Origin of the sequence: Streptomyces sp. NBC_00316 (assembly GCF_036158715.1) — a bacterium.
In the GTDB taxonomy this organism is placed as follows: Bacteria; Actinomycetota; Actinomycetes; order Streptomycetales; family Streptomycetaceae; genus Streptomyces.
The window spans coordinates 461,371-682,058 of record NZ_CP108024.1 but is presented as its reverse complement, the minus strand read 5'-3'; the positions used below and the strand labels follow the sequence as shown (position 1 = coordinate 682,058).

Here is a 220,688-nt window from a genome sequence, read left to right as displayed (position 1 = left end):
GTACCACATCGCTGCGCGATGTGCAAGCGAACTGGGCTGCTTCGCAGCCCAGTTGTTCCCGCTTCGCGGGAACGGAGCGGTTCGCTTTGCTCACCGCGTTGCCCCCTTCGCTTCGCTTCGGGGGCAACTGCAGTGCGGGTGCACCGTGTTGCGGGTGCGGGGCCGGCCTTCGGCCGGCTGGTGGCCTGCGCTGCGCTCCAGCCACCTGGTGACGCTCCGCGTCACTGGGTGTGCCACGCTTCGCGCGGCACACTTGCGGGCCTTGCGGCCCGAGCAGCAGCAGGGGTGGTCGCTCTCGGGAGCCTGCATGAATCTCCGGGGCGGCCCTCTTGGCGGAGGAGGGGTCGATCGGCACATCTCACCGGTGAGCAGCTGCCGTCAGTGCTTCCAATACTTCGTCAAAAGGGCGGGGCCAGTGGGACGTGCAGACCTCCTCTCACACCATGCGAGTCCTCATCGTCTGCTCCACCACGTGCAGGGCGTCTGTCTTGTCGTCGGATGGCGTGACTCCCCTGCGGTTCCCCTGTCTGTGCGATTACGGGCTTCGCTCATCATGTGGTGACGGGTGGTCGGAAACCATCCGCCCGAGGGGCGGTGGTCGCTGTCCGGGTGTGGGGGCTGAGTGGGTGTCAGTGGGGGCGTGGGGGGTGAGAACTGCAGGGGTCTCGGTGTGCTGCGATTGAGCGGTGTGTTCTTCACGGCAGCAGCACCTGTCGGGTGTTTGTGATGGTGAGAGTGCACAAGGTTTGCTTCAAAATTAATTGCAGATATAGTCTGGAACTTGTGGCCCTCCCTGATCCGAGGAGTGATGGAGTGCACCTCGCAGGTCTGAGGAAATGGTATGAGGACATGGAGCTGCTCGGGGTCGAGTTCGTGTCCGACTTCGAGGCGGTCCATGGGTACCTGCCCGGGGAGCACACTGTGTGCCGCGTCCCCGCCGGAGAGGGTCCCGTGTTGGTGGAAGTCTTGGCCCGGCAGGGCGTGGCGGGCCCGCTCCTGGAGTACTACGGGCATCTCGGTGGGGCAGAGCTGCCTCACCTCGGCAACGGGATCTGGATCGATGACGCCTCGTCCCTCATTGCCCAGGTCGCTGCAGGCAACTATCCCAACCGGCTCACTGGTGTTGTTGATGACACCGTGTCGGTGTTCGCCACAGACGGCGGTGGAGCCATGTACGCCCTCGGCCACACCAGCGGATACGTCTACCACCTCACCGCCGGCGCCCTCACGGGCAGCACCTTCGAGCTCGAGGAGAGCGGCTGCAGCATCGCTGCAGAAGACCTCGGGAGCTTCCTTGGGCAGCTACACGCTTCCCTCACCGCGGCCGTCGACGCGCAGCACGCCGCGCTGAAGGCGGCACACGGGCGGTAGAGACGGGCAGCAGGATTTCTGGGAAAGAGACGCCTCGATGGAAAAGAAAACACTCCGGCCGCATCAGAGAGAGGCCGTCGACGCGGTTATCCGTGCTCTCGAATTCCCTGCAAGATCACTTGTGCCCGAGCGAGGGCTCCGGACCCAGGTCATCATGGCAACCGGATCCGGGAAAACTCTCGTCGCCGTGCGCAGCGCGCAGGAGCTCCACGCGGGGCGTGTGCTCGTCCTCGTCCCCTCGCTGGACCTGCTGGCGCAGACCGAGGCCGCGTGGCGTGAAGGCGGCCGCACGGGCCCGATGATCGGGGTGTCATCGCTGCGGGGTGAGGAGGTGTCCTTCCCGAACACCACGGACGTGGACGAGCTGGTGGAGTGGACCCGGCCCTTCGACAAGGTCACCGTGTTCGCCACCTACGCCTCCCTCGGTCTGGGCACGCTGGAGCGCGCGCACACCGCGGGCCTTTCGGGCTGGGACCTGATCGTCGTCGACGAGGCGCACCGCACCTCCGGGCGGATCGGCAAGCCGTGGGCGGTCGTCCACGACAACCAGAAAATCCCGGCCCTGCGGCGCCTCTACATGACGGCCACACCCCGGCTGTGGCAACTCGGAGACGAGAACCAGGAACAGGGCGCGCCGGGTGAGCTGGTGGCCTCGATGGACGACGATCCAAACGGCCCGTTCGGCAGCCGCTGCTACACGCTGACGCTCTCGGCAGCGATCGACCGGGGCATCTGCTCCCCCTACCAAGTCGTATGCGTCGACGTCACCGACACACAGCTCCAGGCCGCGCAGCTCCTCGGTGGTGAGGCCCGGTCCGAGGCCGTACGCGGGGCGCGGCTCGCCGCTCTGCAGACCGCCCTGGTGAAGGCGTCGGCCGAGGAGGGCTTCCGCAGGACGCTGGTGTTCCACCACGTGGTGAAGGAGGCCGAGGCTTTCGCGGCCGGCCTGCCGGACGTCGCTCAGCGGCTGCACGTGGCGGATCCGGAGCTGTACCCGAAGACGGTCTGGGCCAACTGGCTGTGCGGGGAGCACAAGCCGCTTCATCGCAGGCGGGTGCTGGACGAGTTCGCTACCGGGATCACGGGCGACGGCACCGTGGTCGAGAAGAGCTATCTGGGGTCCGTGAAAGTCCTCGGAGAAGGCGTCGACACAGCCCGATGCGATTCCGTGTACTTCGCCGACGTACGCGGCTCCATGCCCGACCTCGTCCAAGCTGTCGGGCGTGCCCTGCGGATGCAGCCCGGCGAAGGCAAAACCGCCTCCCTCGTGGTGCCCGTACTGCTGGGGCCCGGGGAGACGGCGGACAACATGCTCACGTCCCGGGCGTACGGCGGACTGGCCAAGCTGTTGGAAGCCCTCCGCGCACACGACACCCGGATCGTGGAAGCCCTCGCCGAACAGCAGGCCCCCAGCCGCTCCCCCAAGGGCCGCGAGCTGGGCGAAGAAGGCGAAGACCAGGAGCAGCAGGCGGCGTGGGAGGGCGTCAGCAGCCCGGCCAAGGCCCTGCTGAAATTCTCCACACCCCGCAACCCCGCCCAGCTGGCCGCGTTCATCAACCTCCGCGTCCTCAACCCCGAACACGAGCACTGGCGCCGCGGTGTGGAAGCCGCTGTCATCTACCACCGACTGCATGGCGACCTACGCGTCCCATTCACCTACCGCATCCCCCACGGAAAGGAAACCGGCGGTGCCGAGAGCGGGGCCCCGGGCAGCGCGGCAGAGGAAGGGGCAGGGGCAGGGGCAGGGCAGATCGTATGGCCGACCCCGCTGCACAGCTTTCCACTTGGCCAGTGGATCGCCGACGCACGCCGCTTCCACGCCCAAGGTCGCATGAACCAAGACCGCGCCGCACAGCTCGAAAAGCTCGGCATGATCTGGTCCCACTACGACCTCGCCTGGGAACAAGGCCTGGCCGCCGCCCGCGCATGGGCCACCGAACACGGACACCTGCTCGCGCCCCTGGACGCCACGTTCCAGGACGCGACGGTGGGCATCTGGCTGAAGAACCAGCGGGCCGCCGCCCGGCGGGCCGCCGAGAACGAGCAACGGAGTGCCGAAGGCCTCTCGGCCCAATCGTCGCCCGGGGCAATGTCGCAGGAGCGGCGCGAGCAACTGGAAGACATCGACCCCGCCTGGTGCCCGGCATGGCCCGTCACATGGCAGCGGTGCTTCCACCTCACCCGCCAGCACCTTGACGCCGGCGGGACGCCACCCACCACGCCGGGCGACGTCGTACGCCAAGGCGAAGACCTCGGACGGTGGGTACGGGCACAACAGCTGGGCTGGGAGAAGCTGACCGGGGTGCAGCAATGGATGTGCGAACACATCCTCGGCATCACACCCGCCAGCGAGAACGAGAAACCAAAGCCACGGGTCAGCCAGGCCGACAAGTGGGCCATGCACCTGGCCGCCGCGACCCAGTACTTCAAGCGTGAGGGACACCTGCAGGTCCCCCGCAAACACGTAGAAACCATCACCGTGGACCGACACGACGGCGAAGGCGAAAGCCGGGAACAGCGGCAGGAGCAGCGGGACATCAAGCTCGGCGCCTGGGTCAGCAACCAGCGAAGCAGGGCGGCGTCGCTGACGCCCGAGCGGGTCGAGCAGCTCTCCACCATCGGCATGCGCTGGGCGTGAGGGGCGTCGTCATCGCGGCCGTCGCGCTCGCGGTCGGCTGTCTGCTCGGGCGTCTGCGTCCCTGGCAGCATCTGGGCAACTGGACTGCCTGCTCAGGGCCTGATGGCATGATCGAAGCGTGACCAGTGAACCCGGCCAGTCCGGTGCGATGAGATATGTCCTGTTTGATGTCGATGGCACGTTGATCGACGCCGTGGACAATCAGCGCCTGGTTTGGCGAACGTGGGCAGAGCGATACGGACTGGACCCCGATGAGGTCTATCGAGTGGCGCTGCGGACGAGGCCGATGGAGACCTTCACGCAGGTTGCTCCGGACCAGGACCCCGGGGAGTGCCTTGCCGCATTGCACGAGCTGGAGGACGAGGACGTCCGCTCCGGCGCGTATACGGCCTTCGGCGGCGCCTCGGAGCTGCTGAGTACTCTGCATCCCGGGTCCTGGGCACTGGTGACTTCGAACTATGAGCACCGGGTACGTGGACGTTTCGCACGGACGGGCTTGCCGGTCCCGGAGGTCCTCGTGGATGCGGCCGCCGTGGACGAAGGCAAGCCGTCGCCTGTGCCGTATCTGCAGGCAGCCGCGCGACTTGGTGCCAAACCGGAGGACTGTCTGGTCATCGAGGACGCCCCATCCGGGGTTGAGTCCGGGCTGCGTGCCGGGATGACGGTGTGGGGAGTCAACGCCCCAGCGGCGGTGGACGGCGTGCATCGTCACTTCGGCAGCCTGCGCGAAGCGGTCCGCGACGTCCTTGCTTTCGTGTCCGGACCCCGCTTTCACGGGCTGGAGGAATCAGCCGCAGTGGAAAGATCTTGATGTGGCTGGTGTGATCACGGCGTCGGAGCCGTCTTGGACAGTCCCGTTCCCGGGCTGAGCCCGCGCCAGTTCATGAAACCGGTGACGGCGCTGCATCGCAAGGGGTCGACGCCACCCGCCAGGGCAGGCCGCGGAGCCTGCTGGTGGAACGCCATGTCGTACGGATCCCGGCCGGTGCTGCGCGTTGCACGCAGCTGCGCCGGCGATGACGGCACGGTCGTAGCGCAGCGGCACCCGGGGGATGTCCCACTGCCCCGCTTCGTCAGAGGAAGTCGGGGTGCGGCCCGATCGCCGGGGCCGCCCTCGGGATTACGGTCCGGCTCGCGAACGTCGGGCGCCGGGCACCGGGCGCCCGGCGCCGGGCGAAAGCGGGCCCGGGCAGGGCCCAGCGCGCGGTGCAGAGGCGGTACCCCGGGCTCTGACCGCACGACATCCTCGCCCCGGTGATACCGGTGCAGTGCGCGGCAAGCGCGGCGAGCGCGGCATCCACGATTTACTCGTCCAGGCCCCGCTCACAGCGGCCGCCACGCAGAACGAGGCCAAGACGGCAGCGGGCTTCGGCACACAGATACCGACCATAGAACCAGCCACCACCGCTCATCACGACACACGCACGCCGTCACATCCACGACCACCAGCACGACATCGACCACCACGGCAACACGGGCCCGGATCACAGCGGCCGCGGCGCGGACACACACAAGCAGGGACTCGATAACGTCGAACTCCACCCCAAAGTTGAGGATGGCGCTCGCGACGGTCGCCGAACCCGCGAGCACCGAGATCGCGACGACCGCGGTGACGACAGCGCGCTGCGACCGCGGCCAAGCCCGCGACGAAGCCCGCCGGAAGCTGAGAGCCGAAGAGCGACGGGCCCGGCCCCGTGGCGCAGCCGCCACGGGGCCGGGCCCGTTCGGCGTCTCCTTCGGCAAGGAAGCAAGGACGACGGTCGACCGGTGTCACATGATGCTGAGCAGTACAAGGAGCGCAACACGGTGGAACGCTGCATCAACAAGCTCCGGGCATGGCGGGGCTCCAGCTACGCGGATCCATCATCTGGATGCGCAGGCTCACCCCGGGGCCGCGGTCGCGGCGCCCGGCTGGCAAGCTGGACGCCGCAACCGCGCACGTCAGGCCGGCGAGCTGATCGGCCGGCCGAGGTGCCGGGCGAAGAACCGGACCGCGCTGTCGGCCTCGAACCTGGGCAGCTCCTTGTGCTTGCCCGAGTTCACGTGCAACGACTTCTCCATTGAGGCGAAGGCGTCGAACAGCGCGAGACCCTCCTCGCGCGAGATGTGCTCGTCGTCCCACTGCAGGTCGAACTCGATCGGGATGGTGATCTGCTTCGCCTTCTCGGCCAGGACATCGGGCCAGTGCTGGCCGAAGACCGCGGCGGTGATCCTGGGTTCGTTCGCCACGAACGGTATGCCGATCGCGGTGCCCATGTTGATGCCCCAGAAGCCGACCGGCCCATCGGTGCCGATCTCCGGGAGTTTCTGGAGGGCGTCCAGGGTCGCCTGGTACTCGGGCACGGCAAGCTCCGCCAGGTGGTCGTTGTAGCGCACGACGATCGGGCCTTCCGGCTCGCCCGCCGCCCGCGCCCGGAACAGCTCGGCGATCTCCGCCTCGTCGTGCTTCGTGCGCGGCCGGTCGCCGTGACCGGGCGCGTCGATGACGGCGACGTGCAAACCACAGCCGGTCACGAGGAGACGGGCGCGGCCGGACATCGCCGGATGCTTCTTGTGGTTGCCGCCGCCGTGGGCCATCAGGACCAGGGGGGCGCGATCGGCTGCACCGGAAACCGGCGACCAGAGAACGCCGGGGACACCGCCCACGATGAAGTCGCGTTCGACCATGCTGTTCGACGACGACTCGGCGGTGAACTGCAGAAAGTGCATAAGTGTTGCCTTTCGGGAGTGCCTTGTTGTCGAGGCGCTCCCGGCGACACCTACGTCAATCGCCGGCCGTGATGGGAAGGGGGAGCACCCACGTTGATACAGCGTTCATGGGTCTCACCTCCTCGGGCGGTGTCACGGTCGACTGCAAGCTACCAGCCCGATCATCATCCCTCCAACCCCTTTCCCCGCCACGTCGTTACGACTCCAGACAGGCCCTGGTGCTGTGACCGCATAGGTTCGCCGGGTTGTGTTCAGGCCACCTGTGACTCGCAGCGATACCTGGCCACTCGCAACCATGGAGGGCCACTCCCGAGGCGGCATCGAGCGATGAGTTCCGATACGAAGAGAGGTCTTCTTGGGCGGATGTGCTTGTGAGGTGCCGGTAGGGGCGTCGGCCAGTCCTCGGATCGTGGGCACGTACGAACTCGACCAAGCTTGATGACCGTAAGGAGAATCCAGCGTGAGCGACATTGTGGTCCAGAAGATCGTCCGGCCTGGGCGCGCAGTATCGGGCCCGTGGCTGGAGGTGATCGCCTCGAATCTCGATTACCACCGAGCGACCTTCTTGTGGAAGTGCGAGGGCCTCTCGGATGAACAACTGCGGCTACGTCCTGTGCGGTCGTCGGCGTTGACCCTGCTGGGGCTCATGCGCCATCTGCAGGGGGTTGAGCGTGCCTGGTTCCAGCGGACGTTGGCCGGCACGACGCCTCGCTTCTTTCCCTATCGGACCTACGTCACCGCTGACGGTGGCGAGTGGTACGACGAGTCGGACGCTACGCCGGCCGGGGAGGTCTACGAGGACTATCTGAAAGCGTGCGAGGAGTCGCGGCAGGTATTCGCAAAGGTGACCGCCGACCTCGCGCGCATCGTGCCGAACCCGGAATTCGGTGACACCGATGTGCGATTCGTCCTTGAGCACGTGATCGAGGAGTACGCCCGCCACGTCGGCCATGCGGATCTCCTCCGCGAGGCCATCGATGGCGTCACTGGCGAGTAGCCGACCGCTACGCCCCACGAAGCATGGGTCTGATGCACGATCGGGTGACATCTGAACTGGCTTGCCCTGCGGGGCGGGTGGGAAGGATGTCGCTGTGCCCAAGCCTTATCCGGAAGCGGCTTCAGGCCACGACTCCACCCTGGACTGTGAAGAGCCGGCTTGCCCCTTCGCCCAGCCGCATCCCGGTGTAGACGAGCGAATCGGCGAACAGCGCGTTACGCTCGCCGTTCCGTCCGCGCCACGTCGGGTCCGGCCCACAGGCGCACAGCGGTACGGCCGGAGTGCAGCTCCTCGGCGGCCACGACGGAGTACTCGAGCCCGCTCAGGCGCTGCCCACCGCGGCCGCCCTGAAGCCGTCGTGGGCCGCCACCAGCTCTGCGAAGCGGCACCGTGTCCGAACAGCGAAGCGCGTGGAGGGCGGGCAGCCAGGCTGCCCTCCACGCGCCGGTGGCGCGGCCCCGTGTCAGTTCTGACGTACCTGTGCCATTTCGGCGCGGGTGTAGATGCGGCCCTGGCGCTTGGCGGTTATGAGGAACAGCACGGTGGGCACGGCGCACACCAGGACGGCGAAGATGCTGGCCTCGGGGCCGAAGTCGCCACCGGTCAGGGCCTGGGGACCGCTGACGGAGGCGTGCAGCAGGCCGCCGGTGCCGGTCCCGGAGCCGGAGACGGCGGTGCCGTAGATGCCCTGCTCGGCCATGTTCCAGCCCAGGTGCAGGCCGATCGGCAGCCACAGCGAGCGGGTGGCGGCGTAGAGCGCGCCGAACATCAGCCCGGCCTCGACGGCGATGGCCAGCGCGCCCCAGAGCGTCGCGTCGGGGTTGACCAAGTGCAGGCCGCCGAAAGCGAGCCCGGAGACGGCCAGCGCCCCCCACGTCCCGGTCTTCTCCTCCAGCACCCGAAACAGCGCACCGCGGAAGGCCAGTTCCTCAGTGGCCGCCACGCAGCTCATCAACCCCAACGTGGTCAGTGCGCCACCGATCGATCCCCAGCCGTGGATGTGGTATCCGCCGGTCATCGCGACCAGCGCGATCGTGACGGTGAACAGACCCAGCCCGAGCAGGGCCCCCCGGCACAGTTCCGGCCGGGCCTGCGCCGGAGCCAGCTCCTGCGGCCTGCCGCGGCCCTCCAGGTACCGCACGAGCCTGGCATAGGCGGCCAGGGCGAGGCCGCCGGTGGCCACCCCGCTGATCAGAGCACTCAGCGGAGTGGCGGCGGCGGCACTGTTGATCGCGCTGGTGATCCCGCCCACGGCCAGCATCAGCACGAACAGCACCGGCAGACGCACCCACGTCGACGTCGCCCACCGCGCGAGGTGCCCGGTGTTCTTCCCGGCCGATCCGGTCCTTTCGGCTCCGCGACCGGCGAGTCGTTTCGGTGACTGGTGGTGGTTGGACGACATGGCTTCCTCCTCGGGGGCCCGCTCCCAGCAGGCGGTCTCCGCTTTCGATGCCGGAAAACTACGGGCCGCGGCTCCTGCGAATCGTCACCACCGGGTGGGCACTTGCCGCATCCTCCGGTCCCCCGAGCGAGCTACCCGGCTGTTCTCTTGCGGGGGACACAACTCCCGCCACAGGACGCTAGATTCACCGAGCAGGACCGTCCGGTCCGCGCTGCCGTGTGGTGCGGATGCCGGGCGGGTCGTACCGAATGGACCAGGCCGCGGACCACGGCCCGGTCCTCATGCCGCTCAGTGCCGGACTTACGAGATCATGGATGATGACGGAAGACCAAGCAGCTTGTGAACCATCAGGCTCGGCATGCCCCGCGCCGACGCACCCCGCTCCCCGCCCGGGCCGGCCAAGGACCGGCCGGCCCGCGGCGCCCCCTTCCGGGGGCCGGGGCCGAACCGCGGGCACGGGACAGGGGCCCCTCCGCACGCGGGAACCCGGTGGCCGCCGCGACCAGTCGGCTCCGCCGGCTGTCGCGGTGGTGGGGAGCACGCCCCACCGCTACCAGGGACCGCGAGTTCGCGCTCGTCTTCACCGTGCTGTCGTTCGCGGAGCCGCTGTCACGGGTCGGGGCGCGGTTCGGCGACCTTCCCACTCACGACGCCTCCATGGCGAGCGTGCTGCTGACGTTGGGTCAGACTCTGCCGCTCGCGGTGCGCACCCGATGGCCGGCCGTCTGCCTCGCGGTAGCGGGGACCTCGTTCGCGGTCCACGAGTGCCTCGGCTACCCGGCGGCCTTCGGCAGCCTGGGGCTGTACATCGCGCTGTACTCCGTGGGTGCCCACCAGGAACGCCTCCGGCGGGCCGTACCGCTGGCGGCGACGGGCGGGTACCTGGTGTTCAATGTCGCCCTGTACGCGCTGGGCTCGCCCGACGGCCTGACCGACTTCCTGGTCTACTACCTTGTCCTGGCGGCGATGTGGGGCCTGGGCGTCCTGGTTCGCGGGCGGCGGGCGCACGAGGCCGAGCGTCGGCGCCTGTCCGCACAGGCGGCCATCGATGCGGAACGCGGGCGACTGGCCCGGGAGCTGCACGACGTGGTGACCCACCATGTGACCGCGATGGTCGTGCAGGCCGGCGCGGCACAGTACCTCACCGGGTCACCGGACCGGATCGGCGAGGCCCTCGACGCCATCAACGGCACCGGCCGCCGCGCGCTGGCCGAACTACGGTTCCTGCTCGGCGTGCTGGAGGCGACCGGCGAGTCGGCGCCCAAGGAACGGACGCCGTTGCCGGGCCGGGTGCCTGACCTGGTGGAGCAGACACGAGCGGGCGGCCAGCCGATCGAACTGGTCGAGGACGGAGAGCAGCCGGACATGGACATAGGCGCCCGACTCACGGCGTATCGCGTCGTGCAGGAATCCCTGACGAACGCCGTGAAATACGCCGCGGGCAGGCCGACACTGGTACGGCTCACGCACGCCCCCGACTGGACGGACATCGAGGTCACCACCGCCCAAGCAGCCGACGGGGCGCCCGTGTCCGCCGCCCTCCGCCACGGCGGGCCGCACGTCTCGGGCGGCCGGGGCCTGACCGGGCTACGGGAACGGGTGGAGATGCTGGGCGGCGAGTTCGCCGCCGGGCCCCGCCCGGAGGGCGGGTTCCGCGTGCACGCACGCATCCCCACAGAAGGTGCCGCATGAGTGAACCGCCCGCTGCGATCAGGGTGCTGGTCTGCGAGGACCAAGCCCTCGTGCGCGCCGGCTTCGTCACGATCCTCTCCGCCCAGCCCGACATGGAGGTCGTGGGCGAGGCCGCGGACGGCCGAGCGGCGATCCGGAGCGCGCAGGAGCTGAATCCGGACGTCGTCGTCATGGACATCCGCATGCCCCTGCTCGACGGAATCGAGGCCACCCGCCACCTGGCAGGACCCGACTCCCCCAACCCCGCGAAAATCCTCATCGTCACGACCTTCAACGTCGACGAATACGTGTACGAGGCCCTCCGCGCCGGCGCCAGCGGCTTCCTACTCAAGGACGCCCCACCGCCCGAACTGATCAACGCGGTACGCACCGTCGCCCGCGGCGAGTCCCTCCTCGCCCCCGCCGTCACCCGCACCCTGATCGGCCGCTTCGCCAAACGCCTGCGCCCCACCACCGTCCCCACGTCCCCCGAGCGCGACCGCCTCAAGGTGCTCACCCCCCGCGAGCACGAGGTCCTCCTTCTCATCAGCAAGGGCCTGTCGAACGCCGAAATAGCCACCCAGTTGGTCATCAGCGCAGAGACCGTGAAGACCTACGTCTCCCGCATCCTCACCAAACTGGACCTCCGCGACCGCGTCCAGGCGGTGGTCCTGGCGTACCGGGCGGGCGTGGTGGGAGGCGGCGACCGAGCCTGACGACCGTGTGACACCGGCCGGGGCCGTCGGCCCACCCAGGCGTCGCGGCTGCGAGGCCGGCCGCCCAACCAGGGGCGGCGGTAGCGTCCGCTGATCCGGCGAGCGGGTCCGGCAGCTGGAGGCCCGGGTGGCCGAGCTCGAGGCGAGTGAGCGCAAGCTCGCCACCGAGCGGGACATCCTCCGCACGGCGGCGGGCCGAGGCCGTTCTGGCTGTCGAGCGCGATCAACGAGCCCTCGAGCCCACCGACCGCGTCTTCTTCGTGCACCAGGGCTATCAGTTCGAGTTCATGCGAGGCACCGGACCTGATCCCGAGGTCTGGTCATACTCCGAAGGCGAGCACGCAGACGTTCCCGTCCGCAGTTGGGCCTCCTTCCCCGACTGGCTCCGCGCGACTACCGAAGCAGAGATACCGGCCTGGAAGCACCACGTCGAGACGGTGCGCGAGGAGATCAACGCCGACGGCAGCATCACGTTGCGCTGGTAGCCAATCCCTGGGTTCATGGAGCCCGCTTCCCGTACACCGTTTTCGTTCTGACCGAGGCAAAGGAACGGAGACGGGACACGGGATCGAACATGCCTGGTGCATGTACACCGAAAGATGATCTACTCTCGCCGGCGGTGACGTGTGTCCCGTCTCATCGCTGACGGGGAAGGCCAAGGTGCGGGCCGCGATATCAAGACATGTTCAAGACGACACGAATCCCAGACCGGAATTCGCCGTTCTGGGATCTCTGGAAGTGCGCAGCGGCAGCGATTTCGTATCGGTCAACGGGGCTCTGCAACGGCGCGTTCTCGTGATGCTGCTCCTGGAGGCCGGGCGTGTCGTGCCCATCTCCCGTCTGGTGGCGGCCGCATGGAACGAAGAACCGCCGGACAGCGCCGAGCACCAGGTGCGCAAGATGGTTGCCAAACTGCGTAGCCGCATTCCGCACGGCCCCGACATCATCGTCACCGACGGGCCCGGATACCGCGCGGTCGTCGACACCGAGCACCTCGATCTGCTGCGTTACCAGAAGCTATTGCGACAGGCCAGGGAATCACTGGACGCGAGAGAGACGGAGCAGGCCGCCGCACAGTTGCGTGAGGCGCTGGCGCTGTGGCGAGGGCCGGTGCTGTCCGGTTCCGGCGGCCGTGTGGTCGACGCCGCCTCGACGGCTCTGGAGGAGCAGCGGCTCACCGCCGCCGAGCAGCTCTACGATCTGTGCATCGACGCGGGCGAGGCCGCCGGGATCACGGGCGAGCTGCGTGTCCTCGTCGACGAGCATCCGCTGCGCGAGACGCTGCGCAGTCGGCTGATGCTCGCCCTCTACCACTCCGGCCAACAGGCCGCCGCGCTGGCCGAGTTCGCCCACGTCCGAGGGCACCTCGCGGACGAACTGGGCATCGACCCCGGCACGGAGCTAACCGGACTGCACGAACGCATCCTGCGCCAGGACCCATCGCTCACCCGCCCGGAACGTGCCGCGTCCCGTGTCTCGCACCAGGTGACCGAGGCTCCGCACTCGCTGCCGTTCGACGTGCCCGACTTCTCCGGTCGCACCTCCGAGTTGCAGTGGATCTGCGATGCGGGCCGACGTGCCCCGGAGGGCTCGCCGACGGTCCTGGCCCTCGACGGCATGGGCGGCGGCGGCAAAACAGCCCTCACCGTCCGGGCTGCCCATCAACTGGCCGAGCAGTATCCGCAAGGCAGTCTCTTCATCGACCTGCACGGCTTCACACCGGGCCAGACGCCGCTCAGCGCGTTCCACGCACAAGGAGACCTGCTCGCCGCCGCCGGCATCCCCAGCGAGGAAATACCCACGGTGCCGGCGGGACGTGCCGCGCGGTGGCAGTCCTACATGCGGGGCCGTCGTATGTTGCTGGTGCTGGACAACGCCGCCGCATCCGAGCAGGTGCGGGCACTGATCCCCGCCTCCTCCGACAGCCTGGTCCTGATTACCAGCCGCCCGCGACTGACCGGACTGGACGGAGTCGAGTGGCTCTCCGTGGGCGCCCTTCCGGAGCTGGACAGCCACCAACTCCTGCGCACCACCCTCGGTGACGCACGCGTGGAGGGAGAGCCGGACGCGGCCCGTGAGCTGCTGCGGCTGTGCGGAGGGCTCCCGCTGGCGGTCCGGATCGCCGCCGCGCGGCTGGCGAACCGTCCGCACTGGACCGTCGAGCGACTCGTCGAACGGCTGCGCGACCATGGCCGGCGCCTGGACGAACTCACCAGCGAGGGCAGGGGTGTCGCGGGCGCGCTGCTGCTGTCGTACCAGTCCATGCCCCCGGGCCAGCGCACGGCCTTCCGGCTCCTGGGACACCACCCCGGACGCTATCTGGACGCCGAAGAAGCCGCCGCACTGCTGGACACGGACATCCGGACGGCCGAGGGCGTACTGGAAGAGCTGGTCGACGTACGGCTGCTGGAGGCCAGGGAGGCGGGGGTGTACGCGCTACACGACCTGGTGCGCAGCTTCGTGCAACGCGTCGCGCAGGATCAGAGAGCGCCCGAAGACGGGCAGGCGGTGCGGCGACTGCTCGATCACTACCTGGACACGGCGGAACGCGCGTGCGACACGCTGTTTCCCGGACGGCGCCACTTCGGAGACCGCGACGAGGAAGTCCGGGCAGGCGACGAGTTCGACCACAAGGACAAGGCCCTCCAGTGGCTCGACCAGCACCGTGACAGTCTGCTGGCGGCGGTGAACGCCGCACGCCAGGAGGGACTGCTGTGGCACGCCGCGCGGCTGCCGCGTGAGCTGGGCTTCCACTCCAGCATCCGCGGCTACGACGCCAGGGCGAACGAGGCACTGGAGACGGGGGTCAGCGCGTCGCGGCGCCTCGGGGACCAGTCGTTGATCCGGCTGAACCTGATGAACCTGGCCATGGGCAAGTGGCGGCTGGGGCAGCTGCGCGAAGCGGTCACCCAGCTGGAAGAAGCCTTGGAGCTGTCCCGGCAGATGGCGGACGAGCACAGCGAGGCGGAGTGCCGGGCCCGGCTGGGGCAGGCGCACAACAGCATGGGCGAGCTGGAACGCGCGCTGCGGCTGAACCAGGAGGCCAACAGACGTGCGCAGGAGCTCGGTTTCACCCGGCTAGCCGGCTCGACGCTCAGCACGCTGAGCCTGACCCAGGTGCGGCTCGGTCGGTTCGAGGAGGCAGCGGAGTCGGCGCAGCGGGCGGTGACGATCTTCGACTCGATCAAGGAGATCCAGCTCTCCGTGGACGCGCTGAGCAATCTCTCCCAGGCGATCGAGGGCCTGGGCCGCTTCGAGGAGGCGCTCGCCCGGGCCGACGCCGCGCTGGAACGGTGCCAGCGCATGAGCATGCCCTCCGTGCTGCCGCTCGTACTCGCCCGAAGAGCCGACGTGCTGGTGCGCCTGGGCGAACTGGAGGAGGCGGCGGACAGCGCCGACCATGCACTCGCCAAAGCCACCAGCAGTACCGCCGATATCCACCGTGCCACCGTGCACCTCGCGGTCGGCCGCGTGCGATACGCGCAGGGCGACCTGGACACGGCGCGGGCTCAACAGCTGCTGGCCCACGAAATTGCCTGCCGTATGGAGTTGCGCTACGACGAGGCGTGCGCACTGTGGGGCCTGGCCCGTACCGCCGAGGCCCAGGGACACCCGCAGATGGCCCGGCAGCACCGCTCAGCGGCAGACGACCTCTTCTCCCTCATGAAGGTGCCGGAGACAGCCCGGTGACATCCTGCGCCTCGGGCAGCACACGGCGCGGGGATCGGGCGGGTGTCCGGAGGGGAACGGGCCGGGAAGACGGATCGGGAGCATCGACGGAGTCGAAAAGGCTCACTGAAACCGGTGTACTTCTGTGCTCAGCAACTGGGTGGTCGCACCCACCTACCTGCCGACCGTTCTCCGCCATTGCCACGCGTGCGCGTCCGAGCGCTTCCGGCCGAACGGTAAATTTCGCGTCAACGCCAACCACAAGCTCCTCGACGCCTGGCTCCTCGTGCTCTGTACCGCATGCGGGGACACGGCAAAGCTCACGGTCCTGGAGCGGATGAACGTGCGCTCCGTACGACCTGAGCTGCTGGACCGGATGCATGACAACGACCCTGGCCTGGCAGCTGAGCTGCTCCAGGATCCGGTTATGCGGCGCCGTAATCGCATCGCCCTCGACTGGGACAACGCCTGGCGCCTCGACACCGGCGGATCGGACCACCTGGACCGCGAGGTGATCGACGTCTCGGTCCGCTTCGCGGCGCGGATCCCTGTCCGGCCGGTGCGACTGATCGCTGACGGTTGCGGTCTTTCGCGGGCCGAGGTCGAGCGACTGATCGCGGAGGGGAGGCTCGTTTCGGCAGTCCGGCTGACCGGCAAGCTCTCCGGCGACTTCACCTTCACGCTCAAACGCTGAGCCCTCCTCGGGACCAGGGGCCAGTCCGGCAAGATAGCTCAGTAGCTGGTCGGGTGACGGCGAGACCGGCCCTTGGGCGGGTGCACAGGCGTACGCCAGACGGCGGGCGACTCAGCGGTCGACCCAGTGTTGCTTCGTGATCTGTTCTCTTCGTCGGGATCCGCGCACAGTCTTGCCGTCAACTGCCAGGCGTCGGTGGTGATGGTGGTGCCCGCGATCATGCCCAACTGCGGCGGTGCCTTGACGGTGAGGGTCACCTTCACCGGGTCGACGTGGTCCCCGCAACGAGACGGCCCCGCCCACCGGCGGGGCCGCTTCGTTCTTCCGGGCCCGGCGCAATCGCCCGACCGAGGCGAACAAGAGAAAAGCCTCACCGACAGGGGGCGGCGCGGCTGCAACCAATGTGGCAGGAGCGAGCCACCCTTGCGCCCGATACACCGCGCAGAGCGCAGCGGCAGCAAAGCGCGCCAGTCGACGGCCGAACGCCGCCAGGGACGCGCCCGGACGCGCAGCTGGCGGAAGCAGCGGCCGACCGACACCACGCCGGGGTCGAGGCTCGAGGGAGCGGACCAAGCCGCGAGGAAGGCCGGCAGCGCGAGCAGGCCGCGCCGGGCCGTCAGACAACAAAGCCTCTTCCTCCGACTAACGCGGAGAGAGAGGTGTCGACGTACGAAAAGGGCTTGTCCACGGGGGCTGACCAGGCAAACACTCGAGATCACAAAAAAAGGGGGGTTCACACCTCCGGTGCAACCTTGGATCCCCCCGTGCAGACAACCGTGGGTGCAACCCTGATCCCGGGTGCGCCGTAACAGGCTTGCCCAGAGGTCAGGAGCCATCCGAGCCGCGAAACGGCCGAGGAACTCGGCCAGGGCGCCGACGCCGGCGCCGCTCCACGGCGAGCTGCTCGCGGTCGATTTAGAGCTCCACAGCTTCGAGCACCAGGGGCTTGATCGCAGTTTGAGTGTTCGCCAGAAGTGGCCCCAGGGAGGGCAGCTGACCGATGGCCAGCAGAGGGATCATCGGAGCGTGAACGACGCTCGCTGCTGCCACCTTGTTCCGTCGTGGACCATCAGATCGACCGACGACACTCGGGCGGTTACGGGAAGCCGGCTGCGCAGGTCGGCCTCGGCCTCCTCCAGCACGGCATCGTCTTGCTCCTGAGCGATGGTCAGATGCGGGACGATCTCGTCGAACTGCCCGCCGAACGGTGGGGTCTCCGGCCACCGATCCGCGATCGCCTCGGTGAGCCGTCGGAACGGGACGTCCGGTTCGGGGACGAGATACAAGATCCCTGGGAATCGCCCGCAGTGCTCGAACCGAGTCTCGAAGGGCCGGTGACGCCCGATCACTTCTCCGATGGCAGCACAAGCACCGTTGTCGATGCGACTCTCGTGGAGGAACGGGAAGAGGACGGTGACATGGGCCGGAACACCCGCACGGGCTGAGGGGTCCAGCCGGTCACGCCATGCTCGAACAGCAGGTTCTGCCTCGGGGACCCTCACGATGAGTCCCGACTGCCCTGCTTGAAACTCACCGGAGTCATCGCCTGTCATCGCACATATGTATCAGCGAGCCCAGAACGGCAGCGACCTGATTACGATCGCGGGCAGTTGAACCCGCGGTCGACACCCAACGCGCCCCTCGGTCAGGTGGGGCCAATCCACTCGTTCGAAGCCAGCTGCGCCCCGTGGGTCAGTCCTGGCCATACCGCGCGAGACAACGGCAACGCCCTCATCCCCGTCTGGCACGGCGAGAAGCGGGAAAGAATGGTTCAGTCCTGGGCCGTGACTGCTCAAGGGAGGCGTAGTGAACTTCAGGGCTCTACTTCTCTACGGGTTGCTGCCCGCCTTCGGATTGCTCCTTGTCTGGAACGTCGCCCGCTCCGACCGCTGCCGAGCCGCGGCAGACGACGAAGCAGCCCGCCCTGCGCCGCCGTTCTGGCGGGAGTACCTGAGGGCGTGGGGCATCGCGCTGCTGGCAGTGCTACTGCTCGTCCTCCACATGGCCTTCAGCGGCCACATTCCCTGAGCACCGCCCGGCGCAATCACGTGCGCACCGTGCCGGGACTCCCCTGCGCCCGCCGCGGCCGCCGATACGCTTCGTCACTGCGAAAGAGTGGGGTGGCGTGAAGCCGCGGAGCAAGATAGATGATGTCCTTGAGGGAACCCGGGTCGTCCTAACCCGCCTGATCCTGCCCGTGGGCGTCGGACTTTGGGTGCTCTCCGCAATGTTCGAGTTCAGCCTTCCAGGCTTCGGAGACGACGAGCCGCCACCCCGCCCCGTCCCATCTCCAGCAACGACGACGCCGATCTCGAGGACGTTCCTGGGTAACAGCTGCGCCGACGGATCATCCTCCTCGGCGATCGGCCGCCAAGGCGCGTGCAGCCACCACGGCGGAGTTGTGAGCGTCTGGTCCAAGGCCGACGGCTTCACGGTGCGCTGTCTCGGCGGGGGCGGCAATCTGCCTCGGACGGAGGACCAGTTCGCGCTGACACTGAAGCAATTCGGCTCTATCGGCTGCTGAGAGCCAGCTTCGAGTTTCGCCCCGAGAAGCCGCCGCCAAGGTCTGGTGGTCGGTGTGCGGCCGCCTACCAGCCGATACCCCTCCGAACGTCGCCGCGGCGTTCGCGCCGCTCACGGTCGAGAACCTCACACAGCACAGACGCGCCCACCTCTTCTAACCAGCTAGTGGAAGGGAGACGCCGCTCGGCTGGAGCGCCCCGTGGTCCGGAAATCAGGCCCTCACCCTGGGCTTGGCTCAGTAGCCCTGGGTGATCGCCTTTTCCCGCATCAGTCTTTCCAGCTCAGTGTTCGACAGCGGGTGCAGCGTGTTCAGGAGGCGGCGCAGGCCGGGCTCGTCGAGGGACTGGCTGGTGACCTCAACCTCCGCGTCGTGGTGGCGGCGGGTGAGGGTGATGTCGCGGGTGCCGCCGGGGAGACGGCGGATCATCCGCATTTCGCCGTGCAGGTCCACCGTGCAGGTCACGCTCTTCTCAACGAGCTTTGGGCATCGTGGTGTCTGCGTGAGCGGTGGACGCATCACGAGGCCCACGTACCCCAACTCGTATCCCTCCCGGACAGGGTGGTATTCGACGCTGAAGTAGGCGGGCGCGACCACGGCACGGGATATCCGCATTCCAGGCGGCACAGCGCCCAGATACAGCAGTTCCGGATGCTCCCGGTAGCGCGCGATCTCTGCCGCGTGTCGGCGCTGCTGTGCCTGCACCGGGCCGATGGAGCCCCCGTAGACCACGCCGGCCGCGAGCACTGCCACCGCCCCGAGCCGTACCCACCGGCTTGGCACGCAGAACGCCGCGGCGAGGGCGTACGGCATCCCGGTCAGCGCGACCCGGGTGCCGGCACTGCCCAGGTCTACGTCCCCGCCGTAGGCGGCCAGACCTGCCAGGACGCCGAGCGTGCCGAGGGCGAAGACCACGGCAGCCCAGCCGAGCCGCCGGCGCACCGAGCCGCACAGCGGCACCACGGTCCTCGCCGGTATGCCCGCCATGGCCAGCAGGCCCACCATCAGCGGCACACCCAACGCGAGAACCGGCACCACCGCCCCGACACCGCCGCCCCAGGCCGTCACCACCAACTCGAAGCCGAGCACCGGCACCGCGGCCGCCATCGTCGCCCAGACCAGGAAGAGATGAAGGGCCGTCAGCGCGCCTCTGCCACTTGTCATGCCGCGGAGCCTGCCAGCCCGCCTCCTGACGCACATGAGTTCTCCTACTCAGTACGTCCTCTCCCATCCTCCACCGGAAAGCGCACGTCCGCCCTCGCCGAACCGAAGCTGGAAATGATCACTGCTGAAGGGGAACTGACAGTCCGTGAATCAATTCGGGTGCCCGTCGCGGCCAGGAGCTTATGCTTCTCAGCCATGCCTACCAACGCAGAGATAGTCGGCCTGGCCCTGGACCGGATCACGGCCGGATACGTCTTCCCCCAGCGAGCCGTGGAGATCAACGGCGCGATCCGGAGCCGGCTCGCCGCTGGGGCGTACAACACGCTGAGCGGCCCCGCACTCTGCGCGGCCGTGACCGCCCACCTGCAGGAGGTCTGCCCGGACAAGCATCTGAGGCTGCTCTGGCAGGATGAGCCCCAGTCCACGGATCCGGCGGACGAGGATGAAGGCCGGGCGGCCTTCCTCGCACTGCTAAGGGCCGAGAACCAGGGCGTCCGCCGCTTCGAGCACCTCGAGGGCAACATCGGCCATCTCGACATCCGGCGGATCGCCGACGCCGGCGAGGGTGCCCGCGCGATCGGTGCGGCCATGGAACTGGTCGCCCACACCAGTGCGCTCATCCTCGATCTGCGTGAGTGCCGCGGTGGCTCACCCGAGGGCGCCGCCATGTGGTGCAGCTACTTCTTTCCTGACGACCAGGTGCACCTCAACGACATCTACGAGCGCTCCACCGGCTCCACCCGCCAGTACTGGACCGCCTCGCATCTGCCCGCGCCGCGCTACCTCGAGCGCCCGGTGTACGTACTCACCAGTGCCATGACCTTCTCGGGCGGGGAGGACGTGGCCTACACCCTGCAGGCGCACGGGCGAGCTGTTCTCGTCGGCGAAACGACCCACGGTGGTGCTCACCCGACCGCCCGGTACCCGGTGACGGAACACATCACCGTCACCGTGCCGACTGCCCGGACGATCAGCACCGTCACCGGGACCAACTGGGAGGGCGTGGGCGTTGTACCCGACCTAGCCGCCACCTCAGAGCAGGCGCTCGAGACGGCACACAAGGACGCACTGCGACGCGCAGCGTAGCCGACCGGAGAATGCGGCCACCGCAGCGGCCCTGCGACCCGGCCAACCCGATGGGCAAGAACCGGGCTGGTCGGGCGTCGGCGTACTTGCCGATGCCGCTGACGTCGGCTCTCCTCACGGCCGCGAGCTCTCCGTGACCGTGAGGAGGACGCTCGTCGTGGGTCGGATGCTGCCCGCCATATCGGCGGGGTTCAGCTGGCGGGCGATGTCGACGATCTCTTCCTGCCTGTCCGGCGCCTCGCGCTGCTTGTCGATGAGGACGGCGGGCGCCTGGATTTGAGCAACATTCCCACACAGCCCGAGACTCGACGGGGCGGCACCGACGTCACCAAGCTCGAACCGTCCGTCGTTGAGGTTGCGCTGCCCCTCCGTCACGTCCGCGATCCGCTGGCGGCGGGTCGACCGCCGGCCGATCAGCCGCTGGTCGATGCCGGCGATCTCCATGACCGGGCGCTTGCCGAGCGTCACCTCGCGCGGCTCCCACGCCCATCCGAGCCGGGCGAAGACCTCCTCCACGAAGGTCGGGGTGTACAGGGTGCCGGCCGCCAAGGGCTGGTTGAATCCCTACCTGATCTTTGTAAATCAGTGACGCTGAATCCTCTTTCAGTGCATCTCATTTATGATCCTGCTCCCCGGTGCCCTTCCAGCAGCCTCTGCCCATACCGCACAAGGAGGACCGTGCCCCCACTCCAATCCCTACGTGCCGGCACCCCGGCCGTCGGCCAGCGGTCCGGGCTCAGGTCCAGGCCCGCAACCGGGCTGTCTGCCGTTTGTGGATCACGGGCGCCGATGCGTGTTGTTGCCGGTGCGTGCCTCTGTCCGTGGCTACGGGTGAAGGGTGCACGGGTGTGGTGTCGCGGTCGGCCGGCAGGTATTGCCCGGCCTTGGTTCCGGGCGGAGAGGCCGGGTAGCACAAGGCCTCAGACTGCGACGGAGAGCAGGTCCACCACGAAGACGAGTGTCGAGCCCGCCGGGATCAACGGCGAGGGTGACTGGTTGCCGTAGCCGAGGCGCGGGGGAACGATGATCTCGCGCCGGCCGCCGACCTTCATCCCTCTGACCCCGCGGTCCCAGCCCTTGATGACCTTGCCACCGCCCACGGCGAACTTGAACGTCTGGCCCCGGTCCCAGGAGGTGTCGAATTCCTTTCCGGACTCGAAGGTGACCCCGACGTAGTGAACCTGCACAACCCTGCCCGGCTTCGCCTCAAGCCCGTCCCCGACGACGAGGTCACGGATTGTCAGCTCGGTGGGAGCGTCACCCTCCGGAAGGTCGATCTCGGGCTTCGTCAGTTCACTCATTGCAGCCTCATTCGCTCGCCGCCGGAAGCCCTCATACAGACCAGCCAGGCGCATGGTCACTCTATGCAGTAGATCATCATGCTGCCGTGAACGCTGATCTCCGGGAGTGCATCAAGCCCAACGGAGCACGATGCTCAGCGTGACTGGGCGTGCTACGTCATCGGTACGCTGCGCGGCACGGTGTGGCAGCCCTCGCCGCCGACGAAGATGATCGCGAGCTGGGTAGCGGGCTCGTCCCACAAGTAGCGGAATTCGAACGCCTCCCCGTTGAGCCACTGGGCCTCGTCCACGAGGAAGGTGCGGGGGCGTTCGGCCAGGGCGGTTTTCAGCAGGCGGTCGACTCGCCGACCCCGACGCCCCACCGCTCACGTATGAGGCGTTTGTGGGGCTGCTGCTGGACTGGGTCTCCTGGTGGAACACCCGCCATCACCCGTCCGCGTTGAACGGGAAAACCCCGTCGAGGCGTGGCAAGCCGACGCAACGCCGCTCACGTATGTGTCCGCCAGGCAACTGGCGACATTCGCGCTGGAGGACGACGGCCGTACGTACACGATCAGCACCAGCGGGGTGCGGTGGCGCCGCCGCGATTACCTTGCCCCCTGGATGAACGGCCGTACCGGCACCAAAGTCTCGGTACGGCACCTTCCCCACCACGACGACACCATCGAACTCTTCGACGCCACAACCGGCCACCACCTCGGCTCAGCGTTCCTGGTCACCGCGGCAAGCCGGGAGCGGCGACCAGGAGCAGGACAAGACGCAAGCCGCGGTGACATCTGCCCTCCTGCACTTCTCCAATCCCCGCCACCATCGCCGCCTTCGTCCGCACCCGCATCTACCGACCCGAGTCGCTGGTGACCCCTCCCAGGTCCAGTACGCAAATTCGTTGCATCGAGACACCACTCCCTGACCCGCCGCATTCCCCGATAAGCAGGCCGGGACTGTCGGTGCCGAAAGTCCTCTTCCGGATGCACGTCCCGTGGGCTGGAGGGACGCCGATGCAAGACGCACCTCGAACCGATGCCAGGACTATTCCGGCACCGATGCTCCGTGGGTATCTGGTGGAACGTTCCCCGTTCAGCGGTGCAACAGCTCGAACAAGACCGTGAGCCGCCCCAAGTACATCTCCGGGTACGTCGACCTGCCCCGCAGGTGGGTCGTTGAGACGTCGCTGGCCTGCATGCATGCCCATCGGCAGGCGCGAGACCACGAACGGCTCGTCCAGCACTCCGAGAGCCTGATCATCTGGGCCGCGATCACCCTCATGCCCAGGCGGCTCACCCGGCAAAAGCGGGCATCACCCCGCCCCTGACCGGCGGGGTGGAGCGACGCAGCCGTTCATCAGACAGGCCCTCAGGTACTGGGGGCTGTTATCGCTGCGGCGGGGCCGCGTTGGGAGCGCGGGGTTTTGTCGCCTACACGTCTGGGTTCGATCGTGCGGGGGTCGACAGCTTCGCCTGGGGCGCCTTCGTGGTAGGGGCCGTCGGGGTTGGCGTCACGGTCGTGCGGGAGGAGGAAGAAGACGCGGCGCAGCTGGAGGCCGCTATCGGGGTCTGCTTCGGCGTAGGCGTTGAGTTCGGTGTAGCCGACCATGCGTCCGTCGCGTTCGTAGCGGGGCTTGCCGCGGCGTCGGGCGGTTTTGTCGAGGGCCTGACGTACGTAGTCGAGGTCGTCGGGGTTCTCCAGCCACACCACGGCGTCCTCGTGGCGGAGGTCGCTCTCGTTCAGCAGCGAGCTCATGGCTGCAGCCCCTTTTCGTTGTCGGCGGCCGATTGCGGGCCGGGGTGGGTGTGGTGAGCACGACCCCGGGTGGGGGCACCGTGTCCATGGTAGGCCGGGTTGGCCGATGTGTGTCGGGCTCTCTGGTCAGGCAGTCCGCGATCAGGAGCCTGGCGTGCGCGGTCGCGGCGGCGCCGTAGGCGGCCGCGACCGGGGTGGCGACGCCGAGCTGGGGCTCGCGGAGTGCGGCCTGGATCGCGCCGGCCTTCTGGTCGCGGTGGTGGCGTCGGTGCCGGGCCAGGACCGCGGTGATCTGCGGCTTCGTGAGCTTCGCCGCCTGCTCCGGGGTGGGCGCCTTGACCAGCAGTTCCAGGGCATCGGTGCTGGTCAGCTCCAGGGACGCGTAGGCAGTCAGCGCGCCCGGGAAGTACTCGCGCAGTGTGTTGCGCAGCCGCTGGAAGGTGCGGGTGCGTTCCCAGATCAGGGTCTGGTGGGCGCGGGCGACCACGCGGACGGCCTGGGCTTGGTCGCTGTCGCCTGCGACGGGTCGCAGCTGGGGGCCGTCGATGCGGACCATATCGGCGAGCGCGTGTGCGTCGCCCTTGTCGCTCTTGGCCCCGGAGGTGCCGTACCGTTCCTTGAACCGCGCGGCCTGGCGCGGGTTGATCGCGTGCACGGTCGGCCTGGGGTTCGTCATCGGCGAGAAGTCCGAGGCCGGGGTAGTACTTCTTCCCGCTGGACTTCATCATGTCGGCGGGTGAGGCGAGAGAGAGTTCCTGGCGGACGCGGGTGGCGAAGGCACGGGCGGTGGCCGGGCGGATGCCCTCGCCGGCGCTGCACCAGCTGCTGTAGGTGGCGTACAACAGGCCCTGTTCGACGCGGAGGTCGCCCGAGGTTCGTTCGGCGCCGCGGTCAGCGCTGTCGGTGGTGCAGCATTCGGCGAGGAAGCGGCCGATGTGGTCCTCGGTGGTGGCGTAGGCCTCGGTGGCGGTGCGCACAGTGGCAGGTCCGGCGAGGGGATCGCGTGTCGCTAGGTAGAGCTGGGCGCCTTCGATGAGCCACTGAAGGATGCCGGGGCCCTCGCTCTGGACGAGTTCCTTGGCCAGGTTATCGATCTTGCGGGCGGCGGGGACAACCCGCTCGAATGGGATGAGACGGATCCGGCGCCAGAAGGCGTGGCCACCGGTACCGACTTCAGGGCGGTGGTTACCGAGCAGCCAGAGTTTGTGGGTGGGATTGAAGCTGAAGAAGTCCTGGCGCATGCGGCGGGCCATAATGCGGTCGCCGCCGGTCAGGAGCTTGACCCTGGATTCGTCGAACTTGTCGTTGGGTTTCAGTTCGGAGCACACCACGATACGTCGGCCGTGGAGTTCGGTGAGTTCGGTGGAGTGCTCGGAGAACTTGCCCTTCTCCATGAGGAAACCTGGCGGGGCGGCTTGGGCGTAGTCGCCGAGGATCTGTGTCATGACGTCGAGCAGCACGGACTTGCCGTTGGCGCCGGTGCCGTAGAGGAAAGGCAGAACCTGGGCGCCGACGTCGCCGGTGACGGAGTAGCCGAGCAGCAGGTGAAGGAAGTGGATGGTTTCCTCGCCCTTGGCATCGTCGCCGAAGGTGTCGTGGAGAAAGCGGTGCCAGCGAGGGGTGGGCATCGGCTCGGGAGCGACTCTGGTGGCCCGTGAGTGCATGTCGGCTTCGGGGTCGGGCTTGTGGAGGTTGCCGGTGTGGAGGTCGACGACGCCAGCCGGGGTGCACAGGGCATAGGGGTCGCCATCCAGGACGTCGGGGTCCAGAGCAAGTGCCGGGGATGCTTTGGCTTGGGTGAGCAGGGCCTTGATCCCAGGCGTCGACATGGAGCGTCGGCGGTGCGCAGCGAGGTCGCGGTCGGTGAACTGGCCGGTGGGGTCGGTAGCGGGCATCTGCTCGGCCAGGTCGCCGGCGGCCCACACGGCGGCCTTCTCGCCGCCGGTGCGCTTCCAGCGGTACTGGTCCCAGTGGTACCAGCCCAGCCCTTCGACGTGTCGGAACTGGTCACCGAACATCACCGCGAACAGCTTGGCGTTGCCGCGGTCGGTGAGCAGTCTGGGAAGCTGGCCCAAAGGCGCGGCCGGCTCATGGACAGCAGCGGTGGCAGAGGTCTGCTGAGCAGGCAGGGTGGGCGGGGCGGCCTGGGCTTCGAGATCGAGCATTTGCTGCGCTGCGGCAGTGGCGTCGAAGCGTGGGCTGTCGGCGCTGCTCATGGGCGTCCTTTGAGATGGAGCGGCCGACTGGCGCCGGCGGACAGGGCAGAGGTGATGACGGCAAGGCTGTGGCGGCTACGGTGCGGGCGGGCTGTGGCGGCGGCCGCGGTGAGCAAGGCGCGGGCCTGGCTGTCAGTGAGGTGGCCGGAGGCGATTAGGCCGCCAGCAGTGTAGGCAGCTCGGTTCAGTTTCTCTGTGAAGGCGGTTCCCTCAGCGGCTGCCGCGCAGGCTTCCACCTGGGCGAGTAGCGGTTCCAGGAGCCGGTGGGCGCGCTGGCGGGCCGGGCGCGCTGGAGTGTGGCGCGGTGCCGGAACCTGGGCTGGTTGGTCATTGACCGGGTGGCCGGTGCGCTGGAGTTCGACGGCGAGCCAGTCAGGCAGGGGCGCAGGGAGGCGTGCTGAGCCGACGGGGCTGTATGTGCCAGCGGCTGTGCGCGTGGCGGGGGTCACGATGTAGCCGCCGGTGGCCCGGACATCGACCTGCCAGGCGAGGGCAACCTTCGGGCTCGATCCCACCGAAGAGCGGTAGTTCGGCCCTTTTTCGGGTGCGCGGTACCAGATGTGCAATCCGCCGGACGGGGTCCGTACGCGCAGTGTGGAGACGTCGTCTGCCGGGTTCTGCTGGCCGCGGAGCGCGGCCAGCAGGGCAAGGGTGTCAAATCCTGAGGCCAGGCCTGCGAGATTGATGCTTTCGTGGATCGGGATGCCGGGCAGGAGCCGGTTGCGGTCGGGGACTTCGGCGCAATGGGCGTCGATGTCGAGCACGACGAGACCAGCCGGGCCGCAGGAGACTCCGACTCCGAGCGTAGGGTGCCTCCCCCACCAGGCGTCCAGGAGCGCCAGGTTCGTGGTCGCGGCGTGGAAACCGTGGCACCACCTGTCGGCGGAGCGACAGGAACAGTCCTGCGGGCGGTGGGGCTCGTCCCGGCAGGTCTGGCAGTTGGCAGCAGGGGTCTTTCGGCCTGGGGCCAGCGGGTGGACGGGCCAACCGTTCGCGGCACACCAGCGGGCGACATCGTAGGGACTCGCGGTTCCCGTCGACCCGGGAACGCTGGTCTCACCGTAACGCGGCACGCGGATCGTCCTTGCCGTGGGGCCAACAACCTGTTCAGTCTCTGCGGCATTAGCCCAGTTCACAGCCTTGCAACTGCCAGATGAGGGACCGAAGGGACTGAGTTTTCCAATGAGATCAGAGCCTACATCAGCCACCCGATGGCTGGCGTAGCCGTTTCTCGTCTTGGGTCCCTTCAGTCCCTTTGCCACCTGGGGGGGTTGGGGCACCCGCCCCCTGGGAGCTCGGTTCATCAAATCCGACAGCTCGGCGTGTCGCGCGCCCACAGGAGCCGTCCTGGCGGGGCAGGCGGAGCCCAAGACACAGATCGTCCTTGCCGTGGGGCCAACAACCTGTTCAGTCTCTGCGGCATTAGCCCAGTTCACAGCCTTGCAACTGCCAGATGAGGGACCGAAGGGACTGAGTTTTCCAATGAGATCAGAGCCTACATCAGCGCGCCAGGCGCGGGGGGCCCTTTCCTGTCTTTGGGTCCCTTCAGTCCCTCTGTCGCCTGGAGGTGGGGGCACTCGCCCCCTTTGAGCTCGGTTCATCAAATCGGACGGCCGGGCGTGTCGCGCCCTGTCAGGGACTGGGGCAGAGGGACTCAAAGTTCGCAGCTCCCTGGCCAGTCTTCAGTCCCTCCCGCAAACACACAGGTCAGAAGGCATTTGGCAGTTGAGCAAGGGACCGAAGGGACTCAAAATCTCAGTTATGAACTGCTCGGACTACATGGTCTATGTCTCGCGCGTCCGCATGTACGCGCACCCGTGATGAAGGGAACTGGGTTTTTCGGTCTCTTCGGTCCCTTGAGACCCTGTCAAGACTGCACAGATGCCTGTGAGCTGCCGTTTTGTCGAGGGACTGAACCTAGGGACTCAAAGAGGCCAAGTGCTGGCCTGCACAGACCTCGCAGCACGAACAATCGGAAGCCCCTGTTTGTACTGCAACGGTGTTTGGGCTGATGGGTGGCCAGCTGCTATGGGCTGTGTTCGCGTCGTTTGTGGTGATTGATGCGGGGTGATCAGGTGTCTGATTCCGGCGATGCTGAGGTGGGTGAGCTGGGAGGATCCGTTTCTGCTGTGTCTGTGTCGAGTGCGCGTTTCCGCAGGACGGTCGGGCAGGCGTGGGCTGCCCTGGCCAGGGTGATGTGGCGGTGCCAGCCGGGGTAGCGGCGGACTTGGTAGCCGTCCAGGCCGTACTTCTGCTCCGCGCTCTGGAAGCATTCCTCGACAGCCCAGCAGCTGCCGGCGATGTGGATCAGCTGATCGAGCGTGGTGTCCGAGTGGCAGTAGGCGATGTAGTAGGAGTCTCGTCGGGGCGGCTGACGCCGCGGCGGGCGATCACCCAGTGGTGGCGGTCCTCATCGGTGTCGAGCCCCTGCCGGGCTCATCCGCTCCCCGGCCGGGCAGCGGACGCCCGCGCACGCGGCCCGATAACCTTTGGGGGCAGCGAGGCCTATTCGTCGCGCCGCAGCGGTATGGCCTGTGCTGGCTGTATGGGTGTACCAAGTGCGGGCGCCTTCGGTGTCGTCCAGCAGGGTGGCGACGTTTTGCGGCAGCGGCTGCGAGGACGCCTGGGCAAGGTAATAGCGTCGCATAACGCTTATCTGCGCAACACGAAAAGAGGGAGGCGGGGACCCCGAAAGGTGATCCGCCTCCCGGACCACCGGAGCAAGCAGGGTTGCCTACGCCCCTACTTTCCAGCCGACTTCCCGCTCGTGGCAATCGACTTGAGCTGCTGCCTGGTCAGCACAGGTGTCTACCGCGTGGCCGCGGCGTTCCGGGACCTGGAGTTGAACGCGGACACCACGACCCGGGAGGCCGCCCGTGCGGATGGTGTCGGCGTTCCCCATCACCATGCCCGTACCGCCCTTCCCGCCCGGGCCCTGACGCGTGACGACCCTCGTGCCGTTCGGCAGCTCCTCCGCCCGGCCCCGAACAGGTCCCCCTCCACGTCGGATATGTTCGGCTGCACGCTGATTTGCGCCAAGCTCGCGTCCTTGCCGTCATCCACGACGACGTACGCACATCCGTCGTCACCGCGCTCGGAGGCTACTTCGCGGACACGGGTAGCAGCGGCTTGAGCTTTCTCAGGATCGCCTGGTCGTCCTGCCCCTGCGCCGGCGGCTGCTGTACCGGCTCCGAGGCCGCCTTTCCCAGAGCGTTCATCACGGGCTGCACAGTTGGCGGGGGTTCGGCCCGCGAAACGGCGGCTTCTTTCTCTGAATCCTCGGCGAGGTAGTTGTCGCCGCTGGTCAACAGGCACGCCGAACGAAAGAGATGCCCCATGCGGGCCGCCGCGAACTCCCGGAAAGCGCTCTGCTGCGATCCGTCTCATCCGCCGTCCCCCTTGCCTCGTCGCCTACACCATCCCTGATCTTGGGTGGGGAATGGATATCGCTCGACTGGCCCGGCTGAGCGCTCGAGGTGGCCTGGAGGGTATCGGTGGCTCGCCGAACTACTGGCTCCGCGCTGCCAGAGCCGACCCCTAAGGGCTGTCCCGTAACCCCTGGCGGGCGCACGACGACAGCTGTGGCACCTCGCCGCGTTGTCGGAACGCCCGCATACATCCAGCATGCGGACGTCCCTCCGCCTTGCGATGCACCGCATCTGACGCCGCGCGCTGATCCACCAGGGATTACGAGAGAAGAGTCCGGCCGCCTGGTCACGGCAGCTGGTGATCCACTCTCGGTACTCAAGGCAGTCGAGGACAGCACCGGTGCCGTCCGTCCCGCTGGATCACCGTGACGATGGCGCAGGACGTGTACAACGACTTCGCCCAAAGCGGGCGCCCGCCACGCAGCTCTCCCCGGCCGGCGCCCCTGGCCGATGCCCATAGAGCAGCCCAGCAGTGACAGCTGATGACGCATCTGCCCCAGAAGTCCTCTCCGCGCGCGGTGGTCGCTGAACGGTCTCCACTCCCCCGCCCCATATCCGATGCCGCGCGCGAAGCGCTCGGGTGGGCTCGTACGGCGGCCGCCCCCGGCTGGAAGCCTGTTGCAACACCGAGCGAGATCTGCAGCCCGGCCGGTCTAGTGAGCAGTTGGTAAAGGTCCACCGAGACCGGTCCAACTTCGTTGCGTCAGAGAACAGCCGCTGCGCGGAACCGGGAAAAACTCACTTCCCATCTGAAAAGCGACTCGCGGAATGACGCCGTACGCGGCCTATCTCAGTGCGGCCGGTATGACGCGATGTCGAAGCCGCTCCCAGGCCGCCAGGGTGGCGCACAGCCGGTTTGGCCCCCTCTGAGCAAGGTGCTGAACGCGGCATATGGGTGAAGCGACTCCCCCGGTGGTCGGGCTGCCGCGGCCCAGTAACTCGACCACAAGTGCCGTCTCTTCAATTGAGAGTCGATACGTGCCCCTATACGGCGTGCTAGCCGTATCGCTATGTATTACCTCATATGCGGCGCTCAGCATCGTGTACGCGATGGCGCCGGATGTGATGTCAGCCTCTGCGTCCAACCGGGTGGACACCGACTCCGCAGCGCTCCACGACGAGCGTGTCCTGTGCGAGTGCACGCGCGGCACCCATACCGTCGTTGGTCACATGATGTCCATTTTATGACTGGAGGTGATCCCTGTGTCCTTCGTTCTCCACTCGCTCCCGGCCATTGATCTGATCGAGGTGAAACGTGCCGTGGGGCGGCGCCTTCAGCTCATGTCGGAGGGTGTGCACCAGGCCAAGGTATTCGTGGTCGTCAATGGCAAGGGCGGTGTCGGCAAGAGTTCCCTGTCCGCAGCCCTGGGTGCGGCCTGGTCCGGCATCGGGCTACGAGTCCTGCTCATGGAGATGGACGAGCAGGGCAACAACGGCGAGGACCTCGGGACTACCGGAACCGTGCTCGCTGACGACGGCGAGGCTCAAGCTGCCGCAATCCTCGACGGCAAGCCACTCACTCCGACCGGCGAGGCACGCCCAGGCCTGTTCGTCGTGCCGGGCGGAGCTGTTCTCGAGGACGTCGTCGAAGAGCTGTACTGCCAGCGCCGTCTCGCCTCGCGCTACGACAATGCCGAGGACCAGAACGCCTGGATGGGCATGTACGCCGCAACGATCGACGCCGTCCGCGACGACTACGACGTGATCATCCTGGACGTAGCGCCCGGGTCGGAACCCCTGCAGCTCCAGGCACTCGCAGCTGGGGACTTGGTTCTCGTCCCCTCCAAGTCCGACCCCTCCTCGCGCAAGGGGCTACGCACCGTTGCCAGACGCTTCGGTCAGGCTCGCGTCCTCAACCCGATGCTACGCCTGCTCGGCGTCGTCATTTTCGCCACCAACGCGAGCGCTACCAATGTCCAGGCCAAGATCAAGGAGCAACTGGAAGAGGATCTCAATGGCGCCGCCCCTGTCTTCAGCCAGACGATCCGCCACGTCGAGGCGGCGGCAGTGGCCTGCCGGATGGCCGGCCGTGTCGCGCACGAGATGAGGGTCAGCAAGACGATCGAACCCAGTCTCCGGCGTTCGGTGAAGGCGCTCGCGGGGGACTACCAGTCGCTGGCCATCGAGATCATGCAGGCGAAGATCGCGCTTGACCGCGATGCCGGAACGGAGAATGAGGCGGCATGACCGAGTCCACCAGAACGCCCAGGAAGCGGGGTGGGCTTCCCGACGACGACGGTCTAAAGGCCTTCGCCTCAGCGGCCAGCAACGCCTTCCAAGCCCCTCCCGTCCGCCGACGGGCCCCCACCCCGGATCCACCCGCTCCTGAGGCAGCCCCCGCTCCGGCACCGGCAAGTGCAAACGCTGTTGAGCCCGAGCCAGTCCAGCCCGCCGTCGCCAAGCCGGCTTCACGCTCCGCGGAACCGACGGTCGTCGTCGAAGTGCAGGTGCCGCAGCTGGGGGAGAGGGGGCAAGAGGCCGGTCAGTGCACGATCATGGTGAGTTCCGACGTGCGGAAGCGGTTCGCGCACTACCAGCTCACCCAGAAAATGACGACCGGTCATGAACCGACGAACGCTGTCGTGGTGCGCCGGGCTGTGCTCCACGTCAAGAAGCACGACCTGTTCGATTCCCTGCGGGAGAACCTGCGCCACCGGAGACAGCCTGTGCAGGAGGAGGACAGCGACCCGGATGGCCTGTTCGGTGAGGTGCCGGCCCGCCGTACGGCCCGGGGATCGGTCAAGGACAGCCGTCAACAGAGCTTCCGACCCTCCAGCCGCGAGTTGGCGGTCATCGACGCACTTGCCTCGGCGTACGCGTTCCCGAACCGGTCCGATTTCCTCAACGGTGCTCTGGATGCCTTCCTTCCACCGTTGCCCGATGACGGCCCACGCAGGAGAGCGTCCGGTCAGGCGTAGGGAGAATGGGGCGGCTCCATGAGATCCGAGCCGCCCCGTTCTTGGGCAGGAGCCGTCAGCTGGCCGACTTCCGTACGGCGATCGTCCGTCCAATCTTGCCGAGCTGTGTCTCGATTTCTTTGACAACCAGCATCGCGGCCTCAGGATGCTCATCGACGGCACGTCGAACGGCCGGGCGGCTGACCGCTTTTGCAGCATCCGTCACAGAGGCGAGGGCTTGCATGAGCCGGCGTACGTCCTCGGAATCGGTCGGGTCAGGCCTCTGGCTGCCTCCCACACCCGCGGACTCATTCGCCAGAGAGAGGGCCGCAGCTGTCTCCCGGGCCGGGACCTCCGCAAGGCTGCCGGTGCCGCTTGCTTTGGCAGGTCCCGAAGCCTTGAGGATCCCGCGGACCGCCTGTACGACATCTGCGGGTACCGCGCCTGAGGGAATGGCTGGCAGTTGCCGCACCACATCCTTCAGCGCGCTGCTTGTCACGCGCCCGCCGTCACGTGCCAGGGTGTCGTAGACGGCCACCGCTGCGTCCTCGCCGTGGCTCTTGGCGACGGGCGTCAGCTCACGCACCTGGGATTCCCTGGGTCGCCAGCCGAGACCGGCGAGCGCTTCTCCTATACGCCACTCAGCCATCAGACGTTGGGAGTGCGACTCGGAGATTTCCCAGTTGATCCAGATGAAGTCCGCGAAGTTCGGCACACCGGAGTTCCGGTGCAGGTTGCCGGTTTTCATCGTTTCCAGAGCCTTGCCGGCGATCCAGAAGGCCTTGTGGAGGTTGTCAACCCCTGCCTTGCACGCCTCGAAGGTCTCCTCCTCATCGGAGCTGAGCTCCCCTTCGCCTGCTGGGGGGCGGGGGAGTGGAATCGACTCGAGTGTCGTGCCGACCGGTGCCTTGATGACCACGCTTGCGTCTTGGACAACGCCCGGGTAGCCACGTCCCATCAGGCCGGTGCCCGTGCTCTGAGGCGTTTGCGGCTCGTCGTCGCTGAACAGGTCGCCGCCCATCAGCCTGTTGCCTTTCTGCAGTGCTCGAAGATTTCGGTGGTCAGGGCCCGCATGTCGTCTGCCAGACCCACGATGGCGTCGGGTACGACGTCCGCGACCTTCGCGCGGCCAGCGGCCACGTCGTACCCCTTGGCGCTCATTGGAAGGAGCTCGGCGTACTCGGAGAACAGGAGGCCCTTTTTGCGTGAGTTGCGGGCCGGCTTTTCCCGGTAGCCGACCACGGTTGAGAGGATCGGGGTCGTGCTTCCGAGGACTGCGCGGATGTCCTCCTTCACTTCTGCGTGCATCGACGTTGCGGTCGGGTTGGACGCATAGAGGAAGGCGCCTCCGACGCGCAGGTGCGGGTTCACCTGGCGGCGCACCATCTTGAAGTTCCGGGAGATGCGCTCCATGCCCTGGATGGAGGAGTCATCTGACCGGGTGGGTACCACCAGCACGCGGGCCGCGGCGACGGCCAGTTGCTCGAGCGAGTCGTTCTCCGGAGCGCTGTCGATGACGATCTGGTCATACCAGCCGGCGATGGGTGCCAGTGAGCGGGCCAGAGAGAGTGCGACACCGGCACTTTCGGTCATCATCCGGTGCATCAGCAGCTGGATCAGCTCGCCCACGGTCTCGCCGCCCGGCACTACATCCAGGTTGGGGCGCACTTCACGGACGGGCAGAAGGGGTGTGCGGTCGTAGACCGCGCGATACAGGCCCTGCCCGTTTATGACGGGCGGACCAGCAGGGTGGATACCTCGGCCGTATCGCTTGATGCCAAGGTCGTCATCGTCCTGGCTTGTCAGGCAGATCAGCAGCGTGCGCCGGCCCTCTGCTGCTGAGGCGCCGGCTAGATGTGCGGCGATCGTGCTCTTGCCGACGCCGCCCTTGCCCGTGCCGATGACGACGCTGTTCGCTGGTGGGTCGATCAGTTCCAAGGGATCGTTGAGCACCGGAGTCGGCCTCCTTGCGTACCCCAGATCCGCGTCCGGACAGGCGCGGTACGCGCATCCTGGCACACTGGAATCCGTGCAGGGTGCGGTATCGAGGTTGGACTCCCCAATTGGGGAGTCCAGGCCAAAGGCCGGTTCTCCCAAGGGTTCGGCGGGTGGCAGGCGCAGGGCGAGAGCGTGAACGAAGGTCCATCCCGCCGTACGGGAGACCATGGCCAGGATTTTTTTGGCCGTTGCCGTCAGTCGGATCGCGCCGCGTCCCTGCAGTGGGCCGTGCACATGCTGCGCCACGATGCCGCTCAGACCATCACGCACCCGTCAGCACGTCGAGGACCTGAGCCGTCGGCCGGACGGCGTCGAAGGACTGGTAGACCGTGTGCAGGGGCCGGCACCACAAAGTATGGAAGAGCACTGGCAGCACGGCGATCGGGTCACCGATCGTCCGTGTCCCTTCCAGCAGGCCCCGCGCCTGGTGAACACGGCCCCAGCGCAGCAAGACTTCTCGGCCGGCTCCGTCCGTAGACGGCAGCGTGCCCCGCTCCCTCCCACCATCGGCAGGGGAACGGGGCACGCTGGATGTTGAGACTGTCCTCAGACCTGCTTGTTGGGCAGCGCCGCCTTGTCCAGTTCATCGAGCCTTTGCAGCATCAGCTGGCGCTGCTCAGGTGTCATCTTCCGGAACACCAGCTCGGCAACAGCGTGGCCGTCGTACCACGGCATCTTGATCGCTGGTCGCAGCGGGCCCGAAGAGTCTGTCGCCCTGGGAACGAAAGGAGCCGGTGTTTCGCCGGCGACGTCAGGTTGGACTCGCGGTTCGGGTAGGGGGCTGTCCGCCACATTGAGCTCTTGAGGCATCTCAGGCTTAGGGACTGCCGGTGCCGGGGGAGAGGCAGACTGGATTCCCTCCGATGTGGATGTACTCACCTCCGGTGCTGCGTCCTCGACAGTGGGCGATCCCGCAGACTCCTGCGAAGGGCTCGGCACAGTCTTTACCGCGGTAAAGCCATCGTGGGCGGCAGTAGGAGGCGTCGGCGCCTGTTCCGTGGAGCGGCGAATTCTGGGGCGTTCTCTCTCCTCCTCACGCTCCAACGCACGGTCGTGCCAGGCCCTGAGCTGGTCATCGTGAGGAAGCTTCACCAGGGTGCGTGTCTCGCGGACCGGAAGATCCCCGCTGCTCACCAGCGCTTGGAGTTCCGGGGCCAGGTTGAGCAGGTACATCTGCTGAGTTACCCAGCCCCCGGACTTGCCGTAGTGCTCGGCCACTTTGGCCTTGCCGCCGAGCTCGTCGACCATGGTCTGGATGCCGAGTGCACGCTCTATCGGATCGAGGTCCTCCCGGTCGTTGTTCTCGGAGAGGACAGCGTCCAGGAAGTCCGCTCGAGACTTGGCCACATCGTCATCGATGACAACCTCAAGGGTGCCGATACCGGCGGCCTGGGAGCCTCGATAGCGTCGCTCGCCGTTGGCAATGACGTAGCGGGCGGTGCCGACACTGTCTGCTTCGCCCTCCCACAGTTTGAGGTAGGCCTCGCGTGTGACAGCGACCGCCGGCTGTAGCTGCTTCTTCTTCAGCTTCAGCCCGAAGTCGAGCAGGTCTTCGTCGCTGCCGAAGTTCCGACGCGGGTTGAAGCGGGTGGGAACCAGCTGGTCGAGAGGAATCGTGCGCAGGCGACTGTCGGGAGCTCCGACGGTGACGGCTCCGGTTGCAGCGGCCACGGCTTGCCGCCGTGCGCTGACGCCCTGGGTGCTGCCGAATCGTCCGGTGCCGAGCTGGCCGGCCTTACTCATGAGACCTCCCGTGCGAGCGCCCGCATGGCAACTGCTTGCTGACTTCGTGGTGCGTACGCGAGCAGCGGGCGTTTCACGCGGACGGCTTCCTTCTGTTCCTTCAGGTCTCCGATGAGGCCGACGACTCGCGGATCCTTTATGTCGACCCAGCCTTGGAGGGAGGAGGTGGCGATGTAGCCGCGGCGTGAGTCGTAGAGGTTGACGACGATGCCGAGGTAGTCGATCTCGATGGCGAGGTCGTTGCGGAGGTCTTCGAACTGGGCGGTGAGGAGTTCGTAGGCGTCGGCGCTGCTGTCTTCGGCCTGGACCACGATCAGGGCACCGGACTGGCCGGGTGCTTCGCCGTCGCGGCGCCGGCCGTAGTAGGCGGCGGCGTCCATGCTGAGGCCGAGGCTGGGCGGGCAGTCGACGAGGATGACGTCGTAGTCGGCTTCGAGCGGTGTGAGGGCGCGCTCGAGGGCTGCTTCGCGGGCGCGGACCGCGGAGAGGCGAACGTCCAGGAGGAAGGCGTCGTTGCATGCCGGCAGCAGGTGCAGGCGTCCTTCGAAGGTCTCCTCGTCGATGGAGACGACGAGGTCGCGCAGGTCGCCCTTCGGGTCGCCGGCCATGTGGTTGGTGAGGCTGTCGCCGCTCATGGGCAGGGGAGTGGCGCCGAGCTGGTTGGTGAGGTGGCACTGCGGGTCGAAGTCGACGAGCAGGACCCGCAGTCCGAGGCCGGGCAGGTTCTCGACGTCGAGGGGGCTCTCTTCGCCGGACGCGGCCGCGAGCTGTTTGGCGATGCGTACGGGGTGGAGGGCGTTGGGGTCCTCTGCCAGAGCTTCTCCGGTTCCAGCTGTGATCGCGGTCTTGCCGACGCCGCCCTTCTGGTTGCAGACGATGACGCGCCGCGTGATGGCAGGGCGCTCGATGTGGGGGGCAGGGTTGGTGTCGAGCCACAGCTGTACCGATTGGGCGAGTCCCTGAATGAGGGAGACTCCGCGGTCGGTTGCAGCCTGCCGAAAGGTGTCCCACTGGCCGTCGGGCAGGAAGGTCGCGAAGGAGTCCGCGCCTCTGGTGTCGATGGTCTCGAGGCTGGCTGCGAGGTCGCACCATGCGGCGATGCCCTGCTCGACCGCGGTCTGAATCTCGATGCTGTGCTGGGCGGCTCTGACCTTGAGGTTCTGCCGGAGCCATCCCGGCAGCTTCGAGACGACCTTTTCGCGGTCGTTGGCTGGAGAACTCATGGGGGACACCTTACTAACGTTCAAGGTCGGTGGTGGCATTGATGCGTTAGTAGCGTCCTCTGCGTGTCGGGGGAGTCGGCTTTACCGCGGTAAAGCCGCCCCGTGTTCAGTCTCATGGTTGTCCTCAAGGTGTGGGGCGATCGGGGACGGGAAGACCGGCTCACCGAAGTGACTGTGTCCATCAGGGGCGGCGACGGCCACTCGTAGTCAGCGGCGTATGTGCTGTGCCGTCATGTGCTCGTACCGGTGGGCGGATTCTTTACCGCGGTAAAGCCCACGGCAGTCGTCAAGCGACATCGAAGGTACGGCGGACAGGTGTCCCGCCTCAGATGATCTGGACTGTGGGCAGAGCCGCGACCTGCGGCGACCAGATCGCTTGAGACGCCTGGACGCCGAGAATCTCAGTGGGTCTGTCCCGGGCGCTTGGGTGCCAGTTGCTGTCTCACTTGCTGTGGTCCGACCCCGCCGTGGCGAACTGGCCCGTCTCGGTAGGATCTCTTGATCATGGATGTGGTCGCGGGAAACGAGATGGTCGCCATCCCGCCGGGGCAGGTCACGCTGTCGGACCGGCGGACGCAGCGCAGTTGGTCGGTCGAGCTTGCGTCCTACCAGCTCGCGGCGTTCCCGGTCACCCAGGCGTTATATGCACAAATCACCGGCCAGCGGCCGAGCACCGCCCACGGGGACCAGTTGCCCGTCGAGTGCGTTTCCTGGTGGGACGCGGCACGGTTCTGCAACGCTCTGTCCCTGCGCGACGGGTTCACGCCCGCCTACCACCTCCCCGCCGACAGCGAAGGCATCGAGTGGGACGCATCTGCCGACGGGTACCGGCTGCCGACCGAAGCCGAGTGGGAGCACGCCTGCCGTGCCGGTACGACCGGTCCGCAGTACGCGCCGCTCGACGAGATCGCCTGGTACCGCGGCAACTCGCACGAGCGCATCCACGCCGTGGGCGGCAAACACCCCAACCCGTGGGGTCTTTACGACATGCTTGGCAACGTCTGGGACTGGTGCTGGGATGTCTACGACGCCGAGGTCTACGGCACCTACCGAGTGCTCCGCGGCGGTGGCTGGTTCGATGAGCACTGGAGTTGCCGGGCCTCTGCGCGGCGCCGCAGCCACCCGACATTCCAGGTCGACGACGTAGGGTTCCGCATCGCGCGCTCCGACGTGTGACGACCGCTTCCGCGCGTCGTCGAACGTGACGTCCGTCGCCTCCACCAACGGACGGCGCACCTTTCCCGCACACGGAGAGACCGGACAACAGGCTGGTTGTCCTGTCGCTCGCTGCTGCCACCTTGTTCCGTCGTGGACCATCAGATCGACTGACGACACGCGGGATCGGCCCTGGACCGGTCTCACCGAAGCTTGTCGACCGTCCTGTTCTCTCATCGAAGTGTGGTCATCGCTAGCAGGTGCCCTGTGGAGCAGGCCGCGTACCCTCGGCTCCGTGCCTCGCCATCCGAAGAAGCCCCGCCGGCTGGTCGCCGACGGGCGCGCGTACCTGTGGACGCTCCGTCACAGCCACTGCGTGCTGGACAGCGGCCGGCCCGCGGACTGCCGCGAGACCCTCACGCTGTACCCACAGCCGGCCGGCACCGCTGGCCCGCTGCGCATCGTCTTCGCCGAGGGCCCGGGCCGGTACGTCCCGGGCGGGGCTCCCATGGGCTCCGGGGACGTGGGGTACGTCCGGGGCAGCACCCTGAACCTGCACGAACCGGGGGCCGTCCGTGCCCTGCTTGACGCAGCGTCGGCCCGCGGGTGGCAGCCGGGGGAGCGGCGGGCGGTGGAGGTCGACGGCTGGCCCCTGCTGGAGGCGGCGGCCGCCGCGCGAGCCGGGTACGCCGGCCCTGCGGGCCCGTAGGGGGCTCCGGCCTCCACTGGGAACCAGCCCAGTTCGGTTCACTGATCCCGGTCAGGCGACTGAGGAACTACTTCGGCGCCCGCCCCGGCGTGGATACATCTGGGAGAACTTCAACGCCGGCGTTGCGGCGGCGCTGGACGGCCGGCCAGAACAGACTCAACGACGGCTCGCGGTGCGGGAGGAAGAGCCCCATTGCGCCATGGATCCGGGAAGCGCAAGAGACGGCCCGACACGTGCACGACCTTGCCGCGGTCCCGCTGGCGATCCGCACCTGGGTCCAAGCCGCGATCGCCTTGTGCAGGATGAACCTCTCGCTCGGAGAACCCGCAACGCCGCTGAGCACGCTCTACGCCTGACTTGATTGATCCTCGGACCGGCCCACCGCGCCGTGATCGAGTTCGGTGAGACTGGTCAAACTCCGTTGAGACGGGACACCGATCGGGGACGTGTGGACCGGCTCGCGGAAGAGTCCGTGTGCATCAGGGGGCGGCTACGGCCACTCGGGCTCAGCGACGTTCCACGTGTGCTGTGCCGTCATGTGCACGTACTGGTGGGTGGATTCTTTACCGCGGTAAAGCCTGCGGCGACTCGTCAGGCGACGTCGAAGACGTGGCGAACAGGTTGGTTCTGCCGCCGTGCTGGTACGTGAGGGCGGCCAGGGGGTCGGGGCTCTGTTTGGCACCGGGTTGGGGCTGCTTGACCAGGCACCGACGAAACTGGTCGAAGGAGCCCTGGTGGAAGACGGCCCACAGCGATCTCCTGAAATGCGGTGGCGGAAGCCGACAGGGGCATGTGGCGGTTCGGCCCATGGGCAACTCCAGGGCGTATCCCATTTTCCAGACCACCGACGCGTCGGCTGCATACGCGCAGGCCAAGCGCCTGTGCGCACTGCTGGCGGAATGCGACGACGAGGTCGGGCTCTTCGCCGAGCTGCGGACGGTCACGGACGTACGGCAGATGGCCGCGGTCGTGCCTGAGGCGATCTTCAACTATGCGGATATGCGTACTGGTCCAGCGGGTGAGGACATCTGGTTCGATCTCGACGTGACGACGACGGACGACGCCTCACTGCAGCCGCACCTGCCGCTGGACATCATGGAGGACGTCCCGACGGCGAGCGTGGAAGAACGCTTCGTAGCGGCTCTTGGCCAGGGCATGACCGCCATCGACTGGCATGGCTTGTGGCCGGACGAACCGGAGGCGGACCGATACGGCGTGGCCAAGTACGACGGGGTCCAGATCGTGTTCCACGGCGATCATGCCCAGTGGGACAGATGGACTGAGCACCACACTGTCTTCGTCCACGTGGACAAGTGGGGCGACCTGCCTCGAGCCCAGAAGCTCGCCGCGCACATCGGCAGCGAGGTCCTTGGCGAGCCACAGCTCGGATGGTGATGGCTCACTGAAGAGGAGCCCTGACCGGTAGTCATCGGCAACAGTTGTTTACCTCTCTTCCAGCAGCGGGAGCCGCGCACGCCACACGTCCTGCGGCGGGTGCCCCGTCTCTGCAGAACACGGGCCGGCAATCCAGTGAGGAGAGCCATGTATGCAGTGGTTCGGCGGTACGAAGGGGTGACCGATCCGGCCGAGGCGGGGCGCCAGGTGAACGAGGGGTGCGTGGCGCTCCTTCGCCAGGTCCGAGGTTTCGTGGCCTATTACTGGGTCGATGTCGGGGCGGGGTGATGGTCTCGACGAGCGTCTTTCAGGATCCGGCCGGCGTCGAGGAGTCGACCGACAGGGCGGCGGATTTCGTACGGGACCGCCTCGCCGCCCTGCTCCCCAGCCCTCCCCAGGTCACAGCCGGCGAGGTCGTGGCCCATTCGTAGCGGCCTGCCGGAAAGTGGCACGGCAAGCCGCCATCGAGGCGGGCGGCCCCGACAACATCACGCTCACGGTGGTACGCATCGGCGAGTAGTGGCCTGCAGAAGCGGGTGTTTTTCATCCTCAACGCCGCACGTCAGTCCCTGTTCGGTGCCGCAGAGCCGGAGGCTGCTGTTGCGGAAGTGCTTCGTGAGCGAACCCGAACGGCAGCGACCGCAAGCGTCGTTCGGCTTGCGAAGCCCGGGACACGGCGGTTGAGCTTGATCCAACTCTTCATTCGGTGCTAATTCGGTCCTGCCGAATCAAGGGAGAGCGCCGTGCGCCAGCATTACCCCTTCTCATTCCGTCATTCCTGTTCCTCCCGTTCTTCTCGTTCAGGCCTACGGGCCGCCGTCGGAGCCGTCGCGCTACTCGCGCTCGTTGCCCTCGTGGCCCCGGCCGGCCCTACAGCCGCCGCAGACCACCGCCAGCTGCCCTCGGCGGACCCCGCGGCGATCCGCAACTGGAACGCCATCGCCACCGAGACGATCAGCGCCAACCTCGGCCCGACCCGCCCCTCCGGGCAGGTGGCCGTCTGGCACGGGTTCGTCTCCGCCGCTGTCTACAACGCCGTGGTGGGTATTCAGGGCAACTACGCCCCGTACAAGTGGCGGGAGAGCGGCCCCGCCACGGCGTCTCCCGAGGCGTCGGCCGTGACTGCGGCACACCACGTCCTGCTCGCCTATTTCCCTGCCTCGCAGGCCCAGCTCGACACCGCGTACGCCGCCTCCCTCGCCGAGATCCCCAGCGGCCCGGCGAAGGACCAGGGCGTGGCCTTCGGGGCACGTGCTGCCGCCCACATCATCGACCTCCGCGAGGGCGATGGCCGGTTCGTGGACGTGCCCTTCACCAAGCCACCCGCGCCCGGCGTCTGGCGCCCCACCCCGCCCGCCCGGCTGCCCTTCATCGACACCTGGCTCAGCAGGCTCCGGCCGCTCCTGCTCACCTCTCCTGCCCAGTTCCGGCCCGGCGAGCCGCCCGCCCTGTCCTCAGCCCGCTACGCCCGGGACGCGAACGAAGTGAAGACCATGGGCGCGAGGACCGGCTCAGGCAGAACCGCGCACCAGACCGAGACCGCCCTCTTCTACGGGGGCAATCTGATGGCGCAGATCCAGACCGCCCTCCGCGACCATGCTGCGCGGCATCATCTCGGCATCGCCGAGACAGCGCGGCTGTTCGCCGCGGCGGACACAGCGGCGACCGATGCCGTCATCACCGCGTGGGATTCCAAGCTCCGGTACGGCTTCTGGCGGCCGATCACGGCAATCCAGCTGGCCGACACGGACGGCAACCCCGCGACCGAAGCGGACCCTCTGTGGGAACCGCTGCTCATCACGCCCCCGCACCCCGAGTACGTCAGTGGCCACACGGCGCTCACGGGCGCCGTGATGCGAGTCGTGACCGGGGTCCTCGGCACCTCGCGCGTCGACCTCGACGTTCCCTCCGAGGTCACCGGCACCACACGGCACTACGAGTACGCCGACCAGCTCAACGAGGACATGATCAACGCCCGTGTGTACGGCGGAATCCACTTCCGCACCTCGGACGTCACCGGATGCCAGGCCGGCAACCGCATCGGCACCTGGGCGCTCGCCCACTACTTCCAGCCGCTGCGCACGGGGAACGCGCAAGCATCGCAAACCGCTCAGCCCGCTCAGCCGAAGTGTCCGCGCGGTGGCGTCGGAGACGCCTCGTAAGCCCCTGGTCGGGCGGGCGCCCGGGCCCGACCAGGGGGAGCGTCACATCGGCATCAGCCCGTTCCGTAACTGGGGAGCGCGCGGGAAGTTCTTACGCTCAAGACCTTGCGCCGCTGACCCACCGTTGCCCGGCCTTGAATGCAGCCCCCCGGCTGATGGTCTGCCTCCAGACACGCCCCGCCTATCGGCGGGGCGTTCGTCATTACCGCCCTTCCTGCCCTTGGTTCCGCATGCCCTGAATCGGAGATCCTCGACGACCTGGACGGTCCCGCTTTCCGGAGGCTGCACTCGTGCTGGCACACCGTCATGGATGGCGGACTCCGGCCGGAATCCGTGGGCGGCGTCGTGACCCGCGCCGGCGAAACCGCTGGGATCGAGATCCGGTTCACCAGCCGCAGCCCGCCCGAGGGCTGGCCAGCCTCCGGCTGAATGAGGCAGCAGGAACAACGACTTCACGCAGGCCCCTGGTGACCGCGTACCTCGCCACGCTCCAGTTCGAGGCGGACGGGACAACCGTCATCGGCGCGTGGACCGACCGGGCGTTGTGCTGTGCGGAGCTCAGGCCGCCCGCGGAACCTCCCTAAAGAGCTCCAGGCACGCGTCGATCCACTCGTAGCGGGCGTCGAGCAGGTAGACGAGGAACAGGCTTCGGCGCGGATGACGCCGTACAGGCAGCGGGCGCCCTCCTCGTCGACCTTGGCGCCGGTGCACCAGCCGTCAGTGAGTAGGCGGTGGTGGGCGCGACGCAGAAGGGCTGCGGCCGGCGCCGGGTACGGGGTGGGCGACGGCTGGAGTGTCGGGGTCAGCGGAACGGTGACGACGTCGCCCAGGTCGACGGGCCAGCCGAAGGAGTTCGCTGACCTGCTGAAACGCGGCCTCTGCGGAGTGGGAGTCCCGCGAAGGAGTGTGGAGTTTCCCGATGAACCGAGGTATGCCGATGTCGTCGGTCTGGGTGTTCAAGGCTGGTTCCCAGATTGGGAACCGACTGGAATACTTCGAGTGTGGTGAGGAAGATCGAGAAGGCCGCTGAGAAGCCCCGTCCGAAGCGCCCGCCGATTCGTCTTGGGGAGATCAAGACTGGACGGATCGTGAACCGTCTGCGGGAGCTGCACGAACTGGGTGATGATCCGGAGTTGGAGCGGTTCCCGGCCTCGGAGGAGTTGTTCCTCGTGCTGGAACACGCGCAGACATGGGTCAGCAAGCTGAAACAGCCGAAAGACTGCCCGGTCAATGTGGTTGGCGAGACTGCGGTGCTGCGCGCGACGTTGTGGCAGTACCTGCGCGAGCAGGCCGATGCCGGACAGTTGAAGGCGATCGAGGACGGCCGAGCCGCCGGCGTGCCGTGGGACCACTTCGCCGAAGCGCTGTGCGTGACCTCCAAGCAGGGCGCGTACCAGAAGGCTCGGCGGCTGAAGGCCGAGCAGGTCCGCGAGCCTGGCGAGCGCCGCACGCCCGAGGTCGCCCGCCAGCACGAGGACCGCGCGGCCGCCGAGCAGCGGGCCGAACAAGCTCTCATGCTCGTGCAGGAGCGACGCTTCCCCGTCGCCCGGCAGATCGGCCAACTGCTCCTGGAGCACCGCGACGGCATGGTCCTGGACACCTGGGCGACGTACTGGCTCGGCGAGATCGCCGAGACCCTCGACGACCGCGACGACCCGGCCAAGCGCGCACGTTTCACCGGGTGGGTGGAGAGCCTCGTCCGGGCCATCCACGGTCATGCCAGCGAGCGCAAGCAACCCCCCACCACTACAGAGGAGGCACGTCGGGCCCTCGCGCTAGCCACCGAGTTCACCTACCAGGAGCGCCCCAAGATCCCCGAGCAGGTCTCGCATTCCCGGACTGGGAACCCGCCACGGCACGAGCGCCGACGAACACGCGGTGGACACCCGGCTGGTTGATGGGCTGCCTCGCCTGCGCGGGAGCGCAGCGGCGAGGTTCCTGCAGAGCATGCATGCGGTGTCCCGGCGGTAATGCGGGTCTTCGCACCAGTCGAGGAGCAAGGGCCGGGTGGGGCTGGTCATGTTGCGGTGCCAGGCGGTCCTTCGCGGTGGCCGTTGACGCTGTGCGCCCGCGCATGGTGAGGGCGGGCCTGGACGATGACGCCCTGGTGCTGCCCTTGTACATGGCCGCGTCGGCGGCGCGCATCAGTGTGTGCAGGTCAGTGCTCCCGATGCCGGCGGGAGTGGCGGCACCGAGGGAGACAGCGAGCGGCAGCAAGCCGTCGCTGTGGGGGACCGGGCGGGTCACGAGTCGGGCCAGGTGCTCCAGGCGTAGTCCCCGGTGTCGGGGTTCGATGCGGGCAGGGGCAGCGAACTCGTCTCCTCCGAGGCGGCCCCTGCGATCCCGTGGCGTCCCACCCCCCTGCTGAGGGGGCCGGAACGGCGGTATCAGCGGCGCCGCTATCTCCCACAGCCCGTCAGGAACCAGGTGAAGTTCGAGATCCATAGCCACGACGGACGATCATGTCTCAAGGCGGCTGCGCGCCGATGCCTGCCCGTCCTCAGTTGACCTCTCGCACTCTCGCAGCGGTCCGCTCGGCGAGCTCGCGGATGCCGTTCGCGGCGTTCTCCGAGAGTTCGCCGAGTATGGCGTCGGCGGCCGTGAGGAGGGCACGGGTCTCCTCGGGGCGGCCCGCGTCGGCCAGAGCGAGGGTGAGCCGGTAGTGCTCCTCGGTGATGAAGCGGCCGAGGTTGACCTGCTGCCAGTAGCGCAGTGAGTCGTCGCCCGGGGCGGCCAGGGCGTCCCGCACGGCGGCCAGGCTGTCCGCGGCTTGCGACAGCTGGCCCGCCTCCCGCTCCAGGCGGGCCAGGGTACGCCGGGCCGAGGCCCGGTCCCATGCCGTCTCCTGAAGGGCGGCGCATAGGCGCTGGGCGCGCAGCGCCTGGGTAAGGTCGCCGAGTTCCTCGAAGTCCCGGGCGAGCCCGCTCAGCGGAGCTGTGGCCAGGGTGCGGGGCGCCTCGGGGCGGCGGAGTCTGCTCTGGTCCATGAAGATGTTGTCGAGTTCGCGGATCAGCGTCACCTGAACGAGGCCCGTCATCCCTTGGTCCCGCGCCAGGTCGGTCCATGTGGAGACCGGTTCGTCCGACGGGTCCGTGCCGAACATCGACTCGTCGAGCGCCCGCGCCCACTGTTGCAACTCGTCCGCGCTTGCCCCCGGTTCCGGCATCCCGCCCAGGCCGCACGCCGTGTCGAAGTCCGTCTCCCGGACCTCAAGCAGCAGCGGCAGGTCTCCAGTGTCCCCGCGCAGCCCCACCAGCACGGCCGCGAGCTGTAGTTCGTCCGTCATCGATGACTGTGTCTCGTGCCGCAGCAGATGCCGCAGCAGCTCCAGATCGCCCTCGGCGCGGTCGAACTGCGCGCTCCGCAGGGTGATCCGGCGCCGCACCGGGTCCTCGGCGACTTCACGCCATGCCGTGCGGTCGCCCTCCCTCAACCGGGCGAGATCGGCGCGGCCCGCCGCGAGCACTGGCTCCCACAGCGGGGGACCGGCCGGGCCTATCCGGTCGTACGCGCAGCCCTCATCCGCGTTGAGCAGTACAAAGTCCGGCTCGGTGCGCAGCAGCGCGGCACGCAGCCTGCCCACCAGCTCGACCGGGGAGCGTTTCGGGAAGCCCAGCGCGCTACGGAGCTCGGCCCGCTCCTTGTCAATTCCGTAACACTCACGGATCTCGTCCTCGGTCTCCGCGACGCACGCCAGGATCGTCTCCTCGCCGTCGTCTGGTGACAGACGTGTGTAGCCGCGCCAGCCGGGCAGGCCGATCACGAGCTCCAGGGTCTCGTCGACACTGGAGCCGATGATCCCCGCGGCGCCCTCCGAGTCGGCGTAGAGCACCGAGCCGTCCGCGCACACGAAGTACGTACCGCCGGTGTCGTCCCCGGCTACCGTCTCCAGCGGCCCGCCCGAGGCGAGGCGGACCTCCTCGACATGGCCGTGGACGGCGCGGTCCAGGTCGAAGTCGAAAGGGAAAGCGGCCAGTTCGGCCAAGCGGCGGTCCTGCCGCAGCAGCCGAAGCGCGTGATCGGTCATGTCGGGAAAGTAACATCGTCCACTGACAACGGACTCGCGGCCTCTGTAGGAAGCCCTGCGGTTAGGTCCTCTCGTTTGGATCAAGATGGGGGCGGGAGCGGCGGGTGTTTCCAAGGTGGCAATCTGGGGTGATGCAGCCCTGGAGCCCATCTGTTGAGAACGATCTGCGGCATCTGCTCAATGAGTGGGATTCGCTCGGCGTCGCCGACGACATGCAGGACGAGTACGACTGCATGCTCGCCCCCATGCTCCAGCGGCTCCATGGCGGTGCCAACGAGACGGAGATCGTGAGTTCCTGCGGCACGAGCTGGAGGAGCACTTCGGTCTCGATCCTTTTGGCCTACGACCGGAAGCGATGGCTACCCAAGTGATCGCCTGGTGGACAGTTGCTGCGTGGAGCTCAGGCAGCCAGGCGGTGGCTGGCCGGGGGAGCGGTGTAGTTGGTCGAGTCGGGCTGGGGTGCCGTCGTGGCATTCCAGGCATGAGCCGGTCGTCTTGAGGGGTATTGGCGGAGTGCACGTGTTCCGTAGGTGCTGTAATCCGGAGCCGGGCGTGCCCCAGAGCCCTTGGTGGGCGGGAAGCTTGCTGGTCGCCCACCAACCCCGTAAGGGATGCTGCACGCGTGATTGAGCGAGATGCCGCGGTTCGGATCGTCGAAGACGAGCTCGAACGCGACTACCAGCGTGAGCTGTCGGTGGGACTAGACCCAATACCGGTAACTTAGGGCGTTTTTATCCGCTTGACCCGTTTGGGTTTGGTGGCATTGACAATGGTGATGGCCGGGGCGGGCGGGTGTTCTGCACCATGGTGGGCTGCGCGTTTGAGGGGCCAGTTGGCCATTTTGCGTTTGATGACACGGGGGTTGGCTCGGCGGCGTCGTGGTGGCAGGAGTCGTTCGAGGAGTTCAGCGTGGGTTGCTTTGACCGCACGGGCGAGTCTGCCGGGGGAAAACGCCGCCTGGTCGGTGACCTGGCGGCGCACGACGCGCAGTGAGCGAGTGAAGGAGATCCGGTCGGGATCGTGGTCGGCTTGTCGAGCGGCCTGGTGCATCAGACGCCTGATGGCGTGGTGGACGAGCAGGAAGCCATAGAGTTCCTGCTCGGCTCCGTCGGGGTGCTGCGAACGCAGCACCAGGTGGGAACCGCCGAGGTGGGTCTTGATCTCGTCGAGAGTGGACTCGAACTCCCATCGCTGGGCGTAGAGTCCGGCCAGTTCCGCGGCTGGGGCCTCGTCCGGGTCGAGGACCGTGGTGAGGAGCCGGTAGACGCCCTCGTGGCCGGCGATGGCGTACTCCACCGCGCGTGCCGGGACCCCGCGACGGACGTGATGGATGTCGCTGCGGTCGAAAATCTCCGTGAGATAAGAACCGTCCGGGAACTGCTCGACCACGGGCAGCACGAGGTCCTTGCGGACTCTCCACAGCAGGTCGGCTCCGGTCGCAGCGGCTTTGCACCACAGGTCCACGCTGTAGAAGCCACGGTCAGCCAGCAGCAGTATCCCCGGCCGCAGGGACGGCAGGACCGCCCGGGCCAGGGCCTGCTCTCCGGTCCGCAGAGGGCCGATCGCGGCGTCGCAAACGGCGTGGGTGCCGCACTCCACCAGGCCGACCATGCGGATCTGCGGGTAGCCGACGTTCTGCTCGCCCCGCCCGGAACGCGGTGGACGGCCGAACGCCTCCACGTTCGCCTTCGTGTCGGGCAGATCGAACGTGGTGCCGTCGATCGCGGTCAGCCGCCAGTCTCGGTAGAAGGCACCCTGAGTACCCGGTGTGGCAACCGGACGGCACACCCGCGCGAACAACTGCCGCAGCGGCGCCACCCCCAACCGTGACCTGGCTTTCCAGATCGCCGCCGTACTCGGCACCGCCCACGACGCACGCCAGCGCCGCTCACCCTGCAAACCCATGGTCAGCAGCCGGGCGACCTCCTCGTAGCTCTGCCCCGAGAAAAGGCACATCGCCAGCACGAAGTAGACCACCAGCCGGGCCGGCAACAGCCGGTTTCGCTGCTGCACCCGGCCCGTCTCCGCCAACACCTCGTCCACGAGCCGCGCAGGAAACGCCTGCGTCAGCACCCCGACCGCGACCCGGTCCGACAGACGCTCACCAGATGACTTCAGCTGACCCGCTCTCGGCATACCACCAGCAACGACCAGATTGCACCTAAGTTACTGGTATTGGGACTAGACCCGATACGCATGGCTGTGGTGCACGTCGAGCAGCACGAACTGGTGTGGATCGCCCGCCACCCACGCGGCCCGGTGGCCGGCGTCCAGGAACCGGGCGACCATGCACGCGGCCAGCTCGGGTTTGGTGGCGAAGGCGGTCTCCTCACCGAGCCCGGCGGCGCGGCAACGGTCAGGGTCGGTGGTCCAGGAACGCGGAACATACAGTTCGCGGTCCACTGCGGCGTGCCCGCGCTGACCGGCGTAGACCAGGTAGACGGCAACTTGGGCGTTCTCGATTCTGCCCGCGGTGCCGGTGTACTGGCGCTGGACGCCGACCGTGCCGATGCCCTTCTTCACATCGCCGGTCTCGTCGACCACCAGCCCCCCCCGCTCGTCATGCAGGTGCTTCACCACGTATCCGCGCACTTCGTCGCGGACGGCGTCGGCATCCCAATTGGCCCGGCTGAGCAGGTGCTGCATGGCATCCGGGGTGGCCTCCCCGGCCCACTCGGCGATCGTCCAGCAGTTCTTGCGCGGCAGGGCCGACAGGAGCCCGGGCACCAACCGCCGGACCCGGCGCCGGGGCTCGACCCGCTTGAACCGGCCCGCGATCCAGCCCATCAGGCATTCGAACGCCTCTTGCCATCGAGCAGGGTCTACGCTGTGACCTGCGGCCACCGCATGATCTTCAGTCTTCACACACCGATAATTAACGGTGGCCGTACTCGTGTCGTTAGCAGGCCCCTGATCCGGGTCGGGCTTGCGGCGGAGCGCTATATACCGCGGCTGCCGTCGAGGCTCTCACGAATGATGTCCGCATGACCGGCGTGCCGGGCAGTCTCCTCGATCAGGTGGAGCAGGACCCAGCGCAGATTCCGGTCCGCCAGGTCGGGTCGACTGCACGGAGCCTCCAGTGCCAGGCCTGCGATGATCTCCCGTGAGATGGCCACCTGCTCCTCGAAGAAGGCCGTCCAGTGCTTCACCGTGTCCTGCTCGTCGACACGGAAGTCTTCGTCCCTCCAGTCCGGGACCCCCGCTTCGGGCCACTCATTGGGAAGTGCCCGTCCCGCAACGATGATCTGAAACCACCTGCGCTCCCAGAGGGCCGAGTGTTTGAGCAGGCCCATCAAGGACAACGAGCTCACCGTCGGAGTCATGCGGGCATCCGTGTCAGAGACGCCGTCGACCTTCCGAAGCAGATCGGCGCGCTGCTTGTCGAGAAAGCCGCAGAGGGCTTCCCGCTCGGTAGAGGTCGAGAACTGGTTGGCTGTCATGTCCCGGACGCTACTGGATCACGAGGACAGCTCCCCGACCGGTGCTGCTGCGTAGCTAGTACTAGAAGGGCGGACAGTCGCTGTAGCCCGTCGGCTCCGGCAGTGGTACGGCGGGGCGCGGTGTCCGCAGCAGCGCCACGACCTCCTCGACTCGGCCCAGCTCCACCAGCAGCGGGCCGAGAGTCCGTCGGTGGTCCATGCGGTCTGCGTCCAGGAAGTCGACAGCCTCCTCCGGGCGTCCGGCCTCGGCCAACAGGCCGGCCAGGTGCTCCGCCGCGTACGGACGCCCGCCCTCGGGATGCACCCGGGCCTCCTCCACCGCCTCGTCGAGCTGTCCGCAGGCGGCCAGGATCGGGCCCCGCAGCCGGAACAGCTCCCACTCCTCTTCGCCCCGCCGGGCCTTGAGGGTGTCCAGGTGGGCGAGGCCCTCCTCGGCGCGGCCCTCGGTGGCGAACAGTCCGCACAGCAGGTCGACGACCCAGTCCTCGGCGCTGTCCAGCGCGCGCATCACCTCGATGGCCTCGGTGCCCCGCCCGTGCCGGGCAAGCAGTTGCGCCAGCAGTGTCGACGCGTGCCAGCCGACATCTGCAGAGGTCGGTGAGTCCGCGTGTCTCTCTCGGGACGCACTCCGCAGCTTCCATTAGCCGGGGATACCAATAGCCGGGATGAGCGCGGTGTCCAGGACTTCCAGGGCGTCGACGGTGAGCCGGGCGCGCTCGACAGGCGCCGGCGGCTGAACCAGGGTGCCGGTGACGCGCAGCCGGTCGCCAGGCTGGATGCCGGCAAGCAGCTCGTGCGTGATCCGGGGGTCGCCGCTGGTGCAGGCCACGACCGTGTCGGGGGCGTCCTGGGCGATCGTGTCGGCGTCGGCCGGGCGGACGATCAGGTCGAAGGTGGCGGTGCCGCGGGGGCCGGGGGCGGGTATCGCGTCGACCCAGCCGTCGACGGCGCAGTGCTTGGTGTCCTTCAGCTGGCCTCCGCCAGGGTTTCGGTGCGAGGGGAGCGGGGTCGGGGGGTGTGCTGGGCGAGCACCAGGAGCTCGCGGTTGCGCTTCTTCTCGGCCTCGGTGAGCGGCCGGGCCTTCGCGCCGTGGCGGTGGCAGAGCGGCGAGGCGGCGGCAAGGACCGCACGAGATGGACCATGCGCTGCAAGGCCCCACTGAACGCCTTCCAGATCGCATTCGAAGGACGCCTGCCCCCCGCCGACAACTAGAACCTCAACAACCCTGATCAGCCGTTAAGTTGACACTCCCTTTATTGACGCTGCATAGCCGCGATGATTCACTTCGTCTCTGAGAGCGCTCTCTCGCGGTTAGGGACCAGCCGCATTGTCCTTCCCCATCCACCCCTTCAGGGAGAGCCGTGTCCGTCATTCCCAGTCGCCGTTCCGTGCTTCGCGGCGCGGCCGCTGCAGCCGCGATACCGTTCGCCGGCAGCATCGCCACCGGATCGGCCTTTGCCTCGTCGCCCGCGCACAGACCCGTCGATCTGGGCCCGAACGTCCTTGTCTTCGACCCGTCCATGGGCGATGCGGCGATCCAGGCGCAGGTCGACGCCGTGTTCGCCGCCCAGGCACCCAACCAGTTCGGCACCGAGCGGTACGCCCTGGCCTTCAAGCCCGGCACCTACAACGTCGACGTCAACGTCGGGTTCTACACCCACGTCCTGGGGCTCGGCGAGAGCCCTTCGGACGTCGTGATCAACGGGCACGTCACGGTCGACGCCCAGTGGTTCAACGGCAACGGCACCCAGAACTTCTGGCGGTCCGCCGAGAACCTGACCATCGTGCCACCGGACGGGCTGGAGCGCTGGGCGGTCGCCCAGGCCGCCCCGCTGCGCCGCGTCCACGTCAAGGGCGACATGAACCTGATGCCGAGCCCGCCCGGCAACGGATGGTCCAGCGGCGGTTACCTGGCCGACAGCGTGGTGGACGGCCAGGTGAACTCCGGCTCGCAGCAGCAGTGGCTGTCGCGCAACGACACCATCGGCAGCTGGACCAGCTCCAACTGGAACATGGTCTTCGTCGGCGTCGAGGGCGCCCCCGCCACGTCATTCCCCACGCCGCCCTACACCACCGTCGACCGCACCCCGGTCGTGCGGGAGAAGCCGTTCCTGACCGTAGACCGCCACGGCGACTACCAGGTCTTCGTGCCCGCGCTGCGCCGTAACAGCACCGGCACCTCCTGGGCCCACGGACCGGCTTCCGGCCGCAGCATCCCGCTGTCCGACTTCCACGTGGCCCGGCCCGGCGACTCCGCCGCCACCATCAACCTGGCGCTCGCCCTCGGCAAGCACCTCCTGTTCACGCCAGGCGTCTACCCGCTGTCCGCCCCGCTGCTGGTGTTCCGGCCCGGCACCGTCGTCCTCGGCCTGGGCCTGGCCACCCTCCAGGCCGTCCACGGCAACTCGCTCATCGAGGTCGCCGACGTCGATGACGTCTCCGTCGCCGGCGTGATCCTCGAAGCCGCCTCCCCCAGGTCCCCCGTCCTCCTCCGCGTCGGCAACAGCTTCAGCCGGAGGAACCACTCCCACCGGCCCACCGCGCTCTTCGACGTCTTCCCCCGCATCGGCGGCGCCGTCGCCGGCGGCACCGAGGTCAGCATCCAGATCGACAGCAACGACGTGATCGTCGACCACGTCTGGGCCTGGCGTGCCGACCACGGCCTCGACGGCACGGTGGGCTGGTCGGTCAACCCCGCCGGCACCGGCTTCCTCGTCAACGGCGACCGGGTCACCGCCTACGGCCTGTTCGTCGAGCACCACCAGAAGTACGAGGTGCTCTGGAACGGCAACCACGGCCGCACCTACTTCTTCCAGAACGAGCACCCCTACGACGTCCCGACGCAGTCCGCCTGGAAGCACGGCAACACCAACGGCTACGCCGCCTACAAGGTCGGCGACCACGTCACCGAGCACCACGCCTGGGGCCTGGGCAGCTACTGCTTCTTCAACCTCAACGCCGACATCTACACCGACCGCGCCTACGAGGTCCCCGACACCCCCGGCGTCGTCTTCACCTCGCTGATGACCGTCTGCCTCAACGGCGCGGGCGGCGGCGGCATCCTGCACTGCATCAACAACACCGGTGACCCCGTGCAGAACGGCTTCGGCACGTTCAACATGAAGAGTTACACGAACGGCGTCGCGAGCGTCTGACGGGCCGCGGCTGCCACGTGATCGGGCGCGGTCCCCAAGGACCCGCCCGATAACGGTCACCGCGGGGCCCGACGGAAGGTGTGCGAGGCGCTCGCCGGCCGGGTTGAGGGCAGGACCTGTGTTCTCCTGTCTGCCGAGACGAACATGCCCGGCTTCAGGGCAGCCAGGAAACTCGGGGCAGTGCGGTTGGTCGGCTTACGCAGTGAGCGACAAGGACGTCAGGCCGGCACCGTCTGCCAGGGGCGGCGAGGCCGGTGGCGAGGGTGCGGCCGGAGGCGGGGGAGGCGGCCCAGATCATGCCGGTGGTGACGTCGCCCGCAGGGTCGCTGGCGTCGCGGACGTTGCTGACGCGGTCGGTGGCGGGAGCGAGCGTGTCGTAGACGCGGCTGGCGGCTGCCTCTTCGTTGGCGTCGGCCATGCATGAGAGCCAGCCGCAGTGCGCGTCGGTGTCGAGTTCAGTAGATCGCCCAGGTCGCAGGTTCGCCGTGGTCAGGGTTGGGGAGGAGGCCGATGGCGGTGACCGGGGCGGCTGGGTGGCGCATGGTGGTGATCGGGACGGCTCCGGGTTCGGTGGCCGGTGGCCAGAACCTGCGCCAGGTGTCGTCGCACTCGCATCCGCAGCCCCGGGGTACGCACCGAGGTAGCTGCGAAGGTGGGTGATCCGGCGGGCGAACACGGGCGGCTCGTCGACCGTGGACTCCGTGACCGTGTCCAGCTCGATCCCGTAGAGCGCCGGCGTGACCAGGCCCTCGGAGTGATCCGTGATCCGGGCAAGGACGGAGATGGCCCCTACCTCTTTGGCAACCACCCCGGCGAATGTCTTGTCGCCGTCGGCCCTCAGCGGCTCACAGTTGATGTGCGCCCCCGCACCGGTTGTCAGGCCCTGCAGTTTGCGGGCCTCCTGGCGCATGAGCACGTCGAAGCTTCCCCCACCATGTACTTGGCGCGCCGCACGTACAGCCGGGTGAGGGTCTCGCCCTCGTACGGGTGGATGGGAGCGCGTTCGGCGAACAGTGCTTGCGCCGCCTCGTAGTCACGCGTCCCGTAGCAGACCAGATCGATGTCGGAGCGGGCGTTGCAGGCGCCGACCACGCGACGATCCAGTTGATGATGGCGAGCAGGTCCTCGCTGACCGCTGTTGCGTCCAGGAGGCCGGGGGCCTGGTGCGGTGCGGCGAGGGTCTGGCGGCACGCGTAGTGGGTGACGATGCCCTCGCGGGGCACGCCGGTGTTGACGCACCCCACGGCGGGGAGTAGAGGTAGCACTCGGGCCGGTCGGCGAGGATTCCGAACGCTTCGGACACGACGCTGTTCTGCCGGTACGTCCGTCCGAACAGCACCCGGTCGCCGCGGGTGTCCGGGTAGTACTTGACGTACCCCAGGAAGTGCGTGCCGGGATGGACATCGCCGATGACTTTGAAGATCACCCCGGCGCGGTCCAGGAGGTAGTCGCGGTCACGGATGGTGGCCAGCGCTGTGCCCGGCGGCGAACTCTTCGAGGCCGGGGAAGAGGGCGGTATCGACCGTCCCGGTGTGCTCATACTGCTCGAGTCCCTTCGTGAAGAGATGACGGCGGTACTGCCACTTCAGGTGCTTGTCCGTGCGGGAGGGGGCGGTGGGCCGCATCAGGGCGAGGAAGAACAGGGCCTTGACGAGCAGGTATGCGCCCAGGTTCTGGCTGACCGGCTGTCCGGTTGCGTTCAGGCTCGCGTCGTCCAGTACGGCGAGGTAGCGGCGCCGCTGGCCGGGGCTGGCGGTGTAGCCCTTGTTGCCGCCCTTGAAGGCGATGATTTCCAGGGCCGGGAGGACGTCGTATCCGAGTGGCACCAGGCCGTGGTGCTGCCAGTCGATGACCCCGGCCGGCAGGACGTTGGGCAGGCCGTAGTCGAGGTGGCCCTGCACCAGCGGAACCGTGTCGAGGTGGACCAGCGCGTGATCGAGCGCGGCGTGTGTCCGGGCGTTGTCCAGGTCGGGGTTCTCGTGGAAGACGTTCTGGGTGAACCCGGCGCTGTCCAGCCACTTCCGCAGTGTGCCGGGCGTGGGATGGACCAGGTGGGCGGCCTGTGCGTGCAGCAGCCGGGTGGCGATCTGCGCGGCGGTGTCGGCGACGTCGTCGGGCAGGGTGCGGCCGCCGTCCAGCGACGCCACTGCCCGGTCGTGCAGGGTCTGGTCGCCCAGCGACTCCTCCACGACGTAGTAGTGGCCGTCGTCGGTGACGCCCTCCTCCAGGACGTGCGGGACCGGGTAGTTAAGGTCCGCGATCCTGCGCTGGAATTCTGCCTCCGCTTGGAGCTCGGCTCCGCCGGTGCGCCGATAGCGCCTTTTGTCGGCGGAGACGTATACCGCGCCGTCGTCGGCGGTCCGCTTCTTGACGAACCGCCAGTTGTTCTCGTTCATCAGCTCGCTCCTTTCGGCTCCTTGGCCAAGCCGTGGGTGACCGGGTAGTCAGGGATGGCCTGAGACAGGGGCCGGACGTCCATGACCCAGCGCATATCACCGGCCGCGATGTGGCGTCGCAGTTTGGTGAGGACGTCACTCCCGGGTGTGTCCGGCCGGGCCAGGTGGGCGCGGCGCCAGAATTTCAGCAGGCCCGGGAGCTGTGCCTGAGTGATGCCCGCCCGGATGTGCAGTGAGCACAGTGGCAGGAACCAGGTGAGGAACAGCTCTCGTTGCGCCGGGCTGACGCGGTGCACCTCGCACAGCCGCTGCAGCGCCGCGGTGTCGTGGTACGGGATGCGCCCGTGCAGCGCGTACCGCAGCCGCGTTGCGTTGTGCGTCCGAAACATGGCCCCGTAGGCGGCGACGTTCGCCGCGGCGTTCTCGGTGACCGTCATCACCGGCTGCCCAGTGTTGGACCGGGCAGCAGCGGCCAGCACGGCGATGTGCACGCCGGCCCGCGGGTCCAGGACCAGGCCGTGACCGCTCCCACGGCAGCGACCAGGGCGAGCCCCACGGTTATTGAACAGCGGTCGGTTCCATGTCGGACCAGCCACCGACCCGTCTCACAGACGCGTTCCCTGTCCGCCCGCTCAGCAGGGGTGATGTGTTCGTTGGGGTGAATCGGGATGTAGACGTCGTGGACGCACCTGACCTTCCGTCCGCACCACGACCTCCAGACCGCCGCCCGTCACCAAGCCGCCACCGACTCCGACTGGCAGGCCGACTACCGCCGCTGGCGACCACCGATCGAACGCGCAGTCGCCTGGCTCGTCCACCACGGCAACCGCAAACTCCGCTACCGCGGCACCATCGCCAACAACATCTGGCTCCACTCGATCCGCCGCTCTCAACCTCCACCGACTGATCAACCTCGGACTCACCCGCACAGACGGAGCCTGGACGATCAACCCGGCCACCGCATAGACCGAGGGCCGCCCGGCTTACGGCCGGACTACCCCTCACCAAGATCTTCATGAGTTTTCTAGTGTCCCGAGTCTTAGGAAAGCTTTAGAAGTATGCTTGGCTCATGGCGCGCATGGGTCGGCCGACGGTCGAAGTGGTCCTGACGGATGACGAGCGGGAGACGTTGCTGCGCTGGTCACGGCGGGCGACGTCCGCGCAGGCTCTGGCCTTGCGCTGCCGGATCGTCCTCGCGTGCGCTGACGGGTTGTCGAACACTGCGGTGGGCGCGGACCTCGGGATCCACCCGACCACGGTGGCCACATGGCGGAAGCGGTTCGCGGCCAACCGGCTGGAGGGCCTGGCCGACGAGAAGCGGCCGGGCCCGGCGCGCACGGTGACCGACGAGCAGGTCGAGGACGTGATCGTGCGGACCCTGGAGGCGACGCCGAAGGGCGCCACGCACTGGTCCACGCGCGAGATGGCGAAGCAGAGCGGGCTGAGCCAGTCGACGGTCTCACGGATATGGCGCACCTTCGGCCTCAAGCCGCACCAGGTCGACACCTTCAAGCTGAGCAAGGACCCACAGTTCGTCGAGAAGGTCCGCGACGTTGTGGGCCTGTACCTCGATCCGCCCGAGCGCGCCATCGTGCTCTGCGTCGACGAGAAATCGCAAATCCAGGCGCTGGACCGCTCGGCCCCGGTGCTGCCGATGATGCCCGGCATGCCCGAGCGCCGCACCCACGACTACCTGCGCGGAGGCGTCACCACCTTGTTCGCGGCGCTCAACACCGCCACCGGCGAGGTCATCGGCTCCCTGCACCGCCGCCACCGCGCCGCCGAGTTCAAGAAGTTCCTCGCCAAGCTCGACAAGGAGGTCCCCGCCGAGCTCGACGTCCACCTGATCTGCGACAACTACGCCACCCACAAGACCCCCGCCATCCAGAAATGGCTGCTCGCGCACCCGCGCTTCCACATGCACTTCACGCCCACCAGTTCGTCCTGGCTCAACCAAGTCGAGCGCTGGTTCGGACTGCTGACGGACAAGCAGATACGCCGCGGCGTCCACAAGAACGTACAAGCGCTGGAGAAGGACATCCGCGACTGGATCGCCCACTGGAACGAAGACCCCAAGCCGTTCACCTGGACCAGATCCGCCGACGAGATCTTCGAACGCCTCGCCGGCTACCTGAACCGCCTGCCGAACCCCAAATCCTAGATATGTAGTGCTCCTAAGACTCGGGACACTAGTGTCTTTCGGATCAGGCCAGCTCAGCGGTCCATGGCCAAGCGGCCTCGCGGCCGGCCTCGATGAGGCCGACCATCCGGAACGCGGCGTCCGTGAGGCCGCCGAAGGTGTGCCGGTGGGGGCCCGTGGGGCCGTGGGCGGGCCGGTACCCCGCCAGGTTCCACGTGTAGACCGGAATGTCGGCCGGAACCGGTTCGGCCGGCCCGCCCCCGCCCAGACCGTAGGAGGCGGCCTGCTCGTCGGTGACGATCAGGACCCGGTCGTGCTCCCGGTAATGAGTCCGCACCGCCTTCGCCGTGTGGGTACCTCCGAGACTGTGGAACCGTTTCAGCACCTCGAGCGCCGACTCGCCCGGCTCGAACGGCACCTCTGCGCTGCGCCAGCCGAACTCCACCAGATCTGCCTGCTCGGCACGCATGGCCAGCACGGTCCCGAACGCAGCCGCCGCGTCCGCCCGAGTCAGCTTGGACCGCTCGGAGACGGTGTCCCAGAACATGGAGTCGGACCGGTCCACCAGGATCAGAGTCCGGCCGGGCAAGGACGGTACGTTGGCCAGGGAGTGGCCCAGTGCCCGTTCCAGCGCGACTGACCAGCGCTGCGACGGCGCGTGCTGGTGGGCAGCCAGGTAGCGGAAGGGGAACTGCCGGGACTGGGCGACCTCGACGGCGTCACAGAGCCGTGTGGCGACCCGGGCCGCGACTTCGTCCGAGACCCCCGCCTCGTCGAAGTTCCGCAGGTTCCGCAGGAGCGCCATCGGCGCCATCGTGGGGATCACTGCTTCCCAGACGGCGGCGTCCATCGGCCCGTGGAGCCAGCCTGCCAGGGCTTCCCACGTCATGCCCGCTGCGGCCAGCCGCTCGGGGCCGCCCGGCCCGGTCACTACCGCCCACCGCTCGTCTGCAGCCGACTCCATCAGTGCCCGGTGGGCGGTCAGCACGTGGTCGGAGGTCGGCGGAACCGCCTGCTCTGGGTGGTGGCGGCGGTCTAGGGCGTACCGGAAGAGCGCGCCCTGCCAGGGCTTGTCCGGGTCGGGGAAGGCGTGCACCAGGTTGAGCACGTCACCGAAGCGGAAGCCCTTGGACGCGGTGTCGTACTTGAGCAGGGACCGAGACGTGTACAGCCGGCGTACGCCGTCGGCGATGCCCCGCTTCACGGGCTGCGGCACGTTCCGCCCGTACTCCGAGATCCAGTGGGCGAGCAGCTCGCCGGGCTCGTCGGCGCGCTGGAGCACCGAGTCGATCACGGACCGGTTGGACGGGCCTCCGGACGCCCCAGCCTCGAGCCGGGCCCGCACGTACGCGGCGGCGCCTACCAGGGACGCCGTGCGCATGTTGCCCTCGCTGCGAAGCCAGCGCAGCAGGGCGGCCGTCCACACGGGGTCCTGGACAGCGAGTTCACCGACGAGACGGGTGTACCGGTCGTCCCGCTCCTCACCACTCTCGTAAAAGGTTCGCTGGGAGACGAAGTTGCCGACCGCAAGGAGGAAGAGCTCCTCGCGGGGCTCCCGGGCGAAGGCTGGGCCGCGCTCATAGGTGCGGAAGTCCGGCCTGGCGGGCCCATGATGGAGCCGTGGTGGGGGCAGGGAGCGGGCGGCCGCCGAGACGTGCGGGGCCATGAGCATCTCGGGCCAGATCTTGGAGACGCGTGGGGTGTAACGAGGCAGCGAATCTCCCCGGATTCAAAGGATTGGACGGCCCCGGCCGAAAGGTCCCGTGGGGCGAAGACGCCCGCGCCTGCCGAGATCAAAGAGGGCGGCGGCGTCACTTGGTTGTCAGAAGGAAGTAGCCGCAGCCGAGCGCATCGGAGGCGCGGTCGCGATGCCAACGTACAAGGGCCACAGGGTCACACACCAACGATTAACGCAGGCCCGTTCTCGGACTTCGACACGGGCGCCGTGGGCCCGGGGAGGGAGGGCCATGCGGGGCACACAAGCAGGGGCGGTGTCAGCCCGCGAAGGGCTCGCCCGCCGGGACTCCCCCCGCGTGAGGGCGGCTTCTCCTGGATGTCGAGCGCGTCGAGCAGGGGCTGGATGTTCATGCGGGCACCGCCTGCGGGTCGTGCCAGGTGGGGGTGGTCGTGCCGGTGAGCCGGCGGGTCATGGTGTGGGTCATCGCCCAGTAGACGCGGGAGACGGAGGAGGCCGGGTGGTGTTGGTAGTCGCGGACCAGGCGCCGGTTCAGTATCAGGATCCCGTAGGTCTGCTCGACGCTCCATCGCTTCGGCTGGGGGGACGATTCCGCGCGGGATGCGCGGGCCGGACGGGCAGCGGTCAGGCCGGTCAGTCGGCGGAGCGGAGTTCGCGGCCGTTGATCTCCACGCGTTCGACGACGGGCCGGGGGACGTGGATGTCGGGGCGAACGTGGACGGGCGGGGACTGGAGGTCGTTGTGGACGTGGACGAAGGACGAGGAACGCAGGCTGAGGCCGCGCAGAGCGAGGGTGGAGACGGCAGCCCAGGTAAGAACGGCAAGGCCGGCGGCGACGGTGCGGCCGGTGGCTGGGGAGGCGGCCCAGATCATTCCGGTGGTGCAAGCCCCCCCCACAGGGCCCGGGTTGGGCGGGCGCCGGTGGCGCGCAGCCACCAGCTGGCGATGAATGAGGCCGCGCCGAAGAGTTGCCAGGCGGCGTAGGCGGTGGTCGCGGAGACGGGGAGCTCGACGGTGTGTGCCTGGAGGTTGTGGACGGGGTTGCGGTTGAACTTGCCATTGCAACAGCGATGCCTTGCGGTGGAAGCTCGGGTCGCCGGGTGGCTGGTGTCCCCGGCCCCCGCCAGCGCCCAGGCGGCGCCGGACCCGCCGGACCCGTCCCGGCCGGTTCTCCTGGCGCGACATGAACTCTCGACCGGACCGGTCCTCCCCCGCCGTCGTGACCTCCGCGTCCATCACATCGAGCGGCAGCATGACCGCGCGCACCGGGTGGACGTCACGTCGCCGAGGTGCCCGGCCGTGCGGCGAGGCCAGAGCACCCACAGGCACGACGCCTGGCGTACCGTCACCACCAGCGTCCTCGCAGCAGTGCGCAGCTTGTCAGCCGAGTGGTGGGAGGCGAGGACGTCCGCAATGGCCAACCGGCGGCGACTGTGAAAAACGCTGTCCGATCACCGGAGCACGGTGATAGACATCCGGCGTGGAAAAGAATCTTGAGTTCCCTGACCTGCTGCGACTGATCGATGAACGGTCGACCGCCTTCCGCGCAGCGGTCGCCGCCGCGCCCAGTCTCGACGCACAGGTGCCGACCTGCCCCGAGTGGACGCTGTTCGATCTGGTGAAGCACCTGGGTGGGGGAGACCGTTTCTGGGCCGCCATCGTCGGCGCGGGGCCTGCCGACGCTCCCCCGGCCGAGGCCACCGCTGCGCGCGCCGCTCTGGAAGTGCCGCGGGAGCGTGAGGCCCTGCTGGCCTGGCTGGCCGCGTCGACGCAGCTTCTGCTGAGCGCCCTGCGCGAGGCAGGACCGGAGAGCGGTTGCTGGACGTGGTGGCCTGCGTCGCAGTCACCGCAAACCTCCGGCGGTATCGCCCGGCACCGGGCCCAGGAGACCGCGGTGCACACGTACGACGCCCAGCTCACCGGGGGCGCCCCGCAGCCGCTGCCTGTCGAGGTGGCACTCGACGGTGTGGAGGAGTTCCTGTTCACCGTCTGCGCAACGCCGATTGCCTGGCCGCACAAGCCCACGGCCTTCGACTTCCACGCCGCCGAGGGCCGCTCCTGGCGCCTCACGGTCGACGGCGACGGCGCACGCTCCACCCGCATCCCCGCGCCCACTGCCGCGACCGGCGAGGACTCGGACGCAGCCGGCGCCTCCATCCATGGCACGGCCAGTGAGTTGGTCCTCTACTTGTACGACCGTATCCCGGCCGACTCCTTGCACGTTGACGGAGACGCAGGGCTGCTCGACCTGCTCCGCGCCTGGGAGCCGGAGGAGTAGGACGTAGCGGGGGCGGTTGGCCGCGCCTCGGGCCGGTAGGACACGACTCTTCGCCAGGTTCGTCGGTCGCGGCACCGGGCTCAAACCCGCGAGGCGGCCTCGGGGCGTCACCAAGCCGACCGTCTACCTGGTCAGAGCTCGAACTCACGACCTCCGCACGATCAGAGACGAGTACATCGATAGCCGGGCAACCGCCGACCGGCTCGCTCTCCGTATCCAGCGAGCCGGCGGTTCTGCGTCGCGCCCCTGGCCGCGTTCCTGGTCCCACGAACCCGCCAGATGATCATTTGTCGGGTAGGCCATAGGTAGCTGCTCTCCTCCCCAACCTGCTCAGCGGCGACCTCCGCTCTCGCCATCGGTGTACCCACCGCCTGTTCCAGCGTGGGGAATCCAAGTGAGCATGTCTGGGCAGCACTTGAGCGGCGGGTGGGGAAATTCGAGGCTGTGGCAGATATTTCGTGATGTCCGCTGTCAAACGATGCTGGTCAGCGGGGCGGAAAGGGTGCGAGAGCAAGATCCCACTGGTCGGCGGCGTGAAGCAGAGCATCCATATCCACCCGTACCTCCACGGCGTACTGGTAAATGCCAGTGCTCCCGTCGCGCTGCTGCCATGGGGGTGCAGCCTCCAAGGACAGGTGGACGCGAATCACCGCCCCGTCCTCGCTTCGATCGGCGAGGCTGAAGGCCAGGACCGGCTCGACGAACCAGGTGTCCGGGGACAACTCGCCTTCGGCATCCCGACCGGTTACGGATACTGTCCCCGCCGCCACCGCGCGCAGCCAGGTGGTCACCTCACGGGCCTCGTCGGTCAGCAGACATGGATCAGTGAACGACCAACTGCCCTCGGGAGTAGTCACCTTTCCACCGATGACCAGCCAGTTGTCGTCATACGAGTTTCCCCGGGTGGCGGGGAACTGGTGGCCCTGCAGGCAGAGCTCGACGCTGCTTGCGTGATCACTCAAAAGCACTGTCGCAGGATGTCACATACAGCTCGGTATCCCAGGTGAGGAGACTGCTCCGGGGCACGGCGGCTGGGCGAGGACGAGCGTCCGCAGGAGAGCGAAGGATGCACGGTGAAGATGACCCGGCAGTGCGGGGCGTGCGCCTTGACCTCCCGCGCGGTCCCCAGCGCCTCCTCGAACTTGGGGCGTACACGGATGCGGGTGCTGATCTTCTCGCTGAAGATCCTGTCCCTCGGGATGCCGTGCCCCGCGAGCGCGTCCAGCTGCGAGTCGAGTTCCTGCCCGAGCGCTGAGCAGCGGGCGTATCCGATACGGATGTCCGCGCTCGGCAGGTCCGGGTCGATCGGCGCCGGGGGCGGGGTGCCGGGCCGCCACGGCTGACCCGGCCGACGGTCGGCCGGGGTCGGAACTCGCAGTGCCTTCTTCAGTCGGGGCACGAGGGTGAAGCGGCGGGTGTGGTAGGCGGAGGTGACCGCTCCTGAGCGCGAGCGGCACGGCGATCCGGGCTGCGTGTCGCATTTCGGGCAGGCGTGCCGCTCGACATCGTCCGCGTCCGACTGCTCGGACGGGGAAGGGGTTTGAGGGTCCGTCATGGGCCCCGGATTTTCGCACAATGCAAGTCTCAGAAGGGGGCCGTCCCGCTTTTGAGTGAGAACGGGTTGTGAGAACCAATCGACGGTCGTGCGGGGTCCGGCGACCCGTTCTTGATCATGCTCGCGCAAAGGACCGTTTGTGAGAGTCGGGGTGACCGCCACGGCGACGATGACGGATCAGCACCCCGACTGCCCCACCAATGGGAGACTCTGTCGGGAATCTTTCTGTGGTTCGTTCCGGCATGGTCGAGGCAAGGCCGCGCATGCTGCCGGCCGAGTCGTGGTCCACCTGTTTCTCTCGTCTCAGCAGGCCATTGGCGCCGGCGATCGTCGATATGTCTCCTCGGCGCCGACCAGGGCGACGGGGCCGCCGCCCGTCCGGCGAGCCGGTCATCGGCTCGACCGGCCCTGACTCGGCACGCTGGCCGTGGCCGCGGTGGGGCAGGCTGGTACGCTCCGGGACGCGTTCGGTCGGCCGTTGCGGCCAGGTCCGGCTATCGGCGGACGCCGTTTGCGGTTGCCGGTTCGTTGAGCGTCAAAGGTGGGCCGATGTCCTGGCCGGATGTCACGGTGGTTGATGCGTGCGTGCGGCGCGACGGCCGGGGCGGTAGCCCCACGGCCGTCACCGACGACGACCCGGCGGCGACGGACGCGGACCGGCGTGCGGTCGCTGCTGCGGCCGGCACCTCGCACGCGGCGTTCCTCGGCCCAGGGCGGACGCCGGACGGTGGCTGGCCGGTCCGGTTCTTCACCGCCACCGCCGAACTGTCCGGCTGCGGCCACGGCACCGTTGCCGCGCAGGCCGTCCGGTTGACCCGCACCGCGCTGGGCGAGCTGAACGACCGCCAACACACCGGCGGGCGCACGTTCGACACCGTCGCGATCCGCCGTTCCGCCGGCATCGAGGTGTGGTTCGACCAGGGCCTCGTCGCGCTGCGTCACCCGGCACCGGACGAGCGCGCCGCGATCGTCGCCGCGCTCGGGCTCACCGCGGACGATCCGCATCCGACCGACGCGCCACGGATCGCCGCGCCCGGCGCACCACGCATGCTGGTACCGGTCCACGACCGGTCGGCGCTGCTCCGAGTCTGCCCACACCTCGGCAGGCTGACAGCGGCGTGCCAGCGGTACGGGCTCCTCGGCTGTTTCGTGTACGTACCGCCGGTAGGCGACCGACCGGGTGCGGCGCGGATGTTCGCGCCGGCGATCGGTGTCGACGAGGACGTCGCCAACGCCAACAGCACCGGCTGCCTGGCCGCCCACCTGCTCGACACGACAGGGGCGCAGACGGTCGCGATCGAGGTGGAGCAGGGCGACACCCTCGGTCGACCGGCCAGCGTGCTCGCTTCGGCCCGACGCGGGCCGGCGGGCATCACGACCCGGGTCGGCGGGTTAGCGGTGGTCCGCGACGGACACTGAGGCGACGACTAAGGGCTGTCCCGTAACCCCTGGCGGGCGGACGACGACAGCTACGGCACCTCGCCGCGTTGTCGGAACGCCCGTATACGCCCAGTATGCGGGCGTCCCTCCGCCTTGCGATGCACCGCATCTGACGCCGCGCGCTGATCCACCAGGGACTACGGGACAGCCCTTAGGTGGGAATGGAGCCCGCATCGCCGGCGGCCGGATCCGGGGCACGGAAGGTGCGACGGTACGCCGACGGGGCGACTCCGGCCTCCGCCGCGAGGTGCCGCCGCAGCGAGGTGGCGGTGGCGAATCCGACATCGTGGGCGACGCGTTCCACCGGCAGATCGCTGGACTCCAGCAGGTGCCGGGCCCGCCGCAGCCGCTGCGAGGTCAGCCAGCGGCCGGGGCTCAGACCGGTCTCCTCCTTGAAGCGCCGGGCGAAGGTACGGGTGCTCATCGCCGCGTGTGCGGCCAACTCGTCCAGCGACAGCGGCAGTTCAAGCCGCTGCAATGCCCAGTCGCGGGTCGGCCCGGTGCCGGTTGCGCCCGTCGGCGGCAGTGGCCGCTCGATGTACTGTGCCTGCCCGCCGTCCCGGTACGGCGGCACGACGCACAGGCGGGCGACCTGGTTGGCGACCTCGGTGCCGTGGTCCTGGCGCAGCAGGTGCAGGCAGACGTCGACGCCGCTGGCCGCCCCCGCTGAGGTCAACACGTCACCGTGGTCGACGAAAAGAACGCCGGCGTCGAGCTCGACCCGGGGGAACAGTTCCCGGAAGTGGTCGCTGAGCGCCCAGTGGGTGGTGGCCCGGCGCCCGTCGAGGAGACCGGCGCCGGCCAGCAGGAAGGCACCGCTGCAGATCGACACCAGACGGGTGCCGGGCCGGACGCGGGAAAGCGCATCCAGGGCCTTCGAGTCCGTGGCGGCGGCCGAGGCCTGGGTGATCGCGTACGGAGGGATGATCACGGTGTCCGCCTCGGCCAGCACCTCAGGGCCGTGCCCGGGGGTGACGGTCAGGTCCGAGTCGGTGCGCACGGGCTTCCCGTCCACGCCCGCGGTCACCACCTCGTAGCGGCCACCGGCGGAGCCCAGGACCCGTTGAGGTATGCCGAGTTCGAAGGGGTAGATCCCGTGGAGCACGAGGACGACCACCTTGTGGGCGCCAGGTCGCGGTTCCGGGCGCATCGCGCGATCCAGTTCGGCGGTGCGACCGGCTAGGTCGCGGGCGCCGGGAGTACCGGGGGCGGCATGGTGGACGGGCATGGCGAGAATGTATCGGAGGCTGACCTTTCCGCCATGGCCGAGGCCGGCTCGAACGGCAAGGATCGAGGCATGCCTCGACGGAGACATTTGAGAACCTCGACCCCCTGGGCCGTCGTCGGGATCGAGCAATCTGAGCGTCAATTCGAAGTCGGACATGTCCGACCGAACACAGGAGGTTCCATGGCTAAGGGCTACTGGGTCAGTGTCTACCGCGCCATTTCCGACCCTGAGAGGCTGACTGCCTACGACAAGCTGGCCGGTCCGGCCGTCCGAGCTGGGGGCGGGCGGCTCCTGTCCCGTGGCGGTCGAGTCGTCGCCCACGAAGCCGGAATCACGCAACGCGTCGTTCTCATCGAGTTCGACAGCTTTGAACAGGCCGTCGCGGCATACGAGAGCGAGGCTTACCAGAAGGCGCTGGTGGTCCTCTCCGACGGCGTCGAGCGCGACTTCCGCATCATCGAAGGCATTGACTGACCGACGGGCTCAGCCATCGCTGAGCATGCGTCACCTGATACGCACACGGTGCTGAACGACGACTCACGAGACGAGGTCCGGGCCGGCTGGACTGTCTCGTTGACCTCGTCGACGAAACTCACGCTCGCCCGAAGCGAACCGCGAACCGCTTCTCACACGACAGATCGGTCCAGCGAACACACGGCTTCGATGACCAGGGGCGCATCCTGCATCCATCTGGGCTGTAACCGCCCGAAGGCGTCCGGGCCATCACCGCAGAGCGGGCTGACCCTACCGGCTCGCGACCGTGTGGCACAGGTTGAAGATCAAGGCGAGGCGCAGCGGGTCAGCGACCGCGGATGACACGCGCGCAGCCTGGGAAAGCCCAGGTCAGTCCAGGGCCTCGTCGTCCTCGTCCCGCTCGGGCGCATCCGGGTCGCGCAGCGGGCGCAGGTCCCGGCCGGGGCTGCTGGCCTTGATGTTGAACAGGTAGCGGCCCAGGAAGCTGATGTGCCGGTCCTTGAGCGGGGAGAGGCGGGCGACGTCCTCGTCCTTGATGTCGCGGCCCTCGGCGCGGAGTTGGGCGATGGCGGCATCCAGGTAGCGGGTGTTCCACCGGACGACGGCGTTGAGGACCAGGCCGAGCGCGGCGAGTTGGTCCTCCTGGCCCTCGCGGTACGCCTGGCGGATCTGGCCCCGGCCGCCGTGGCAGATCGCACGGGCCAGGCGGTGGCGGGACTCCTGCACGGTTAGCTGCCGGTTCATCAGCCGCCGGTAGGTGTCGTCGACCGGGTCAACCATGGCGAGCAGGTGCATGGTCTTGTCGATCCGGCCGTACTCGGCGACAGCGGCCCCCAGCGGCGTGGGGTGGCCCTCGCGGCCGAACATCTGCAGCAGGTCGTACGCGCGCACCTGGTTGGTGATCAGCGATCCGGCGACGCGGAGCATGTCCGGCCAGTGCGTGACGATCCGCTTGAGGTTGACCTTGTTGCAGGCCACTGCGTCCAGCGGCCCGTATCCCGACGGTTCGTCGCCGTCGGGCAGGTCCGCGCGCCAGAACCGCTGGTCGTTCAGGTCACGGAAGCGCGGGGCGAAGCGGAAGCCGAGCATCTTGTAGAGGCCGAACGCCATGTCGGAGTAGGAGGCGTTGTCGGTGGCGACCATCTCCGGCTTCACCCCGCCGTCGAGGTTCGGCAGAGTGTGCAGGGTGTAGAGGCTGTCGCGCGGGGTGCCGCGTACGACCATCGCGCCGATCCCGGCGCGTCCGACTCGCCCAGCAGCGACAGGAACGGGCGCACGGTGTTGTAGCGCAGGGCCGGCTTCGCGCGCATCGCCGCCTCGGCCGACCCGTCGTCCTCCGGCACCAGGGCCTCCACCATCGCCACCGCGGAGGAGACCGCCGTACGCGGCACCGCCTCCTCCACCGCCGCCCACAGCGCGGCGACGTCCAGGTCCGCGTCGTGCTCGGCGACCAGGTCCAGCTCCTCGGTGCGGATCTTCGACGCCTTCGCCAGGGTCCGGGCCGCCTTCGCCAACTGCGGCAGCATCGCCAGGCGTTCCCGGTCCGAGGCCCGCCGTGCGGGGCTGACTCGTGGGCGAGGTCGCGGGCGGTGCCAAGTCGGGGCAGGCGTCCAGATGCGGTCAAGCTGGTCGCGCTGGCTGTCGGTCAGGCCCTCCGGGCGCCGCATGATCCAAGTGGTGATCCGGCGGGGGCTTGGGATTGGCCGCGGTGGTTCGGGGACGGCGGTGCCGGCGCGGAGGGTCGCGATGTACCTGGTGACCACGACGCGGCTGCCAGAGCCGTCCCGGCCTCACTTTACGCGCGTAGCTTTGACGTGTACAACTCACATTGCACCCTCCGGGCTCGGTCGCACCACCAACACCTTTGGAGGTCCCCCATGCACATCTCCAGATCCCGCTTAACCCCACTGGGTCGCGCCGCCGCCACCCTCGGCGCCCTCACCGTCACCCTCGGCCTGCTGGCCGGCAGCACCGCCCAGGCCGCGCAGTCCCAGGGCGGCCAGATCCCGCTGGGCGCGGGCTACCTGGGCGTCACCATGCACAACACGCAAACGGCCCCGGGTTCGGTCAGTCCCATGGCTGCCACCGACGGCGTCCAGGGCATCGACGTCTCGCACTACCAGGGGACCATCAACTGGACCTCGGTGCGCAACTCCGGCAAGCAGTTCGCCTGGATCAAGGCCACCGAGGGCACCAGCTACAAGGACCCGATGTTCAACACCAACTACCTGAACGCCTACCACGCCGGTGTGATCCGCGGCGCGTACCACTTCGCCCGGCCCGACGCCTCCAGCGGGGCCACCCAGGCCAACTTCTTCGCCTCCAACGGCGGCGCCTGGTCCAGGGATAACCTCACGCTGCCCGGCGTGCTGGACATCGAGGGCAACTGCTACGGCCTGTCCCAGACGTCGATGCGCAACTGGATCCTGGACTTCTACAACACGTACAAGACCCGGACCACCCGAGACATCGTCATCTACACCAGCCCCAGCTGGTGGAGCACCTGCACCGGCGGCTGGAGCGGCATGGCCACCCGCAGTCCGCTCTGGGTGGCCCACTGGACCACCGCCGCCAGCCCCACAATCGCGACCGGCTTCCCGGCCTGGACGGTGTGGCAGTACACCAGCACCGGCACGGTGTCGGGCATCTCCGGCAACGTGGACCGCGACAAGTTCAACGGCACCCGCGACCGGCTCCTGGCCCTGGCCAACAACACGCCATGACCGCCGCGGGCTGGTGACAGCCCCCCAGGCAGGCGGGCCGCTGACGACCGTCGAGCGGCCCGTCCCGCCCTCGGCCGGCACGGCACGAACGCACACACATCCCTGACTGCGTTACGGAGCCCCCATGGACATCGCGAACCCGTCACGGCGCGGCCTGCTGAAAGGCGCGGCCGTCGCCGCCGCTGCCACCGCGCTCGGACCGCTCACCGCCGGCACCGCCCGCGCCGCGAGCTACCCGACCACCCACTGGATCCCCGCCAGCACCTCGAACTACACCGTCTCCAACCGGCCCACCAGCTATGCCATCGACCGGGTCATCATCCACGTCACCCAGGAGTACTTCCAGGACGCCCGGCGGATCTTCCAGGACCCCGCACGGAAGGTGTCGGCGCACTACATGCTCGCCTCGGCGGACGGCTACATTGCCCAGTTCGTCCGGGAGAAGGACATCGCCTGGCATGCGGGGAACTGGAGCTACAACACCCGCAGCATCGGCATCGAGCACGAGGGGTGGGTCGACGACCGGAGCTGGTTCACGGATGTGATGTACCGACAGTCGGCGCAGCTCACCGCCGCGATCTGCACCCGGTACGGCATCCCCAAGGCCCGAACCCACATCATCGGGCACTACGAGGTGCCAGGAACGGACCACACCGATCCCGGTCCGTACTGGGATTGGGCCAAGTACATGACGTACGTCAAAGCCGCCGTCTGACCGGCTTGGGCGTGCTCGCCGCAGGCTGCGCCCCCACCCTGCCGCTCCTCATCGCCGCCAGCGCCCTCATCGGCCTCACCACCGTGGCCGCTAAGCCTTGATCCACCGACGTGGTTTGGGGAGTGATCTTGTGACCGGTTTCGAGCCGGTTTCAGGTCGGCGCTCGGGTATGGGCAGGTTGTAGTCGCTGGTCTGCCCAGCTTTTCCACGGGTTCGGTTCCGGTTGGGCCCTGGCGGCGGGCGGGTCGGGTAGGGGCTGTTCGCGTCAGCCGGGTGGGCCGTGAACGGTGTGGAAGAGGTGTGTCCAGGCGTGCTGCCAGGGCCAGTTGTGTGGCAGGTGCAGGGTGATGCGGCGGGCGGAGCGGGCGATCCGGGCCGGAACGTGGACCAGGTGGGTGCGGATCGTGGCGGTGGTGGCTTTGGCGTGGAAGGCGGAGGTCAGGGAGCCAGTGGCCCGCAGCAGGTTGTAGGTCATCGCCCACAGGGTGAGCCAGGCGGCGTTGGCGTGGAAGTGCCCGGAAGGCAGGTGGGCCAGGGCGCCGGCTTTGGTGTCCGCGATGACCTGCTCGATCACGGCGTGGTGGCGGTGTTCCCGCTCGGCCTGCAGGGTTGCGGCGGGCTGGTCGGTGAAGAAGGGGTGGTAGCGCCAGACGGGGAACAACTCGCCCTGTTCACCCACGACGGCGGGTTTGGCGAGGTCACGGACCCGGCGCACGATCAGCCGGGCGGTGATCTGCTCGCTCTTTTTGCGGCTCGCGAAGGCGGTGTATTGGGGTATCTCGGCGACTTCGGCGTCCGAGATGAGTTCACCGGTGGCGGGGTCGGGCACCGCGGTCGGGTAACTGATGTGCTGCCATTCCTCGTCGGGGATGCTGTGGACGGCTCGTTTGATGGAGGGGTTCATGCTGGTGGTGAGCGAGAAGTGGGCTCCGGCCCGGTGGCAGGCGGCGATCACACCGGCGTTGTAGAACTGCGAGTCGGCCCGCAGGATTCGGGTCCCGGTGCAGCCGGCCTCGCGGGCGGTGGCCAGGGCCTCGCTCACGAATTTCGGGGCGCCGCGGGAGTCTGCTGCTTTGCCGCGTCGCATCCGCACGCCGGCGATCACCGGCCTCGATTGCGGGGTGCAGACCGTGGCGAGCAGCGGGTGCAGGGTGCGGATGCCCTTGAACCGGCCGTACTCGGCGCCCTGTTTCGCCCGCCCGTAGACGCGTTTGTGGGTGGAGTCGACATCGATGAACGCCATCTCGTCCGAGCCCGGCAACAAGGGGGTGTGCGCGGCCAGTGCGGCCAGGAACCGGCGGTGGACAGCGTGGAGTTGGAGGGCGTGACCGTGGGTGAACGAGCGAAGGAAGGTGCCCAGCGTGGACGGGGCACGGGCACCTGCGAACACGGCCGGCATCGCGCCGTGCCGCAGGACGTGAAGGTCGTCGATGCTGTCCGCACCCGCGGCCATGCCGCCCACAATGCTGGTGACCTTGGCATCCGCCGCAGCCCCAGCCCCGTTCTTCGCGCCGGTCAGCTTCACCTTCTCGGCCACCAACCGCGACAGCCCGCACCGCTCGGCCAGCCGCAGCACCGGCAGCAGCCCGGCATACGCGATCAGGTTCGGGTCATCGAACGCAGCGGAGACCGCTGCCGGAGTATGGGAAACTTGCATCTACGAGGTGCCTTGCTGATTGTGCGTGCTGGAAGCGTCAGAACTCCCATCATCGCAGGTCAGCAGGCACCTCTTCTTGATTGCTCATCCACAGCAAGCGAGCCACTCGGTGGATCGAGGCTAAGGTCGTCCCCGCCGGCGTCCGGACTGGGGGCCCTCGACCACCGCGGAGCGGTGATCGGCACCGTGCTGAGCGGGTCGATCGGCGGCATGCTGCTGGCCCCCACCTTCAGCGGGGCACTCGGCGAATGGCTGGGGTGGCGGCACCCCTACCTGGTGGCCGCGGCCTTGGTCCTGCTTCCCGCCGGACTATGGGCCCTGCTCCCGTCCGGCGAACCCAGCCTGCAGCCCCGCCGACGACCAGGGGCTGCAACTCGGCTGCGCAATGCAGGGGTGCCGGGCCCCACCACCACGACCCCGGGCTACATCGGCGCCTAAGGGCTGTCCCGTAATCCCTGGTGGATCAGCGCGCGGCGTCGGATGCGGTGCATCGCAAGGCGGAGGGGCGTCCTCATACGGGGTGTATCCGGGCGTTCCGACAACGCGGCGAGGTGCCGCAGCTGTCGTCGTGCGCCCGACAGGGGTTACGGGACAGTCCTTACACCAAGTGCGGCTACGGGCGGTCCTTCGACAACGTCTCAGGATCAGGATGGGCCCGGCAGACCCGAACTGCTGACCGGGCCCCGTCGGTCGGTGGGACCGCGGCGGTCATCATGACCACGGCCGGCCGCCCGGCCTGGCGCAGGGCGGGCAGGAGGAGCTTCCATCATGGAGAGCATCTTGCCCGGCACGCGATCAAGCCCCGGCAGTTGAGTGTGGAGTATCAGTCGTTGTCGTTGTAGAAGGTGATGCCGCGCCAGTCTGTGACGCACGAGCGGCTCAGGAAGATCCAGCCGATCGCGCTGTCGCGGACGACGATCGCGGGGTTGGACCCGTTCGTCGTGAAGCGATACATCACGGTGGAGCCCGGATTGCCTGCCACGTCGCGCAGTGAACCGTCGCTGTATGTGCTGGTCGTGTAGTAGTTGTAGTACGCCGTGCAGGCCGGGTCGACCGTGATTGCGGTGCCGTCCGTGGCCGCGTGCGCGGCTGCGTTGAAGTTGTATCCGATCGTCCGGCGGTGCGAGATGTTGTCCTTGGTCGCGTCGCTGCATGACTCCGCGACGGACGCGGTCGGGCTGGAACCGAGGGCGCCGGGCGGGATCCAGCCACAGATGTTGTTGCCGCCCAAGCTGCGCCCGTAGTGGTAGTTGCTGGCGGCGGTCTGGTGGACGTCGAAGGACGAGCCGGCCATGGCGGTGCCGACCCAGTATCCGCAGACCTTGTTCTGCATCCAGGTGCCTGCCGGGATGGTGCCGGAGTTGTTGCACGCTGCCGGCTTGGGGGAGTTCGGCTGGACGGTGTACCTGTTGACGTTCGCCTGGGAGGAGGTGGGGAGCAGGCCGACGAGCGCGGCCGCCGCGGCGAGCACGGTGGCGGCACGGGTGCGGCGTCGGAGGGTTGTACCGATCGTGGCCATCACTGCAACTCCTTCGTTGTGGAGGGATGGTGCGGTGGGAAACTTCGGCCGCAGGTGTTGCCAGCGGGCCCCCTGTGTGCGGCTGACCGAGACGGACGGTGCGGCTGCCGCCCGGCGCTCGCGGCCAAGCTCTCGGAGAACGGGGTTGACCGTGTGGAATCCGGCGGCGCCGTATGCGTTGTGACCGCGGAGGCAGGCGGGTGGGTGGGCACGCCGGCGAAGGTGACGTAGAAGCTGACGGACTGTCAGACAGTCATCACTGTTGTGACGGGATGTGGACCTTGGCTGGGGAGTGCTCCAGGGCGATCGTGGCGGTGACGATCGCCCCTACGGCAAGGGCCCGTTCTGAGGCGCCGAACGGCCATCGACTCGTCGACGACGCGGCGAAGGTTTGCCGCCCGCAGGAGGTGTCCGCGCAGGTGAACCGGCGGACCCGCAGGCGTGGGGTTCTGAGCCCCGGCGTGCCCCGTCCGCCGGACGGGGACACTTCTGTCTGCCGGCTCAGCAGCCGCCGCAGTTGTAGTAGAGGACGTCCCAGTGGTTGCCCTCGTCCGCGTAGATGTTCCCGGAGCCGGACTGGTACTGAGGCGCGCCGTCACCGCGGAGCCCTATGTAGCTGAAGGCGCTGTGGATGTAGTTGGTGAGACAGGTGGACTTGCCGTAGTCGAGCTTGTAGCCGTTCCAGTGGGAGTAGGTACCGCTGGCGTGCCCGGTCTCGGTGCCGCCCGTGATGTTGAGCGCGCAGCCGGTGGCGCTCTTCAGGGTCTGGGCACCCTGAGCGGTGGCGAGGTTGAGCTGCTCGAAGGATGTGCAGGTGGCGTTGTTCCGGTCGGAGCAGCCGCCGGACGACGACCAGGTGATGCCGGAGGAGCTGAACCGGGACGTCGCCTGCGCGTGCGTGAGCTTGGTGACGGCGTGCGCCTGCGTGGCGCCGGTGCCGAAGGCGCCGACTCCGGGGACGAACAGCGCGCCGAGGACGAGGGCGAGGGCGGTCAGGGCGGGGCGCAGTTTCGGGCGGTGCAACATAGGGGGGTTCCTCCTGCTCATGACAACTTTCGGGGTGGAGCTGCCGCATGGTGGAGCAGGGAGATAGTGCCCGAGTTCTACGCGCGTCACAAGAGCGCGTCCGAACGAGTTGGCCATTGAGGTTGAACTTGCTTGATCCGCCGTCAGGAGGGTTCGAGCGACGCCGACAAAGCAGCTGAGCACCACCGATAGCGCCGAGGGGCGGACGGAGGTCCGTCGGGAGCAGGAACGTTAAACCGGATGCCTCCAGGGTCGACTCGGTGTCCGGGGTGGCGGTCAGGTTCGCATGAACTGCCAGTTCGGTCCCGGGCAGCTGGTCGCGGCTCGTTCCGTAGCCACGATCAGGCTGGCGGTGGAGTCACTGACCGCGACCTGGCCGCCGCGCCTTGGCGCGGGCGATGTTGTCTGGCCACCGAACCGACGTGGGCGGTGCCGACGTCGGTAACCACGCTGATCCGAGGTAGGGCCTGACGGCGCGGGGTCTGGACTTGCGGCTGGCGACGGAGGCGGATGTGCTGGACTTCCGGCGGTGGCGGCGAGAGGACGCGGGCTTGCCGACCGGCACGCTGTGGGCGCTGCCAACGTCTGCCTGGACCCGCCGAACGAGCCCCGGCCCGCTCCGGTCGAAGCCGCCAGGACGGACCTGACAAGACCCGCCTGATTCCTCTCGGGCTTGATGCATGCCGATATAAGCATATGATGGCTGCCATGGCACGAGCAGCGACGACGTCGGACGTCTTCAACGCGATCGCCGAGCCGCAGCGCCGGGAGATCCTGGTGCTTCTGCGGGCGGGTGAGCGGCCGGTGACCGAGTTGGCCCAGGAGTTGGGGATGACCCAGCCGGGGGCATCCAAACACCTGCGGGTGCTCCGGGAGGTGGGGCTGGTGCGGGTTCGCGGGGTGGGCAAGCAGCGCCTGTACGGCCTTGACGCCCGCGGGCTGCGACCGGTCCACGAGTGGTCCGGCGGGTTCGAGCGGTTCTGGAACGAGAGCTTCGGCCGGCTCGACGCATATGTGCAGGAACTGAAACAGACAAGTCAAGAGGAGTAGTTGATGAGCGCGACAGAACAAGGAACGCCGGCGCCATCGGCGACAGCTGGCCGCGAGATCGTGATCTCCCGGGTTATCGACGCCCCGCGGGAGCTGGTGTTCGAGGCGTTCACCGAGGTGCGGCACCTGTCGCGGTGGTGGGGGCCGGAGGGGTTCACCACCACCACGCGGGCGTTCGAGTTCCACGTCGGCGGGGAATGGGACTTCGTGATGCACGGACCGGACGGGACGGACTACCAGGAGTGGATCTCCTGGACCGAGCTCGCCCCGCCGGAGCGGATCGAGTTTCTCCACGGTGAGTCCCGCGACGACCCGAACGCCTTCGAGTCGGTCCTGACGTTCGAGCCCGACGGTGCGGCGACCCGGATCGAGATGCGCACGGTGTTCCCCACCAAGGAGCTGCGCGACGAGGCGGTCGAGAAGTACCACGCGATCGAGGGCGGCCGGCAGACCCTGAGCAACCTGGCTACGTACGTCACCGAGATCGTTCGGATGGGAGCGGAGGGCTGATGGCCGGGAAGGTGTTCTTCAGCGTGTCGATGTCGCTGGACGGTTTCATCGCGCCCGAGTCACCCGAGGAATTGATGGGGCAGCAGTGGATGGAACTGCAGCAGTGGATCTTCCCGCTGCGGTTCTTCCGGGAGAACCTGAAGCTCGGCGAGGGCGGCGAGGAGGGGCGCGACAACGACATCGTGCGGGAGACGTTCGAGCGCACCGGCGCGAGCGTGATGGGCAAGCGCATGTTCGACGCCGGCGAGCAGATGTGGCCGGAGGAGGCGCCGTTCCGCACCCCGGTCTTCGTCGTGACGCACACCAAGCGTGACCCGTGGGAGCGGCCGGGCGGGACCACCTTCCACTTCGTCAACGACGGCATCGAGGCCGCGCTCGACCTGGCCCGCGAGGCCGCCGGCGACCTCGACGTCCGCATCGCGGGCGGCGGAGCAACGATCCTGGAGTACGTGAACGCGGGCCTGATCGACGAGTTCTCGATCGCGCTGTCCCCCGTGCTGTTCGGCTCCGGGATCCGCCTGTTCGAGGACGTGGACGCGGCCCGCGTGGCCCTGGAGCCGGTCCGCGCGGAGCCCTCCCCAAGGGTGACGCACCTGACCTACACCGTCCGGGAGCGGTAACTGTCCCGGACTCAGCGCTCTCCCGCCGAGGTCAGCTGCCCGCGGACAGCCCGGCCCGCCCTGGCGGCGACGACGGATGGCGATACGTGCCCACCTAGGGGGGCGGGGAGCCGGCCATGTACGCCGACACGGTGTCCGAACTGCTGTCCGCAGTGATCCCCGGCTACGACGAACTTCCCAGCAACGAGACGGCGACGAAGCAGCGTTCGTGGCTCGCTACGAGGCGGCGATCGAGCTGGCCAACCTGGTGCAGACCGGGCTGGTGATCGACGCCACCGAGAACGACGGCTGGTCACCGGAGCAGGTCACCGAAGACGAGCTGAATGCCTTGTTCCAGTCGAAGGTGGTGCCGTTCGTTCCCTGTGAGGGTGTCGACGGCACGGGGTCGGCTGAGTGGCGCGTCGATGTTCCCCTGGTGGTGATCGACACCGACTACGCCCCGTTTACTGGCTCTCCGATTTCAGCGGGGCGTGATGGTGGCGAGTAGGTCCCAGTTCGGTCTGCCGGCGTAGAGCAGGGCGCGGACTCGGTAATTGCGGAAGCGGCGGAACCCGAATCCGACTCGCTTGATGCGGTGGATCAGGTTGTTGAACGCGCCCCCCGTCGGCCCGTTGGGCGGCGGTGCGGCCATCGACCGGTGGATCCCCCTACACGCTCAGACCCCGCTCAGATCCGAAGCGCCGGCATTCCAGCCTTCCCAGACGGTGATCAATGAACCGTTTGCGGCCATGACGACAGGCCAACCGCCTTCTCGGACTTAGTTCAGAGAGGCTCGGTGTATAGCTTGGTCGTCAGCTGATGCTGGCATCCTCGGTCCCGCACCAGTAGCTCTCACCGGCGTGCTCCCGCCGGAACTGATCCAGCTCGATCGCCTCCATCGGCAGGTCGACCCGGCGAGTCAGAGGCCGCGTCACCGGTCACCGCTGTCTGCACCCGACAACCGCGGCCGGCCAAGACGCCGGGCCGTCCGACTCACCGACGGCAGCAGCCAACACGGACGCGAAGGCAGAGTTCACGGTGACTGCGCGACAGATGGGGCACGAGCATCCCCGGGAGGAGGTCGTCGCCCGCTACCGGCCGCGCCTCGGCCAAGCTCTGACTGTCTGCGCTGTAGCGCACCATCCGTCTGCGCGATGGCCGCTACGAGACGCAGGAAATCCCGCCGAGGGCGGCGACTGAGAGTGCACGGTGACAACTTTGCGTGATCACCCGAGGTCATCGTTTGGATCCCTTTTGATCATCATTGAAGCGGGCGGGGGAGCGCTCTCCACGTCCCGCTGGGGGATAGGGTCAAGGCTCTCCACGAGCGCCTCGGAGGTGCCTGCCCGGTGTCCGACAGCTTTGTTCACCTGCACAATCACACCGAATACTCGATGCTCGACGGTGCTCAGCGGCTCAAGCCGATGTTCGCCGAGGTAGAGCGTCAGGGCATGCCGGCCATCGCCATGAGCGACCACGGCAACATGTTCGGAGCGTACGAGTTCCAGCAAGTGGCCAAAGGCTTCCAGGGCGTCAAGCCGATCATCGGGATCGAGGCGTACGTCGCTCCGTCCTCGCGTCGAAACCGCAAGCAGGAGTTCTGGGGCCCCGGCGGTGTCAGGGCGATGTCGGACGACGGTGAGGGCTCGAAGGACGTCAGTGGCGGTGGCCGCTTCACCCACATGACGATGTGGGCGCGGAACATCAAGGGACTGCAGAACCTGTTCTACCTGTCGACGGAAGCTTCCTACACGGGACAGTTCCCGGCCGGTAAGCCGCGCATGGACATGGAACTGATCTCCGAGCACGCCGAGGGGATCATCGGGACGACCGGCTGCCCCTCGGGCGCGATCCAGACCCGATTGCGTCTGAACCAGTACGCCGAGGCACGGGAGATTGCAGCCCAGTACCAGGACATCCTCGGGAAGGAGAACTACTTCCTGGAGCTGATGGACCACGGCCTGGACCTGGAGCGCAACGTCCGGGGGGATCTGCTTCGCCTTGCGAAGGATCTCGGCATCCCGCTGCTGGCCACCAATGACGCGCACTACGTCCTCGAAGAGCACGCGGACGCGCACGACAACCTGCTGTGCATCGGCGTAGGAAAGAACAAGGACGACCCGGGCCGGTTCAAGTTCAACGGCACCGGCTACTACCTCAAGACCGCAGCTCAGATGCGGGAGCTGTTCTCCGAGATTCCCGAGGCCTGCGACAACACTCTGCTGATCGCGGAGCGCATCGAGTCGTACGCCTCGGTGTTCGAGAACGTCGATGAGATGCCGAACTTCCCCGGCGTGCCCGAGGGCGAGACGCAGGAGTCCTGGCTTCGCAAGGAGTGCCTCAAGGGCCTCGCCATGCGCTACGGCGACCCGATCCCTGCCGAGGTCCTCGAACGGTTCGAGACCGAGATGAAGGTCATCGGCCCGATGAACTTCTCCAGCTACTTCCTCGTCGTCGCGGACATCTGCCAGTACGCCCGCGACCAGAAGATCCCCGTCGGCCCGGGCCGTGGATCCGCAACCGGCTCGATCGTCGCCTACGCCACCCGCATCACCGAGCTGTGCCCCCTGGAACACGGCCTGCTCTTCGAGCGGTTCCTGAACCCGGAGCGCATCAACCCGCCGGATGTCGACCTCGACTTCGACGACCGCCACCGTGACCGGATGGTGCGCTACGTCGTCGACAAGTACGGCGACGAGTACACCGCCATGGTGAACACCTTCGGCAAGCTCAAGGCCAAGAACGCGATCAAGGACACATCGCGGCTCCTGGGCTACCCGTTCAGTCACGGCGAGCGGATCACGAAAGCCCTGCCGCCGGACGTGATGGGCAAGTCCATCCCGATCAACGGGATCTTCGACGAGAGCCACCCCCGCTACGGGGAGGCCGGCGAGATCCGGGCCCTGTACGAGAACGAACCGGACGTCAAAAAGGTCGTCGACGGCGCCAAGGGCGTCGAGGGCCTGATCCGTAACACCGGCGTCCACGCGGCAGCGGTCATCCTGTCGAAGACCCGGCTCACCGACCGGATTCCGCTCCACATGCGCGCCAAGGACGGCGTCAAGATCACCGGCTTCGACTACCCCAGTTGTGAGGACATGGGGCTGGTCAAGATGGACTTCCTCGGGCTTCGGAACCTGGGCGTGATCGACCACGCGCTCCAGAACGTCCGGGAAAACCGCGGCATCAACATCACCACCGACACGATGCCGACGGACGGTGCGCAGCAGATCCCGCTGGATGACGCCACGACCTTCCAGCTCCTGGCACGCGGCGACACCTTCGGCGTGTTCCAGCTCGACGGCGGCGGCATGCGGACCCTGCTGAAGCTGATGGAGCCCTCCCGGTTCGAGGACATCGCCGCAGCCCTTGCCCTCTACCGGCCCGGCCCCATGGCGGCAAACGCGCACACCAACTACGCGCACCGCAAGACCGGCCGCCAGGAAATCCAGCCGATCCACCCGGAACTGCAGGACGCCCTCGAGCCGATCCTCGGCAACACCTTCCACCTGCTCATCTACCAAGAGCAGATCATGGCCATCGCCCGGCAGCTCGCCGGGTACACCCTGGGCGGCGCCGACCTGCTACGGCGAGCAATGGGTAAGAAGAAACCCGAGGTACTGGCCGCCGAGTGGGAAAAATTCCACGGCGGGATGAAGGGCAACGGCTACTCCGAGGAATCCATCAAGGACCTGTGGGACGTCATGCTCCCGTTCTCGGGCTACGCGTTCAACAAGTCCCACACCGCCGGATACGGACTTGTCTCCTACTGGACCGCCTACCTCAAGGCGAACTACCCGGCCGAGTACATGGCCGCGCTCCTCACCTCCGTGGGCGACGACAAGGACAAGGCGGCGATCTACCTGGCCGACGCCCGGAAGCTCGGCGTTTCGGTACTGCAGCCGGACATCAACGAGTCCGTCGCCAACTTCACCGCCATCGGCAACGACGTACGCTTCGGGCTCCGCTCGGTCCGCAACGTCGGCGAGGGCGTCATCGACTCCCTGGTGGCCTCCCGCAAAGCCAAGGGCAAGTACACCTCCTTCCCCGACTTCCTCGACAAGGCCGACATCGGTGCCCTCAACAAGCGCGCTGTCGAATCGCTGATCAAGGCCGGCGCCTTCGACTCCCTCCAGCACAGCCGCAAAGGGCTGTCGGCCATGCATGAGGACGCCATCGACGCAATTATTCCGGTGAAGAAGCAGGCCGCGATCGGGCAGGACGATCTGTTCGGCGACCTCGGTGGCGACAGCGACGAACCGGTCTTCGGCCTGGACTTTCCCATCGACGACAGCGAGTGGCCCCGCAAGATGTTGCTGGCCGCAGAGCGCGAGATGCTCGGGCTGTACGTCTCCGCGCACCCGCTGGACGGCACCGAGCACATCCTGTCCCGCAACCGGGACACCACGATCAGCGAACTGCTCGGCTCGGGCCGAACCGAAGGCACTGTCCAACTGTCCGGCCTCATCACCAGCGTGGACCGTCGGATGACCAAGCAGGGCAACCCCTGGGCAATCATCAACCTCGCAGACCGAGACGGCGAGATGGAGATCCTCTTCTTCCCCGCCACCTACACCCTCGTCCAGCACGCTCTGATCGCCGACACCGTCGTCTCCGTCCAGGGCCGCCTCAACGACCGCGACGGGGCGGTCAGTATCTTCGGGCAGGAAATCCAGGTACTGGACGTGTCCTCAGCAGAGAGCGGCGGCCGGCCACCGGTCACGCTGTCCTTCTCCGCCTACAAGATCAACGAGCGTACGGTCGCCGAGCTGAAGCGCATCCTTGCCGCGCACAAAGGCGAAAGCCCGGTACGGATGCGAGTCCAGACTCACGCAAAGACCGTCCTGTACGAGCTGGGATTCCTGGTAGACCCGACCTCGGTCGCCTCCGACATCAAGGGCACCTTCGGCCCCGACGCATGGCAGGGCGCTGCGTGAGCGATGAGGACGACGAAATCGTCCTGCAACTCGCCGATCCGCCGAACTGCGCACGGTGCGAGGGGCCGGGGCTGCTCTCGGCCCGGTTCTCTCACTCCTGGAAGAACGCCTGCGGTGAAGAGATCCCAGGTGTGCGGGAGGCCATGCTGTGCCCGGCTTGTGATCACGGTGAGCCAGGCGCTGACGGGCTCCTGGCGTTCTTCGAAGTGCACGAGACGATGGGTGCCTTCGAACTGGAGGCCTTCAACAATCTCGCCGCTGCCTGGTTAGCGGTTGTGCGTGCCCGCCAGGCGGATGAGCACCGGCTCGACGACGAATGCGAGCGCTTCCGCAACGGGGATCTGTAGACGGCAGTGCGCCGGCGGGGAGGATCCCGTCGGCGCATTGTCATGCCGGGCGGTTACTGCCCGTCGTAATTGCTGTCCGAGCAGCGTGTGTGGCAAGCGGCGGCCGGCCATCAGCGCATCTCGCCCGAGGACAGTTGCCCGTGCGGCAGGAGTCGCCGTTCTGCGACGGCGTTGCGATAACGGCGACGCCGGACGGCGGTACGTCCGTAGATGGGTATCTATGCCGGATCAGCCGGTGATCACGGGCGTCCCCGCTTTGCCGTGAGCGCCTCCAACTACCAGTACAGCTGTGTGACATGTGGCCCGGCAATAGGTCCGCGATCGGCGCGTCGGAGGGTTTCTTTTGGCGGTGTGCTTTCCGGATCAGCGATCGTTCGTGGGCTCTGCGCACTCAGCCAAGAGGGCGGCGAAGGCCGTGCCAGCGGAGTCGGCGGGGAAGAATCGCTGGACCGCGTCGCCCTCCGGCGATGTGATCACGTAGTTTCCCGCTAGGTAGGAGAGGTCTCCCCAGGGTTCTCGGGTGTGGGCCCGTGTCAGGACATGGCCGCATCGCGTGCAGGCGATCCACGGCACGAGGACGTTGACCACGTCCGGGTCGCCCCCGACCGCCGACGAGTTGACGATGTTGTCAGCGTGTTCGATCAGCTTCAGCTGGGCCGGCTCGTCGTCCCCACGGCATTGAAGGATCCGGGGCGTGAGCGACTGCCTCTCGCCCCAGACCTCCGCGAGCACGGATATCTGCGCCCTGACCGTCTCACTGATCGGTACCTGGTGGGCGAGGAGCCCGGAGACGAGCAGGCCAAGCCCCGCTTCCTGCTCGCCGATGTCCCAGCAGTCCTTGATCTCCTGGGCTTCGGCTTCTGGCAGCAATGCGGCGAGCTGGTGCCAGACAACAACGTCGTCGGTCACTCCGCAGACGCTACCGGCCGGCGCTGACACCCAGACGTCGCAGGCAGATGAGTCACCGCGATCGCCGTGAAGCCCATGAAGTGCTCGGACTTGCGCTCGTAGCGTCGATGCAACCGGCGGCACCCCGACATGGCGAGGAGATCAACTTCCGGGCCGTAGCCCGCAGGGCAAGCGTCAGCCTGGACTTCGTCTATGCTCACACCGATCTGCGCAAACGCATCGAAATCCTGCGCGGTCAGCAACGGACCGAGGACCCGCCTCCCCCTCAGGCGCCCTCAGCCGACGACGCCACGGTCATCCATACCCTTACCGAAACCCTTTGTCGTGAGCGCACCACCCCACCGCGAGCGTGTCCAAGAGCTCGAACAGCGACTGGCCGCCGCACACAGTGAGATCCTGCGCTTGCAACGCGTGATCCAGTCATACGGCTCAGGGCTGTGACAGCACTCTCCGGGCTGCAGAACTTACGATCCAGAGCGCAATCCCAGAGCACTGTGCTCCACCACACCCGAGGGAAGAGCACTCTTTCCCGAAGCCCCGGCAGTCAACCCCACAAGGCCGGCCCGGAGTTCGGCGGCGGGCTCACCAAGGACGATCGCGCTGATGATCAGCTCCATCATCAGACAGTCGTACTCGTCGCCCCTGCTCCGATAGCGCTCCCCATCGGCCTCCACGACAGCAGAGGTGATCCTCCTCCCACCACCAGTCCCGGGGGCAAAGGACGCCTCATAGATGCCGCGGCCGGTCCAACTCCGGTGCATGAAAAGGACATCGCCTTCAGCGAAGACGTTCCACTTCTCATCCATGTCCCGGGCGTGATACCCGCGCCGGATCTGGTCCCAGTCCTCGTCGGTCCAGACCCGGCCCGGCAACTGAGACACCGGCCGGGGCGTGCTGATCGGATGGAGGCGCCGGAACGACTCTCGGGTGAGCGGGGCATCGGCAGTCATTACGTGATCCTACGGAAGCACCACTCCAACAGGACAGCGGATTACCTCCAAGAGCAGGCAGCCTGGGCGGAGGGTGACCCTCAGCCGCCTTCCTGACGCGTCCGCAACGTCCTGAACAGCAGCTTTGTGGGAATCCTTCACTACTACCCCAGATAAGTTCAGCGGGATCTAGCGCGGAACCCCGGGCGTTCACGACTCCGTTGGAAAATGCGTAAACCGGGCTCGTCGGCTTGCTGAGGTTGACATGATCGTTCTGTTCGTCGGAGCGAGGGGGGCTGGGTGTCGCTGGAGTCTCGGGACGACCGTGGGGTGCCGGAGCTGACTGCTCGGGTCGTGCGGGCATCGTTCCCGAAGGGGACACTGGCTGTCCGCGTGCGTGAAGTGCTGGGCCCGCTGTTCGAAGACGATTCCTTCGCTGGGGCGTTTTCGTCACGGGGTCGTCCGGCGGTGTCGCCGGGGGCGCTGGCGCTTGTGTCGGTGCTGCAATACGCAGAGGGGCTGACCGACAGGCAGGCCGCTGACCAGGTGCGGGCCCGCATGGACTGGAAGTTCCTCCTTGGTCTGGAGCTGGACGATTCGGGGTTCGACTTCTCCGTGCTGAGCGACTTCCGCGCCCGGCTGATCGAGCACGGCCTGGAGGAAAAGGTCCTGGACCTGATCCTGGAGCGGATATCTGACCTCGGGCTGCTGCGTTCCGGGGGGCGTCAGCGCACCGACTCCACCCATGTTCTCGCGGCCGTGCGGACGTTGAACCGGATGGAGTTCGTCGGCGAGACCCTGCGCGCGGCGCTGGAAGCCCTGGCCGCCGCCGCCCCAGCATGGCTGTCGCCGCTGGTCACCGCCGACTGGGCCAAACGCTACGGCGCCCGGATCGACTCCTACCGCTTCCCCAAGGGCGACAACGTCCGCGCCGAGTGGGCCGGGCAGGTCGGCAGGGACGGCCTCACCATCCTGGAGGCCGTCTACGCACCCCAGGCTCCCGCGTGGTTACGGGAAGTCCCCGCTGTCCAGGTCCTGCGCCGGGCCTGGGTGGAGCAGTACCACCGCGACGGCGAGGAGGTGCGCTGGCGGGAGGGCAAAGACCTCCCGCCGGGCAGACGCCGCCTCGCCTCGCCCTACGACCCCGACGCCCGCTACGCGACCAAGCGCGGATCGGGCTGGTGCGGCTACAAGACCCACCTCAGCGAGACCTGCGAACCCCACGCCCCGCACCTGATCACCCATGTCGTCACCACGGACGCCACCGTCGCCGACACCGAGGTCACCGCAGCAGTCCACCAGGGCCTGGCCACACGTGAACTGCTACCCGATGAGCACGACGTCGATGCCGGCTACGTCACCGCCGCCCACATCGTGGCCGCGCGCGACGCACATGGGATCGAGCTGCTGGGGCCGGTCGGGCTGGATACGTGCCACGAGAACTACGAGGGTGAGCACTTCACGCAGAGCGCGTTCACGATCGACTGGGAAGCCAAGAACGCCGTCTGTCCCCAGGGCAAGATCAGTGCCAGCTGGTCCGACCAGCGCAAGAGCAGTGGCACTCCCGTCTCACGGGTGCACTTCACCGCCCAGGACTGCGCGGCCTGCCCGGTGCAGGACAAGTGCACCAAGGCGGCGAACGGCAAGTGGGGCCGAAGCCTGACCCTGCTGCCCCAAGACCAGCAGGCAGCACTGGAAGACCGACGCCGCGAACAGCTCACCGACCAGTGGCAGCAGCGCTACAACATCCGCGCCGGAGTGGAGGGCACCATCTCCCAGGCAATCCGGCGCACCCGCATCCGCCGGACCCGTTACACGGGCCTGCCCAAAACCCACCTCGGACACATCTTCGCCGCCACCGCCATCAACATCATCAGACTCGACGCCTGGCTCAGCGAAACACCCCTAGGCCAAACCCGCACCTCATACCTCGCCCGACTCCAACTCGCCGCCTGACGACAAGATCACACCCGCCGGTTTACGCATTTTCCAACGGAGTCCTTCAGGGCCGGGTCACGTTGACGGTCTTGTGGTGCGGCAGTTTGGAGAGCCGTAGGCCTTGGCGGAAGCGGCGGTCGTCGCGGACGGCGAGTTCTTCGGCCAGGACGAGGTCGAGGAAGTCGAGGTAGCCCAGCTTGGCATCGTCTGCCCGGTTGGCGTACTGATTCACGCTGTCGGCCAGGTGGGGCAGACCGAGCTTCGCGGCCGTAGTGCGGATACGGGTGCTGACCAGCTCGCTCAACTGGGCTTCTCCGGCGAGGCGAACTGGTCGTCCAGCGGCACGTGATCGGGGTTGTCGAGGTCGATCTGCCGCCCGGTCGTGCGCCGGATCTCGGTGACGGCATGCGCCATCGCCGACTGCATCCGCACCCCGAGAACATCGAGCTTGAGCAGGCCGAGGTCTTCGACGTCCCACCTTGTCGGCCTGCACCATCGGGTACTGCCCGCCCGGCGTCGGCTGCACCGGCAGCCGGTCCAGCAAGGTCGCGTTCGAAAGGATCACACTGCACGGGTGCATCGCGATCCCACGCGGTAGAGCGTCGAGCCCTTCGGCGAGCTCCCACAGCGGACCGTACGAATCTGCCCCGGTGGCGAGCTGCCGCAGCTCGGGCAGCTCCTTGAGCGCTCCGCGGATGTCGCAGGCCCGGATGTGAGGGAAGGACTTCGCGATCTTGTCGACCGTCTGCGGGGGCAGACCCAGGGCGAGGCCGGTGTCACGCAGCGCGTGACGCGCCCGCCAGGTCTCCGGCACGGCAGACCGCGGGTGCGGTCTGCCCGGCGCAAGTCCGGTGAGAGCCAAGCCGGTCCGGAGCAGGTCGCGCGGGGCTGGCAAGGCCGTTCACGGGTGGATCAGAAGGCAGTGGCGCCTTCCAGCGCCCACCAGGTGCCGTTGTAGTTGTCGACCTTGCGCAGGCCGCCGGTGGCGAGCCCCTGGTACTCGTAGAGCGAGAAGCCGTCGGCCGCCTCCAGGTCGGGTCGTCCGTCGCCGGAGGTGTCGCCGACGCCGAGGATGTGGTCCATGTAGTTCCAGCCGCCGGTGCCGACGAGGTTGCGCGCGCCGAGGCTCCCGTTGCCGGTGCCCGGGTAGAGCCACAGCTTGCCGGTGGCCTTGTCCACGCCGAGAAGGTCGGAGCGGCCGTCGCCGGTCAGGTCACCGAACGCAGCAAGCTGCCCCATGCCGTTCCAGCCGCCGGTACCGGTGAGCTTGCGCGCGCCGAGGCCCCCGCTGCCGGTGCCCGGGGGCCAGGTGCTCCCGCTTGCCGTGGTAGCGCTTGAGGACTCTCCAGGTTTTGATCTCGGCGATGGCGTGCTCGACGCAGATACGTTCGGACGACTGATGTCGGTGCGCACGCTGGTAGACGGTGATCTCGTCCGCAGAGGCGGCTTGGCCAGGCTTGGGCGGCGGGACCACGATCCGCTTCGGGCCGAGCTTGGCCAGGCTCTGGTAGCCGGAGTCCAGGGACAGTTCGACTTGGAGGAACTGGCTGAGTAGGTCCTCAATGCCTTCGGTCTTGAGCGCGGTCTGGTCATGCATCTTGCCTGGCCGGTGGGGCGCCGACGCACAGCGGACGGCCCTTGCTGTCGGGCGACGGTGCACTTGTGGGTGTTCTGCCGCCGCTTGCCTGAGACGAACCGGCGCCTTCCGGGCCGGTGGGTCCAGCCGCAGGTGCGCGCGGGTGACCAGGACCCGTTCTACGAAGACCAGCCCGTGCAGGCGGCCCGCACCTGCGGCCCGAAGGCGTTCACCGTGGCGTCGCTCGTGCAGTCGGCTCTCGCGTTGAGCTGACCAAGGCCCGGCCAACTCCTCGATCAAGTTGCCGAGATGTGCACGCGACAGGCCCGTGAAGGCAGAATGAGACAGGGCCGTACGGGCCCATTGAGACGACACATCCAATGAACCCCACGGCCCTGTTCACGTTACGGCCCGACGCCTTGCCGATCGCACGCAACCGACGACGAGCTGGACATCCCCACTGTGACAGTCCTGAGGATCAGGTCGAGTCGGGTAGCCCCTCAGTCCTCGGGGTCGCGCAGGCCGACGCAGTCAAAGGCCCAAAAGACCTCTGAGTAGACGAAGGTGCCCGTCATCCACGGCTCGTGAGCGGACAACCGGGCGACCTGGAACGCGGCTTCCGGGATACGCAGCGACGGCGAACGAAAGCCCACCGCGCCGGCACCCTCGAAGCCGCGCGTGCCGTAGTAGTGCGGCGAACCCTCCAGGAATACCAACGGCACACCCTTGCTGTCGGCCGCCTCGAGGGCGTGGGCGATGAGCTGCGTACCGATGCCCTGACGCTGGAACTCCGGGACCACGCCCAGCGGTGACAGCGACAGGACGTCCACGATCCGACGCGGAGCATCCAACCGCGTCGCGCTCAGCAGGACATGCCCGACGACCCGGTCATCAACGGTGGCGACAAAGGACATCGGCGCCAATGCAGCCTCCGCAACGCGAAGTGCCTCCACGAGCCCGGGAACTCGATCGCTGTCACCGAAGGCGCGCGTGTGAACCTCGCGCACATCTCGGTGATCGTCAGCGGTCTCTTGCCGGATCACCAGCCCGGCACCACCGGGAGCGATCAGGGAGCCTTCAGGCGCATCGTGTGACGTCATGGCCGCGAGGGTAAATCGCGGGGCGGCTCATGCGCGAGGCAATTGCGCACCAGGTCGTAACTCTGAGTCCGGGGTTTTCCGGGGGCCGACAGGCCCCCCGGAAAACTACGCTGTGACTTCAGCAGGTCAGGACCGGTGGTTGAGGGACCGGGTCAGCTCACGGTTTGCAGCTCGAGCCGCCTCAAGCTCCTCGGTCCGTTCTTCGAGCTCGCCCGGCTTCTCGGAGAGGTCCTGTTCGAGCAGAGCGATCTGTCGTTGGAGCTGGTCGATGTCGACTGGGGCTCCGAGCCCTGATTCCGCCCAGACGCTCGCCGAGCTGGGGAGGATAGGCGGCCGGAGCCGATGGACAACCTTGCGTATGCCGGAGTCGGTCACGCCGCTCATGCCTCCTGCTTTGCGTCGATCTCGGCGATCAGGGCCTCGATGCGGGTCTTGATCTCGTCGCGGATCGGGCGCACGGACTCGACGCCCTTGCCCGCCGGGTCCTCCAGTGCCCAGTCGAGGTACTTCTTGCCGGGGAAGATCGGGCAGGCGTCGCCACAGCCCATCGTGATCACGTAGTCGGATGCCTGGACGGCCTCGGTCGTGAGGATCTTCGGCTTCTGGTCGGAGATGTCGACGCCGACCTCCTTCATGGCCTCGACCGCGGCGGGGTTGACCTGGTCGCCGGGGATCGAGCCGGCGGAGCGGACCTCGATACGGTCGCCCGCGAGGTGAGTGAGGAATCCGGCGGCCATCTGCGAGCGCCCGGCGTTGTGAACGCAGACGAACAGCACGGAGGCGAGCGGGGAGGAGGACATCGGTTCTTCCTTCATAGCGTGGAGCGAGCAGTTCAAAGAAGCGGTGATGGCAGGGGAACTCAGGCGGTACTCGGCAGTGAGTCGAGCAGCCCGGTGATGTGCGCGTCGATCGCGTCGCGAATAGTGCGCACCACAGCGATCGGGGCGCCTTCGGGGTCGGCGACGGGCCAGTCCAGGTAGCGGCGGCCGACCACGATGGGGCAGGCGTCGCCGCAGCCCATCGTGATCACGATGTCGGCGGCCTGGACCACCGCGTCGGTCAGCGGCTTGGGGAAGGCGGTCTCCGCGGACAGGACGCCTGTCTCGGTGAGGACCTGGGCCACCGCCGGCTCGACGGCCGCGGCGGGATGGGTGCCGGCGGACGACACCGTCACATGTCCCTGGGCACGGTGGGCGAGCAGCGCCGCGGCGAGCTGCGAGCGTCCGGAGTTGTGGCTGCAGACGAACAGCACCCGGGGCAGTCCGCTGCCCGGCGCCCCCTCGATGTGTGCCAGGGCGTCCAGGCGTTCGGCCGCCAGGCGTTCGCCCAGGACGACCAAATGCGTGGTGACGCGGGCGGTCGCGGCGAGGCGCTCGTAGGAGTCGGTGATGACCCGCTGCACGGTCTCCGCACAGAAGCGGCCGCGGTGCGCGGTGGCCAGGCGGGCGGCGTCAGCAGCAAGGCGTTCATCGGGCAGGACAGGGGACGGGGACACGAGAACCCCCTTCGGCGGGTTCCAGAAGATCAGCACCGACTGGTATCAGCGCCGAGTGATGTGAAAGTATCAGCCCATGCTGACTTCAGTCGACACTGACGTGATCCGGGTCCTGGGTGACCCGCTCCGCCTGAAAATCGTCACTCTGCTCGCCCAAGAGACGCTCTGTACGACGCACCTGGTGGAGGAGACCGGAGCCAAGCAGACCAACCTCTCCAACCACCTGAAGGTGCTGCGCGAGGCGGGCCTGGTGGAGACGGAGCCGTGTGGCCGTTTCACCTACTACAAGCTGTGCCCCGACGTTCTGGCCGGCCTGTCCGAACAGTTTGCCGCGCTCGCCGAATCCGCCCGTACCGCCGCCGAGAACAAGAGGGCCTGCCCGTGACCTCCACCGAGCTCACCACCCAGACTCCGTCGTCCGGCGTCAGCGGTGAAGACTCGATCGTCAGGAAGCTCTCCACCCTCGACCGCTACCTCGCGGTGTGGATCCTCATCGCGATGGGTGTCGGGCTGGGTCTCGGGCGCCTGATCCCGGGCCTGAACGACGCCCTGGCGAAGGTCGAGGTCGGCGGCGTCTCGCTGCCGATCGCGCTCGGTCTGCTCGTGATGATGTACCCAGTCCTCGCGAAGGTCCGCTACGACAAGCTCGACACGGTCACCGGCGACAAGAAGCTGATGGTGTCGTCGCTCGTCATCAACTGGATCGTCGGCCCGGCCGTCATGTTCGCGCTGGCGTGGATCTTCCTGCCGGACCTGCCCGAGTACCGCACGGGCCTGATCATCGTGGGCCTCGCCCGCTGCATCGCCATGGTCATCATCTGGAACGACCTCGCCTGCGGCGACCGTGAGGCGGCGGCCGTCCTGGTCGCCCTGAACTCGGTCTTCCAGGTCATCGCATTCGGCCTGCTGGGCTGGTTCTACCTCGACCTGCTGCCGAAGTGGCTGGGCCTGGGCGACGGTCAGAGCCTGGACATCTCCATGTGGAAGATCGCGCTGAATGTGGTCATCTTCCTCGGGATCCCGCTGGTCGCCGGCTTCCTCACGCGCCGTGTCGGTGAGAAGAAGCTCGGCCGTGAAAAGTACGAATCCGGCTTCCTTCCGAAGATCGGACCTTGGGCGCTGTACGGCCTGCTCTTCACGATCGTCATCCTCTTCGCCCTGCAGGGGAAGACGATCACCTCGCAGCCGGTGGACGTGGTGCGGATCGCGCTGCCGCTGCTGGTCTACTTCGCCGTGATGTTCTTCGGCACGTTCCTTCTGGGCAAGGGCCTCGGCCTCGCCTACGACCGCACCGCGACCCTCGCCTTCACGGCGGCCGGCAACAACTTCGAGCTGGCCATCGCGGTCGCCATCGCCACCTTCGGCGTCACCTCGGGCCAGGCCCTGTCCGGTGTCGTCGGCCCGCTCATCGAGGTGCCGGTGCTGATCGGCCTGGTCTACGTCGCGCTCGCCTGGCGCAAGAAGTTCGACGCCCGCGCGGTGACGACAGCCTTGTGACGCACACCGTGGACGTGGTGGTGATCGGTGGCGGCCAGGCCGGGCTCGCCGCCGGTTACCACCTGCGCCGCCAGGGCGTGGACTTCGTCATCCTCGACGCGCAGTCCATGCCCGGCGGCGCCTGGCAGCACACCTGGGACTCGCTCCACCTGTTCTCCCCGGCGGCTTTCTCCTCGCTGCCCGGATGGCTCATGCCCGCCCAGAGCGGCGAGGAGTACCCGGACGCCGGCCATGTCGTGGAGTACCTCAGCCATTACGAACGGCGCTACCAGCTGCCTGTGCAACGACCGGTCCGCGTGCGGGCGGTACGCAGGGACGGCGGGCGGCTGCGGGTCGAGACGAACTCGGGCACCTGGTCGGCGCGGGCCGTTGTCTCGGCGACGGGCACCTGGTGGCGCCCGTTCCGGCCGGCCGTGCCGGGGCAGGAGGTGTTCTCGGGCCGACAGCTGCACACCGTGAACTACCGGCGGCCCACCGACTTCACCGGCCAGCAGGTCGTCGTGGTCGGCGGGGGAAATTCCGGCGCGCAGATCGCCGCCGACCTCGCCACCCACCCCGGCATCGACCTGACCTGGGTCACCCAGCGCCCGCCGCGCTTCCTGGCCGACAACATCGACGGCCGTGCCCTGTTCGACGCCGCTACAGCCCGGCGCAAGGCCCTGGACGAGGGCACCGCGGACACCGGTGGTGTCGCCTCACTCGGCGACATCGTGGCCGTTACGCCGGTCCGCGCGGCACGGGATGCCGCCCTGCTGAAGGCGGAGCCGATGTTCGAGGAGCTCACCGCAGACGGCATCCGCTGGAGCGACGGCACGACGATGCGTCCGGACACGGTGATCTGGTGTACGGGCTTTCGCCCAGCCCTTTCCCACCTCGCACCGCTGGGCTTGCGCGGGCCGCGCGGTCACATCGCCACCGAGGGCACCCGCGCCGCAGGGGAGCCCCGGTTGCACCTGCTCGGCTACGGCGACTGGACCGGCCCGGCGTCCGCGACCCTGATCGGCGTCGGCCGTACGGCCCGGGAGATGGCTCGTGACGTGGCACGACTTGTGTCGCACTGAACGTCCGGGCGCCGGCAGGCTGGAGAATTCCGCGTGCGCCCAGGGCGCCGGCGCGTCGCCCGGCGCGGCTGACCCGCGCCGCCCGCAGGTGGCGCGGCGCTCAGGTGCGGAGGTCGAGCATGGCGGACATCGCAGCCACGACGGACGGAGCGACCTGGTAATACACCCAGGTACCGCGGCGCTGCGAGGTGAGCAAACCGGCTTCGCGCAGTTTCTTCAGGTGGTGGGAGACGGTCGGCTGGGAGACACCGACGTCGGAGATGTCGCACACGCACGCCTCGCCCCCCGCGTGTGAGGCGACCTTGGAGAACAGCCGCAGCCGCACCGGGTCGGACAGCGCTTTGAACATCACGGCCATCTTCTCGGCGTCGGCCTGCGACAGCTCCCCGGCGGTGATCGGCGGGCAGCACGGCACCACATCTTCGACGTCCAAGACCGCCAGCTCGACAACCTCTGAATTCGACATACGTCTATGTTGACACTCGTCGATGCGAGTGGCAAGCTCAATACATAGACAGACATCGAAACAAGGGATTGTCGTGACCGCACGCATCCGCACGGCTCGTCTCTTGGGCGGCGTCAGCTTCTGTGACAGCTGCGCGCAAGTCTGCGACAGCGCTTGCCGGGCCACGGCCCACCACCGGCGCACCCAGCTGTCCGCGCTCTCCTTCACCCGCTGATTCGTCCCACCAACTTCAGGAGACCGACCATCATGAGCCAGAAGCAGCTCCCCGTCGTCGTCATCGGAGCCGGCCCCACCGGGCTCGCCGCAGCGGCCCACCTCAACGAGCGCGGTATCGGGCACCTGGTTCTGGAATCCGGTCCTGCTGCCGCCCGGGCCGTGCGCGAATGGTCGCACGTGCGGCTGTTCTCCACCTGGAGCGAACTCGTAGACCCGGCGGCCGAGAAGCTCCTGGCGCCGACCGGCTGGACCAAGCCCGATGCCGCCACCTATCCCACGGGAGGTGACTGGGCCGACAAGTACCTCCAGCCGCTCGCCGACGCCCTGGGCGAGCACGTCCGCTACCAGGCCACGGTCACCGGGGTCTCCCGCGCCGGCCGTGACCGCATCGTCGACGCCGACCGTGAGAGCCAGCCGTTCGTCGTCCACTTCACCACCGCCACGGGCGAGGAGCGCGTCTTCGCCCGCGCCGTCATCGACGCCTCCGGCACCTGGACCATGCCCAGCCCTGCTGGCGCCAGCGGCCTGCCCGCCCTCGGCGAGAAGTCTGTCGCCGACCGCGTCAGTTACCGCATTCCCGACCTCAAGGACCCGGCCGTGCGCGCCCGCTATGCGGGCAGGCGCACCGCCGTGATCGGCTCCGGCGCGTCCGCGTTCACCGCCCTGGCCTCGCTCGCCGATCTCGCCAAGGACGAGACCGGCACGCACGCGGTGTGGATCCTGCGCCGTGGCATCAGCGGCTCCACCTTCGGCGGCGGTAGCGCCGACCAGCTCCCCGCACGTGGCGCACTCGGTCTGTCCGCGAAGGCCGCCGTGGACAACGGCTACGCGGACGCCGTCACCGGCTTCCGCACAGACACGATCGAGCACGATGCGGACGGACGACTGATCCTCACGGGTGAGGACGGCCGGCGCCTGGACCCGGTCGACGAGGTCATCGTCCTGACCGGCCTGCGCCCGGACCTCTCGTTCCTTTCCGAGCTGCGCCTGGGCCTGGACGAGCGCCTTCAGGCCCCGCTCGAGCTGGCCCCGCTGATCGACCCCAACCAGCACTCCTGCGGCACCGTCTACCCGCACGGGCACCGCGAGCTCTCCCACCCCGAGCAGGACATCTACCTGGTCGGCATGAAGTCCTACGGCCGGGCGCCCACGTTCCTGGCCATGACCGGCTACGAGCAGGTCCGCTCCGTTGTCGCCGCCATCGCCGGGGACACCGAGTCCGCCGACCGCGTCGAACTCACCCTGCCCGAGACCGGGGTGTGCGGCGGCGCAGGCCTGTTCGACGACCCCGCCAGTGAGCAGGGCGAGGGCGGCGGCTGCTGCGCTCCGGCGCCTGCCGTTGTGCAGATCGGCGTCGGTGCCGCCGGTGCGCTCACCGTTGAGGAGTCGTCCTCGGGCGGCTGCTGCTGATTCGCCCCATCGCCCCGGCCATCCGGCCGGGGCACCATCCCAGCGTCAGGAGGATTCTCATGTCCCGACTACAGCTCGCCCTGCGCGTCCCTGACCTGAACGCCTCGATCGCCTTCTACAGCAAACTCTTCGGCACTCAGCCAGCCAAACTCCGCGACGGATACGCCAATTTCGCCATCGCCGAGCCCCCGCTCAAGCTCGTCCTCATCCAGGGCGTCCCGGGCGAAGAGACCCGCATGGACCACCTTGGCGTCGAAGTCGAGACCACCGAAGCCGTCCACGCCGCCACCACCCGCCTCGCCGACGCGGGTCTGGCCACCGACGTGGAGAACGACACCACCTGCTGCTACGCCCTGCAGGACAAGGTGTGGGTCCACGGCCCGGGCCAGGAGCCCTGGGAGGTCTACGTCGTCAAGGCGGACGCCGAAGCAATGACCAAGCAGAAGGCTGCCCCCTGCTGTGCGGGCCCGGCCGAGGGCAAGACAGCCCCGGTCCAGGCCACAGGCTGCTGCCCGTGACCGACCTGGACGCCCACTCGGCCGCGGCCGCGACTGGAACTGGGGACCGGTCGCGGCCGCGCGCCGTACTGCCCGCGCTGTGTGCCACCCAGATCACCAGCTGGGGCATCGTCTATTACGCCTTCCCGGTGCTCAATCCGGAGATCACGGCGACCACCGGCTGGCCCGTCGGGGCGACCACGGCCGCGTTCTCCGCCGCCCTGCTGATCTCCGCCGTCGCCGGGATACGCGTCGGGCGGATCATCGACCACCGTGGCCCCCGCACCGTCATGACCGCAGGATCCGTCCTTGGCGTCCTCTCCATCCTTATTATCGCCGCCGCCCCCAACCTGCTTGTCTTCCTTGCCGGGTGGATTGTGGCCGGGTTCGCCATGGCAGCTACCTTCTATCAGCCCGCGTTCGCCGCGCTCACCCGCTGGTGGGCTCCTGACCACGTCCGCGCGCTCACCATCGTCACTCTGGCCGGTGGCCTTGCCTCGACCGTCTTCGCACCCCTCACCGCCGTACTCGCCGACCACCTCTCCTGGCGGACCACCTACCTGGTTCTGGCCCTGATCCTCGCCGCCGTCACCATCCCCGCCCACGCCCTCGCCCTCAAGGCACCATGGCCGAAGGCGGCCTCCGCGCCTGCCCACGCCACAGGCGGGGCGGGCCAAGTGGCCCGGAGCCGGCCGTTCTGGATGCTGGCCACAGCCCTCACTCTGTCGGCGTTCGCCGTGTACGCCGTCGTCGTCGCCCTCGTCCCGCTCCTCCTGGAGCGCGGTCTCACCACCGCTCAAGCCGCCTGGGCCCTTGGCCTGGGCGGCGCCGGACAGACCCTCGGCCGCACCCTCTACGCATCCCTCGCTCGCCGCACCGCAGTAACCGCCCGCACCGTGGCACTCATCGCACTGGGCGGCGCCACCACGGCCGGACTCGCGATCGTCCCCGGTCCATATGCCCTGCTGGTCGTACTGTCCGTCGCGGCCGGGATGGCCCGCGGCAACCTCACCCTGCTGCAAGCCACCGCCATCGCTGACCGCTGGGGCACCACCCACTACGGCCGCCTCTCCGGACTCCTCGCCGCCCCCACGACCGCCGCCTCCGCCCTTGCACCCTTCGCCGGCGCGGCACTCGCCTCACCACTGGGCGGCTACCCAGCCCTCTTCGCAGCGCTGACCCTCCTTTCCGGCATCGCAGCCCTGGTCGCCGTCAGGTCAGCACCGACCAACATGCACACTGCTGACCGATGACCGGTAGGGATGGCAGGCCATGCCAGGGGCGAACTGCCGACCGTGACAGGGTCACCTCGGGGTACCCGCTGATCCGCCGATCGGGGGACTGTCGAGGGCCCTAAGGCGCGAACACTGAGGGCGTGGATGAAGACCTGGATGAAGATACGAAGTCCTATCTCGCCTGGGCGGAAGGCTTGTCCAGCGAAGAAACTGGACGCCGAGATCGCCCTGCTGGAGGCGCATGAGGCCCGGATCGCCAAGGACTGCACAGACCTGGCATGGCAGAAGCTGATGTTCCGGGCCTGCACCTCTCCCACCCGGGATGGACTGACACCCAGCCCCTTCCTGAGCTGACGATCCGAAGCAATCCGCCAGGTACTCGCCAAGTACCAGGCAACGGATCCGCCAACTACGAATCAATCACTGCGCCTGACCAGCGGTCCTGTGCGCACGGCTCGCCACCTGCGGCTCAATGTCACACGCGTGTCGCGATCCCGTTGCTGTGACTGAGCGCCCAATCTGGTCCGCTCGGCCGACTACAACGCTCAACTCCAGACAGCCGCGGACATGGCGTCGAGGTGCCAGCACCTACCGCGCACTCGGCGGCACTCCTGGCCGTCGGGCCGCTGGCCCTCCTCGCCAGGTCAAACGTCACTGGTCGCCGGAGCGGCGGGGTGCTGTCATGGGTAGAGAGGACGCGTTGACAAGCCGGCAGAGCCGCGGAGGCCGACGCGCCGCGCGTCGTCCGCCCCGGGCGGTCCGACCGCGCCCGCCCCGGCCGCAAACGGAGGAGGCCGACGCCATGCTGCACCACCGCACGGTCGGTGACGTGATGACCGAGGAGGTCGTCACTCTCCGCCCCAACACACCGTTCCAGGAGGTCGTCGGCCTGCTGGATGTACACGACATCGTCGCGGCCCCGGTTGTCGACGACGACGGCGCCCTCGTCGGCGTCGTGTCCGCGTCCGACGTGCTGCGGCACGAGACCGGCATGCCCGATCCGCAGGGGCAGGACGGGAACGACGAGGGCGCCTGGGGCAAGGCCCGGGCCCGAAGCGCGGGCGCGCTCATGAGCAGCCCCGCCTTCACCGCCCGCCCCGACTGGACGATCCCCCGGGCCGCGCGGGAACTCCGCAGGCGGCACGTCAAACAGCTGCCGGTGGTCGGCGACGACGGGCACCTCACCGGCATCATCAGCCGCAGCGACCTGCTCGACGCCTTCATCCGCTCCGACGTCGAGATCCGCGACGAGGTGGAGCGGGACGTCCTGGGGTCCATCCTCGGCCTGGACGAGGGCACCGTCGCGGTCGAGGTCCGAGACGGGGTCGTCACCCTGCGGGGTCACGTCCCGGAACCGCGTCTCGTCCCGGTGCTCGTGGGCCTCTGCCAGGGCGTCGACGGAGTCGTCGCCGTGGACACCCACCTTGCCGCCGCCCGGGCGGGCTAGGAACTGTTTCTTGGATCATGTTCGGAGCCAGATGGTGAGGGCTGTGAGGGTGACGGTTCCGAGGTAGATGTAGGCGCGTTTCTCGTAGCGGGTGGCGACGGCGCGGAAGCCTTTCAAGCGGTTGATGGCGCGTTCGACGGTGTTGCGTTTCTTGTAGAGCTCGCTGTCGAACCCGGTGGGCCGGCCGCCTCGGGAGCCACGGTTCTGCCGGTTTCTTTGCTGGTCGAGGCGTTCGGGGATGATGTGCTGGATTCCGCGTCGTCGCAGGTAGCGGCGGTTCTGTCGGGACGTGTAGGCCTTGTCCGCCAACAGACGGTCGGGACGGGTGCGAGGCCGTCCAACTCCGGCACGGGGAACGGAGACCTGCTCCAGCACGCGCGCGAGTTGAGGGCCGTCACCGTAGTGGCCGGGTGTCAGGACGAGAGCGAGGGGCCGGCATCGCCCCTCGGTAACGAGGTGGATTTTGGTGGTGAACCCTCCGCGGGAACGTCTCAGACACTCGCCGATCTGACCACCTCCTCCAGCCGGACGGCCAGCTTCCGCAGCACCGGATCGACCTGGTTCGTCCCTGTGCCGGCCCCCTTTTGAGGAGCTGCGGCAGGCGGCGCCTTCCTTGCGCCGGCGGCATGCTGATGGGCCCGCACTGCGGTGGAGTCCACCGACACGTCCCAGTCGATCCGCCCCTCGGTGTCCTCGGCAGCCTGGACACGGGACAGCAATATCGCCCACGTCCCATCCGCTGACCAGCGACGATGAGGCTTGTAGACCGTCTCCCACGGCCCGAACCGTTCCGGCAGATCCCGCCACTGCACACCCGTCCGCACCCGGTAGAGCACCCCGTTGATCACCCGACGGTGATCACTCCACCGACCCCCGCGCGCACCACCGCGAGGCAGGAACGACTCCAGTCGATCCCACTCCGCATTCGTCAGATCCCCACGCCCCATGCAGCCAGCCTGCCCTCAACACCCCACCTACGTCAGAGATCCGAGAAACAGTGCCTAACCGGCGGACTCCGGTCTGAAGGAACGCAGCAGCCGCCCGCCAAGCAGCACTGCGCAGGCTCCGGCGGTCAGTAGCCCGCCGACGAGGAAGGTGCCCCGCACGCCGGCGAGCGGCAGGACCAGTCCGCCGAGCGCGGCGCCCGCCGCGATACCGGCGTTGTAAGAACCGGAGTTCGCCGCGAGTGCGATATCTGTGCGGCCCGGTGCGCACTGCAGCATCGCGTTCTGGGTGGTCATGAACACCGGCCCGAGTGCACTGCCCATCAGCGCCAGGAACACCACCGCCACCACCGGCTCGGTGCCGGCCGCGTACAGACCGAGCATGCCCACCGCCTGTGTAGCAACGGCGGCGGTCAGTGCGGCCTGCGGAAAGCGGTCCAGCAACGCCCCGGTGATGCTCACTCCGGCCAGACACGCAACCCCGAAGGCCACGAACAGGGGACTGACCGCGCTCGGGGAAAACCCGCTCACGTCGCCCAGGAACTTGACGATGTAGGTGTATCCCGCGAAGGCCCCAGTGGCGGACAGGGTCCCGGCCGCCAGTACGATCCCGAACCGGCGGACGTCGGGACTGGTTCCGTAGGCGGCGTTCTCTTCTTCCGGACGGGTGGTGGGCAGCAGAACAGCGATCGTCACCAGAGAGACGAGTCCCAGAGCCGCCAGCATGGCGATGGGCACTTGCCAGTCGCTCTGCCGGCCCAGCCAGGTCCCGGCGGGAACACCGAGTACGAGGGCGAGCGAACCGGCGACGGACAGCGCCCCGACCACACGTCCACGGACTTCGGGCGCGAACAGGCCCACCGCGACCGGCCCCATCACGGCCCAGAACAGCGCTTGGGCGAGCGCGGTCAGCAGCCGCGCCACAAGGAGCAGCCAGTACGAGGTCGCCAGTGCCGCAACGAGACTGGACACGACCAGCGCGGCCAGCAGCCCCGTGAGCACATGACGTCGGGGAACGGCCCGCATGACGTGGGCGAGCGGCAAGGACGAAACGGCCACCGTCACGCCGTAACCAGTGACCAAGAGACCGACCGCAGACAGTGACACCTTCAGGCTCTCGGAGATGAGCTCCAGGAGGCCAATCGGCAGGTTCTCCGCAGTGTTGAAGGTGAAGGCGGCCAGCATCAGGGCCACGAGCGCCGCCGACCTGTGCCATGGAGCTGGTTGCGTCGTGATCTTGCAGTCTCTTCGTGACCTCGCTTGTTGCGCCTGCTCCGTGGCACCGTCCATGGAGGCAGCTCACCGGGCTCACCGGTCCCGCCGCAACCGAATTCATCTGCCGTGGGGGACGCTCAGGGGGCCAAGCACGGCCTTCGGGGATCGCCCATTCAGATGTCCGGCGCCAGAACGTGGGCGGGGATGGGGCGCGCAACGGCGGACAGATGCCCACTCCAGATCCTCCCCAAGGCCTGGTCAGCCAGCCGCACGCTCAGCTGCACCAGCCCAGCCAGATGTGCTCCGCTCACCGGACCCCCGGTCTCGCGCTCTTCAGAGCGGTTTGATCACCGCCGAACGCTACTGGCATGCCCTGGTCGTACGAGTTGATGACGACCGGGGCGGTCCAGTACACAAAGGGTGCGGAGGCATGAATCCCGCTGGCGTGCCGTCCGGCATGGCGACAACATCACGGCGCGGAATGCGACACGGGAAACGGGCTACAAGTTCAGAGCCATTCTTGGAAGCTGGTAGCCAGAACGGTATGCCCGGCGGCATACTCGAATCATGGCAGACACCAGCGTCAAGATCGACGACGTCACCAGGGACAGGCTCAAGGCCCTGGCCGACGGGGCGGGCATGTCCATGAAGGACTACCTCGCCAAGGTGGCCGCGGAGAAGGAGCACGAGAAGCTGCTCGACTCCGCGACGGCCGCGTTCCGCCGCGTCATCGGCGAGCCCGGCATCCTGGACCGGTTCGACGCCGACTTCGGCGGGCTCCCGCCGGCGGCCACGCACGAGATTTCGCGGGCGGCCTGAACCTGTGGAACTGCTCGTCGACTACCGATGGCTTCTGGCCCGCCAGGAAGACATCCTCCGCACCGACCTCACCGTCAATGACCTGTCCGTGCTCGTCGGCATGGCGGCCCGGCACCGGGTGAACACCCCGCGCCTGGATCAGACGGACCCGGATGCCTTCTGGCGGGCCGCCGTGTTCCTGGAGGAGTGCGTACTACTTCGCCCCCTCCCCGCCCGCAATGAGGCCTTCGGGTACGGCGTCGCCATCGCTTACCTGCAGGCCTCTGGCGAACCCGTCCTCGCGACGTACGAGCCGTGGCGCGACCTGATCAACGACATCCGCACCCTGCGCATGGACGCGTACGACATCGCCGATCGGCTGAGGTCCTGGCCCACCCCCTGACCATCCGCACTCAGGCCGCGCGCTCGCTCGCGCGCTTTACGCGGCCAGATCGTGCGGCGTAGCCGCTTCCCTCCACATCGCCGCCGCGGTCCGCAAGGCCGGCCCGGACCCCTGCGCCTGACAGGGCGCCCCTGCGATGATGCGGACCCGCACCCATTCCAGGGGGGACCAGGCGCACCCGACTCAGGGCGGCCGCAGTGACCGCGGCCGCCCTGCTCGCCCTCACGGGCTGCGGGGCCAAAGCCGACGCCGCCGCCTGCAAGGCCGCCATGGCCAAAGCGTTCGGCGAGGCCATAGCCGCAGGCGACACAGCCAACTCGGTGAAGAAGAGCGAGAGCCCGGCCGCCTGCGACGGGGTCGACGACGAGACGGTCCAGCGCTTCGCCGCTGAACTGATCAGCGATCGGGGCGGCAAAGCGGCCGATTGGAACCAGTGTCGACAAGCCTGTTCGAGACGCGCGGGCGAAGCCGCCTCACCTGGCGGGTGATGACCGCCGTTCACATCACCAGGGCACTACGCCGGCGTCTTCGAAGAACTTACCGGTCGGGCCGTCGTCGGGCAGGGTCGCGAGTTTGATGGCGATCGCCGCGCCCTGTTCGGGGGTACGCACGCCGCGGAAGCCGTTGAGGTCAGTCGCGACGTAGCCGGGGCAGCCGGCGTTGATCAGGATGTTCGTGCCGCTCAGCTCCCGGGCGTACTGGAGGGTGACAGCGTTCAGGAACGTCTTCGACGGCGCGTACGCCACGGCCACCGGACCCGTCGTCTGCTCAGCAGCGGTTCCTGACTGCCGGGTGAGGGAGCCGACACTGCTGGACATGTTCACGATCCGTGGTGAGGCGGAGCGGCGCAGCAGCGGCAGCATCGCGTTGGTGACGCGGATGACGCCGATCACGTTGGTCTCCACGACCGTCCGGATGGTGTCGGGAACGACCCTGGTGGGCTCCTGCGGCATGCCGCCGGTGATGGCGGCGTTGTTGACGAGCACGTCGAGGCGCCCGGCCTGCTCCTCGATCAGCCGTGCGGCGGCGGTCACGCTCGCGTCGTCGGTCACGTCCAGCGGTACGCCGAACGCCTCGACGCCGGCCGCGCGCAGTCTCTGCACCGCGCCCGCCCGGCGCTGATCGTCGCGGGCGCCGACGCCGACGCTCCAGCCGAGGGCTCCCAGGCCCGCGGCGATCTCGTAGCCAATTCCCTTGTTCGCGCCGGTGACCAGCGCAATCGTTCGTTCAGTCATAGGGACCATGCTGTCCTCGGGCCCCGGCGGGGGTCCAACACCGATTGGGTGGGCAGCGATACCTTCAGGGTATGGATCTGAAGTAGCGTGGCCGCATGGAGACCCGGGAACTGCGATACTTCGTCGCTGTCGCTGAAGAGCTGCACTTCGGGCGCGCCGCGCAGCGGCTCGGGATCGCACAGCCGCCTTTGTCACGGGCGATCCAGCAGCTCGAACGCCGACTCGGGGCAGCGTTGTTTGATCGGACCAGCCGCACTGTCACGCTGACCGAGGCCGGCTCGGTGCTGTTGGTCGAGGGCCGCGCGGCGCTCGACGCGGTCGACGCCGCTGAGCGTCGGACTCGCCGCGCAGCCCTTTCCGTGACCGGCCGTCCCGGCCTGGCCCTGGTCACGAAAGCCAGCGCGTCCAGCGAACTGCTGGCGAAACTGCTCGACGCTTACGCCGCCGAACCCGACGCGGTCCCCGTCGACGTCATCCTGTGCGGCCCGGCCGAGCAGCAACGACTCCTGCGCGAGGGCCGGGCCGACGTGGCGCTGCTGCACCGGCCGTTCGACTCGACGGCCGGGTTCCACACCGAAGAGCTCAGCACGGAGGGCCAGGTCGTGGTCCTGCCGGCCGGGCATCCGCTCACCGTCCGGGCCCATGTGCGCATGGCCGACATCACCGGGCTGCCGGGCCTGCCCCTGCCACGCTGGCCCGACCCCGACGGCACCTACCCGCCCGGCCCCGGCCCGCAGGTCCGCGACCACGCGCAGTTGTTGCAGCTCGTCGCGCTCGGCCGTGCTTGCGCGGTCTCGCCGGAGTCGTGCCGAGCCCAACTGCACGGGGACCTCTCCGCCGTGCCCGTGCTGGACGCGCCGACAGTCACCACTGTGATCGCCTGGCCACCGCACAGCCGGTCCAGAGCCGTCGCCGACCTTGTCCGGACTGCGACACGTCTCTAGCCAGTGCCCCTCCCGGCAAGCTTTGCCCCGTCACGGCGGCCGGCACGCACTCCCCCAGCCACCGCTGGGAGGTGCCCCCGCGCGGAGTTGGCCAAAAGCCCTGGTAGCTCCTTCCTCAAGCTCTCAACTTTGTTCGAGCAGGGGAGACCCCATCCAACAAGTAAAAATCTCGGTCGCAATCGTGCAGAGCCGCTGGCTTGGCCCCCTGCTCACGGTCGCACTGCGTGAGCGATCAATGAGCGTTTTACACGTGATTTATGTGCGATTGAAGAGAGATTGGGGGTAGGGTGGTGGATGGAGGTGGCATCTGTGTCCAGCGGGGAACAAGATCTTTTCAGTGCGGTCGATGCGCTGCTGGAGCAGGTCGCGCAGGATCCACTGCCGGATCCTGCCGAGCGCAAGCGCCTGCGCGAAGCGGCCGGGCTGAGCCAGGAGCAGATTGCCAGAGCCCTGAAAGCGCGCCGCGAGGCCGTGGGGAACTGGGAGGCCGGACGCACCGAGCCTCGGCCGCCCAAACGTGCGGCGTACGCCCGGCTCCTGGAGGGCCTCGCCGCCCGCTACCCCGCCAACGGCGCCGCACTCAGCGAGGACGCGGTCGAGGTGCCGGCTCCCGTCACCGGGGAAGCCAGTTCACCGCCCACCGGTCCGGCTGTTGAGCCTGAGCCCACAACTGCTTCTGGCACCACACCCCAGCCCGCCAAAACTGCTGGCGCTTCACAGCGTTCGGCGAGCACGTTGAAACCGTCGACGTTGCGTCGCCCGACCGTGAAGAAGGCCACCGCGAAACCCGCGCCGGCCCCGGCAGCCGTCGACCCGCGGTTCGAGAACGGCCCGCTCGCGGTCGTCGACGTGGAGAACGGGAAAGGGTTCGCGTACTGCGTCGGCGGCCTGGTCCTGGACGTGCCCGCCAAGTCGATCCCGGCCCTGGTCGACTGGACCCTGTCCGAGGCCGAGTTGGGGGCGCCCCGACTGCACCGGTCGGGGAAGGATGCCGACCCGCTGATCGTGCTCACCGAGGCCGCGTGCGAGCGGTACGGGCTGCCGGTCCACCTCAGCCAGGAGGAGCGCCTGTCGGGGCGGCTGCCCGAGGGCCACAAGGTCATCAAGCAACTGGAGCGGGCGAACTGGCAGCTCACACGGCGCGGGTTCGGACCGTGGGCCCGGATCTACCGCCCGGCGCAGGGCGGCAAGCGCAACTGCGTCCAGCTGTGCATCCCGTCGTGGGACGCGCTGGACACGCGGCACTGGAACGACGCCGCTCAGCTCCCGCCGCCGGAACTGGCCCGGCTGCTCGGCATCTATGCGGCCCGTGTGATGACCCCGCGCGGCTCCACGGCTGTCACCGGCCTGGAGCTGATGACCGCTCTGCACCCACCGACCCGTGCATCCGACCCGGACGAGACGGGCAAGCGGCACAGCGAGCACAACCCCGGCTCGCTGGGCATCCGTGCGGTGCAGTGCGCACCGTGCGAGGCGCCGGACGGGCACCCGCTGCTCGCACACCTGCCCAGGTTTCACCAGCGCACCCCGGACGAGGTCCTGGTGGAGGAGGCGTACGACTGGTCGCGCACGCTCACCGATGACGAGTGCCTCAAGCGCTACCTGGTGGGTATCGACGTGAACATGGCGTTCGCCGCGGCCGCGAACGGCACGGTCGTCGGCCTCGGTGCACCGGTGTACGTCAAGAGCCCGGTGTTCGACCCGAAGGTGCCCGGCTCGTGGCTGGTGGACCTCTCGCACGTGGAGATGGACAAGCGGCTGCCGTCGCCGTTCACGCCGAAGGGCAACCGGCCGGAGGGGCCGGCCTGGTACGCCACGCCGACCGTGGCGTACGCGGTGGAGCTCGGCTACACCGTGGCACCGATCGAGGCGTACATCCGGCCGGAGAACGGCCGCTTCCTGGACGGCTGGTACAACCGGCTGCGCGACGCGTACGTGGCGACGATGGCCGACCTGGGCGTCACCGCCGACTTGTCGGGGGCTGAATTCTTGGCGGCGATGGACGGTTACCGTCAGCACGACCCGCAGCTGGCGATCGTCCTGTCCGCGGTGAAGGCGACGGTCAAGGGCGGCATCGGTAAGCTCCGCGAGCGGCCGCGCGGCGGCGGCTGGCGTCCCGGCGAACCGTGGCCGGCCCTCAAGCGCCCCACCTGGCGCCCCGACATCCGTGCCGCCGTCATCTCCAAGGCGCGGATCAACATGCACCGCAAGATGCTCAAGCACGCAGCTGCCACCGGGCAGTACCCGGTCGCGATCCTGTCGGACTGCGCCGTGTACGCCTCCGACGGGCCGGGCCCGCTGGACTTCCTGCCGTACAAGGACGGCAAGCCCCTGCCGGGCGGCTTCCGGCTCGGTGTCTCACCCGGAATGGTCAAGCACGAGGGCACCCAGACCACCCTGTGGGCCGAGGGCGTACGCGAAGAGCACGGCCAGGAGCTCAACCTCGCCCGGTACATCAAGGACGGCAACGTCACCGCCACGGACAACGGGGAGTAGACGGCGATGAACATGTTCGGGGACGGCCTCGACAAGGCGGTGCAGCGGGCGTTCACCCGTCCCATCCCGAAGACGGCCGGGGCCCAGATGCGGTACCTGGTCAAGCAGTTCAAGGGCACCAAGGCCACAGCCGAGGCCCTGGGCATCACCCAGCGCACCGTCGAACGCTACGTGAAGGACCAGATCAAGAAGCCCCGCAAGGACCTCGCGCGCCGCATAGAGACCGAGGTGAAGAACCGGTGGCAGCCGCAGATCCGTGCCAAGGCCAAGAAGGCCGCCGCCACCACCGGCGGCATCGTCATCGACACCCGCGCCCGCTTCGGCTACACCGCCGCCCCCGGCACCACCGACGACGCCCGGCTGCGCCACCTCACCGTCGCGCTCCCGCCCACCTACGCCGCCCGCCTCTTCGAGGCCCGCGACCAGGGGGCGCCCGACCAGCAGTTGCAGCAGATCGCCGCCGAAGGACTCCAGGAGACGTACTTCAAGGACGGCGGCCGCCGTGCCGCCGGGCTCCTGGTGGAATACACCGACCTCGAACACATCGAGTTCGACCTGTAGGCCCCCTCTTCTGCTGTGCCGGTTCCGTGACGTGATCGGCACCGGCCCGCGGCCCGCACACAGCATGACCGTCCTGGTCGAGCAGTACTGGCGTGAAATCAGCACGGGCCTGGCCCAACATGGCATCCCGGTAAGGCACTTCGTCCTCCACGCCGACCAGGACACCCTGCGCGGACGCATCGCGGGCGACACCGTGACGGGCCCCAACTCCCGTTCCGTCTCGCATACCTTGAGCCCTACGCCGAGGCGGCCCGCACGTGGCTGCACGGCGAGGCCGAGGTCGTCGACACCACGCACCTCGCGCCCGCCCAGGCCGCCCTGCGGGTCGCCGAGGCCGTCAAGGGCTGAGGCTTGATCTGCCCGCCATGCGTTACCCGGCATGCAGGAAGGTGGGCGGCGAGCCCGACAGCCGGCCGCGTCCGTCGTAGTCAGCGACTCAAGCGACCCGGCGTCGGGGTCGCCCCGGGCAGCGACTGAAGCGATCCGGGCTCCGACAGCACTTCATGACCGCTCAAGGCCCACTTGAGGGCGGTCGCCCCGGGCAGCGACTGAAGCCGAGCGACCGAAGCATCCCTTGGTCGCTCCGTCAGTCTCAGGGAAACCAGCTGGTCAGAGGAGTGTTCTGAGGCAGGCAGCGACTGAAGCGACTGAAGGTCGGGGTATGTGGAGACATTCGCGTGTGCGTGTATGCGCGTGCGCTTCATATATAGGCGACTTGAGTCGCTTCAGTCGCTGATCTCAGTTGCGTACACTCCCTGAGCTGCACTTTTCCTCGTCGGGATGGACAGCGACCGAAGAAGAGGCCAGTCGCTGGCACCAGGGTTCGGACGCCCGGCCCGATGATCGTCCCGCCCTCCCCAATCGCACCAATTTTCGGACCAGCTTCGCTAACCTGTTTCTGTCACTGAGTCGCTTCAGTCGCTAACGGGGGATACATGACTGCTGAGCTGCGGGTTTCACGCAGCGAACAGTCGTTCAGAGGTCGCTCGTTGGCGACGGCCAAGTGGTGCGCGGGCAAAGGCTGGCCGGTCCATCCCCTGGCCGCCGGGCGCAAGACCCCCCCAGGCAACTGCGAGGCCTGCCGCGCCCCGGGACACACCCATGAGGGCTGTCCCTGTTTACGGGATGGCCGCTGGTGCCACGGCTTCCGTGCCGCCACCCTCGATCCGGGTCGGATCGAGCGCTGGTGGGGGACAGGCGCCGGCGACGGCCTGGGTGTGGGCGTCGCCTGCGGGCCCCCCGGACTGGTCGTCATCGATATCGACGCACACGCACAATTGCTGCCCGACCGCGCGCGTCTCCTGCTGGGCATCACCATCGCCGAGGGCATCGACCTCACCGGACTCGCCAACGGCTTCCACACCCTCGGTGTGCTGGCTGCCCTGCGCGGTGCCAAGAGCCCCGCCATGGATACGGCCACTCTGCGCGTCCGCACCCCTTCCGGCGGCCTGCACGTCTGGTACCGGGCCCACCCCGGACACCACTGGCAGTCCTCCACGGGCTCCAGCAGCGGCCGTGCCCTGGCCTGGCAGGTCGACATCCGGGCACATGGCGGCTACATCGTCGCGCCCGGCACCCGCACCGCCGACGGCACCTACACGCCCGTCGGCGCCGCCCGTGAGCCCGTCCTGCTCCCCGACTGGCTTTCCGCCGAACTGGAGCGCACCGGACACCTCGCCGCGGCCCGCCAGCCGTCCCTGCGCCACTCTGTCCCGCCGCCACCCAGGGCCCGGCAGGCCGTCGCCGCCGCCGGCGGCGGGCGAAGCGCCGCCTCGAAGGCTCTGGACAAGGTCCTGTCCGAAGTGGCAGCCTGCGCCGCCGTGCCGGAGGGCGCCGCGTTCTCCGAGAAGCTCAACCGGGCCGCTTACACCGCGGGCGGACTTGTCGCAGCGGGACACCTCTCCCGGGCCGAGGCCGAGCGGACCCTCACCGAGCTCGCTGCCGACGTCCGCCCCGGACAGGAACGGCGCTGCGAAGCCATCATCCGCAGTGGTCTGAGCGCCGGCGAACGGCATCCCCTAGCCCTCGGGGGCCGGCCTTGAACACCCACGATGACAATGCCGTGTTCAACTTCGACGCCGAGACCGTGGCCGTCCAGATCCTCGCCAGCGTCCAGCCCCCGCAGTCCACCGTGCAGGTGCCGCAGCAGCGTAATGACGCGCCCGCCGAAGTCGCCGCCCCCCAGGGCCTGCTGCCGGACACGCTCTCCGACCGCGGCAACGCCAAGCTGTTCGTCAAGCTGTACGCGGGCGACTACCGGCATGTACCGGGTCTGGGCTGGTACCGCTGGGACGGCACCCGCTGGCGGATCGACGAGGACGACACCGTGCTGTGGGCCGCCGGGGACCTCGCCGAGGTCATCGCCATCGACGACCCGCGCGGCATCCACTCCGCGGCCGCCCTGCTGCAGCACCGCCGCCGCGCCCTGTCGACCAGCGGCATGAACGCCATGCTCACCCAGGCCAAATCGGCCCCCGGGATGGTCCTCAGCGCCGCACTCCTGGACGCCGACCCCTACGCCCTGTGCACCCCCGCAGGCATCGTCGATCTGCGTACCGGTGCCCTGCGCAGGGCGGAGCCGGACAAGGACTTCCACTCCCGCGCCACCTCGCTGTCGCCAAGGCCCATGCCCACCCCGCGCTGGATGCGGTTCCTCGCCGACACCTTCGGCCACGGACCCGAGGGCGCCGAGATGATCGACTTCCTGCACCTGATGCTCGGCTACTCGGTCACCGGCGACGTCGGCGGACAGGTCATGCCGTTCCTGTTCGGCTCCGGCAAGAACGGCAAGTCGGTACTCCTCGACGTACTCATGAAGCTGCTCGGCGACTACGCCGATGCCGCGCCGCCAGGCTTCCTGATGGCCCGGCCCTATGAGGGCCACCCCACCGACCTCGCCGAACTCCACGGCCGCCGGGTCATCGTGTGCAGCGAGGTCAAGCCGGGCGACAAGTTCGACGAGGCCCGGGTGAAGCTCCTCACGGGCGGCGACCGGATCAAGGCGCGGCGGATGCGGCAGGACTTCTTCTCCTTCGGACCCACCCACAAGCTCTGGCTGCTCGGCAACCACCGGCCCGAAGTCGGCAGCGGCGGCTTCGCGTTCTGGCGGCGGATACGGCTCATCCCGTTCGAGCAGGTTGTCTCCGACGAACACAAAGTCGACAACCTCGCTGACATCCTTGTTACCGAGGAGGGATCCGGCATCCTCAACTGGCTGATCGACGGCGCCCGTCGCTACCTGCGCGGCGAGAAGGACCTCACCGGACCCGAGCGGGTGCGCATCGCGACGACGGCGTACGCGGAGACCGAGGATCACACCGGACGGTTCATCGGCGAATCCTGCGCGCTCCACCCGGCCCTGCGGGCGGAACAAGCGCAACTGTATGCGGCATACCGGGCGTGGTGCCACAATGAGGGCGCTCCCGCGGGCTCATCCAGGGCCTTCGCCGCCCGCATCCGCGAGGTGGTGGGATTGGAGTCGCCGAAAGAGATGATCTTCTCCAACCAGCGCAAGTACTACCCGGGCATCGGAATGCTCGCCGACGAGGAGACAGCATGAGCGCCCTCATCGAAGAGGACGAGATCTCCCACGAAGCCGAGGTGGTCTGGCTCGAGGGCATCGACGCTCTGGATTACGTACGCCAGAGCCTGGACCGGCTGCCCACACGGCGCGGCAGACCCGCCTACCACCGTGACGGACGCATGGTCGGCTATGCGCTGCTCGGCTCGCAGGCCAAGGCGTCCCGCTCCTCGGGGACCTTCCGCCGCAGAGTGTTCTGGCTGCTGCCGCACGACCGGGACTCCGATCCGGGGGGCCTGTACGCGAGTTCGGCTCCGGCGGAGGCGATCGACCCGCGGACCCTGGCCCCGGGCAGCAAGGGCTACAAGACGGAGCGCTCGGAGGGCGGGCCGCCGTCGCGGGCGATGCGGGAGATGGGTATCACGCTGCCGCTGTGACGCCGCCGAAGCAGCCGGTCCTGTCGCCGCGTCACGGTCCCGCCGACCTGCGAGCCGCAAATCCGACGGCTGTGCTGGCGGCCGGTGACCAGGACGCTCGTGGTGCCGGCATGCTGCACGAGGAGGGGAGCGGCCTCGATCCAGCAGGGCCGGCCGAACTCGGCGTAGTTGCCGAAGGCGCGGCCGAGTCTCCTTCTAGGCTCGTTTGAGTGGCACACGGCACCGTCGGAGCAGCACGCGGAATCTCGCGTGGACCGTCCCGCCAGCCGGAAGGAAGTCCGCCCCATGGTTGCCACTCCGTGGAACGCGAGGTTCGAGATGATTCTCCGCCAATGTCTTCCCGGCCTGGGCACCGATGTCGTGCCTGCCGCCGACATGCCCATGCAGGCGTACGGACTTGACTCCATCGCGCTCATGGCCATGGTCGGCGCACTCGAGTCAGCGTTCGGGATCAGTCTCACCGGTCAACTCACCGTCCCGGTGAGGACCCTCACGGCAGGACATTTGTGGGGCATCGTCTCCGCCGCGACGAACCCGGTGTGGGACCACGGCAGGGCGCCGGCGGCCGCACCTGCGGGATTCACCCCGGCGCCCTGGGCTGTGGCCTGAGGCGCCACAGACTGTCTGCCTCGAAGCCCCCACCGCTCACAGAGCACCGGCGGGGGCTTCGCTGACTCCCGTCATGTTCGCAGCCACACGCCATCCGCTCAGGTCGCGATTGCGCGCGAGCCACGTGCAACCGAGGTCCACAAGATCCGCCGCCGGGGCCAGCAGCGTGCGCGCGGCGCCGATGTGTCCTCGGACGGCCAGGCCGCACCGTGTCGCCTCGGTTCCGATGGCCCCGTAGTCGCCCTCGTACATCACGAGTTGGCGGCTCGGCTCCCAGCGGGTGGGACCCGAGGGGGTGGAGCGGGGGATGTCCATGCGATGGCTGCGGCGGCCCGGATACGCCGTCAGATGCTCGGACAGGTGCAACACGGTGCACCTGTCCCAGCCCACTCCGATCATCAATACTTTCGCGTCGCCCCGGCACAGTGCGGCCAGCGGGCTGTGGGAGCCCATACCGAAGGGCAGGGCGTGCCGGGCGAGGACGGCGTCCGCACGGGGCCCGGCGGCGGCGAAGGAGTACAGCGGGTGCGCGGAACGCCGGGCCCCGGGCAGGGACCGTACGAGCTCCGGCAGTCTGCCCAGTGGCGGCTGGGCAGGATGCAGATCCGGGTCGAAGGCGATCATCGCCTCTCGCACCGTGGGCCACCAGTCCCGCGGAACCGGGCGCTGCACCCAGGTGGCGGGATCGGTGAGATAGGTGGTGAACGCGGGTACCACGAGCGTGCCCGTCGTACCCACCGCATCACGCAGTGCCTGTACGAGCGCCACTCCGCCGCCCGTCGTCCAGCCGACTGAGCTGATCGCCGCGTGCACCATGAGGGTGTCGCCGGCGCGCACGCCGCTGGTGCGCAGTCCGTCCAGCAGGTCGTTGCGACTGTAGGGCCCGGGTGTCTCCGGGGTGGCGGCCGGGTGAAGCATCGTCACATCCGTTCGCTAGTCGACGGCCGCGGCGGGCTGTGCGGCGGGCAGGAGGTGCCGTGCGCCGGCGCTGCGTACGGCAGGGCCCACCAGGACGGCCGCGAGGACGAACAGGCCCGCGGCCGCAGCCCAGCCCAGTCCGGAGCCGCCGCCGATGAACGAGGTGAGCACCAGCGGCCCGACGATCGACTGGATGCCGTGGTGCAGCTGGAAGGCGCCCAGGTACTCGCCCCGCCGCTCAGGTGGGGCGAGTGCGATACCGAGGCCGAAGGACGCGCCTGCGTGCCAGAGTTCCGCCGCGGTCATCGCCAGGAAGCCGCCGCACACCAGAATTCCGGCGGCCCACGGGGCGAGGTTCCCGCTCGGGGTGAGCAGCAGGCAGGCCAGGGCCGCAGCGGCGCCGGCACGGCGGGCGGCGCGGGTCGCGCCGGCCACGTCCTCGGTGCCCTGGGCGGCGCGTACCTGAAGCAGCACGCAGAGCACGGTGTTGGTTCCGATGAGCAGCGGGGTGAGCAGCGTGGGCAGCCCGGTGCCGACGAGGATCCACAGCGGAATGGCCACTGCGAGGACGGAGTCGTGCAGGGACAGCACGGAGTTGACCGCGACGACGCGCAGGAACGGCAGATCACGCAGGGCGGTGAATCGGCCGCCGGCCGGTGGGGCCGGGCGGGCCGCGTTGGCGGGCAGTCGGCGCACCAGCAGGCCCGCCACGACGAAGGTGGCGGCGTTGATCAGCGGAAACAGCTGCAGGGCGGCGTGCGAGCCGATGCCCAGGACGACAGCGGCCGCCAGTGTGCCGAGCCCCATGCTGGCGTTGCCGACGGAGCGGATGACGGCGCGTGCTCGGGCCCGTCCGTCGTCCGGCACCAGCTCGGCGATCAACGAGGTGAAGGAAGGGCCGGTCCCGAACTGCAGGGCTCCGATCACCACGGACAGGAGGGCGAACTGCCAGGCGGCATGGACCAGGGGCAGCATGAGGTACCCGGCGCCGAGCAGGATGAGCAGCCAGGAAAGAAGCGGACGGGCGCCGACCCGGTCGGCCAGGATGCCGAAGAGAACCGACGCGAGCAGACCGGTCAGACCGGCGGCCGACAGAGCCAGTCCGATCTGCGCGGCGGTCAGGCCGGTGACCTGGGTCAGATAGACGGCGGAACCCGCCACATACATGCCCACGCCGATGCCGTCGACGCCGTGCAGTAGGGCGAGTTGCCGTGCGGGACCGTTCAGTTCACGCAGGGAAGATCGCATCTGTACGCTCCTGGGGGTGCTCGGACAGGTGGTCAGGCGGTGTCTCACAGGGTGCGCAGTGCCGAGTACAGGAGCTGGTCGTGCCAGGTGCCTGCGCGCCACTGGGCTCTGCGGACCCGGCCCTCGAACGAGAAGCCGGCTTTCTCGGCCGCCCGCTGCTCGGCGATGTTGTCCGGGTCGGTGGTGACCTGGATCCGTTCGGCGCGAGTGTGCGCGAACAGGTAGTCCACGAGGAGGCGTTGGGCCTCGGTGCCGATGCCGTGGCCGCGATGGGCGGCGAACAGGCCGATGGCGATCTCCCAGCAGGCGGAGGTATCCACCCGCCCCCACGCTTTGCGGAACCACTCGACGCGCCCGACCAGAGTGGCGTCGCTGGTCACGGAGAGCATGTTCTCGTCGCCGGCGAGCAGCTCCCGTTCCTGGTGCAGTCGGCGCAGGCGCACGGAGGGTGTGTGGCCGAACCACTGGTAGGGGCCGGGACCATGAGGGCCGGCGAACTCGACGTCGAACTGGTCGAGATCACCGGCCCTCACCGGGCGCAGCGCCACGGTCATCCGAGGTGCTCGGACTTGATGCGAACGGCCTGTTTGAGCACCTGGTCCGCGTCCGAGGCGCGCAGGGTCCGGGTCACCAGGGCCCGGAGCCGGGTGATCTGCTCGTGCAGCGTCAGCTGGTGGTGGTTCTCTGTCAGTTCGGCGTATTCCGGCTGATCGAGAAGGTCCGCGAGAAAGACGTTGGCGAGGTCCCTCGTGGTCGGTTCCTCGATGGTGACCGCGACGTGGATGGAGTTCTCCAGGCGCGCGGTCGCCGAGTGCGGGGTGCCGTGCGGCATGTAGAGGACGTCGCCCGGCCGCAGGGTGACCTCCATGCGGCGGTCGAAGGGGATGACGCCGCCGTTGTAGCGGTCGGAGTCGCTGATGCTGGACTCGTCCAGGCGCCCGACCACCCAGTCCTTGACCCCGGCGACCTGGAGGATCAGCACGTGCGAGCCGTCCATGTGGGCTGCGATCGCGGTCTTGCCGGGCGGACTGAGGAAGACGAACGACTCCAGCTCGGCACGGAAGTGCGGCTCCAGCGAGGAGACCAGGGTGCGCAGACGCGGGTGCCAGTGCTCGGGCTGACTGAACTTGAAGGTGCTGCCCGCAGCGAAGTGCGCCTTGATCTGTTCGGAGTCGATGTACCCCTGCACCTGCTGGCCCGCGATGGTGCGCGAGCGGGTCATGTCCGAGATGGCTGAGCGCACGCCCTCGTCGAACGAGGTGAAGTACGGGCGAATCAGGAGCCCGCAGTCCGCCTCCTCCCACATCTCCTTCTCGGTGATCAGACCGGTCAGGTCGGCCGAGGAACGGAAAACGGCCGGCTGTTGGCCCCAGTGGTCACGGAAGAAGGTCTCCGTGTCGCCGACCAGGTCCTGCAGCGTGATGCTCATCCGGTCACCTCCCGCTGAGGCCGCAGGGCGGCCTGCGCCCAGGTGTCGTCGTCGATGGCGTCGGCGACGGCCAGCAGGGCCTCGCGCACGTTGTCGGTCCGCTCCTCGAGCGTGGTGGCGTGGAAGCGGTGGGCGAGCTCCCAGTCGTTGTCGAGCACGTACTTGCCGAGTGCCTCGAGGAGGTCATCGGGCGTGGGCTCGGCGAGGGTGAAGGTCAGGTGCAGCGAGTCGCCGTCGCGGGCGATCGCGTCGTGCGGCCAGCCGTGCGGCAGGTACAGCACGTCACCGGGCTCCAGCACGAAGGTGTGGCTGGGGCGGTCGGCGTCCACGTCCAGTCCTGCGCTGCTGCGCACCTGGCCGTCGTCGGCGTACAGCTGCCACTCCTTGCGCCCCTCCAACTGCACGGCCACGACGTGGGAGGCGTCCCGGTGCGGAAGCATGCCGCGGCTCTCCGGAGGGGTCCAGAACACATACGACGCCACGGCCACGGGGGCGGCGGCCTCGAACTGTTCGACCAGTTCCCGGGTGGGCCGGTGCCAGTCGGAGAGCTGGTTGAGCTTGAGGGTGCCGCCTGCCGCCATCAGCCTGCGGATCGCGGCGGCGTCGGCGAACCCCGGTCTCTTGTGGCCGATGACGTCACGGGTGATGGTGTACGCGCTCTCCGGCGGTACGGCCCCGTGGCGCAGTACCGAGAAGTAGGGCCAACGCAGCAGGCTGGCCTCCAGCTTGTCCTCGATGAACGATGAGGACAGGTAGTCCTCGGGATCCACCGCACCGCGGAAGATCTTGAATTCCTTGTTCCACGCGTCGGCGAAGACTCCCTCGCCGCGCAGCACATCTACGAGCGACGTGTGCAACCCGACCCCCTGGGCTCGGCTTCTTCGATGGCCGGTGCCGGGCGGGATGAAGGCATCGTGTCCCGCCCGGCGCTCGTGTCCGTCTGACGTGTCAGGCGGCTGAGATCTGGTTCATGATCGTCTTCGGGGAGTCGAAGAGGTCCGTCTCCTCCTCGAGGACGGCCGACTGAGCCATCTCCTCCGGGTTCTCCGCGTTGTCAAGGGCGGTCTTGGTGTCACGAATTCCCATGTCAGCCTCCAAGGCAGCGGTTCCACCGTGATTGCGGTGGCTGAGCTAGAGCTTGGAGAGCCCACCTCGTGCGCCTCTCGAGTCTCTTTGGAACCGGAGGGAAAACATCCGGCTCACAATGGCCCACCTTCGTGGTCGACCTGCGCTCCAGTCTTCGACGAGTGCCGACCACCATCCTGGCGCGTACCAGGAGACCGATCGACGAGGGAGGACGAGATGTCACCGGCACAGGGAACGACACAGGCAGATGTCCAGGACATGGTGCTCACTTCCTGCCGGACGCGTGGGCCCCGAGTGCTGCTGGTGAAGGGCGGCCCGGGCTGCGGCAAGACTGCGCTGCTCGACCTCGTGGCGGAACAGGCGCGTGCCGCCGGAGCTCAAGTGCTCAAAGCCGCCGCGGGCCGTCCTCGCGAGAAGTGGGGGGTCATCCGTGAACTGACCGGCGCACGGGCGGACTTCGTTCGCAGTCGTGCCCTCGCGGACGACACCGGCTGCCACCCGGAGAGCGCAGCTGCCGCGTTCCGGGACCACCTGCGGACACTCGCGGCCACAGGGCCGGTGGTGCTGTGCGTCGATGACGTCCAGCAGGCCGATCCGGAGTCCCTTCGGCACCTGCGCGATCTTGTGCGTCACATGCCCTTCGCCCCGATCGTCGTGGTCCTCACGGCTCCGGCACACGGCACGCGGTGGGAGGACCTGTGCACGAAGACGGTGCTGCGCGGCCCGCATGTGCACTGTGTGCGGCTGGGCCTGCTCTCCTCTCACGACGTCGAACGGACACTCGTGGCCGAGACCGGAACGCACGGGCCGGATCTGCCCCGGATGGCAGCCCGCCTGCACCGCCTCAGCGGAGGCAACCCCATGCTCCTGCATGCGCTGCTCGCGGAGAACGCCGCTTTCCAACAGCCGTCCTGTGACGGCTTGTTCGCGCGCGCCGTCACCGACTGCCTGCGCCGCAGTGGCCCGGAAGCGGTCGCAACCGCCCGCGCTCTCGCCGTCCTCGGCGACCATCCGATCGGCAAAACCCTCCTCGACGCCCTGGTGGACGGGGGTGCACCCGAGGCACTGACCGGCCTGGCCGCGCTGCGCGCGTGCGGCCTCCTCGACGGCCTGGGCCGCCGGGAGCCGGCGGTGCGAGCCGCTGCCCTCGCCGACAGCGACGCACCGACCCGGGCGCGGCTGCGGTTGCGTGCCGCACACGCCCTGCGCGCGGCACAGGCTTCACCGGTCGCGGTCGCCGCCCACCTGCTCGCACTGGTGGCGGACGGCTCGCACGGCTGCCTGCGTGACACGGACCAGGAACTGATGGCACACACTGTCCGGGACCTGTTCGAGGAGGCGCACGTGCTGCGCGAGCGCGGGCAGGCGGCCCGCGGGGCCTCGCTTCTCCAGGCCGCCCGTCGTCTGGCGCTGCTCGTCGGCGATGCTGCAGCGCGAGAGGTGCCCTCTCCGATCAGCCGGCTCGACAGCCTGCGGGGCAGTGCACGCGGTCAGGCTGCCGAACCGGCTCTGGTGACCGCCGGCGCAGCTCCCACCAAGAACTGACGAGGACCGGACCGGGACTTCCACTCCCGCTCCATCACCGGGGCCCCGAGGCGATGGGCACGCCCCGCCGGGACCGGTTCCTCACCGACACGTTCGGCCCGCGGCCGAGGCGGGCCTCGGCCGTCACGCAGTGATCGGTGCCCCGGCGTGGCCGATGAGCGGGATGCAGTCACCGTTGGCGATGGGCACCCCGGACAGATACTCGTCGGGCAGGTCGAAGGCGTCGACCAGCGTCATCATGTGCGGGGCGAGCTCGCTCGTCGCCTTGTCGAGCATGGAGGGCAGAGCCAGGACCTGTTCGACGCTCATGAAGCCGTTGGCCAGCAGGTCACCGGTGTACGGGCCGATCTGATGCAGCAGGAACAGCAGGCACAGTCGCTCCAGCAGGTCGCGTGCCGTGGGGTCGGCGGCCCGGGTCACGGCTTCGATGAAGGCGTCGGCGGCGCACCGCACCGCGTACGCCGAGACCATGCTCAAGGCGGCCGAGGACGCGGAGTTCCAGCGGGCAAGCGGATCCCGGGCGGGCCCCTGGCGCAGTGCCAGGCGGGCCCGGGTCTGCCAGACGGCCTCGGAGCCGGCCAGCAGCCCGCGCAGGAAACGGACATCGGTCAGCTCGTCGGCGCCCGTGGCGGAACTGCTCGGATCGTCTTGCCGGGCTGTGCCGCTCAGCACCAACTCGGCGGCCGCCTTGGCCCAGATGGCGAGGTTGTCGCCCTCGGCCGTCACCGTGCCCTCGATGTAGTCGGGGAAGCCGGACAGGCCGTTGACGGCGAACAGCCCCTGTGCTCCGCACCGTTCACGGCACTCGGCCGCGATGCCGCGGGCCTGCCAGGTGATCCATCCCTTGGCGACGGCGATCTCACGCTCCAGGTCCGCGAGGTCGGCGCTGGTGCGCCGTTCCCAGCGGGCAGTCACCGAGCGGTGCAGGAACGTCATGCCGTACGCCGTGGAGAGTGCCTTCAGCAGCCTGCTGTGGTGGGTCTCGTGGGCGTTGACGGGGACGCATTCGCCCGCCCTTTGGCCACTGATCTGCCGGTGCTGTCCGTAGCGGACGGCAATGGCCAGGGCTGCCCGGGAAGCGCCGGTTGCCGCACCACTCATGCACAGCTTGCCGATGGTGACCCGCGCGATCGAACGCAGGAACCGCTTGCGCCGGTTGCCGAACGCGCTCGTCAGCACACCGTCGTCGCCGAGTCGGCCGTGCTCCGCCTCAAGCAGGGCTTCCCGGGGCAGCGTCACATGGTCGAACGCGGTCAGACAGTGGTCGACCGGCGCACCGGTGCGTATGGGCAGCGGGCGGACCTGGACGCCTGGCAGCAGCCCGTTCTCGTCGCTGAGCGGGGTGAGGAAGAGAAACACGCCCTGGTCCTGGTCGCGGATGACGAGACGGGCGGCGACCACCGCGGTCTTGGGGCCGCCGGTGGTGCTGGTGTTCGGCATGAACTTCTGGGCTCCGGGGCGGGGGGTGTGCAGCACGAACCCCCCGGTCTCCTCGTCCAGTTGGGCCGTGGTTTCAAGGGCGAAGCTGTCGTTGCCGTGCGCCAGCTCGGTACAGAGAAATGTTCCGATACGTCGCATCGAGGTGAAGTCGGACAGATCCCGCTGCCCGTCGTCCTCGTGGTCGAGAAGGCTGCCGAGGAAGAGGTTGTAATGAATGCTCGCCACTGTGCACAGGCCGCCGCCGTCGTCCACCGTGGCGGCCCACTCGTGCAGGCTGGCCAGCAGAGCAGGGTCGCCGGCCAGGTGCTCGGCCTTGCCGACTGTGTCGTTGACGAGGCGCAGCCATGCGTAGAACCGGGCCGTTCGCTCGTCGGGGGAGAGGCCCGGACGATGACGAAACGTTTCGTTGGAGATGAGTCGGCGCCAGGGTGTGTGCAGCCGGTCCCGCTCGGCGCTGTCACCGAAGAGCAGGCGGGTCAGCTCCTGAGCCGGTGTGGTGGCCGGGCGCTCGGTTCGGTGGCGGTACCGGTCGGAGAGGACTTTCGGATGATTCGGCGCCGTGGAACGTACATGGATCTCGGTCGTTAGAAGGCTCATGCCCTCTCCCCCCGTAGTCGCAGATACGCCAGAGATGTGGACGGAGCCAAGAAGATACGGACCTACCGGTTTTCTTATCAAGTCAAAGTTTCGCAAAGCGTGAGCTACCTGCGCTCTCTCACTAAGTGGATCTTTTGGCGCACGAGTGGGCATCCGTGTCTCGGAAAGGGGTGTGCACTGCGGTGCGATCCAGGCATAAAAAACCGTCCACACGGATTAATTACCGTGCCCTTGACACCCAAGACTGCGTGTGCTGTCGGACTCACGGCGCGAGGATAGCGAGGGTACGACTTGATCCGCCCTCCAGCCGAATGCGAAGATACGAACGTGCCGGTCTTTTTAGGCTGCACGGTACGGAAAGCAGTGGAGGTGCAGGCCGTGGCATTGCAGGAACGCGCGATCCGGACACGTCGGACCATTTTGGCCGCCGCTGCCGCGGTGTTCGCCGAGGGTGGGTACGAGGCGGCGACGATCTCCGAGATCCTCAACCGGGCTCAGGTGACCAAAGGCGCGCTGTACTTCCACTTCGCCTCCAAGGAGGAACTCGCGCAGGCGATCCTCGCGGACCAGCTGAGCTCCGTGCCCATGCCGCCTGATCGTGACCTGGTGCTTCAGCAGGGCCTGGACTACACCTACCTTCTCGCCTACATGCTGAGCAGGGGCGATCCGATGGTGCAGGGCAGCGTCAGGCTGACCGTCGAGGTGGGGCATCCCCATGACGGCCTGGACCGGAAGGTGCCGATGGCCGGATGGATCGAGTTCAACACCGCCACCCTGACCAGGGCCAAGGAGAATGGCGAGCTGCTCTCGCATGTGGATGTCGACGACACGGCCAGGATGTTCGTCGCCGCCTTCACCGGCACCCAGCTCCTGTCGAAGATCATGACAGGACATGCCGATCTGGTGGAGCGGGTGGCCGATATCGAGCGGCATCTGATGTCGAGCATCGCGGTGCCGGCGGTCCTCGTACAGCTGGACATGGCGCCGGACCGCGCGACCCGCGTCTATGAAGAGATCATGAGGTCGCGCGAGCAGACAGAGGCGATCGCGACCGGTTGAGCAGGACACCTTTCCGGGCGCAGCGATCAGCGCCCCAGTGCGGTAGGGGGATGTGCGCATGAGCACCTCGCAAAACTGGGCACCACCGGAACAGAACGCACCGTCGGGTACCTGCCCGTACACCCTTGATGTGATGGGGCAGGACGTCGCCGCCGAGGCGGCGATGCTGCGGACACGGGGCCCCGCCGTCCCTGTGCTGCTTCCGGGAGGGGTGGCCGCCTGGGCGGTCGTGCGGCAGCAGTACGTCGAACGGCTGCTGACGGACCCCCGTGTCTCCAGGGACGCCCGTAAGCACTGGCCTGCTTTCAACACCGGGGAGGTCACGCAGGAGTGGCCGCTGTATCCCTGGGTGGCCAACGAGAACATGCTCTTCGCCTACGGGGAGGACCACGCCAGGCTGCGCCGGCTGATCGCGGGGGCTTTTACCAATCGGCAGTCGCAGGCCCAGCGGCCGAAGGTGGCGCGCATCGCAGGGCAACTTCTCGACGATCTGGCGGCTGAACAGGCCGAGACCGCCGTGGTCGACCTGCGGACCTCGTACGCGGAACTGCTGCCGTTGCACGTCATCTGCGACCTGTACGGCGTGCCGCAGGGCGCCGCCAGGGACGAGTTGAGCGCCTGCCTGCATACGGTCTTCTGCAGCAACGTCTCCGGCGAGGAGATGAACCTGGCGCGTATGCGTGCCTACGAGCTGCTCGCTGATCTCGTCAAGCAGAAGCGGGAGGAGCCGGGCGATGATCTGGCCACCTCGCTGATCGAGGCCAGAGACAAAGAGGACCGGCTGACGGAGGACGAACTCCTCGGCACGCTCTTCATGATCATCGCCGCGGGTCAGGACACCACGTCCGTCCTGATAACCAACGCGGTCGGCGCTCTGCTGACCCATCCTGAGCAGCTTGAGCACATACGCGCCGGCCGTGCGGACTGGGACGACGTGGTCGCCGAGACCATGCGCGTGCACACACCGCCGGCCTTCGCCCCGATGCGGTTCGCCGTCGAGGACATCGATCTGGACGGGGTGCAGCTCCGCAAGGGCGACCCCATCATCGTCGCATTCCACGCCGCCGGTCTCGAGGCGGAACGTCACGGCGCCGACGCCCACCGCTTCGACCTGCTGCGCGACCGGCGTGATCACCTCGGGTTCGGCTACGGCACCCACCGGTGCATGGGAGCCCCGCTGGCCGAGGCAGAGGCGAGCATCGCCCTGGCCGCACTCTTCGAGCGTCACCCCGACCTGCAACTGGCCTGCGGCCCGGACGAGTTGCGTCCGCTGCCCACCTTCATGCTGAACGGCTACCGTTCGCTTCCCGTGGTGCTCGGCTCCGCGCAGGCCTGACGCCGGGGGTACGTCCACCGCACTCCGCCGTCCCCATCGGGGGCGGCGGAGTTCTGCTGTCTCAGCCACGTCACGACTGATCCGTGAGCGGGACACGAGGTCGGTGCACCACCGTTCTCAGGGCCTCGATGCGCGACAAACCTACCTACGTATCCGGTCTCCGCGCAGTGCCTCAGGGTGTGCACAAGTAAAAACCGCCTAGGTGGTTCATTTCTGAGGGTGCGGAGCGCGCTGACGCGCCCTGTCGACGACGTGTTCAATCGGTCGTCCGGCGTGGACCGCCCGACGATCAGTCAACCCGGCGCCGGCCGGTTCCCGTGCGATCCGCCGGCGTTCCTGTTGGGTCGCTCTGCCTCCGGCTTCGCGGTCTCCTCCGTGATCTCCACGGTGTCTGCGTGTGACGTTCACTCTCATCTATTGCAACGCTCAAGGTGAGGATTGTTGCATTAGATTTGAAAACATTGCAAAGATTTTTCGCCGTTCACCAGCAATTATTTGCAATATCTCTGTTGTCATACACGCGAATGCAACGTAGCGTTTCTATCATTAGAAACAACGAGCCGAAGGGCATGTGAGACGGAGGCGGCGGAGCGCGATGCGGAAGTGCGACGCGCCGCCCCCGATGGGTGACTTCCCTCGACATCCTGCGAGGCAAACCATCCATTCGGTTTCAAACGCCGTAGAGGGAGGTATGTCCCTCTCCTGTGGCACGCGCGAGAGGGACGCCGAAGCCGTAGCGAATCCCCGCTTGAACCTCGCTTGTCAGTCGAAGCCTGAGAGCTCAAAGTGCTAGAAAAATACCGCTTCTGCGGTCTGTTTGGAGGGGTGTGATGGTCAAGCAGGTCCGGGCGGCGCGTACGCGCGAGGCTCTGATCCGCGCGGCGGCGGAGGTGTTCGCCGACGACGGATACGCCCTTGCCTCGCTGCCCGCGATCAGCAAGCGCGCGGGAGTGAGCACGGGTGCCCTGCATTTCCACTTCGCGAGCAAGGACGTCCTTGCTGCCGAGGTGGAGGGCGCGGCCTTCGAGCGGGTCGCGCGGTTGGCCGAGCACTGCCGGGCGGCGGCCGGCACATCGCTGCAGTCACTCGTGGACACCAGCTCCGGTCTGCTGCACGCCCTCGCCGACGACCCCGTGGTCCGCGCCGGTTTCCGGCTCGGCGGGGATCCCTCTCGCAAGAACGACTCCGAGTTGCTGCACTGGTGGCATGGGCGGGTGCGTGATCTCATCGTCGACGCGCAGGGCGCGGGCGAGCTCGAACGAACCGTTTCGGCGGACGCCGCCACGACGGTGATCGTCGCCTCCATGGTGGGCTTCGGTGCGCTCGGCGTGGCGGACCGCACCTGGCTCTCGGCCGAGCGTGTCGCGCCCTTCTGGTCCTTCCTGGTACCCCGCCTGGCGGCGTCCCCGCACCGAGTGTCGGCGCCGGCGGCGACCGGGGGACGGGATGAGGGCAAGTAAAACAGCGAGTTCGGTTTGTTAACAAACGGGCTGAGTTGGGGCATTGATGGGTCCGACCTGCTGTTTTAGGTGAGTTTCGACCCCGAGTCCGGTTCCGCTGCATCGCCCCCCGATCGATTGACAAACCATCCATGCTGTTTTTTACTATGAATGCCAGAAGACCTCTTCACATGCGGCAGTAGCTGACGGGGAGACAGTGTGGACATCGACGTACTCGGCACACTTTCCGTGCGGGAGCAGGGTGTCTCGGTCACGCCGACTGCCCCCAAACTGCGCCAGGTGCTTGCCCTGCTCGCTCTGCACGCCGACCAGGTGGTGTCGGTCGCCACGCTGACCGAGGAGCTGTGGGGCGGCGAGCCCCCGCGCAGCGCGCGCCCGACGCTGCAGACCTACATCCTCCAGTTGCGCGAGCTGATCGGCGCAGCCCTGGGGCAGGGCGGTGAGCCGCAGCGCAGCGCCAAGGACGTGCTGATGACGGTTCCCGGCGGCTACCTGCTCAAGAGCTGTGAAGGCACCAGCGACGTCCGGGAGTTCGATCGGCTTGCCGGAACCGGGTACCGGGCGATGGACGCCGAGGACTACCGGGAGGCGGCGGCCCGGCTGCGCGAGGCGCTCGCGCTGTGGACCGGCCCGGCTCTTGTCGACGTCCAGGCCGGCCTCCATCTGGAGCGTCAGGTCAAGCGGCTCGAGGAGAGCCGGCTGTGCGCCCTCGACCAGCGGATCGAGGCCGATCTGCGGCTCGGCCGGCACCGTGAGCTGCTCGCCGAGCTGACCGTGATCGTCAGCAGGTACCCCACCCACGAGAGCCTGTGCGGCCAGTACATGGTGGCCCTGTACCGCTCCGGGCGCCGCGGCGAGGCGCTCAACGTCTATCAGCGGCTGCGTACGACACTGGTGCAGACCCTCGGCCTGGAGCCGCCGGCCGCGCTCGCCAAGCTGCAGCGCGCCATCCTCGTCTCCGGCCCGATCGGCGTCCCCACGCCCGCCACCGGCTCCGGACTCACCGGGACGTCCACCGGCACGGGGCTGACCCGGACCGGCTGATCGGCAAAAGCCCGGTCCGGCCGCGTGGGACCGGATGCCCATGGCGGCCCCTCCGCCCGGATTCGAGCGTCGGGCAAGGCGTGCGGGGCAGCCTGGCGCACCTGCGCACACTGGGAGGAGGGGGCCGCTCATGTCGTCGCAGACAGTGCGCTCCACCCGGCACACCGTCTCCGTGGCCGCGCCCGCCTCGGTCGTCTACGGCATGCTCGCCGACGCCTCCCGCCGGCCGGTGTTCCTGCCCTCCTGCGTCCACGTCGAACGCATGGAATTCGACGGGGCCGTGGAACGCCCGTGGGTGTGGGACGCCGCGGACGACCGCGTCCGCTCCACGCGGGTCAGGCGTGTGCTGCAACCGCACACCCGGTCCATCGACTTCGAGGAGTTCGCGGGGGACGAGACCTCCTGGCCGGGTGCGGTGGCAGCCGGGACCTGGAGCGTCGAGTCCGAGGGCGACAAGCGGTCCTCACCGACCCTGCGGTACGAGGAGCTTTCCCCGAGCCGGACGGCGGCCCCGGGCGCCCTCGAGGCGGACGCGCGCCTGCGGCTCGAGAGGATACGGCAGATGGCCGAACAGTGGGACAGGCTGGACGAGTTGCTCCTGTCCTTCGAGGACAGCACGCGGGTCGACGGCCCCCCCGAGCTCGTCTACGACTTCCTCCACCGCGTGGAGGACCGGGCCGACCTGCTGCCGCGCGTCGACTCGGCTCAGGTGACCGAGGAGCGGCCCGGCGTCCGGATCGCCGCGCTCGACACCTGCGCCACGCCCCCCGGGCTGACGGCCACTGGCAAGGCCGTACGGCTGTGCTTCCCGGCCGCGGGACGCATCGTCCACAAGGAGACGGTGACCCCCGACCTGATCGCCGCGCACACCGGCGAGTGGTCCCTCGTGCCGGACGAGTCGGGGCCGGCCGTGATCTCCGCCCACCACGTGCTGATCCGCCAGGAGGCCGTCGGAGAGGTCCTGGGGGAGCAAGCCTGCCCGGCGGACGCCCGGCTGTAACTGCGCGAGTGGCCGGGCCGCGCAGACCAGGAGGCGCTCGGCCTGGCCAAGTGGCATGCGGAAAGCCCCGTACGCCGACTGCGATGACGACGATCGAGGACGAGGGGAGGCCGACGATGACCCACACGCCATCGGGCGCCCCCGCACCGCGAAAGGACGCGGGGACAGACGGCGCCGCCGCACCGGCCGACGCGCTCGGCGCGGCAAAGACGCCCGCGAGCGCGCGCACCTACGCCGCCGCCGTGCCGCCGCCGGTGGACGTGGCGCTGCGCGCGATGCGCCTGGAAGCGCTGCTCGGCGACCCCGAGGACCCCGCAAACCCCTACGGCCGTGCCGCGCTCGCGGCCGCCGCAAGCGCAGCGGACACGGCCCCCGCCGACATACTCGCCGAGATCCTCCCCGGGCCCGACGACGCACACGGCACCGACGCCGAGCAGCTCGTCCGCACGCTGCGCCCGCTGCTGCGCCGGGATCTGGGCCTCGGCCACGCCTGGGCGATCCGCCCGCTGCTCGCCGTTCGGGCGCACCCGGATCCGGTCGGGGGGATCGCCGCGCTGCTCGGGCCCGCGGCGCTGATCGCGGCGACGGGCGGCGCCCTGCACACCACCGCCCGCATCGTGGACGGCCTCGCCCCGCGCGAGCCGAGCGTGCGGCAGTGGCAGCCCACTCTGGCTGCGGTCTTCGCGGACCTGCTGGCCTGCGAGTGCCTGACCACCGTGGCGCTGCGGTGTGCGCGCCCGGCCGACGACGTGGGGTCCCTGCCGGTCGCCGTGGTCGGGTACCTCGTACCGCAGCTGGTGGGTGGGCTGTTGGCGGATCTCGAACTGGTCCTGAACGAGAGCGGGTTCGGCCCGGACAGCACCGAGCGCAGGGTGCTGGCCGCGCTGGAGGCGCACCGCGCGGCCGCGGGCGTCGACTGGACGGCCGCCGCCTTCCGGCAGGGGCAGCTGGTCCGTGCGCTGCCCGAGCAGGACGACTTCGCGAGGCAGGGACAGGGGCAGGGGCAGGGCGAACAGGCCGTGCTCCCGGGGCTGTTCCGGCTGGCAGAGCCGGCACCGGACGTCGCAGGGACGGACGCGGGTGCGCGGTGCGCCGATGCCCTCGCGGCCGCCCTGCCCGATGCGGCCGCGTACCTGGCTGCGGCCGGTGGCGGCGATCCGGCCATGACCGCGCTCGCCCGGGTAACCCGCCGGCTGGCCGCCGAGCAGCGTGCGGTGCGCCGTGCCTGCCGGGCCGCCGCTCTTGCCGACCCGGCGGACCCCGCGGCGCGGGCGCTGGCCGACCGGCTCGCCCTGGTGCTGCTGGCCGCGGCCGCGCTGGGGGTGGCCCGGGCGGCCGCGGACACGGGCGCGGGTTTCCTCGGCGGCCCCGACTGGGTCCTGCTCGCGCTGGAACGCGTCGGGCAGCGGCTCGGCGTGCCGCTGCCCGGCCATGAGGCCGATCCGCGCGCCGCGATCTGGGCGGAACTGGCCGAGCGGACCCGGCAGGGCGTCGACTGCGACGTGTACGCCACGCAGCTGCTGTGGTGAGCGCGAGGGAGAACCGGAGGTGGGGGACATGACCGCGCCGCAGTTCGGTGCGCCGCCCGTCCATGTGGCAGGGCCCGACGCCTTGTGGGAGGAGGTGCGCGAGCGGGCCGAGGACACGGGACGGGTCGTGGTGTACACCACATGGGGCGAGTGGCTGACCGCCGCCCTGCTGGATCCGGACCTGCGCACGCTGCTCGGGCAGGACTGGCCGCGCTACCGGCAGGCCCCCGATCCGTCCGGCCGGTTCGTCTTCGCGGTGTCGCGCATGGTCATGAAGCACACGGCCGCGGCGGTCCTCGACGCCGCCCCGGTCGCCTTCGACATCGCCTACCAGCCCGGCGGGGCGCCCACGCTGCGCGGCTTCGGGGAGGAAGTGCACCTGAGCCTCGCCCACACCGAGGAGCTGATCGTCGCCGCCGTCAGCCGCAGCGGACCCATCGGCGTGGACACCGAGTCGGGCACTCGGCAGATCCCCTACGACCTGATGCGGACGCATGTGTGCACCCGGGAGGAGGCCGAGGTGCTCGACGCGCTGCCCGACGGCGAGCGCACAGCGCGCTTCCTGTGGCTGTGGACGCTCAAGGAGGCGTACACCAAGGCCCTCGGGCAGGGAATGCGGCGCCGCTTCAGCGCCGTGGGATTCCACTGGGACGCCGACGGACGTCCGGTCCTCGCCGAGGACTCCGCTTCGGCCGGCGCCTGGTCCTTCGCCACCCATCTCGTACAGGACCGGTATCTGGTGAGCGAGGCGTATCACCGCGTCCGCTGATCCGTGCGGCTGCCGAGGCGCTCGCCGAGGAGGGCTCCAACGCCGGCTTCGCCCGTACGTCGACGCGCCCGCCCTCGTCGGGTGACGGCAGGCGGGCGGACCGGGGGAGGGGATGTGCACGGCCCACTCTAAGGGCTGTCCCGTAACCCCTGGCGGGCGCACGACGACAGCTACGGCACCTCGCCGCGTTGTTGGAACGCCCGTATACGCCCAGTATGCGGACGTCCCTCCGCCTTGCGATGCACCGCATCTGACGCCGCGCGCTGATCCACCAGGGATTACGGGACAGCCCTTAGGCACGGGGCTTCCCCAAGTCCCTTGTCCAGTAGCGAACTTAGAGTCCAGCTGCAGCGGCGTTCGACCTCACGCCGCAGCTCCCAGGTCGCGGTCGTCGCGCTGTTCCTGCTGGGCGGCGTACACCGCGACGAAGGCGGCGAGCCCTCGCACACCGCCGTCCGGCCCGAGGGCCGTGACCGGCACGTTCTGTTTGAGCCCCCGAGACAGCGCTCGGTGCGCTTTCAGCGCGGCGGCCACCAGCTCGCCCGGCGGGCGGTGGGTGCGGTCCGCGTCCCCGTGGGCCATCGCCAGCGCCTCGGCCCAGGCCCGGGAGACGATCTCGTCCTTGCGCGGGTGCGGTACCGGCTTCGGGGCGGGGTCCTGCATGGCTGCCTCCTCGGCATCTCGCTGCTGTCGGTTCAGGTGCATCCCTGGTGTCGTGCGGTGTGTGGTGCGTACGAGGGCGGGTCAGGGCCGGCGTCCGACGGCTGACGCGAGCCTGTTGGCCAGTTCGTCGGGTCCGGTGCCGGCCGTGTCGAGGACGATGGCGAGCGGCCGGTGGCCGTCCGCCGCGGCGAGGCGGGCGATGGCGCAGGCGGCGACACCGTCACCGGAGAACGCGGCGAGGGCCAGCCCGCCACCGGACCGGATGCGGGAGCCGAGCGCGTCGTACACGGCGCGTGCGGCGGCATCGGCCTGGGCGCCGCCCACCGGAACGGGACCGAGCAGGAGAAGTTCCTCGGGGCCTGTGTAGGCGCGGGCGAGCTGGTCGTAGAAGGCCCGGGAGATGCCCGGCGCCTGCAGCAGGCCGACGGTGCCGGCGTCCGCGTGGGCGGGGTGGCGCAGTACGGCCGGCGGGACGCCGGTCTCCTCGGGTTCGGCCTGCACCGGACCGACGGCGGCGCCGGTGCCCATGCCGGACAGCAGGGCGAGGGCCTCGCCGACGGTGGTGTGCTGCCCGGCGCCACGCGGGAGTTCGCGCAGCAGTAGCGCGGCATGGGCGAGGAGTTCGGTGATCTCCGGGAGCCTCACCTGGTCGTAGGAGGCGGTGAGGACCAGGCGGCCGCCCCCGTCGCGGTGGGCGATCAGCGTGACGGGGAAGGCGGTGCGGGCACCGAGAGTCTGCGGCGGCTCCACCTCGATGCCGGACGCGGCAAGTTCGGCCTCCAGCTCGGTCAGGACACGCGGCGCTGCCTCGAAGGTGAGCAGGGTGTCGGCGGGCGGGTGCGGCGTGCGGGTCCAGACGTGGATCTGGCCCGCCGACACCCATTCGTAGGCGGCCTGGTCCAGGCAGCGGTCGCGCAGGTCGGCGATCAGCTGGGGCACCGTGGCGTCCGGGTCGACGAGCACGGACTGCGGCAGCGGCCCGGCCAGCGCGCCGGGGGTCCGCTCCACCCCTTCGAAGAGGATGCTCCGGCCCGAAGCAGTGGTGGCGAAGCGCACCTGTGACGGTCCCTCGGCCCGGTTGGCGCGGTACAGCAGCAGCGCCCACACGGCCTGCAGGGCAGTGGACTCGCTACCGCCCCAGAGGGCGGCCCAGTGGACGAGCCGCGAGGTCTCCTGCTCGGTCAGGCGGAGCCTCGAGCGGCCCTCGGCGCGGCTGCCGGTGCCGGTGAACAGCGGTGGTACAGGTACGAAGTCGCCGGTGTCGGCGCTGGTGAAGAAGTCCTCGGCGGCTGCGGTGCTCTGAACGGCGAGCCAGGCCACGTAGTCGGTCATGTCGGGTCGGCGCTCTCCGCCGGGTAATTCCCCGCCGGCGAGATAGGCACGGTAGAACTCGCGGACCAGGAGCCGGATCGACCAGCTGTCGAGCAGTGCGTGGTGGTAGGTGAGCAGGACCTGGGCGGGCGGTGCGAAGACGGGGCTCGCCGGGCCGCCGCCGAGCAGGGTGATGCGCAGCGGGGCAGGGCGGCGCGGGTCGATGCCACGACGCCGGTCGGCCTCGACGAGGGAGTGCCACTCGGCGCTGCCGTGCGGCAGCTGTACGACCTGCGGCTCGGCCTCGTCGTGCACGACGAGGCCGGGTTCTGCCCGGTCGTCGAAGGCGGTGCGCAGCACGGACTCGCGGGCGAACACCGAGCGCCAGGCCGCCGTGAACCGCGCTACGTCGAGGGGCCCGCGCCAGTCCCACGCCGTCTGCTCGACCTGGCGGCCCGGACCGGGGTGGGCGTCGGCGTCCGCCAGCAGTTCGCGCTGCAGTGGCGTCGCGGCCAGCCGGCGGGTCCTGAAGGATCCGCGGCCGCCGTGGGTGAGCAGGTCGGCAAGGGCCCCGAGGGGGAATTCGCTCTGCTCGCCGTCCGCCCCGTCCGTGAAGCGCAGGGTGTGCCGACAGGGCCCCCGGCTCTCGAGGTCGGCCGTCCAGGCGGGCGCGCCCGGGTGGCGTGCGGCGATGCTGTCGAGCGCGGCCTCGATACGGGTGGCCTCGATCGGCCCGCGCAGCTCCAGTACGGGCAGCGCGCCGCGGCCGAGCTCCACGACGACGGTGATCGGCTCGTCCTGCGGCAGACGTGAGAAGCGGCTGGTGGTCATCGGCAGTCCGGGGCCCGCGCTGACGAAGACCCCCTCCCCTTTCTCAGGAGGCGCCGCTCAAGCATGCAGAAGGCCATCAGCAACTCCTGACACAATCCCGACATCCCACTTGACCGGCCCGCGCGACTCTCGGCCTCCCGCCCCACCCCACGTCAACTGACCGAACGCACACGGAGGTGTGCTGCCGAGTTCATTCGGTAGTAGGAGGCGAGTTTGTAGTACTCCTCGCTGGAGGACAGCGCGGCTGCGTATACGAGGATGCGATCACCCTCGTACGCGTATGGCGCGTTCGCGGCGAACGTCCCGAGCTTCGGTTCGATGCGTGCGGGAAGGGCCTGCGGATCCGTGCTCCGTGTGGAGAAGCTGATCCGCTCGATCTTGGAGGAGTCCCAGCCGAGGGTGGGGTACAGCCCTGCCGAGGTCTGGGCGAAGTCCAGCAGGTGCTCGCTCGGCTCCGGCAGACCGAACTCTCGGAGCATCGCCACCACGGCCTTGCGCTCGACGTGTTCGGCGGACAGGCCGTTGAAGTACACGTTCCACGTCCGGCGTGTGTAGTCGATGGCGACGGCCGAGACCTTGTCGTCCAAGCCGAATTCGATGAACGTGGGGATCTGCTCGGACAGGCCGTGCGGCATGGACGGGATGTCAGCCAGTTCGGCCAGTGACTTCAGGTCGCTCAGCGGGAAGAAGGCATAGGCCTTGTTGAAGCCGCGGGTGATTTCGTAGTCGACGCCGAAAGCCATCAGGGAAAAGCGCGCTTGGATGTCCGAGAAGAGGGAGCGGATCGAGTGGTCCGTCTCATCCGCGAGGCCGTGCGCCAGAGCGCGCGCGTAGGGGTCACCAGCATCCGGCGCCGTCCCGAAGTCGAAGGAGAGCCCTCCCACTCGACCTCGGCTGGTCACTGTGTTGAAGACGATGGGGTCAGTAATCACGTCCTGGAACGCGGTCAGGGCGGGCCACATCTTCTCGCGGGAGCAGGTTATGTTCAGCAGTGCGGCCGCCTGCGCCGTGGCCGCGTACAGATCTTCGAGATCAGCTTTTCCGGGCATTCCGGTCCCCCAGGGTCGACATGGATCGGCGCATCGGCTCGGCGGCCTGTCGCCGGGCTCAATCATGGCTTTCGCTCCTAGAAACCCGGTGGAGAAGCCCTGCACCGATGCGGGAATGCGCTCCTCACGGCCGGCTGCGCCGTCGAGTCGGGTACGCCGGTCACCGCGACTATCAGCGACTGGAGCGATGGGGAATCCGGGGTGCACCGGGGTGTTTCCCGCCGCTCCGCCCGAGAAACACCGTCCCCGCTGCTCATTTCGCCGGAGCGCGTTCGGCGGATCGTCGGGCCGTGTACGGGGCCGGTCAGGAGGTGGGGATCCAGTCCCGTTGGATGTGCGGGGTCTCGATGCCCAGTGCCTTCATGTGCTCGATCGGGTTGGTGTACTCGCGGCTCGCGGCAATCTTCCCGTCGCGCAGCGTGAATCCGAGGATGAAGTGGTTGCGGTAGCGCCCTTCGGGATAGCCGGGGAATCGGATCGTCCCTTCGCCGTCGCACTCGACCCAGATGACCGACGGGTCCTGGGTCTCGTAGATCTGCGCGTCGAACCACTGCCAGTCGGGCAGTACCTGCAGGGACAGCTCGCCGTGGTGTCGCAGCTTCTCGAGGCCCGTGACGACGATGGGCCGGCCGATGTCGGTGTAGAAGAGGGAGGCGGTACCGTCCTCGGTGTAGAGGGTGTGCCGGCGCAGCCGTTCCTCGGTGCCGGTGCTCAGATACTGTTCCACGGCCCGCCGGTTGCGGGCCCGCAGGTCGTGGTGGTCAGTGAACACCGGCGCAGCGGTGACGGTCCGCGGGGCGTGCGACGAAGTGATGACGACTCCTTGGGTGTTCGTGGGTCGGCGGTGCCGGGGCTCGGAGCCGTTCACGGCTGCAGGCGACTGATCTCCCAGCCGTCCCCGGTGCGCTCGTAGACCAGGCGTTCGTGCAGCCGATCGGTGCCGTTGCCCCAGAACTCGACGGTGTCGGGCTCGAGGCGGTAGCCCGCGAAGGTGGCCGGGCGCGGCAGCGGGCGCTGCGGCTCCCCCAGTTCCAGAGCCCGGGCCCGCAGCCGGGCGAAGTGTTCGAGGTCCTCCAGCGGCGCACTCTGCCGGGAGGCCGTCGTCATGGCGTGCGTGAAGACCGCCCGCGCGGACCACAGGGACTCCGCTTCGGTATCGGACAGCCGACCGACCGGGCCCGCGAACGTGATCTGCTGCGTGGTCTCCCGCCAGTACAGGACCCCCGACGCCCAGGGATTCGAGGCGAGTTCGCGGCCCTTTCGGCTGTCGGAGTGGGTGATGAACACGATCCCGCCGGCCGTGACCCTGGTGACGGCCACGATGCGTGAGGAGGTGCGGCCCTGCGCGTCGGCGGTGGCCAGGGCCAGCGCGCGCGGCTCGCGGACCCCGTGCTCGACGGCTCCCTCGAGCCAGGCGGACAGCAGCCCCATCGGTTCGGCCGGCGGCGCGGCGAACTCGGGGAAGGGCACGTCGGCATTGCCGGTGAGCGTCTCGGAGCGGGTGGCGCCGCCGGGGGGCGCGACCGCGGTGCCATGGTCAGACATGGAGTACCCCTTCCATGGTGAGCACGCCGGGGCCCGAGACCTCGACGGAGGTGACGTGGTCGCCCGCTCCGTGCGCGAGCGCGTCCATGGGAGAGGGGCGGCCGATCTCGACTCCCTGGAGGATCTGGATGCGTTGCCCGTACGCGATCCGGCCGTGCCGGGCGAGATGGATGGCGATGGGCCCCGCGGCTGAGCCGGTGGCCGCGTCCTCGACAACTCCGTAGGCGGGCGAGAACATGCGGTTGCGCCACGCACTTCCCTTCCCCGCATAGCAGTTGGCTGCCATGTCGGGGAACCTGGCCAGGGCCCGGTGGTCGGGGTCCAGCTTCGACAGCGCCTCGATGCTTCTGAGACCGACGAGGACGTGCCGCGGACCGTTGCGGTAGGCCTCCACCGGCAGCGTGGAGTCCTTGACGCCGAGTGCCTCAAGGAGCTCATCGGCGCGGTCGAAGGGCTCCCACGTGGGCACCGGCTGCCGCATGCTCGCCCCTACGACCTTGCCCTCGACGCGCCGCAGCTCGAAGGGGACCGTCCCCCTAGCGGTCTCGATGACCAGCCGGTCGCCGTCGGTGGTGCGGCTGCCGAGCGCGATCGCGGTGCCCAGCAGCGGGTGGCCTGCGAAGGGCAGTTCGTTGACCGGCGTGAAGATCCGCACATGGGCGTCGTGGTGCTCGTGCTGCGGGCGGAGAACGAACGTGGTCTCCGACAGGTTCATCTCGCGCGCGATGCGTTGCATCTGCTCGCCGCTCAGGTCGTCGGCCTCGAAGTACACCGCCACCGGATTTCCGTTGAGGGGCTCCTGCCCGAAGGCGTCGACGACGACGTACGTGTGCATCTGGTCTCCCACTCGTGTGTTGTAGGCAGGTGCCGGGCCGGCGCTCGGGGGTGGGCGCCGGCCCGGCGGATTCGGGGCGGTCCGGTGGTGCCTCAGGCCCGGCCCGCGGTCTCGGCCGGCGCGAGCAGCCCGGCCAGGCGAGTGCCCAGGATCCGCGGCCCTTCCCGGGTCAGCACGGACTCCGGGTGGAACTGCAGGGAGTGGAACGTGGGCCCGCTCAGGGCGTGCACCTCCCCCGTGGCCGGGTCTGTGCTGACCCGGACCGGTCCCACACCGTCCGCGATGAACTCCTCGTCCTCGGCGACGAGTGCGAAGGTGTTGTAAAAGCCGACCCGCTCGACGCCGCCGAAGAAGTCGATCTTCTTCTGCACGCCCTGATTGGGCGTCGTCCTGCGGCGCAATGTCAGGCCCAGGCGCAGGCCGAGTACCTGATGGCTCAGGCAGACGGCGAGGAAAGGGCGCCGTTCGCGCAGCAGGGTGTCCACCGCGCGGTGCAGATGCCGCATCTTGGGGTGCGCGACCTGCTGCGGATCGCCCGGCCCCGGCCCCATCACGATCAGGTCGTGCCCGTCGAAGGAGTACGGTTCGTCGAACCGACGGACCGTCACCTCCAGTCCCAGTGAGCGGAGTTGTTGATCGAGCATGGAGGTGAAGGTGTCCTCGGCGTCCACCACGAGAACCGTGCGCCCGGCCAGTTCCGGCCGCGCCGCAGCACGGGCCTCGGTGCCGGTCAGCCAGAAGTCGGCGATGGTCGTGTTACGCAGTCCCAGGGCGTGGCGCACCACCGGATGGTCGCCGAAGCGCTCCGCCTCCTGGTCGCCGCCGAACGCGGAGACCAGGGCGGCGGCCTTGGACCGGGTCTCCGCGGCCTCGGACGCCGGGTCGGAGTGGCGCACGATGGTGGCGCCCACCCCGATACCGATGCGGCCCTGTGCACTGATGTCGGCGGTGCGGATGAGGATCGCCGAGTCCATGACCCGCTCGCCGTCGTCGTCGCGGCCGATCAGCGCCGCGGCGCCGCTGTAGTAGCCGCGGCCGCCGGGCTCGTACTGGCTGATGATGCGGCAGGCGCTCTCCAGCGGGCTGCCGGTGACCGTGGGCGCGAACATCGTCTCGTGCAGGATGTCGCGTACGTCGCGGTCGGTGCGGCCTTCGATGAAGTACTCGGTGTGCGCGACCTTGGTCATTTCCTTCAGGTAGGGGCCCACGACCCGGCCGCCGTCAGCACAGATCCGGGCCATCATCTTCAGTTCCTCGTCGAGCACCATGTACAGCTCGTCGGTCTCCTTGCGGTCACGGAGGAACTCCAGGACGCCCGAGAGGGTGGGACCGCTCGACGGATAGCGGTAGGTCCCGCTGATGGGGTTCATCACGGCCGTACCCTCTTGCAGGCTGACGTGCCGCTCGGGTGAGGCGCCGACGAGCGTACGCGTGCCGGTGTGGATCAAGAACGTCCAGTGTGTACCCGACTCGCGCTGCAGGAGTCGGCGGAACAGCGTGGGGGCGCTGAGCGGCCCGTACTCGGTGATGTCGGCGACGAAGGTGCGTTTGATGACGAAGTTCGCGCCCTCGCCGGTGCCGATCATCTCCTTGACGATGCGTCGCACCACGTCCTCGTACTCCGTGTCGTCGACGTCGAAGTCACCGTCGGCCAGCAGCGTCGGCACCTCGGGGATCCGGGCCAGCACCTCCTGAAGCGCCAGCCGCTGCTGGCCGGTGACGGTCATCGCCACCAGCGGCGTGCCGTCGTCGGCACAGGCGAAGCCGCGCTCGGTCAGCTGCCGGTAGGGCATGAGCACGAGCACCTCGTGATGCGCACCGACGCCGTGTGCCGCCTTGTCGGGCAGCGGGAGGTCGGCCAGGGCGGCGGGCAGGGACACCTCACCCGTCAGCACCTCCACGATTCCGGCGCCGGTGACCCCGGGCCGGTGCAGCAGCGCGTACGGCTGTCCCGTCCCGTTCAGTGCGTGTGCGAGCAGGTCGGACGTCATGCGAACACCTCCTTGACGGTGACGACGCGGGCACAACGTTCGGCGGCGTAGGTGAGCGCCGAGCGGTGGTACTCCTGCGTGAAATCGGCGGTCGCGTCCGCAACGAGGAATGGCTGGATGTCGTGGGTGAAGGCCTCGACTGCGCTGGCGAGGACGCCGACGTGGGCGTACACACCGCACAGGATCAGCTGGTCGCGGCCGGCGGCCCGCATCCGTCCGAGCAGGTCGGTCCTGAAGAAGGCGCTGTAGCGCCACTTGGTGAGCTGCCAGTCGTGTCCGGCCGGCGCGAGTGCGTCGACCACCTGACGGTCCTCGGGCGCTGTGCGCATGCCTGGCCCCCAGAAGTCCTTGAGCAGTCCGCGCTGTTCGTCGGTCATGCCGCCGGGCTGTGCGGTGTAGGCGACGGGGACACCGAGTTCGGCGCAGCGTTCGCGCAGCTGCGCCGCGTTGTGTATGAGGTCGTGACGCAGGGGGTCGGGGAACGGCTTGACGAAGTACCGCTGCATGTCGTGAATGAGAAGCACCGACCGGTCGGCTTCGGGCTTCCAGGACACGGCGGCCGGCGGCAGGTCGCCCTGGGCAGGCAGTGGGTACGCGGGGATGGGTGGGATGCCGGTCATGGCTTGGTTCCTGTTCCTGCTCGATGCGTGCGGGCTCAGGCGGCCCAGGCCGAGGTCACGGACACGGCCTGCCACGGGGTGAGTCGGGGGTCGCAGAACGAGGTGTAGCGCTCGCCGACGGTGGCGAGGCCGGCCTCGGTGGCGGCGCACTCGGTGACGTCGTCGGGCGTCGTCTCCAGGTGCAGACCGCCGGGGACGCCGCCCGCGTCGCGTACGGCCGTCACGAAGCGGGAGACCTCGAGTGCGACGGTCTCCACGATCCGTGTCTTGTAGCCGCTGGGCGCGGTGACGGTGTTGCCGTGCACGGGGTCGGTGAGCCAGATGGCGGCATGTCCGGCCTCGCGCACCGCCTCGACCAGGCGCGGCAGCCGGTCAGCGACCTTGTCGGCGCCCATCCGCGCGATCAGGGTGAGTTTGCCCGGGTCACGCCACGCGTCGAGCCGCTCGCACAGTGCCACCAGCTCATCGGGCTCCATGGTGGGGCCGACCTTGCAGGCCACCGGGTTGGCGACCTGGGAAAGCATGGCGACGTGGGCGCCGTCGATCTGGCGGGTGCGCTCACCGATCCACGGCCAGTGCGTGGAGCCGAGGAAGAGCCGCCCTTCGTCGTCGGTGCGCAGCATGGGCACCTCGTAGTCGAGCAGCAGCGCCTCATGGCTCGTCCACACCTGGGGGCTCACGACGTGGCGGCCCGCGCCGCGCTCGCGCCAGCCCAGGTGCTCGACCGCGTCGCTGGCGGCCATGTAGCCGGTGAGGATGCGCAGTGGATCAAACCGGCGGCTCTCGCGGTCCGCCTCGGGTCCGTTGATCATGTGTCCCCGGAACACGGGGAGTTCGATGCCGTCGACGACTTCGGTCGGCTGGGACCGGGGCTTGGCGAACTGCCCCGCTATGCGTCCCGCGCGCAGCACGGGCTTGCCGGTGATCAGGCCGAGGGTCCCGGCGAGCAGGTCGAGCACCGCCATCTTGCGGGCGACCTGTTCGGGCCCGCACTGCTGCGGGTCCTCGGCGCAGTCGCCGGACTGCACCACCATGGCCTTGCCCGAGGCCACGGCGCCGAGCAGCGTCCGCAAGGTGGCCACGTCGTCGGGCTGTACGAGGGCGGGGCGCGCGGCGAGTGCCTCGCTGACCCGGTTCAGCTGGAGCAGATCGTTCCATTCGGGCTGCTGCAGTGCCCCGCGGACGCTGATCTCACGGATCACGTCCTTTACGACGTCCTTCATTGCGTACTCCGATCGAACGGTGGTCTCGCTCGTGTCAGGGGACGTCGTCAGGTCGGGATCCCCGTGCGCTTGATCTCGGGGACGGGAATACCCAGGGCCCGCAGCTGCTGGAACCCGTTCATGAATTCTCGCTGCCGCTTGATCTTCCCGTTCTCAAATTCGAACGAATGCAGGAAGTGGTTCTCGTAGTACCCTTCGGGATAGCCCTCGAAGATGATCTTGCCGTGGCCGTCGCACTCGACCCAGAAGTGGTTGGGGTCGTCCGTCCCGAAGATCCGGATGTTGTACCACTCCCAGTCCGGGAAGCACTTGAGGGACCAGACGGCGTGCTCACCGAGGCGGTCCCGGCCGTGGGTGGCCACGGGAGTTCCGGTGTCGGTGGTCCACAGACCGCCGGCGCCGTCCTCGGTGAACAGCTCGTGGCGGCGCAGTCGGTCCTGCCCCAGGGTGTGCATGTACTGTTCGACGATCGCGCGGTTGTGCCGCCGCACTTCGGCGTTATCGGTGAATTCCTGAGCGTCCACGGAATCGGACATGATGCCCCCTGTGATTTCTCATGGGTGATCTCGGTAAGGTGTTCCCGAGAACTTGCTGTCGGGAATTTCTGCGAGGTCGGCGTGACCGGGGCAGGGCCGGGTCAGCGGCGCGTTACGGACGAGGTCGGTCCACTCGGATCAGGAGGCCCGCTGCGTCGCGCTGATCGCCATGGCGGTCAGCCCGCCCTTCGCATACGTGGTGGCGGTACTCGCCCGCAGCGTGGTCAAGGCCCTCTCGGTACGCCGGGCGATGTCGCATTCGATGTGCTCCACCGCTCCTGCATCGGTCATGACGGTCCGTATCACGGTGAGTTCGCCGTCGGTGATCGGTGTCCCGATCCTGGTCCTGAGGAACTTCGACGCATCCGGGTCCTGCTCGTCGGCGTAATGCAGTGCCACCGCGAACAGCATGGTGCGCTTGCCCTGGACAGGTCGTCGCCGGACGGCTTGCCGGCCTCCTCCGGGTTGCCGAACACACCCGGCAGGTCGTCGCGCAACTGGAAGGCAATGCCGATGTCGTGGCCGAACGGCTGGTAGGCGGCGACGAATCCGGCGTCCGCGCCGGCGATCGCGGCGCCGATGTGCAAGGGCCGCGACACCGTGCAGGAGACCGCCTTGTATTCGTTGACGCGCAGCGGCGTATCGACGTCCTCGGCACCGGAGACCTCGGCCGTCACATCGATCTGCTGCCCCTGCAGCACCTCTGCGCGCAGGGCCGACCACACCGGGGCGACCCGGGCCGGCACCGGCGCCGACAGACCGGAGGTGTGCAGCAGCTCGTCGGACCCGCCTGGGCCAGGTCCCCGAGCAGGATCGCGGCACCCGTGCCGAACAGCTCCGCGGACGAACCGGCGGAGCGCGTCCTCGACGGCCTGCGCAGGGCGGGTTCGGGCGCTGGTCATTCGGTCAACTTCCCTGGTTCTCATCGGAGTCGAAGAGTCATCGAGAGTATTGGCGAGCAGACTCGAGACCTGGTCGAGTTCCTGTCGTGATCGTGACGCGGCGCCCGCCCAGCCTGATCCCATGCCAGTGGGGCTCGACCACGAGCCAGGTCCGCGGCCCGCTCCGGGGTCCCGGGCCGTCAGAGCGCCGGGCCACATGTCGGGCGGGCGCCGAAAACGCCGCCCGCCGCCCGGACCGGCGCGTCAGTCGATACCGCGTACGACGTGCGGCTCGGCGATGTCGTCCTCGTCGAAGCCCGCGAGCCGCAGCGGCGGGACGGTGCCCGGGGAGAATTCCGCCGCCTCGTGAACGAATCCGGCGTCCTGTTCCTTGATGTCGTGCACTTGGTCCTCCGCTCTCAGCAGGTCGGTGAAGTGTCAGCCGTGGAGCATCCCCACCGGCCGGACACTCCTCGAGCCGGTCACGGCGCGATGGATCTCGGGCGCCGCCGTCGATCGGTTGAGCGTGATGTAGTGCAGTCCCGGGGCGCCTTCGGCGAGTAGCCGTTCGGCCATGGCGGTGGCGTACTCGACGCCGATGCGGTAACCCTGCGCCGGCTTGTCACGGGCGGCGTTCAGGCGGTGTGCCAGATCCTCGGGGAAGGCGGCGCCGCTCAGTTCGGCGAAGCGGCCTATCTGGCGGGCGTCGGTGGCCGGCATGATCTCCGGGATGATCGGGATGTCGCAGCCCGCAGCGGCCACCCGGTCGCGCAGCCGCAGATAGTCCTCGACGTGGAAGAACATCTGGGTGACGGCGTAGTCGGCGCCGGCCCGGCACTTGGCGACGAAGTGCTTGATGTCGCTCTCCCAGTCGGACGAGCGCGGATGACGTTCGGGGAAGGCCGCTACCCCGATGCTGAAGTCGCCGAGCTCCCGGACGAGCGAGACCAGTTCGTGGGCGTGCAGGAAACCGTCCGGGTGCGGGATCCACGGTGCGTTCGGATCGCCGGGCGGGTCCCCGCGCAGGACGAGGACGTCGCGCACGCCCGCGTCGGCGTACTGGCCGACGATGTGGCGCAGCTGCGCCACCGAGTGGCCGACCGCGGTGAGATGGGCGACCGGGCGCAGCGTCGTCTCGGCGACGATCCGCTTGGTCACCTCGATGGTGCGCTCCCGCGAGGAGCCGCCCGCTCCGTAGGTGACGGAGACGAAGTCCGGTGCGATGCGCTCGATCTGACGGATCGCCTGCCACAGACCGCGCATACCGGCCTGGGTCCTTGCCGGGAAGAACTCGAAGGAGAACGAAGGGGCAGGCCGGGCGAGGGTCTCACGAAGCGTCGTCACGTCCAGCCTCTCTGGCCTCGATGGTTCCGGTCACCGTCATACGCACGGGGACTCCTTCGATCGCTTCGGATCCCTCACCATGCGGCCCCGCACACGAGGGTCCCTCGCGAAACGCTGGAATCCGCGTGGAGGTGTCCCGGGGCATTCGACGGGCACAGGAGTCTCCGTAAACCGACCAGGCGTGCGGTTTGCTATTGTTCCCGAGCCAGGACACCGCTGTCCGCGGCGACCGGAGTGGGGACTCGGCGCGCCGCTCAGGGCGGAATGAGGAGGAACTGATGGTCAAGCAGGAGCGAGCGGCCCGCACTCGTCGTGCTCTCATCAACGCGGCCGCGGAGGTCTTCGCCGACGACGGATACGCGCTGGCCTCTCTTCCTGTGATCAGCAAGCGGGCTGGTGTGAGCACCGGCGCCCTGCACTTCCACTTCTCGAACAAGGACGCGCTGGCGGTCGCGGTCGAGAACGCCGCGGAGCTCGCCTTACGGGCCATGGTCGAGCAGTGCAGTGCCTGGTCGGCCACCTCGCTGCAGTGCCTGGCGTGCGCCGTCACGCGGATACTCGACGTCGTCGGCGCGGATCCCGTGACCCGGGCGGGCCTTCGGCTGGGCGGCGACCCTTCCCGCAAGGGCGGAGGTGGTGTCATCGTCTGGTGGTACGAGTGGGTCCGCGATGTGCTCGTGCGGGCGAGGGAGGCGGGCGAACTCCCGGAGGAGGTCTCCCCCGAGGGCGCGGCCACCGCCATCTCCACGGCCGTCGCGGGCGTTGTGCTGTTCGGTGGCACCTGTGGTCCGGAACAGCCGCCTTACGCGCACATGGTCCAGTTCCGGGAGTTTCTCCTGTCCTGGCTGGCCGCGGCACCGCGGCAGGAACAGCCCGGGCAGATCGGCGGGCCGGCCGAGAGCGGCGAATCCGGCTGACGGGTCCTGCCTGCCTCGAGTCGCACTCCAGCAGGACGCCGCATCCTTGGTCCGGTGATCCGGGCCGTTGGAGAGGGGGCCAGTTCGGATGTCGTCGCACCAAGCGCACGTGGCCGAATACGCGATCTCGGTGGCGGCTCCCGTCGGCGTGGTCTACGGCCTGCTCGCGGACCCGCTCCGCTGGCCCGTGCTGTTCCCGTCGTACATCCATACGGAGCGCATCGACGGTGACGGCTCTCGTGAACTGCTGCACCTGTGGGACATGGCGAGCGACGGGCTGCGCGCCCTGCATGTGCGCCGGCACCTGCGTCCGCGCACCAGGACCATCGAGACCGAGCGGATCGATCCCACGACGCGGCGGGTCACCGGGCGTGGCGTCTGGCGCGTGACGTCCGACGGCGACGGCGGCAGCGTGCTGACCCTGCGCCGAGAACTCGGGGCATCCCCTTTCCCCGCGCCCTGGGCCGGGGCGGCGGCACAGGCACTCGACACGGAGGTCAGGGCCCGGCTCGACGAGGTCAAGGCGGTGGCCGAGCGCTGGGAGCGGCTGGACGAATTGCTGCTGGCCTTCTCGGACTGCGTCCACACCACGGGGCCGCCCGAACTGGTCTACGACTTTCTCCAGCGCGTCGAGGACTGGCCCGACCTGGTTCCGCACATCGAGTGGACCGAGGTCAGCACGGACACTCCGGGTGTGCAGATCGTCGACATCGACAGCACCGCCTGGGACGGTGGCGACACCGTCACCTCGGGTGCCGTCCGGCTCTGCTTTCCGGCTGCCGGACACATCGTCCACAAGGACGTGGTGTCGCCCGAGATCCTCGCGGGGCACACCGTCCAGTGGGCTCTGCTTCCGGACAGTTCGGGACTCACGGTGGTCTGTACGCACTCCGTGATGCTCAGGGAGGAGGCCCTCGCCTCCTTCCTCGGCGCCGGAGCCACCCTCACCGACGCGCGCCACGAGGTGCGTACGGGTCTGGGGCAGGCCAGCGCCGAGATCCTCGGGCTGGCCAAGTGGCATGCGGAGAGTGCCCTGCGCCACGTGGGGTGACCACGCCGACCGCACCGGCACGGACGACGAGGAGGAACACGCCGATGGGCGCTAGCGGGCAGGGGTCGCTCCTGCGGGACGAGCGGACGGCCGCACCGGCCGCCGTGCCGCCCTTCCACGCGGCGGCACCGCTGCCCGCCGCCGTCACAGGGCGCGCCCGGCGTCTGGAGGTGCTGTTGGGCGACCCGTGCGACCAGACCAATCCGTACGGCCACCACGCCCTGGCTCTCCCGGGCGGGCTGCGGCGGCTGCCCGCGCTCAGCGGCATCGTCGAGTCCGAGATCCGGCCGGCCGGCAAGGGCGGGCACTTCGTCGGTGGTGACTTCCTGGTCGCCGCCCTGCGCCCGTTGTTCCGCCGCGACCTGGCCCTGGGCCACGCCGCCGTCACCGCGGCCCTGTTCGCGGACGACGGACCTGACGGGCCGCTGCCGGACCGGACCGTGGAGCTGGCCCGGTTGGTCGGGCCCGCGGCGCTGAGCGCCGCGGCCGGAACCGCACTGCGCGCCGCGGTGCGCGCCGTCGCCGAGGGGGAGCGGAGGGCACCCGGGCTGTCGCGCTGGCGTGCCTCGCTGGCCCGGAGCTTCGCCGACCTGGTCGCGTGCGAGAGCCTGACGGCCGTGGCGCTGCGGTCCCTGAGCCGTTCGCCCGGTACGGGACGGGCGCTGCGAGCCGCAGCGGGCTGCGTTGTACCCGCCCTGGCCGCCGAGATCCTGGACGAAGCCGTGCTCACGCTCGGCGAATGCGGTCACGAGCCCGACAGTGCCGCACTGCGGTGGTGCGTGAAGACAGCGGCCGAGGTGTCCTGCGTACGCGAGGCGACCGGAACGGCCGACTGCAGGGCTGAACTGGTGCGCGGGCTGCCGTCGTCAGCAGGTTCCGGCGGTGGCCGCGTCGCGGCACATCTCGCCGCGGCGCGCAGGGACGCGGATGCCGGCGGCGCGGTCCCGCCCGTCAACTGGGAGGCAGAGCTGCACCGTGTCCTCGATGCTGCGGCGACCCGGGGCGACTCCGGCGGCGCGGCCGGTCCGGTTTCCGGGCAGGCCCGGGCGGCACAGCGGCTGCTCGCCGAACGCAGACTGCTGACCGGACCGGACCGGACCGTGGTCCGGTCGGAGGCGGTGGCGGCTGAGCGGTATGCCCAACTCATTACGGTCTGCGTAGTGTTGGCGGTCCGCCGGGACGCCGTCAGGTACGGCGGCAGCCGTTTCCTCGCCTCCGGGGTGTGGGCGGCGCTGGCGCTTGCCCGCGCCGTCCAGCGCCTTGGCCTGCCGCCGGTCGGCCCCTTCGACGAGGCGCAGGCGGGTGTCGAGGCGGAGCTGGACAAGCGCGACCGGCTGGGTGCCGACAGCGACCTCCACGCCACCAGGATCCTGTGGTGACCGCCCGGGGTGCGGTGGAGGTCACCGCGGCCGGCGGTGCGGCGCCGGTGTACGTGGCCTGCCCCGACGGTCCGTGGGACTCGGTGCAGGACCGTTTCAGCAGTGCGGGTCGCGTGGTCGTGCACACCACGTGGGGAGTGTGGGCGCCGACTGCGCTGCTCGATCCCCAGCTGCGCCAGATGCTGGGCCAGGACTGGCCTCGTTACCGGCAGTTCCCCGGCACCGGGCAGCGGCTGGGATTCGCCGCGTCGCGCTATGTCATGAAGTACACAGTGGCCGCGGCCCTGGAGATCCCCGTCCAGGACATCGACTTCACCTTCCGGCCCGGTGGACGGCCGGGGGTACGCGGCTGGGACGAGCTCGCGCTGAGTCTGGCGCACACCGACGAACTGCTCGTGGTCGGAGTGAGCCGCACGGGGCCGATCGGTGTGGACGTCGAACGGGCCGACCGGTCCATCCCCTTCGACCTGATGGGCGAGGAGATGTGCACTCCCGACGAGGCCGAGCGGCTGGCGTCGCTGCCCGCGGAGCGACAGCGCGCGGAACTGCTGCGGCTGTGGACCCTGAAGGAGGCATACACCAAGGCGCTCGGCTACGGCCTGCGCCACAGCTTTTCCCGGGTGGGCTTCGAGCAGGACGCCGACGGGCGCACCAGGCTGGCCGCGCCCGCACCGGACACCGACGCCTGGACCTTCGACACCCATCGCGTCCAGGACCGGTATCTGGTGAGTGAGGCCCACCGCGGTCCGCTGCCCGGGCGGACGGCGGCGGATCCGTCCCTGGCCGCCGGCGCCTCCGCTGTGGGGGACGAGGGCGCGCGGGACCGGGGATGAGCGGCGGACGCCCGACTCCGGGCGGCGTCCTGTGCGTGACCCATACGGCGTCCGCTACGACGCCGGACGGCTCCCATGTGCTCGAACTGTATGGGGCGCTGACGCCGGCCGAGACCGACCGTTTGGCGGCCCGGCTCGTCGAGCGCCACCACGCCTTCTCCGTCCTGTTCACGAGCCGCACCGGCAGCCGCCACACACTGACACTCGTCCCGCGTGACACCGCCCGTGGCCGGGCGCCCCTGTCACCCGAACTGCTCGCCGACGTCCTGCTGCTGCCGGTGGGCGCGCGGACCGTGCCGCTGTCGGGTACACAGCGCGCACGGGTGCGGGCGGCCGTCCGCGCGCCGGACGATCCCGGCCGTCATGTCGAGCAGGTGGCCCTGCGCTGGACGGGCCCCCTGGACCCGCACTGCTTCGTGGCCGCATGGCAATCGGTGGCCGCCCGCGAATCGGTGCTGCGCAGCGCGTTCGACTGGGTGGCCACGCCCCGGCTGGTGCTGCATGATCACGCGGACATCGACGTCGTTCACCGCCCCCGTGCGGCGATCCGGTCCTGGAACGATCTGCTCGAACACGACCGGGCCCAGGGCTTCGTACTGAACCGCGCCGGGCTGCTGCGGCTGACGCTGCTCGAGGACGCCCCGTCCGTTGCGGGCGCGTCCGTGCCGTGTACCCGTGTCCTGCTGACGTACCACCGGGCGCTGCTGGACGAGCGTGCCGTACATGTCCTGCTGCGTGCCTTCTACCGCGCCTATTTGGCGGGCGGGCCACTGCCCGGAGGGGAACGGCGTCCCGATGTCCGCGACCACGCCCGCTGGCTGGCCGGACAGTCCCCGGACGCCGCACGAGCCTACTGGTCCCGCGCCGCCCCGCCGCCGGACGCCGCGGTCAGCCCCGGACGACCGTGCGGCTCCACGCGGCAGAGCGGCGACGGACGGATACGGCGCCGCCTCAGCCCGGCGCAGGTCCTGCGGCTGAGGTCCTGGGCGACTGCTCGGGGCGCCGGGGAGAGCAGTGCGCTGCACATGGTGTGGGCATTGCTGCTGCACCGGGCCGCGGGAGCCCGTGTCCAGCCAGGTCACGTGACCTTCGGTGTGCGGCTGTCGGGGAGGGACGTCGCGCTGCCGGGGGCCGTCGACGTGCCGGGCCTGCTGGGCGGCTGCGCCCCGCTGACGGTGACCGTCGACCCGGCGGAGCCACTGGAGGCGCTGATACGCCGACTGCGCGACGCCGCACTGGACATGGCCAACTATCCGTGGGTCAGCGACGAACTGCTGAGCCAGTGGACCGGCCGCGGTGTGCGATCGACGGACACCACCGTCGATTTCGACAGTCGGCCACCGATGATCCCGGCCGTGCGTGCGGAACTCGAGGCACAGGGCGTCCGGGTCGACGTGCCGCGTCTTGTCGGCGGTACGGGCGCCGCGGTCACGCTCGTGGCGCGCCACGAGCCGGACGGGAGCCTCGGTCTGACCTCGCTCTACGACCGTGCGGTGCTGCGGGATGCGGACGCCGCGCTGATGCTTTCGCAGTGCGTGCGGATGCTGCGTGCCCTGGCGGACCTCACCGACGTGGGCACCACCGTCGCGCAGTTCGTCCGGGTGCTGGACGGCCTGGGCGTGCCGCGCGCGGCGGTGCGGCCGCCGGGGACCCGCCCGCCGTCCCTGACCACACTGCGGCGCGGAGAACCCGGCGCAGATGTCATCTGCCTGGTCGCGCAGGAGGGCGTGGTGCCCGGCGCCTACGACCGTTTCGCCCGCCTGCACGAGGGCCCGGAGCGCATCGTCGAGCTGCGCTGTCAGGGGCCCCCGCTCGCATTGCCGTCCGCTCTCGTGGAGGCGGTGCGCGGGGGAGGGCTGCTGCTGTGCGGGTGCGGGCCGGGCGCGGTGACGGCGTACGAGATCGCGCGCACTGTCGCGGCCGGCCGGGACGCGATCGTGGTGATGGCGGGCACGGGGAGCGCCGAGGCGAGCGCGGACGCGCTCGCGGCCGGTCTGCGGTCGGTGGTGACGGGCAGGACATAGCGGGCCGTGCCGGGCGGGTGCGGCCGGATTCCAGCAGGGCAAGAACGTTCCTCCAGTGAACTGGCGGACGGTATCGGGACAAGTCTGAGGAGACCGTCATGAATGACCCGGACATCACCGAGCGCGGGGCGGGTGACGTGCTGCGCGTCGAGCGGGGACGGGCCGACGCCGAAGAGGTGGCAGCGCTTACCGTCCTGCTGCTCGGCCTGCGCGCCCAGGACCAGCAGCAGGACGGTGAGCGGCTGGAGCCGGACCGGCGCTGGCGGCCGGATCCGCAGCCTTACCGGGCACCCAGCAGCTGGCAGTGACAGGGATGTCGTACGCGCTCAGGGAAGGGACAGACATGGCTGTGGCGATCGCCGCCGGACTCACGGAGCCGGGGACGGGAGATGTCCGTGGCCGGGTGGCCGAACTGCTGGCACTGCGTGAGCAGGCGCGGCGCGGACCGAGTGACCGGGCGACCGAGGCGCAGCATGCCAAGGGCAAGCTGACGGCGCGTGAGCGCATCGAGCTGCTCGTGGACCCGGGTTCGTTCAAGGAGGTCGAGCAGCTGCGCCGGCACCGGGCGACCGGGTTCGGCCTGGAGGAGAAGAAGCCGTATACCGACGGTGTCATCACCGGTTGGGGCACGGTCGACGGCCGGACGGTCTTCGTCTACGCGCACGACTTCCGGATCTTCGGTGGCGCGCTGGGTGAGGCCCACGCCACGAAGATCCACAAGATCATGGACATGGCGATCTCGGCGGGTGCTCCGCTGGTGTCGCTGAACGACGGCGCGGGCGCCCGTATCCAGGAGGGCGTCAGTGCGCTCGCCGGGTACGGCGGCATCTTCCAGCGCAACACCCGGGCCTCCGGTGTCATCCCGCAGATCAGCGTGATGCTCGGCCCGTGCGCGGGCGGCGCGGCCTACAGCCCCGCCCTCACCGACTTCGTGTTCATGGTCCGCGAGACCTCGCAGATGTTCATCACCGGACCGGACGTCGTCAAGGCGGTCACCGGTGAGGAGATCACGCAGAACGGCCTCGGCGGCGCCGATGTGCACGCCGAGACCTCGGGCGTCGCGCACTTCGCGTACGACGACGAGGAGACCTGCATCGCCGAGGTCCGCTACCTGATCGGGATGCTCCCGTCGAACAACCGTCAGAGCCCGCCCGGGGTGAGCTCCGGAGACCCGGCGGACCGCCGCGGCGAGACGCTGTACGACCTGGTGCCCGCTGAGGGCAACCGCCCGTACGACATGCACAAGGTCATCGAGGAGCTCGTCGACGACGGCGACTACCTGGAGGTCCACGAGCGCTGGGCCCGCAACATCATCTGCGCCCTGGCCCGGCTCGACGGCCAGGTCGTCGGCATCGTCGCCAACCAGCCGCAGGCCCTGGCCGGTGTCCTGGACATCGAGGCGAGCGAGAAGGCCGCCCGGTTCGTCCAGATGTGCGACGCGTTCAACATCCCCATCGTCACCCTTTTGGACGTACCCGGCTTCCTGCCCGGCGTCGACCAGGAGCACGGCGGAATCATCCGGCACGGGGCGAAGCTGCTCTACGCGTACTGCAACGCCACGGTGCCGAGGATCTCGCTGATCCTGCGCAAGGCGTACGGCGGTGCATACATCGTGATGGACAGCCAGTCCATCGGCGCCGACCTCACCTATGCCTGGCCCACCAACGAGATCGCCGTCATGGGCGCCGAAGGCGCCGCCAACGTCATCTTCCGCCGGCAGATCGCCGACGCCGAGGACCCCGAAGCCATGCGCGCCCGCATGGTCAAGGAGTACAAGGCCGAACTGATGCACCCGTACTACGCCGCCGAGCGCGGCCTCGTCGACGACGTGATCGACCCCGCCGAGACGCGCGAGGTGCTCATCCGCTCCCTGGCGATGCTGCGCTCCAAACATGCCGACCTGCCGTCCCGTAAACACGGCAACCCGCCCCAATAGAGAGGGCGGAAAAATCGCTTGTAACCCCTTTTGTCGCAGAGGAGGGCGAGCGCGGTGACCCAATTGACAAACCGCCTGTGCTGTTTTTTAATGTGAGCCTTGTGCACCAGGACAGGAAGCCAGGGAGGCGAGCTGCGTGGACATAGATGCTCTGGGTGCGCTGGATGTGCGTGAGAACGGGGTGAGCATCACCCCCACCGCGCCCAAGCCGCGTCAGGTTCTCGCTCTGCTGGCCCTGCACGCGGACCAGGTGGTGCCCGTGTCGGTCCTCGTCGAGGAGTTGTGGGGGAGTACGCCGCCGCGCAGCGCCCGTACGACCCTGCAGACCTACGTGCTTCAGGTGCGTGACCTCATCGGCGTGGCCCTGCTGCAGGACCCCGCCGACCGTCCTGCCCGCACTCCCAAGGACGTCCTGGTGACTGCGCCCGGCGGTTACATGCTCGTCAGCGGTGAAGGTGTCAGCGATGTCCGCGAGTTCGACCGGCTCGCAGGCCTCGGTTACCGGGCCATGGACGCCGGCGACTATCCCAGGGCCGCCGAGACCCTGCGGCAGGCGTTGGATCTGTGGACCGGATTGCCCTTTTCCGGGGTGCAGACGGGCGGGCAGCTGGGGACGGAGGTCAAGCGGCTCGAGGAAAGCCGGCTATGCGCCCTCGATCAGCGCATCGACGCGGATCTGAGGCTGGGGCGTCACCGCGAGCTGCTGGCCGAGCTGACGGTACTGGTGAGCCGCTACCGCACGCATGAGAACCTGCACGCCCAGTTCATGATCGCGCTGCACCGTTCCGGCCGCCGGGGCGAGGCGCTCGGGCTCTACCGGCGGCTGCGCAACACCCTCGTACAGGAACTGGGGATCGAGCCGTCGGTCCGGCTCGCCCGGTTACAGAAGTCCCTGCTGGCCACCCCGGTCGACGACGGACGCGCCCCCGTCAACGGCTCCGTGCTCCCGCTGGGGGGCGCGGGCGCGGTGCCGATCAGCTGACGCGGTCTTCTCTTCCTCTCCTCGCGACTTGTAACCCGCCACGGGACCAAGGGCTGTCCCGTGATCCCTGGCGGGCGCACGACGACAGGTGCGGCACCTCGCCGCGTTGTCGGAACGCCCGGATACGCCCCGTATGAGGACGCTCCTCCGCCTTGCGATGCACCGCATCCGACGCCGCGCGCTGATCCACCAGGGATGACGGGACAGCCCTCAGAGGCCCTCATCCCGCTCCCGGGTCGGTTCTTTCCATCAGAAAAACATAGGGAAAAGAAAGATCGAGAGCTTGCGTAAACCGAATTATTTGAAGTCCGCTACAGAGTCGCTGGAGAAATGCACTCGGTGGGGCATGGCCCGATAGCTTGCTTCCCAGCGCAGCTTTCTGGCCACTCGAGGCCATTTGCGAGCGGACGCTAATGGGGAGGGCGAAGTGAGGGTTCATCTTCTAGGTCCGTTGTGGGCCGAGGTCAATGGCGGGTCGATCGTCCCGACGGCCAGCAAGCCTCGCCAGATCCTGGCGCTGCTTGCGCTGTATCCCAGCCGAGTGGTGCCGGTTCCCACTCTGATGGAGGAGATCTGGGCCTCGAACCCGCCACAGAGCGCACTCACCACATTGCAGACATATATTCTCCAGCTGCGCCGCAGGCTCGGCACGGCGATGGGGCCCGACTCGCGCGAAGGCGTCAAGGATGTGCTAGCCACTCGGCACGGTGGCTACTTGCTGCAGATACCGGACTCGAATATCGACGTCCGTATCTACGAGAAACTGGCGCGTGAGGGACAGATCGCTTTCGAGAACGGAGACAATGCGCTGGCGGCCGAGCGTCTTCGCTCCGCTCTCGACCTGTGGCGCGGCCAGACCCTTGTCGATGTACGGCTCGGCCCGGTTCTCGAGATCGAGGCCATGCGGCTGGAGGAGAGCCGCCTGGTGGCGGTGGAGCGCCGGATAGACGCGGACCTGAAAATGGGCCGGCACGCGGAACTCATAGCCGAGCTCATGGAACTGACGGCACGTCACCCCCGGCATGAAGGCCTGCACTCGCAGGTCATGGTCGCCCTGTACCGCTCCGGCCGGCAGAGTTCGGCGCTGGACGTGTACCGAAGACTTCGCGGGCGGCTCGTCGAGGAACTGGGGGTTGAACCGTCGCCGCAGTTGCAGCGGCTGCACCAGGCGATGCTGGCGGTCGACCCGCTGCTCGATGTGCTGTCGGGACCGCGGCGGACGTCGACGTTCGATCTGTTCGCCGCCTGAGGCCACGGGACAGTCCTCAGGTGACCTGAACCCGGGCCGTCCAGTCGGGGGAGGGAGTGGATGGCCCGGGGCCGGATCGTGCACCGGGCCGGGGTGCCCGGGTTCCGTTTCATCGTGGGCGACGGCAGTCGCGTACGGCTGGAGCGATGCCGGAAAGGACGGAACGGGAACGCCGCTGCGCGGCGTGGGTGGCCGGCAGAGCCGAGACGATGCAGGCGACGTCGGAACTCTTGAACACGCCCGCGTGGTCGTCCGCGAAGGCGACCTCCCGGCGCACGAGAGCGGAGGCGGGCGGCCGGCCTCGACGCTGGAACATCACCGTTGCCGGGCGCGGGTAAAGGAGACGGAGGCCCGGCTCGCCGAGGCCGACCCCGCCCTCCCGCTCGTCCTCGTCAACCACTATCCGCTGGTACGGCAACCGACCGGCATCCTGCGCTACCCGGAGTTCGCGCAGTGGTGCGGCACCGGGCTGACAGCCCACTGGCACACCCGCTTCCCCGTGCACACCGTGGTCTACGGGCATCTGCACATCCCCCGTACGACCTGGTACGACGGAGTGCGATTCGAGGACGTCCCGGTCGGCTACCCACGCGAGTGGCGATCCGAGGGTCGGGCCGCGTCAGATCCTGCCCTCGTCGCGATGACAGCGCGCCCGTTGCAGGCCCGCCGCCTCAGTGCGGCGTCGGCACGTCGCTCGTGGCCGCCGGCTCCAGCGGCAGATCCGGGCGCCGCGGCTCGTTCCGCAGCGCCAGTCCCCGCACAGGCCGCGGCGGACAGTTCACCGTCACTGCGCTGCTGGGCGATCCACACCGCGGCGCGCACCCGAGCGCAGCGACAGCGGCGGCGCGCGCGCTCCGCCACTGCCTGGTGCCGGCCGGGCCGCGTTCCACCGCTGCCTGCGCAGCTTCGTATCCGGCTGCCCGAATCCGCGCAGGCGAGGACGGAACGGCGGTGTCCGGTTCGGCTGCCGCCGACCGTCTCGGCCAGCCGATGTCGTCATCGGACTCCTCCGACCCGGACGTGGGCACCAGGTGCTTCATCAGCGACTCCCCCACGAGGACATACGCTCGGCAAGACTGCTCGAAATTCTGCCTCGAAACGCTCGGAATCCACTCGGGACCCGCTCGCGCGACACTCGAGCGATGCCGAAGGACGGCGTGAGCCCTGCCGGAGAGCTGGTTGTGGGCGCTGGCAAACGTTTGCCCGAATGTTGTCAGCGGCCGTACGCTCGATGCTCAACCGAGGCCTTGGCCCGCCGGTTCGTTCTCTGCGGCCACTCCCGCTCGTGTACGCGTCCCTGACCGCTGCTCTCCGAGGAATTGGTCCATGTTGCGACAGCCCGCGTTCGGAAGCCGGTTGAAGAAGATCCGCTTGGCCCGCGGCCTGTCCCAGACCGCGCTGGCCGGCGACGGCATGTCCACCGGATATCTCTCCCGGCTGGAGTCCGGGGGGCGCCAGCCCACCGACCGTGCGGTGGCCTACCTCGCCGAGCGGCTCGACCTGCAGCCGTCCGACTTCGAGGAGCCTGCGGCGGGTTCGCTCGCGCACGCGCTCACGCTGGCCACCTCCACCGGCTCGGGCACCGCCGTGGACGTACTGCGCGAGGCGTACGCGGCCGAGGGCCACGAGTCACCCGCACTGCGCTGGCAGGCGCTGTGGCTGCTTGCCCACTCCCACAGGCTGGAAGGCGACCACGTCGGTGAGCGGGCCCACCTGGAGGATCTGGTCCGCCTCGGCGACGAGGTCGCGCTGCCCGAGCTGCGGGTCCGCGGCCTGACCCGGCTGGCCCGCTGCCTGCGGTCCGTCGGCGAGATCCAGGCCGCCCTCGCCATGAGCGAGGACGCCCACCGACTGGCCTGCGAAGCGGACTTGGGCGTCGAGGACCGGACCGGTGTGCTGCTTGCCCTGGCGTCCGTGGAGACGGAGGCGGGTCGGCTGCCGGACGCGCGCGTCCACGCCGATGAACTGGCGGAGCTGGTCGAGGGGCGCTCTGACACCCTGTGGGCGGAGGCGCTGTGGACGGTGGCCGCCGTGCGAGTGCGGCAGGGCGATCACGCGGGCGCGCAGCACATCCTCGAACTGGCGCTGGCCGGGTTCTCCAGCGCTGAGGACCTGACACTGTGGGTCCGGTTGCGGATCGCGGCCAGCCGGCTGTATCTGCAGAAGGCCCCGGCCGACCCGGCGGCGGCGAAGCGCCGCATCGACGAGGCGGAGGCGGCTCTGGTCTATGTCCGCACGGAGACCTTGGATCAGGAAATGGCCGGACTCAAGGCGGACTTGGCGTTCGTCACCGGCCGCTACGACGACGCCCGCGCGCTGCTCGCCGGGCTGGCCAGGGACGAACTGATGACGTACCGGGACCGGGTGCGCTTCGATGTCCTGCGCTACCAGCTACGCGTGCTCGAGGGCGACGAGAGCGGTGTCCAGGGGCTTGGTGCGCTGGCTGAACAGGCGCAGCGCAATGGGAGCATCGACTTGGCTGCGGAGATCTGGCGTGTTCTTGCCGAGGCGCTCACTCAACTGCGCGCGTCGCCCGCCCGGCCGTCGCCCCGGCTGGTTCAGGATGCGGACAGCGCTTGACGGGTGTCCCGTCACGTCGTGGTGCGTCGGCGGATGCGCGGCGACCGGGTTGCGGCACAGCGTGGTGACCGTCGCCTCGTTCAGGGCGGCCGGCGAGCGGGACTCCGTCACTCGTGTTGAGTGGCCCCTTGGGGAGGACCGGAACTGTCAGTAGCGGCAGCGGTGATCTGGCGGGATGCGGTCGGAGAACCAGAGTTCCTACAGGTCGGGAACGTGGCTGTCAGAGGCCACAACGACAACGGGGAGGCCTACGAGGCGACTCGCTGCCGCTCGGGAAGCATGGCCGTGTCCTATAGATTCGATCACATCCCGTTGGAGGACGGGCCCAGACCCACGCGTGAGGGAGCTCGCATGGCCGCCATCCATCGCACCACCATGACGCCTACCAAGTTGGAGCTGCTCACCGGCTGGCTGCCGAATCAGAGCTGGTACGTGGGCGACGCAGAAACGCCGGAACTGGTTAAGGCCGGTGGGTTCCGTCTGGACGATCCGGATGGCGCGGTCGGGATCGAGTTCATGGTCGTGGTGGACGCCACCGCGCAGGAGCCGGTGGCGTATCTGGTGCCAATGGGCTACCGCGGTGCGGCGCTGGAGGGCGTCCCCGGCGAGGCGTTGATCGGCACGTCCGAGCATGGGGTGCTCGGCACCCGGTGGATCTACGATGGCGTCCACGACCCGGTGGTGATGGCGCAGTTGCGCGCGCTCCTGCGCGGCGAGGCGATGCCGCAGCACCAGAGCAAGAGCGACACCCCTGACCCGACCGTCACCGTGCACGGAACTGGCCCTGACGACGGGCTTGACGTTCAGGTCAACCGCGTCCTGCGGCCGGCGGAGGCCGCGCAGAGGTCGTCCATACGCCTCGTCTCCGGGTGGATTTGGCCAGACGGAACGGCTGCGCGGGGAGTACTCGCGGCCGTCGCGCTGCGGTAAGAGGTCGCGCGGAGACAGTAGGCGTGTGGTCAGGGTCGGCGGTTCGGGCGTCCGTTCCAGCGGTGAGTTGTCCAGGACCGCCGGATCAGGCTGCGCACGGTGATGATTGTGTCGGCGAGGTCGAAGAAGGCATCGATGACGGTGACGCGACGCTCGTAGCACCGGGCGAGACGGCGAAAGGCGTTCTGCCAGGCTTGGGTGCGTTCGACGTACCAACGCCGACCGGCCTGAATGGGCGCCTTCTCCCCCTTGTGCGCGATGCGTCCGTGCAGGCAGCGTTCGCTGAGCAGAGCGCAGCCGCGCTTTGCACCGTTTACATTGATCTGCCCTGTCCTTCGTAGGACAGCCTCAGCAGGTCTTGCCGCCGCTGGCCGAGGTACCAATTGCCGGACTGGTCAAGATCGATGGTGGATCTGATGACGGCGGTGTCGCCGGAGGTCACCTCGGCCAGGACCTCTCCTCGCGGCGAGATGATCATGCTTGGGCAGTGCTGGTGAGGGTCCGCGACGTTCGCCGCAAGGACGAACCGCTGGTTCTCCGCTGCGCGGCTGATGAGGTGGCTTCTCCAAACCCCAGCTGGCTCGGCTGTATTTGCGGCGTGGGTGAGATAGATGAACGCCTGTGCTCCGCTGCTGGCAAGGTGCTGCCATTGCTCGGGGAAGCGGATCTCCCGGCAGATCTGGACACCGAGGCTGACATGCCCGCCGGCCATCGGGATGGAAAGGGTGGAGAGGTACGTCCCCGCTTCCAGTCGGCCGCGTTCGTTCATCGCCAGGTTGATCTTCCGGTAGATCCACCTTGCGCCGTTGGGTGAGAAGTAGACGGCGGCGTTGCTCCAGACTCCCTGATCGAAGAGCAACGTGCCGCAGAACAGATGGACCGCTTTCTGCTGCGCCAGGTCGGCGACACGGTCTGTGGCGTGCGCCAGGGCCAGAGTGTCGAGGTCGCCAAGGACGGAGAGGTCAGGCCCGTAGCCTGACAGTGCGCCCTCGGGCAGGACGACGATGTCGTCGGGCCGGGCTTCGGCCAAGACCTCGGAGATCAACTCCACATTCCGCTTGACGTCCCAGGTGATAGGGAACTGTGCGACCGTTAGCGATACCCTCACGAATCCTTCTTCCGGCGGCTGATCTCGGCTGCGTATGCGGCCCAGTCTCCGGCAGCGGCTCGCCGTCACTTCACGGCGACGGTGATGTCGATGCCGAGGGTGCGGGCGAGGACCGCGGCGGGCAGCTCGGTGGCGAGCTGGAACAGGGCAGTTGAGCGGGTCTCGGCGAGCCGGATGCCGAGTTTGCGGAGACGTTCGCCCATGGCCCAGACACTGATCGGGCGGCCGGGCTGACCGCCGGGGAAGAGCCAGGGTGAACAGTGGCCCGCGGCGAGGAACTCACGGGATGTCGCACAGCCGGGCGCGCTGTTCGTCGAGCATGTGCAGGAAGCCGCGGACTTCGGCCATGCGGCTCGGGTCCAGGTCGGCCAGGATCGTGCTCTCCTTGTCCGTGCCCGCGCCGGCCGCCAGGGTGCCGTCCGGCGCGTATACGACGCTCCCGCCGCGCGTCGGGCGGGTCGCCGGCCCGCCGACCGGGTTGGCGAACACGCTGTAGACCGTGTTTTCCAGGGCCCGGGCCGCGAGGTAGACGGCGGCGCGGTGTTCGTTGCCGGACGCGAAGGCGCCGAGACACAAGTAGGCGTGCGCGCCGGACAGTGCGGCCGCCCTGGCGTGTTCGGGAAACGACATGTCGTAACAGACCGAGAGCCCCAGCCGCCAGCCGTCGGCCTCCAGTGCCGCGCCCGCCTCCCCGGCCGTGAACAGCCGGGCCTCGTCCGAGTGCCACAGGTGCTGCTTGTCGTACACGGCGGACACGGCGCCGGAAGGATCCACGGCGACAACGGAGTTTGCCAGCCGCCCGTCGGGCCGGCGGGTCGCGGCGCCCGTCAGGACCAGCGACCCGGTGCGGGCGGCCACCTCGGCCAGTGGCTCGAGCCGCCCATCCGTGATCGCCCCGGACTCGTCCGTGGCGACCTCGCAGTCGGCGGGCGCCGCGGCGAGGGTCGGCAGGTCGTAGGCGCACAGGTGCAGTTCGGGCAGGACCACCACACGCGCTCCGCGAGCGGCGGCGTTTGCGACCAGCCCGGCCGCCCGGCGGCAGTTGTCCGCGATGGCCCCGGGCGTCGCCTCCGTCTGCACGACGGCCAACCGCAGCGGCGCGGACGGCAGTTCCGTATCGGCGAGCGGCTGGGCGGTCGGGCCCTTCACGACCGCGCGCTCCCCTCCGGGAGGCATGCGAAACCCGGCTTGGCACCCTCGCGTTCCACCATGACCCGCGCCCCGGCGACCGACAGAACGTCCCGGGGAAGCGGCAGGTCGACCAGGAAGTCGCCGTACTCGGCCGACGGGTGTTCGCCCAGGTCGGCCCGGGTACCGTCGGCGCCCACCAGGCTCACCCGCCAGACGTCGGCGCCCGGTGCCGCGGGCCCTGTGGCCGCCACCCGCAGCGTGCCGTCGGGCAGCACCTGAGCGGCGGCCGCGACGGCCGTTCGCCGCACGGGCTCACCGAGCGTGTGCATGGGGCCGTGCTTCACCAGCGGCCGGCGGTCGGTCTCGGGCAGGTGCGCGGCCACGACCTCGGCGACGAACATGGTGTGCACGGGCAACGGCACCGTCTCGCGCAGCACGCACTCCAGAGCGACCAGGCCGCCGTGGACCCAAGGGGTACCGGTGGCCTGCGGGGTGCCGAACTCGATGAGTTCGCAGCTCGTCTTGTCGAGGTCGCCCAGGGAGAAGCTGCCGGCGAAGTCGGCCAGCTCGGCCTGCTCCTCGGAGCACAGCGTCAGGCTGAACTCGCCGCGCTCAGGGATCAGTTCACGGCTCTGCGCCCGAGGACTGAGCACCACGGCTGCGTACAGCGGGTTCTTGTTGACGAAGTAGGACCACTCGGCGGACATCACGTTGACGCCATGGTCGTGACGCACGGCGATGAGGCCGATGGTGCTCGTCGCCTTCTTCCACAGCTGGTCGGGGATCTCCAGGGACACGCTGCCCTCACTGCCTGCTTCGACCCGGCTCGCTGAGCCCTTGAGATCATTCACTGTAGGCCCGGTTCACAGCCCGGCGGCGATGCATTTCGGCCAGATCATCTTTGGTTCCAAGCGCCCCAAGATCCAGCCCCCGCTTCCTGATCCAGCCTGATCTCACCGGGACAGAGCTCCTCTTAGCTGCCGACGAGGGCGACACGAGCGGTGTCCGTCCTCGGGAAGGCGTGGCCCGACCGGGCGTCGGCCACCACTGCGGCAAGGGCCTCGGCGAAGTCGGCGATGTCCTGCTGCGTATTGCCGTTGTGCACCGAGGCGCACAGGGCCGTGGTGCCGGATCGGGGGCGCGCGAGCAGCGGGGTCTGCTCGGCCACCGTCTTCCGCACCGCCACTCCCCGCTCCGCGAGGCCGCGCCGGATGAGCGCGGCGGACAGCTCCGGGTGGTGGAAGGCGAGCATCGCCGAATGGCGCCGGCCGGGTGCGAGCAGTTCCATGCCGGCAACCGCGACGACGGCGCTGCGCAGCGCAGGGACCAGGTCGTCGTACGGCGGAGCCGGGTTCTCGGCGTGGTGGGCCAGGACCGAGGCGAACGCGGCGACCGCGGCGGTTGCCGGTATGGGCGAGGCGAAAGCGGCCGTGCGAGGGGCCTCGTCGCCGGAGTCCGCCCGGGACAGTTCTTCGCGCAGCCTCGGCGCCACGTAGGCGAAGCCGACCGAGCGCGGGCCGCGCAGGAACCGCCAGCCGTCGCCGGTCAGCAGATGGCAGCCGATGCTCGAGGTGTCCACGGGCAACTGGCCCAGTGAGTACGCCGCGTCGACGGCGTACAGGCAGCGGTACGGGGCGAGGAGGCGACCGATGTCCTCGACCGGGTTGACGATGCCCCGGTTCGCGGGGACGTGGGTCACGGAGACCAGCGCCACGGAGTCGTCGATGTGCGTGGTCATCCACTCGAGGTCCAGGTCGCCGTCGGGGCGCAGCGGGACGACCTCGAGCCGGCAGCGGGTACGGTCGCGCACGGACCGGAGCGTGGCGAGGTGGGCGGCGCTCTCGTAGGGAGTGGTCCAGATCCGGTCGCGCCTGCCGAGCGTGAGGCCGGACAGCAGCGCGTCGAACGCCGCCGCGCCGCCGGTGAACAGCTCGGTGTGCCCGTCGGGGGTGTTGAGCAGGCGCTCGAGCCGCTGGTGGACCTCGCCGTGTACGAGGTCTCCGACCCGTTCCTCGAGTTCATGGGGCCCGAAGCGATCCTCCAGGCGTACGCACTCGGTGAGAACCGTGCGTACCGCGTCAGGCATACGGCCCTGACCTGCCGTGTTCAGGTGGATCATCTCCAGGGCCTCCCCTGTGCCAGACATTGCCATCTTCCTTGGCAATAGATTGCCTACATGGAAAGGGAGTTGGCAATCGGCGCTCCAGCGTCGCTCTAGTTTGGACGCTCCGCGAGGGCGCGCTGCGGGCTGTCCGTCAAGAGGAGCGCCAGGGGGCGCCCGCTTGCACCGGAGCCAGAAGACGGCGATTGCCGCAGGTCACATGCCAAAGAGGAGACCCGGAACGGCGGATTGTGGAGGGACTCTCCGGCCATCGGTTTGCCTGGCTCCAGCCGTTCTTGAGCACATCACGAGCGGAACCCGAGGCAAGGTTGTCAATCTTCTTGCCAAGAAGCCGCACACACAGGCAGAACCGAGCCGCAGAGGAGTCAGTCATGAAGGGTCTCGCCCGGGGTCTGGTCGTCCCCGCCACTCTCACCGCCGCCCTGTTCACCGCGGCCGGAGTCAGCTCCGCGGATGACATCGGGTGGCCCGTCGCCCCGTCCGGCACCGTCTCCGCGAAGGACATCGGGTGGCCCGTCGCCCCGTCCGGCACCGTCTCCGCGAAGGACATCGGGTGGCCCGTCGCCCCGTCCGGCACCGTCTCCGCGGACGACATCGGGTGGCCCGTCGCCCCGTCCGGCACCGCCTCCGCGGACGACATCGGGTGGCCCGTCGCCGGCGCCTGACGGACGGGGAGCCGGCCGCGATGTACGCAGCCGTAGACCAACAGGTCGGTGCACAAGCCGAGTACACGCCTGTCAAATAGCCGAACAGCAAGGGACGATATGCACTCGATCAACCTGCCCGTCAGCCTGACCGGACACGCCGCCCCCGTCACCCACGTCGCGCTGCGCCCCGACGGAGAGCGCCTGGCGAGCTGCTCCTACGACGGAACCGCGCTGGTCTGGGACACCCAGGACCCGGCCAGGCCAAGGCTTCTGCACCGCCTGCGGCACCGACGCATGGTCAACGCCTGCGCCTGGAACCCCGCCTCCCCGGACCTGCTGGCCACCTGCTCCGCCGACAAGACCGTCGCCGTGTGGCGTATACCCGACGACGACGGAAGCCCACCCGGCCTGATCAGCGTGCTCGCCCGCCACACCGACGACATCAATTCCGTCGACTGGATGCCCGACGGCGAGCACCTCATCTGCGTGTCCGAGGACGGCCGGGCCACCATGTGGAACGCCCTGACCGGAAGGTTCCTCTCCGAGGTCGGCTCCCACACGGCGCACTGCATGGCCGTCTCCGTCAGCCCGGACGGGCTGGTCGCCACGGTCGGCGAGGACGGCATGGTGGCCGTACGCCGTCCCGGCACCGACTCCGACACCGCCGTGCGGCACTACGACTCCTCCATCGAGGGCTGCGCCTGGTCACACTCCGGCAAGGTGCTGGCCGTCGCCCTCGACGACGGCTCCGTCAACCTGCTCACCGGCCGACTGGAGCTGCTGCGCACGCTGCAGGTCTCCGACTCGGCGGCCCGCACGGTCGCCTGGTCCCAGGACGACACCTCGCTCCTCATCGGCGCGTACGACGGTGCGCTGCACTTCTTCGACGCGGACGGCGGACGCACCCACCGCGTGCAGGACGCCCGGGTGTGGCCCCGCTCCGTGTCGGTGGCGCGCGGGCTGGTCGCGGCAGGCAGCTTCTGGAACGGCCCCCATCTGTACGCTCTCGACGGCGCCGCCGAGATCGCCGCCCCCACCGCACCCAACCACGGCCCCAACGCGCTGGCCGCACACGACGGGCAGCTGTTCGTCGGCTGCGACTCGGGCACCGTGTTCGCCGTGGACCTCGACGGCACGACGGTCCACGGCGACCAGGCCGAGGCGCCGCGCGCGGTGCGCGCACTGGCCGTCGCCGACGGACCGGTCCTCTCCCTCGCCGCCCGCGACGGCGCCCTCTACGCGGCCACCTACTCCGGCCATGTGATCGGCCTGCTGGACGGCCGCCGGATCGTCAGCGAGCAACTCGGCGCGCCGCTGCCGTCGCTCTGCTTCGACGGGGACGCCCTGGTCGCCGGCACGTACAACGGCGAACTGGTCGCCCTCGACCCGCGGACGCTGACCGTTACGGCCCGGCGCAGGGCCCACGGCGGCTCGATCAAGTCACTCACCGCGCTGCCCTCGGGCTTCCTGTCCGCCGCCACCGACAACACCGTCGCCGCGGGTGACCTGTACCGACGCGACACGCTGTGGGAGCACGGCAACCTGGTCAACGCCGTCGCCACCCTCGGCGGTCGGGTCGCGGCGAGCGCTTCCCGCGACCACACCGTCAAGGTCGGCCGGATCACCGGCCATGGCCCGGGCGCACGGCGAGCCGAAGCCGTCCAGACGCTCCTCGGACCCGACGAGTCGGTCAAGTGCGTCGGCCTGCTCGGCTACCCCGACGCCCCGGTCGTGCTGGCCGGTTCATACGACTTCGGCCTCTACGCGTGGCGCGTCGACTGGGACGCAACCGCGCGGACCCTCGCCTCCGGGCACCTGCTGACTGCGTTCGACCAGGGCCTGTCCTGCATGACACCGCTGGACGTCGACAACGTCGTGGTCGCCGGCTGGGACGGGCGGATCGTCGTCGTGACCTCTGGACCCGACGGCGAGCCCCGCGTACGGCGGGACTGGCGGATCGAAGACCTAGCTGCCCAAGCCGATCGCCACGAGGAGGCCCTGGCCATATGAGCATGTACGAGTCCCAGACCACAGCGGTCGTCACCGTCCCGGAGGTCACGGTACGGGCCCGCGTCGGCGTCACCCTCCACCGGGCCGGAGGGCAGCGCGCCGAACTGGTCACCTTCTCCGGACTGCCCGACGCGGCCGAGCACCTCGCGATCGTCGTCGGTGAACCCGCACAGAGCGTCCCGGTCGTCCGGCTGCACAGCGAGTGCCTCACCGGGGACGTCCTCGGCTCCGCCCGCTGTGACTGCGGCCCGCAGCTGGAGGAGTCCCTGTGGCGGATCGCCGCCGACGGGGGAGTGGTGCTGTATCTCCGCCAGGAGGGGCGCGGTATCGGCCTCTACAACAAGCTCGACGCCTACCTGCTCCAGGACCAGGGAGCGGACACCTTCGAGGCCAACCAGCTCATCGGTCGCGAGGCCGATGAACGCAGCTACGATGTCGCCGCCGCGATGCTCAGTGCCCTCGGCATGAAACGCATACGGCTCCTCACCAACAACCCCGACAAGGTGGCACAGCTGCGGGAGTACGGCATCGATGTCGTGGACGCCATCCCCACCGGCGTCCACCGTACCGTCGAGAACGCCCGCTACCTCGAGGCCAAGGCCCTCCGCCAGGGCCACACCATCGCTCTGAGTGGCACCTCATGAAGCTCGAGGACGTCGCCCACTCGCCCCACTTCCGGGAGCACGCCGCCCTGGCCCGACCCGGCGACGTACGACCGCCCGGGCAAGAGGCAGAGGCCCTGACAGCGCTCACGCCGCAGCAGTTGGCCGCCCGGCTGGAGGACCTGCGGGTGCCGTCGGCGCAGCGGCTCGTCGCCGGGGGCACCCTCGCGCTCACCGGCGATCCCCGCATCGACGGCGCCCGTCCGGCCACCTGCCACGTGCCGGGCGGCACGGTGGAGATCGGTCTGAGCGCCGGGTCGGTCGGCGCGGTCGTCACCGACTGGGCGCACGTAGGCGTCGAGCGGTCCTGGATCGACAAGGAGACCCCGGCCCACACCGTGGTCCTGCGGGACTTCTGGATCGGCCGCTACCCGGTCACCAATCAGGAGTACCGGGACTTCCTCGCCGACACCGGCCGCCCCGGCCGCCCGACCACCTGGTACCTGGGCGCCTACCCGTACGACCGGAGCAACCACCCCGTCGCGGGTGTGCAGCCCGAGGATGCCGACGCGTACGCGGCCTGGCTCAGCGACCACACCGGCCACCCGTGGCGGCTCCCCACAGAGGCCGAGTGGGAGCACGCGGCCAAGGGGCCGGACGGCCGGGAGTTCCCCTGGGGCAACACCTTCGACCCGGCGGCCGCGAACACGCGGGAGACCGGTGTCCACACCACCACCCCCGTCGGCGCCTTCCCCGCCGGACGCTCCCCGTTCGGCGTGTACGACATGGCGGGGAACGTCGAGGAGTTCACCGCCGACGACTACCGCCCCTACCCCGGCGGGCCGTTCGTGGCGGACCACCTGGTGGAGTCCATGAACACCTACCGGGTCGCCCGGGGCGGCAGCTTCTCCCGTTTCGGCGACCTCACCCGCACCCGCCGCCGCCACGGCGCCTTCCCCGGCCCCCTGTACCCCGTCGGCTTCCGTCTGGCCACGAGCCGCCGGCCGTCGTACCCGGAGGAGGCCACCGGGGATGAGTGACGGCCGTTGATGACAGTGGTGCGTGTCCGCGGGCTCGTCGGCCGTCCCCGCACCCGCCCGGACGCGGTCGCCGGGGACAAGACATCCCACGCCACCAGCGCGGTGTCGGCCCGCGGGCTCAGGCGAGGGCGGCGGCCAGCAGGGCGAAGGCGGCGATGATGACGGCGACGCGGATGTAGTGGAAGCGGTCCCAGCGGTTCATCTGCTCCTTCCAGTCCTCGGGCCGGTTCTCGGGGGTCCACGTCTTGCCCCGGTTGTTGATCGGGACGAGCAGCAGAAGCGACATGATCACGCTGAGGATCAGCAGCGCGCCGGCGGTGACGACGAGGCCGGCGCCGGGGCGGTGCCATCCGGCGATGGCCCAGACCGCGCTCAGGACGAGCGAGCCGATGTACCAGAACGGCATCACGGCGCCGAGCATCCGGCCCCCGTGGGCGCGGCCGAGCTGGCCGCTGTCCTCGGGGAGTGCGTTGAGGATCGGGTTGATGACGAAGGCGACGGAGAACTCCACCCCCACCATCAGGCCGACGACCACGGTGGTGAAGACCTCGAGTGCGTTGAGCATGATGACCCCTCCTGTGATCTAGCGTCGCTAGATGATGAGGCAACGCTAGTACTGCTGCCGCTCGATTGTCTAGCAGTGCTAGGATCGAATCATGTCGGTACAGGAACGCAAGGAGCGCGAACGGGCGGGCCGCGAACGCCTCATCGTGGCGACAGCCCGCGAACTCGCCGAGCAGCAGGGCTGGGACGCGGTCACCACCCGCCGGCTCGCCGAGCGCATCGAATACAGCCAGCCCGTCCTCTACAGCCACTTCCGCGGCAAGCGCGAGATCATCGGCGCCGTCGCCCTCGAGGGGGCCGCCGAGATGGCCGCGGCACTGCGGGCCGCGACCTCCGCCGCAGACCGCCCTCGCGCCCGGGTCACCGCCCTCGCCCGCTCCTACCTCGACTTCGCCGCACGCAACCCGGCGGTCTACGACGCCATGTTCCAGCTCGACGGCGGCCTGGCGTTCGCACACGAAGACACCCCGAGGCCGCTGAAGGACGCCTTCGCCGCCCTGCTGGAAAGCCTCGGCGAGGTCGCCGGGGACGGCGTCCACCCGGCACTGTTCACCGAGACGTTCTGGGCGGCCCTGCACGGGCTGGCCACCCTGACCCGGGCGGGACGGCTGCCGCCGGAGGACACCGAGCGGAGGGTGGAACTGCTGGTGGACCGGTTCGCCATGATCTGACACACCGTCCCGGCGGGCACGCAGCCGGGATCCCGGGGCCCCGCTGCATGCCTGCGGCATCGCTTCCGGTCACTCGCGCCCACACGGCGCAGCGGGAGATCGCCGGGCTCCGTACCCCCGACGGGGCACCCGCCCCGCAAGCTGCGGTGCTCATTGCCGTCGAGGACGAGAAGGCCTTCGAGGAGCTCTGGCGCGGACTGGGGCTGTCGGTGGACTGGACAATGACGTACCAGACCATCGATGGCGAAGCCCGCGCCACCTCGCAGCTCGCCTTCCTCAAGAACCTCGCCCACGGCGAGGCGTACATGGCCGAGGCTCCAACCCTGTGGGACGTCACCTTCCGTACGGCCGTCGCCCAGGCCGAACTTGAAGACCGTGAACGGTCCGCAGCCTTCCACCGCCTGGCCTTCCATCAGGCAGACGGTACGAAGGTATCGACGTACGCGTGATCGGGGCACCCTGCTCTGAGCCGCACCGCGTACGAGGATCGCACCCTCCTCGGTCATCGCCGAGTTTGTGAACCCCGCACCCGTGTTCGCGTGCACGCCGACACCCAAGGCCGGTCAGGCTGTCGCTAACGGGGCCGTTGCGCTTCATGACGGTGAGCAGGACGCTGATCCACTCGTCCATGTGTCCGGCGTCGTCCCGCTCACTCAAGCGGAGTCCGGATTGCTGCCCTAGCGGTCGTCATCCCAGCAGGGCCAGCTGAAGGTGTACTGCCGCGGTGGTGCGGGTGGTTGCGCCGGTGGCGAGCAGGTCCAGCAGCGCTCCCCGCAGAACAGCGAGCACGAGGGTGCGCTGCGCGAGCGCGGCTTCGGTGTCGCGCTCCGCGGCGGGCTGGGCGCCGGCGAGGAGCGCCAGCCAGTCGCCAACCGTGTCGAGGGCGAATCCGGCCCACGGTCCGTCCGGTTCGATGAGGGAACGGGCGTAGCTCTCGACCCACAGTGTCAGCAGCCCACGGTGGGCGTCGTCGGACAGCCATTGCCACAGTTCGCGTGCGGTCGACTGCAGCCCGCCGGATGTGTTGCGCGTGCCGGCGATCTGCTGGACGAGTGCGAGTTCGTCGGCCCTGGCTCGTGCGAGCAGGGCGCGGATCAGGCCGTCCTTGCTGCCGAACAGATAGAGCAGCACGCGTGGGCTGGACTGGATCGCCTCGGCGAGAGGGCGCAGGGAGAGCTCACTGAGGCCGCCGCGCAGGGCGTAGGCATAGGCGGCTTCCAGCAGTTCCTGGCGACGCGGGGACGGGTTTTGTTGGGAGGGGGCCACCGGGCTAGTCTACTGAAACAGTCGTTTCAGTGCTGCGGGAGTGATGGTGTGATGGCGGAGCGTGAGGTGGTTGTCCGTTCGCTGGGTCGGCCCGGTGACCTGGGCTGGGTGGTGATGGCGCACGGCGATTTCTACGACCGGGAGTTCGGCTGGGACACGAGCTTCGAAGCGCTTGTCGCCCGGATCGTCGCCGACTACGCCGACGAGAAAGAACCCGGGCGGCAGGCGGCGTGGATCGCGGAGGTCGACGGGGTGCGGGCGGGCTGTGTCTTCTGCGTACGTGCCGACGACCGGACCGCGAAACTGCGGCTGCTGCTCGTCGATCCGGCGACGCGCGGCCTCGGCCTGGGCGCCCGCCTGGTCGAAGAGTGTCTGCGGTTCGCGCGGGAGGCCGGGTACGAGGCGATCACCCTGTGGACCAATGACGTCCTCGGCTCGGCCCGGCGCATCTATCAGAAGCAGGGCTTCGAGCTCGTTGCCGAGGAGGCTCATCACAGCTTCGGACACGACCTCGTCGCCCAGACCTGGCAGCGCCGCCTGTAGCGGCGCCCGACCGTTCGCCATTTCGAAGCGTCCGGCGTGGGAGGCATGCGAGAGAGTCGAGGCCGACAGAGGTGCGGCTGAGGTGGCCTAGCTCGGACGTATTTTCCGCCACCTGCGACGGCGGTCGAGATCCCCGAACCAGGAGGAACGAGCATCCGCGGCGGCAGCCCGGACCGAGGGGGCCTGTGCGACACGGTTCGGCCTCGAGGACTTCACTGCCGTTGCCGCCGGGCCGGCCGGTGGCAACGGGGACCGATCGGTCGCCTTGTCAGTGGTCGTCCCAGTGGCCCTCGTGGGCGGCGTGCCGGTGCCCGTCGTGAACGTAGTCGGTGTGGTCGCCGTGCGGGACGGCGACGTGGCCGCACCCGGCACCGTGCTGGTGGGCGTGACCCTCATGGGCCGTGTGTGCGTCGGTGCTGCACTCGTCGACGTGGCTCCCGTGAGCGCGGTGGATGTGCCCGTCGTGGGCGTAGTCGGTGTGGTCGCCGTGCGCGAAGGCGACGTGGCCGCAACCCTCGCCATGGACGTGCTCGTGGGTGTCATGAGGGTGGTGCGACGTTGCGGTGGTCATTGGGGCTCCTCCTCGGCGCTGTCGCGCGCGGGCCGGCAGATTGCGCTCCGGCGGCGACCCTAACGCCTACCGAATTCTGGTGGTATGTCCGACACGTTCCATCCTTCCGGACAGTGCGCGCCGCGATCATCGTGCCGCCGCCCCGCCAGGCCGATCCCATGCGTCACAACGCAGCGCGCGGTCGTGTTCGCAGTTGGCGTCGGGTGTGCACGTGGTTCGGACCGGGCATGGAGCAGGGGTTGTGAGCTGCTGTCGGTTTCATGCGATCAGGTCCCAGGCATCCGTCGTTTCCATCGATGACGCGAGCACCCGGCCGGCCGCTGCGCAGCGCGTGTCCGCTGTGCTTAGTGGTCGGCTCCGGAAGTCCTTCGGGGGTTGACCCCTGGGCCTGGAGGGTGTGTTCGCGGTCCGGGCGTTGAAGACGGTGCGGATGGAGCTCGACCACGGCGAGACAGACCAGATCCGAGCCGCTGAGCAGTGGCGGTCTGCCGGGGCATCGTGTTCGCCCGATCTTGTTGTCGATCTCCACGTACAGTGCGGCCAAAGGGTGTTCGGATCCGTGTTCACAAACGGGTCCTGGATGCCCTCCGCCCGTGCCAGGGGGCGAACCGCAGGGGTGTGCGCGCCCTTTGGACGGGCCCAGTATTTCAGAGAGGTTGGTGCCCTGGTGGAGGTAGCCGTCGAGAGCTCCGACGCGTCGCGTGGTGCGCGTTTGGCGGCCTACAGTGCCGTCTCCACATCGCTGGCGCTGTGCAGTGATCGCGAACTGCGCGACCTTGTGGATACGGCTGCGCCGATGGGTTCTGGCATCGGCGGGACCTCAGCATTGCTGGAGGTCGGCGGAACCCCAGTCTTCGTCAAGCGGATACCGCTGACCGATCTGGAAAGGCAGCCGGAGAACGTCCAATCCACGGCGAACCTCTTCGGGCTACCGACCTTCTGCCATCCCGGCCTCGGGGTTCCCGGAAGCCCGGGATGGGGGGCCTGGCGGGAGTTGGCCGTGCACACCATGACGACGAACTGGGTGCTCGCACAGGACCATGAGGGCTTTCCACTGATGTACCACTGGCGGGTGCTGCCGCACCCCGGGCAGGCGCTGCCCGAGCAACTGGCCGACGTGGAGAAAGCTGTCGCCTACTGGGGAGGCGGACCGCAAGTGCGCCACCGGATCGAGGCGCTGCGGGACTCCTCGGCGAGCGTCGCACTGTTCCTGGAGTACATCCCGCAGAACCTGCACGACTGGCTGGACATTCAGGTCAATGCCGACGATGAGACGGCCGAGCAGGCATGCACCATGGTGGCGAAGGAACTTGAGGCCGGAACCTCTTTCATGAACGCCCGCGGGCTCCTGCATTTCGATGGCCACTTCCAGAACATCCTCACCGACGGCAAGCGTCTGTTCTTCACGGACTACGGCCTCGCGATCTCCTCCCGGTTCGACCTGTCGAAGGAGGAGGCCGACTTCTTCGCCGAACACCAGACCTACGACCGCTGCTACACCGTCACCCACCTGGTGCAGTGGCTCGCCACCGCCCTGTACGGGTACGAGCGGGACGAGCGCACCGCCTTCGTGCGCGCCTGCGCCCGAGGGGAACCTCCGACGGGAATCCCGTCGCAGATCGCGGCGATCCTCACCCGCCACGCCCCGATCGCCGCAGTGATGACGGACTACTACCGCGAGTTCCGCTTTGAGAGCAGGCAGACCCCGTATCCCCTGGAGGCGATCCGCCGGATCGGCGGGCCGGACAGCTTGTTCATCATCTGATGGCCCTGGGCGGCCAACAGCCGGGCTGGATGCGGGCGGCTCCGGGTGCCCTGATCCGCTTCTGCTGAACGGCCTGCCTGCCTTGCCCGTAGCCATCGCGCGCCCAATCGTCCTGACCGCCGCCGAACGGCACCGGCTCAAGAAAGCGGCCTACGGCCACAGGACCCGCACCGTGACCGCCTGCGGGCGCAGATCGTGCTGCAGGCTGCCCGGGGGCGGGGCAACGCAGCGATCGCCCGCGAAACGGGAGCGCACCTGGACACCGTGCGCACCTGGCGGGTCCGCTTCGCCGACGGCGGCCTGGCTGCCCTGGCCGACCGCAGGCGCTGCGGCCGTCCACGACGCTTCACACCGGTGCAGGTCGCCGAGGTCAAGGCCCTGGCCTGCCAACTGCCCGCCGAGACCGGCACCCCGCTGTCGCGCTGATCGTGCCCGGAACTGGCACGTGAGGTCGTCGTCCGCCGTATCGCCGGCTCGATCTCCGCCTCCACCGTCCGCCGCTGGCTGCGCGAGGACACACTCAAGCCCTGGCAGTACCGGTCCTGGATCTTCATCCGCGATCCGAAGTTCCGGCCCAAGGCCGCCCGCATCATGGACCTGTATGCCGGCGCCTTCGAGGGCGTCCCGCTGGGCGCGGACGAGTACGTGGTCTCCAGCGACGAGAAGACCTCGATCCAGGCCCGCTGCCGCTGCCACCCCACCCTCGCCCCCGGACAGGCCCGGGCCATGCGGGTCAACCACGAGCACCGACGCGGCGGCGCCCTGGCCTACCTCGCCGCCTACGACGTCCACCACGCCCGCGTCCTCGGGCGCTGCGAGCCCACCACCGGCATCGTGCCCTTCATGAACCTGGTCACCCAGGTCATGACCAGCGAGCCCTACGCCGGCGCGAAACGTGTCTTCTGGATCGTCGACAACGGCTCCTCCCACCGCGGCAAGGCCGCCATCGACCGCCTGGCCAAGGCGCTTCCCGACGCCGTCATGGTCCACACCCCGGTCCACGCCTCCTGGACCAACCAAATAGAGATCTTCTTCTCCGTCGTCCAACGCAGAGTCGTGGCACCCAACGGCTTCACGGACCTCGGCCAGATCCGGGACCGGCTCCGAGCCTTCGAAGACCGCTACAACGCCACAGCACGGCTGTTCCAGTGGAAGTTCACCACCTCCGACCTGGACGATCTGCTGACCCGGCTCGACCGACACACACTCGACCGACAGGAAGAATCCTCCGCCGCACCAGCAACATGATCAACCCCCGAAGGACTTCGGGCTCCGAGCACTTAGCCGGCGGCGGCGGCGGGGGCCGGGCCGGTGGCGTCCGCGTCGCTCCAGTGGGGCCAGAAGCGGAGCAGGCAGAGCAGTGACAGGCCGGCGGCCAGCCCGAGGAACACCAGGACGGCGATGGCGCCCCACGCTTCCTGCACCACGGGGATCAGGAGGGGGGCGACCAGGATCGGCAGGCCGCTCATGAGGTTGAACAGGCCCTCGGCCCGGCCGACGACGTCGGGCGGCATGTACTTGACGACGATCATCGCGGTGACGGCCGTCATGGCGGACCGCATGGTGAAGAACGCCACCATGCAGGCTATGAAGACCAGGGTGGAGGGAAGCGCCATGGCGAACAGGGCCCCCGTCATGACGGTCGCCGAGAGTGCCAGGACGATCCGGGGGCGCGTGCGGGCCCGGGCCGCGATGTAGACGCTCCCGGCGAGTGCGCCGACGTTGGCGACGGCCTGGGCGGTGCTGACGCTGCCGGCAGACAGGTGCGAGTGGTCGCGCAGGTACCAGACCATGAACGACAGGACGCCCACCCCGCCGGCGAAGTGCAGCGGCAGTGAGGTCAGTTGCACGTACAGCACGCGCTTCTCGGCACGCAAGACCTGCCAGCCGTCGAGGATGTCGCGGACCAGGGCCGGCCGTCGGCCCGGCTCGCGGTCGCCCTGCCGTTGCACCCTGGCCGGCGGGTGGATGCCCAGCAGCCAGACGGCGATCGGTGCGAGGAAGGTGGCGGCGTTGAACCACAGCAGCCCCAGATATCCGACGAGGCCGACCCCGACGGCGACCAGCAGCGGACCGACGATGTTGGACGTGACGAAGAGACTGCTGAGGACCGCCCGGGACCGGGCGGCGTTACGCGGGAACATCGTCGCGACGCCGGTGATCCACCCCGTCCGGTACATCTCGCCGCCCAGTTGCACCAAGGCGCCAAGGCAGAACAGCGCGGTGGTGGAGGACCGCCCGGCCAGCACGGTGAGGTTGAGCGCCGCCGCCCCCGCGAGCTGGACCAGCAGCCCGGGGACGATGAAGACGCGTGGTCCCCAGCGGTCCACGACCGCCCCGAGCCACGGGCTGAGCAGCATCATCAGCGGGGCCAGGGCGGCGAGGAGCGACATGGTCGTCAGCGAGCCGGTGAGCTCGTAGACGAACAGCGGCAGACCTACCTTGTAGGCCGCCTCGCCCAGGTTGTTGACGAAGTTGCCGGCGGCGAAGACGACGAAGCGGCGGTCGCGCCAGGGGGCGGTGGGGGGATTCTCGACTGTCTGCCGGCTCATCCGAACGTTGTCCCGGTCTGCGTCTCGGCCTGCCGTGGGGCGTCGTAGCTGAGGGTGAAGCGGGCGGGCCTGCGCGGCAGCCAGCGGTCCTCCAGCTTGGCGAAGGTGCCGTCCTCCGCGGGTTTGTCCATGCGGTACAGGGAGAGCAGGCCGGTGCGGCAGCCGACGAGCAGATGGGGCCGGCCGTCGCTGTCGCGTACGATGCTCAGCGCCTTGGGATAGTCCGGCAGGTCCTCCATGAAGCCGACGAACTCGTCGTCCTCGTAGGTGTAGGCGGCCACCTGCATACCGTAGGAACCGGCGCACACCAGGCCGTCGCTTATGGTGGCGTTCTCAGCCGTGTTGGACAGCAGGTCCCCCCAGTGGCGGGTGACGCCCCGGCCCACGGCGATCTCTTTCAGGCCGCCGTCGCCGACGACGTAGAGGAAGCCGTCCTGCGCCCAGATGCGCTTGGGGTACTCGCCCTGGTCCAGGCGCCACTGCGGCTTCTCGGTGTCCTCGCCGAAGACGGCGATGACGCCGTTGCGGGTGGCCAGGACGCGCTCGCCGCCGGGAAGGTACGCGGCGGCCCACACGGGCAGTCCGTCCACGCCGAGTGTGGTCAGCACCTCGCCGGTGGTGGTGTCGAGTTCCACGGCGCCCGCGTTGCTCGCGACCAGGGCGCGTGCGCCGTCGGGTGAGGCGGCGACGGTGTGCAGCAGTGCCTCGGGCAGCTGCCGGTTCCACACGACTTCGCCGCTGCGCCGGGCGCGCAGGACGTGCCGGTCGCGGGTGACGGCCAGCCAGCCGCCGTCGACGGGTGTGACGCGGCGGGTGAAGCCGAGTCCGGTCTCGTGGTCCTCCGTGATGTGCAGCGTCGGTCCACTCGCCGTCTGGTGCACCTCGGCGACGGCGACGCCGGAGTCCGTGGCGCAGTACAGGACGGCCGGGTCCTCCCGGGAGGGCTGGATGTCCCAGACGGCCTGCCGCCGGAAGCCCATCGCCCGGACGAAGGTGCCGTCCGCGGTGAGCCGGGTGATCTCGCCGTCCTGGCACAGGACGAACACATCGCCGGAAGAGCTCACCGTGATGTCGCTGAGCTGGTGGGAGAAACCGCTGACCACGCGCTGTACCCGCAGCTCGGGGGTGCTGTTGTCGAAAACGTGCAGTTCGCTGTCGAATCCGCCGGAATAGGCCCTGCTGAAATCAGGGGAGAATACAACGAATTCGACATCGTCGCGGGCGAAAAGATATTCGCTCTGCTTCTCGCCGTCGAGCGAGACGACGACAATGCCGTTGGCGATGTCGGCATTCTCGCCCTCGCCGAAGTCCTGGGTGCACCAGAATCGATCGTGGCGGCCGTCGTAGCGGACCCGGTGGATATTTCCGTCGTCGAGCTTGACATGGTCGGGGAATTCCAGGTCGGCGAAACTGCCGAACCGGAGATTTCCTTCCTTGTCGGACACGGCATGCCGCGTGGAATGCTCGGTGCAGGCCCATTCCATCGGGCTGCCTTCGCAGATGTTGGGGCGGATTTCCAGCACGTCGAAGGTGTGCAGGTCGAGGACGAGCATCTGGAGGTGGTAGCCGCTGGTGACGAAGACCCGGCCGTCCCACACGCCGATCCCCCGGGAGCTCACCGGGGACGGCTCCTCGCCCTCGATCAGCCCCGACGGGTCGCACACGGTCGCCGGGTCGAGACGGTTGACCAGGTCGAGTGTGTCGAGCGACCAACGCAGCACGGCCCCCATGCGGTCCTTGCCGATGACCCAGCCGTCGGCGACGGCGAGCCCGTACAACGGCCGCCCCTCACACACCCGGGGCGACGAACGGACCACGTTGAACTCGTCGTCCAGCAGGTGTACGCGGCCGAAGGAGTCCGAGACGAGAAGCCCCTCGCCCTCGACGTAGAGAATACGTATGGCGCGGTCTGTCAGCTTCACGGCGGCTTTCCACATTCCTTGTGTGAGATTTCCTGCCGGATCAACAGCCCGGTCGACTGCAATGAATCGCAGTCGACCGGACTCTGTGGTTCGCGGGCTATCAGCCACTAAGTGATCGGTGAATCACTTGTTGTTGCGCACGTTGCGACGGATCGGCTTCTTCATGGGAAAGCACCTCCCTTCAGGATTTCCGACAGTAGAGTTACGACACCAATCAAAGGAACCCTCGCTCCGGAGTGGCAAGGGCCCGCGGTGTGATCTGCGTCATCGCCTACAATTCGCCAACTCATGTTTAACGGAGCCGAGTTGGCGCAGCCCCCCGGATGCAGAGTGTAGGAGGTGCTGTCCGGTCTCCTGCCGTACCGGTGCCGGGACGGCCGCGGCAGGGCGACCGGCTGGTGCCGAACGGGATCGTCCGGAAGCTCCGGACCGGTCCGGTCCGGTGAATCCCTGGGCCGGATCGAGCGCACTTCGAACCATTCTCGAGTGCTTCGGACGACGGTGAGAGGCGCGATCGCCGTGGGCACCTTCTGGTGACCGGCGGCTGCTCCAGTACTCCAAGCCGCCGCGGAACGTGCGGGATGAGCCCATGCACGCCAACCGTCCGACCACGCACCTTTCTGGAGAGCCATGTCCCGTCGCCTGTTCACCTCGGAGTCCGTGACCGAGGGCCACCCCGACAAGATCGCTGACCAGATCAGTGACGCGATCCTCGACGAACTGCTGAGACAGGATCCGTCCTCGCGCGTCGCCGTCGAGACCCTGATCACCACGGGCCAGGTCCACGTCGCGGGGGAGGTGACGACCCGCGCCTACGCCGATGTCCCCACCCTCGTGCGCGAGAAGATCCTCGAGATCGGCTACGACTCCTCCGCCAAGGGTTTCGACGGCGCCTCGTGCGGCGTCTCGGTGTCCATCGGGGCCCAGTCCCCGGACATCGCGCAGGGCGTCGACACCGCGTACGAGAGGAGGGTCGAAGGCGAGGAGCACGACGAGCTCGACCAGCAGGGCGCGGGTGACCAGGGCCTGATGTTCGGGTACGCCACCGACGAGACGCCGAACCTGATGCCCCTGCCGATCGAGCTGGCCCACCGCCTGTCGCGCCGGCTCACCGAGGTGCGCAAGGACGGCACCGTCCCCTATCTGCGCCCCGATGGCAAGACGCAGGTCACCATCGAGTACGAGGGCAGCCGACCGGTCCGCCTGGACACCGTCGTCGTCTCCTCGCAGCACGCTTCCGGAATCGACCTGGACGAGCTGCTCGTGCCCGACATCCGCCGCCACGTCGTGGAGCCCGTCCTCGCTCAACTTGCCGAGGACGACATCAAGCTGGAGACCGACGAGTACCGGCTCCTGGTGAACCCGACCGGTCGTTTCGAGATCGGTGGCCCGATGGGTGACGCCGGCCTCACGGGGCGCAAGATCATCATTGACACATACGGCGGCTACGCCCGCCACGGCGGCGGCGCCTTCTCGGGCAAGGACCCGTCCAAGGTGGACCGCAGCGCCGCCTACGCGATGCGCTGGGTCGCCAAGAACGTCGTCGCCGCCGGGCTCGCCGCCCGCTGCGAGGTCCAGGTCGCCTACGCGATCGGCAAGGCCGAGCCGGTCGGCCTGTTCGTCGAGACCTTCGGTACGGGCACGGTGGCCCAGGAACAGATCGAGAAGGCTGTCTCTGAGGTCTTCGACCTGCGTCCGGCCGCAATCATCCGTGACCTCGACCTGCTCCGCCCGATCTACTCCCAGACCGCCGCGTACGGCCACTTCGGGCGGGAACTGCCGGACTTCTCCTGGGAACGTACCGACCGGGCCGACGCGCTCAATGCCGCTGCCGGAGTCTGACCGGCCGCTCAGGAAACGTCTTCGCCGCGGCCCGAGTCCGGGCCGCCCGACAGGAGTTCAGGAGTTCATGTGCGTATCGCGGTGACAGGCTCCATCGCCACGGACCATCTCATGGTCTTCCCCGGCCGGTTCGCGGACCAGCTGATCCCCGACCAGCTCGCCCATGTCTCGCTCTCCTTCCTGGTCGACGCGCTCGAAGTACGCCGGGGCGGGGTCGCGGCCAACATCGCCTTCGGTCTGGGCAGCCTCGGCCTCGACCCGCTGCTGGTCGGGGCCGTGGGCACCGACTTCGCCGAGTACGAGGTCTGGCTCAAGCAGCACGGTGTCGACACCGGCGCCGTGCGGGTCTCCGCCGAGCGGCAGACCGCCCGCTTCATGTGCATCACCGACCAGGACGCCAACCAGATCGCCGCGTTCTACGCCGGTGCCATGCAGGAGGCCCGCGACATCGACCTGTGGCAGCTGGTCGGCGCCTGGGACCGCCCCGACCTGGTCCTCGTCTGTCCGAACGACCCGGCGGCGATGCTCCGGCACACCGCGGAGTGCCGCCAGCTCGGCCTTCCCTTCGCCGCCGACCCCTCCCAGCAGCTCGCTCGCCTCGACGGCGACGAGATACGGGAGCTGGTTTCCGGTGCCCAGTGGCTGCTCACGAACGAGTACGAGGCCGCCCTGTTGCTCGAACGCACCGGCTGGACCCGCGCGGAGGTGCTCGAACGCGTCGACACCTGGATCACCACCCTGGGCGGCGACGGCGCCCGGATCGACAGCAGGCACGAGCCGACGCGCACGGTCCCGGCCGTGCCCGACACGGACGTCACCGACCCGACCGGCGGTGGCGACGCCTTCCGCGCCGGCTTCTTCGCCGCCGTGAGCGCACGGCTGCCACTGGAGGCGGCGGCCCGGCTCGGCTGTGTGACCGCCGCGTCCGCCCTGGGCGCCGTCGGTTCCCAGGCATACAGCGCCGACCGCGACAGCCTGCTCGCCGCGGTCTCGCGCGCCTACGGCGCCGACGCCGTACAGGAGATCGCACCGGCGCTCAGCGGCATGCCGTGAGCGGTGACGCGGTACACACCAGACGATTCAGAACCCTAGGAGTAGCACGCATGCCCGCTCAGTCGAACGTCGCCTTCACCGACTTCAAGGTCGCGGATCTCTCCCTCGCCGAGTTCGGCCGCAAGGAGATCGCGCTGGCCGAGCACGAGATGCCCGGCCTGATGTCGATCCGCCGGGAGTTCGCCGCCGACCGTCCGCTGGCGGGCGCCCGGATCATGGGCTCGCTGCACATGACGGTGCAGACGGCCGTCCTCATCGAGACCCTGGTCTCCCTGGGCGCAGAAGTCCGCTGGGTCTCCTGCAACATCTTCTCCACCCAGGACCACGCCGCGGCGGCGATCGCCGCCGCGGGCATCCCGGTCTTCGCCTGGAAGGGCGAGTCGCTCGAGGAGTACTGGTGGTGCACGGAGCAGGCGCTGACCTGGCCCGGCCACACGGGTCCGAACATGATTCTCGACGACGGCGGTGACGCCACCCTCCTCGTCCACAAGGGCGTCGAGTATCAGAAGACGGGTGTGCTCCCCGCTGCCGAGAACGAGGAACTGGCCGTTGTTCGCGCCCTGTTGGAGAACAGCTCCCTGGACTGGTCCGCCCTCTCCTCGGAGATCCGTGGTGTCACGGAGGAGACCACGACGGGGGTGCACCGGCTGTACGAGATGCACCGCGACGGCACCCTCCTGTTCCCGGCGATCAACGTCAATGACGCCGTCACCAAGTCGAAGTTCGACAACAAGTACGGCTGCCGTCACTCCCTGATCGACGGCATCAACCGCGCCACCGATGTCCTGATCGGTGGCAAGACCGCCGTCGTCTGCGGCTACGGCGATGTGGGCAAGGGCTGCGCGGAGTCCCTGCGCGGCCAGGGCGCCCGGGTGATCATCACGGAGATCGACCCGATCTGCGCGCTGCAGGCGGCGATGGACGGCTACCAGGTCGCCACGCTCGACGACGTCGTCGCGCAGGCCGACATCTTCGTGACCACGACGGGCAACAAGGACATCATCATGGCTGCCGACATGGCCAAGATGAAGCACCAGGCGATCGTCGGGAACATCGGTCACTTCGACAACGAGATCGACATGGCCGGCCTCGCGAAGATCGACGGGATCGTCAAGGACGAGGTCAAGCCGCAGGTCCACACCTGGACGTTCCCCGACGGCAAGGTCATCATCGTGCTGTCCGAGGGCCGCCTGCTGAACCTGGGCAACGCCACCGGTCACCCGTCGTTCGTGATGTCCAACTCGTTCGCGGACCAGACCCTGGCCCAGATCGAGCTGTTCACCAAGCCCGAGGAGTACCCGACCGACGTCTACGTGCTGCCCAAGCACCTCGACGAGAAGGTCGCCCGCCTCCACCTCGCCGCGCTCGGCGTGAAGCTCACGACGCTCCGTCCCGAGCAGGCCGCGTACATCGGCGTCGAGGTCGAGGGTCCGTACAAGCCCGACCACTACCGCTACTGAGCACCGGCCCCACTCGCTCGGATCATCGCCGGGCCGGCAGATCCTCGAATACGGAGGTGAGCCGGCCGGAGGCGGCGGCGAGGGCGGCCAGTGCGTCGCCGATGCGCCACTGGGCCCGGTCGCGCGGGCCCACGGCGTTGGAGACGGCACGCAGTTCCACGACCGGGCAGCCGGCCACGGCAGCGGCCTCGGCAACGCCGAACCCCTCCATCGCCTCGGCGAGGGCACCCGGGTGACGGGCCCGCAGCGCGGTGGCGCGCGCGGCGGTGCCGGTCACGGTGGAGACGGTGAGCACTGCGCCCGTACGCGCCCGCGTCGCCTCGGCGATGCGGGCCACGAGCGCCGCATCCGGCCGGTGCACGACGGTGCCGAAGCCCAGCTCGGTGGCCGGCACGAAGCCGTCGGCCGTCTCGGCACCCAGTTCGGCCGCGACGAGTTCGCTCGCCACGACGAGCGAACCGAGCGGCGCCTCGGGCTGGAAGCCGCCACCGATCCCCGCGCTGACGACCAGGTCGTACCCGGCCCCCCCGAGCGTCGCGGCGGTCAGCGCCACCGCCGTCGCGGCGGCGGCAGCGGCGGGCCCCACACCGGCGGCCAGCAGGTCGACGCCGACGCCGCCCGCGGTCACCCGGTGCAGGGTGCGGGCGGCGAGCAGGACCGGTGTGGGCGGGCCGGAGCAGTCGCGGAAGGCGCTCGCCACCGCGTTCTGTTCCGCGGCGACCGCGGTGACGACGAGGACCCGTGGACCGGTGCCCTCGTCGTACCGGCGGCCGGTTCCGTCCGGCAGGGAGGCTCTCATCGCGCCACGGCTCAGTGCGGGCCGTGGCTGACAATGCCGGCGAAGGCCATCTTGAGGTACGTGTCGCCGCGGCGACGGGACAGCAGCGCGAACGAGCCGGCGAGCGCGATCAGTTCGAGCTGGTCCCAGTGGCCGTCGACCGAGATCTGCACGGACTTGCCGTCGGATCTGGCCAGGGAGAAGTCGATCAGGTCGGAGCCGCGGACGAGGGCCGCGTGATACCGGCCGCGGCGCGGCCGGGACGTACGCCACTCGACCGGCGCCCCGCTCCCCGGCACGAACGCCCCCTGCCCGTCCAGGCACAGGATCGCGTCCTCGCCGGCGGTGACTCGGGTCCGAAGCCGTCCGGTGGCCGCGATCGGCAGGGCACGGCCACCCATGGTGACCGTGCCGGTGCGCATGCCGCGGCCGAACTTCAGTGCGCCGGAGGGGGACCCGAGGCCGTCGACGACGTAGGTGTCACCCTGCTTGTGCACGCTCAGCGCGGTCTTCGCCATGCGTCAGTCCTTCCGCGCGGTGCGGGCGAATCCGGGAATGAGTACCAGGGCCACGACGAGGTGCATGCACAGCAGTGCGACCTTGGCCGAGCCGCCCTGGCCGCTGCCGGCCGGGCCGAGGAGGGACACCACGAACACGACCGACGCGATCACGGTCCACAGGGTGCGGGCGGACGACGACTTGCGGTCGAGCACCGCCACCACGCCCCAGGCGGCGAAGCCCACCAGAAGCGTCACGACGATGACCATCGGCAGCCCGATCTCCTGGATGTCTCCACCCGCGGCCTTCGCCTTGAGATCGATGTCGAGAGCGGAGTGCGTTATGAGCCAGACGATGACGGCCGCCGCGGTGGCGGCCAGGGGGTAGACGATCCGTCCGCGGGCTTGCTGCCGGGTGGGGGAGGCGGTCGCTGTATTCGACATGCGTCTTCATCCTTACGCCGATGCGCGTGTCTCGGTCCGGTGCCGAACCTTTGCGAAAGCTCACGGTACGGGCAATCGGTCACAGCGGTGGGGGAGCTGGATCGGATCTGTAGGGATTCTCTTAGCGGTGGTTCCGCCAGCATGGAGCTGCGCTGCCCGGGGCTGTTGTGTTCGCGGGGCCAGCAGACCGTTCTCATGCCGGACTTGACGCTGAGGAGACGCACGGGTGGACGCAGGATTCAAACGCGAGGTCGAGCAGAAGGTCGCCGCCGGCGAACGTCTCAGCCGGGAGGACGGCATCGCCCTGTACGAGTGCGACGACCTCGCCTGGCTCGGCGGGCTGGCGCACCAGGTGCGAACGCGAAAGAACGGCAACGTCGTTCACTTCAACATCAACCGCCACCTCAACATGACCAACGTGTGCACGGCCTCGTGCGCGTACTGCTCATTCCAGCGCAAGCCGGGTGAGATGGACGCGTACACCATGCGCATCGAGGAGGCCGTGAAGCTGGCCAAGGCGATGGAGTCCGATCAGCTCACCGAGCTGCACCTGGTCAACGGCCTGCACCCGACGCTGCCCTGGCGCTACTACCCGCGCTCGATCCGGGCGCTGAAGGAAGCGCTGCCGCCGACGGTCGCCGTCAAGGCCTTCACCGCCACCGAGATCCACCACTTCGAGAGCATCTCCGGGCTCCCGGCGAGCGAGATCCTCGACGAGCTGATCGACGCGGGCATGGAGTCGCTGACCGGTGGTGGCGCGGAGATCTTCGACTGGGAGATCCGGCAGCAGATCGTCGACCACAAAACCCACTGGGAGGACTGGTCGCGCATCCACCGTCTCGCCCACGAGAAGGGGATCAAGACTCCCTGCACGATGCTCTACGGGCACATCGAGGAGCCTCGGCACCGCGTCGACCATGTGCTGCGCCTGCGGGAACTGCAGGACGAGACGGGCGGGTTCCAGGTCTTCATCCCGCTGCGCTACCAGCACGACTTCCATGACTCGATGGACGGCAAGGAACGCAACCGGCTGATGTCCAAGACGAGGATGGCGACGCCGACGGAGTCCCTGAAGACCTTCGCGGTCTCGCGGCTGCTCTTCGACAACGTGCCGCACGTGAAGGTCTTCTGGGTGATGCACGGACTGCAGACCGCGGCGCTCGCGCTCAATCACGGCGCCGACGACATCGACGGCTCCGTCGTCGAGTACAAGATCACGCATGACGCGGACAACTACGGAACCCCGGACAAGATGTCCCGCGAGGGCCTGCTCGACCTGATCCGCGACGCCGGGTTCCGGCCCGTGGAGCGCAACACGCTCTATCAGACCGTCCGTGAGTACGACGGCCCGGATCCGGAGATCCGGGAGACCCCTCAGCCCATGCGGGTCTGACTCATGACCATCATCACGACAAGTATCGGCAGGTGTGCACGATGACCGTACGGGACGAGGACCTCCGGGGCGATGCTCTCGAGGTCTGGATCGACCAGGACCTGTGCACGGGTGACGGGATCTGCTGCCAGTACGCGCCCGATGTCTTCGAGCTGGACATCGACGGGCTCGCCTACGTCAGGAGCGCGGACGGCGAACTGCTGCAGGATACGGGTGCCACGGTTCTCGTGCCCACCATTGCCCTGCGTGACGTCACCGACTCGGTGAAGGAATGCCCGGGGGAGTGCATCCATGTGCGCCGGGTCAGCGACGGCGTCGAGGTCCTCGGACCGGACTCGGCGGACGACTGATGACGTCGGCCACCGGCCACCGGCCGGTCCTGCGCGCGGCGTCGGCCGACATCGGCCGGCCGCGCGTCGGCCACATCGATTTCCTCAACTGTCTGCCGTTGTTCTGGGGGCTGGCCCGCACGGGCAGCCTGCTCGACCTCGATCTGCGCCGGGACTCGCCGGAGCGCCTCAGCGACGCCCTCGTCGCCGGTCAGCTGGACATCAGCCCGATCAGCGTCATGGAGTACCTGCGCCACGCCGACGACCTGGTGATCCTCCCCGACATCGCGGTCGGCGCGGACGGGCCGGTGATGTCCTGTCTGCTGCTCAGCAAGGTGCCGCTGGAGGAGCTCGACGGGGTCCCGCTGGCCTGCACCACCGCCAGCCGCACCACCGTGCGCCTGGCAGAACTGCTGCTCACCGAATCGGTCGGCGTAAGGCCGCAGTACTTCAGCTGCCCGCCGGACCTGCCCACCATGATGGCGGGCGCCCCGGCGGCCGTGGTGATCGGCGACGCGGCGCTGCGCGCCTCGCTCCTGCAGGCCGACACCTTCGGATTCCAGGTGTACGACCTGGCCGAGATGTGGCGGGAGTGGACCGGACTGCCGTTCGTCTTCGCGGTGTTCGCGGCCCGGCGCGAGTTCGTCGCCGATCACCCCGAGCTGGTCCGCGAGGTGCACGCCGGATTCCTGGCCTCGCGCGAACTCTTCCTCGACGAGATCGACGTGGTCTGCCACAAGGCCGCCCGCTGGGCGGAGTTCGAGGTCGAGACGCTGAAGCACTACTACCTGTCCGCGCTCGACTTCGGCCTGGGGGAACGGCAGCTCGCCGGGCTGCGCGAGTTCGCCCGCCGGGTCGGCGGAGTCGACGCCGGCTTCGCGACCGACCTGGGGATCCACCTGCTGGACACCGGGCGCACGCACTAGGCCTCGATCCATCCGAAACAGAAAGGTGGCCCGATGGCCATCCCGACCAGTCATCTCACCGCTGCTCTGGACCGCGCCGCCACCGGAGGCCGCCTCACACCCGACGAGGCACTGGAGCTCTACCGCCACGCACCGCTGCACGCACTCGGCCAGGCAGCCGACGCCGTGCGCCGCCGTCGTTACGCCGACCGGGAGAACCTGGCGACGTACATCATCGAACGGAACATCAACTACACCAACGTCTGTGTGACGGCCTGCAAGTTCTGTGCCTTCTACGCTCCGCCCAAGGACAAGGAGCGCGGCTGGACCCGGGACCTCGACGACATCCTGCGCCGCTGCGCGGAGACCGTGGAACTGGGCGGCACGCAGATCATGTTCCAGGGCGGACACCACCCGGACTACGGCGTCGAGTACTACGAGAGCATGTTCTCCGCCATCAAGGAGCGCTTCCCCGAGCTGGTGATCCACTCGCTGGGCGCCTCCGAGGTGGCGCACATGGCGAAGGTCTCCGGCGTCCCGGTCGAAGAGGCGATCAGCCGGATCCGCGACGCCGGGCTCGACTCGTTCGCCGGCGCCGGCGCCGAACTGCTGCCGGCCCGCGCCCGCACCGCCATCGCCCCGCTGAAGGAGTCCGGCGAGCGCTGGCTGGAGATCATGGAGACCGCGCACGGCCTCGGCCTGGAGTCCACCACCACGATGCTGATGGGCACCGGCGAGACCAACGCCGAGCGCATCGAGCACCTGAGCATGATCCGCGACGTGCAGGACCGCACCGGCGGCTTCCGCGCCTTCATCCCCTACACGTACCAGCCGGAGAACAACAAACTGCGCGGGCGCACGCAGGCGACCTCGCTGGAGTACCTGCGGGTGATCGCCGTCGCGCGGCTCTTCCTCGACAACGTGGCTCACATCCAGGGCTCGTGGCTCACCACGGGCAAGGAGATGGGGCAGATGACCCTGCACTACGGTGCCGACGACCTCGGCTCGGTGATGCTGGAGGAGAACGTCGTCTCCTCGGCCGGGGCCAAGCACCGCTCGAACCTGCCCGAGCTGCTCGAACTGATCCGCGGCGCCGACCGCGTACCGGCGCAGCGCAGCACCACGTACGAGATCCTCCGGGTGCACGACGATCCGGCGGCCGACCCGGCCGACGAGCGGGTCGTCTCGCACATCTCCTCGGTCGTGGATTCCGGCGACGGCGTCCGCCGCCGCTCACTGAAGGTTCTGCCGGTCAGCTGAGGAGACAGGTCGACGTGAAGGTATTTGTCACAGGCGGAGCCGGCTTCATCGGCTCGCAGTACGTGCGGGCGATGCTCGCCGGCGAGTACGCCGGGTACGAGGACGCCGAGGTCACCGTGTTCGACCTGCTCACCTATGCGGGCAATACGGCGAACCTGCCGCTCGGGCACGAGCGGCTGACCTTCGTCCAGGGCGACATCCGCGACGCGGCCGCCCTGGAGGAGGCGCTGCCCGGGCACGACGTGGTGGTGCACTTCGCGGCCGAGTCGCACGTGGACCGGTCGGTCGCCGGCGCGGTCCCGTTCGCCTCGACGAACGTGGTCGGCACCCAGCAGCTCCTGGACAGCTGCGCCCGGCACGACGTGGCGACCGTGCTGTGCGTGTCCACCGACGAGGTGTACGGCTCCATCGGCATCGGGTCGTGGGACGAGCTCGAACCGTTGCAGCCCAACTCGCCCTACGCGGCGTCCAAGGCGGGCAGTGATCTGGTCGCGCTGGCCTGCAGGCGCACGCACGGCCTGGACATCCGGCTCACCCGCTGCTCCAACAACTACGGTCCCTACCAGAACGCCGAGAAGCTCATCCCGCTGTTCATCACCAACTTGCTGCGCGGCAAGCCCGTGCCGCTGTACGGCGACGGCCGCAACGTACGCGAGTGGCTGCACGTGGCCGACCACTGCGCGGCGCTGCAACTGGTGCTGACCGAGGGGAAGCCGGGCGAGGTCTACAACATCGGCAGTGGCGTCGAGGTGACCAATGCCTCGATCGCCCGGCGTCTGGTCGAACTGTGCGGCGCCGACCGGTCGCTGATCCACCAGGTCGCCGACCGCAAGGGCCACGATCTGAGGTATTCGCTCGACTTCAGCAAGATCACAAAGCTCGGCTTCACTCCGGCGATCGAGTTCGCCGCCGGTCTGGAGAGCACGGTGCAGTGGTACCGCGACCATCCGGACTGGTGGCCCGCGGAGGCCGGCTGACCGGCCCCCGCCCCCTGGGACGGCCGCGGCGGCCGCCGGATCACAGGATCCGGCGGCCGCCGCGTGCGTCGACGATAAGGTGCCCGGCTGTCAGTGGGAGCTGCTCGAATCCCCCGTCGTGATGCCGCCCCCGTTGCTGACGTTCTTCCGGGCCAGTCTCGCCCGCTCCGGGTAAGACCTAGCCTTGCGTTCTCATGAAGCTGACTGAGCCTTTTTCAACTTGACTGCGCTGGCCGCGTGTTGGACGGATCTGCGGAACGACGAAGCTCCTGGTAGACGGGTTCACGACCAAGATCGCCCGCAGTCACCATGAGCTTCGCGTGCTTGTCTACCCGTCCTCGATCGACCTGTCCAGTCGCTCCCTGCGGTGCCTGACCGAACGGCTCGCTGCGCGGCGCTCAGGTGACACCAACAAGATCACGAGACACTACCGCGTTGCTCCGAGCGGTTTCCGAGCCGGGCGCGCGGGCCGAGGCGGCCTGGGCGGTGGAGACTCCGGCGGGACTGCCGCAGGGCGGGCAGAGCGCTGCCTGGTTCGGCCCCAGCCCGCTGGTGGACAGCACCTTGTGGCGGTGCAGACCGCGACCGGCGGCCGGTCACAGGGACCGGCCGTCGGTGCTCGCCACGGCCGGCGGGCGGACGGGTCAGGCGGCGCTCTCGTGCAGCCAGGTCGAACACGAGTTCATGTCGTACGTTTGGGTGGGGTATTCACCGAGGCAGACCCGGTACTCGACCCAACCGTTCTCCGGAAGGTTCATGTTGATGTCGAGCCGGGATCCCTTTCCGTACTGGTTCCAGTCCTTGAGCTGCGTGTCGCTGTTGTCGGACCGGTAGTACATGACCATCACCGAGTGGCCGTCGGCATTGTTGTCCCAGACCAGCAGATGGTCGCCGTCACGGACGAACGACGCTGACCCGTCACAGTAGTTCGGCTCATCGGTGCACAGGTCGCCGGCGTGGGGGCCGGGGTAGGTGACGGTGTAGGTGGAGGCGGAGGCGGGGGTGGCCACCGCGAGTACGGCCAGCATGCCTGCGGCAGCGGCGCCTATGAGCTTGGAGTGCTTCTTCATCCTGGTCATCCTCGGATTGACGGTGTCACACCTGCCGCCGGCGAGTGCAACGGCGACGGCCGCAGGTGAATCGAGAGCGAACGGATGCTAGCGAAGAAGTTGATCTTGGGCCAGGGGCAGGAGCCGTTTCCTGATCATTTCTCATCGCCGACGCCTCACCCCTCGCGTCCGGGACTCGGGGCCGGATGCGCATGGTCATCAGCACGCCCAGGCTGCCCCGGCCCGAACAACCCGCGCTCGACGGCCCCGGCAACGGCCGGCGGGGCCGCCGGCGCGGCGGTCTACCGCCTGCCGGAGGTCCTTGCGTCGTCGCCCGTGGTGACGTGGAGCGACGTGAGACTGTTGACGATCAGCGAGGCTGTCCGGCCCTCAAACGGGTCGGACAGAGGGCTGGCACCTCCTTCGGAAGCTCCGCTTCAGCACCAAACCGAATCACCGCGATCGTCCAGGCTGTTCTCGTCCTTCATCACGCGTCAACGTGAGGTGGGAAAAAGCTCAATGTGCCAGCCTCACGCGAACGAGTGGCCCATCGCAGACGCGATCGGCGCGGACCTCGTCCAGACATAGACCCGCCCGCACCCCCGACCACCGCCGGCCACGGGTACGGGCGGGAGATCAGTGTGGGGCGTGCCCCCGCTCCAGCGGGTCAGCGGCCCGCTTTTCAACCCGCTTCGTGCACGCCTCGGTGTCGGCGCAGGCGCGAGGGAACCACGAGTACGCAGCCCCGTCGGCCGGCCGGGCGCGCTGCTCTCCCAGGTCGATGTCGGCGCCCACCGTGAGAGGGGACCGGCACCAGACGCAACGCCACCCGCGGCGCTGCTGCTCGGTGAGTTCGTCGGCTGGCGGTAAATCCCTCACGGTCATGGCGTCCCCAGATCGTCTCGTCGACAGTCTCCTGACGATACGAGCGGGCACGGCAAACGAGGGGCAGGGATCCTGCCCCTCGTTCAGGGGTTCGAGCTACGCGGCGAGGAGCCCGAGTTGCTCGGCGAGCACAGCAGCGCGCTGTCGTCGGGCCGGGACTCGAGACTCCGTCTCCTCCAGCACGATGCGCCTCGCGTAGCCGTTGTAGCGGATCGTCTCCGGTGCGGCCTGGTGCGCCTTTTCCAGGGTGGCGAGTGCGGTCTCTGCCTGCCCATCGAGCTGGTACGCGCGGGCCTCCTCGATCCGGTGCCGGGCCAGCCGCGGCCGGGACGGGATCGAGGTCGCGTCCGCCGCAACGGCCTGCCGCACCGACTCCCCGCCGGCCCGCAGCTCCACCGCCACCGTCACAGCATGGGCGCCCATGATGGCCTGCGAAAACGATGTGATCGGGTGGTAGTAGCCGGGGGCCAGGCGGCGGGCGGTGGCCTGCGCCTTGTCCCACCACCCCCATGCTGCGCCGTTCTCTCCTCGGCGGGCAGCGGTGTATCCGGCCTCGAACTGCAACGCGCCCGCGATGGCAACGGTGCGGTCGTCGCCGTCGGGCAGAAACCGGTCGAGGTAGCCGAGGGCGTCGGTCGTCATGGCGTCGGCGGCGTCGAAATGCGAGGGCCCGGAATCGCGGTGCGCCTGCGCTGCCAGCCAGGCGGCGACGCCGATCGCGTGCGGGTCCTCGGACTCCTGCGCTGCGACCATGCTGCGCTCGGCCACCCGCCACAGCAGGGCGCTGTCGGGCTGGTACGCCACGAAGAACTGCGACAGTGAGTAGACCTCGGACAGCACGGCTTGCGCCGCCCGCCGGTCCGCGGCCGTATCCGCCTGCCGCACTGCCTGTTGCGCGTCCCGGATCAGGTCGGGCAGCAGCTCGCCGATGACCTCGCGGTGGTTGGGTGCCTGGTGTCGCGCTGCCCACGCTTTCGCGAGCCGGGCCCCCAGGTGTTCAGCAGACGGAGCCTTGCGGTCTCCGTCCAGCGACAGGGCATTGACGGCATCCCGGACAGCGGGCAGCCGGGAGTGGCCGGGTCCGATGAACAGGTCTACTGCCTGGCTCTGATCGCCGGTCAGATCGGAGAGGTCCCGCACGCGCAGCAGCTCGGCGATACGCAGGATCACGGGAAGCTTGGGCATCTGGATCTGTCCCGTCTCAACTTGCTTCACCCACGACGGGGACATGCCCAGCAGGCCGGCCACAACCGGGCGACTCATACCGCGCTTTGTACGGAGGATCTGCATGCGCTGACCGAATGCCATGGGGTCGGCGTATGGGCCCGGGGTAGCATCGTGTGGCATGGCCTTGCCCCTCTCTGAACAGCTCGTCACTGTCAGATTAGGGGGCAGGGCCCTTTTCGCGTGTGGCGTCGTGTGATCCAGGTGTAGGTTCTCGTTCTTCTTGTCCGACGGGTGGCCGCTGACCTGGGCAGACTTGGTCCCTTCTCGGCGTTCTGTCCAGGGATTCTTCTCATCAATCTGTCCGTTTCCTTGAGTGTCCCGGCCGCAGATTACGGGTCACCCCGGGAAGGGGATGACGGGTGTCGTGACGGCGGGCATGATGGTCGTCATGTTCAAGACACGAAAGGCTCATGCCTCGTAGGCGCCCTTCGCAGGTCCGTCGTGACCTGCCACGACCCTTGCGGCAGTGGGAACGCAGAGCCACGTGCCTGGCTTGTCGTCCCGCGTACTGGCCGAGATCGCTCGCGTCGAGCGACGGCGCTTGTGGATTGCGGCGAGCTGCCAGCCGTTCTTGCGGCCCACAGGGCCAAGGAGCCCACGAACGTAGTCCCGCATCCGGCGCCGGGGCTCCACTCGGGCGAAACGGCCCCCGATCCGCAGGAGGAGATCGCCAAGTCCCTCTTCCCACAGGTTCGTTGGTGCATCGTTCATGCGGGCGGACTGCCCGGAACGTTGCCACTGCAAGCACCGCGGCCACACGTTCGTGGGACGGCCCGGCAAAGACCGTCCCACCCCCATTCCAGCCCGCTACACTCTTCACGCCCAAGCCGTTGACCAGCGCTGATGAAGAAGTCCGGCTGCAGTACTAGTCCCAGGCGACCAGGAGCTCGTGCACGCCGTAGTGGAGCATGTCCGAGCGGAGCGGGACCTCGTCGACAGCCGTGGCCAGACGCAGGCCCGGGAAGCGGTCGAACAGCATCGGCAGGGCGATGCGCAGCGTGCTGCGCGCCAGGTTCTGGCCGATGCACTGGTGCTCGCCGTGTCCGAAGGCCACATGGCCCTGGGCGGAGGCAGTGATGTCCAGCCGGTCCGGGGCGTCGAAGTGCTCGGGATCCCGGTTGGCGGCGGGCAGCGCCAGGACGACCGTGTCGCCCGACTTGATCCGGGCGCCGTTCAGCTCGACGTCCGCCAGGGCGGCGCGGCTCGCCCCGAGGTGGGAGATGGTGAGGTAGCGCAGCAGCTGCTCCACCGCGTTGTCGGAGAGTTCGGGGCGGGCCCGCAGGAGGGCGAGCTGTTCGGGATGGGCGAGGAGCGCGAACGTGCCGAGGGCCAGCATGTTGGCCGTCGTGTCGAAACCGCCGCCGAGCAGGGCCCAGGCGATGTTCACGATCTCCTCGTCGGTGAGCTCGCCGCCGGTGGCGAGCTCACCGAGCAGGTCCGTGCCGGGCTCGGCGCGCTTGGCCACGACCAGTTCCTGGAGTGCCTCGGCGATGACCGTGCAGGCGCCGATCAGCTCCTCGACCGTGTAGTGCATCCGGGACAGCACCGCCAGCCCGCGGGCGAGCGGTTCGCGTACCGCGTCGGGCACCCCGAGCATCTCGCACATCACCCGGACCGTGAGCGGCTCCGCGAAGGCGGTGACCAGGTCCACCGGCTGCCCGGACCCGGCCATCGCGTCGAGGTGCTCCTCCGCCAGCCGGGTGATCATCGGGGTCAGCTCGGCGATCGCCCGCATGGTGAACCGACGGGTCAGCAACCGCCGGTAGCGGGAGTGACCGGGCTGGTCCATCTTGATGAAGGCGCCCGGTGCGGCGGGCGGCGGGGTGTACTCGGTCAGCGGGAAGGGCGGCGGGATCGGCAGGCCGATCAGCTCGTTGCGGTGACTGAACCGCCGGTCGCTCAGTACGGACCGCACGTCGGCGAGCCGGGTGACCAGCCACCCGGCGCCCTCACCCGGGCCGACGGTCAGCTTCAGGGGAGCGACCGGACAGGTCTCGCGCAGCACCGCGTACTCGGGGGGCGGGTCCAAGGGGCACCGCCTCGTCGAGGGCAGGGTGACCGGCGGGTCCGGTGCTTGCGCGCGGTCGGTGTCCGGGGCCGACGGGAGGCCGGCACGGAGCTGGGTCATGTCGCCTCCAGGGACGGTGCGTACAGCCGCTGTTCGATGGCGTCGGCCGCCCGCGCCGCGCCGCCGGCCGACCGGACGTGCCGCCGCATCTGCCGTACGCGCTCATGCAGAGCGGTGTCGCCCGCGACCTCCAGCACGGCGCTGCGCAGGGCTTCCACGGACGCGTCCTCGCGCTGCACCACCCGGGCCAGACCCAGCTCGGTCAGCCGCCGGGCGTTGACGTGCTGTTCCGGATGATGCGGCACGACGACCATGGGGACGCCGGCCCGCAGGGCCTCCTGGATGCTGCCCATGCCCGACTGGCACAGGAGGACCGACGTGTGCGGCAGGACCTCGGTCAGCGGAACCCAGGGATGTGCCTCCACATGGGGCGGCAGCGGTCCGAGCTCCTCGGGGGCGACGCGCTTGCCGAGCGCGAGCACCGTGTGCCACGGCAGATCGGCGAAGGCCTCGACGCAGTGGCGGAAGAAGTCGGGGCGGTTGTTCACGGTGGTGCCGAGCGAGACGACCAGCACCGGCCGGCCGTCCGCCGGTGGCCGCCATGCCGTGCTGCCGCCTGCCGCGGCCGTCGCCTCTGTCGTCGGTCCGACGAACACATGGCGCCCGTCGAAGGTGCCGCCGGCGAACTGGAACTCCTTCGCCACGAACGCGACCGTGAACTCCTCGTGCCCGTGGAACAGTTCGGCCTGCTGCTCCTCGCGCAGGCCGCTGCCGGTCACGATGTCCTTGAGCCGGTCAACGAATGCGGTGATCGCCGGATGCGCCGGATCGATCTGCCCGGCGAACTCCTGGTGCTGCTCGGAGAGGTTGAAGTGCTCGTTCGAGATGAACGTCGGGGACAGCTGCACGCTGGGCCGCCCCCAGCGCGCGGCCAGCAGCCGTCCGGTCAGCCACAGGGTCGTGTCGTACGCGACGGCGTCGGGCGGGCCGTCCGCGAAGCAGGCCTCGATCGACGGGAGTACGGCCGTGCTCGCCTCGAGCAGCTTCAGCGGGGCCCGCGCGCACTCGTCGGCGTCGATGACGTCCGGCGGCGGATCGGAGGACAGCGGCGGGTCGTACGGGCGCGCCTGTGCGCCCGTGGCGCGGACCCGGTCCTCGAACTCCTCGGTGGTGAAACAGGTCACCCGGTGGCCGCGCGCCACGAGTTCGGCGACCACCGGGAGCACCGGAACCATGTGTCCGTAGGCCGGATAGGGGAGGAAGGCGAGATGCCGGGGCGGGCCCGGCGGGCTCTGACGGGACGCCTCGGTCATGACGCGGCCGCCCGGGACTCGATCGTGTCGGCGGCGAGTACGGGGCCACGCCGGGCCGCGATGCTCGCGGACAGCTCCCGCACCCGTCCCCGGACCGCCTGGTCCTCGGAGAGGTCCAGTACCGCGGCGCGCAGTACCTGCGCGTCGAGTTCGTCCGGCGCGATGGACCGGCCCAGGCCCAGCTCGGCCACCCGTGCGGCCACCAGGTCCTGTTCGCCGGTGCGGGGCACCACGACCGGCGGCACACCGAACGAGAGTGCCTCCATGGTGCTGCCCATGCCAGCGTGCGAGACGAAGGCCGACGCGTGTGCGAGGACCGACAGCTGGGGCACCCAGGGGCCGGCCTCGACGTTCGGCGGGAGCGGCCCGAGGTCGTCCGGGGTGACCAGGCCGCCGAGAGACATGACGACGTGCCAGGGCAGATCGGCGAGCGCGGCGAGCGCGTCGCGGTAGAAGGCCGCCTGGTTCTCGTACCCGAAGCTGCCCAGTGCGACGAGCACCACCGGGCGCCCGTCGTCGGGCCGCCGCCACGTGCCCTGCAGGGCACGGTCGCCGATGCACGGTCCGACGAAGACATACCGCTCGTCGAACGTCTCCGTTCCCGGCTGGAACTCGGGCGCCACGAAGACGATGATCCGCTCCTCGGCGGCGTCGGTGAACTCCTCGTTCGACACGTCACCGAGCCCGTGCGCGTCCAGCGTGCCGCGCAGGAGGTCCCGGTGCCGGGCCAGGGCCGGATGGCCGGGATCGGGCGGGGACATGGTCGCGGCGAGCCCGGCGTACGGGTTGCAGGTCTCGCTGACCACGAACGTGGTCGCGGTCATCACGGAGGGCAGCCGCCACTTGCGTGCCAGGAGCCGGCCGGTGGCGTAGCCGAACGCGTCGTAGACCATCAGGTCCGGACGGTCGTTGCCGAGCCGCTTCTCCACCTCGGCGAGCGGCGCGAACGCCTCGGTGAGGTGCCCCACCGCCGCCTCGGCCATGTCGTTGCCGGTGATCTTCGCCGGGATGGCCACGGTGTTCCACGACTTCGGTACGACGGACTCGTACCCGATCACCTCGGCGCCGGTCGCGGCGACCACGTCGGCGAACTGGTCGGCGACCACGTACGTCACCCGATTGCCGCGGCGCACCAGTTCGGCGACGACCGGCAGGGTGGGGTTCACATGGCCGTGTGCCGCGTAGTTGAAGAAGGCGATATGACGGCCGCTCATCGAAGGCCCACCATTTCCCGCCGGTTCGTCGACAGCGTGTCCCCCGGCTGCGTGCGCCGGGTCTCCATGGCCTTCCTGGCGATGTCCATGACGTACTCGCCGTAGCCGGACTTGGTCAGCCGCGCGCCGCGCCGGTGGCAGGCCTCGGCGTCGATGAAGCCGCGCCGCAGGGCGATCTCCTCGATGCAGGCGATACGCACGCCCTGGCGCCGTTCCAGTACCTGGACGTACTGGCCCGCGTCCATCAGCGAGTCGTGGGTTCCGGTGTCCAGCCAGGCGAAGCCGCGGCCGAGATCGACCACCTTCGCCTTGCCCTCCCGCTGGTAGTGCCGGATGACATCGGTGATCTCCAGCTCGCCGCGCGCCGACGGCGCCAGGTTCTTGGCGATGTCCACGGCCTGGTTGTCGAAGAAGTACAGGCCCGTGATGGCGCGGTCGGTGCGGGGCCGGACCGGCTTCTCCTCGATGCTGATCAGCCGGCCCCGGGCGTCGACCTCGCCCACGCCGTAGCGCTCCGGGTCGGACACGTGGTAGCCGAACAGGACGCAGCCGTCCAGGTCGCGGCGACTGTCGCGAAGGCAGTCGGACATGCCGGGGCCGTAGAAGATGTTGTCGCCGAGGATCAGCGCTATCGAGTCGTCACCGATGAAGTCCGCGCCGATGACGAACGCCTCGGGCAGGCCGTTGGGCTCCTGCTGTACGGCGTAGTTGAGCCGCAGTCCCAGTTCGGAGCCGTCACCGAGCAGGCGCTGGAACAGCGGCTGGTCCTCGGCCGTCGAGATGATGAGGATGTCCCGGATGTCCGCGAGCATGAGCACGGACAGCGGGTAGTAGATCATGGGCTTGTCGTAGACGGGGAGCAGCTGCTTGGAGACGGCGAGGGTCACGGGGTGCAGGCGCGTTCCGGCGCCCCCGGCGAGGATGATGCCCTTCATGGGTGAGTCACTTCCGTAGGTGGCGCGTGGTGGGTGCGTGGACGTTCGGAACGGCGCATCAGGCCCTCGACGACATCGGCTCCGCGCGAGGCGCCCCCCGCCTCGTGCACATGCCGGCGCATGGCGGCCACGGCGGTGGCGATACGGGAGCCGGTGGCGACCTCGTCGACCGCCGCACGCAGCGCGGCCGGACCGGCCGACTCCCGCATCAGGACGCGCCCCAGATCGAGAGCAGCCGCCTGCCGGGCGATGACCCGCTGGTCGATGTGGTACGGCACGAGCACCATCGGGACCCCGTGGGCGAGGGACTCCATGACGCTGCCCATGCCGGCGTGCGTGATGAACGCGGCGGCATGCCTCAGGACTTCGGGGTGCCGGAGCCACTGGTGGGCCTCCACGTTGGCAGGCAGCGGGCCCAGCTCCTCGGCGGTGACGCGGTGGCCGAGGGTCACCACGACATGCCACGGCGAGTCGGCCAGCGCCTCGACGCAGAAGCGCAGGAAGGCGGCCTGGTCGGGGGTGTACGAGCTGCCCAGGGACAGCAGCACGACCCTGCGGCCTTCCGGCGGCCGCCAGCCGCCGGTGTCCGGGGCGCTGTCGTCGGACGCGTCTGCCAGACACGGGCCGATGAATGCGAACCGGTCGTCGAAGGTCTCCGCGGCCGGCTGGAACGCTTTCGGCAGGAATACGATGTTGTCGCCGTGCTCCGCGCCGAAGCCGTCGAGCGGGGAGCCGTCCAGGCGGTGTTCGGTGAACAGCCGCCCCTTGCGCGCGACGAACTCGGCGATCGCCGGATCGTGCGGGTCGATCGGTTCCGGCGGTGGCCCCGAGACCTCCTGGCTCTGGCGCTCGGACATCGAGAAGCCGGGGCTGGAGGCGATGGTCGGACACAGCTGCAGCACCGGGACGTCCCAGGCGCGGGCCAGCAGCCGGGCCGCGTCGGACGCCGCGAGGTCATGGGCGAGGACGTCGGGCCGGTCGCCGTCGAAGCGGGCCAGCGCCGTCTCCAGCGGTGCGATCGCCTCCTCGAAGAAGGCGAGGATGTTCTCCAGCGCCGAGCCGGTCGGTCCCGTGCCCCAGGGGAAGCGCGACGGGTAGACGACGGCCTCCGCGCCACAGCCCCGGGCCAGGTCGGCGAAGCGCTCCGTGACGAAGCAGGTGACCCGGTGCCCGCGCCGCACCAGCTCGGCCATCAGGGGCACGGCCGGTGCGATGTGCGCGTACGCGGGGAAGGTGCAGACACCGACATGTCCGCGTCGGTCGGGTGTCTGCCGGTGCGGTGGTCCGTCCTGGGCCGGTCGTCCGTTCACGGCGTGAGTATGTACATGTCCGCGCGTCGCCTTCGAGGGGGCGGCGCGAAGACTAGGGCTCCCGCTAGACCGTGTTGACCAAGCCGGTTGTCGATGGATTCAGGACATCAGGTCCCCTCGACAGAGAGACACAGGCACGGATGAACACATACGCAAGTCCGCCCGGCCGCCGCCTCGTTCCTCACCGGTCTGCTGCGCAAGCCACCGGATACGCCCTCCCGGGTGCGGAGCCTGGCGCCCGGGGCCAGGCCGGAGGGCATTGTGCCGGCGCTCGGCGGTGACAACTCGGTGACGCAACCCGAGGGCTACGAGCTGGAGGTGACGTTCACGCCGTCACCGTCCGGGCCGACGGGCGCGCCGGCATGTTCAACGGAGTGGAGACGCTCCGCCGGCTGCTGCCGGTGAAGGCCGAACGGCAGGAGCAGATGCCCGGTCCCTGGCGGGTCCAGGGTCCACTCGCTGCGATTCGGGGCCGTCGTCGACGAGGCCGAGGCCTTCGCCGCGTGGGTGCGCGCGCCTCGGACCGGCCTGCAGGTGGACGTCCGGGAGGTCTGACCGGGGCCCGTTCCGGCCGTGCCGGTCAGACCTCCCGGGCGGGCGAGAGGTCCAGGACCGCGGTCCGTACGGCATCGACGACCAGGTCGATCGCGTGGTCGGGCAGCTGGGGGCCGATGGGCAGACTCAGCACCTCGTCGGCCAGCCGCTCCGTCCTCGGCAGGCCGGTGGCCGGCTCGAGGCCCTGCCCCGCGTAGGCGGGCGTACGGTGGATGGCCACCGGATAGTGGATCAGTGTCCCTACGCCCGCCTCCTCCAGCCGTTGGCGCAGGGGCTCCCGGTGAGGGGTGCGCAGCACGTACTGGTGCCAGACGTGCTCCGCCCACGGCGCCACCTCCGGGGTAACGAGTCCGGGCAGGTCCGCGAACGCCTCCGTGTAACGGCGGGCGACGATGCGGCGCCGCTCGTTCCAGGCGTCCAGGTACGGCAGCTTCGTGGCGAGCACCGCGGCCTGGATCTCGTCCAGCCGGGAGTTGGCTCCTTGTTCCTGGTGCACGTACTTCTCGCGGGAGCCGTAGTTGCGCAGCAGCCGGAGCCGGTCGGCGAGCTCCGGGTCGTCGGTGACGACGGCGCCGCCGTCGCCCAGGGCGCCCAGGTTCTTTCCGGGGTAGAAGCTGAAGGCCACGGCACGGCCGCTGCCCACCCGGCGGCCACGGTGGCGGGCACCGTGCGCCTGGGCCGCGTCCTCGAGCACGGCGAGGCCGTGCCGGTCGGCGAAGCGTTCCACCGCATCCAGGTCCACGGGGTGCCCGTACAGGTGCACCGGCACCACCGCGCGCGTGCGCGGGGTGACAGCCGCCTCCAGCAGATCCGTATCGATCTGGAACGACCCCTCGCCCGGCTCCACGGGCACCGGGCACGCACCGGTGGACGAGACGGCGAGCCAGGTGCCGATGAAGGTGTGCGCGGGCACGATCACCTCGTCCCCCGGACCGACCCCGAGGGCTCTGAGCGCCAGTTCCAGAGCGGCCAGGCCGCTTCCCGTCGCGACACAGTGGGCGTTCTCGCAGTACGCCGCGAAGGCCGCCTCGAAGGCTTCCAGCTCGCGTCCCAGGATGTAGCGGCCGGAGCGTGACACCCGCAGCACGGCCGCGTCTATCTCCTCCTGGATACCGGTGGCCGCATGCAGTTCGTGCAGGTCGAAGAAGGGAACCTTGTTCACGCCTGCCTCCGGCTGTCTCGCAGGAAGTCCTCGTACTCGCGGTAGTAGTCCGCCTCGTCGTAATGGTGCGATGCCAGTACGAGGCAGACCCCGCCCGGAGTGAAGTCACTGAGGTCCCGCCACACCATCGGGCCGACGTACAGAGCGGTCCCAGGAGTGTCCAGGCGGTATTCGGCCTGCTGGTGGCCGTCGTCGACCTGGATGGTGAAGCCGCCGTGGGCGGCGATGAAGACCTGCTCCAGCTCGCGGTGCGCGTGCCCGCCCCGGGACGTACCGTCCGTCAGGTCGTGGAGGAAGTAGACACGCCGGATCGGGAAGCCGGCCGTCCACTCCGACTCGGCGACCGAAATGCAGCCGCGTTCGTCCTTGTGCTGTTCGAGATCGATGAGCCGGCTGGGCTTGACCCTGCCGACGGGCGTCTCGACGGTGCTCGCTGCCATGGCAGCCACTCCTCGCTCCTGTCCGGCGTGCGCTGGGCACGGCTGTGCTGGGGCCGGTCCGCTACTGTGCGGCGGTGCCGGTGGTTCGGGCACGCCGTAGCGCGGTCACCTCGGGCCCGTGGGCGACGGCGACCCGTACTACATCGCTGATGATCCCGATGTCGTCGGCGCTGACCTTGGGGCCGGTGGGCAGGGCGAGCAGCTGCTCGCACAGTGCCTCGGCGTGGGGGAGCGCCACGGTCGACTTGTCGGCGTACGGCTGAAGTTGATGCATGGCTTCCGGGAAATAGGGCTGGGCCAGGATGTTCTCTGCGCGCAGCACGTCGAGCAGCACATCCCGGTGCAGGCCGGCGGCCGGCTCGTCCACGGTGACCATCATGTAGTGGTGGGTATTGCGGTGCCGCGCGTCGTACTCCAGCGGCCGCACCCCCGGGACGGCGGCGAGCGCGGCCCGGTAGGCCTCGTAGTTGGCGTGGTTGTGGGCGACGGTGTCCTCGAGCGCGTCGAGCGACGTCACGCCCATCGCGGCCGCGGCCTCGCTCAACTTGCCGTTGGTGCCCACTTCTTCGACCCTGCCGTCCGGTCCGAAGCCGAAGTTCCTTATGGCCCGCATGCGTTCGGCCAGAGCGTCGTCATCGGTGACGATCGCACCGCCCTCGAAGGAGTTGACGATCTTCGTGGCGTGGAAACTGAACACCTCTGCGTCGCCGAAGCCCCCGATCGGGGTGTCCCCGTGGGTGCAGCCCAGGGCAGGGGCTGCGTCGAAGTACAGCCGCAGCCTGTTGGTCTCGGCGATCTTCTCCAGCCGCCGTACGTCGCAGGCCTGCCCCCACAGATGGACGCCGATGATCGCCCGGGTCCGGGGCGTGATCAGCGCCTCGACCCGGTCCGGGTCGATCAGTCCGGTCACCGGGTCGACGTCGCAGACGACCGGCCGCAGACCACGCCACTGAACGGCATGTGCTGTGGCCGGGAAGGTCAGCGCCGGGATGATCACCTCGTCGCCGGGGACGCCCCCGGTGGCCACGTCGCCGACCAGCATCTGCAACGCCACGGTCGCGTTGCACAGGGAGACGCAGTGGCGCACGCCCGCGAGCTCCGCCACGCGCGCTTCGAACTCATGCATGAGGGGGCCCATGTTGGACAGCCACTCGTTGTCCAGGACCCGGTTCATCCGCTCGAGGAACCGACGGCGGTCACCCTGGTTCGGTCTGCCCACCCGGCGGTCCTCCAGAAATGCTGGTGCCCCGCCGAACAGCGCCAGATCCTGTGTGCCGTGCTTCATCCGAACGGTCTCCCTCTGGAAGCGGTGCGGGCCACGTCAGACCCGTCTCCGGTACGCCTGGATGGACAGCGGGGCGAAGACGGCCGTCATCACCACGGTCCAGCCGACCGTCCACCACACCGAGTCGCCGATCGGTCCGCCCGTCAGCAACGAGCGCAGCGCGGTCGCCTCCTGCGAGATCGGATTGATGTCGGCCCAGGTCTGAAGCCAGCCGGGCATGGTGCTGGTCTTGACGAACACGTTGCTGCAGAAAGTGAGCGGGATCGCCAGCATTCCGGTGAGCATGTGCACCGTGGTGGCGGACTTGGCGGCGAGGCCGACCAGCATCGACAGCCAGGCCAGTCCCGCGCTGAACAGCGTGATCAGCAGCAGTCCGGCCAGCGTGGCCCAGACTCCGGTGTGCACCTCGAAGCCCTGCGCCGCGCCCACGGCCAGCAGCATGAGCAGCCCGGCCGAGACGCGCACCATGGTGCCGATCAGATGGCCCATCAGGGGCGCGATCCGGGCGATGGGCAGGCTGCGCAGCCGGTCGAACAGGCCGTTGCTGATGTCCTGGTGCAGTCCGGTGCCGGTGGCGAGTACGGAGGTGACCGACGACTGCACGATCAGCCCCGGCAGGGCGTACTGCAGATAGGTTGCGGTGTCCCCGGCGATCGCGCCGCCGAAGACGTACACCAGAAGCGCGATCACCATCAGGGGCTGCACGACGGCGAAGCCGATGATCTCGCCCGGGTTCGCCTTGAGGTGCCGCAGATTGCGTCCCCCCAGGGTCAGGCAGTGCCGGGCCGTCGTCACCGGACCCAGCCGGTGCTTCACGGGAGGGTGGGCGAGCGCGGTCATGAGCTGCTCCGTTCCGTCTGTCCCGCCAGTACGGCCCCGTCGGTGGCAAGGTCCGCCACGAGGCCGCGGTCCTTCTTGCCCCGGCTCCCGGTCAGTGACAGGAACACCTCGTCGAGGCTGGGCCGGCGCAGCGCCAGCTCGGTGACCTCGATGCCCGATTCGTCGAGGCGTCGCAGCACCGCGCTCGGCAGGGCCGTGTCATTGACCTGGATGCGCAGCTGGTTGCCGTCCGTGACGGGCCGGATCCCGCTGAGCTCCTCGACGATCCGCCGGGTGGCTTCGAGATCGCTGTCCGCGGCGAGCTGGATCTCCAGTGTCTGCCGTTCGGTCTTCGCCTTCAGCTCCTCGGGGGTGCCGGTCGCGATGGCCACGCCCCCGTCGATCACTACGATGTCGTCGGCGAGCCGGTCGGCCTCGTCCAGGTACTGCGTGGTCAGCAGGACCGTCGAGCCGTTGGTGACCAGTCCGCGCACGATGTCCCACAGCTCGTAGCGGCTCTCCGGGTCCAGGCCGGTGGTCGGCTCGTCGAGGTACAGCACCGAGGGCTCACCCACCAGGCTGACGGCGAGGTCGAGCCGGCGGCGCATGCCGCCCGAGTACGTCTGCGCCTTGCGGTCGGCGGCGTGGCCGAGCCCGAACCGCTCCAGCAGCTCCGAGGTCCGGCGTCTGGCCGCAGGCCGCTTGAAGCCCAGTAGCCGGGCCACCAAGGAGATGTTCTGCGCGCCGGTGAGCTGCTCGTCGATGGCCGCGTACTGGCCGGTGAGGCCGATGATCCGGCGGACCTCGTGGGGGTTGCGGGCGACGTCGTACCCGCAGACCCGGGCGATGCCGCCGTCCGGCGGCATCAGCGAGGCCAGGATGCGCACCGCCGTCGTCTTCCCCGCCCCGTTCGGGCCGAGGACGCCGAGCACGGTGCCCTGGCGCGCCGTGAGGTCGAGGCCGCTGAGTGCGGTGACCTTGCCGAACCGTTTGACGAGGCCTTCGGTCTCGATGGCGTACGTCATCGGGCGCCCGCGTTCTCCGGCGAGGCGGGCAGTGCCGTGTGCTTCATGGGTTCTCCAGACTTCGGGAAGGATTCGTTCAGCCGGCCGTCGATCAGCTGCGCGGCCCGTGCCGGTCCTCCGGCAGCCAGCATGTCCATGCGCATCCGGGCGACTTGGCGGCGGATGCGGGGGTCGTTCGCGACGCCCTCCACCGCTGCCCGCAGCCGCTCGGCGGTGACCTCCTCGCCCGGCAGCTCCACACCCAGGCCGGGTTCGGTGACACGTCCGCTGTTGACCCGGTTTTCGGGCGTGCAGGTGACGACCACCAGCGGTCTGCTGAAGGAGAGGGCCCCGGGAACACGAAGATCGCGACGTGTTTCGTCGTCATCGCCTCTCCAGACTCGTCCGCGGACCGGTCATCGCAGGGCCGGCTCGCTCAGCCGTTCGTCGAGGACCCGCAGGAGGTCGGCGGCGTGGTCGAGCAGATAGAAGTGGCCGCCGGGATACGTGTGGAGCTCGAACTCTCCGTCGGTGTGGGAGCGCCAGGCCTCCGCCTCTTCGCGGTTCGCCATGGGGTCGCTGTCCCCGACCAGGACGCTGATGGGTGCACTCAGCGGGGGCCTCGGGGTGTAGCGGTAGGTCTCCGCGGCGCGGTAGTCGTTACGGATGGCCGGCAGCACCATGCGCAGCAGCTCTTCGTCGCCGAACACCCGCTGATCGGTGCCGCTGAGCGCACGCAGCGCGCCGACCAGGCCGTCCGTGTCACGCAGGTGCACCTGCTCGTCGCGGTGGCGGGACGGCGCGCGCCGGCCGGAGGCGAATACCCGCAGGGGGAAGATCCCTTGCTGCTCCAGCCGGGTGGCCACCTCGAAGGCGAGGGTCGCGCCCATGCTGTGGCCGAAGAGCGCGAAGGGCCGGTCCACGGCGGTCACGACGGCCTCGCACACCCGGTCCGCCAGCATGCCCAGATCGTCGATCATCGGTTCGTGGAGCCGGTCCTGGCGGCCCGGGTACTGGACGGCGAGCACCTCGACGCGGGGGTTCAGCGCCTGGGCCACGGGGCGGTAGAAGGGCGCCGAGCCACCCGCGTGCGGCAGACAGATCAGCTGAACCGCTGCCTCGGCGCTCGGAAAGTAGCGCCGTATCCACAAATCGGAGTCGTTCATGCCAGCCTCTCTGGTCTCGAGCACGGCCAGCATCTGGGGAAGACGGGAGCACATGTCCCGTCGGCCGCTGGTGTCTAGGGAAGTTCGCAGACCGGCCTCGCGGCAGCTCCTCAGCAGGGATCTGAGTGAACACCTAGACCGGTCCGGCCCGACTGGGTCGGCTCCCGCAGTCGTGTTCACCTGGTACGCGACGCCATGGGCCGGCCCCGGTCACCCGACCGGAACAGGAGCGCCCCACTGACAGACGAACCGGGGGAGACACTATGCCGCTGACCACCGGACTCGGCGTTCTGCGTCATGCGGACTCGACCCTGCACGCGCGACTCGCACAGTCGGCGCGCGCGACCGACGGTGTGGCCACCAGCCCCGAGCAGTTCGAGAAGTGGTTCGCCGAGCGCTGTGCCGCCCAGGTCCATGAGGTCACCCGGATCCCGTTCGCGCAGCTGCGGAACTGGTCGTTCGCCGAGGACGGCGGGCACCTGGTGCACGACAGCGGCCGGTTCTTCTCGGTGGCGGGCCTGAACGTGGAGGTTGACGAGGGCCCCGTGCTGCAGTGGGCCCAGCCCATCATCCTGCAGCGGGAGATAGGCCTGCTCGGCATCGCCGTACGCGAGATCGACGGCGTACTGCACCTGCTGATGCAGGCCAAGGCGGAGCCGGGCAACCCCAACGGCGTGCAGCTGTCGCCCACCGTGCAGGCAACCAAGAGCAACTACACCGGAGTGCACCGAGGCCGGAACGTGCCCTACGTGGAGCACTTCGCCGAGGCCGAGCCGCGCAGGGTGATCGCCGACGTGCTCCAGTCCGAGCACGGCGCCTGGTTCTACCGCAAGCGCAACCGCAACATGGTCATCGAGGTCGGACCGGACGTCGAGGCGGGCGAGGACTTCTGCTGGCTGACACTGGGTCAGGTGCAGGAGCAGCTGCGCATCGACCATCGGGTGAACATGGACGCCCGTACGGTGCTGTCCTGTCTGCCCGGAGCCGGCAACGAGGAAGGCGGCCTGCACACCGAGACCGAGATCCTCAGCTGGATCACCTCCAACCAGGCCGTTCACGACGTGGACTCCACCGTCGTCGGCCTGCGGGATCTGCCCGGCTGGCAGCAGTCGGACTGGTCGATCTCGCACGAGAGCGGACACTTCTTCAGCGTCACCGCCGTGGACGTCGTCGCCAACAGCCGGGAAGTGGGCGGCTGGACCCAGCCGCTGCTCGAACCGCACGGTGTCGGCGTGGCCGCCCTGCTGGTCAAGCGGTTCGGCGGAGTGCTGCACGTGCTGCTGCGCGCCCGTATCGAGCCCGGCTACATCGACGCCATCGAGCTCGCACCGACCGTGCAGGGCACCCCGGAGAACCATGCACAGCTGGGGGGCACCGTCCACGAGCAGTTGCTCGACATCGAGCGCCGCCTCCGCACCGACCGCGTGCTGTTCGACGCCGAGATGTCGGAGGAGGGCGGCCGCTTCTACCACTCCCGCAGCCGCTACATGATCATCGAGGTGGGCGAGGACCACCCCGACGAGGAGCCGCCCGGATTCCGCTGGATGACGCTGCCCCAGATCACCTGGCTGCTCCAGCACCGGCACTACCTCAATGTGCAGGCCCGAAGTCTCATCGCCTGTCTGCACGCCTGCGCGGACTGACCCATCCGGCACCTGACATCGCACCGTCGAACATCCGGCAGACAGAAGGGGCATCCCATGAGCAGAAACATCGAGCGAACCGAGGACGAGCGCAAGGTGCTCGTGGAGCTGGTCGGTGGTCCGGCAGACCTCCCGCAGGCTCAGCGGACGATGCGCGTCGACGCGGCCGAGGCACAGCAGAAGATCAAGATCAAGTACTACGGCGGATATCAGCACTTCGAGCCCTCCGACGATTCAGGCGGGAACGGCGGCCAGTCGTCGAGGACCTTCCGCTGGACCGGTTTCACCAAGATCGCGGAATAGCCGGGAGCAGCCCGCCCCATGGACACCTTGCGCCCCATGGACACTCCCGGCACCGGGAACTCACCCGTACGCCTGTCCCTCGCCTCGCTCAACGACGCGGATCAGGTGCTGGAGATGGGCTTCGGCTCCCTTGGAGCCGTCGAACTGCGCAACCGGCTCAGCAAGGTGACCGGGCCGGCCGCCGCTCCGCCCGTGCCACCGGACGCGGTGATCGACGGCCTCGACGCGGCCCCCGACGACGAGATCTTCCGGTTCCTCGACGGGCTGGACACGTGAGCGGCGAATGGAGGAGCAGGACGTGCATCAGGCCACGCGGTCCGGACGAGGGGGAAACCGATGAGTCCCATGAATGAGGAGCGGCTGCGCGATTATCTGAAGCGCGCCACCGCCGATCTGCAACGGACCCGCCAAAAGCTCACGGAGTACGAGGAGAAGAGCTCCGAACCGATCGCGATCGTCGGCATGAGCTGCCGGCTGCCCGGTGGGGTCGCCTCCCCCGAGCAGCTGTGGCAGCTGGTGGCCGAGGGCACCGACGCGGTCTCGGAGTTCCCGGCCGACCGCGGCTGGGACCTTCAGTCGCTGTACGACCCGGACCCCGACCAGCCCGGTACCTGCTATTCCACGCAGGGCGGATTCCTCCACGACGCCGCCGAGTTCGACGCCGAACTGTTCGGGCTGAGCCCGCGCGAGGCACTGGCCACCGACCCGCAGCAGCGGCTGCTCCTCGAGGCATCCTGGGAGGCGCTGGAGCACGGCGGGATCAGCCCGACCTCGCTGCGCGGCAGCCGCACGGGTGTGTACGTCGGCGTGATGTACAACGACTACGGCGCCCGGGTGCGGCAGGCACCGCGAGGTCTGGAGGGCTACATCGGCAACGGCAGTTCGCCGAGCATCGCCTCCGGCCGCATCGCCTACACCCTCGGCCTGGAAGGGCCTGCGGTGACGCTGGACACGGCGTGCTCCTCATCGCTGGTGGCCCTGCATCTGGCCTGCCAGGCGCTGAGGTCGGGGGAGTGCACGCTGGCGCTGGCCGGCGGGGTGACCGTCATGTCCACACCGGCCGCCTTCGTGCAGTTCAGCCGGCACCGGGGACTGGCACCCGACGGGCGCTGCAAGTCCTTCGCCGACGGGGCCGACGGTACGGGCTGGTCCGAGGGCGTCGGTCTGCTGGCCCTGGAGCGGCTGTCGGTGGCCCGGCAGAACGGCCACCCGGTGCTGGCCGTGATCCGTGGCAGCGCCATCAACCAGGACGGCGCCAGCAGCGGCCTCACCGCGCCCAACGGACCCTCCCAGCAGCGCGTCATCCGGCAGGCGCTGACGAGCGCCGGCCTCACCACGGCCGACGTGGACGCCGTCGAGGCGCACGGCACCGGGACCCGGCTGGGGGACCCGATCGAGGCGCAGGCGCTGATCGCGACGTACGGCCAGGACCGCCCGGAAGAGCGGCCGTTGTGGCTCGGATCGCTCAAGTCGAACCTCGGGCACACCCAGGCCGCCGCCGGCGTGGCCGGTGTGATCAAGATGGTGCAGGCGATACGGCACGGCAGCCTCCCGAAGACCCTGCACGTGACGGAGCCCTCACAGCATGTCGACTGGTCCGCCGGCCGCGTGCGCCTGCTCACCGAGGCCCAGCCGTGGCCCGAGCGGGACCGCCCCCGCCGAGCCGGCATCTCGGCGTTCGGGGTCAGCGGCACCAACGCCCACCTGATCGTCGAACAGGCCCCTGCGGAGCAGGAGTCCGTCGCCCCGCCGGACGGCGCGGTCCTCCCCGTCGTCCCCTGGGTGGTCTCCGCCAAGACCCCTGAAGGCCTCGCCGCCCAGGCACGCCGGCTGCTCTCCGGTGTCGCCGGGCACGCCCCCCAGGACATCGGCTACTCGTTGGCCACCACGCGCGCACCCTTGGAGCGGCGGGCGGTGGCGGTGGGAGCAGGCCCGGAGGAGCTGCTGACCGCGCTCACCGCGATCGCGGACGGCGGGACCGCCGGACCCGGCGTCGTGGCCGGGCAGCCCCTCGGCGGACCGGTCGCCTTCATGTTCAGCGGCCAGGGCTCCCAACGACCCGGAACGGGCCGTGAGGTGTACGCCACTCACCCCGTGTTCGCGCGGGCGCTGGACGAGATCTGCGCGCACCTGGACACCGGGTCGGGCACCCCGCTGAAGACGGTCATGTTCGAGGACACCGGCCTGCTGGACCGCACCGAGTACACCCAGCCCGCCCTGTTCGCGCTCGAAGTGGCACTGTTCCGGCTGCTCGAGTCCTGGGGCGTACAGCCCGACCACCTCATCGGCCACTCCATCGGCGAACTCGCCGCCGCCCATGCCGCGGGCGCCCTGTCCCTGCCGGACGCCTGCCGGCTGGTCACAGCCCGCGCCCGGCTGATGCAGGCGCTGCCGGCCGGTGGCGCCATGGTCGCCGTACGAGCCACGGAGGCCGAGGTCACCGGGCTGCTCGGCGAGCGGGTATCGATCGCCGCGATCAACGCGGCCGGTTCCGTGGTGCTCTCCGGCGACGAGGACGAAGTGCTGCGCGTCGCCGCCGAGTTCACCGACCGCGATACCCGCCGCCTCAACGTCAGCCACGCGTTCCACTCCCACCGCATGGACGGGATGCTGGAGGAATTCCGCGCGGTGGCAGAGACCGTGCAGTACCGCAGGCCGGACATCCCCGTCGTGTCCAACCTGACGGGGCGGCCTGTGGAAGAGTTCACCGCCGACCATTGGGTGCGGCATGTGCGTGAGACGGTCCGTTTCGCCGACGGCATCGACCAGCTGCGCACGCTCGGCACGACGCGGTTCGTCGAACTGGGCCCCGACGGCCCGCTGTGCGGGGCCGTCGCCGCCGACCTGACCGACCCGAGCCTCGTGGAGCCGCTGCTACGCAGGGACCGGCCGGAGCCCGAAACCCTCACCGGGGCGCTTGCCCACCTCTGGGCCGGCGGTGTCGCCGTCGACTGGTCAGCCTTCTACGAGGGCAGCGGAGCCCGGCGTGCCGAACTGCCCACCTTCGCCTTCCAGCACCGCCGCTTCTGGCTGGACGCGCCCGTCTCCCGCCCCGACCCGGCGGCCGGCCACCCCATCCTCGGGTGTCGGATGGAACGCGCCGACGCGGACGGGTTCGTCTTCGGTGGCGAACTTTCCGTCCTTACGCACCCCTGGCTGGCCGACCACCGCGTCGCCGACCGGATCCTGGTGCCGGGCACCGCCTTCCTGGAACTCGCGCTGCGGGCCGGCACCCAGATCGGCTTCCCCCGGGTCGACGAACTCGTGCTGGCCGAACCACTGGTTCTCGACCCCGCCGACCGGATCACCCTGCAAGTGGTGATCGGCGCCGCAGACTCCGCCGGCCGTCGTCCCGTCACCGGCTATGCGAGACCGGAGTCGGACACCCCGGACCCGTGGGACCAGCCGTGGACCCGCCACTTCACCGGCACCCTGACCGTGTCACCGGACCCCGTCGAGCCCGCACCCACCGTCTGGCCGCCGGCCGGCGCGACCCCCCTGGACATCGGACACCTCTACGAGGAACTCGCCGTGGCCGGCCTGCAGTACGGGCCCCTGCTGCGCGGACTGCGCGCCGCCTGGCGGCTCGGTGACGAGATCCACGCCGAGGTCGAGCTGCCCGAGTCCCAGCACATCGAGGCCGAACGCTTCGAACTGCACCCGGCCCTCCTCGACGCCGCCCTGCACGCGTCCGCCCTCGGAACCGATGCCTCGGCCGCCGGCGCGATCCCCTTCACCTGGACCGGCGCCAGCGTGCACACCCCGGGTGCCACCGGACTGCGCGTCACCCTCAGCCGCTCCGGACAGCGCTCGCTGACGCTGACCGCGACAGACACCGCCGGGGCGCCGGTCGTGTCCGTCGACTCGCTGCTGGTGCGTCCCCTGCCGGGGGACCGGCTGCGCGCGCTGCCCCGCCACCGCGACACGTTGTTCCGCATCGACTGGCTGGAGGTCCCCACCGGGCCCGGCCCCGAGGGCGGAGTGCCGGACGTGGTGGATCTGCCGGGTGGTCCCGCGCTTCCGGACGACCCGCACGAGGCGGTGCGCGAGGCCCTGCACCGCACCCTCGCGCGACTGCGGGACCTGCTCGCCGAGCCGGAGGCCGAGGATCTCACTCCGCTCGTGCTGCGCACCCGCGGCGCAGCACGGCTGCCCGACGAGAGCGGAGACGTCGACCCGGTCGCCGCCGCCGTGCAGGCCCTGGTGCGCTCGGCGCAGTCGGAGAACCCGGACCGGTTCGTCCTCGTGGACGTCACCGACGACGACCCGGAAATCCCCGTGGCGGCTCTCCCGTACGACGAGCCGTCGCTCCTGTGGCGCGACGGCCACTGGTACGCACCCCGCCTCGCCCGGCCCGCGGCCCGCACCGAGGAGGCGGCCCCCGCCTTGGACCCCGACGGTACGGTTCTGGTCACGGGAGCCACCGGTCGGCTCGGCCGCGCACTCTGCCGGCATCTTGTCGAGGAGCACGGTGTCCGGCATCTGCTGCTGACCAGCAGGTCCGGACCCGGCGCCACGGGCGCCTCCGAACTGACCGCGCTGGAAGCCGAGGTGAGGATCGCCTCCTGCGACGTGGCGGACCGGGACGCGTTGGCGGCGCTGCTCGCCACTGTGCCCTCCGAGCATCCGCTGACCGCAGTCGTCCACCTGGCGGGCGTCCTCGACGACGGCATCATCCAGTCGCTGACCCCCGAGCGCATCGACGCCGTACTGGCCCCGAAGGTCTACGGCGCGCTCAACCTGCACGAGCTGACCCGGGGACTCGACCTCTCGGCGTTCATCCTGTTCGCCTCGGCCGCCGGCACCTTCGGCGGCCCCGGCCAGGGCAACTACTCCGCCGCCAACGCCTACCTCGACGCCCTCGCCGAACAGCGCCAGCGGGACGGACTGCCGGGCCTGTCGCTGGCATGGGGCCTGTGGGAAGGCCAGGACGGCATGGTCGGCGGCCTCAGCGACGTCGACCTGCAGCGCGTCGCCAGCATCGGTGTCCTCAGCCTGAGCGGCCCCGAAGGACTCGCTCTGTTCGACACGGCCCTCGGCCGCCCCGAGGCCAACCTGGTGCCGGCCGCCTTCGACTTCCCCGTGCTGCGCGGGCAGGACGGCAAACAGGCGATGCACGCCCTGCTGCGCGGTCTGGTCCGCCACGAGAGGCCCGCGACCGGCCCGGCAGCCCGACCGGCCCGGATGATCGACCTGGTCCGGGCTCGGGTGGCCGCCGTGCTGCGGTACTCCTCGGCGAGCGCCGTCGACCCCGACAAGGCCTTCTCCGAGCTCGGCTTCGACTCGCTGATGGCGGTCGAACTGCGCAACGCGCTCAGCGAGCAGACCGGCCTCAGACTGCCCGCCTCGGTCATCTTCGACCAGCCCACCCCTGCCGCCCTGGCCGAGCACCTCGAGTCCCTGACGGCCGCCCCCAAGACAACGTCCGCCGGCAGGACCGCGCCCGTACCGGCGGCCGCCGCAGTCGCCGACGGCGAGCCGATCGCGATCGTGTCCATGGCCTGCCGGCTGCCCGGCGGTGTCGAAACGCCGGAACAACTCTGGGAGCTGGTGCTGCGCGGCGACGACGCCGTCGTGCCGATGCCGGACGACCGCGGCTGGGACCTCGACGCGCTCTTCGACCCGGACGCCGGCCGGCCCGGTACCAGTTACGCGTGTGAGGGCGGCTTCCTCGCCGACGCCGACCAGTTCGACCCCACTCCCTTCGGGATCTCGCCCCGCGAAGCCCTCGCCATGGACCCTCAGCAGCGTCTGCTGCTCGAATCCTCCTGGGAGCTCTTCGAGCGGGCCGGTCTCCCCCCACGCTCCCTGCGGGGCAGCAGCACGGGCGTGTTCATCGGCCTGATGTACACCGACTACGCGACCCTGTTGCTGGGCCGCGACCACGATCTGGAGGGCCACCTCGGCACCGGCACCGCCGGCAGTGTCGCCTCCGGGCGGCTCTCCTACACCTACGGACTGGAGGGCCCGGCGGTCACCGTCGACACCGCCTGCTCCTCCTCCCTCGTCTCCGTGCACATGGCGGTCGCCGCGCTCCGCTCCGGCGAGTGCTCGCTCGCCCTGGCCGGCGGCACCACCGTGATGTCCACACCGACGGTGTTCGCCGAGTTCAGCCGCCAGCGCGGTCTCGCCACCGACGGCCGCTGCAAGCCGTTCGCGCAGGGCGCCGACGGCACCGGCTGGGGCGAGGGCGTCGGCCTGCTGCTCCTCGAGCGGCTGTCCGACGCCCGCCGCAACGGGCACACCGTGCTCGGCGTCGTACGCGGCTCGGCCGTCAACCAGGACGGTGCCTCCAACGGGCTCACCGCACCCAACGGCCCCTCGCAGCAACGAGTGATCCGCCAGGCCCTTGCCAACGCCCGCCTGGACGCCGCCGACATCGACACTGTCGAGGCTCATGGCACCGGTACCCCGCTCGGCGACCCCATCGAGGCGCAGGCGCTGCTCGCCACCTACGGTCAGGAGCGGCCGGACGGCTCCCCGCTGCTGGTCGGTGCGCTCAAGTCGAACCTCGGGCACACCCAGGCCGCCGCCGGAGTCGCCGGAATCATCAAGACCGTCCTGGCCATGCGCCACGGCATCCTGCCGAAGATCCTGCACCTGGACGAGCCGTCCACCCGGGTCGACTGGGACTCCGGCGCCGTACAGCTGCTGGACAGGAATCAGGACTGGCCGGACACCGGACGTCCGCGCCGGGCCGCGGTGTCCTCGTTCGGCATCAGCGGCACCAACGCCCATGTGATCCTCGAGCAGGCACCCGACGTGAATGTCCGGCCGAACGAGCACCCTGCGCCGCCCGCGGCCGTCGCCTGGACGCTGTCCGCGCCGACCGAACCGGCCCTGCGGGCGCAGGCGCACCGCCTGCTGCCGGCCGTACAGGAACTGGCGCCCGTGGACGTGGGTCTGACCCTGGCCACGACCCGGTCCGCCTTCGAGTACCGCGCGGTGATCGTCGGAGCAGACCGTGGCCAACTGCTCGACGGGCTGCAGGCCCTGGCCGCCGGCGAACCCAGCGCGAACGTCGTCGAGGCGGTCGCCCGCCCGGCGAGCCGCCCGGTGTTCGTCTTCCCCGGCCAGGGCTCCCAGTGGGCCGGCATGGCGGCCGAACTGATCGACACCTCACCGTTGTTCGCACGGAGCATCGCCCGCTGCGAGGCCGCACTCGCCGAGTTCGTCGACTGGCGGCTCACCGACGTACTGCGCGGCGCACCCGGCGCACCCGGACTCGACAGCGACGATGTGGTGCAGCCCGCGACCTTCGCCGTCACCGTGTCGCTGGCAGAACTGTGGCGCTCCTGCGGCGTCGAACCGGCCGCGGTCATCGGCCACTCCCAGGGCGAGATCGCCGCCGCCTGCTTCGCCGGTGCGCTGACCCTGCGCGACGCCGCCCGCGTGGTCTGCCTGCGCGGCCGGGAGGTCACCGCGCTCGCCGGGCTCGGCGGCCTGCTCTCGGTGGCCGCCCCGCAGCCCCGGGTCGAGGAACTGCTGCGGTCCTACGAGGGCCGGCTGTACATAGGCGCGGTCAACAGCCCCGGCGCCGTGGTCGTCTCCGGGGACGCGGACGCACTCGAGGAGTTCGTCGCCGAGTGCGCGGGCCAGGACATCCGCACCAGGACGGTGCCGATCAACTACGCCTCCCACTCCCCGCACGCGGACGCAGTCGAGGACCGGCTCGCGGAGGTTCTCGCGCCGATCGAACCGTCGGCGCCCGAGGTGCCGTTCTTCTCCACCGTGACCGCCGACTGGATCGACGGCCCGGAGTTCGACGCCTCGTACTGGTTCCGGAACCTGCGCCTGCCGGTACGCTTCGCCGACTCCGTGCGGGCACTCGCCGAGGAGGGCTTCGGGCCGCTGATCGAGGTCAGCGCCCACCCCGTTCTGACCGGCGCCGTCGAGGAGACCCTCGCCGACCGCGACGACGTGGTCGCCCTCGGCTCGCTGCGCCGCTTCGACGGCGGACTGGCCCGCTTCCTGCGCTCCGTCGGCGCGGCCCATACGGCGGGCGCGACCGTCGACTGGACTCAGGTCTTCGAGGGCACCGGAGCCCACCGCGTCGACCTGCCCCCGTACGCCTTCCAACGCCGCCGCTTCTGGCCGGAGTTCAAGGAAATCGCAGCGCAGGCCGCCGACCCGGTCGAGGCAGAGTTCTGGCGGGCCGTACGGCACCAGGACCTCGATGCGCTCGCCGAGCACACCGGTCTGGCGCGCGGAGAACTGGAACCCGTGCTGCCCGCACTGTCTCGCTGGCACACCGGGCACCAGGTTCGCGCCACGCTGGACAGCTGGCGGTACCGCACCCAGTGGGAGCCGGTACCGGCGACGGACCAGGACGCGTTGTCCGGAAGCTGGCTGGTGCTGCGCCCGGCCGAGGGGAACCACCGTCTCGCAGATGCTGCGGCCCGTGCACTGGACCAGGCGGGCGCCGACGTGATCGACGTACCGGTGGACACCGCCGAGAGCGACGCCGCCCGGCTGGCCCGGCAGATCATGGACGCCCTCGTCGACGGCCGGCGCCCCGCGGGTGTGCTCTGCCTCACCGGCCTCGACGAGACCCCCCACCCCGACCACCCGGCCGTGACCGCCGGGCTCACCGCCGCTCTGGCCACGGTCCGGGCCCTGACCGAACTCGACCTGGACGCCCCGCTGTGGCTCGCCACCTCGGGGGCCGTGGGAACCGGACCCGACAACCCGCCACGCCACCCGGTGCAGGCACTGGTGTGGGGGACGGGTGTGGTGCTCGGCCTCGACCTGCCCCGCCGCTGGGGCGGACTTGTCGACCTGCCGGAGGAGCTCGACAACGACAGTGCCCGCCACCTGTGCGCCGTGCTCTCCGGCAGCACGGGCGAGGAACAGCTGGTGATCGGGGCGTCCAGCGTGCTGGCCCGCCGACTGGTCCGCGCGCCCGCCGAAGGACCGGCGACGCCCTGGCAGCCGCGGGACACCGTGGTGATCACCGGCGGCACCGGGGCGCTGGGCAGCCGGGTGGCCCGCTGGGCCGCGCGCTCCGGCGCCGACCGCATCGTCCTGGTCAGCCGGCGCGGTGAGGCCGCCGAAGGCATGCCCGAACTGCTCAATGAACTAGTCGATTCGGGAGCCGACGTCGTCATCGCCGCCTGCGATCTGGCCGACCGGGCCGCCCTCGGCGACCTGTTCGACAAGATCGGCTCCGACGGCCCGCCGATCCGCGCGGTGCTGCACGCCGCAGGCACCAGCGGACGCGAGCTCCCCGCCGACGAGCTGACAGCCGCCGAACTGGCCACCGTGCTGGCTCCCAAGGTGACCGGCACCCGCCATCTCGCCGCCCTCACCGAAGACCTCGACCTCGACGCCTTCGTCCTGTTCTCCTCCGGCGCCGGGACCTGGGGCAACTCCGGCCGGATCGGCTACGCGGCGGCCAACGCCCAGCTCGACGCCTTCGCCGCCGAACGCCGCGCCGCGGGCCTGCCGTTCCTGTCCATCGCTTGGGGCGCCTGGGACGGCGGCGGCATGGTCGACGCGGAGACCGCCGCCCATTTGCGCCGGCTCGGCAACCGGCAGATGGACCCGGACCTCGCCATTGCCGCGCTCGCCGACGCCGTCGGCCGCCAGGACCACAACCTGGTCGTCGCCGACATCGGCTGGCAGGCCTTCGCCCCCGCGTACACCGCTGCCCGCCCCAGGCCGCTGATCCTCGGCGTGCCCGAGGCGCGCCAGGCGCTCACCGAGTCGGAGACGGTCGCCGTCGAGAGCGACAGCGCGACCGAACTCGTCCGCGAACTGTCCGAGCTCGACGACGCCGAGCGGGAACGGCTGCTGCTCGACCGGGTCAGGCGTGAGGCGGCAGTGACTCTCGGGCACGACTCCGTCGCCGAGCTGCAGTCCGACCGGTCTTTCCGGGACCTGGGCTTCGACTCGTTGACCGTGGTCGCACTGCGCAACCGGCTGTCCGCGATCACTGGCCTGAAACTCCCGACCACCCTGGTCTTCGACCACCCCACCTTCCCGGCCCTCGCCCGCTATCTGACGACCCGGCTGTTCGACGCCGACGGCGAAGCGGCCGCGCAGAGCCCGGAGGAGGCAGCCACCTGGTCGACCCTGCGCACCATCCCGCTGAGCAAGCTGCGCGAGACCGGGCTGCTCGACGCCCTGCTGGAGCTGGCCGCGGCCCCGCACCAGCAGGGCGCGCCGGAGTCGGACACCGAGGCCGGCGCCGTGGACCGTATCGACGACATGAACGTGGCCGACCTCGTCGAGTTGGCACTCGGCACCGACAACCACGTACGGGAAAGCTGACATGACCGCACCTTCGGACAAGATCGTCGACGCGCTGCGCGCCGCACTGCGCGACAATGAACGGCTCAAGCAGCGCAACCAGCGACTGGAGCAGGTCGCGCGCGAGCCGATCGCCATCGTGGGCATGGGCTGCCGGCTGCCCGGCGGAGTAAACAGTCCCGAGCGGCTGTGGCAGCTGCTCGCCGCGGGCGAGGATGCGATCTCGCAGTTTCCCGACCGGCCCGGCTGGGAGCTCGACTCACTCTTCGACCCGGACCCCGACCGGCGCGGCACCACCTACGTCAGCCAGGGCGGCTTCCTGCATGACGCCGACCAGTTCGACGCAGGGTTCTTCGGCATCAGCCCGCGTGAGGCCCTCGCCATGGACCCGCAACAGCGGCTCCTCCTCGAGGTCGCCTGGGAGACCATCGAGAACGCCCGCATCTCCCCGGCCACCCTGCGCGGTACCGCCACCGGAGTCTTCACCGGAGCCACCGGCCAGGACTACGGGCCCTTCGTCCACCAGTCAGGCATCGACACCGAGGGCTACCTCGCCACCGGCACCGCCACCAGCGTCGCCTCCGGCCGCATTGCCTACGTCCTGGGCCTCGAAGGCCCGGCGGTGACCGTGGACACCGCCTGCTCGACGTCCCTGGTGGCCCTGCACCTGGCCGTGCAGTCCCTGCGGTCCGGAGAATGCTCCCTGGCCCTGGCCGGCGGCGCCCAGCTGATGACGAGCCCCTCCACCTTCCGCGAGTTCAGCCGACAGCGCGGACTCGCCCCCGACGGCCGGTGCAAGCCGTTCTCCGACGACGCCGACGGTACGGCGTGGAGCGAGGGCGTCGGCCTGCTTCTCGTCGAGCGCCTTTCGGATGCCCGGCGCAACGGCCACCGGGTGCTGGCCGTTGTCCGCGGCACCGCCGCGAACCAGGACGGCGCGTCGAACGGGCTGACCGCTCCGAGCGGCCTCGCTCAACAGCGCGTCATCCGGCAGGCCCTCGCCAATGCCGGGCTGACCTCCGCCGAAGTGGATGTCGTCGAGGCGCATGGCACGGGCACGACACTCGGGGACCCGATCGAGGCGCAGGCGCTGCTGGCGACCTACGGCCAGGAGCGGCCCGAGGACCGGCCGTTGTGGCTGGGCTCCATCAAGTCGAACATCGGCCATGTGCAGGGGGCGGCCGGTGCTGCGGGTGTGATGAAGATGGTGCTGGCGATGCGGCATGGGCTGATGCCGAAGTCGCTGCATCTGAGTACGCCGTCGTCTCATGTGGACTGGTCTGCGGGTGCGGTCGAACTGTTGTCCGAGGCGCGTGAGTGGCCTGGCGGGGAGCGGCCGAGGCGTGCGGGCGTGTCGGCGTTCGGGATGAGCGGCACGAACGCGCATGTGATTTTGGAGGAGGCGCCTGAGGAGACGGCGGCCGAGGAGACGATCTCCCAGGCACCTTCGGTGGTGCCGTGGATCCTGTCGGGCCGTAGTGCCGACGCCCTGCGGGGGCAGGCTGCCGCGTTGGGCTCCCTGGTGGATGGGGTTGATCCGGCGGGTGTCGGGTGGTCGTTGGTGTCGACCCGTGCACGGTTCGAGCATCGGGCGGTGGTGACGGGGTCGTACGCGGCTGGGCTGGCGGCTCTGGCAGTGGGTGAGCCCGCGGGGCGCGTCGTGTCGGGGATGGCCGGCCCGGTGGGGCGGACGGTGTTCGTGTTCCCGGGGCAGGGGGCGCAGTGGGCCGGTATGGGTACCCGACTCCTGGTGGAATCGCCTGTGTTCGCGGGGGTGGTCGCGGAGTGTGAGGCCGCGATGGCGGGGCTGGTGGACTGGTCGGTCACCGATGTGCTGCGTGGCAGTGCGGACGCCCCGTCCTTGGAGCGGGTGGACGTGGTGCAGCCCGCGTCTTTCGTGGTGATGGTTGCTCTGGCTGCGCTGTGGCGGTCGTACGGGATCGAGCCCGCCGCGGTGGTGGGGCATTCGCAGGGTGAGATCGCCGCTGCGTATGTCGCCGGAGTGCTGTCGCTGCAGGACGCTGTCCGGGTCGTGTGTCTGCGCAGTCGCGCGATCGCAGCGGTGGCCGGGCAGGGTGGGATGGCGTCGGTCGGTGCCTCCGTTGCGCGGGTGGAGGAGTTGTTGGCGGCACGGGCGGACCGGGTGTCGGTCGCAGCCGTCAATGGTCCCTCGCAGGTCGTGGTGTCGGGCGAGGCGCGAGCCGTTGACGAAGTGGTCTCCGAGTGTGGCCGGTCGGGGATCCGGGCGCGGCGGATCGCGGTGGACTACGCGTCGCACTCTCCGGCGATGGAGGCTCTTCGAGCCGATCTGGCCGTGGAGTTGGACGGAATCTCCCCGCGTGCCGGCGTGGTGCCACTGCTGTCCACCGTGACCGGTGAGTTCGTGGACCCGCTGTCCATGGGCGGCGATTACTGGTTCACGAATCTACGTTCCCGGGTCCGTTTCGCCGAGGCGGTCGAGAAGCTGGTCGCCGACGAATACGGTGTGTTCGTCGAGGTCTCCTCCCACCCGGTGCTGACGGCCGCCGTCGAGGAGATCGTGGACGAGGGTGTGGTCACCGGCTCCCTGCGTCGTGACGACGGCGGGCTCGACCGGTTCCTCGTCAGCGCTGCCGAGTTGTGGGTCCGGGGAGTGGAGGTCGATTGGGCGGCCGCCTTCCAGGGTGCCGTCCCGGACACCGTCGACCTGCCCACATACGCCTTTCAACGGCAGGGTTACTGGCCGGAGTTGAGCACAGAGAAGAGTGTTTCCGGCGCCGTCGACCGGGAGTTCTGGGCGGCCGTGGAGCGTGCGGACGTGGACGCGCTGGCCGGCACGCTGGGCGCGGAGGCCGCCGTCATCGACCCGTTGCTGCCCGCACTGGCCGACTGGCGCCAGAAGCAGCGCGAGCAGGACACCACCGACTCCTGGCGCTACGAAGTGAAATGGCGCCCCTGGAGCAACGGCGGCGGGCGGCCCGAGCTGACGGGGACATGGCTGGTCGTCCTGCCGGAGGGGGAGGCGGGAACCGAGCACGTCACCGCGGTCCTCGACGCCCTGCGCACTCATGGGGCAGACGTACGCACCCTGGTGCTGGCGGACGACGCGGCCGAGCGGCAGGTGATCGCCGAGCGGCTGAGGGAACTCGTACCGCAGCCGGCCGGGGTGCTGTCCCTTGTGGCGCTCGACGAGCGCCCGCACCCCGGGCAGCCCGCCGTGCCGGCAGGGCTGGCGGCCACCGTCGCGCTGGTGCAGGCACTCGGTGACGCGGACCTCGCCGCACCGGTGTGGCTCGCCACGCACGGCGCGGTCGGCATCGGACCCTCGGATCCGCCGCGCAGCGTGCCCCAGGCCGCGGCCTGGGGGCTCGGCCGGGTCGTCGGGCTGGAGCACCCGGACCGCTGGGGCGGACTGATCGACCTGCCCGAACTCCTCGACGCACGTGCCGCGGAGCGGCTCGCCGCCGCGCTGGCCGACGGCGGCGAGGACCAGATCGCGCTGCGTGCGTCCGGCTCCTTCGTACGACGCCTCGTACACGCCAGGCCCGGGGACGCACCGGGCCGCCGCTGGCGGCCGCACGGCACCGCACTGGTCACCGGCGCCACCGGCGGGATCGGCGCGGAACTCGCCCGGTGGCTCGCGGCGGAGGGCATCGACCACCTGATCCTGACCAGCCGGCGCGGCGCCGACGCGCCCGGGGTGCCGGAACTGCGGGACGAGCTGACCGCGCAGGGTGTGGGCGTCACCTTCGCCGCCTGCGATGTCGCGGATCGCGCGGCCCTCGCCGGGGTGCTCGACCTGGTGCCCGACGAGCACCCGCTGACGGCGGTCGTGCACGCGGCGGGCGTCGGCGAGTTCGCGCCGCTGTCCGAGCACGACCTGGCGGACCTGTCGGACGTCCTGACGGCGAAGACCCTGGGCGCCACCCACCTCGACGAACTGCTCGGCGACCAGCCGCTGGAAGCCTTCGTGCTGTTCTCCTCCAGCGCCGGCGTCTGGGGCAGCGGCGGCCAGGCGGCCTACGCGGCGGCCAACGCCCACCTCGACGCGCTGGCACACCACCGCCGGTCCCGCGGCCGGGTCGCCACCTCGGTGGCCTGGGGTGCTTGGGGCGGCGCAGGCATGGCGGCCGACGAAAGCATGGCGCGCCATCTGGGCGCCCGGGGCATTCGGGCGATGCCGCCCGCCTCCGCCCTTGCCGCACTGCGTGCCGCCGTCGAGCGCGAGGAAACCGTCGCGGTCGTGGCCGACATGGACTGGGAGCGGTTCGCCCCGGCCTTCGCGTCGGCCCGCCCCCGCCCGCTGCTCGACGAACTGCCCGAGGTCAGGAAGGCTCTGGAAGCAGGACAGCCGGACACCGGCGGCGGCCGGACCGATGACACGCTGCGCCGCCGGCTGGCCGACCGGACGCCGGCGGAGCAGCAGCGCGAACTGCTGGAGCTCGTACGTGCCCATGCCGCCGCGGTGCTCGGCCACACGGACGGTGACGCCATCGAACAGGGCCGCGCTTTCCGCGACCTCGGCTTCGACTCGCTCACCGCCCTGGAACTGCGCAACCGGCTGAGCGCCGCAACCGGGCTGCGGCTGCCCGCCACCCTGGTCTTCGACCACGCCCAGCCCCGGCTGCTCGCCGCCTTCCTCCACGCGGAGCTCGGCGGTGACGGGACTGCCGAGGACGGCACCGGGGTACCGGGCGACGGCCAGGAGGCCGACGAACCGATCGCCATCGTCGGCATGGGCTGCCGCTACCCCGGCGACATCCGCTCGCCGGAGGACTTCTGGGCGCTGCTCGCCGCCGGCACCGACGCGCTGTCGCCGCTGCCGTCCGACCGAGGCTGGCCAGCCGTCGTCGGCGGGGTCCGCGAGGGTGGGTTCGTCCACGACGCGATCGACTTCGACGCAGGCTTCTTCGGCATGAGCCCGCGCGAGGCGCTGGCCACCGATCCGCAACAGCGGCTGCTGCTCGAAACGGCCTGGAAGGCCTTCGAACACGCCGGAATCGATCCGTCGTCGGTACGCGGCAGCCGCACAGGCGTCTTCATCGGCTGCAACGGCATGGGGTACGGCAGCGGGCTGTCGTCCGTCCCCGAAGAGGTCCAGGGGCACCTCCTCGTCGGCAACGCCACCAGCGTCGTCTCCGGCCGGGTCGCCTACACCCTCGGCCTGGAGGGCCCGGCGGTCACCCTCGACACGGCCTGCTCCTCCTCGCTGGTCGCGCTGCACTGGGCCGCCCAGTCGCTGCGCTCCGGCGAGTCCACGATGGCCCTCGCCGGCGGTGTGTCCGTGCTGGTCACACCGGACAGCTTCACCGAGTTCAGCCGCCAGGGCGGTCTGGCCGCCGACGGCCGCTGCAAGGCGTTCTCCGACGATGCCGACGGCACCGGCTGGGGCGAGGGAGCCGGTGTGCTCGTCCTGGAACGGCTGTCGGACGCGCGGCGCAACGGCCACCGGGTGCTGGCCGTGGTGCGCGGCACCGCCACCAACCAGGACGGCGCGTCGAACGGCCTCAGCGCACCCAGCGGCCCGGCCCAGCAGCGGGTGATCCGGCAGGCCCTGGCCAACGCCGGTGTCTCCGCGTCCGAGGTGGACGTGGTCGAGGCGCATGGCACGGGTACCTCGCTCGGGGACCCGATCGAGGCGCAGGCACTCCTCGCCGCCTATGGCCAGGACCGGCCGGAGGACCGGCCGCTGTGGCTCGGCTCGGTGAAGTCGAACATCGGACACACGCAGGCCGCGGCCGGTGTGGCCGGTCTGATCAAGATGGTGCTGGCGATGCGGCACGAGGTGCTGCCCAGGACCCTGCACGTGGGCGAGCCCTCGACGCATGTCGACTGGTCGGCGGGCGCGGTGGAGCTGCTCTCCGAAACGCGGGAATGGCCCCCCGGCGAGCGGCCGCGGCGGGCCGGTGTCTCAGCCTTCGGGATCAGCGGCACCAACGCGCATGTGATCCTCGAAGAGGCGCCCGCCGAGCCGGAACCCGCCCGGGACGATGCCCCGCTGCCTGTCGTGCCGTGGCTGGTGTCGGCCCGGTCACGCGAGGCCGTCGTGGCACAGGCCGGCCGGCTGCAGTCCGGGGTGGCGGGGTTGGACGCGGCGGATGTGGGCGTGTCACTGGCGACGACCCGGGCCGCGCTGGAGCACCGGGCGGTCGTGCTCGGCAGTGACGCGGATGAGTTGCTTACGCGGCTGGGGGCGTTGGCGGACGGTGAGCCGACGCCGGACACGGTGACGGCGGCGGCCGGTGACGGCCTGACCGGGTTCGTGTTCTCGGGTCAGGGCGGCCAACGTGTCGGTATGGGGCGGGAGCTGGCAGAGGCCCACCCGGTCTTCGCGGAGGCTCTGGACGAGGTGTGTGCCCACTTCGACGGGCTGTTGGACCGGCCGTTGCGTGAGGTGATGTTCGCCGATGCGGAGGCGTTGAGGTCCACGGGATGGGCGCAGCCCGCCTTGTTCGCGGTCGAGGTGGCGTTGTTCCGGCTGGTGGAGTCGTGGGGTGTCCACCCCGACTACCTGGTGGGTCATTCGGTGGGTGAGCTGGCCGCCGCGCACGTGGCCGGGGCCATGCCGCTGGCGGACGCATGCCGCCTTGTCGCAGCCCGGGCGGGGCTGATGCAGGCGCTGCCGGCCGGTGGCGCGATGTGGGCGGTCCGGGCCACGCTCGACGAGGTCACTCCGCTGCTGGTCGAGGCCGAGGGTGTGTCGGTGGCGGCGGTGAACGCCCCCGGCCAGGTGGTGCTGTCCGGCACCCGCGATGCGGTCGAGACGGTAGCCGCCCTCCTCCCCGGCCGTCAGGGGCGCCGGCTGGAGGTCAGCCACGCCTTCCACTCGGCTCTGATGGACCCGATGCTGGCCCGGTTCGCCGGACTCGCGGCTGAGCTGACGTACGAGAGCCCGCGCATCCCGATCGTGTCGACGCTGACCGGCGAGCCGGTCACGGAATTCTCCCCGGCCTACTGGGCGGACCAGGTGAGGGGCACGGTGCGTTTCGGCGATGCCGTCACCCGCCTGAAGTCCCTGGGCGTCACCCGCTTCGTGGAACTCGGGCCGGACGCAGGCCTGGTCGGGGCCGTCGAGGAAACCTGCGAGGACGCCGCGTCGGTGGTCTCGCTGCTGCGCCGGGACAAGCCGGAGCCCGTCACCGCGGTCGCCGCCCTGGCGCACCTGTGGGCGTCCGGCGCAGAGGTCGACTGGACGGCGTTCTTCGCCCCGGCCGGCGCGCGGATCACGGATCTGCCCACGTACGCCTTCCAGCGCCGGCGCTACTGGCTCGGCGCAGGGCCGTCCGGAGCCGGGGACGGCTGGAGCTATCAGGTCGCCTGGCGCCGGACCGCCGAGCGGCACGGCCGGCTCGCCGGACGCTGGCTGCTGCTGGCACCCGAGGCTGACGGCCCGCTCGTCGCTCCGCTCACCGAAGGGCTGCAGGCCCATGGCGCGCAACCCGAGCCGGTCGTCCTCGCCCCGGACACGGACTTTGCGGATCTGCTCGGCGGGTACACCGACGTGGCGGGGGTCATCTGCCTGCCGACGCGGGCCGCCGGACCCGGACCGGCCCGGGCCGGCTGGCTCGCGGAGGTGGTGAGAGGGCTCGGCGAGGCCTCGGTCGCGGCGCCGCTGTGGTGCATCACCAGCGGTGCTGTCGCCACCGGCGATGCGGATGCGGCACCGGACCCCGAGCAGGCGGCCGTCTGGGGCCTGGGGCGGGTGGCCGCACTGGAACACCCCGACCGCTGGGGCGGACTGGTCGACCTGCCGGCGCAGCCGACCGCGCGGGACATCGAGCGGCTGGCCGGTCTGCTGGCCGGGGGCACCGGCGAGAACGAGATCGCGATCCGCTCCGGAGGCATGTCCGTACGGCGTCTCGAGCGCGGTGCCCGGCCGGCCGGCGGTGCGGGCGAACTGCCGCTGGGCGGCACCGTCCTGGTCACCGGCGGCACCGGAGCGCTGGGCGCCCATGTCGCCCGATGGCTGGTCGGACACGGTGCCCGGCACCTCGTACTCGTCGGACGTCGCGGGCCGGACGCGCCCGGCGCGGCCGCACTGCGCGAGGAACTGACCGCCGCCGGAGTCCGCGTCACCCTCGCGGCCTGCGATGTCTCCGACCGGGCCGCGCTCGCCGCACTGATCGGCGGACTCGACACCGACGGCGTCCGCATCGACGGCGTCGTGCACGCCGCCGGTGTGGTCGACGACGGACTGCTGCACACGATGACCCGACGGCAACTGGCGGACATCTGGGCGGCGAAGGCGACGGCCGCCGTGCATCTGAACGAGCTGCTCGGCGACCGGGAGCCGGCCGCGTTCGTCCTGTTCTCCTCGTTGTCCGGCACCCTGGGCGCCGTCGGCCAGGCGGGCTACGCGGCGGCCAACGCCTATCTGGACGCGCTGGCCGAGACGCGCCGACGCGCCGGGCGGCCGGCGTTGTCGGTCGCATGGGGCCCCTGGGCCGGTGACGGCATGGCCGCCGGTGACGGCCTCGCCGAGCGGATGCGGCACACCGGGCTGAACCCGATGGACGCCGCGGCCGCGCTGGCCGCACTGGAGCGTGCCCTGACCGGCGACGCGCCCTGTGCGGTGATCGCCGACGCCGACTGGACGCGGATGTCTGCCGGGCGACCGAGCGGCCTCCTCGCGGAACTGGGTACGCCGGCGGACACCGCCGCCGACCCGCAGGGCACCGTACCGATGCTGCGGCGTGAGGCGCTCGCCCTGCCCGAGCAGGCGCGGCACGCCGCACTGCTGGACGCGGTGCGCGCCCAGGCCGCCGAGGTGCTCGGGCACGCGTCCGCCGCCGCGGTCGAACCGGAGGCCGCGTTCTCGGCGCTCGGCTTCGACTCGCTGCTCGCCCTGGACCTGCGCGGCCGGCTCTCCACGCTCACCGGCCTCGTCCTGCCCGCCACCCTCGTCTACGACCACTCCAACGCCGACGCGCTCGCCCGCCACCTGCTGCAGGAGCTGACCGGTGCCGACGACGCACCCGACGACAGCCTCCTTCCGGCGCCCGC

The 220,688-nt window shown here is 69.3% G+C and carries 193 protein-coding genes and 16 pseudogenes (1 of these 209 running past the window's edge); 104 read left to right on the top strand and 105 right to left on the bottom strand.

What is annotated here, in order from left to right:
- Positions 1-726 precede the first annotated feature (726 nt).
- The 4 genes and pseudogenes from OG878_RS42080 to OG878_RS42065 form a co-directional block, all read left to right on the top strand.
- A complete protein-coding gene (locus tag OG878_RS42080; protein WP_328884794.1) occupies positions 727-1,371 on the top strand; it encodes a hypothetical protein in 645 nt (214 codons plus the stop codon).
- Between the two features lie 37 nt (positions 1,372-1,408).
- Positions 1,409-4,009: a DEAD/DEAH box helicase gene (locus OG878_RS42075; protein WP_328891967.1), complete on the top strand. Its 2,601-nt coding sequence runs from the start codon at positions 1,409-1,411 to the stop codon at positions 4,007-4,009.
- A gap of 118 nt (positions 4,010-4,127) precedes the next feature.
- On the top strand, positions 4,128-4,820 hold the full coding sequence (locus tag OG878_RS42070; RefSeq protein ID WP_328891966.1) for an HAD-IA family hydrolase: 693 nt from the start codon (positions 4,128-4,130) through the stop codon (positions 4,818-4,820).
- A gap of 947 nt (positions 4,821-5,767) precedes the next feature.
- Positions 5,768-5,854 (top strand): annotated as a pseudogene (locus OG878_RS42065) (IS5/IS1182 family transposase); the annotation flags it as partial.
- A 96-nt stretch (positions 5,855-5,950) separates the two neighbouring features.
- Here the strand turns inward: OG878_RS42065 and OG878_RS42060 are convergent.
- Complete coding sequence (locus OG878_RS42060) at positions 5,951-6,718, bottom strand: alpha/beta hydrolase (RefSeq protein WP_328891965.1); 768 nt, start codon at positions 6,716-6,718, stop codon at positions 5,951-5,953.
- A gap of 460 nt (positions 6,719-7,178) precedes the next feature.
- Here OG878_RS42060 and OG878_RS42055 point away from each other — a divergent pair, with 460 nt between their 5' ends.
- Positions 7,179-7,715: a DinB family protein gene (locus tag OG878_RS42055; protein ID WP_328891964.1), complete on the top strand. Its 537-nt coding sequence runs from the start codon at positions 7,179-7,181 to the stop codon at positions 7,713-7,715.
- 463 nt (positions 7,716-8,178) lie between these two features.
- Here OG878_RS42055 and OG878_RS42050 read toward each other — a convergent pair whose 3' ends face one another.
- Entirely contained in the window at positions 8,179-9,117 is a 939-nt protein-coding gene (locus OG878_RS42050; RefSeq protein ID WP_328891963.1) for a CPBP family intramembrane glutamic endopeptidase, read from the bottom strand.
- Between the two features lie 489 nt (positions 9,118-9,606).
- On the opposite strand from OG878_RS42050, the gene OG878_RS42045 reads away from it, so the two are divergent.
- The 5 genes from OG878_RS42045 (at position 9,607) to OG878_RS42025 (ending at position 15,867) form a co-directional block, all read left to right on the top strand.
- Complete coding sequence (locus OG878_RS42045) at positions 9,607-10,809, top strand: sensor histidine kinase (RefSeq protein WP_328891962.1); 1,203 nt, start codon at positions 9,607-9,609, stop codon at positions 10,807-10,809.
- Entirely contained in the window at positions 10,806-11,504 is a 699-nt protein-coding gene (locus OG878_RS42040; protein ID WP_328891961.1) for a response regulator transcription factor, read from the top strand. The genes OG878_RS42045 and OG878_RS42040 overlap by 4 nt, the downstream gene beginning before the upstream one ends.
- A 146-nt stretch (positions 11,505-11,650) precedes the next feature.
- Positions 11,651-11,989, top strand: a complete 339-nt coding sequence (locus OG878_RS42035) for a hypothetical protein (protein ID WP_328891960.1) — start codon at positions 11,651-11,653, stop codon at positions 11,987-11,989.
- Between the two features lie 253 nt (positions 11,990-12,242).
- Positions 12,243-15,194 (top strand): AfsR/SARP family transcriptional regulator, encoded by a 2,952-nt coding sequence (locus OG878_RS42030; protein WP_328891959.1) that lies wholly within the window; start codon positions 12,243-12,245, stop codon positions 15,192-15,194.
- A 124-nt stretch (positions 15,195-15,318) separates the two neighbouring features.
- Positions 15,319-15,867 (top strand): DUF1062 domain-containing protein, encoded by a 549-nt coding sequence (locus OG878_RS42025; RefSeq protein WP_328891958.1) that lies wholly within the window; start codon positions 15,319-15,321, stop codon positions 15,865-15,867.
- 1,016 nt (positions 15,868-16,883) lie between these two features.
- On the opposite strand, the gene OG878_RS42020 is transcribed toward OG878_RS42025, so the two are convergent.
- Positions 16,884-17,420 carry a 2'-5' RNA ligase family protein gene (locus OG878_RS42020; RefSeq protein ID WP_328891957.1) on the bottom strand — a complete coding sequence of 179 codons (537 nt, stop codon included), beginning with the start codon at positions 17,418-17,420 and terminating at the stop codon, positions 16,884-16,886.
- A 253-nt stretch (positions 17,421-17,673) separates the two neighbouring features.
- On the opposite strand from OG878_RS42020, the gene OG878_RS42015 reads away from it, so the two are divergent.
- Together OG878_RS42015 and OG878_RS42010 are read left to right on the top strand one after the other, a co-directional pair.
- Complete coding sequence (locus OG878_RS42015) at positions 17,674-17,895, top strand: hypothetical protein (RefSeq protein WP_328891956.1); 222 nt, start codon at positions 17,674-17,676, stop codon at positions 17,893-17,895.
- A gap of 97 nt (positions 17,896-17,992) precedes the next feature.
- Entirely contained in the window at positions 17,993-18,391 is a 399-nt protein-coding gene (locus tag OG878_RS42010) for a hypothetical protein (RefSeq protein ID WP_328891955.1), read from the top strand.
- 234 nt (positions 18,392-18,625) lie between these two features.
- On the opposite strand, the gene OG878_RS42005 is transcribed toward OG878_RS42010, so the two are convergent.
- Complete coding sequence (locus tag OG878_RS42005) at positions 18,626-19,552, bottom strand: hypothetical protein (RefSeq protein WP_328891954.1); 927 nt, start codon at positions 19,550-19,552, stop codon at positions 18,626-18,628.
- Between the two features lie 195 nt (positions 19,553-19,747).
- Here OG878_RS42005 and OG878_RS42000 point away from each other — a divergent pair, with 195 nt between their 5' ends.
- Positions 19,748-20,638, top strand: coding sequence for a S41 family peptidase (locus OG878_RS42000; RefSeq protein ID WP_328891953.1), 891 nt, complete (start codon positions 19,748-19,750; stop codon positions 20,636-20,638).
- A 375-nt stretch (positions 20,639-21,013) separates the two neighbouring features.
- Here OG878_RS42000 and OG878_RS41995 read toward each other — a convergent pair.
- The 3 genes and pseudogenes from OG878_RS41995 to OG878_RS41985 all read right to left on the bottom strand — a co-directional run.
- A pseudogene (locus OG878_RS41995) lies at positions 21,014-21,187 on the bottom strand (relaxase domain-containing protein); the annotation flags it as partial.
- Between the two features lie 371 nt (positions 21,188-21,558).
- Positions 21,559-21,939 (bottom strand): FKBP-type peptidyl-prolyl cis-trans isomerase, encoded by a 381-nt coding sequence (locus OG878_RS41990; RefSeq protein WP_030976601.1) that lies wholly within the window; start codon positions 21,937-21,939, stop codon positions 21,559-21,561.
- A 152-nt stretch (positions 21,940-22,091) separates the two neighbouring features.
- Positions 22,092-22,301, bottom strand: coding sequence for a hypothetical protein (locus OG878_RS41985; RefSeq protein ID WP_328891952.1), 210 nt, complete (start codon positions 22,299-22,301; stop codon positions 22,092-22,094).
- A gap of 241 nt (positions 22,302-22,542) precedes the next feature.
- Between OG878_RS41985 and OG878_RS41980 the strand changes: the two genes are divergently transcribed.
- Positions 22,543-22,797 (top strand): hypothetical protein, encoded by a 255-nt coding sequence (locus OG878_RS41980; RefSeq protein ID WP_328891993.1) that lies wholly within the window; start codon positions 22,543-22,545, stop codon positions 22,795-22,797.
- Between the two features lie 495 nt (positions 22,798-23,292).
- Here OG878_RS41980 and OG878_RS41970 read toward each other — a convergent pair whose 3' ends face one another.
- The 6 genes and pseudogenes from OG878_RS41970 to OG878_RS41945 all read right to left on the bottom strand — a co-directional run.
- Positions 23,293-23,679, bottom strand: coding sequence for a DUF6009 family protein (locus OG878_RS41970; protein ID WP_328891951.1), 387 nt, complete (start codon positions 23,677-23,679; stop codon positions 23,293-23,295).
- A gap of 460 nt (positions 23,680-24,139) precedes the next feature.
- Positions 24,140-24,355: pseudogene (locus OG878_RS41965) on the bottom strand (IS110 family transposase); the annotation flags it as partial.
- A pseudogene (locus OG878_RS41960) lies at positions 24,330-25,895 on the bottom strand (DNA primase family protein); the annotation flags it as partial. The pseudogenes OG878_RS41960 and OG878_RS41965, both read right to left, overlap by 26 nt.
- Positions 25,892-26,968, bottom strand: a complete 1,077-nt coding sequence (locus tag OG878_RS41955) for a bifunctional DNA primase/polymerase (RefSeq protein WP_328891950.1) — start codon at positions 26,966-26,968, stop codon at positions 25,892-25,894. The gene OG878_RS41955 and the pseudogene OG878_RS41960, both read right to left, overlap by 4 nt.
- A gap of 998 nt (positions 26,969-27,966) precedes the next feature.
- Positions 27,967-28,307: pseudogene (locus OG878_RS41950) on the bottom strand (IS701 family transposase); the annotation flags it as partial.
- Positions 28,308-29,158: 851 nt separating this feature from the next.
- Positions 29,159-29,233 (bottom strand): annotated as a pseudogene (locus OG878_RS41945) (SigE family RNA polymerase sigma factor); the annotation flags it as partial.
- Between the two features lie 1,293 nt (positions 29,234-30,526).
- Between OG878_RS41945 and OG878_RS41940 the strand changes: the two are divergent.
- Entirely contained in the window at positions 30,527-31,510 is a 984-nt protein-coding gene (locus OG878_RS41940) for a ParA family protein (RefSeq protein WP_328891949.1), read from the top strand.
- Positions 31,507-32,241, top strand: coding sequence for a hypothetical protein (locus OG878_RS41935; RefSeq protein WP_328891948.1), 735 nt, complete (start codon positions 31,507-31,509; stop codon positions 32,239-32,241). Before OG878_RS41940 ends, OG878_RS41935 begins: the two co-directional genes overlap by 4 nt.
- Before the next feature lie 55 nt (positions 32,242-32,296).
- Here OG878_RS41935 and OG878_RS41930 read toward each other — a convergent pair whose 3' ends face one another.
- The 5 genes from OG878_RS41930 to OG878_RS41910 all read right to left on the bottom strand — a co-directional run bounded on the left by OG878_RS41930 (position 32,297) and on the right by OG878_RS41910 (position 37,184).
- Positions 32,297-33,241 carry a hypothetical protein gene (locus OG878_RS41930; protein ID WP_328891947.1) on the bottom strand — a complete coding sequence of 315 codons (945 nt, stop codon included), beginning with the start codon at positions 33,239-33,241 and terminating at the stop codon, positions 32,297-32,299.
- The gene (locus tag OG878_RS41925; protein ID WP_328891946.1) at positions 33,241-34,488 is read right to left on the bottom strand and encodes a ParA family protein; all 1,248 of its coding nucleotides are present in this window, start codon (positions 34,486-34,488) and stop codon (positions 33,241-33,243) included. The genes OG878_RS41930 and OG878_RS41925 overlap by 1 nt, the downstream gene beginning before the upstream one ends.
- Positions 34,481-34,669 (bottom strand): hypothetical protein, encoded by a 189-nt coding sequence (locus tag OG878_RS41920; protein WP_328891945.1) that lies wholly within the window; start codon positions 34,667-34,669, stop codon positions 34,481-34,483. The genes OG878_RS41925 and OG878_RS41920 overlap by 8 nt, the downstream gene beginning before the upstream one ends.
- 95 nt (positions 34,670-34,764) lie before the next feature.
- Positions 34,765-35,961, bottom strand: coding sequence for a ParB/RepB/Spo0J family partition protein (locus OG878_RS41915; RefSeq protein WP_328891944.1), 1,197 nt, complete (start codon positions 35,959-35,961; stop codon positions 34,765-34,767).
- Positions 35,958-37,184, bottom strand: coding sequence for a ParA family protein (locus tag OG878_RS41910; protein WP_328891943.1), 1,227 nt, complete (start codon positions 37,182-37,184; stop codon positions 35,958-35,960). The genes OG878_RS41915 and OG878_RS41910 overlap by 4 nt, the downstream gene beginning before the upstream one ends.
- Before the next feature lie 504 nt (positions 37,185-37,688).
- Here OG878_RS41910 and OG878_RS41905 point away from each other — a divergent pair.
- From OG878_RS41905 to OG878_RS41880, 6 genes are all read left to right on the top strand, one after another.
- On the top strand, positions 37,689-38,360 hold the full coding sequence (locus OG878_RS41905; RefSeq protein WP_328891942.1) for a formylglycine-generating enzyme family protein: 672 nt from the start codon (positions 37,689-37,691) through the stop codon (positions 38,358-38,360).
- 274 nt (positions 38,361-38,634) lie between these two features.
- Positions 38,635-39,048: a hypothetical protein gene (locus tag OG878_RS41900; protein ID WP_328891941.1), complete on the top strand. Its 414-nt coding sequence runs from the start codon at positions 38,635-38,637 to the stop codon at positions 39,046-39,048.
- Positions 39,049-39,855: 807 nt separating this feature from the next.
- Positions 39,856-40,443, top strand: coding sequence for a hypothetical protein (locus tag OG878_RS41895; protein ID WP_328891940.1), 588 nt, complete (start codon positions 39,856-39,858; stop codon positions 40,441-40,443).
- 147 nt (positions 40,444-40,590) lie between these two features.
- Positions 40,591-40,731, top strand: a complete 141-nt coding sequence (locus OG878_RS41890) for a hypothetical protein (RefSeq protein WP_328891939.1) — start codon at positions 40,591-40,593, stop codon at positions 40,729-40,731.
- Positions 40,731-40,874, top strand: coding sequence for a hypothetical protein (locus OG878_RS41885; protein WP_328891938.1), 144 nt, complete (start codon positions 40,731-40,733; stop codon positions 40,872-40,874). The genes OG878_RS41890 and OG878_RS41885 overlap by 1 nt, the downstream gene beginning before the upstream one ends.
- A gap of 423 nt (positions 40,875-41,297) precedes the next feature.
- Positions 41,298-42,605: a vanadium-dependent haloperoxidase gene (locus tag OG878_RS41880; protein ID WP_328891937.1), complete on the top strand. Its 1,308-nt coding sequence runs from the start codon at positions 41,298-41,300 to the stop codon at positions 42,603-42,605.
- Between the two features lie 452 nt (positions 42,606-43,057).
- Here the strand turns inward: OG878_RS41880 and OG878_RS42580 are convergent, their stop codons facing one another.
- A complete protein-coding gene (locus OG878_RS42580; RefSeq protein ID WP_443049321.1) occupies positions 43,058-43,354 on the bottom strand; it encodes a DUF6197 family protein in 297 nt (98 codons plus the stop codon).
- A gap of 252 nt (positions 43,355-43,606) precedes the next feature.
- On the opposite strand from OG878_RS42580, the gene OG878_RS41875 reads away from it, so the two are divergent.
- Complete coding sequence (locus OG878_RS41875; RefSeq protein ID WP_328891936.1) at positions 43,607-44,503, top strand: hypothetical protein; 897 nt, start codon at positions 43,607-43,609, stop codon at positions 44,501-44,503.
- Between the two features lie 602 nt (positions 44,504-45,105).
- Here the strand turns inward: OG878_RS41875 and OG878_RS41865 are convergent.
- The gene (locus tag OG878_RS41865) at positions 45,106-46,632 is read right to left on the bottom strand and encodes a hypothetical protein (protein WP_328891935.1); all 1,527 of its coding nucleotides are present in this window, start codon (positions 46,630-46,632) and stop codon (positions 45,106-45,108) included.
- 131 nt (positions 46,633-46,763) lie between these two features.
- On the opposite strand from OG878_RS41865, the gene OG878_RS41860 reads away from it, so the two are divergent.
- On the top strand, positions 46,764-47,003 hold the full coding sequence (locus tag OG878_RS41860) for a hypothetical protein (RefSeq protein WP_328891934.1): 240 nt from the start codon (positions 46,764-46,766) through the stop codon (positions 47,001-47,003).
- A gap of 571 nt (positions 47,004-47,574) precedes the next feature.
- Here OG878_RS41860 and OG878_RS41855 read toward each other — a convergent pair.
- From OG878_RS41855 to OG878_RS41835, 5 genes and pseudogenes are all read right to left on the bottom strand, one after another.
- Positions 47,575-48,768, bottom strand: a pseudogene (locus OG878_RS41855) (IS4 family transposase); the annotation flags it as partial.
- 45 nt (positions 48,769-48,813) lie between these two features.
- Positions 48,814-49,419: an IS701 family transposase gene (locus OG878_RS41850; protein WP_328891992.1), complete on the bottom strand. Its 606-nt coding sequence runs from the start codon at positions 49,417-49,419 to the stop codon at positions 48,814-48,816.
- A 152-nt stretch (positions 49,420-49,571) separates the two neighbouring features.
- A complete protein-coding gene (locus OG878_RS41845) occupies positions 49,572-50,072 on the bottom strand; it encodes a DinB family protein (RefSeq protein ID WP_328891933.1) in 501 nt (166 codons plus the stop codon).
- 61 nt (positions 50,073-50,133) lie between these two features.
- Entirely contained in the window at positions 50,134-50,580 is a 447-nt protein-coding gene (locus OG878_RS41840; protein WP_328891932.1) for a hypothetical protein, read from the bottom strand.
- 132 nt (positions 50,581-50,712) lie between these two features.
- A complete protein-coding gene (locus OG878_RS41835) occupies positions 50,713-50,901 on the bottom strand; it encodes a hypothetical protein (protein WP_328891931.1) in 189 nt (62 codons plus the stop codon).
- A 532-nt stretch (positions 50,902-51,433) separates the two neighbouring features.
- Between OG878_RS41835 and OG878_RS41830 the strand changes: the two genes are divergently transcribed.
- On the top strand, positions 51,434-53,227 hold the full coding sequence (locus OG878_RS41830; protein WP_328891930.1) for an adenylyl cyclase: 1,794 nt from the start codon (positions 51,434-51,436) through the stop codon (positions 53,225-53,227).
- Between the two features lie 154 nt (positions 53,228-53,381).
- On the opposite strand, the gene OG878_RS41825 is transcribed toward OG878_RS41830, so the two are convergent.
- The 4 genes from OG878_RS41825 to OG878_RS41810 all read right to left on the bottom strand — a co-directional run bounded on the left by OG878_RS41825 (position 53,382) and on the right by OG878_RS41810 (position 56,060).
- The gene (locus OG878_RS41825) at positions 53,382-54,143 is read right to left on the bottom strand and encodes a hypothetical protein (RefSeq protein ID WP_328891929.1); all 762 of its coding nucleotides are present in this window, start codon (positions 54,141-54,143) and stop codon (positions 53,382-53,384) included.
- Entirely contained in the window at positions 54,104-54,319 is a 216-nt protein-coding gene (locus OG878_RS41820) for a hypothetical protein (RefSeq protein WP_328891928.1), read from the bottom strand. The genes OG878_RS41825 and OG878_RS41820 overlap by 40 nt, the downstream gene beginning before the upstream one ends.
- 362 nt (positions 54,320-54,681) lie before the next feature.
- On the bottom strand, positions 54,682-55,623 hold the full coding sequence (locus tag OG878_RS41815) for a phosphotransferase (RefSeq protein ID WP_328891927.1): 942 nt from the start codon (positions 55,621-55,623) through the stop codon (positions 54,682-54,684).
- Positions 55,623-56,060, bottom strand: a complete 438-nt coding sequence (locus tag OG878_RS41810; RefSeq protein ID WP_328891926.1) for a hypothetical protein — start codon at positions 56,058-56,060, stop codon at positions 55,623-55,625. Before OG878_RS41810 ends, OG878_RS41815 begins: the two co-directional genes overlap by 1 nt.
- Positions 56,061-56,312: 252 nt before the next feature.
- On the opposite strand from OG878_RS41810, the gene OG878_RS41805 reads away from it, so the two are divergent.
- On the top strand, positions 56,313-56,642 hold the full coding sequence (locus OG878_RS41805) for a transposase (RefSeq protein WP_443049320.1): 330 nt from the start codon (positions 56,313-56,315) through the stop codon (positions 56,640-56,642).
- 50 nt (positions 56,643-56,692) lie between these two features.
- Positions 56,693-57,784: an IS630 family transposase gene (locus OG878_RS41800; RefSeq protein WP_328885146.1), complete on the top strand. Its 1,092-nt coding sequence runs from the start codon at positions 56,693-56,695 to the stop codon at positions 57,782-57,784.
- Positions 57,785-57,827: 43 nt separating this feature from the next.
- Here the strand turns inward: OG878_RS41800 and OG878_RS41795 are convergent, their stop codons facing one another.
- The 3 genes and pseudogenes from OG878_RS41795 to OG878_RS41785 all read right to left on the bottom strand — a co-directional run bounded on the left by OG878_RS41795 (position 57,828) and on the right by OG878_RS41785 (position 60,332).
- On the bottom strand, positions 57,828-59,429 hold the full coding sequence (locus OG878_RS41795) for a TROVE domain-containing protein (protein ID WP_328891991.1): 1,602 nt from the start codon (positions 59,427-59,429) through the stop codon (positions 57,828-57,830).
- Positions 59,430-59,847: 418 nt separating this feature from the next.
- Positions 59,848-60,042 (bottom strand): annotated as a pseudogene (locus OG878_RS41790) (IS5/IS1182 family transposase); the annotation flags it as partial.
- 50 nt (positions 60,043-60,092) lie between these two features.
- On the bottom strand, positions 60,093-60,332 hold the full coding sequence (locus OG878_RS41785; protein ID WP_328892001.1) for a hypothetical protein: 240 nt from the start codon (positions 60,330-60,332) through the stop codon (positions 60,093-60,095).
- A 607-nt stretch (positions 60,333-60,939) separates the two neighbouring features.
- On the opposite strand from OG878_RS41785, the gene OG878_RS41780 reads away from it, so the two are divergent.
- On the top strand, positions 60,940-61,737 hold the full coding sequence (locus tag OG878_RS41780; protein ID WP_328891925.1) for a maleylpyruvate isomerase family mycothiol-dependent enzyme: 798 nt from the start codon (positions 60,940-60,942) through the stop codon (positions 61,735-61,737).
- 485 nt (positions 61,738-62,222) lie between these two features.
- Here the strand turns inward: OG878_RS41780 and OG878_RS41775 are convergent, their stop codons facing one another.
- Entirely contained in the window at positions 62,223-62,705 is a 483-nt protein-coding gene (locus OG878_RS41775) for a WapI family immunity protein (protein WP_328891924.1), read from the bottom strand.
- Positions 62,696-63,292: a zinc finger domain-containing protein gene (locus OG878_RS41770; RefSeq protein ID WP_443049312.1), complete on the bottom strand. Its 597-nt coding sequence runs from the start codon at positions 63,290-63,292 to the stop codon at positions 62,696-62,698. Before OG878_RS41770 ends, OG878_RS41775 begins: the two co-directional genes overlap by 10 nt.
- A 549-nt stretch (positions 63,293-63,841) precedes the next feature.
- Here OG878_RS41770 and OG878_RS41765 point away from each other — a divergent pair.
- Positions 63,842-64,711 carry a PhzF family phenazine biosynthesis protein gene (locus OG878_RS41765; protein WP_328891923.1) on the top strand — a complete coding sequence of 290 codons (870 nt, stop codon included), beginning with the start codon at positions 63,842-63,844 and terminating at the stop codon, positions 64,709-64,711.
- Between the two features lie 172 nt (positions 64,712-64,883).
- Here OG878_RS41765 and OG878_RS41760 read toward each other — a convergent pair whose 3' ends face one another.
- On the bottom strand, positions 64,884-65,882 hold the full coding sequence (locus OG878_RS41760; RefSeq protein WP_443049319.1) for a GlxA family transcriptional regulator: 999 nt from the start codon (positions 65,880-65,882) through the stop codon (positions 64,884-64,886).
- Between the two features lie 258 nt (positions 65,883-66,140).
- Between OG878_RS41760 and OG878_RS41755 the strand changes: the two genes are divergently transcribed.
- On the top strand, positions 66,141-66,434 hold the full coding sequence (locus tag OG878_RS41755; RefSeq protein ID WP_328891921.1) for a DUF1330 domain-containing protein: 294 nt from the start codon (positions 66,141-66,143) through the stop codon (positions 66,432-66,434).
- Between the two features lie 369 nt (positions 66,435-66,803).
- Here the strand turns inward: OG878_RS41755 and OG878_RS41750 are convergent.
- Positions 66,804-67,673: pseudogene (locus tag OG878_RS41750) on the bottom strand (Tn3 family transposase); the annotation flags it as partial.
- Positions 67,586-67,960, bottom strand: coding sequence for a hypothetical protein (locus OG878_RS41745; protein WP_328892000.1), 375 nt, complete (start codon positions 67,958-67,960; stop codon positions 67,586-67,588). The pseudogene OG878_RS41750 and the gene OG878_RS41745, both read right to left, overlap by 88 nt.
- Positions 67,961-68,311: 351 nt before the next feature.
- Here OG878_RS41745 and OG878_RS41740 point away from each other — a divergent pair, with 351 nt between their 5' ends.
- Complete coding sequence (locus tag OG878_RS41740) at positions 68,312-69,157, top strand: GH25 family lysozyme (RefSeq protein WP_328891920.1); 846 nt, start codon at positions 68,312-68,314, stop codon at positions 69,155-69,157.
- Between the two features lie 124 nt (positions 69,158-69,281).
- On the top strand, positions 69,282-69,872 hold the full coding sequence (locus OG878_RS41735; protein ID WP_328891919.1) for an N-acetylmuramoyl-L-alanine amidase: 591 nt from the start codon (positions 69,282-69,284) through the stop codon (positions 69,870-69,872).
- A 265-nt stretch (positions 69,873-70,137) separates the two neighbouring features.
- On the opposite strand, the gene OG878_RS41730 is transcribed toward OG878_RS41735, so the two are convergent.
- Complete coding sequence (locus OG878_RS41730) at positions 70,138-71,529, bottom strand: IS1380 family transposase (RefSeq protein WP_328885304.1); 1,392 nt, start codon at positions 71,527-71,529, stop codon at positions 70,138-70,140.
- A gap of 174 nt (positions 71,530-71,703) precedes the next feature.
- Between OG878_RS41730 and OG878_RS41725 the strand changes: the two genes are divergently transcribed.
- Positions 71,704-71,967: a hypothetical protein gene (locus OG878_RS41725; RefSeq protein ID WP_328891918.1), complete on the top strand. Its 264-nt coding sequence runs from the start codon at positions 71,704-71,706 to the stop codon at positions 71,965-71,967.
- A 385-nt stretch (positions 71,968-72,352) separates the two neighbouring features.
- Here OG878_RS41725 and OG878_RS41720 read toward each other — a convergent pair whose 3' ends face one another.
- Both OG878_RS41720 and OG878_RS41715 read right to left on the bottom strand, forming a co-directional pair.
- Positions 72,353-73,048, bottom strand: a complete 696-nt coding sequence (locus OG878_RS41720) for a hypothetical protein (RefSeq protein ID WP_328891917.1) — start codon at positions 73,046-73,048, stop codon at positions 72,353-72,355.
- 501 nt (positions 73,049-73,549) lie between these two features.
- On the bottom strand, positions 73,550-74,074 hold the full coding sequence (locus OG878_RS41715; RefSeq protein WP_328891916.1) for a hypothetical protein: 525 nt from the start codon (positions 74,072-74,074) through the stop codon (positions 73,550-73,552).
- A gap of 708 nt (positions 74,075-74,782) precedes the next feature.
- Between OG878_RS41715 and OG878_RS41710 the strand changes: the two genes are divergently transcribed.
- From OG878_RS41710 to OG878_RS41695, 4 genes are all read left to right on the top strand, one after another.
- On the top strand, positions 74,783-75,124 hold the full coding sequence (locus OG878_RS41710) for an ArsR/SmtB family transcription factor (RefSeq protein WP_328891915.1): 342 nt from the start codon (positions 74,783-74,785) through the stop codon (positions 75,122-75,124).
- A 3-nt stretch (positions 75,125-75,127) separates the two neighbouring features.
- On the top strand, positions 75,128-75,634 hold the full coding sequence (locus OG878_RS41705; RefSeq protein ID WP_328891914.1) for an SRPBCC family protein: 507 nt from the start codon (positions 75,128-75,130) through the stop codon (positions 75,632-75,634).
- Positions 75,634-76,254: a dihydrofolate reductase family protein gene (locus OG878_RS41700; RefSeq protein WP_328891913.1), complete on the top strand. Its 621-nt coding sequence runs from the start codon at positions 75,634-75,636 to the stop codon at positions 76,252-76,254. The genes OG878_RS41705 and OG878_RS41700 overlap by 1 nt, the downstream gene beginning before the upstream one ends.
- 208 nt (positions 76,255-76,462) lie before the next feature.
- A complete protein-coding gene (locus OG878_RS41695) occupies positions 76,463-76,741 on the top strand; it encodes a hypothetical protein (RefSeq protein WP_328891912.1) in 279 nt (92 codons plus the stop codon).
- Here the strand turns inward: OG878_RS41695 and OG878_RS41690 are convergent.
- Positions 76,715-76,897 (bottom strand): transposase, encoded by a 183-nt coding sequence (locus tag OG878_RS41690; protein ID WP_328891990.1) that lies wholly within the window; start codon positions 76,895-76,897, stop codon positions 76,715-76,717. The two genes, OG878_RS41695 and OG878_RS41690, sit on opposite strands and share 27 nt — an antisense overlap.
- Before the next feature lie 685 nt (positions 76,898-77,582).
- Between OG878_RS41690 and dnaE the strand changes: the two genes are divergently transcribed.
- Complete coding sequence (dnaE, locus tag OG878_RS41685; protein ID WP_328891911.1) at positions 77,583-81,170, top strand: DNA polymerase III subunit alpha; 3,588 nt, start codon at positions 77,583-77,585, stop codon at positions 81,168-81,170.
- Entirely contained in the window at positions 81,167-81,517 is a 351-nt protein-coding gene (locus OG878_RS41680) for a DUF6300 family protein (protein WP_328891910.1), read from the top strand. The genes dnaE and OG878_RS41680 overlap by 4 nt, the downstream gene beginning before the upstream one ends.
- Positions 81,518-81,880: 363 nt before the next feature.
- Here OG878_RS41680 and OG878_RS41675 read toward each other — a convergent pair whose 3' ends face one another.
- Positions 81,881-82,426, bottom strand: a complete 546-nt coding sequence (locus tag OG878_RS41675; RefSeq protein ID WP_328891909.1) for a hypothetical protein — start codon at positions 82,424-82,426, stop codon at positions 81,881-81,883.
- A 464-nt stretch (positions 82,427-82,890) separates the two neighbouring features.
- The gene (locus tag OG878_RS41670) at positions 82,891-83,376 is read right to left on the bottom strand and encodes a hypothetical protein (RefSeq protein ID WP_328891908.1); all 486 of its coding nucleotides are present in this window, start codon (positions 83,374-83,376) and stop codon (positions 82,891-82,893) included.
- A 279-nt stretch (positions 83,377-83,655) separates the two neighbouring features.
- Here OG878_RS41670 and OG878_RS41665 point away from each other — a divergent pair, with 279 nt between their 5' ends.
- Positions 83,656-85,311 carry an IS1182 family transposase gene (locus OG878_RS41665; protein ID WP_328886378.1) on the top strand — a complete coding sequence of 552 codons (1,656 nt, stop codon included), beginning with the start codon at positions 83,656-83,658 and terminating at the stop codon, positions 85,309-85,311.
- 46 nt (positions 85,312-85,357) lie between these two features.
- Here OG878_RS41665 and OG878_RS41660 read toward each other — a convergent pair whose 3' ends face one another.
- From OG878_RS41660 to OG878_RS41645, 4 genes and pseudogenes are all read right to left on the bottom strand, one after another.
- Positions 85,358-85,597 (bottom strand): ATP-binding protein, encoded by a 240-nt coding sequence (locus tag OG878_RS41660; RefSeq protein WP_328891907.1) that lies wholly within the window; start codon positions 85,595-85,597, stop codon positions 85,358-85,360.
- Between the two features lie 23 nt (positions 85,598-85,620).
- Positions 85,621-86,113 (bottom strand): annotated as a pseudogene (locus tag OG878_RS41655) (DNA polymerase III subunit alpha); the annotation flags it as partial.
- A gap of 92 nt (positions 86,114-86,205) precedes the next feature.
- On the bottom strand, positions 86,206-86,532 hold the full coding sequence (locus tag OG878_RS41650; RefSeq protein WP_328891906.1) for an FG-GAP repeat domain-containing protein: 327 nt from the start codon (positions 86,530-86,532) through the stop codon (positions 86,206-86,208).
- A complete protein-coding gene (locus OG878_RS41645) occupies positions 86,507-86,890 on the bottom strand; it encodes a hypothetical protein (protein ID WP_443049311.1) in 384 nt (127 codons plus the stop codon). Before OG878_RS41645 ends, OG878_RS41650 begins: the two co-directional genes overlap by 26 nt.
- Positions 86,891-86,974: 84 nt before the next feature.
- On the opposite strand from OG878_RS41645, the gene OG878_RS41640 reads away from it, so the two are divergent.
- On the top strand, positions 86,975-87,142 hold the full coding sequence (locus tag OG878_RS41640; RefSeq protein WP_328891999.1) for a hypothetical protein: 168 nt from the start codon (positions 86,975-86,977) through the stop codon (positions 87,140-87,142).
- A gap of 227 nt (positions 87,143-87,369) precedes the next feature.
- Here OG878_RS41640 and OG878_RS41635 read toward each other — a convergent pair whose 3' ends face one another.
- Complete coding sequence (locus OG878_RS41635; protein WP_328891988.1) at positions 87,370-87,912, bottom strand: GNAT family N-acetyltransferase; 543 nt, start codon at positions 87,910-87,912, stop codon at positions 87,370-87,372.
- 192 nt (positions 87,913-88,104) lie between these two features.
- On the opposite strand from OG878_RS41635, the gene OG878_RS41630 reads away from it, so the two are divergent.
- Complete coding sequence (locus tag OG878_RS41630; protein WP_328891905.1) at positions 88,105-88,263, top strand: hypothetical protein; 159 nt, start codon at positions 88,105-88,107, stop codon at positions 88,261-88,263.
- An 86-nt stretch (positions 88,264-88,349) separates the two neighbouring features.
- On the opposite strand, the gene OG878_RS41625 is transcribed toward OG878_RS41630, so the two are convergent.
- On the bottom strand, positions 88,350-88,769 hold the full coding sequence (locus OG878_RS41625) for an arsenate reductase ArsC (RefSeq protein WP_328891904.1): 420 nt from the start codon (positions 88,767-88,769) through the stop codon (positions 88,350-88,352).
- Positions 88,770-88,828: 59 nt separating this feature from the next.
- The gene (locus tag OG878_RS41620) at positions 88,829-89,464 is read right to left on the bottom strand and encodes an arsenate-mycothiol transferase ArsC (RefSeq protein WP_328891903.1); all 636 of its coding nucleotides are present in this window, start codon (positions 89,462-89,464) and stop codon (positions 88,829-88,831) included.
- Between the two features lie 76 nt (positions 89,465-89,540).
- Here OG878_RS41620 and OG878_RS41615 point away from each other — a divergent pair, with 76 nt between their 5' ends.
- The 3 genes from OG878_RS41615 to OG878_RS41605 are packed head-to-tail and all read left to right on the top strand — an operon-like array spanning position 89,541 to position 92,022.
- Positions 89,541-89,849, top strand: a complete 309-nt coding sequence (locus OG878_RS41615) for an ArsR/SmtB family transcription factor (RefSeq protein WP_328891902.1) — start codon at positions 89,541-89,543, stop codon at positions 89,847-89,849.
- Positions 89,846-90,961 carry an ACR3 family arsenite efflux transporter gene (arsB, locus tag OG878_RS41610; protein ID WP_328891901.1) on the top strand — a complete coding sequence of 372 codons (1,116 nt, stop codon included), beginning with the start codon at positions 89,846-89,848 and terminating at the stop codon, positions 90,959-90,961. Before OG878_RS41615 ends, arsB begins: the two co-directional genes overlap by 4 nt.
- Positions 90,958-92,022 carry an ArsO family NAD(P)H-dependent flavin-containing monooxygenase gene (locus OG878_RS41605; protein ID WP_328891900.1) on the top strand — a complete coding sequence of 355 codons (1,065 nt, stop codon included), beginning with the start codon at positions 90,958-90,960 and terminating at the stop codon, positions 92,020-92,022. Before arsB ends, OG878_RS41605 begins: the two co-directional genes overlap by 4 nt.
- 100 nt (positions 92,023-92,122) lie before the next feature.
- Here the strand turns inward: OG878_RS41605 and OG878_RS41600 are convergent, their stop codons facing one another.
- A complete protein-coding gene (locus OG878_RS41600; RefSeq protein ID WP_328891899.1) occupies positions 92,123-92,488 on the bottom strand; it encodes an ArsR/SmtB family transcription factor in 366 nt (121 codons plus the stop codon).
- 246 nt (positions 92,489-92,734) lie between these two features.
- Between OG878_RS41600 and OG878_RS41595 the strand changes: the two genes are divergently transcribed.
- The 5 genes from OG878_RS41595 to OG878_RS41575 all read left to right on the top strand — a co-directional run bounded on the left by OG878_RS41595 (position 92,735) and on the right by OG878_RS41575 (position 97,293).
- Positions 92,735-94,114 carry an NAD(P)-binding domain-containing protein gene (locus OG878_RS41595; RefSeq protein WP_328891898.1) on the top strand — a complete coding sequence of 460 codons (1,380 nt, stop codon included), beginning with the start codon at positions 92,735-92,737 and terminating at the stop codon, positions 94,112-94,114.
- 59 nt (positions 94,115-94,173) lie between these two features.
- A complete protein-coding gene (locus OG878_RS41590) occupies positions 94,174-94,632 on the top strand; it encodes an ArsI/CadI family heavy metal resistance metalloenzyme (protein WP_328891897.1) in 459 nt (152 codons plus the stop codon).
- The gene (locus OG878_RS41585; RefSeq protein ID WP_328891896.1) at positions 94,629-95,864 is read left to right on the top strand and encodes an MFS transporter; all 1,236 of its coding nucleotides are present in this window, start codon (positions 94,629-94,631) and stop codon (positions 95,862-95,864) included. Before OG878_RS41590 ends, OG878_RS41585 begins: the two co-directional genes overlap by 4 nt.
- A 126-nt stretch (positions 95,865-95,990) precedes the next feature.
- Entirely contained in the window at positions 95,991-96,200 is a 210-nt protein-coding gene (locus OG878_RS41580) for a hypothetical protein (protein WP_328891895.1), read from the top strand.
- A 448-nt stretch (positions 96,201-96,648) separates the two neighbouring features.
- On the top strand, positions 96,649-97,293 hold the full coding sequence (locus OG878_RS41575) for a CBS domain-containing protein (protein WP_328891894.1): 645 nt from the start codon (positions 96,649-96,651) through the stop codon (positions 97,291-97,293).
- 15 nt (positions 97,294-97,308) lie between these two features.
- Here OG878_RS41575 and OG878_RS41570 read toward each other — a convergent pair.
- Both OG878_RS41570 and OG878_RS41565 read right to left on the bottom strand, forming a co-directional pair.
- A protein-coding gene (locus tag OG878_RS41570) for an IS5 family transposase (RefSeq protein ID WP_443049310.1) occupies positions 97,309-98,240 on the bottom strand; the annotation gives its coding sequence in 2 pieces (ribosomal slippage) (positions 97,309-97,890 and positions 97,893-98,240; 930 coding nt in all).
- A gap of 54 nt (positions 98,241-98,294) precedes the next feature.
- Positions 98,295-99,422 carry an MFS transporter gene (locus tag OG878_RS41565; protein WP_328891987.1) on the bottom strand — a complete coding sequence of 376 codons (1,128 nt, stop codon included), beginning with the start codon at positions 99,420-99,422 and terminating at the stop codon, positions 98,295-98,297.
- A 597-nt stretch (positions 99,423-100,019) separates the two neighbouring features.
- Here OG878_RS41565 and OG878_RS41560 point away from each other — a divergent pair.
- From OG878_RS41560 to OG878_RS41550, 3 genes are all read left to right on the top strand, one after another.
- Entirely contained in the window at positions 100,020-100,271 is a 252-nt protein-coding gene (locus tag OG878_RS41560) for an antitoxin MazE7 (protein WP_328891893.1), read from the top strand.
- Between the two features lie 4 nt (positions 100,272-100,275).
- Positions 100,276-100,653 (top strand): toxin Doc, encoded by a 378-nt coding sequence (locus OG878_RS41555; protein WP_328891892.1) that lies wholly within the window; start codon positions 100,276-100,278, stop codon positions 100,651-100,653.
- A 197-nt stretch (positions 100,654-100,850) separates the two neighbouring features.
- A complete protein-coding gene (locus OG878_RS41550) occupies positions 100,851-101,141 on the top strand; it encodes a hypothetical protein (protein ID WP_328891891.1) in 291 nt (96 codons plus the stop codon).
- Between the two features lie 15 nt (positions 101,142-101,156).
- Here OG878_RS41550 and OG878_RS41545 read toward each other — a convergent pair whose 3' ends face one another.
- Positions 101,157-101,888 carry an SDR family oxidoreductase gene (locus OG878_RS41545; RefSeq protein ID WP_328891890.1) on the bottom strand — a complete coding sequence of 244 codons (732 nt, stop codon included), beginning with the start codon at positions 101,886-101,888 and terminating at the stop codon, positions 101,157-101,159.
- 95 nt (positions 101,889-101,983) lie between these two features.
- Between OG878_RS41545 and OG878_RS41540 the strand changes: the two genes are divergently transcribed.
- The 8 genes and pseudogenes from OG878_RS41540 (at position 101,984) to OG878_RS41505 (ending at position 110,455) form a co-directional block, all read left to right on the top strand.
- Positions 101,984-102,832, top strand: coding sequence for a LysR family transcriptional regulator (locus tag OG878_RS41540; protein ID WP_328891889.1), 849 nt, complete (start codon positions 101,984-101,986; stop codon positions 102,830-102,832).
- Positions 102,833-103,141: 309 nt separating this feature from the next.
- Complete coding sequence (gene tap, locus OG878_RS41535; protein ID WP_328891888.1) at positions 103,142-105,328, top strand: telomere-associated protein Tap; 2,187 nt, start codon at positions 103,142-103,144, stop codon at positions 105,326-105,328.
- A gap of 6 nt (positions 105,329-105,334) precedes the next feature.
- Positions 105,335-105,889 (top strand): telomere-protecting terminal protein Tpg, encoded by a 555-nt coding sequence (tpg, locus tag OG878_RS41530; RefSeq protein WP_328891887.1) that lies wholly within the window; start codon positions 105,335-105,337, stop codon positions 105,887-105,889.
- A 61-nt stretch (positions 105,890-105,950) separates the two neighbouring features.
- A pseudogene (locus tag OG878_RS41525) lies at positions 105,951-106,237 on the top strand (ATP-binding protein); the annotation flags it as partial.
- Positions 106,238-106,824: 587 nt separating this feature from the next.
- Positions 106,825-107,931, top strand: a complete 1,107-nt coding sequence (locus OG878_RS41520; RefSeq protein ID WP_328891886.1) for a bifunctional DNA primase/polymerase — start codon at positions 106,825-106,827, stop codon at positions 107,929-107,931.
- Entirely contained in the window at positions 107,928-109,448 is a 1,521-nt protein-coding gene (locus tag OG878_RS41515; RefSeq protein WP_328891885.1) for a DNA primase family protein, read from the top strand. Before OG878_RS41520 ends, OG878_RS41515 begins: the two co-directional genes overlap by 4 nt.
- Complete coding sequence (locus tag OG878_RS41510) at positions 109,445-109,846, top strand: DUF6009 family protein (protein WP_328891884.1); 402 nt, start codon at positions 109,445-109,447, stop codon at positions 109,844-109,846. The genes OG878_RS41515 and OG878_RS41510 overlap by 4 nt, the downstream gene beginning before the upstream one ends.
- A 285-nt stretch (positions 109,847-110,131) precedes the next feature.
- Positions 110,132-110,455, top strand: a complete 324-nt coding sequence (locus tag OG878_RS41505; RefSeq protein WP_328891883.1) for an acyl carrier protein — start codon at positions 110,132-110,134, stop codon at positions 110,453-110,455.
- Positions 110,456-110,491: 36 nt separating this feature from the next.
- Here OG878_RS41505 and OG878_RS41500 read toward each other — a convergent pair whose 3' ends face one another.
- The 6 genes from OG878_RS41500 to OG878_RS41475 form a co-directional block, all read right to left on the bottom strand.
- A complete protein-coding gene (locus OG878_RS41500) occupies positions 110,492-111,373 on the bottom strand; it encodes an aminoglycoside N(3)-acetyltransferase (RefSeq protein ID WP_328891986.1) in 882 nt (293 codons plus the stop codon).
- Positions 111,374-111,388: 15 nt separating this feature from the next.
- A complete protein-coding gene (locus OG878_RS41495; RefSeq protein ID WP_328891882.1) occupies positions 111,389-112,621 on the bottom strand; it encodes an MFS transporter in 1,233 nt (410 codons plus the stop codon).
- A 44-nt stretch (positions 112,622-112,665) separates the two neighbouring features.
- Entirely contained in the window at positions 112,666-113,175 is a 510-nt protein-coding gene (locus OG878_RS41490; protein ID WP_328891881.1) for a GNAT family N-acetyltransferase, read from the bottom strand.
- Positions 113,172-114,050, bottom strand: coding sequence for a JmjC domain-containing protein (locus tag OG878_RS41485; protein ID WP_328891880.1), 879 nt, complete (start codon positions 114,048-114,050; stop codon positions 113,172-113,174). The genes OG878_RS41490 and OG878_RS41485 overlap by 4 nt, the downstream gene beginning before the upstream one ends.
- On the bottom strand, positions 114,047-114,907 hold the full coding sequence (locus OG878_RS41480) for a JmjC domain-containing protein (RefSeq protein WP_328891879.1): 861 nt from the start codon (positions 114,905-114,907) through the stop codon (positions 114,047-114,049). Before OG878_RS41480 ends, OG878_RS41485 begins: the two co-directional genes overlap by 4 nt.
- Positions 114,908-114,998: 91 nt before the next feature.
- Complete coding sequence (locus OG878_RS41475; protein ID WP_328891878.1) at positions 114,999-115,136, bottom strand: hypothetical protein; 138 nt, start codon at positions 115,134-115,136, stop codon at positions 114,999-115,001.
- Positions 115,137-115,352: 216 nt separating this feature from the next.
- Between OG878_RS41475 and OG878_RS41470 the strand changes: the two genes are divergently transcribed.
- The gene (locus OG878_RS41470; protein ID WP_328891877.1) at positions 115,353-116,681 is read left to right on the top strand and encodes an ATP-binding protein; all 1,329 of its coding nucleotides are present in this window, start codon (positions 115,353-115,355) and stop codon (positions 116,679-116,681) included.
- A gap of 123 nt (positions 116,682-116,804) precedes the next feature.
- On the opposite strand, the gene OG878_RS41465 is transcribed toward OG878_RS41470, so the two are convergent.
- Positions 116,805-118,718 (bottom strand): acyl-CoA dehydrogenase family protein, encoded by a 1,914-nt coding sequence (locus OG878_RS41465; RefSeq protein ID WP_328891876.1) that lies wholly within the window; start codon positions 118,716-118,718, stop codon positions 116,805-116,807.
- A 378-nt stretch (positions 118,719-119,096) separates the two neighbouring features.
- Between OG878_RS41465 and OG878_RS41460 the strand changes: the two genes are divergently transcribed.
- The 7 genes from OG878_RS41460 to OG878_RS41430 all read left to right on the top strand — a co-directional run bounded on the left by OG878_RS41460 (position 119,097) and on the right by OG878_RS41430 (position 126,915).
- Positions 119,097-119,777: a ScbR family autoregulator-binding transcription factor gene (locus tag OG878_RS41460; RefSeq protein WP_443049318.1), complete on the top strand. Its 681-nt coding sequence runs from the start codon at positions 119,097-119,099 to the stop codon at positions 119,775-119,777.
- A gap of 58 nt (positions 119,778-119,835) precedes the next feature.
- Positions 119,836-121,113 carry a cytochrome P450 family protein gene (locus OG878_RS41455; protein WP_328891874.1) on the top strand — a complete coding sequence of 426 codons (1,278 nt, stop codon included), beginning with the start codon at positions 119,836-119,838 and terminating at the stop codon, positions 121,111-121,113.
- 830 nt (positions 121,114-121,943) lie between these two features.
- Positions 121,944-122,573 (top strand): ScbR family autoregulator-binding transcription factor, encoded by a 630-nt coding sequence (locus tag OG878_RS41450; protein WP_328891873.1) that lies wholly within the window; start codon positions 121,944-121,946, stop codon positions 122,571-122,573.
- A 198-nt stretch (positions 122,574-122,771) separates the two neighbouring features.
- Positions 122,772-123,617, top strand: coding sequence for an AfsR/SARP family transcriptional regulator (locus OG878_RS41445; protein ID WP_328891872.1), 846 nt, complete (start codon positions 122,772-122,774; stop codon positions 123,615-123,617).
- A gap of 130 nt (positions 123,618-123,747) precedes the next feature.
- Complete coding sequence (locus tag OG878_RS41440; protein ID WP_328891871.1) at positions 123,748-124,617, top strand: SRPBCC family protein; 870 nt, start codon at positions 123,748-123,750, stop codon at positions 124,615-124,617.
- A gap of 83 nt (positions 124,618-124,700) precedes the next feature.
- Positions 124,701-126,146, top strand: a complete 1,446-nt coding sequence (locus OG878_RS41435) for a hypothetical protein (RefSeq protein WP_328891870.1) — start codon at positions 124,701-124,703, stop codon at positions 126,144-126,146.
- Between the two features lie 28 nt (positions 126,147-126,174).
- The gene (locus OG878_RS41430) at positions 126,175-126,915 is read left to right on the top strand and encodes a 4'-phosphopantetheinyl transferase family protein (protein ID WP_328891869.1); all 741 of its coding nucleotides are present in this window, start codon (positions 126,175-126,177) and stop codon (positions 126,913-126,915) included.
- A 363-nt stretch (positions 126,916-127,278) separates the two neighbouring features.
- Here OG878_RS41430 and OG878_RS41425 read toward each other — a convergent pair whose 3' ends face one another.
- From OG878_RS41425 to metF, 14 genes are all read right to left on the bottom strand, one after another.
- Positions 127,279-127,578: a hypothetical protein gene (locus OG878_RS41425; RefSeq protein WP_328891868.1), complete on the bottom strand. Its 300-nt coding sequence runs from the start codon at positions 127,576-127,578 to the stop codon at positions 127,279-127,281.
- Positions 127,579-127,659: 81 nt separating this feature from the next.
- Positions 127,660-129,720 (bottom strand): condensation domain-containing protein, encoded by a 2,061-nt coding sequence (locus OG878_RS41420; RefSeq protein ID WP_328891867.1) that lies wholly within the window; start codon positions 129,718-129,720, stop codon positions 127,660-127,662.
- Positions 129,721-129,872: 152 nt separating this feature from the next.
- Positions 129,873-130,769, bottom strand: coding sequence for an aromatic prenyltransferase (locus OG878_RS41415; protein ID WP_328891866.1), 897 nt, complete (start codon positions 130,767-130,769; stop codon positions 129,873-129,875).
- Positions 130,770-131,073: 304 nt separating this feature from the next.
- Positions 131,074-131,541, bottom strand: coding sequence for a PhzA/PhzB family protein (locus OG878_RS41410; RefSeq protein WP_328891865.1), 468 nt, complete (start codon positions 131,539-131,541; stop codon positions 131,074-131,076).
- A 92-nt stretch (positions 131,542-131,633) separates the two neighbouring features.
- Positions 131,634-132,314 (bottom strand): phenazine biosynthesis FMN-dependent oxidase PhzG, encoded by a 681-nt coding sequence (gene phzG, locus OG878_RS41405; protein WP_328891864.1) that lies wholly within the window; start codon positions 132,312-132,314, stop codon positions 131,634-131,636.
- Complete coding sequence (locus OG878_RS41400) at positions 132,307-133,149, bottom strand: PhzF family phenazine biosynthesis protein (RefSeq protein ID WP_328891985.1); 843 nt, start codon at positions 133,147-133,149, stop codon at positions 132,307-132,309. The genes phzG and OG878_RS41400 overlap by 8 nt, the downstream gene beginning before the upstream one ends.
- Before the next feature lie 92 nt (positions 133,150-133,241).
- Complete coding sequence (locus OG878_RS41395) at positions 133,242-135,140, bottom strand: anthranilate synthase family protein (protein WP_328891863.1); 1,899 nt, start codon at positions 135,138-135,140, stop codon at positions 133,242-133,244.
- Positions 135,137-135,760 (bottom strand): isochorismatase family protein, encoded by a 624-nt coding sequence (locus OG878_RS41390; RefSeq protein WP_328891862.1) that lies wholly within the window; start codon positions 135,758-135,760, stop codon positions 135,137-135,139. The genes OG878_RS41395 and OG878_RS41390 overlap by 4 nt, the downstream gene beginning before the upstream one ends.
- A gap of 35 nt (positions 135,761-135,795) precedes the next feature.
- The gene (locus OG878_RS41385) at positions 135,796-136,983 is read right to left on the bottom strand and encodes a 3-deoxy-7-phosphoheptulonate synthase (protein WP_328891861.1); all 1,188 of its coding nucleotides are present in this window, start codon (positions 136,981-136,983) and stop codon (positions 135,796-135,798) included.
- A gap of 47 nt (positions 136,984-137,030) precedes the next feature.
- Positions 137,031-137,519, bottom strand: a complete 489-nt coding sequence (locus OG878_RS41380) for a PhzA/PhzB family protein (RefSeq protein ID WP_328891860.1) — start codon at positions 137,517-137,519, stop codon at positions 137,031-137,033.
- A gap of 138 nt (positions 137,520-137,657) precedes the next feature.
- Positions 137,658-137,810 carry a hypothetical protein gene (locus OG878_RS41375; RefSeq protein ID WP_328891859.1) on the bottom strand — a complete coding sequence of 51 codons (153 nt, stop codon included), beginning with the start codon at positions 137,808-137,810 and terminating at the stop codon, positions 137,658-137,660.
- A gap of 11 nt (positions 137,811-137,821) precedes the next feature.
- A complete protein-coding gene (locus OG878_RS41370; protein WP_328891858.1) occupies positions 137,822-138,421 on the bottom strand; it encodes a polyprenyl synthetase family protein in 600 nt (199 codons plus the stop codon).
- 243 nt (positions 138,422-138,664) lie between these two features.
- Entirely contained in the window at positions 138,665-138,805 is a 141-nt protein-coding gene (locus tag OG878_RS41365) for a hypothetical protein (RefSeq protein WP_328891857.1), read from the bottom strand.
- A gap of 33 nt (positions 138,806-138,838) precedes the next feature.
- Entirely contained in the window at positions 138,839-139,744 is a 906-nt protein-coding gene (metF, locus tag OG878_RS41360) for a methylenetetrahydrofolate reductase [NAD(P)H] (protein WP_328891856.1), read from the bottom strand.
- Between the two features lie 278 nt (positions 139,745-140,022).
- On the opposite strand from metF, the gene OG878_RS41355 reads away from it, so the two are divergent.
- The 9 genes from OG878_RS41355 (at position 140,023) to OG878_RS41315 (ending at position 150,115) form a co-directional block, all read left to right on the top strand.
- A complete protein-coding gene (locus OG878_RS41355; protein WP_328891855.1) occupies positions 140,023-140,661 on the top strand; it encodes a ScbR family autoregulator-binding transcription factor in 639 nt (212 codons plus the stop codon).
- 109 nt (positions 140,662-140,770) lie between these two features.
- Positions 140,771-141,712, top strand: coding sequence for an SRPBCC family protein (locus tag OG878_RS41350; protein WP_328891854.1), 942 nt, complete (start codon positions 140,771-140,773; stop codon positions 141,710-141,712).
- A 44-nt stretch (positions 141,713-141,756) separates the two neighbouring features.
- Positions 141,757-143,091 (top strand): hypothetical protein, encoded by a 1,335-nt coding sequence (locus tag OG878_RS41345; protein WP_328891853.1) that lies wholly within the window; start codon positions 141,757-141,759, stop codon positions 143,089-143,091.
- Complete coding sequence (locus tag OG878_RS41340; protein ID WP_328891852.1) at positions 143,088-143,924, top strand: 4'-phosphopantetheinyl transferase family protein; 837 nt, start codon at positions 143,088-143,090, stop codon at positions 143,922-143,924. The genes OG878_RS41345 and OG878_RS41340 overlap by 4 nt, the downstream gene beginning before the upstream one ends.
- The gene (locus OG878_RS41335; protein WP_328891851.1) at positions 143,921-145,948 is read left to right on the top strand and encodes a condensation domain-containing protein; all 2,028 of its coding nucleotides are present in this window, start codon (positions 143,921-143,923) and stop codon (positions 145,946-145,948) included. Before OG878_RS41340 ends, OG878_RS41335 begins: the two co-directional genes overlap by 4 nt.
- Positions 145,949-146,046: 98 nt before the next feature.
- On the top strand, positions 146,047-146,256 hold the full coding sequence (locus OG878_RS41330) for an acyl-CoA carboxylase subunit epsilon (RefSeq protein WP_328891850.1): 210 nt from the start codon (positions 146,047-146,049) through the stop codon (positions 146,254-146,256).
- Between the two features lie 35 nt (positions 146,257-146,291).
- The gene (locus tag OG878_RS41325) at positions 146,292-147,884 is read left to right on the top strand and encodes an acyl-CoA carboxylase subunit beta (RefSeq protein ID WP_328891849.1); all 1,593 of its coding nucleotides are present in this window, start codon (positions 146,292-146,294) and stop codon (positions 147,882-147,884) included.
- A 136-nt stretch (positions 147,885-148,020) separates the two neighbouring features.
- Entirely contained in the window at positions 148,021-148,866 is an 846-nt protein-coding gene (locus OG878_RS41320; protein WP_328891848.1) for an AfsR/SARP family transcriptional regulator, read from the top strand.
- A gap of 427 nt (positions 148,867-149,293) precedes the next feature.
- The gene (locus OG878_RS41315) at positions 149,294-150,115 is read left to right on the top strand and encodes an AfsR/SARP family transcriptional regulator (RefSeq protein WP_328891847.1); all 822 of its coding nucleotides are present in this window, start codon (positions 149,294-149,296) and stop codon (positions 150,113-150,115) included.
- A 109-nt stretch (positions 150,116-150,224) separates the two neighbouring features.
- Here OG878_RS41315 and OG878_RS41310 read toward each other — a convergent pair whose 3' ends face one another.
- Positions 150,225-150,515: a hypothetical protein gene (locus OG878_RS41310; RefSeq protein WP_328891998.1), complete on the bottom strand. Its 291-nt coding sequence runs from the start codon at positions 150,513-150,515 to the stop codon at positions 150,225-150,227.
- Between OG878_RS41310 and OG878_RS41305 the strand changes: the two are divergent.
- The 3 genes and pseudogenes from OG878_RS41305 to OG878_RS41295 form a co-directional block, all read left to right on the top strand.
- Positions 150,438-150,773 (top strand): annotated as a pseudogene (locus OG878_RS41305) (metallophosphoesterase); the annotation flags it as partial. The gene OG878_RS41310 and the pseudogene OG878_RS41305 overlap by 78 nt on opposite strands.
- 668 nt (positions 150,774-151,441) lie before the next feature.
- On the top strand, positions 151,442-152,695 hold the full coding sequence (locus OG878_RS41300; RefSeq protein WP_328891846.1) for a helix-turn-helix domain-containing protein: 1,254 nt from the start codon (positions 151,442-151,444) through the stop codon (positions 152,693-152,695).
- Positions 152,696-153,046: 351 nt separating this feature from the next.
- Positions 153,047-153,625 carry a maltokinase N-terminal cap-like domain-containing protein gene (locus OG878_RS41295; RefSeq protein ID WP_328891845.1) on the top strand — a complete coding sequence of 193 codons (579 nt, stop codon included), beginning with the start codon at positions 153,047-153,049 and terminating at the stop codon, positions 153,623-153,625.
- A gap of 29 nt (positions 153,626-153,654) precedes the next feature.
- On the opposite strand, the pseudogene OG878_RS41290 reads toward OG878_RS41295, so the two are convergent.
- The 6 genes and pseudogenes from OG878_RS41290 to OG878_RS41265 form a co-directional block, all read right to left on the bottom strand.
- Positions 153,655-153,912: pseudogene (locus OG878_RS41290) on the bottom strand (IS5/IS1182 family transposase); the annotation flags it as partial.
- Positions 153,913-153,938: 26 nt separating this feature from the next.
- Positions 153,939-154,733 (bottom strand): carbon-nitrogen hydrolase family protein, encoded by a 795-nt coding sequence (locus OG878_RS41285; protein WP_328891984.1) that lies wholly within the window; start codon positions 154,731-154,733, stop codon positions 153,939-153,941.
- A 65-nt stretch (positions 154,734-154,798) separates the two neighbouring features.
- On the bottom strand, positions 154,799-154,936 hold the full coding sequence (locus OG878_RS41280) for a hypothetical protein (protein ID WP_328891844.1): 138 nt from the start codon (positions 154,934-154,936) through the stop codon (positions 154,799-154,801).
- Between the two features lie 76 nt (positions 154,937-155,012).
- Positions 155,013-155,882: a carbon-nitrogen hydrolase family protein gene (locus OG878_RS41275; RefSeq protein WP_328891843.1), complete on the bottom strand. Its 870-nt coding sequence runs from the start codon at positions 155,880-155,882 to the stop codon at positions 155,013-155,015.
- Entirely contained in the window at positions 155,879-156,661 is a 783-nt protein-coding gene (locus tag OG878_RS41270) for a flavin reductase family protein (RefSeq protein ID WP_328891842.1), read from the bottom strand. The genes OG878_RS41275 and OG878_RS41270 overlap by 4 nt, the downstream gene beginning before the upstream one ends.
- 176 nt (positions 156,662-156,837) lie before the next feature.
- The gene (locus tag OG878_RS41265; protein WP_328891841.1) at positions 156,838-158,010 is read right to left on the bottom strand and encodes an aminotransferase class V-fold PLP-dependent enzyme; all 1,173 of its coding nucleotides are present in this window, start codon (positions 158,008-158,010) and stop codon (positions 156,838-156,840) included.
- 347 nt (positions 158,011-158,357) lie between these two features.
- Between OG878_RS41265 and OG878_RS41260 the strand changes: the two genes are divergently transcribed.
- From OG878_RS41260 to OG878_RS41245, 4 genes are all read left to right on the top strand, one after another.
- A complete protein-coding gene (locus OG878_RS41260) occupies positions 158,358-158,651 on the top strand; it encodes a hypothetical protein (RefSeq protein WP_328891840.1) in 294 nt (97 codons plus the stop codon).
- Positions 158,652-158,750: 99 nt separating this feature from the next.
- On the top strand, positions 158,751-160,643 hold the full coding sequence (locus tag OG878_RS41255) for a WD40 repeat domain-containing protein (protein ID WP_328891839.1): 1,893 nt from the start codon (positions 158,751-158,753) through the stop codon (positions 160,641-160,643).
- Between the two features lie 2 nt (positions 160,644-160,645).
- Positions 160,646-161,287, top strand: a complete 642-nt coding sequence (gene ribA, locus OG878_RS41250) for a GTP cyclohydrolase II (protein ID WP_443049317.1) — start codon at positions 160,646-160,648, stop codon at positions 161,285-161,287.
- A complete protein-coding gene (locus OG878_RS41245; protein ID WP_328891837.1) occupies positions 161,284-162,285 on the top strand; it encodes a formylglycine-generating enzyme family protein in 1,002 nt (333 codons plus the stop codon). The genes ribA and OG878_RS41245 overlap by 4 nt, the downstream gene beginning before the upstream one ends.
- Positions 162,286-162,403: 118 nt before the next feature.
- On the opposite strand, the gene OG878_RS41240 is transcribed toward OG878_RS41245, so the two are convergent.
- Positions 162,404-162,850, bottom strand: coding sequence for a DUF1772 domain-containing protein (locus OG878_RS41240; protein WP_328891836.1), 447 nt, complete (start codon positions 162,848-162,850; stop codon positions 162,404-162,406).
- Between the two features lie 91 nt (positions 162,851-162,941).
- On the opposite strand from OG878_RS41240, the gene OG878_RS41235 reads away from it, so the two are divergent.
- Together OG878_RS41235 and OG878_RS41230 are read left to right on the top strand one after the other, a co-directional pair.
- Positions 162,942-163,520: a TetR/AcrR family transcriptional regulator gene (locus tag OG878_RS41235; protein ID WP_328891835.1), complete on the top strand. Its 579-nt coding sequence runs from the start codon at positions 162,942-162,944 to the stop codon at positions 163,518-163,520.
- Between the two features lie 164 nt (positions 163,521-163,684).
- Positions 163,685-163,954, top strand: a pseudogene (locus OG878_RS41230) (class I tRNA ligase family protein); the annotation flags it as partial.
- A gap of 253 nt (positions 163,955-164,207) precedes the next feature.
- Here the strand turns inward: OG878_RS41230 and OG878_RS41225 are convergent.
- Entirely contained in the window at positions 164,208-164,786 is a 579-nt protein-coding gene (locus OG878_RS41225; RefSeq protein ID WP_328891834.1) for a TetR/AcrR family transcriptional regulator, read from the bottom strand.
- Positions 164,787-164,837: 51 nt separating this feature from the next.
- Here OG878_RS41225 and OG878_RS41220 point away from each other — a divergent pair, with 51 nt between their 5' ends.
- Positions 164,838-165,329 (top strand): GNAT family N-acetyltransferase, encoded by a 492-nt coding sequence (locus OG878_RS41220; protein ID WP_328891833.1) that lies wholly within the window; start codon positions 164,838-164,840, stop codon positions 165,327-165,329.
- A gap of 268 nt (positions 165,330-165,597) precedes the next feature.
- Here OG878_RS41220 and OG878_RS41215 read toward each other — a convergent pair whose 3' ends face one another.
- Positions 165,598-165,900 (bottom strand): hypothetical protein, encoded by a 303-nt coding sequence (locus tag OG878_RS41215; protein WP_328891832.1) that lies wholly within the window; start codon positions 165,898-165,900, stop codon positions 165,598-165,600.
- A 667-nt stretch (positions 165,901-166,567) separates the two neighbouring features.
- Here OG878_RS41215 and OG878_RS41210 point away from each other — a divergent pair.
- The 3 genes from OG878_RS41210 (at position 166,568) to OG878_RS41200 (ending at position 168,913) form a co-directional block, all read left to right on the top strand.
- Positions 166,568-167,665: a protein kinase family protein gene (locus OG878_RS41210; protein WP_328891983.1), complete on the top strand. Its 1,098-nt coding sequence runs from the start codon at positions 166,568-166,570 to the stop codon at positions 167,663-167,665.
- A 195-nt stretch (positions 167,666-167,860) separates the two neighbouring features.
- Complete coding sequence (locus OG878_RS41205) at positions 167,861-168,091, top strand: helix-turn-helix domain-containing protein (RefSeq protein WP_328891831.1); 231 nt, start codon at positions 167,861-167,863, stop codon at positions 168,089-168,091.
- Positions 168,092-168,103: 12 nt separating this feature from the next.
- Positions 168,104-168,913, top strand: a complete 810-nt coding sequence (locus tag OG878_RS41200) for an IS630 family transposase (RefSeq protein ID WP_328891982.1) — start codon at positions 168,104-168,106, stop codon at positions 168,911-168,913.
- A gap of 32 nt (positions 168,914-168,945) precedes the next feature.
- Here the strand turns inward: OG878_RS41200 and OG878_RS41195 are convergent, their stop codons facing one another.
- The gene (locus OG878_RS41195; protein WP_328891830.1) at positions 168,946-170,217 is read right to left on the bottom strand and encodes an MFS transporter; all 1,272 of its coding nucleotides are present in this window, start codon (positions 170,215-170,217) and stop codon (positions 168,946-168,948) included.
- On the bottom strand, positions 170,214-172,139 hold the full coding sequence (locus OG878_RS41190) for a WD40 repeat domain-containing protein (RefSeq protein WP_328891829.1): 1,926 nt from the start codon (positions 172,137-172,139) through the stop codon (positions 170,214-170,216). Before OG878_RS41190 ends, OG878_RS41195 begins: the two co-directional genes overlap by 4 nt.
- Positions 172,140-172,769: 630 nt before the next feature.
- Between OG878_RS41190 and metK the strand changes: the two genes are divergently transcribed.
- The 3 genes from metK to ahcY all read left to right on the top strand — a co-directional run bounded on the left by metK (position 172,770) and on the right by ahcY (position 176,494).
- Positions 172,770-173,981, top strand: a complete 1,212-nt coding sequence (metK, locus tag OG878_RS41185) for a methionine adenosyltransferase (RefSeq protein WP_328891828.1) — start codon at positions 172,770-172,772, stop codon at positions 173,979-173,981.
- Positions 173,982-174,050: 69 nt separating this feature from the next.
- Positions 174,051-175,034 carry a carbohydrate kinase family protein gene (locus OG878_RS41180; RefSeq protein ID WP_328891827.1) on the top strand — a complete coding sequence of 328 codons (984 nt, stop codon included), beginning with the start codon at positions 174,051-174,053 and terminating at the stop codon, positions 175,032-175,034.
- A gap of 50 nt (positions 175,035-175,084) precedes the next feature.
- Positions 175,085-176,494 carry an adenosylhomocysteinase gene (gene ahcY / locus OG878_RS41175; RefSeq protein ID WP_328891826.1) on the top strand — a complete coding sequence of 470 codons (1,410 nt, stop codon included), beginning with the start codon at positions 175,085-175,087 and terminating at the stop codon, positions 176,492-176,494.
- 22 nt (positions 176,495-176,516) lie between these two features.
- On the opposite strand, the gene OG878_RS41170 is transcribed toward ahcY, so the two are convergent.
- Genes OG878_RS41170 through OG878_RS41160 form a run of 3 tightly spaced genes read right to left on the bottom strand, consistent with a single transcriptional unit; the run spans position 176,517 to position 178,213 of the window.
- Positions 176,517-177,293, bottom strand: a complete 777-nt coding sequence (locus tag OG878_RS41170; protein WP_328891825.1) for a futalosine hydrolase — start codon at positions 177,291-177,293, stop codon at positions 176,517-176,519.
- Positions 177,294-177,304: 11 nt separating this feature from the next.
- Complete coding sequence (locus tag OG878_RS41165) at positions 177,305-177,790, bottom strand: hypothetical protein (protein ID WP_328891824.1); 486 nt, start codon at positions 177,788-177,790, stop codon at positions 177,305-177,307.
- Between the two features lie 3 nt (positions 177,791-177,793).
- Positions 177,794-178,213 (bottom strand): DUF6069 family protein, encoded by a 420-nt coding sequence (locus OG878_RS41160; RefSeq protein ID WP_328891823.1) that lies wholly within the window; start codon positions 178,211-178,213, stop codon positions 177,794-177,796.
- Between the two features lie 226 nt (positions 178,214-178,439).
- Here OG878_RS41160 and mqnE point away from each other — a divergent pair, with 226 nt between their 5' ends.
- Genes mqnE through rfbB form a run of 5 tightly spaced genes read left to right on the top strand, consistent with a single transcriptional unit; the run spans position 178,440 to position 183,077 of the window.
- Complete coding sequence (gene mqnE, locus OG878_RS41155; RefSeq protein WP_328891822.1) at positions 178,440-179,606, top strand: aminofutalosine synthase MqnE; 1,167 nt, start codon at positions 178,440-178,442, stop codon at positions 179,604-179,606.
- A 41-nt stretch (positions 179,607-179,647) separates the two neighbouring features.
- Positions 179,648-179,956: a ferredoxin gene (locus OG878_RS41150; protein WP_328891821.1), complete on the top strand. Its 309-nt coding sequence runs from the start codon at positions 179,648-179,650 to the stop codon at positions 179,954-179,956.
- A complete protein-coding gene (locus tag OG878_RS41145) occupies positions 179,956-180,861 on the top strand; it encodes a menaquinone biosynthetic enzyme MqnA/MqnD family protein (protein ID WP_328891820.1) in 906 nt (301 codons plus the stop codon). The genes OG878_RS41150 and OG878_RS41145 overlap by 1 nt, the downstream gene beginning before the upstream one ends.
- A gap of 33 nt (positions 180,862-180,894) precedes the next feature.
- On the top strand, positions 180,895-182,100 hold the full coding sequence (mqnC, locus tag OG878_RS41140; RefSeq protein ID WP_328891819.1) for a cyclic dehypoxanthinyl futalosine synthase: 1,206 nt from the start codon (positions 180,895-180,897) through the stop codon (positions 182,098-182,100).
- A gap of 14 nt (positions 182,101-182,114) precedes the next feature.
- The gene (gene rfbB / locus OG878_RS41135; protein WP_328891818.1) at positions 182,115-183,077 is read left to right on the top strand and encodes a dTDP-glucose 4,6-dehydratase; all 963 of its coding nucleotides are present in this window, start codon (positions 182,115-182,117) and stop codon (positions 183,075-183,077) included.
- Between the two features lie 644 nt (positions 183,078-183,721).
- Here the strand turns inward: rfbB and OG878_RS41130 are convergent.
- The 15 genes and pseudogenes from OG878_RS41130 to OG878_RS41060 form a co-directional block, all read right to left on the bottom strand.
- Positions 183,722-184,147 carry a hypothetical protein gene (locus OG878_RS41130; protein ID WP_328891817.1) on the bottom strand — a complete coding sequence of 142 codons (426 nt, stop codon included), beginning with the start codon at positions 184,145-184,147 and terminating at the stop codon, positions 183,722-183,724.
- A gap of 960 nt (positions 184,148-185,107) precedes the next feature.
- Positions 185,108-186,358, bottom strand: coding sequence for a helix-turn-helix domain-containing protein (locus tag OG878_RS41125; protein ID WP_328891816.1), 1,251 nt, complete (start codon positions 186,356-186,358; stop codon positions 185,108-185,110).
- 432 nt (positions 186,359-186,790) lie between these two features.
- Positions 186,791-186,949 (bottom strand): annotated as a pseudogene (locus tag OG878_RS41120) (IS701 family transposase); the annotation flags it as partial.
- Between the two features lie 154 nt (positions 186,950-187,103).
- On the bottom strand, positions 187,104-188,366 hold the full coding sequence (locus tag OG878_RS41115; RefSeq protein WP_328891815.1) for a cytochrome P450: 1,263 nt from the start codon (positions 188,364-188,366) through the stop codon (positions 187,104-187,106).
- Positions 188,363-189,619: a macrolide family glycosyltransferase gene (locus OG878_RS41110; RefSeq protein WP_328891814.1), complete on the bottom strand. Its 1,257-nt coding sequence runs from the start codon at positions 189,617-189,619 to the stop codon at positions 188,363-188,365. Before OG878_RS41110 ends, OG878_RS41115 begins: the two co-directional genes overlap by 4 nt.
- On the bottom strand, positions 189,616-190,833 hold the full coding sequence (locus tag OG878_RS41105; protein WP_328891813.1) for a macrolide family glycosyltransferase: 1,218 nt from the start codon (positions 190,831-190,833) through the stop codon (positions 189,616-189,618). The genes OG878_RS41110 and OG878_RS41105 overlap by 4 nt, the downstream gene beginning before the upstream one ends.
- On the bottom strand, positions 190,830-191,768 hold the full coding sequence (gene rfbA, locus OG878_RS41100; protein WP_328891812.1) for a glucose-1-phosphate thymidylyltransferase RfbA: 939 nt from the start codon (positions 191,766-191,768) through the stop codon (positions 190,830-190,832). The genes OG878_RS41105 and rfbA overlap by 4 nt, the downstream gene beginning before the upstream one ends.
- Positions 191,765-193,078: a macrolide family glycosyltransferase gene (locus OG878_RS41095; protein WP_328891811.1), complete on the bottom strand. Its 1,314-nt coding sequence runs from the start codon at positions 193,076-193,078 to the stop codon at positions 191,765-191,767. Before OG878_RS41095 ends, rfbA begins: the two co-directional genes overlap by 4 nt.
- A 580-nt stretch (positions 193,079-193,658) precedes the next feature.
- A complete protein-coding gene (locus OG878_RS41090; protein WP_328891810.1) occupies positions 193,659-194,795 on the bottom strand; it encodes a DegT/DnrJ/EryC1/StrS family aminotransferase in 1,137 nt (378 codons plus the stop codon).
- Positions 194,792-195,235: a sugar 3,4-ketoisomerase gene (locus OG878_RS41085; RefSeq protein ID WP_328891809.1), complete on the bottom strand. Its 444-nt coding sequence runs from the start codon at positions 195,233-195,235 to the stop codon at positions 194,792-194,794. Before OG878_RS41085 ends, OG878_RS41090 begins: the two co-directional genes overlap by 4 nt.
- 61 nt (positions 195,236-195,296) lie before the next feature.
- A complete protein-coding gene (locus OG878_RS41080) occupies positions 195,297-196,520 on the bottom strand; it encodes an aminotransferase class I/II-fold pyridoxal phosphate-dependent enzyme (protein WP_328891808.1) in 1,224 nt (407 codons plus the stop codon).
- 36 nt (positions 196,521-196,556) lie between these two features.
- On the bottom strand, positions 196,557-197,360 hold the full coding sequence (locus OG878_RS41075; RefSeq protein WP_328891807.1) for an ABC transporter permease: 804 nt from the start codon (positions 197,358-197,360) through the stop codon (positions 196,557-196,559).
- Positions 197,357-198,364 (bottom strand): ATP-binding cassette domain-containing protein, encoded by a 1,008-nt coding sequence (locus OG878_RS41070; protein WP_328891806.1) that lies wholly within the window; start codon positions 198,362-198,364, stop codon positions 197,357-197,359. The genes OG878_RS41075 and OG878_RS41070 overlap by 4 nt, the downstream gene beginning before the upstream one ends.
- Positions 198,361-198,681 (bottom strand): annotated as a pseudogene (locus tag OG878_RS41065) (nucleotide disphospho-sugar-binding domain-containing protein); the annotation flags it as partial. The pseudogene OG878_RS41065 and the gene OG878_RS41070, both read right to left, overlap by 4 nt.
- Positions 198,682-198,759: 78 nt before the next feature.
- On the bottom strand, positions 198,760-199,509 hold the full coding sequence (locus OG878_RS41060; protein WP_328891805.1) for a thioesterase II family protein: 750 nt from the start codon (positions 199,507-199,509) through the stop codon (positions 198,760-198,762).
- Between the two features lie 263 nt (positions 199,510-199,772).
- On the opposite strand from OG878_RS41060, the gene OG878_RS41055 reads away from it, so the two are divergent.
- The 5 genes from OG878_RS41055 to OG878_RS41035 all read left to right on the top strand — a co-directional run.
- Complete coding sequence (locus OG878_RS41055; protein ID WP_328891804.1) at positions 199,773-201,152, top strand: NDP-hexose 2,3-dehydratase family protein; 1,380 nt, start codon at positions 199,773-199,775, stop codon at positions 201,150-201,152.
- A gap of 57 nt (positions 201,153-201,209) precedes the next feature.
- Positions 201,210-201,455, top strand: coding sequence for a DUF5988 family protein (locus tag OG878_RS41050; RefSeq protein WP_328891803.1), 246 nt, complete (start codon positions 201,210-201,212; stop codon positions 201,453-201,455).
- Positions 201,456-201,473: 18 nt separating this feature from the next.
- The gene (locus OG878_RS41045; RefSeq protein WP_328891802.1) at positions 201,474-201,731 is read left to right on the top strand and encodes an acyl carrier protein; all 258 of its coding nucleotides are present in this window, start codon (positions 201,474-201,476) and stop codon (positions 201,729-201,731) included.
- A gap of 69 nt (positions 201,732-201,800) precedes the next feature.
- Entirely contained in the window at positions 201,801-211,727 is a 9,927-nt protein-coding gene (locus OG878_RS41040; RefSeq protein ID WP_443049316.1) for a type I polyketide synthase, read from the top strand.
- Between the two features lies 1 nt (position 211,728).
- A protein-coding gene (locus OG878_RS41035; RefSeq protein WP_328891800.1) for a type I polyketide synthase crosses the window boundary here: on the top strand, positions 211,729-220,688 show its 5' portion. The gene runs 4,906 nt beyond the window's last position; the window shows 8,960 of its 13,866 coding nt (coding positions 1-8,960); it begins with the start codon at positions 211,729-211,731; its stop codon lies beyond the right edge, outside the window.

Bases quoted from the DNA above. Each gene is read 5' to 3' on its own strand.
- OG878_RS41040 (WP_443049316.1), top strand. From the start codon at position 201,801: ATGAATGAGGAGCGGCTGCGCGATTATCTGAAGCGCGCCACCGCCGAT.
- OG878_RS41435 (WP_328891870.1), top strand. From the start codon at position 124,701: ATGACGACGATCGAGGACGAGGGGAGGCCGACGATGACCCACACGCCA.
- OG878_RS41110 (WP_328891814.1), bottom strand. From the start codon at position 189,619: ATGACCGAGGCGTCCCGTCAGAGCCCGCCGGGCCCGCCCCGGCATCTC.
- OG878_RS41195 (WP_328891830.1), bottom strand. From the start codon at position 170,217: ATGAGCCGGCAGACAGTCGAGAATCCCCCCACCGCCCCCTGGCGCGAC.
- OG878_RS41145 (WP_328891820.1), top strand. From the start codon at position 179,956: ATGACGTCGGCCACCGGCCACCGGCCGGTCCTGCGCGCGGCGTCGGCC.
- OG878_RS41765 (WP_328891923.1), top strand. From the start codon at position 63,842: ATGTCCTGGCCGGATGTCACGGTGGTTGATGCGTGCGTGCGGCGCGAC.
- OG878_RS41865 (WP_328891935.1), bottom strand. From the start codon at position 46,632: ATGACCGATCACGCGCTTCGGCTGCTGCGGCAGGACCGCCGCTTGGCC.
- OG878_RS41325 (WP_328891849.1), top strand. From the start codon at position 146,292: ATGGCTGTGGCGATCGCCGCCGGACTCACGGAGCCGGGGACGGGAGAT.
- OG878_RS41370 (WP_328891858.1), bottom strand. From the start codon at position 138,421: ATGACCAGCGCCCGAACCCGCCCTGCGCAGGCCGTCGAGGACGCGCTC.
- OG878_RS41545 (WP_328891890.1), bottom strand. From the start codon at position 101,888: ATGACTGAACGAACGATTGCGCTGGTCACCGGCGCGAACAAGGGAATT.
- OG878_RS41565 (WP_328891987.1), bottom strand. From the start codon at position 99,422: ATGCTGGCCGCCTTCACCTTCAACACTGCGGAGAACCTGCCGATTGGC.
- OG878_RS41500 (WP_328891986.1), bottom strand. From the start codon at position 111,373: ATGCTTCACCCGGCCGCCACCCCGGAGACACCCGGGCCCTACAGTCGC.
- OG878_RS41390 (WP_328891862.1), bottom strand. From the start codon at position 135,760: ATGACCGGCATCCCACCCATCCCCGCGTACCCACTGCCTGCCCAGGGC.
- OG878_RS41700 (WP_328891913.1), top strand. From the start codon at position 75,634: ATGGCCGGGAAGGTGTTCTTCAGCGTGTCGATGTCGCTGGACGGTTTC.
- OG878_RS41850 (WP_328891992.1), bottom strand. From the start codon at position 49,419: ATGGGCTGGATCGCGGGCCGGTTCAAGCGGGTCGAGCCCCGGCGCCGG.
- OG878_RS41575 (WP_328891894.1), top strand. From the start codon at position 96,649: ATGCTGCACCACCGCACGGTCGGTGACGTGATGACCGAGGAGGTCGTC.
- OG878_RS41450 (WP_328891873.1), top strand. From the start codon at position 121,944: ATGGTCAAGCAGGTCCGGGCGGCGCGTACGCGCGAGGCTCTGATCCGC.
- OG878_RS42050 (WP_328891963.1), bottom strand. From the start codon at position 9,117: ATGTCGTCCAACCACCACCAGTCACCGAAACGACTCGCCGGTCGCGGA.
- OG878_RS41615 (WP_328891902.1), top strand. From the start codon at position 89,541: ATGCTGACTTCAGTCGACACTGACGTGATCCGGGTCCTGGGTGACCCG.
- OG878_RS41720 (WP_328891917.1), bottom strand. From the start codon at position 73,048: ATGGCCACGATCGGTACAACCCTCCGACGCCGCACCCGTGCCGCCACC.
- OG878_RS41770 (WP_443049312.1), bottom strand. From the start codon at position 63,292: ATGACGGACCCTCAAACCCCTTCCCCGTCCGAGCAGTCGGACGCGGAC.
- OG878_RS41070 (WP_328891806.1), bottom strand. From the start codon at position 198,364: ATGACGTACGCCATCGAGACCGAAGGCCTCGTCAAACGGTTCGGCAAG.
- OG878_RS42060 (WP_328891965.1), bottom strand. From the start codon at position 6,718: ATGCACTTTCTGCAGTTCACCGCCGAGTCGTCGTCGAACAGCATGGTC.
- OG878_RS42000 (WP_328891953.1), top strand. From the start codon at position 19,748: ATGCCTACCAACGCAGAGATAGTCGGCCTGGCCCTGGACCGGATCACG.
- OG878_RS41590 (WP_328891897.1), top strand. From the start codon at position 94,174: ATGTCCCGACTACAGCTCGCCCTGCGCGTCCCTGACCTGAACGCCTCG.
- OG878_RS41105 (WP_328891813.1), bottom strand. From the start codon at position 190,833: ATGAGCGGCCGTCATATCGCCTTCTTCAACTACGCGGCACACGGCCAT.
- OG878_RS41885 (WP_328891938.1), top strand. From the start codon at position 40,731: ATGGTCTCGACGAGCGTCTTTCAGGATCCGGCCGGCGTCGAGGAGTCG.
- OG878_RS41215 (WP_328891832.1), bottom strand. From the start codon at position 165,900: ATGACCACCGCAACGTCGCACCACCCTCATGACACCCACGAGCACGTC.
- OG878_RS41760 (WP_443049319.1), bottom strand. From the start codon at position 65,882: ATGCGCCCGGAACCGCGACCTGGCGCCCACAAGGTGGTCGTCCTCGTG.
- ribA (WP_443049317.1), top strand. From the start codon at position 160,646: ATGTACGAGTCCCAGACCACAGCGGTCGTCACCGTCCCGGAGGTCACG.
- OG878_RS41420 (WP_328891867.1), bottom strand. From the start codon at position 129,720: ATGACCACCAGCCGCTTCTCACGTCTGCCGCAGGACGAGCCGATCACC.
- OG878_RS41890 (WP_328891939.1), top strand. From the start codon at position 40,591: ATGTATGCAGTGGTTCGGCGGTACGAAGGGGTGACCGATCCGGCCGAG.
- OG878_RS41440 (WP_328891871.1), top strand. From the start codon at position 123,748: ATGTCGTCGCAGACAGTGCGCTCCACCCGGCACACCGTCTCCGTGGCC.
- OG878_RS41355 (WP_328891855.1), top strand. From the start codon at position 140,023: ATGGTCAAGCAGGAGCGAGCGGCCCGCACTCGTCGTGCTCTCATCAAC.
- OG878_RS41060 (WP_328891805.1), bottom strand. From the start codon at position 199,509: ATGAACGACTCCGATTTGTGGATACGGCGCTACTTTCCGAGCGCCGAG.
- OG878_RS41295 (WP_328891845.1), top strand. From the start codon at position 153,047: ATGGCCGCCATCCATCGCACCACCATGACGCCTACCAAGTTGGAGCTG.
- OG878_RS41935 (WP_328891948.1), top strand. From the start codon at position 31,507: ATGACCGAGTCCACCAGAACGCCCAGGAAGCGGGGTGGGCTTCCCGAC.
- OG878_RS41165 (WP_328891824.1), bottom strand. From the start codon at position 177,790: ATGGCGAAGACCGCGCTGAGCGTGCACAAGCAGGGTGACACCTACGTC.
- OG878_RS41380 (WP_328891860.1), bottom strand. From the start codon at position 137,519: ATGTCCGATTCCGTGGACGCTCAGGAATTCACCGATAACGCCGAAGTG.
- OG878_RS41745 (WP_328892000.1), bottom strand. From the start codon at position 67,960: ATGCTGCCGCAGTTGGCGAAGGCGGCCCGGACCCTGGCGAAGGCGTCG.
- OG878_RS41265 (WP_328891841.1), bottom strand. From the start codon at position 158,010: ATGTCTGGCACAGGGGAGGCCCTGGAGATGATCCACCTGAACACGGCA.
- OG878_RS41235 (WP_328891835.1), top strand. From the start codon at position 162,942: ATGTCGGTACAGGAACGCAAGGAGCGCGAACGGGCGGGCCGCGAACGC.
- OG878_RS41990 (WP_030976601.1), bottom strand. From the start codon at position 21,939: ATGAGTGAACTGACGAAGCCCGAGATCGACCTTCCGGAGGGTGACGCT.
- OG878_RS41895 (WP_328891940.1), top strand. From the start codon at position 39,856: ATGGGCAACTCCAGGGCGTATCCCATTTTCCAGACCACCGACGCGTCG.
- OG878_RS41395 (WP_328891863.1), bottom strand. From the start codon at position 135,140: ATGACGTCCGACCTGCTCGCACACGCACTGAACGGGACGGGACAGCCG.
- OG878_RS41580 (WP_328891895.1), top strand. From the start codon at position 95,991: ATGAAGACCTGGATGAAGATACGAAGTCCTATCTCGCCTGGGCGGAAG.
- OG878_RS41490 (WP_328891881.1), bottom strand. From the start codon at position 113,175: ATGACCGTGGCGCTGCGCCCGGTGAGGGCCGGTGATCTCGACCAGTTC.
- OG878_RS41055 (WP_328891804.1), top strand. From the start codon at position 199,773: ATGCCGCTGACCACCGGACTCGGCGTTCTGCGTCATGCGGACTCGACC.
- OG878_RS41840 (WP_328891932.1), bottom strand. From the start codon at position 50,580: ATGCGCGCGCTGGACAGCGCCGAGGACTGGGTCGTCGACCTGCTGTGC.
- OG878_RS41705 (WP_328891914.1), top strand. From the start codon at position 75,128: ATGAGCGCGACAGAACAAGGAACGCCGGCGCCATCGGCGACAGCTGGC.
- OG878_RS41980 (WP_328891993.1), top strand. From the start codon at position 22,543: ATGAACGGCCGTACCGGCACCAAAGTCTCGGTACGGCACCTTCCCCAC.
- OG878_RS41495 (WP_328891882.1), bottom strand. From the start codon at position 112,621: ATGCGATCTTCCCTGCGTGAACTGAACGGTCCCGCACGGCAACTCGCC.
- OG878_RS41860 (WP_328891934.1), top strand. From the start codon at position 46,764: ATGCAGCCCTGGAGCCCATCTGTTGAGAACGATCTGCGGCATCTGCTC.
- OG878_RS41755 (WP_328891921.1), top strand. From the start codon at position 66,141: ATGGCTAAGGGCTACTGGGTCAGTGTCTACCGCGCCATTTCCGACCCT.
- OG878_RS41540 (WP_328891889.1), top strand. From the start codon at position 101,984: ATGGAGACCCGGGAACTGCGATACTTCGTCGCTGTCGCTGAAGAGCTG.
- OG878_RS41845 (WP_328891933.1), bottom strand. From the start codon at position 50,072: ATGACAGCCAACCAGTTCTCGACCTCTACCGAGCGGGAAGCCCTCTGC.
- OG878_RS41260 (WP_328891840.1), top strand. From the start codon at position 158,358: ATGAAGGGTCTCGCCCGGGGTCTGGTCGTCCCCGCCACTCTCACCGCC.
- OG878_RS41415 (WP_328891866.1), bottom strand. From the start codon at position 130,769: ATGCCCGGAAAAGCTGATCTCGAAGATCTGTACGCGGCCACGGCGCAG.
- OG878_RS41800 (WP_328885146.1), top strand. From the start codon at position 56,693: ATGGCGCGCATGGGTCGGCCGACGGTCGAAGTGGTCCTGACGGATGAC.
- OG878_RS41400 (WP_328891985.1), bottom strand. From the start codon at position 133,149: ATGCACACGTACGTCGTCGTCGACGCCTTCGGGCAGGAGCCCCTCAAC.
- OG878_RS41710 (WP_328891915.1), top strand. From the start codon at position 74,783: ATGGCACGAGCAGCGACGACGTCGGACGTCTTCAACGCGATCGCCGAG.
- OG878_RS41075 (WP_328891807.1), bottom strand. From the start codon at position 197,360: ATGACCGCGCTCGCCCACCCTCCCGTGAAGCACCGGCTGGGTCCGGTG.
- OG878_RS41335 (WP_328891851.1), top strand. From the start codon at position 143,921: ATGAGCGGCGGACGCCCGACTCCGGGCGGCGTCCTGTGCGTGACCCAT.
- OG878_RS41080 (WP_328891808.1), bottom strand. From the start codon at position 196,520: ATGAAGCACGGCACACAGGATCTGGCGCTGTTCGGCGGGGCACCAGCA.
- OG878_RS42020 (WP_328891957.1), bottom strand. From the start codon at position 17,420: ATGACAGGCGATGACTCCGGTGAGTTTCAAGCAGGGCAGTCGGGACTC.
- OG878_RS41345 (WP_328891853.1), top strand. From the start codon at position 141,757: ATGGGCGCTAGCGGGCAGGGGTCGCTCCTGCGGGACGAGCGGACGGCC.
- OG878_RS41505 (WP_328891883.1), top strand. From the start codon at position 110,132: ATGGTTGCCACTCCGTGGAACGCGAGGTTCGAGATGATTCTCCGCCAA.
- OG878_RS41170 (WP_328891825.1), bottom strand. From the start codon at position 177,293: ATGAGAGCCTCCCTGCCGGACGGAACCGGCCGCCGGTACGACGAGGGC.
- metK (WP_328891828.1), top strand. From the start codon at position 172,770: ATGTCCCGTCGCCTGTTCACCTCGGAGTCCGTGACCGAGGGCCACCCC.
- OG878_RS41510 (WP_328891884.1), top strand. From the start codon at position 109,445: ATGAGCGCCCTCATCGAAGAGGACGAGATCTCCCACGAAGCCGAGGTG.
- OG878_RS41220 (WP_328891833.1), top strand. From the start codon at position 164,838: ATGGCGGAGCGTGAGGTGGTTGTCCGTTCGCTGGGTCGGCCCGGTGAC.
- OG878_RS41245 (WP_328891837.1), top strand. From the start codon at position 161,284: ATGAAGCTCGAGGACGTCGCCCACTCGCCCCACTTCCGGGAGCACGCC.
- OG878_RS41485 (WP_328891880.1), bottom strand. From the start codon at position 114,050: ATGAGCATCACGCTGCAGGACCTGGTCGGCGACACGGAGACCTTCTTC.
- OG878_RS41815 (WP_328891927.1), bottom strand. From the start codon at position 55,623: ATGAACGAGAACAACTGGCGGTTCGTCAAGAAGCGGACCGCCGACGAC.
- OG878_RS41905 (WP_328891942.1), top strand. From the start codon at position 37,689: ATGGATGTGGTCGCGGGAAACGAGATGGTCGCCATCCCGCCGGGGCAG.
- OG878_RS41520 (WP_328891886.1), top strand. From the start codon at position 106,825: ATGACTGCTGAGCTGCGGGTTTCACGCAGCGAACAGTCGTTCAGAGGT.
- OG878_RS41560 (WP_328891893.1), top strand. From the start codon at position 100,020: ATGGCAGACACCAGCGTCAAGATCGACGACGTCACCAGGGACAGGCTC.
- OG878_RS41470 (WP_328891877.1), top strand. From the start codon at position 115,353: ATGTCACCGGCACAGGGAACGACACAGGCAGATGTCCAGGACATGGTG.
- OG878_RS42005 (WP_328891954.1), bottom strand. From the start codon at position 19,552: ATGACAAGTGGCAGAGGCGCGCTGACGGCCCTTCATCTCTTCCTGGTC.
- OG878_RS41785 (WP_328892001.1), bottom strand. From the start codon at position 60,332: ATGATCTGGGCCGCCTCCCCAGCCACCGGCCGCACCGTCGCCGCCGGC.
- tpg (WP_328891887.1), top strand. From the start codon at position 105,335: ATGAACATGTTCGGGGACGGCCTCGACAAGGCGGTGCAGCGGGCGTTC.
- OG878_RS42040 (WP_328891961.1), top strand. From the start codon at position 10,806: ATGAGTGAACCGCCCGCTGCGATCAGGGTGCTGGTCTGCGAGGACCAA.
- rfbA (WP_328891812.1), bottom strand. From the start codon at position 191,768: ATGAAGGGCATCATCCTCGCCGGGGGCGCCGGAACGCGCCTGCACCCC.
- OG878_RS41645 (WP_443049311.1), bottom strand. From the start codon at position 86,890: ATGCATGACCAGACCGCGCTCAAGACCGAAGGCATTGAGGACCTACTC.
- phzG (WP_328891864.1), bottom strand. From the start codon at position 132,314: ATGTCTGACCATGGCACCGCGGTCGCGCCCCCCGGCGGCGCCACCCGC.
- OG878_RS41050 (WP_328891803.1), top strand. From the start codon at position 201,210: ATGAGCAGAAACATCGAGCGAACCGAGGACGAGCGCAAGGTGCTCGTG.
- OG878_RS41085 (WP_328891809.1), bottom strand. From the start codon at position 195,235: ATGGCAGCGAGCACCGTCGAGACGCCCGTCGGCAGGGTCAAGCCCAGC.
- OG878_RS41670 (WP_328891908.1), bottom strand. From the start codon at position 83,376: ATGACTGCCGATGCCCCGCTCACCCGAGAGTCGTTCCGGCGCCTCCAT.
- OG878_RS41125 (WP_328891816.1), bottom strand. From the start codon at position 186,358: ATGCCACACGATGCTACCCCGGGCCCATACGCCGACCCCATGGCATTC.
- OG878_RS41730 (WP_328885304.1), bottom strand. From the start codon at position 71,529: ATGCAAGTTTCCCATACTCCGGCAGCGGTCTCCGCTGCGTTCGATGAC.
- OG878_RS41735 (WP_328891919.1), top strand. From the start codon at position 69,282: ATGGACATCGCGAACCCGTCACGGCGCGGCCTGCTGAAAGGCGCGGCC.
- OG878_RS41625 (WP_328891904.1), bottom strand. From the start codon at position 88,769: ATGTCCTCCTCCCCGCTCGCCTCCGTGCTGTTCGTCTGCGTTCACAAC.
- OG878_RS41130 (WP_328891817.1), bottom strand. From the start codon at position 184,147: ATGAAGAAGCACTCCAAGCTCATAGGCGCCGCTGCCGCAGGCATGCTG.
- OG878_RS41045 (WP_328891802.1), top strand. From the start codon at position 201,474: ATGGACACCTTGCGCCCCATGGACACTCCCGGCACCGGGAACTCACCC.
- OG878_RS41810 (WP_328891926.1), bottom strand. From the start codon at position 56,060: ATGACGGTCACCGAGAACGCCGCGGCGAACGTCGCCGCCTACGGGGCC.
- OG878_RS41430 (WP_328891869.1), top strand. From the start codon at position 126,175: ATGACCGCGCCGCAGTTCGGTGCGCCGCCCGTCCATGTGGCAGGGCCC.
- OG878_RS41375 (WP_328891859.1), bottom strand. From the start codon at position 137,810: ATGACCGATGCAGGAGCGGTGGAGCACATCGAATGCGACATCGCCCGG.
- OG878_RS41330 (WP_328891850.1), top strand. From the start codon at position 146,047: ATGAATGACCCGGACATCACCGAGCGCGGGGCGGGTGACGTGCTGCGC.
- OG878_RS41475 (WP_328891878.1), bottom strand. From the start codon at position 115,136: ATGGGAATTCGTGACACCAAGACCGCCCTTGACAACGCGGAGAACCCG.
- mqnC (WP_328891819.1), top strand. From the start codon at position 180,895: ATGGCCATCCCGACCAGTCATCTCACCGCTGCTCTGGACCGCGCCGCC.
- OG878_RS41150 (WP_328891821.1), top strand. From the start codon at position 179,648: ATGACCGTACGGGACGAGGACCTCCGGGGCGATGCTCTCGAGGTCTGG.
- OG878_RS41300 (WP_328891846.1), top strand. From the start codon at position 151,442: ATGTTGCGACAGCCCGCGTTCGGAAGCCGGTTGAAGAAGATCCGCTTG.
- OG878_RS41970 (WP_328891951.1), bottom strand. From the start codon at position 23,679: ATGAGCTCGCTGCTGAACGAGAGCGACCTCCGCCACGAGGACGCCGTG.
- OG878_RS42080 (WP_328884794.1), top strand. From the start codon at position 727: ATGGTGAGAGTGCACAAGGTTTGCTTCAAAATTAATTGCAGATATAGT.
- OG878_RS41600 (WP_328891899.1), bottom strand. From the start codon at position 92,488: ATGTCGAATTCAGAGGTTGTCGAGCTGGCGGTCTTGGACGTCGAAGAT.
- OG878_RS41715 (WP_328891916.1), bottom strand. From the start codon at position 74,074: ATGTTGCACCGCCCGAAACTGCGCCCCGCCCTGACCGCCCTCGCCCTC.
- OG878_RS41795 (WP_328891991.1), bottom strand. From the start codon at position 59,429: ATGGCCCCGCACGTCTCGGCGGCCGCCCGCTCCCTGCCCCCACCACGG.
- OG878_RS41425 (WP_328891868.1), bottom strand. From the start codon at position 127,578: ATGCAGGACCCCGCCCCGAAGCCGGTACCGCACCCGCGCAAGGACGAG.
- OG878_RS41910 (WP_328891943.1), bottom strand. From the start codon at position 37,184: ATGAGTTCTCCAGCCAACGACCGCGAAAAGGTCGTCTCGAAGCTGCCG.
- OG878_RS41115 (WP_328891815.1), bottom strand. From the start codon at position 188,366: ATGACCCAGCTCCGTGCCGGCCTCCCGTCGGCCCCGGACACCGACCGC.
- OG878_RS41240 (WP_328891836.1), bottom strand. From the start codon at position 162,850: ATGCTCAACGCACTCGAGGTCTTCACCACCGTGGTCGTCGGCCTGATG.
- OG878_RS41455 (WP_328891874.1), top strand. From the start codon at position 119,836: ATGAGCACCTCGCAAAACTGGGCACCACCGGAACAGAACGCACCGTCG.
- OG878_RS41160 (WP_328891823.1), bottom strand. From the start codon at position 178,213: ATGTCGAATACAGCGACCGCCTCCCCCACCCGGCAGCAAGCCCGCGGA.
- ahcY (WP_328891826.1), top strand. From the start codon at position 175,085: ATGCCCGCTCAGTCGAACGTCGCCTTCACCGACTTCAAGGTCGCGGAT.
- OG878_RS41650 (WP_328891906.1), bottom strand. From the start codon at position 86,532: ATGGGGCAGCTTGCTGCGTTCGGTGACCTGACCGGCGACGGCCGCTCC.
- OG878_RS41930 (WP_328891947.1), bottom strand. From the start codon at position 33,241: ATGGGCGGCGACCTGTTCAGCGACGACGAGCCGCAAACGCCTCAGAGC.
- OG878_RS41915 (WP_328891944.1), bottom strand. From the start codon at position 35,961: ATGAGTAAGGCCGGCCAGCTCGGCACCGGACGATTCGGCAGCACCCAG.
- OG878_RS41740 (WP_328891920.1), top strand. From the start codon at position 68,312: ATGCACATCTCCAGATCCCGCTTAACCCCACTGGGTCGCGCCGCCGCC.
- OG878_RS41255 (WP_328891839.1), top strand. From the start codon at position 158,751: ATGCACTCGATCAACCTGCCCGTCAGCCTGACCGGACACGCCGCCCCC.
- OG878_RS41595 (WP_328891898.1), top strand. From the start codon at position 92,735: ATGAGCCAGAAGCAGCTCCCCGTCGTCGTCATCGGAGCCGGCCCCACC.
- OG878_RS41385 (WP_328891861.1), bottom strand. From the start codon at position 136,983: ATGAAGGACGTCGTAAAGGACGTGATCCGTGAGATCAGCGTCCGCGGG.
- OG878_RS41465 (WP_328891876.1), bottom strand. From the start codon at position 118,718: ATGAGCCTTCTAACGACCGAGATCCATGTACGTTCCACGGCGCCGAAT.
- OG878_RS42075 (WP_328891967.1), top strand. From the start codon at position 1,409: ATGGAAAAGAAAACACTCCGGCCGCATCAGAGAGAGGCCGTCGACGCG.
- OG878_RS41280 (WP_328891844.1), bottom strand. From the start codon at position 154,936: ATGGGCGAACGTCTCCGCAAACTCGGCATCCGGCTCGCCGAGACCCGC.